The sequence below is a fragment of the Olivibacter sp. CPCC 100613 genome, assembly GCF_036959255.1.
In the GTDB taxonomy this organism is placed as follows: Bacteria; Bacteroidota; Bacteroidia; order Sphingobacteriales; family Sphingobacteriaceae; genus Olivibacter.
Map to the genome: position 1 here is coordinate 1,095,601 of NZ_JAWMTI010000001.1, position 230,686 is coordinate 1,326,286.

At 40.5% G+C, this 230,686-nt stretch carries 209 protein-coding genes and 3 tRNA genes (2 of these 212 running past the window's edge); 130 read left to right on the forward strand and 82 right to left on the reverse strand.

From position 1 onward, the window contains the following. Window positions 1–160, reverse strand: the beginning of a protein-coding gene (gltX, locus tag RYH73_RS04315) for a glutamate--tRNA ligase (protein ID WP_335312077.1). 1,364 nt of this gene lie to the left of the window's left edge; 160 of the gene's 1,524 nt are visible here — the first part of the coding sequence; it begins with the start codon at window positions 158–160; its stop codon lies off the left edge, out of view. A gap of 370 nt (window positions 161–530) precedes the next feature. On the opposite strand from gltX, the gene RYH73_RS04320 reads away from it, so the two are divergent. The 7 genes from RYH73_RS04320 (at window position 531) to RYH73_RS04350 (ending at window position 9,836) form a co-directional block, all read left to right on the forward strand. Next, complete coding sequence (locus RYH73_RS04320; protein WP_335312079.1) at window positions 531–1,760, forward strand: sensor histidine kinase; 1,230 nt, start codon at window positions 531–533, stop codon at window positions 1,758–1,760. Beyond that, window positions 1,741–2,259 carry a DinB family protein gene (locus RYH73_RS04325; protein ID WP_335312081.1) on the forward strand — a complete coding sequence of 173 codons (519 nt, stop codon included), beginning with the start codon at window positions 1,741–1,743 and terminating at the stop codon, window positions 2,257–2,259. Before RYH73_RS04320 ends, RYH73_RS04325 begins: the two co-directional genes overlap by 20 nt. 391 nt (window positions 2,260–2,650) lie before the next feature. Then, window positions 2,651–3,922, forward strand: coding sequence for a sugar MFS transporter (locus RYH73_RS04330; protein ID WP_335312083.1), 1,272 nt, complete (start codon window positions 2,651–2,653; stop codon window positions 3,920–3,922). A 64-nt stretch (window positions 3,923–3,986) separates the two neighbouring features. Further along, a complete protein-coding gene (locus RYH73_RS04335) occupies window positions 3,987–5,729 on the forward strand; it encodes a DUF4091 domain-containing protein (protein ID WP_335312084.1) in 1,743 nt (580 codons plus the stop codon). A gap of 141 nt (window positions 5,730–5,870) precedes the next feature. Next, entirely contained in the window at window positions 5,871–6,722 is an 852-nt protein-coding gene (locus RYH73_RS04340; protein ID WP_335312086.1) for a DUF2911 domain-containing protein, read from the forward strand. A 136-nt stretch (window positions 6,723–6,858) separates the two neighbouring features. Continuing rightward, window positions 6,859–8,199, forward strand: a complete 1,341-nt coding sequence (gene ffh / locus RYH73_RS04345) for a signal recognition particle protein (protein ID WP_335312088.1) — start codon at window positions 6,859–6,861, stop codon at window positions 8,197–8,199. 98 nt (window positions 8,200–8,297) lie between these two features. Beyond that, window positions 8,298–9,836, forward strand: a complete 1,539-nt coding sequence (locus tag RYH73_RS04350) for a YifB family Mg chelatase-like AAA ATPase (RefSeq protein WP_335312090.1) — start codon at window positions 8,298–8,300, stop codon at window positions 9,834–9,836. Between the two features lie 163 nt (window positions 9,837–9,999). Here the strand turns inward: RYH73_RS04350 and tsf are convergent, their stop codons facing one another. The 8 genes from tsf to prfA all read right to left on the reverse strand — a co-directional run bounded on the left by tsf (window position 10,000) and on the right by prfA (window position 15,649). Beyond that, window positions 10,000–10,839: a translation elongation factor Ts gene (gene tsf, locus RYH73_RS04355; protein WP_335312091.1), complete on the reverse strand. Its 840-nt coding sequence runs from the start codon at window positions 10,837–10,839 to the stop codon at window positions 10,000–10,002. Window positions 10,840–10,954: 115 nt separating this feature from the next. Further along, a complete protein-coding gene (gene rpsB, locus RYH73_RS04360) occupies window positions 10,955–11,779 on the reverse strand; it encodes a 30S ribosomal protein S2 (RefSeq protein ID WP_335312092.1) in 825 nt (274 codons plus the stop codon). An 18-nt stretch (window positions 11,780–11,797) separates the two neighbouring features. Continuing rightward, entirely contained in the window at window positions 11,798–12,184 is a 387-nt protein-coding gene (gene rpsI / locus RYH73_RS04365; protein WP_335312093.1) for a 30S ribosomal protein S9, read from the reverse strand. Window positions 12,185–12,195: 11 nt separating this feature from the next. Then, entirely contained in the window at window positions 12,196–12,639 is a 444-nt protein-coding gene (rplM, locus tag RYH73_RS04370) for a 50S ribosomal protein L13 (RefSeq protein ID WP_335312094.1), read from the reverse strand. A 142-nt stretch (window positions 12,640–12,781) separates the two neighbouring features. Further along, window positions 12,782–14,143, reverse strand: coding sequence for an MATE family efflux transporter (locus tag RYH73_RS04375; RefSeq protein ID WP_335312095.1), 1,362 nt, complete (start codon window positions 14,141–14,143; stop codon window positions 12,782–12,784). Between the two features lie 161 nt (window positions 14,144–14,304). Further along, window positions 14,305–14,378, reverse strand: a tRNA-Asp gene (locus tag RYH73_RS04380). A gap of 54 nt (window positions 14,379–14,432) precedes the next feature. Beyond that, window positions 14,433–14,506, reverse strand: a tRNA-Asp gene (locus RYH73_RS04385). A 69-nt stretch (window positions 14,507–14,575) separates the two neighbouring features. Next, entirely contained in the window at window positions 14,576–15,649 is a 1,074-nt protein-coding gene (gene prfA / locus RYH73_RS04390; protein ID WP_335312097.1) for a peptide chain release factor 1, read from the reverse strand. A 145-nt stretch (window positions 15,650–15,794) separates the two neighbouring features. Between prfA and RYH73_RS04395 the strand changes: the two genes are divergently transcribed. Continuing rightward, window positions 15,795–17,081 carry an MFS transporter gene (locus RYH73_RS04395; RefSeq protein WP_335312099.1) on the forward strand — a complete coding sequence of 429 codons (1,287 nt, stop codon included), beginning with the start codon at window positions 15,795–15,797 and terminating at the stop codon, window positions 17,079–17,081. Between the two features lie 102 nt (window positions 17,082–17,183). Here RYH73_RS04395 and RYH73_RS04400 read toward each other — a convergent pair whose 3' ends face one another. Together RYH73_RS04400 and RYH73_RS04405 are read right to left on the reverse strand one after the other, a co-directional pair. Next, window positions 17,184–17,933 carry a UDP-2,3-diacylglucosamine diphosphatase gene (locus tag RYH73_RS04400; protein WP_335312100.1) on the reverse strand — a complete coding sequence of 250 codons (750 nt, stop codon included), beginning with the start codon at window positions 17,931–17,933 and terminating at the stop codon, window positions 17,184–17,186. 43 nt (window positions 17,934–17,976) lie between these two features. After that, window positions 17,977–20,646: a glycoside hydrolase family 2 protein gene (locus tag RYH73_RS04405; protein ID WP_335312102.1), complete on the reverse strand. Its 2,670-nt coding sequence runs from the start codon at window positions 20,644–20,646 to the stop codon at window positions 17,977–17,979. 157 nt (window positions 20,647–20,803) lie between these two features. Here RYH73_RS04405 and RYH73_RS04410 point away from each other — a divergent pair, with 157 nt between their 5' ends. Beyond that, complete coding sequence (locus RYH73_RS04410) at window positions 20,804–22,945, forward strand: prolyl oligopeptidase family serine peptidase (RefSeq protein WP_335312104.1); 2,142 nt, start codon at window positions 20,804–20,806, stop codon at window positions 22,943–22,945. 60 nt (window positions 22,946–23,005) lie between these two features. Here RYH73_RS04410 and RYH73_RS04415 read toward each other — a convergent pair whose 3' ends face one another. From RYH73_RS04415 to RYH73_RS04435, 5 genes are all read right to left on the reverse strand, one after another. Continuing rightward, window positions 23,006–23,866 carry a TraB/GumN family protein gene (locus RYH73_RS04415; RefSeq protein ID WP_335312106.1) on the reverse strand — a complete coding sequence of 287 codons (861 nt, stop codon included), beginning with the start codon at window positions 23,864–23,866 and terminating at the stop codon, window positions 23,006–23,008. A 10-nt stretch (window positions 23,867–23,876) separates the two neighbouring features. After that, on the reverse strand, window positions 23,877–24,104 hold the full coding sequence (xseB, locus tag RYH73_RS04420) for an exodeoxyribonuclease VII small subunit (RefSeq protein ID WP_335312108.1): 228 nt from the start codon (window positions 24,102–24,104) through the stop codon (window positions 23,877–23,879). A 13-nt stretch (window positions 24,105–24,117) separates the two neighbouring features. After that, a complete protein-coding gene (gene xseA, locus RYH73_RS04425) occupies window positions 24,118–25,641 on the reverse strand; it encodes an exodeoxyribonuclease VII large subunit (RefSeq protein WP_335312110.1) in 1,524 nt (507 codons plus the stop codon). Window positions 25,642–25,716: 75 nt separating this feature from the next. Next, on the reverse strand, window positions 25,717–28,173 hold the full coding sequence (locus tag RYH73_RS04430) for a DUF5686 and carboxypeptidase regulatory-like domain-containing protein (RefSeq protein WP_335312112.1): 2,457 nt from the start codon (window positions 28,171–28,173) through the stop codon (window positions 25,717–25,719). Window positions 28,174–28,305: 132 nt separating this feature from the next. Next, window positions 28,306–28,791 (reverse strand): DinB family protein, encoded by a 486-nt coding sequence (locus RYH73_RS04435; protein ID WP_335312114.1) that lies wholly within the window; start codon window positions 28,789–28,791, stop codon window positions 28,306–28,308. Window positions 28,792–28,972: 181 nt separating this feature from the next. On the opposite strand from RYH73_RS04435, the gene kbl reads away from it, so the two are divergent. From kbl to RYH73_RS04455, 4 genes are all read left to right on the forward strand, one after another. Next, window positions 28,973–30,163 (forward strand): glycine C-acetyltransferase, encoded by a 1,191-nt coding sequence (gene kbl / locus RYH73_RS04440; protein ID WP_335312115.1) that lies wholly within the window; start codon window positions 28,973–28,975, stop codon window positions 30,161–30,163. 175 nt (window positions 30,164–30,338) lie between these two features. After that, the gene (gene pheS, locus RYH73_RS04445; RefSeq protein ID WP_335312117.1) at window positions 30,339–31,382 is read left to right on the forward strand and encodes a phenylalanine--tRNA ligase subunit alpha; all 1,044 of its coding nucleotides are present in this window, start codon (window positions 30,339–30,341) and stop codon (window positions 31,380–31,382) included. Next, window positions 31,363–31,797 carry a Rieske (2Fe-2S) protein gene (locus RYH73_RS04450; RefSeq protein WP_335312119.1) on the forward strand — a complete coding sequence of 145 codons (435 nt, stop codon included), beginning with the start codon at window positions 31,363–31,365 and terminating at the stop codon, window positions 31,795–31,797. The genes pheS and RYH73_RS04450 overlap by 20 nt, the downstream gene beginning before the upstream one ends. Further along, a complete protein-coding gene (locus tag RYH73_RS04455; RefSeq protein ID WP_335312121.1) occupies window positions 31,798–32,373 on the forward strand; it encodes a TetR/AcrR family transcriptional regulator in 576 nt (191 codons plus the stop codon). A 66-nt stretch (window positions 32,374–32,439) separates the two neighbouring features. On the opposite strand, the gene RYH73_RS04460 is transcribed toward RYH73_RS04455, so the two are convergent. From RYH73_RS04460 to RYH73_RS04485, 6 genes are all read right to left on the reverse strand, one after another. Continuing rightward, window positions 32,440–34,134 carry a sodium:solute symporter gene (locus RYH73_RS04460; RefSeq protein WP_335312123.1) on the reverse strand — a complete coding sequence of 565 codons (1,695 nt, stop codon included), beginning with the start codon at window positions 34,132–34,134 and terminating at the stop codon, window positions 32,440–32,442. A 111-nt stretch (window positions 34,135–34,245) separates the two neighbouring features. After that, window positions 34,246–34,440: a hypothetical protein gene (locus tag RYH73_RS04465; protein ID WP_335312125.1), complete on the reverse strand. Its 195-nt coding sequence runs from the start codon at window positions 34,438–34,440 to the stop codon at window positions 34,246–34,248. Between the two features lie 2 nt (window positions 34,441–34,442). After that, window positions 34,443–36,932, reverse strand: coding sequence for a PIG-L family deacetylase (locus RYH73_RS04470; protein ID WP_335312127.1), 2,490 nt, complete (start codon window positions 36,930–36,932; stop codon window positions 34,443–34,445). Between the two features lie 10 nt (window positions 36,933–36,942). Further along, window positions 36,943–37,518, reverse strand: a complete 576-nt coding sequence (locus tag RYH73_RS04475; protein WP_335312129.1) for a non-canonical purine NTP diphosphatase — start codon at window positions 37,516–37,518, stop codon at window positions 36,943–36,945. 33 nt (window positions 37,519–37,551) lie between these two features. Further along, window positions 37,552–38,052, reverse strand: a complete 501-nt coding sequence (locus tag RYH73_RS04480) for a hypothetical protein (protein WP_335312130.1) — start codon at window positions 38,050–38,052, stop codon at window positions 37,552–37,554. A 79-nt stretch (window positions 38,053–38,131) separates the two neighbouring features. Further along, on the reverse strand, window positions 38,132–38,824 hold the full coding sequence (locus tag RYH73_RS04485) for a phosphatase PAP2 family protein (protein ID WP_335312132.1): 693 nt from the start codon (window positions 38,822–38,824) through the stop codon (window positions 38,132–38,134). A gap of 653 nt (window positions 38,825–39,477) precedes the next feature. Between RYH73_RS04485 and RYH73_RS04490 the strand changes: the two genes are divergently transcribed. Then, the gene (locus tag RYH73_RS04490) at window positions 39,478–40,872 is read left to right on the forward strand and encodes a peptidylprolyl isomerase (protein ID WP_335312134.1); all 1,395 of its coding nucleotides are present in this window, start codon (window positions 39,478–39,480) and stop codon (window positions 40,870–40,872) included. Window positions 40,873–40,951: 79 nt separating this feature from the next. On the opposite strand, the gene RYH73_RS04495 is transcribed toward RYH73_RS04490, so the two are convergent. The 10 genes from RYH73_RS04495 to RYH73_RS04540 form a co-directional block, all read right to left on the reverse strand. Next, the gene (locus RYH73_RS04495; protein ID WP_335312136.1) at window positions 40,952–41,821 is read right to left on the reverse strand and encodes a hypothetical protein; all 870 of its coding nucleotides are present in this window, start codon (window positions 41,819–41,821) and stop codon (window positions 40,952–40,954) included. A gap of 63 nt (window positions 41,822–41,884) precedes the next feature. After that, on the reverse strand, window positions 41,885–43,348 hold the full coding sequence (cysS, locus tag RYH73_RS04500) for a cysteine--tRNA ligase (RefSeq protein WP_335312138.1): 1,464 nt from the start codon (window positions 43,346–43,348) through the stop codon (window positions 41,885–41,887). A gap of 136 nt (window positions 43,349–43,484) precedes the next feature. After that, a complete protein-coding gene (locus RYH73_RS04505; protein WP_335312140.1) occupies window positions 43,485–44,615 on the reverse strand; it encodes an endonuclease/exonuclease/phosphatase family protein in 1,131 nt (376 codons plus the stop codon). A gap of 9 nt (window positions 44,616–44,624) precedes the next feature. Then, complete coding sequence (locus RYH73_RS04510) at window positions 44,625–45,476, reverse strand: rhomboid family intramembrane serine protease (RefSeq protein WP_335312142.1); 852 nt, start codon at window positions 45,474–45,476, stop codon at window positions 44,625–44,627. Window positions 45,477–45,510: 34 nt separating this feature from the next. Then, window positions 45,511–46,266 (reverse strand): rhomboid family intramembrane serine protease, encoded by a 756-nt coding sequence (locus RYH73_RS04515; RefSeq protein WP_335312144.1) that lies wholly within the window; start codon window positions 46,264–46,266, stop codon window positions 45,511–45,513. Between the two features lie 8 nt (window positions 46,267–46,274). Further along, complete coding sequence (gene mutL / locus RYH73_RS04520; RefSeq protein WP_335312146.1) at window positions 46,275–48,137, reverse strand: DNA mismatch repair endonuclease MutL; 1,863 nt, start codon at window positions 48,135–48,137, stop codon at window positions 46,275–46,277. Window positions 48,138–48,167: 30 nt separating this feature from the next. Continuing rightward, a complete protein-coding gene (locus tag RYH73_RS04525; RefSeq protein WP_335312148.1) occupies window positions 48,168–49,190 on the reverse strand; it encodes a threonine aldolase family protein in 1,023 nt (340 codons plus the stop codon). A gap of 420 nt (window positions 49,191–49,610) precedes the next feature. Then, a complete protein-coding gene (locus RYH73_RS04530) occupies window positions 49,611–49,871 on the reverse strand; it encodes a DUF6952 family protein (protein ID WP_335312150.1) in 261 nt (86 codons plus the stop codon). Beyond that, window positions 49,852–50,166, reverse strand: a complete 315-nt coding sequence (locus RYH73_RS04535; RefSeq protein ID WP_335312152.1) for a thioredoxin family protein — start codon at window positions 50,164–50,166, stop codon at window positions 49,852–49,854. The genes RYH73_RS04530 and RYH73_RS04535 overlap by 20 nt, the downstream gene beginning before the upstream one ends. Before the next feature lie 6 nt (window positions 50,167–50,172). Further along, window positions 50,173–50,811 (reverse strand): peroxiredoxin, encoded by a 639-nt coding sequence (locus tag RYH73_RS04540; protein ID WP_335312154.1) that lies wholly within the window; start codon window positions 50,809–50,811, stop codon window positions 50,173–50,175. A 268-nt stretch (window positions 50,812–51,079) separates the two neighbouring features. On the opposite strand from RYH73_RS04540, the gene RYH73_RS04545 reads away from it, so the two are divergent. The 9 genes from RYH73_RS04545 (at window position 51,080) to RYH73_RS04585 (ending at window position 61,217) form a co-directional block, all read left to right on the forward strand. Continuing rightward, window positions 51,080–51,151 (forward strand) — tRNA-Arg (locus RYH73_RS04545). A gap of 181 nt (window positions 51,152–51,332) precedes the next feature. Beyond that, on the forward strand, window positions 51,333–52,223 hold the full coding sequence (locus RYH73_RS04550; protein WP_335312156.1) for an SDR family NAD(P)-dependent oxidoreductase: 891 nt from the start codon (window positions 51,333–51,335) through the stop codon (window positions 52,221–52,223). Between the two features lie 77 nt (window positions 52,224–52,300). After that, window positions 52,301–53,113 carry a helix-turn-helix domain-containing protein gene (locus RYH73_RS04555; RefSeq protein WP_335312158.1) on the forward strand — a complete coding sequence of 271 codons (813 nt, stop codon included), beginning with the start codon at window positions 52,301–52,303 and terminating at the stop codon, window positions 53,111–53,113. A 99-nt stretch (window positions 53,114–53,212) separates the two neighbouring features. Further along, window positions 53,213–53,662, forward strand: a complete 450-nt coding sequence (locus RYH73_RS04560; protein WP_335312160.1) for a DinB family protein — start codon at window positions 53,213–53,215, stop codon at window positions 53,660–53,662. Between the two features lie 459 nt (window positions 53,663–54,121). After that, the gene (locus RYH73_RS04565; protein ID WP_335312162.1) at window positions 54,122–54,532 is read left to right on the forward strand and encodes a hypothetical protein; all 411 of its coding nucleotides are present in this window, start codon (window positions 54,122–54,124) and stop codon (window positions 54,530–54,532) included. A gap of 156 nt (window positions 54,533–54,688) precedes the next feature. After that, window positions 54,689–55,771, forward strand: coding sequence for an efflux RND transporter periplasmic adaptor subunit (locus tag RYH73_RS04570; RefSeq protein WP_335312164.1), 1,083 nt, complete (start codon window positions 54,689–54,691; stop codon window positions 55,769–55,771). A 27-nt stretch (window positions 55,772–55,798) separates the two neighbouring features. Then, a complete protein-coding gene (locus RYH73_RS04575) occupies window positions 55,799–58,969 on the forward strand; it encodes an efflux RND transporter permease subunit (protein ID WP_335312165.1) in 3,171 nt (1,056 codons plus the stop codon). Next, on the forward strand, window positions 58,962–60,395 hold the full coding sequence (locus RYH73_RS04580) for a TolC family protein (RefSeq protein ID WP_335312166.1): 1,434 nt from the start codon (window positions 58,962–58,964) through the stop codon (window positions 60,393–60,395). The genes RYH73_RS04575 and RYH73_RS04580 overlap by 8 nt, the downstream gene beginning before the upstream one ends. 132 nt (window positions 60,396–60,527) lie before the next feature. Further along, a complete protein-coding gene (locus RYH73_RS04585) occupies window positions 60,528–61,217 on the forward strand; it encodes a protein-L-isoaspartate(D-aspartate) O-methyltransferase (RefSeq protein ID WP_335312168.1) in 690 nt (229 codons plus the stop codon). A 9-nt stretch (window positions 61,218–61,226) separates the two neighbouring features. On the opposite strand, the gene RYH73_RS04590 is transcribed toward RYH73_RS04585, so the two are convergent. Next, a complete protein-coding gene (locus RYH73_RS04590; protein ID WP_335312170.1) occupies window positions 61,227–62,645 on the reverse strand; it encodes an aminotransferase-like domain-containing protein in 1,419 nt (472 codons plus the stop codon). 88 nt (window positions 62,646–62,733) lie between these two features. Here RYH73_RS04590 and RYH73_RS04595 point away from each other — a divergent pair, with 88 nt between their 5' ends. From RYH73_RS04595 to RYH73_RS04610, 4 genes are read left to right on the forward strand one after another with little or no spacing between them, the layout of a single operon-like run. Beyond that, on the forward strand, window positions 62,734–63,192 hold the full coding sequence (locus RYH73_RS04595) for a GNAT family N-acetyltransferase (RefSeq protein ID WP_335312172.1): 459 nt from the start codon (window positions 62,734–62,736) through the stop codon (window positions 63,190–63,192). 11 nt (window positions 63,193–63,203) lie between these two features. Then, window positions 63,204–63,632, forward strand: coding sequence for a GNAT family N-acetyltransferase (locus tag RYH73_RS04600; protein WP_335312174.1), 429 nt, complete (start codon window positions 63,204–63,206; stop codon window positions 63,630–63,632). Window positions 63,633–63,640: 8 nt separating this feature from the next. Next, window positions 63,641–64,000, forward strand: coding sequence for a nuclear transport factor 2 family protein (locus RYH73_RS04605; RefSeq protein WP_335312176.1), 360 nt, complete (start codon window positions 63,641–63,643; stop codon window positions 63,998–64,000). Between the two features lie 32 nt (window positions 64,001–64,032). Continuing rightward, entirely contained in the window at window positions 64,033–64,584 is a 552-nt protein-coding gene (locus RYH73_RS04610; protein ID WP_335312178.1) for a DUF1572 family protein, read from the forward strand. 40 nt (window positions 64,585–64,624) lie between these two features. Here RYH73_RS04610 and RYH73_RS04615 read toward each other — a convergent pair whose 3' ends face one another. Together RYH73_RS04615 and RYH73_RS04620 are read right to left on the reverse strand one after the other, a co-directional pair. Continuing rightward, window positions 64,625–65,179 (reverse strand): DNA-3-methyladenine glycosylase I, encoded by a 555-nt coding sequence (locus RYH73_RS04615; protein ID WP_335312180.1) that lies wholly within the window; start codon window positions 65,177–65,179, stop codon window positions 64,625–64,627. Window positions 65,180–65,197: 18 nt separating this feature from the next. Beyond that, the gene (locus tag RYH73_RS04620; RefSeq protein WP_442946058.1) at window positions 65,198–65,527 is read right to left on the reverse strand and encodes an MGMT family protein; all 330 of its coding nucleotides are present in this window, start codon (window positions 65,525–65,527) and stop codon (window positions 65,198–65,200) included. A 65-nt stretch (window positions 65,528–65,592) separates the two neighbouring features. Here RYH73_RS04620 and RYH73_RS04625 point away from each other — a divergent pair, with 65 nt between their 5' ends. Beyond that, window positions 65,593–66,300 (forward strand): SAM-dependent methyltransferase, encoded by a 708-nt coding sequence (locus tag RYH73_RS04625; RefSeq protein ID WP_335312184.1) that lies wholly within the window; start codon window positions 65,593–65,595, stop codon window positions 66,298–66,300. A 105-nt stretch (window positions 66,301–66,405) separates the two neighbouring features. Here the strand turns inward: RYH73_RS04625 and RYH73_RS04630 are convergent, their stop codons facing one another. Together RYH73_RS04630 and purD are read right to left on the reverse strand one after the other, a co-directional pair. Continuing rightward, window positions 66,406–67,932, reverse strand: a complete 1,527-nt coding sequence (locus tag RYH73_RS04630) for a hypothetical protein (protein WP_335312185.1) — start codon at window positions 67,930–67,932, stop codon at window positions 66,406–66,408. Between the two features lie 240 nt (window positions 67,933–68,172). Continuing rightward, the gene (gene purD / locus RYH73_RS04635; RefSeq protein ID WP_335312187.1) at window positions 68,173–69,450 is read right to left on the reverse strand and encodes a phosphoribosylamine--glycine ligase; all 1,278 of its coding nucleotides are present in this window, start codon (window positions 69,448–69,450) and stop codon (window positions 68,173–68,175) included. Between the two features lie 261 nt (window positions 69,451–69,711). On the opposite strand from purD, the gene RYH73_RS04640 reads away from it, so the two are divergent. From RYH73_RS04640 to RYH73_RS04650, 3 genes are all read left to right on the forward strand, one after another. Beyond that, the gene (locus tag RYH73_RS04640) at window positions 69,712–70,473 is read left to right on the forward strand and encodes an enoyl-CoA hydratase-related protein (protein WP_335312189.1); all 762 of its coding nucleotides are present in this window, start codon (window positions 69,712–69,714) and stop codon (window positions 70,471–70,473) included. Window positions 70,474–70,525: 52 nt separating this feature from the next. Beyond that, window positions 70,526–71,404, forward strand: a complete 879-nt coding sequence (locus tag RYH73_RS04645) for an SDR family oxidoreductase (protein ID WP_335312191.1) — start codon at window positions 70,526–70,528, stop codon at window positions 71,402–71,404. 193 nt (window positions 71,405–71,597) lie between these two features. Then, a complete protein-coding gene (locus RYH73_RS04650) occupies window positions 71,598–71,888 on the forward strand; it encodes an ATP-dependent Clp protease adaptor ClpS (protein WP_335312597.1) in 291 nt (96 codons plus the stop codon). Window positions 71,889–71,900: 12 nt separating this feature from the next. On the opposite strand, the gene RYH73_RS04655 is transcribed toward RYH73_RS04650, so the two are convergent. Continuing rightward, a complete protein-coding gene (locus RYH73_RS04655; RefSeq protein WP_335312193.1) occupies window positions 71,901–72,497 on the reverse strand; it encodes a thioredoxin family protein in 597 nt (198 codons plus the stop codon). 125 nt (window positions 72,498–72,622) lie between these two features. On the opposite strand from RYH73_RS04655, the gene RYH73_RS04660 reads away from it, so the two are divergent. From RYH73_RS04660 to nagB, 6 genes are all read left to right on the forward strand, one after another. Then, window positions 72,623–75,103: an outer membrane beta-barrel family protein gene (locus RYH73_RS04660; protein ID WP_335312194.1), complete on the forward strand. Its 2,481-nt coding sequence runs from the start codon at window positions 72,623–72,625 to the stop codon at window positions 75,101–75,103. A gap of 38 nt (window positions 75,104–75,141) precedes the next feature. Continuing rightward, the gene (locus RYH73_RS04665; protein WP_335312195.1) at window positions 75,142–75,594 is read left to right on the forward strand and encodes a cytochrome B; all 453 of its coding nucleotides are present in this window, start codon (window positions 75,142–75,144) and stop codon (window positions 75,592–75,594) included. 248 nt (window positions 75,595–75,842) lie between these two features. Beyond that, window positions 75,843–77,252 carry an anthranilate synthase component I family protein gene (locus RYH73_RS04670; RefSeq protein WP_335312196.1) on the forward strand — a complete coding sequence of 470 codons (1,410 nt, stop codon included), beginning with the start codon at window positions 75,843–75,845 and terminating at the stop codon, window positions 77,250–77,252. A gap of 95 nt (window positions 77,253–77,347) precedes the next feature. Beyond that, entirely contained in the window at window positions 77,348–77,941 is a 594-nt protein-coding gene (locus tag RYH73_RS04675) for an anthranilate synthase component II (protein WP_335312198.1), read from the forward strand. Between the two features lie 11 nt (window positions 77,942–77,952). Beyond that, a complete protein-coding gene (trpC, locus tag RYH73_RS04680) occupies window positions 77,953–78,747 on the forward strand; it encodes an indole-3-glycerol phosphate synthase TrpC (RefSeq protein WP_335312200.1) in 795 nt (264 codons plus the stop codon). Window positions 78,748–78,913: 166 nt separating this feature from the next. Further along, window positions 78,914–80,833 (forward strand): glucosamine-6-phosphate deaminase, encoded by a 1,920-nt coding sequence (nagB, locus tag RYH73_RS04685; protein ID WP_335312201.1) that lies wholly within the window; start codon window positions 78,914–78,916, stop codon window positions 80,831–80,833. Between the two features lie 54 nt (window positions 80,834–80,887). Here the strand turns inward: nagB and RYH73_RS04690 are convergent, their stop codons facing one another. Then, window positions 80,888–82,198 (reverse strand): FAD-dependent oxidoreductase, encoded by a 1,311-nt coding sequence (locus RYH73_RS04690; RefSeq protein WP_335312203.1) that lies wholly within the window; start codon window positions 82,196–82,198, stop codon window positions 80,888–80,890. 741 nt (window positions 82,199–82,939) lie between these two features. Between RYH73_RS04690 and RYH73_RS04695 the strand changes: the two genes are divergently transcribed. Next, complete coding sequence (locus tag RYH73_RS04695; RefSeq protein ID WP_335312205.1) at window positions 82,940–83,290, forward strand: hypothetical protein; 351 nt, start codon at window positions 82,940–82,942, stop codon at window positions 83,288–83,290. Window positions 83,291–83,342: 52 nt separating this feature from the next. Here the strand turns inward: RYH73_RS04695 and nadD are convergent, their stop codons facing one another. The 3 genes from nadD to RYH73_RS04710 are packed head-to-tail and all read right to left on the reverse strand — an operon-like array spanning window position 83,343 to window position 85,392. Further along, window positions 83,343–83,918 (reverse strand): nicotinate (nicotinamide) nucleotide adenylyltransferase, encoded by a 576-nt coding sequence (gene nadD / locus RYH73_RS04700; protein WP_335312206.1) that lies wholly within the window; start codon window positions 83,916–83,918, stop codon window positions 83,343–83,345. Between the two features lie 13 nt (window positions 83,919–83,931). Further along, window positions 83,932–84,498, reverse strand: coding sequence for a guanylate kinase (gmk, locus tag RYH73_RS04705; protein ID WP_335312207.1), 567 nt, complete (start codon window positions 84,496–84,498; stop codon window positions 83,932–83,934). 18 nt (window positions 84,499–84,516) lie between these two features. Beyond that, window positions 84,517–85,392, reverse strand: a complete 876-nt coding sequence (locus RYH73_RS04710) for a YicC/YloC family endoribonuclease (protein WP_335312208.1) — start codon at window positions 85,390–85,392, stop codon at window positions 84,517–84,519. A gap of 204 nt (window positions 85,393–85,596) precedes the next feature. Here RYH73_RS04710 and RYH73_RS04715 point away from each other — a divergent pair, with 204 nt between their 5' ends. Next, entirely contained in the window at window positions 85,597–86,373 is a 777-nt protein-coding gene (locus RYH73_RS04715; protein WP_335312209.1) for a hypothetical protein, read from the forward strand. 94 nt (window positions 86,374–86,467) lie between these two features. On the opposite strand, the gene RYH73_RS04720 is transcribed toward RYH73_RS04715, so the two are convergent. Beyond that, window positions 86,468–89,395 carry a M16 family metallopeptidase gene (locus tag RYH73_RS04720; protein WP_335312211.1) on the reverse strand — a complete coding sequence of 976 codons (2,928 nt, stop codon included), beginning with the start codon at window positions 89,393–89,395 and terminating at the stop codon, window positions 86,468–86,470. Window positions 89,396–89,492: 97 nt separating this feature from the next. Here RYH73_RS04720 and RYH73_RS04725 point away from each other — a divergent pair, with 97 nt between their 5' ends. From RYH73_RS04725 to RYH73_RS04735, 3 genes are all read left to right on the forward strand, one after another. Next, window positions 89,493–90,182, forward strand: coding sequence for an OmpA family protein (locus RYH73_RS04725; protein ID WP_335312213.1), 690 nt, complete (start codon window positions 89,493–89,495; stop codon window positions 90,180–90,182). Between the two features lie 472 nt (window positions 90,183–90,654). Next, the gene (gene polA, locus RYH73_RS04730) at window positions 90,655–93,441 is read left to right on the forward strand and encodes a DNA polymerase I (RefSeq protein WP_335312215.1); all 2,787 of its coding nucleotides are present in this window, start codon (window positions 90,655–90,657) and stop codon (window positions 93,439–93,441) included. Window position 93,442: 1 nt separating this feature from the next. Beyond that, on the forward strand, window positions 93,443–94,597 hold the full coding sequence (locus tag RYH73_RS04735; RefSeq protein WP_335312217.1) for a toxin-antitoxin system YwqK family antitoxin: 1,155 nt from the start codon (window positions 93,443–93,445) through the stop codon (window positions 94,595–94,597). Between the two features lie 66 nt (window positions 94,598–94,663). On the opposite strand, the gene RYH73_RS04740 is transcribed toward RYH73_RS04735, so the two are convergent. The 3 genes from RYH73_RS04740 to RYH73_RS04750 all read right to left on the reverse strand — a co-directional run bounded on the left by RYH73_RS04740 (window position 94,664) and on the right by RYH73_RS04750 (window position 97,063). Beyond that, window positions 94,664–95,347 carry a metal-dependent hydrolase gene (locus RYH73_RS04740; RefSeq protein ID WP_335312219.1) on the reverse strand — a complete coding sequence of 228 codons (684 nt, stop codon included), beginning with the start codon at window positions 95,345–95,347 and terminating at the stop codon, window positions 94,664–94,666. Between the two features lie 105 nt (window positions 95,348–95,452). After that, on the reverse strand, window positions 95,453–95,758 hold the full coding sequence (locus RYH73_RS04745) for a YbaB/EbfC family nucleoid-associated protein (RefSeq protein WP_335312221.1): 306 nt from the start codon (window positions 95,756–95,758) through the stop codon (window positions 95,453–95,455). Between the two features lie 117 nt (window positions 95,759–95,875). Continuing rightward, window positions 95,876–97,063 carry a serine hydrolase domain-containing protein gene (locus RYH73_RS04750; protein WP_335312223.1) on the reverse strand — a complete coding sequence of 396 codons (1,188 nt, stop codon included), beginning with the start codon at window positions 97,061–97,063 and terminating at the stop codon, window positions 95,876–95,878. Between the two features lie 240 nt (window positions 97,064–97,303). On the opposite strand from RYH73_RS04750, the gene fumC reads away from it, so the two are divergent. The 3 genes from fumC (at window position 97,304) to RYH73_RS04765 (ending at window position 100,464) form a co-directional block, all read left to right on the forward strand. Next, window positions 97,304–98,701, forward strand: coding sequence for a class II fumarate hydratase (fumC, locus tag RYH73_RS04755; protein WP_335312225.1), 1,398 nt, complete (start codon window positions 97,304–97,306; stop codon window positions 98,699–98,701). 72 nt (window positions 98,702–98,773) lie between these two features. Next, the gene (locus tag RYH73_RS04760; RefSeq protein WP_335312227.1) at window positions 98,774–99,241 is read left to right on the forward strand and encodes a fumarate hydratase; all 468 of its coding nucleotides are present in this window, start codon (window positions 98,774–98,776) and stop codon (window positions 99,239–99,241) included. 2 nt (window positions 99,242–99,243) lie between these two features. Further along, entirely contained in the window at window positions 99,244–100,464 is a 1,221-nt protein-coding gene (locus tag RYH73_RS04765; RefSeq protein WP_335312228.1) for a BamA/TamA family outer membrane protein, read from the forward strand. A 39-nt stretch (window positions 100,465–100,503) separates the two neighbouring features. On the opposite strand, the gene RYH73_RS04770 is transcribed toward RYH73_RS04765, so the two are convergent. Further along, entirely contained in the window at window positions 100,504–101,289 is a 786-nt protein-coding gene (locus RYH73_RS04770) for an O-methyltransferase (protein WP_335312230.1), read from the reverse strand. Between the two features lie 682 nt (window positions 101,290–101,971). Between RYH73_RS04770 and RYH73_RS04775 the strand changes: the two genes are divergently transcribed. After that, window positions 101,972–103,120 carry a hypothetical protein gene (locus RYH73_RS04775; RefSeq protein ID WP_335312232.1) on the forward strand — a complete coding sequence of 383 codons (1,149 nt, stop codon included), beginning with the start codon at window positions 101,972–101,974 and terminating at the stop codon, window positions 103,118–103,120. Window positions 103,121–103,536: 416 nt separating this feature from the next. After that, a complete protein-coding gene (locus RYH73_RS26650; RefSeq protein WP_442946056.1) occupies window positions 103,537–103,746 on the forward strand; it encodes a hypothetical protein in 210 nt (69 codons plus the stop codon). A gap of 421 nt (window positions 103,747–104,167) precedes the next feature. Here RYH73_RS26650 and RYH73_RS04780 read toward each other — a convergent pair whose 3' ends face one another. Genes RYH73_RS04780 through RYH73_RS04790 form a run of 3 tightly spaced genes read right to left on the reverse strand, consistent with a single transcriptional unit; the run spans window position 104,168 to window position 106,094 of the window. After that, window positions 104,168–104,575 carry a hypothetical protein gene (locus RYH73_RS04780; protein ID WP_335312233.1) on the reverse strand — a complete coding sequence of 136 codons (408 nt, stop codon included), beginning with the start codon at window positions 104,573–104,575 and terminating at the stop codon, window positions 104,168–104,170. Beyond that, window positions 104,547–105,263: a hypothetical protein gene (locus RYH73_RS04785; protein WP_335312235.1), complete on the reverse strand. Its 717-nt coding sequence runs from the start codon at window positions 105,261–105,263 to the stop codon at window positions 104,547–104,549. The genes RYH73_RS04780 and RYH73_RS04785 overlap by 29 nt, the downstream gene beginning before the upstream one ends. 12 nt (window positions 105,264–105,275) lie before the next feature. After that, window positions 105,276–106,094: a sigma factor-like helix-turn-helix DNA-binding protein gene (locus RYH73_RS04790; protein ID WP_335312237.1), complete on the reverse strand. Its 819-nt coding sequence runs from the start codon at window positions 106,092–106,094 to the stop codon at window positions 105,276–105,278. Between the two features lie 183 nt (window positions 106,095–106,277). On the opposite strand from RYH73_RS04790, the gene RYH73_RS04795 reads away from it, so the two are divergent. Further along, window positions 106,278–106,736 (forward strand): helix-turn-helix domain-containing protein, encoded by a 459-nt coding sequence (locus RYH73_RS04795; RefSeq protein WP_335312239.1) that lies wholly within the window; start codon window positions 106,278–106,280, stop codon window positions 106,734–106,736. A gap of 84 nt (window positions 106,737–106,820) precedes the next feature. Here the strand turns inward: RYH73_RS04795 and RYH73_RS04800 are convergent, their stop codons facing one another. Beyond that, complete coding sequence (locus RYH73_RS04800) at window positions 106,821–107,012, reverse strand: type II toxin-antitoxin system VapB family antitoxin (protein ID WP_335312241.1); 192 nt, start codon at window positions 107,010–107,012, stop codon at window positions 106,821–106,823. A gap of 298 nt (window positions 107,013–107,310) precedes the next feature. Here RYH73_RS04800 and RYH73_RS04805 point away from each other — a divergent pair, with 298 nt between their 5' ends. From RYH73_RS04805 to RYH73_RS04820, 4 genes are all read left to right on the forward strand, one after another. After that, entirely contained in the window at window positions 107,311–107,523 is a 213-nt protein-coding gene (locus tag RYH73_RS04805) for a hypothetical protein (protein ID WP_335312242.1), read from the forward strand. A gap of 925 nt (window positions 107,524–108,448) precedes the next feature. After that, window positions 108,449–109,078, forward strand: a complete 630-nt coding sequence (locus RYH73_RS04810) for a hypothetical protein (RefSeq protein WP_335312243.1) — start codon at window positions 108,449–108,451, stop codon at window positions 109,076–109,078. 364 nt (window positions 109,079–109,442) lie between these two features. Next, window positions 109,443–109,733: a hypothetical protein gene (locus tag RYH73_RS04815; protein ID WP_335312244.1), complete on the forward strand. Its 291-nt coding sequence runs from the start codon at window positions 109,443–109,445 to the stop codon at window positions 109,731–109,733. Then, window positions 109,720–110,751, forward strand: a complete 1,032-nt coding sequence (locus RYH73_RS04820) for a hypothetical protein (protein ID WP_335312246.1) — start codon at window positions 109,720–109,722, stop codon at window positions 110,749–110,751. Before RYH73_RS04815 ends, RYH73_RS04820 begins: the two co-directional genes overlap by 14 nt. A 114-nt stretch (window positions 110,752–110,865) precedes the next feature. On the opposite strand, the gene RYH73_RS04825 is transcribed toward RYH73_RS04820, so the two are convergent. Then, window positions 110,866–111,720, reverse strand: coding sequence for a transglutaminase-like domain-containing protein (locus RYH73_RS04825; RefSeq protein WP_335312248.1), 855 nt, complete (start codon window positions 111,718–111,720; stop codon window positions 110,866–110,868). 573 nt (window positions 111,721–112,293) lie between these two features. After that, the gene (locus RYH73_RS04830) at window positions 112,294–113,790 is read right to left on the reverse strand and encodes a catalase (protein WP_335312250.1); all 1,497 of its coding nucleotides are present in this window, start codon (window positions 113,788–113,790) and stop codon (window positions 112,294–112,296) included. A 104-nt stretch (window positions 113,791–113,894) separates the two neighbouring features. On the opposite strand from RYH73_RS04830, the gene RYH73_RS04835 reads away from it, so the two are divergent. Next, window positions 113,895–114,833: a hydrogen peroxide-inducible genes activator gene (locus tag RYH73_RS04835; protein WP_335312252.1), complete on the forward strand. Its 939-nt coding sequence runs from the start codon at window positions 113,895–113,897 to the stop codon at window positions 114,831–114,833. 2 nt (window positions 114,834–114,835) lie between these two features. On the opposite strand, the gene RYH73_RS04840 is transcribed toward RYH73_RS04835, so the two are convergent. The 4 genes from RYH73_RS04840 to porX form a co-directional block, all read right to left on the reverse strand. Continuing rightward, a complete protein-coding gene (locus RYH73_RS04840; protein WP_335312254.1) occupies window positions 114,836–115,798 on the reverse strand; it encodes a YihY/virulence factor BrkB family protein in 963 nt (320 codons plus the stop codon). A 28-nt stretch (window positions 115,799–115,826) separates the two neighbouring features. Beyond that, the gene (locus tag RYH73_RS04845) at window positions 115,827–117,038 is read right to left on the reverse strand and encodes an alanine dehydrogenase (protein ID WP_335312256.1); all 1,212 of its coding nucleotides are present in this window, start codon (window positions 117,036–117,038) and stop codon (window positions 115,827–115,829) included. Between the two features lie 169 nt (window positions 117,039–117,207). After that, complete coding sequence (gene tsaE, locus RYH73_RS04850) at window positions 117,208–117,654, reverse strand: tRNA (adenosine(37)-N6)-threonylcarbamoyltransferase complex ATPase subunit type 1 TsaE (RefSeq protein WP_335312258.1); 447 nt, start codon at window positions 117,652–117,654, stop codon at window positions 117,208–117,210. Between the two features lie 89 nt (window positions 117,655–117,743). Continuing rightward, window positions 117,744–119,294, reverse strand: a complete 1,551-nt coding sequence (porX, locus tag RYH73_RS04855) for a T9SS response regulator signal transducer PorX (RefSeq protein WP_335312259.1) — start codon at window positions 119,292–119,294, stop codon at window positions 117,744–117,746. 263 nt (window positions 119,295–119,557) lie between these two features. On the opposite strand from porX, the gene RYH73_RS04860 reads away from it, so the two are divergent. From RYH73_RS04860 to RYH73_RS04890, 7 genes are all read left to right on the forward strand, one after another. After that, entirely contained in the window at window positions 119,558–120,784 is a 1,227-nt protein-coding gene (locus tag RYH73_RS04860; protein WP_335312260.1) for an HD domain-containing protein, read from the forward strand. Window positions 120,785–120,863: 79 nt separating this feature from the next. Continuing rightward, entirely contained in the window at window positions 120,864–121,901 is a 1,038-nt protein-coding gene (gene lpxD, locus RYH73_RS04865; protein ID WP_335312261.1) for a UDP-3-O-(3-hydroxymyristoyl)glucosamine N-acyltransferase, read from the forward strand. Window positions 121,902–121,947: 46 nt separating this feature from the next. Continuing rightward, on the forward strand, window positions 121,948–123,360 hold the full coding sequence (locus RYH73_RS04870) for a bifunctional UDP-3-O-[3-hydroxymyristoyl] N-acetylglucosamine deacetylase/3-hydroxyacyl-ACP dehydratase (RefSeq protein WP_335312262.1): 1,413 nt from the start codon (window positions 121,948–121,950) through the stop codon (window positions 123,358–123,360). Between the two features lies 1 nt (window position 123,361). Continuing rightward, the gene (gene lpxA, locus RYH73_RS04875; RefSeq protein ID WP_335312263.1) at window positions 123,362–124,156 is read left to right on the forward strand and encodes an acyl-ACP--UDP-N-acetylglucosamine O-acyltransferase; all 795 of its coding nucleotides are present in this window, start codon (window positions 123,362–123,364) and stop codon (window positions 124,154–124,156) included. Between the two features lie 59 nt (window positions 124,157–124,215). After that, a complete protein-coding gene (locus RYH73_RS04880) occupies window positions 124,216–124,839 on the forward strand; it encodes an ABC transporter ATP-binding protein (protein WP_335312264.1) in 624 nt (207 codons plus the stop codon). Between the two features lie 80 nt (window positions 124,840–124,919). Next, window positions 124,920–125,480, forward strand: a complete 561-nt coding sequence (gene efp / locus RYH73_RS04885; protein ID WP_335312265.1) for an elongation factor P — start codon at window positions 124,920–124,922, stop codon at window positions 125,478–125,480. 94 nt (window positions 125,481–125,574) lie between these two features. Next, window positions 125,575–126,162, forward strand: coding sequence for a 5-formyltetrahydrofolate cyclo-ligase (locus tag RYH73_RS04890; protein WP_335312266.1), 588 nt, complete (start codon window positions 125,575–125,577; stop codon window positions 126,160–126,162). Here the strand turns inward: RYH73_RS04890 and RYH73_RS04895 are convergent. Beyond that, the gene (locus RYH73_RS04895; protein ID WP_335312267.1) at window positions 126,143–126,937 is read right to left on the reverse strand and encodes a S1/P1 nuclease; all 795 of its coding nucleotides are present in this window, start codon (window positions 126,935–126,937) and stop codon (window positions 126,143–126,145) included. The two genes, RYH73_RS04890 and RYH73_RS04895, sit on opposite strands and share 20 nt — an antisense overlap. A gap of 112 nt (window positions 126,938–127,049) precedes the next feature. On the opposite strand from RYH73_RS04895, the gene RYH73_RS04900 reads away from it, so the two are divergent. The 19 genes from RYH73_RS04900 (at window position 127,050) to RYH73_RS04990 (ending at window position 146,585) form a co-directional block, all read left to right on the forward strand. After that, on the forward strand, window positions 127,050–128,030 hold the full coding sequence (locus RYH73_RS04900) for a deoxyhypusine synthase family protein (protein ID WP_335312268.1): 981 nt from the start codon (window positions 127,050–127,052) through the stop codon (window positions 128,028–128,030). Window positions 128,031–128,404: 374 nt separating this feature from the next. Beyond that, entirely contained in the window at window positions 128,405–129,676 is a 1,272-nt protein-coding gene (locus tag RYH73_RS04905; protein ID WP_335312269.1) for a cytochrome c3 family protein, read from the forward strand. A 38-nt stretch (window positions 129,677–129,714) separates the two neighbouring features. After that, window positions 129,715–132,738 carry a TAT-variant-translocated molybdopterin oxidoreductase gene (locus tag RYH73_RS04910; protein WP_335312270.1) on the forward strand — a complete coding sequence of 1,008 codons (3,024 nt, stop codon included), beginning with the start codon at window positions 129,715–129,717 and terminating at the stop codon, window positions 132,736–132,738. Between the two features lie 30 nt (window positions 132,739–132,768). After that, complete coding sequence (gene nrfD / locus RYH73_RS04915; protein WP_335312271.1) at window positions 132,769–134,247, forward strand: NrfD/PsrC family molybdoenzyme membrane anchor subunit; 1,479 nt, start codon at window positions 132,769–132,771, stop codon at window positions 134,245–134,247. A 4-nt stretch (window positions 134,248–134,251) separates the two neighbouring features. Further along, a complete protein-coding gene (locus RYH73_RS04920; protein ID WP_335312272.1) occupies window positions 134,252–134,788 on the forward strand; it encodes a DUF3341 domain-containing protein in 537 nt (178 codons plus the stop codon). Next, the gene (locus RYH73_RS04925) at window positions 134,760–135,365 is read left to right on the forward strand and encodes a c-type cytochrome (protein WP_335312273.1); all 606 of its coding nucleotides are present in this window, start codon (window positions 134,760–134,762) and stop codon (window positions 135,363–135,365) included. Before RYH73_RS04920 ends, RYH73_RS04925 begins: the two co-directional genes overlap by 29 nt. 23 nt (window positions 135,366–135,388) lie before the next feature. Beyond that, a complete protein-coding gene (locus tag RYH73_RS04930; protein ID WP_335312274.1) occupies window positions 135,389–136,612 on the forward strand; it encodes a quinol:cytochrome C oxidoreductase in 1,224 nt (407 codons plus the stop codon). Window positions 136,613–136,663: 51 nt separating this feature from the next. Then, window positions 136,664–138,019, forward strand: coding sequence for a cytochrome c oxidase subunit II (locus RYH73_RS04935; RefSeq protein ID WP_335312275.1), 1,356 nt, complete (start codon window positions 136,664–136,666; stop codon window positions 138,017–138,019). A 22-nt stretch (window positions 138,020–138,041) separates the two neighbouring features. After that, window positions 138,042–139,925 carry a cytochrome c oxidase subunit I gene (locus RYH73_RS04940; protein ID WP_335312276.1) on the forward strand — a complete coding sequence of 628 codons (1,884 nt, stop codon included), beginning with the start codon at window positions 138,042–138,044 and terminating at the stop codon, window positions 139,923–139,925. Between the two features lie 70 nt (window positions 139,926–139,995). Continuing rightward, window positions 139,996–141,057: a COX15/CtaA family protein gene (locus RYH73_RS04945; protein WP_335312277.1), complete on the forward strand. Its 1,062-nt coding sequence runs from the start codon at window positions 139,996–139,998 to the stop codon at window positions 141,055–141,057. A 10-nt stretch (window positions 141,058–141,067) separates the two neighbouring features. Then, entirely contained in the window at window positions 141,068–141,937 is an 870-nt protein-coding gene (gene cyoE, locus RYH73_RS04950; RefSeq protein ID WP_335312278.1) for a heme o synthase, read from the forward strand. Then, window positions 141,934–142,521, forward strand: a complete 588-nt coding sequence (locus RYH73_RS04955; protein WP_335312279.1) for a cytochrome c oxidase subunit 3 — start codon at window positions 141,934–141,936, stop codon at window positions 142,519–142,521. The genes cyoE and RYH73_RS04955 overlap by 4 nt, the downstream gene beginning before the upstream one ends. 10 nt (window positions 142,522–142,531) lie before the next feature. After that, entirely contained in the window at window positions 142,532–143,221 is a 690-nt protein-coding gene (locus RYH73_RS04960) for a cytochrome c oxidase subunit 3 (RefSeq protein WP_335312280.1), read from the forward strand. 26 nt (window positions 143,222–143,247) lie between these two features. Continuing rightward, window positions 143,248–143,610, forward strand: coding sequence for a cytochrome C oxidase subunit IV family protein (locus RYH73_RS04965; RefSeq protein ID WP_335312281.1), 363 nt, complete (start codon window positions 143,248–143,250; stop codon window positions 143,608–143,610). Window positions 143,611–143,666: 56 nt separating this feature from the next. After that, the gene (locus tag RYH73_RS04970; protein WP_335312282.1) at window positions 143,667–144,383 is read left to right on the forward strand and encodes an SCO family protein; all 717 of its coding nucleotides are present in this window, start codon (window positions 143,667–143,669) and stop codon (window positions 144,381–144,383) included. Then, window positions 144,376–144,900, forward strand: a complete 525-nt coding sequence (locus RYH73_RS04975) for a DUF420 domain-containing protein (RefSeq protein ID WP_335312283.1) — start codon at window positions 144,376–144,378, stop codon at window positions 144,898–144,900. The genes RYH73_RS04970 and RYH73_RS04975 overlap by 8 nt, the downstream gene beginning before the upstream one ends. Before the next feature lie 163 nt (window positions 144,901–145,063). After that, window positions 145,064–145,345, forward strand: a complete 282-nt coding sequence (locus RYH73_RS04980) for a hypothetical protein (protein WP_335312284.1) — start codon at window positions 145,064–145,066, stop codon at window positions 145,343–145,345. 13 nt (window positions 145,346–145,358) lie between these two features. Then, complete coding sequence (locus tag RYH73_RS04985) at window positions 145,359–145,748, forward strand: DUF983 domain-containing protein (protein WP_335312285.1); 390 nt, start codon at window positions 145,359–145,361, stop codon at window positions 145,746–145,748. A gap of 27 nt (window positions 145,749–145,775) precedes the next feature. Further along, the gene (locus RYH73_RS04990) at window positions 145,776–146,585 is read left to right on the forward strand and encodes an OmpA/MotB family protein (RefSeq protein ID WP_335312286.1); all 810 of its coding nucleotides are present in this window, start codon (window positions 145,776–145,778) and stop codon (window positions 146,583–146,585) included. Window positions 146,586–146,650: 65 nt separating this feature from the next. Here the strand turns inward: RYH73_RS04990 and rfbC are convergent, their stop codons facing one another. Beyond that, window positions 146,651–147,199 carry a dTDP-4-dehydrorhamnose 3,5-epimerase gene (gene rfbC, locus RYH73_RS04995; RefSeq protein WP_335312287.1) on the reverse strand — a complete coding sequence of 183 codons (549 nt, stop codon included), beginning with the start codon at window positions 147,197–147,199 and terminating at the stop codon, window positions 146,651–146,653. A 42-nt stretch (window positions 147,200–147,241) separates the two neighbouring features. After that, entirely contained in the window at window positions 147,242–147,571 is a 330-nt protein-coding gene (locus RYH73_RS05000; RefSeq protein WP_335312288.1) for a DUF4286 family protein, read from the reverse strand. A gap of 369 nt (window positions 147,572–147,940) precedes the next feature. Here RYH73_RS05000 and RYH73_RS05005 point away from each other — a divergent pair, with 369 nt between their 5' ends. The 5 genes from RYH73_RS05005 (at window position 147,941) to RYH73_RS05025 (ending at window position 153,251) form a co-directional block, all read left to right on the forward strand. Beyond that, window positions 147,941–149,725 carry a S9 family peptidase gene (locus RYH73_RS05005; protein ID WP_335312289.1) on the forward strand — a complete coding sequence of 595 codons (1,785 nt, stop codon included), beginning with the start codon at window positions 147,941–147,943 and terminating at the stop codon, window positions 149,723–149,725. Window positions 149,726–149,745: 20 nt separating this feature from the next. Beyond that, entirely contained in the window at window positions 149,746–151,389 is a 1,644-nt protein-coding gene (locus tag RYH73_RS05010) for a sensor histidine kinase (RefSeq protein WP_335312290.1), read from the forward strand. A 27-nt stretch (window positions 151,390–151,416) separates the two neighbouring features. Continuing rightward, on the forward strand, window positions 151,417–152,109 hold the full coding sequence (locus RYH73_RS05015) for a response regulator transcription factor (RefSeq protein ID WP_335312291.1): 693 nt from the start codon (window positions 151,417–151,419) through the stop codon (window positions 152,107–152,109). A 143-nt stretch (window positions 152,110–152,252) separates the two neighbouring features. Then, window positions 152,253–152,726: a transcription elongation factor GreA gene (gene greA / locus RYH73_RS05020; RefSeq protein WP_335312292.1), complete on the forward strand. Its 474-nt coding sequence runs from the start codon at window positions 152,253–152,255 to the stop codon at window positions 152,724–152,726. Window positions 152,727–152,837: 111 nt separating this feature from the next. Next, complete coding sequence (locus tag RYH73_RS05025) at window positions 152,838–153,251, forward strand: HIT family protein (RefSeq protein ID WP_335312293.1); 414 nt, start codon at window positions 152,838–152,840, stop codon at window positions 153,249–153,251. A 13-nt stretch (window positions 153,252–153,264) separates the two neighbouring features. Here the strand turns inward: RYH73_RS05025 and ruvC are convergent, their stop codons facing one another. After that, the gene (gene ruvC / locus RYH73_RS05030) at window positions 153,265–153,831 is read right to left on the reverse strand and encodes a crossover junction endodeoxyribonuclease RuvC (RefSeq protein WP_335312294.1); all 567 of its coding nucleotides are present in this window, start codon (window positions 153,829–153,831) and stop codon (window positions 153,265–153,267) included. 108 nt (window positions 153,832–153,939) lie between these two features. On the opposite strand from ruvC, the gene RYH73_RS05035 reads away from it, so the two are divergent. Together RYH73_RS05035 and RYH73_RS05040 are read left to right on the forward strand one after the other, a co-directional pair. Next, complete coding sequence (locus tag RYH73_RS05035) at window positions 153,940–154,914, forward strand: lysylphosphatidylglycerol synthase domain-containing protein (protein ID WP_335312295.1); 975 nt, start codon at window positions 153,940–153,942, stop codon at window positions 154,912–154,914. Then, window positions 154,895–156,031, forward strand: a complete 1,137-nt coding sequence (locus tag RYH73_RS05040; protein ID WP_335312296.1) for a glycosyltransferase family 2 protein — start codon at window positions 154,895–154,897, stop codon at window positions 156,029–156,031. The genes RYH73_RS05035 and RYH73_RS05040 overlap by 20 nt, the downstream gene beginning before the upstream one ends. Here the strand turns inward: RYH73_RS05040 and RYH73_RS05045 are convergent. Continuing rightward, window positions 156,024–156,767 carry a lysophospholipid acyltransferase family protein gene (locus RYH73_RS05045; RefSeq protein WP_335312297.1) on the reverse strand — a complete coding sequence of 248 codons (744 nt, stop codon included), beginning with the start codon at window positions 156,765–156,767 and terminating at the stop codon, window positions 156,024–156,026. The two genes, RYH73_RS05040 and RYH73_RS05045, sit on opposite strands and share 8 nt — an antisense overlap. 132 nt (window positions 156,768–156,899) lie before the next feature. Continuing rightward, window positions 156,900–158,153: a methionine adenosyltransferase gene (gene metK / locus RYH73_RS05050; RefSeq protein ID WP_335312298.1), complete on the reverse strand. Its 1,254-nt coding sequence runs from the start codon at window positions 158,151–158,153 to the stop codon at window positions 156,900–156,902. Window positions 158,154–158,520: 367 nt separating this feature from the next. Here metK and RYH73_RS05055 point away from each other — a divergent pair, with 367 nt between their 5' ends. The 26 genes from RYH73_RS05055 to RYH73_RS05180 all read left to right on the forward strand — a co-directional run bounded on the left by RYH73_RS05055 (window position 158,521) and on the right by RYH73_RS05180 (window position 183,059). Beyond that, window positions 158,521–159,396, forward strand: a complete 876-nt coding sequence (locus RYH73_RS05055) for a diacylglycerol/lipid kinase family protein (RefSeq protein WP_335312299.1) — start codon at window positions 158,521–158,523, stop codon at window positions 159,394–159,396. A 24-nt stretch (window positions 159,397–159,420) separates the two neighbouring features. Beyond that, window positions 159,421–159,768 (forward strand): translation initiation factor, encoded by a 348-nt coding sequence (locus RYH73_RS05060; RefSeq protein ID WP_335312300.1) that lies wholly within the window; start codon window positions 159,421–159,423, stop codon window positions 159,766–159,768. A gap of 545 nt (window positions 159,769–160,313) precedes the next feature. Next, entirely contained in the window at window positions 160,314–161,144 is an 831-nt protein-coding gene (locus RYH73_RS05065) for a MotA/TolQ/ExbB proton channel family protein (RefSeq protein WP_335312301.1), read from the forward strand. Between the two features lie 100 nt (window positions 161,145–161,244). Next, a complete protein-coding gene (locus RYH73_RS05070) occupies window positions 161,245–161,877 on the forward strand; it encodes an ExbD/TolR family protein (protein WP_335312302.1) in 633 nt (210 codons plus the stop codon). Window positions 161,878–161,896: 19 nt separating this feature from the next. Beyond that, window positions 161,897–162,403 (forward strand): ExbD/TolR family protein, encoded by a 507-nt coding sequence (locus tag RYH73_RS05075; RefSeq protein ID WP_335312303.1) that lies wholly within the window; start codon window positions 161,897–161,899, stop codon window positions 162,401–162,403. Window positions 162,404–162,433: 30 nt separating this feature from the next. Continuing rightward, complete coding sequence (locus tag RYH73_RS05080) at window positions 162,434–163,261, forward strand: energy transducer TonB (RefSeq protein WP_335312304.1); 828 nt, start codon at window positions 162,434–162,436, stop codon at window positions 163,259–163,261. A 294-nt stretch (window positions 163,262–163,555) separates the two neighbouring features. Further along, complete coding sequence (locus RYH73_RS05085) at window positions 163,556–164,473, forward strand: PstS family phosphate ABC transporter substrate-binding protein (RefSeq protein ID WP_335312305.1); 918 nt, start codon at window positions 163,556–163,558, stop codon at window positions 164,471–164,473. Between the two features lie 38 nt (window positions 164,474–164,511). Then, a complete protein-coding gene (locus RYH73_RS05090; protein WP_335312306.1) occupies window positions 164,512–166,257 on the forward strand; it encodes a tetratricopeptide repeat protein in 1,746 nt (581 codons plus the stop codon). A 140-nt stretch (window positions 166,258–166,397) separates the two neighbouring features. Then, window positions 166,398–166,775, forward strand: a complete 378-nt coding sequence (locus RYH73_RS05095; protein WP_335312307.1) for an NADH-quinone oxidoreductase subunit A — start codon at window positions 166,398–166,400, stop codon at window positions 166,773–166,775. 151 nt (window positions 166,776–166,926) lie between these two features. Further along, window positions 166,927–167,478, forward strand: coding sequence for an NADH-quinone oxidoreductase subunit B (locus tag RYH73_RS05100; protein WP_335312308.1), 552 nt, complete (start codon window positions 166,927–166,929; stop codon window positions 167,476–167,478). Further along, window positions 167,471–167,974 carry an NADH-quinone oxidoreductase subunit C gene (locus tag RYH73_RS05105; RefSeq protein WP_335312309.1) on the forward strand — a complete coding sequence of 168 codons (504 nt, stop codon included), beginning with the start codon at window positions 167,471–167,473 and terminating at the stop codon, window positions 167,972–167,974. Before RYH73_RS05100 ends, RYH73_RS05105 begins: the two co-directional genes overlap by 8 nt. 5 nt (window positions 167,975–167,979) lie before the next feature. Beyond that, window positions 167,980–169,215, forward strand: coding sequence for an NADH-quinone oxidoreductase subunit D (locus RYH73_RS05110; protein WP_335312310.1), 1,236 nt, complete (start codon window positions 167,980–167,982; stop codon window positions 169,213–169,215). Continuing rightward, a complete protein-coding gene (locus tag RYH73_RS05115; RefSeq protein WP_335312311.1) occupies window positions 169,208–169,720 on the forward strand; it encodes an NADH-quinone oxidoreductase subunit NuoE family protein in 513 nt (170 codons plus the stop codon). Before RYH73_RS05110 ends, RYH73_RS05115 begins: the two co-directional genes overlap by 8 nt. A 147-nt stretch (window positions 169,721–169,867) precedes the next feature. Beyond that, window positions 169,868–171,220 carry an NADH-quinone oxidoreductase subunit NuoF gene (gene nuoF, locus RYH73_RS05120; RefSeq protein ID WP_335312312.1) on the forward strand — a complete coding sequence of 451 codons (1,353 nt, stop codon included), beginning with the start codon at window positions 169,868–169,870 and terminating at the stop codon, window positions 171,218–171,220. 62 nt (window positions 171,221–171,282) lie between these two features. Next, on the forward strand, window positions 171,283–172,293 hold the full coding sequence (locus RYH73_RS05125) for a 2Fe-2S iron-sulfur cluster-binding protein (protein WP_335312313.1): 1,011 nt from the start codon (window positions 171,283–171,285) through the stop codon (window positions 172,291–172,293). Between the two features lie 56 nt (window positions 172,294–172,349). Further along, window positions 172,350–173,387, forward strand: a complete 1,038-nt coding sequence (gene nuoH / locus RYH73_RS05130; RefSeq protein WP_335312314.1) for an NADH-quinone oxidoreductase subunit NuoH — start codon at window positions 172,350–172,352, stop codon at window positions 173,385–173,387. A 36-nt stretch (window positions 173,388–173,423) separates the two neighbouring features. Beyond that, window positions 173,424–173,933 (forward strand): NuoI/complex I 23 kDa subunit family protein, encoded by a 510-nt coding sequence (locus tag RYH73_RS05135; RefSeq protein WP_335312315.1) that lies wholly within the window; start codon window positions 173,424–173,426, stop codon window positions 173,931–173,933. 37 nt (window positions 173,934–173,970) lie between these two features. Then, window positions 173,971–174,468 carry an NADH-quinone oxidoreductase subunit J family protein gene (locus RYH73_RS05140; RefSeq protein WP_335312316.1) on the forward strand — a complete coding sequence of 166 codons (498 nt, stop codon included), beginning with the start codon at window positions 173,971–173,973 and terminating at the stop codon, window positions 174,466–174,468. After that, window positions 174,468–174,797, forward strand: coding sequence for an NADH-quinone oxidoreductase subunit NuoK (gene nuoK, locus RYH73_RS05145; protein WP_335312317.1), 330 nt, complete (start codon window positions 174,468–174,470; stop codon window positions 174,795–174,797). The genes RYH73_RS05140 and nuoK overlap by 1 nt, the downstream gene beginning before the upstream one ends. Window positions 174,798–174,898: 101 nt before the next feature. Next, the gene (nuoL, locus tag RYH73_RS05150; RefSeq protein WP_335312318.1) at window positions 174,899–176,812 is read left to right on the forward strand and encodes an NADH-quinone oxidoreductase subunit L; all 1,914 of its coding nucleotides are present in this window, start codon (window positions 174,899–174,901) and stop codon (window positions 176,810–176,812) included. 22 nt (window positions 176,813–176,834) lie between these two features. After that, window positions 176,835–178,286, forward strand: coding sequence for a complex I subunit 4 family protein (locus tag RYH73_RS05155; protein WP_335312319.1), 1,452 nt, complete (start codon window positions 176,835–176,837; stop codon window positions 178,284–178,286). A gap of 54 nt (window positions 178,287–178,340) precedes the next feature. Further along, complete coding sequence (locus RYH73_RS05160; protein ID WP_335312320.1) at window positions 178,341–179,720, forward strand: NADH-quinone oxidoreductase subunit N; 1,380 nt, start codon at window positions 178,341–178,343, stop codon at window positions 179,718–179,720. A gap of 71 nt (window positions 179,721–179,791) precedes the next feature. After that, entirely contained in the window at window positions 179,792–180,457 is a 666-nt protein-coding gene (locus RYH73_RS05165) for a DedA family protein (RefSeq protein WP_335312321.1), read from the forward strand. Between the two features lie 16 nt (window positions 180,458–180,473). After that, on the forward strand, window positions 180,474–181,016 hold the full coding sequence (locus tag RYH73_RS05170; protein ID WP_335312322.1) for an inorganic diphosphatase: 543 nt from the start codon (window positions 180,474–180,476) through the stop codon (window positions 181,014–181,016). A 3-nt stretch (window positions 181,017–181,019) separates the two neighbouring features. Beyond that, the gene (locus RYH73_RS05175) at window positions 181,020–182,339 is read left to right on the forward strand and encodes a hemolysin family protein (RefSeq protein ID WP_335312323.1); all 1,320 of its coding nucleotides are present in this window, start codon (window positions 181,020–181,022) and stop codon (window positions 182,337–182,339) included. 6 nt (window positions 182,340–182,345) lie between these two features. Next, entirely contained in the window at window positions 182,346–183,059 is a 714-nt protein-coding gene (locus RYH73_RS05180; protein WP_335312324.1) for a 16S rRNA (uracil(1498)-N(3))-methyltransferase, read from the forward strand. A gap of 30 nt (window positions 183,060–183,089) precedes the next feature. Here RYH73_RS05180 and RYH73_RS05185 read toward each other — a convergent pair whose 3' ends face one another. Continuing rightward, on the reverse strand, window positions 183,090–183,932 hold the full coding sequence (locus RYH73_RS05185; protein ID WP_335312325.1) for a prephenate dehydrogenase: 843 nt from the start codon (window positions 183,930–183,932) through the stop codon (window positions 183,090–183,092). A gap of 15 nt (window positions 183,933–183,947) precedes the next feature. Then, window positions 183,948–185,108 (reverse strand): pyridoxal phosphate-dependent aminotransferase, encoded by a 1,161-nt coding sequence (locus RYH73_RS05190; protein ID WP_335312326.1) that lies wholly within the window; start codon window positions 185,106–185,108, stop codon window positions 183,948–183,950. A gap of 196 nt (window positions 185,109–185,304) precedes the next feature. On the opposite strand from RYH73_RS05190, the gene RYH73_RS05195 reads away from it, so the two are divergent. Next, window positions 185,305–187,128 (forward strand): ABC transporter ATP-binding protein, encoded by a 1,824-nt coding sequence (locus RYH73_RS05195; RefSeq protein WP_335312327.1) that lies wholly within the window; start codon window positions 185,305–185,307, stop codon window positions 187,126–187,128. Between the two features lie 807 nt (window positions 187,129–187,935). Here RYH73_RS05195 and infB read toward each other — a convergent pair. From infB to rimP, 3 genes are all read right to left on the reverse strand, one after another. Next, window positions 187,936–190,989, reverse strand: coding sequence for a translation initiation factor IF-2 (gene infB / locus RYH73_RS05200; RefSeq protein WP_335312328.1), 3,054 nt, complete (start codon window positions 190,987–190,989; stop codon window positions 187,936–187,938). A 114-nt stretch (window positions 190,990–191,103) separates the two neighbouring features. Beyond that, entirely contained in the window at window positions 191,104–192,339 is a 1,236-nt protein-coding gene (nusA, locus tag RYH73_RS05205) for a transcription termination factor NusA (RefSeq protein ID WP_335312329.1), read from the reverse strand. 1 nt (window position 192,340) lies between these two features. Next, complete coding sequence (rimP, locus tag RYH73_RS05210; RefSeq protein ID WP_335312330.1) at window positions 192,341–192,805, reverse strand: ribosome assembly cofactor RimP; 465 nt, start codon at window positions 192,803–192,805, stop codon at window positions 192,341–192,343. Between the two features lie 190 nt (window positions 192,806–192,995). Between rimP and RYH73_RS05215 the strand changes: the two genes are divergently transcribed. Together RYH73_RS05215 and RYH73_RS05220 are read left to right on the forward strand one after the other, a co-directional pair. Beyond that, window positions 192,996–193,346 (forward strand): phage holin family protein, encoded by a 351-nt coding sequence (locus tag RYH73_RS05215; protein ID WP_335312331.1) that lies wholly within the window; start codon window positions 192,996–192,998, stop codon window positions 193,344–193,346. A 51-nt stretch (window positions 193,347–193,397) separates the two neighbouring features. Beyond that, complete coding sequence (locus RYH73_RS05220) at window positions 193,398–194,531, forward strand: lactonase family protein (protein ID WP_335312332.1); 1,134 nt, start codon at window positions 193,398–193,400, stop codon at window positions 194,529–194,531. 45 nt (window positions 194,532–194,576) lie between these two features. On the opposite strand, the gene bshA is transcribed toward RYH73_RS05220, so the two are convergent. Both bshA and RYH73_RS05230 read right to left on the reverse strand, forming a co-directional pair. Beyond that, entirely contained in the window at window positions 194,577–195,716 is a 1,140-nt protein-coding gene (gene bshA / locus RYH73_RS05225) for an N-acetyl-alpha-D-glucosaminyl L-malate synthase BshA (RefSeq protein ID WP_335312333.1), read from the reverse strand. A 130-nt stretch (window positions 195,717–195,846) separates the two neighbouring features. Beyond that, window positions 195,847–197,661, reverse strand: coding sequence for a serine hydrolase domain-containing protein (locus tag RYH73_RS05230; RefSeq protein WP_335312334.1), 1,815 nt, complete (start codon window positions 197,659–197,661; stop codon window positions 195,847–195,849). Between the two features lie 125 nt (window positions 197,662–197,786). Between RYH73_RS05230 and RYH73_RS05235 the strand changes: the two genes are divergently transcribed. From RYH73_RS05235 to miaA, 3 genes are all read left to right on the forward strand, one after another. Next, window positions 197,787–198,575: a hypothetical protein gene (locus RYH73_RS05235; protein WP_335312335.1), complete on the forward strand. Its 789-nt coding sequence runs from the start codon at window positions 197,787–197,789 to the stop codon at window positions 198,573–198,575. Between the two features lie 125 nt (window positions 198,576–198,700). Continuing rightward, the gene (locus RYH73_RS05240) at window positions 198,701–199,858 is read left to right on the forward strand and encodes a Gfo/Idh/MocA family protein (protein WP_335312336.1); all 1,158 of its coding nucleotides are present in this window, start codon (window positions 198,701–198,703) and stop codon (window positions 199,856–199,858) included. After that, window positions 199,837–200,763: a tRNA (adenosine(37)-N6)-dimethylallyltransferase MiaA gene (gene miaA / locus RYH73_RS05245; protein WP_335312337.1), complete on the forward strand. Its 927-nt coding sequence runs from the start codon at window positions 199,837–199,839 to the stop codon at window positions 200,761–200,763. Before RYH73_RS05240 ends, miaA begins: the two co-directional genes overlap by 22 nt. A 12-nt stretch (window positions 200,764–200,775) precedes the next feature. Here the strand turns inward: miaA and RYH73_RS05250 are convergent, their stop codons facing one another. Further along, on the reverse strand, window positions 200,776–202,926 hold the full coding sequence (locus tag RYH73_RS05250) for a S46 family peptidase (RefSeq protein ID WP_335312338.1): 2,151 nt from the start codon (window positions 202,924–202,926) through the stop codon (window positions 200,776–200,778). A 265-nt stretch (window positions 202,927–203,191) separates the two neighbouring features. Here RYH73_RS05250 and RYH73_RS05255 point away from each other — a divergent pair, with 265 nt between their 5' ends. From RYH73_RS05255 to RYH73_RS05275, 5 genes are all read left to right on the forward strand, one after another. Then, window positions 203,192–205,606: an OstA-like protein gene (locus RYH73_RS05255; protein WP_335312339.1), complete on the forward strand. Its 2,415-nt coding sequence runs from the start codon at window positions 203,192–203,194 to the stop codon at window positions 205,604–205,606. Window positions 205,607–205,708: 102 nt separating this feature from the next. Beyond that, window positions 205,709–207,040 (forward strand): tRNA lysidine(34) synthetase TilS, encoded by a 1,332-nt coding sequence (gene tilS, locus RYH73_RS05260; RefSeq protein WP_335312340.1) that lies wholly within the window; start codon window positions 205,709–205,711, stop codon window positions 207,038–207,040. A gap of 3 nt (window positions 207,041–207,043) precedes the next feature. After that, window positions 207,044–207,529 (forward strand): hypothetical protein, encoded by a 486-nt coding sequence (locus RYH73_RS05265; protein ID WP_335312341.1) that lies wholly within the window; start codon window positions 207,044–207,046, stop codon window positions 207,527–207,529. Window positions 207,530–207,665: 136 nt separating this feature from the next. Next, window positions 207,666–207,950: a DUF4834 family protein gene (locus tag RYH73_RS05270; RefSeq protein WP_335312342.1), complete on the forward strand. Its 285-nt coding sequence runs from the start codon at window positions 207,666–207,668 to the stop codon at window positions 207,948–207,950. 165 nt (window positions 207,951–208,115) lie between these two features. Beyond that, the gene (locus RYH73_RS05275) at window positions 208,116–210,560 is read left to right on the forward strand and encodes a YfhO family protein (RefSeq protein ID WP_335312343.1); all 2,445 of its coding nucleotides are present in this window, start codon (window positions 208,116–208,118) and stop codon (window positions 210,558–210,560) included. Window positions 210,561–210,587: 27 nt separating this feature from the next. Here RYH73_RS05275 and RYH73_RS05280 read toward each other — a convergent pair whose 3' ends face one another. Genes RYH73_RS05280 through RYH73_RS05295 form a run of 4 tightly spaced genes read right to left on the reverse strand, consistent with a single transcriptional unit; the run spans window position 210,588 to window position 214,013 of the window. Beyond that, a complete protein-coding gene (locus RYH73_RS05280; protein WP_335312344.1) occupies window positions 210,588–211,361 on the reverse strand; it encodes a glycosyltransferase family 2 protein in 774 nt (257 codons plus the stop codon). Between the two features lie 3 nt (window positions 211,362–211,364). Beyond that, window positions 211,365–212,069 (reverse strand): DUF5672 family protein, encoded by a 705-nt coding sequence (locus RYH73_RS05285; RefSeq protein ID WP_335312345.1) that lies wholly within the window; start codon window positions 212,067–212,069, stop codon window positions 211,365–211,367. Beyond that, window positions 212,066–212,995, reverse strand: a complete 930-nt coding sequence (locus RYH73_RS05290) for a sugar transferase (RefSeq protein WP_335312346.1) — start codon at window positions 212,993–212,995, stop codon at window positions 212,066–212,068. Before RYH73_RS05290 ends, RYH73_RS05285 begins: the two co-directional genes overlap by 4 nt. Window positions 212,996–213,002: 7 nt before the next feature. Beyond that, window positions 213,003–214,013: a glycosyltransferase gene (locus RYH73_RS05295; protein ID WP_335312347.1), complete on the reverse strand. Its 1,011-nt coding sequence runs from the start codon at window positions 214,011–214,013 to the stop codon at window positions 213,003–213,005. Window positions 214,014–214,061: 48 nt separating this feature from the next. Between RYH73_RS05295 and RYH73_RS05300 the strand changes: the two genes are divergently transcribed. Further along, window positions 214,062–215,543, forward strand: a complete 1,482-nt coding sequence (locus RYH73_RS05300; RefSeq protein WP_335312348.1) for a lipopolysaccharide biosynthesis protein — start codon at window positions 214,062–214,064, stop codon at window positions 215,541–215,543. On the opposite strand, the gene RYH73_RS05305 is transcribed toward RYH73_RS05300, so the two are convergent. Together RYH73_RS05305 and typA are read right to left on the reverse strand one after the other, a co-directional pair. After that, the gene (locus RYH73_RS05305) at window positions 215,530–216,234 is read right to left on the reverse strand and encodes a class I SAM-dependent methyltransferase (protein WP_335312349.1); all 705 of its coding nucleotides are present in this window, start codon (window positions 216,232–216,234) and stop codon (window positions 215,530–215,532) included. The two genes, RYH73_RS05300 and RYH73_RS05305, sit on opposite strands and share 14 nt — an antisense overlap. A 114-nt stretch (window positions 216,235–216,348) precedes the next feature. After that, the gene (typA, locus tag RYH73_RS05310; protein WP_335312351.1) at window positions 216,349–218,154 is read right to left on the reverse strand and encodes a translational GTPase TypA; all 1,806 of its coding nucleotides are present in this window, start codon (window positions 218,152–218,154) and stop codon (window positions 216,349–216,351) included. Window positions 218,155–218,366: 212 nt separating this feature from the next. Here typA and RYH73_RS05315 point away from each other — a divergent pair, with 212 nt between their 5' ends. Beyond that, window positions 218,367–218,519 carry a FeoB-associated Cys-rich membrane protein gene (locus RYH73_RS05315; protein WP_335312598.1) on the forward strand — a complete coding sequence of 51 codons (153 nt, stop codon included), beginning with the start codon at window positions 218,367–218,369 and terminating at the stop codon, window positions 218,517–218,519. 14 nt (window positions 218,520–218,533) lie between these two features. Here the strand turns inward: RYH73_RS05315 and ispF are convergent, their stop codons facing one another. Next, entirely contained in the window at window positions 218,534–219,013 is a 480-nt protein-coding gene (gene ispF / locus RYH73_RS05320; protein ID WP_335312353.1) for a 2-C-methyl-D-erythritol 2,4-cyclodiphosphate synthase, read from the reverse strand. A gap of 292 nt (window positions 219,014–219,305) precedes the next feature. On the opposite strand from ispF, the gene RYH73_RS05325 reads away from it, so the two are divergent. Beyond that, window positions 219,306–220,880, forward strand: a complete 1,575-nt coding sequence (locus RYH73_RS05325) for an SUMF1/EgtB/PvdO family nonheme iron enzyme (RefSeq protein ID WP_335312355.1) — start codon at window positions 219,306–219,308, stop codon at window positions 220,878–220,880. Window positions 220,881–220,988: 108 nt separating this feature from the next. Here the strand turns inward: RYH73_RS05325 and RYH73_RS05330 are convergent, their stop codons facing one another. From RYH73_RS05330 to panC, 3 genes are all read right to left on the reverse strand, one after another. Continuing rightward, window positions 220,989–222,128 carry an acyl-CoA dehydrogenase gene (locus RYH73_RS05330; RefSeq protein WP_335312357.1) on the reverse strand — a complete coding sequence of 380 codons (1,140 nt, stop codon included), beginning with the start codon at window positions 222,126–222,128 and terminating at the stop codon, window positions 220,989–220,991. Window positions 222,129–222,330: 202 nt separating this feature from the next. After that, window positions 222,331–222,681: an aspartate 1-decarboxylase gene (gene panD, locus RYH73_RS05335; RefSeq protein ID WP_335312359.1), complete on the reverse strand. Its 351-nt coding sequence runs from the start codon at window positions 222,679–222,681 to the stop codon at window positions 222,331–222,333. A gap of 112 nt (window positions 222,682–222,793) precedes the next feature. Beyond that, on the reverse strand, window positions 222,794–223,642 hold the full coding sequence (gene panC / locus RYH73_RS05340; protein WP_335312361.1) for a pantoate--beta-alanine ligase: 849 nt from the start codon (window positions 223,640–223,642) through the stop codon (window positions 222,794–222,796). Window positions 223,643–223,883: 241 nt separating this feature from the next. Between panC and RYH73_RS05345 the strand changes: the two genes are divergently transcribed. From RYH73_RS05345 to RYH73_RS05360, 4 genes are all read left to right on the forward strand, one after another. Continuing rightward, window positions 223,884–224,708 carry a glycogen/starch synthase gene (locus tag RYH73_RS05345; RefSeq protein ID WP_335312363.1) on the forward strand — a complete coding sequence of 275 codons (825 nt, stop codon included), beginning with the start codon at window positions 223,884–223,886 and terminating at the stop codon, window positions 224,706–224,708. Window positions 224,709–224,815: 107 nt separating this feature from the next. After that, window positions 224,816–226,354, forward strand: a complete 1,539-nt coding sequence (locus RYH73_RS05350; RefSeq protein ID WP_335312365.1) for a DUF4270 family protein — start codon at window positions 224,816–224,818, stop codon at window positions 226,352–226,354. 252 nt (window positions 226,355–226,606) lie between these two features. Then, complete coding sequence (locus tag RYH73_RS05355; RefSeq protein WP_335312367.1) at window positions 226,607–227,857, forward strand: peroxiredoxin family protein; 1,251 nt, start codon at window positions 226,607–226,609, stop codon at window positions 227,855–227,857. Between the two features lie 11 nt (window positions 227,858–227,868). Continuing rightward, window positions 227,869–229,977, forward strand: coding sequence for a M1 family metallopeptidase (locus tag RYH73_RS05360; RefSeq protein WP_335312368.1), 2,109 nt, complete (start codon window positions 227,869–227,871; stop codon window positions 229,975–229,977). 12 nt (window positions 229,978–229,989) lie between these two features. On the opposite strand, the gene RYH73_RS05365 is transcribed toward RYH73_RS05360, so the two are convergent. Then, window positions 229,990–230,686: the 3' portion of a helix-turn-helix domain-containing protein gene (locus RYH73_RS05365; RefSeq protein ID WP_335312370.1), read on the reverse strand. Its footprint extends 1,568 nt past the window's final position; the window shows 697 of its 2,265 coding nt (coding positions 1,569–2,265); its start codon lies off the right edge, out of view — the gene reads right to left on this strand; the stop codon is at window positions 229,990–229,992.

Sequence of the window (230,686 nt, forward strand, 5' to 3'; positions counted from 1 at the left end):
CATATCGAGTTTGATCGGTATCCTCGATCCTTAATACAAATTCACCTCCTTGGTTTTTTGCAAAAAGATAGTTAAATAGAACCGTGCGTACACCCCCGAGATGTAAGCCACCAGTTGGACTAGGTGCAAATCGTACCCTAACTTTATTCTTTGTAGACATAAGCGCAAACTTAGATAAAAGGCTTTGGATATGCAATCTTCCTCGTGTCATATCCATTTATTAATCATTTACTATTTAGACGTTAAGGGTAAGTGAAGATCTTATTTAATCAACCTTTTTTCATCATTTGCTAGCTTTAAAGATATACAAGCTTTCCGCAAAAGAGGTTCTGGATGAAAGTTGAGCAAAGGCGTTATGGTTAATACACAATAATCATTTTGCATAAAATTTGTACTTTGCACCTTTTTAGTTATCAGTTGGTCGTTGTTGGATATCGGTAATTGACTTTAGGCTTGGTTTGGTTAAGCTTGTATTTAAATCACTTAATAAAGGGCGAACAACTAATAACAAAGAACTAATAAGAAATTAAATGAATCCATACCAACATAGTCAACGCTGGAAATTTTTGCTACTGATATTCGCTGCGATCATCGCAACGGCCTCTCTTTGGTATACAAATTTTTTAGTCAGAAATCTTTCAGAAGCAGAACGGACTAAGGCATCCGTTTGGGCAATTAGTACACGAAGCATGTATGCTATGCCCGACGTTAATGATGAGTATATCACTTATATCTATAGTGTTCGTGATAGTTTAAAGGTTCCTGCGATTATCACGGATTCAAAAGATAGTATTATTTACTATCGGGGCCTCGACTCTACTAAGACGCTATATAATGTAGCTGGAGAGAATCAAGGACCTAACCTTCCTAAGTATGATCCTGAATACTTTGATTATCAGCTCGCTGTTATGAAGGAAAGGCATCCACCAATAGAGATTGAGTTGTCGGGAGGCGAAAAATGGTATGTCTACTATAAGGACTCTTTATTGTTGACTCAACTGCGTGTATTTCCTTATGTTCAATTGACACTCATTGCCATTTTTCTTGGTATCGCTTACACCGTATTTAACAGCATGCGAAAATCGGAACAGAATCAGGTATGGGTAGGATTGGCCAAAGAAACGGCCCATCAGCTAGGGACGCCAATATCCTCGCTTATGGCCTGGCTTGAACTGATGAAGGCCAAGTTTGATGCGGAAGCCGATCCACTGCTTATGGAAATGGACAATGATGTTAAACGTTTGGAGATCGTTGCGGATCGATTTTCAAAAATTGGTTCTAAACCAATACTCGAAAATCATGCAGTTTATCCGGTAGTCAGTAATTTTGTGCGCTATTTTAAAGTACGTACGAGTGATAAAATTAAATTCTCCGTAACAGGAGATAAAACCGTTGAGGCTCAATTAAGCGTTCCCTTATTTGACTGGGTTATTGAAAATATCTTAAAGAACGCAGCTAATGCCATTGAATCGGCGGGTGAAATTAATATAATTATAAGCGAAAATATTGCTAAAGAGCAGATATTTATTGATATTAGCGACACAGGAAAAGGTATCCCAAGAAATAAATTCGATGCGGTCTTTCAACCTGGGTATACTACTCGGAAAAGAGGGTGGGGTCTTGGCCTCTCCTTAACTAAGCGAATAATTGAAAACTATCATAAAGGACAAATTTTTGTTAAGGATTCGGAAGTAGGGAAAGGAACTACTTTTAGAATCATATTAAAAAGCAGTTTAACCTATGAGCCAGCTAAAATCTGATGAATTCCCAGCCTTTTATGCAACTTACATTGATACCGTGTTCGGTGACGTGATGCACGTACTTAATGAACAAATTACCAGTTTTCCTGCGTTTTTAGAGGCCGTTCCAGCAGGTAGATCTGAATATGCTTATGCCGAAGGGAAGTGGACCATCAAAGAAGTGGTTGGGCATGTTTTAGATACTGAGCGGATTATGGCTTATCGAGCACTACGTTTTGCTCGAAATGATACAAAGGCATTGCCTGGCTTTGAACAAGAAGACTTCGTGTTGAATGCGCGCTTCAATGAACGCAGTCTAGCTTCATTGGCTGAAGAATTTGTTTTGTTGAGAAAATCGAATATGGCTTTATTCAATACTTTTAACGAGGCGGAGTTAAGTCGAAGAGGTTTGGCCTCCGATCGTTTAATCAGTGTTCGGGCCTTTCTTTATATTGTTGCAGGACATCTTAACCACCATAAGAATATTATCAAGGAACGGTATTTGGATACCATGGTCTAAGACGCTAAGCGGAACATGGCTGCCGTCTTCGGCAACTTTTTAAAACTAATTTTAAAACTATTTAATCCTTAACGTGTTTTTATCATATCAGTAAGGCCAGGTAATGGTTTTGTGATAAGGTTTAGGTTTTTGGAAACGCCCCGATGTGAAATTGAGGCGTTTCTTTTTTATGCAATTAGCTCATCGATCGGTATGGCATTAACGCGTATGACTCAACCGGATTCAATACAAGTAGTTAACTGCTTTCAATCGAAATCTCCAATTAAGCAACCGTTTGCATAAATGTTTTTGTTTAAAATATGGAAATATTTTATTAGCCTTGTAAATACAATGTTAAATTTTTTACATTCAATTCGCAGATTGAAACAAAGCTACTTAAACTCAATTTCACATGAACCAACATCCCAGCGCTACTGTCAGTAAAAGCGGTGTAAATCCAATTGTCATCATTGGAGCATTATTCTTCATTTTTGGATTCGTTACTTGGCTTAATTCCGTTCTTATTCCATATCTTAAAATTGCCTGTGAACTCAATCATTTTCAAGCTTATTTGGTAGCCTTTGCTTTTTATATAGCGTATTTTGTGATGGCCCCATTATCAACTAAAACATTGAAAATTTTTGGATTTAAGAAGGGAATGTCTGTTGGTTTAATAATTGTAGCAGTTGGTGCGCTTATTTTCATTCCCGCTGCTATGACAAGAACTTATGCGTTATTTTTGCTGGGATTGTTTGTACAAGGAAGTGGTCTTGCCATCTTGCAAACAGCATCCAATCCTTATATAACGATTCTTGGTCCACCTGAAAGTGCGGCAAAAAGAATCAGCATTATGGGTATATGTAATAAGTTAGCTGGCGGATTGGCTCCGGTTATTTTGGGTACAGTTATGCTAAAAGATGCAGATAAGCTGACAGCTAGAATAGAAACCATGCCGGAAGCGGAGAAAATTGCCGAGCTAAATGAGCTGGCTTCAAGAGTTATTTTTCCATATATCGCAATAATTGCTGTCCTTGCTCTACTTGCCTTTTTAATTTACCGCTCTAGTTTACCTGAAATAGATACGGACGCAGAGGATGAAACGGTGGCAACCACGAACGAGGGTAAGAATAGCTTGTTTGATTTTCCTCATCTAATCTTAGGTGTATTCACTTTATTCCTTTATGTCGGAGTAGAAGTAATGGCTGGTGATACGATAATTAGCTACGGCTCGTCTCAAGGAATCGCATTGGAAACCGCCAAGTTCTTCACACTGGGAACCATGATCAGTATGGTTGTTGGTTATATTATAGGGATCATTTGTATACCAAAGTATCTTAAGCAGGAAACGGCAATGAAATTATGCTCTTTACTTGGTTTGTTTTTATCATTAGGGGCAATTTTTACCACCGGATATGTATCGGTCGCTTGTGTGGCTTTATTAGGCTTAGCCAACTCACTGGTTTGGCCGGCAATTTGGCCCTTGGCCTTAGCCGGCTTAGGACGTTTTACCAAAGCCGCTTCTTCTGTACTGGTAATGGGAATATGTGGTGGCGCGCTCATCCCTCTTGGCTATGGTGCTTTGGCTGATATGTGGAATCCTCAACAAGCCTATTGGATTATGGTTCCCTGCTATTTGGTCATATGGTATTATGCTATCGCAGGGCATAAACTCGGAAAAAAGTAACTGACAGATTAAATAGGAAGCCTTCAATTAATGCATTAATTGAAGGCTTTTTTGCTAAAGAATTATGAAAAAAATTGCAATCTTTTTTGCCATACTCAGCGTTTTCTACGCTAAAGCGCAAGAAATTAATCGAAGTGCTATTCAAGAACTTAAGGATCCATATCCTGCACCGGCTAGTGCTTGGCTAACGGTTGGAGAAGGGTTAAATGCCAGCTTTGTTTCGATAGACGAAGGGTTTAAGCATACGGCTCCTCCTGAAAAAGGTCAATTGAGAAGTGAGTGGACAGAAAAAGCTTGGCGTGGTGAGAAAGTGCACACACAAGCTTTGATATGGTCGAAATCACCTATCGAACAAGTTGCGTTAACACTTACTGATTTAAAAGACGGACAAGGAAATAGAATCGACCCAAATAAGGTGAAAGTCGGATATGTTCGTTATGTGCTCACGGATCATTTGGGCGAGCTCAAATCAGGCTGCGGCATACCCAAGGGCTTAGATACTTCGCTTGTCGCCGACCTAATCGACACAAGTACAGTTCTTTCGCTTGAGAAAAATACAACGCGACCTATATGGCTTAGCATACAGATTCCGCAAGAGGCCAAACCGGGTACTTATCGTGGCCAGCTGATTGTTAAGTCGGCAAAGGCCACCAAAACGCTGCCCTTTGCAGTAGAAGTATTAAATCACGACCTGCCATCGGCTAAGGACTGGTCGTATCACCTAGACTTATGGCAAAATCCCTATTCAGTTGCCCGGGTGTACGGCGTAAAACCATGGAGTGAAGCGCATTTCGAGGCTATGAAACCTTATATGGAAATGCTAGCGCAAGCAGGCCAAAAATCAATCACGGCGAGCATTATCTATGATCCCTGGAATGGGCAAACATATGATATATACCAGAGTATGATCAAATGGACAAAAAAACAAAACGGGCAATGGGAATATGATTATCGTATTTTTGATAAATGGGTGGAGTTTATGATGAGTTTTGGAATCAAGAAGTTTATCAATTGCTATAGCATGATTCCTTGGAACTTAAAATTTTATTACTTTGATGAAGCAAGCGGGAAGGAGAAAGTACTGGAAGCTAAACCAGGAGAAATAGCCTACAAAAACCACTGGAAGTACATGCTCATCGATTTTGCCAAGCACCTTAAAATGAAAGGGTGGTTCGATAAGACAACGATTGCAATGGATGAGCGTGCGATGAAAGATATGCTGGAAGCCCTCGCGATCATTAAAGAAGCCGATCCAAATTTTAAGGTATCGCTTGCAGGTGCAGATCATCCGGAGTTATACGATCAATTGGTGGATTACTGTGTTGCCTTAAAACATGAATTAAGTCCTGATGTGATTAATAAACGCCGGGAAAGCGGCTTTACAACCACGTTCTATACATGTTGTACAGAACCTTTTCCTAATACATTTACCTCGTCTTCTTATGCAGAGTCTGCTTGGTTAGCATGGTATGCACTCAATAAGGATTTTGATGGCTACCTACGCTGGGCATATAACTGCTGGGGCCCCCGTCCGTTACAAGATACGCGCTATGGTACGTGGTCGGCTGGTGACGCTTGGTTGGTTTATCCAGGTGTCAGAAGTTCCATTCGATTTGAAAGGCTTGTGGAAGGAATACAAGATTACGAAAAAGCGAAGATTATACGCGCACAATTGAAAAAAGAGGGACGGACACAAGAACTGCAAGCATTGGAAGCAAAAATCCAAGCATTTGAAACCGGTAGTTTGTCTGAAACACCTGCGTCTACTTTTGTGAATGAAGCTAAAGCGGTTCTAAATAGCTTTTAATGAATAGAGCAATCAAGCCTTTGTTTACCAATATGAAGGTTTGATTGATGGGTTTACAATCAATTTTCATGATGGAAGTAGATGGAATTATTTATCTTCGGAAAAAAATAGGATATTAATAAACATTGTTCCACACATTTTATGAAAAGAAATTTTTTGAATGCTGCTGTTTTCCTGCTGGCTTTGTCTGTATCTACCGTTGATCATGCTTTTTCCCAAGAACTAAAGATGCCTGCGGCCAGTAGTAAGCAGGTCATCACACAAGACTTAGGTATTAGCCAAATTACATTAAGCTATGCCCGGCCCAATGTAAAAGGGCGAAAAATTTTCGGCAGCCTAGAACCTTACGGTTCGGTATGGCGTACAGGCGCAAATGGCGCTACTACTCTTACCTTTAGTGGAGCGGTAATTATTGACGGAAAAACAATACCTGCCGGTACATACGGGTTATTTACAATCCCGAACAAAAACGAGTGGACAATTATTTTAAATAAAGACAGTAAACAGTGGGGTGCTTACGAGTATAAAGAGACGGATGATGTACTACGCTTCCATGTGAAGCCCATGCAAACGAAAAATAAAGTTGAAACGTTTACCATTAGCTTCCCTGAAGTTACGGCTACGGAGGCAACATTGCACATCGCTTGGGAAAATACCGCCGTTAGTTTCCCAATTAGTGTAAATCAGGATGCTGAAATTATGGCGTCAATTGATAAGGCGATGAAAGGTGAGAAGAAACCCTATTTAGCAGCAGCACAATACTATTTAAATAATGATAAAGATTTAGATAAGGCCCTTATATGGGCGGATGAAGCTGTGAAAGCGAATCCAGCCCTACCTTATCCCTACTACTGGAAGGCGCAGATACAGCTGAAAAAGGGAGATAAAGCGGGAGCCAAAGCTACCGCAGAATTCGGTAAACAGGCCGCGGAAAAAGCAAAAAGTGATGAGTATATCCGCCTTAATAATCAAGTTATCGAGAAGGCAAAATAATTCCGTATCTTTGTGCCCCGTTACTATGCTTAGTAAGTAACAGGCTCTTAGAAATATTTTTATCCGTTTTACATAAGGTAAATCGCTTAATTTAAGACGGGGTGTTATTTTTTACTTTTGAATTTTTACTTAATCTATGTTTGATAGTTTACAGGATAAGTTAGATAGAGCCTTTAAGGTTCTAAAGGGACAGGGAAACATTACGGAAATTAACGTAGCAGAGACCGTAAAGGAAATACGAAAAGCTTTGCTGGACGCTGACGTTAACTATAAAACGGCCAAAGCATTTACCGATGACGTGAAACAAAAGGCTTTGGGTGAAAATGTACTTACAAGCATTTCTCCCGGTCAATTGTTAACCAAGATCATGAATGATGAGCTTACGACGCTCATGGGAGGAACTGCAACCGATTTGGAGCTTGGCAAAAATCCGACGGTTATATTGATCGCGGGATTAAATGGAGCCGGTAAAACCACTTTTACCGGAAAGCTGGCGAAATATCTGAAAGAGAAGCGCGGTAAAAAACCATTGCTTGTAGCGGGAGATGTATATCGTCCCGCGGCTATTGACCAACTGGAAGTGCTAGCGCAACAGGTAGACGTGCCTGTCTATACCAATCGGGAATCGAATGATCCGATAGCAATTGCGGAGGAAGGAGTGGCAGAAGCGAAACGGAATGGACAGAATGTAGTTATTGTCGATACCGCAGGTCGTTTAGCTATTGATGAGGCACTTATGAACGAGATTTCGGCGGTTAAAGAAGCAACCAGTCCGCATGAGATTTTATTTGTTGTGGATTCCATGACCGGTCAGGATGCCGTAAATACAGCAAAAGCGTTTAATGATCGTTTAGACTTCACGGGTGTCGTGCTGACTAAACTTGATGGTGACACAAGGGGTGGAGCTGCACTTTCCATTAAATCTGTTGTAAACAAGCCGATTAAGTTTATCGGTACAGGCGAAAAGATGGACGCTTTGGATGTGTTTCATCCAGACCGTATGGCCTCTCGTATTCTCGGTATGGGGGATGTGGTATCGCTCGTTGAACGTGCACAGCAACAGTTTGATGAAAAAGAAGCTGCGGCTTTACAGAAGAAAATCCGTAAAAATAAGTTTGATTTCAACGATTTCATTAGCCAGATTCAACAGATTAAGAAGATGGGAAATATGAAAGATCTGATGGGAATGATCCCGGGTGTTGGTAAAGCAATTAAGGATGTCGATATTGACGATGATGCATTTAAGCCGATTGAAGCGATCATTGGGTCTATGACGCCATACGAAAGGGAGAACCCAGATGCGATCGATCAAAAAAGACGTATGCGTATCGCTAAAGGATCGGGTACCGATATCAATGATGTTAATAAATTAATGAAACAGTTTAGTGATATGCGGAAAATGATGAAACAGTTTTCGAATCCTTCTTTAGCTGCAAAAATGATGAGAGGAATGCCTCGTACCCCTTTCGGTAAATAGATATAAAAAAGTAAAATGACATAATTTGAGCGATATCTTGAGCGAGATATCGCTTTTTTTATTATCTTAGAGTCTCCTTCTATACTAGACCTAAAATTATGTTGATAAAAACATTTAGCAGCGCAGTTTATGGGATTAAAGCGACCACAATTACCATTGAGGTAAATATCTCATCGGGAACGCAGTATTTTATTGTCGGACTGCCCGATAGCGCGATTAAGGAAAGTACATTTCGTATAGAGAGCGCACTGCATAGTGCTGGCTTTCGGATGCCTAGGCAAAAAATTGTTATTAACATGGCTCCTGCCGATATTAAAAAGGAGGGGTCGGCCTATGATTTAGCGATGGCAGTTGGAATCTTAGCGGCTTCTGGTCAGATTAAGGATGATAAACTAGATAAATATCTTTTATTGGGAGAGTTATCCTTAGACGGTGGCTTACAAGCTGTAAAGGGTACTTTGTCAATTGCTATACAGGCACAGAAGGAAGGATTCAAAGGCATCATTTTACCTGTCATCAATGCGCGAGAGGCGGCTGTTGTTAGCGACTTGGAAGTATATGGATTCGAAAATATCAGGGAGGTCATTGCGTTTATTAACGAAGAGAAAACGATCGATCGTGTATTCGTTGATACAAAGGCTGAATTTTTGAAGAATGCCAATAATTACGATACCGACTTTGCCGATGTGCAGGGGCAGGAAAATATTAAACGGGCTTTGGAAATTGCTGCCGCCGGCGGGCATAATGTGATCCTGATCGGTCCTCCCGGGGCAGGTAAAACGATGTTAGCAAAAAGGCTACCGTCCATTTTACCTCCTTTAAGTTTGCTGGAATCATTGGAAACGACAAAAATACACTCTGTTGCAGGAAAGATTGCGGCCTCCAGCTCACTTATGACTGCCAGGCCTTTTCGTGCCCCACATCACACGGTCAGCGATGTAGCGCTAGTAGGTGGCGGTGGAAATCCTCAACCTGGAGAGATTTCGTTGGCGCATAACGGTGTTTTGTTTCTAGATGAGCTGCCCGAATTTAAACGCGCTGTTCTGGAGGTTCTAAGGCAGCCCCTCGAGGAACGTCAGATCACTATTTCGCGCGCCAAATTTACGGTGGATTACCCCGCTAGTTTTATGTTAATTGCTTCTATGAATCCTTGCCCCTGTGGATATTTCAATCACCCGGATAAGGATTGCGTATGCTCACCCATACACGTTCAACGCTATTTAAGTAAGGTATCCGGACCACTGCTCGATCGCATTGATTTACACGTAGAAGTTACGCCGGTGAACTTTCAGGAATTAACTACAAAACAACATGCGGAATCGAGCAGGACAATAAGAGAGCGTGTAATTAAGGCAAGGGAAATACAGGAACGTCGATTTAGAAAAGATGAAAAGGTGCATAATAACGCGCAAATGAATACAAAGAAAGTCCGCGAATTATGCAAAGTGAATAGCGAAGGACAAACCCTTTTAAAAAACGCGATGGAAAAATTAGGCCTTTCAGCGCGTGCTTACGATCGTATTTTAAAAGTCGCGAGAACTATTGCCGATCTGGATGAAAACTGTGAAATTGAAGTGCAACATCTCGCCGAAGCTATTCATTATAGGAGTCTGGATAGAGAGGCTTGGGCGGGGTAGTAATCGTTATTTGTTATTAGTTATTCGTAACTAACTTCTTAAATAAGTGACTAGGTACATTGAAATAGAAAAAGCCTTCCTAAATTAAAGAAAGGCTTTTTGGAGATTATTATTGTCGAGCAGTTACTAACAACTAATAACCGGCAGCCAACAACCAAAATAATTAAGCACCTAATTGAACACGCTTAAATGCAGTTACAGTTAATCCTTTCGCTACGCCATCAAGGAATTGAGCAACATTTTTTGAATTATCTTTCACAAATTCTTGGTTCAATAAGGTTGAATCCTTATAGAATTTATTCAATTTACCTTGCGCAATTTTTTCTACCATATTTTCAGGCTTTCCTTCAGCACGGATTTGTTCCTTTGCAATTTCTAATTCACGTTCAATCGTGCGTGAGTCTACACCGTCTTTATCGATCGCAACGGGATTCATTGCCGCAATTTGCATTGCTACGTCTTTACCGGCATCTTCCGCTCCAGCTACATCGGCACTTAAACCGACTAATACCCCTAAGCGATAATTACCGTGGATATAAGGGATTACTTTATCTGCGGTTATCACTTCGTATTTAGAAACTTCGATTTTTTCACCGATTTTACCCGTTTGGTCAATCAATAAATCCGCAATTTTTGAACCGTCAATGCTCAATTCTTTTAAATCCGCCAAAGTAGCAGGAGAAGTCTTGATAGCAGCATCAGCAATGCTTTCCGCAAAAGCAATGAAATCAGCGTTCTTTGCAACGAAATCCGTTTCGCAATTTACTTCAACAACAACGCCACGTTTGCCATCAACGGTTGTTTTTGCGATAACAACACCTTCGTTAGAGTCACGATCTTGGCGACTAGCAGCCACTTTAGCTCCCTTTTTACGTAAGTAGTCAACTGCAGCTTCAAAATCGCCGTTTGCTTCTACTAAAGCTTTTTTGCAATCCATCATACCAGCACCAGTTTGTTGGCGTAATTTATTTACGTCTGATGCAGAAATTTGTACTGTAGACATTTTATTTTCCTTTTTTAATATGCTTTATAAATAAGTTATGGGTTACGAGTTCCAAACAGTAAGCGGGCTTCAGCAAGCTTACCGGAGGTGACCCCTAACCCATACTTGGATTTAATTATTCTCCGTCTTTTGCTTCCGTTGCTTCTGCTTTACGTTCCCGTTTAGGAGCAGCCTCTGCTACTGGTTCTTCACCGTTATCAACTTTCGCTTTTGCGGCAGCTGCTTCTTTCTCTGCTTCCTCTTCTTTATCACGTTTACGTTCTTCCAATCCTTCAATAATCGCTTGTTTAATTACATTGGTAATTAAAGTAATGGATTTTGTAGCATCATCATTCGCCGGAATCGGGAAATCAATGTTTGTAGGGTCGGAGTTTGTATCCACCATTGCAAAAGTAGGGATGTTCAATTTTAACGCTTCGCTAACAGCAATGTGCTCTTTCTTTACATCAATAATGAAAAGAGCCGCTGGTAAGCGGTTCAAATCAGCAATACCACCCAATAGGTTTTCCAATTTAATGCGCTCCCGCTGAATCATCAGTTTCTCTTTCTTCGATAAAACATCGTAGGTACCATCCTTCGTCATCTTGTCGATGTTAGACATCTTTTTGATAGACTTACGAACCGTAGCGAAGTTGGTAAGCATACCGCCTAACCAGCGTTCAGTAACATAAGGCATGTTTACTGCTTTCGCTTGTTCAGCGACGATATCTTTCGCTTGTTTCTTTGTCGCTACAAATAAAACCTTACGACCTGATTTTACGATTTGTTTAATGGCTGAAGCCGCTTCTTCAAGCTTTGCTAAAGTTTTGTTCAAATCGATGATGTGGATGCCGTTACGCTCCATGAAAATGTACTTAGCCATTTTCGGATCCCATTTACGGGTAAGGTGACCAAAGTGTACACCTGCATCCAGTAATTCCTGATATGTTGTTCTTGCCATTGTTTGATCCTCCTTAAATTAACGTTTACTAAATTGAAATCTCCTGCGTGCTTTACGACGTCCCGGTTTTTTACGCTCAACCATACGGTCATCGCGGGTCATTAATCCTTTAGCACGTAGTGCAGATTTCACCTCGGGATTAAGCTCTACCAATGCTTTAGCAATTGCTAAACGCACAGCTTCTGCTTGTCCTTTTACGCCTCCTCCAGCTACGTTAACTTTTACATCATAATTACCGAGCTCGCCGGCAACTTCTGTGCTTTGAGTAACAATATATTGCAATGGCAATGTAGGGAAATACTCTTTGTAATCTTTACCATTAACGGTAATGTTGCCGCTACCAGCAGATAAATAAATACGGGCAACAGCGGTTTTTCTTCTTCCTGAAGTGTTTGTTGTTGACATTTCTTCTCTCTTTAGAATTTAACTGTTTTAGGATTTTGTGCAGCATGCGGGTGCTCAGGACCTGCATACACAAATAAATTTCTGTACAAAGCACGACCTAAACGAGTTTTAGGTAGCATACCACGTACCGCTTTTTCGATGACACGGGTAGGATGCTTTGCCAATAATTCTTTGGGAGAAATGAAACGCTGACCACCTGGGTAACCAGTGTAAGAAACATATTGCTTTTGGCCTAATTTGTTTCCTGTCAACTTAATCTTGTCTGCATTAATAACAATCACGTTATCTCCGCAGTCTACGTGTGGGGTGTACGTAGGCTTGTGCTTACCCCTGATTACTTTAGCAATCTGAGATGACAAGCGCCCCAAAATCTCACCTTCAGCGTCAACAACGATCCATTCTTTGTTAACGGTGTTTTTGTTGGCTGAGACAGTTTTGTAACTTAACGTATTCACTTGCTTGATTTTGAATTAATTAAACAATATACTTTTTTCCTCATTTTAAAGGACTGCAAAGGTAGATAGAAAATTCGGTATTTAAAAAGGATTCTTAAAAAATATATTGATACAGAGTGGGTTTTCATGTTTAGGTTTCGAATCACCACCTGTTTATGGCGGCTGGAATATGTTTTTTCAATCTTAAAAAGCGTATTGACAAGAAGACGGAAACTAAACTCAGTCCGATAATTAATCCTGTCCAAATACCGGGAGCCTCCATGTCTAAATGGAATGCTAAAAAATAGCCAATAGGCAAGCCTACGGCCCAATAGGCGATTCCAACAAGTAGCGTTGGGATTTTTACATCTTTCGCTCCTCTTAATAGGCCAACAGCAATGGCTTGCGTGGCATCGGATATCTGAAAAATAGCAGCGAATATTAATAAATAGGAAGCTAGTTTTACCACTTCGACATTCTTGTTAAAAAGCTTCGGTAGAAAATCATTGAAAGAGATAAAGATGATAAAACAGAGCACGCCATAGCAAAGTGCGGTTAGCATACTACTTTTGCCAATGTTCATGATGTGATTCCAATCATTTCGGCCATAGGCGTTACTTATTCGAATCGATCCCCCTTGCGCTAAACCCATAGACACCATAAAGGTAAACGCTGCACAGTTCATCGCAATTTGATGTGCTGCTTGTTCTACGGCGCCGATGGTACCAACTAATATGGCTGAAACAGCAAAGACGCCCACTTCCATACCAGCTTGTAGGCTGCTTGGTATCCCAATACGCAAAAGCTCTTTTATTGTATGCCAACTGAATTTCCAGTGTTTGCGGCCAGCGACCATATATCGTTTGAAAGTTTTATGTTTCAGGATAGTGAAAATAAGAGCCAAAAATATAAGTGTTCTGGTAATTAGGGTCCCCCAAGCAGCTCCTACCAGTTCCAGTCTGGGGAATCCCCAATTTCCGAAAATAAGTAACCAGTTAAGGAATGCGTTAAGGGGCAGGGCAATAAGTGATAGTGTCATGGCGGTGCGTGTGTATTCCAAACCGTCGGTAAATTGTTTAAGCGCCATGAATAGCATCATAGGTATAATAGATATACCAATGATTCTTAAGAAAGGTACGGCCATTTCGGCTACTTCAGGATCTTGCTTTAAGTTAAACAGAATATCCTTGCTGCACTCTAATCCAAGTGAAATGATAATCGCTGTGAAAGAGCAGAGTATAAATCCGTTATATAAGTAATGTGAAACTTTTTGCGCATCGTTTCGTCCATGGGCCATCGCGACCATTTGAGATACTGACATGGTCATACCTATCCCTAATACAAAGGGGATATTCACGACACTCATGACCAGGGCAGCAGCTGCCAGCTGTTTGTAGCTAACAGAGCCAACCATGGCTGTGTCAATTAAACTTAACGCCATTTGTGCCAATTCGCCTAAAATGATAGGCCCTGCGAGCTTCAAAGTCTTGCCCGCTTCATTACGAAGCAATCCTAACCCGTACATTTCGTAGAAAAGAAAAAGCTTGTCGCATTGACAAGCAAATTTATATGAACCTCAGTTTACTATTAAGAAAATGTTTCTCCCGGCAATCGATTTTATCATCATGCATGAGAAGAAAAAACAGGAGAAAAAAAAATCCCTGCAATATAAGCAGAGATTGAAAGCGGTCCGGACGGGACTCGAACCCGCGACCCCATGCGTGACAGGCATGTATTCTAACCAGCTGAACTACCGGACCTAATTTTTAACTATTTTATAAGAACTCGAAAATGTCTCAACAACTTTCTTTCAGCGGTCCGGACGGGACTCGAACCCGCGACCCCATGCGTGACAGGCATGTATTCTAACCAGCTGAACTACCGGACCTATTCCCCTCTTTTGAGGACTGCAAATATAGCGCGTTTTTTTAAAATTAAAATCTTTTTATTAAAAAAATTATTCGATACCACCCTCTTTCATTTTTTCGGCGTTTTCAGCAAATTGAAGCGCATCGATAATCTCTTGAATATCACCATCCATAATGGCGGGTAAATTATACATGGTTAGTCCAATACGATGTTCTGTAACGCGTCCTTGCGGGTAATTATAGGTGCGTATTTTTGCTGAACGGTCGCCCGTAGAGACCATGGTTTTTCGTTTGGCTGCAATATCTCCATGCTTTTTCTGTACCTCTAATTCATATAATTTAGTACGTAACATCTCCATGGCCAATTCACGATTCGCTAATTGGGAGCGTTCCACCTGACATACAACTACAATACCGCTGGGTTTATGGGTCAATTGTACTTTGGTTTCCACCTTGTTGACGTTCTGCCCCCCGGCTCCTCCTGAACGGGACGTTTGCATTTCAATGTCGGCAGGATTGATTTCCACGTCAACCTCTTCTGCTTCTGGAAGTACCGCCACGGAAGCGGCTGAAGTATGGACTCTGCCCTGGGTTTCGGTATCGGGTACACGTTGTACACGATGCACACCTGATTCATATTTTAACTGCCCATAAACATCTTCTCCGCTTACTTTCAAAATGACCTCTTTATAACCACCTGCCGTACCTTCTGTAACATCCATCACTTCTACTCGCCAACCTTTTTGATCAAAATAACGGGTATACATACGATATAAATCACCTGCAAATAGGGCAGCTTCATCTCCTCCGGTACCTCCTCTGATTTCAAAAATGGCATTTTTTGCATCTTCTGGATCTTTGGGAATCATCATAAGTCTTACTTGTTCCTCCTTTTCTTCTTTTTGAACAAGTAAAGCGTCTAAATCTTCTTTAGCCATATCCCGCAACTCCTGATCTTTCTCATTAACTAATATATCCTTGTTGGTTTCTATATTACTGATGATGTTTTTGTAAATATGGTATTCTTCAACGATTTTGCCCAGGTCTTTATATTCTTTGTTAAGCTTCGCAAAACGCTTCATGTCATTTACGGTATCTGGATTACTCAACTCGCGTTCTACCTCCTCCCAACGTAATTTTATCGCTTCTAATTTTTCTAACATAGTGGTATAATTTGCACATTAATGCTTCACCGCTTACCCCCTGGGTAAAAAGTTTACAAACTTAGAGAAAATGCTTTTCATATGCAATTGCGATAATTGGCCAAAAAAACTACTTTTGAGTAATTATAAACTTAAAAACCTTATTATGCAAACTATTGAACGCAATAAACTTTTCGTGGCAAGCTGTTTAGCTTTGCTTGTAACCTCGCTATCTTTTGGTATTAGGGCCGGTATCATGAATCAGCTCGTTATTGATTTTCATTTAAGCACAGCCGAACTCGGTGTCATTACGGCGTCAGCATTCTGGGGTTTTCCCTTAGCGATTATTATCGGCGGTTTTGTGGTAGATGTTATCGGAATGAAGAAGCTACTGGTAGTGGCTTTTATACTGCATTTATCGGGAATAGTGTTAACGGTATTTGCAGCAGGTTATTGGACACTTTTTATTTCAACTTTGCTGATAGGTATTGCTAATGGTACCGTTGAAGCGGCATGCAATCCATTGGTTGCCTCGCTGTATACCGATAATAAAACCGTTAAATTGAACCATTTTCACTTGTGGTTCCCCGGCGGGATCGTTATTGGTACCCTTATCGTTTTATTGTTGAATACGCTACAAATTGGTTGGCAGTGGCAGGTGGCGATTATGATTATTCCCACCTTAATCTATGGTTATCTGTTTTCCTCCTTAAAATTTCCTGTTACGGAACGTGTCGCTTCGGGATATTCTACAACCGATATGTACAAAGCAGTACTTTCTCCTCTATTTATCGTGATGCTGATCTGCATGTTTGGAACGGCAGTTACCGAGTTGTTTACCGGGCAATGGATAGACGTGCTGTTGAAAAATTTAACAAATAATGCCATCCTCATATTAACACTCACTACCGGTGTAATGGTAGTAGGAAGAGGTCTGGCCGGACCTATTGTGCATCGCTTGTCGCCACAAGGTGTATTGCTTTTATCGGCAATGGTTTCAGCAATAGGCTTATACCTTCTCAGTACCTTAACGGGCAACGCTATATTCTTTGCTGCTATAGTTTTTGGTATAGGGGTTTGTTATTTCTGGCCAACCATGATCGGATTCGTCGCGGAACATATTCCTCAATCCGGAGCACTGGGATTGAATCTGATGGGAGGTGCAGGAATGTTCGCTGTATCGATTTATAGTATTTTTATGGGGAATTTTTATGATGGATTGGTACTAAATTACCTTCCTGCAGGTGCTGATCTTGCCGCCTATTTGGGCGCGGCAGAGGGGACGTCAATGAATCAGGTCCTCAACCAGGCTAAAAGTTTGGCAGGGCCTGAGGTAATTAGAATTACACTCACTATACCGATTGTATTAACGATTATTTTTGCCGGATTGGTTTTATACTTGCGATCGAGAAAAAAAGTAAAAACACCACCTGCCTTGCAAGCAGATTTATAAGGAATGTGTAAGCGAATAAAAACTTAACCAAGCGTCACTACCTGCAGACAGGCCGGTAGTGACATTGGAGATGAAGAAGACGGTATAAAATGTAATAACCTGCTAATTTTCAAATGTTTTCAACTCCAAATGATGTCCATCAAAAACAGCGTAGGTATTATAGTTTACCCACTCCCCAAGGTTGATGTATCGACTATTGCTGCCTAAATCGATATCTAATGGTAGATGCCTATGACCAAAAATCAAATAATCAAAATGTTCTTTTTTCAATACCTCTTTCGAATAGACAACTAACCACTCTTGCTCGGCCTCCTTGCGCCATTCTTTTTTATTATTGGCAATTCGGCTGTTTTGTGACCATCGCAAAGCGATACCGATTCCTAAATTGGGATGAATACGGGCAAAGAGCCACTGGCAAAAATTGCTTCTAAAGAACTTCTTCAAAAACTTATATTTGGCGTCGCCGGGGCCTAAACCATCTCCGTGATGTAAATAAAAACGTTTCCCTTGCCGTTCAATTATTAACTCATCAGATATAATTGCGGCTCCGAGTTCTTTTTGAAGATAACCGAACATCCACATGTCATGATTCCCTTTAAAGAAGGTAATCTTGACTCCCTTATCTGATAGTTCGGCTAGTTTACCTAAAAAGCGAACAAATCCTTTTGGTACTGCAGTTGCATATTCAAACCAAAAATCAAAGATATCTCCCATGAGGTAAAGCTCAGCGGCATCGTGTTTAATGGATTCGAGCCAGCGAACCAACCTAGCTTCCCGCTCACGACTCTTCTCATAGGTTGGTACACCCAAGTGGAAATCGGAAGCGAAATATATTTTTTTGTCTTCAAGCATCGAGGCGAAGGTAACCAAAAGCCAGCTTATTTAAAAAGCCGGCCTAGGGAATAAGCACTTCTGTTTGGTTTACATTCCAACCGGCATTGGTCACTGCAATCCGTTTACCTCGGATAAGTGCAGGATTAACACTCATTCTGATGGTCTTTTGTTCACCGGGAAGTATCGATAAATAGTTATCGCTGTAAAAGGTGGGTAAAATCCGTTGTTTTGTATCGGCGTCAACCAACGAAATTCGATTAAAGAAGGCAACTTGTTCTTCCTTATTGCTCAACGTAACGGTATATTCTCCTGGAACAGATTGCTGAATCTGTATATCGAGCTTAGCGTTTGCCATCTCCACCAAGCCGCTATAATTGCCATTTACATCAGGTAACCAGTAGAAATTATCGCTTAGTACTTGTTGTTTTGCGTTCATTAACTGTAAACGTAGAAAGGAACCTTTATCTTTTGTCAGCTCATCCACTTGTTTTTTAATAGACATAACTTTTTTAACAGAAGCGGGTTCCATAAACGCAAATACCTTTGTAATCGGATGGGCTTTTCCTTGTATATCGTAAGCGTTGATGACCAGCATGATATCATTTCGTTTTTCGAAATGGTTGTTAACAATGGATACAAAACCATCTGCCGGGTTATACATTGCATGTAATGGTTCACTACCGCTACGCAAGCCATATAGACAGGCATTCGGATCGAGATAGTAGTCATACATTTGACCTCGTAGAGAAGTCCAGGGGTTCTGTGTCTTCCAAATAATTGTACCGGTATACCAATCCCACATATGTGAGCTAAAACCCTCCATGAGCGCTCTATACTGATTATAATTCACTAATTGGGCTTTGTTTGCGAAATCTTCCAGGTTTTTTGGACGGCCATAGGCTTGGATATGCTCTCCGTAGCCAATATAGGTGTGGTATTGCCAAACGGAATCTACCGTTTCCTGTGCTCTTCCTTCGGCATTGAGACCTGTAAATACAGGTGCAACTTGATTTTCTTTTGGTATAAATCGCTTTAATGATTCGAAATCACCTATACCAACAGAGCCAACCTCTGAATTAAAGGGCCAGGTTTTATCAACCCAAAACGTTTTGATATCTTGTATCCCGTAGGGGCCATCACCATTTCCACCAATATCGTTTTGCGACATCGCGTCTGAATTAGAATAGTCCACAAACCATCGTGTACCATCTAATTTTGGTAAGATGGAATCCCGAAGTGGCACTAGAATGTCGTCGGGCGGTGTGATTTCATTACCTCCGCAATAAAAGGCTAAGGAGGGGTGGTTACGGATCATTTTAATCATATCGGCAGCGGATTCAAGAAATAATTGGTGATCATCCGGATACTGTCGTCGTGCCCATTGATCGTCTTTCTTAAGCGGATCTTCCCATCGTCCGTTACAGTCTCCCGACATCCAAAAATCCTGAAATACAAGTAGACCGTAGCGATCGCAAGCTTCGTAAAATTCAGGTCGTTCCACCAACGCACCACCCCATATCCGGATGAGGTTTAAATTCATATCCCGATGAAAGCGGATTTCGGCATCGTAACGTTCTTTTGAAAAACGCAGCATTGCATCTGAAATGATCCAATTACCGCCTTTGATGAATATTTTTTGACCATTAACGGCAACTTCCCGACTGCGAGTATGTGGATTCCAGTAAGTCTGAATTTCACGTACACCTACTTGTATTTCCTTTTTATCACTGCTAGTTTTGGCACCGTCCGCTACAAAACTGAGTTCCATGGGATACAGATAAGGCTGCCCATAATTTGACGGCCACCACAATTTTGGGTTCTTGAGGGTTAAATCTGAAAGCTTTATTTCCCTTTCTTCCTGAGGGCGGAGTGTAACCTTTTGTTTAACAACTTGGCCATCCAAACGATATTGCAACGTCCCGTGTAGTGGTTTATTAGCGGAGTTGAGCAAAGTAGCCGAAACTTTAATAATAGCAGGTTGCTGTATCCCATCGACTTCTCTTTTTCCTGGTACCTCCGTGATGATATGAGGATCGCTAATAGAGACCAAACCCGTTTTTTCAATAGTTACTTTATCCCATATACCTGTATTTCTGTCTCGGATGGGTTTAATCCAATCCCATCCTGCGGTGTATTGTAACCCCACATTTCTAGCGATCGTACCATCTCCTCCTTGTCCGCCATTTGGATTGCCTACAATATCAGGTGGATATACAATAACAGCCAACCTGTTTTTTCCGTTTGCGGCAAGTAGCTTTGTAATATTGAAACCTTTACGGATATACATTCCCTTAAAAGGCTCATTATTCACTTTTTTACCATTAAGGAAAATTTCACAGCTGTAGTTGATTCCCCGAAATCGTAACCAGACCTGCTTTTCGTCAGTTGGAGCAACTTCTTCAAAGTCATTCACAAACCAATAGGTATAATAATCACGACCAATATTATAAATATCGGAAATCTTGTCGTTATTCATGCCAAAAAACGGATCTGGAATTTCATTATTATTGAGCATGCTGGTCAATACCGTCCCTGGCACCGTCGCAGGTTTCCAACCCTGAATTGCATAAGAAGGATCGGAAAGTGCCTCGCCTTGTAAAGGCACCTCCTTATGGTTTCTGAAGCGCCACCCTTTGTTCAATTCGTACGATTGTGCGAAAGAAAAGAAGGTAGATAGCATTAAAACAAACCATAAATAAATCGTTTTAGTTGAAAAAGGGATTATATTCATACGTAAACATATTAAAAGGTTGATCCATCAGTCACTTCTTTAACACGAGTGACGGAAATCCTGTAAAAATAAGGAATGGAATCGATTTGCTTTAAAAAAGAGTTTTTTTTATTTGTAATATTGAATCGATATTCACCAAATAAATTTATTTTTCACCATGTTTAAAACTTACATAGGATTGTTGCTCGCCCTTTCGTTGACGGCTTGTAATAGCAATCAAAAAACCACCGAACCCGCAAAGCATATGAAATTAAAACCTTATCCAAAAACAAAAAAGATAAATCTTGTCGATGATCATTTTGGTACGAAAGTCCCTGATCCTTACCGTTGGTTAGAAAATGATACGGCAGCAGACACTAAGGAGTGGGTCTTGGCCGAAAATGAAGTAACTAACGATTATCTTTCTCAGATTCCATACAGGGATGCGATTAAACAGCGTTTGGAAAAATTATGGAATTATGAGAAGATATCAGCTCCTTTCAAAGAAGGTAATTATACCTACTATTATAAGAATGATGGGCTTCAGAATCAATCGGTTATATATCGGGAAAAAGAAGGAGGTAAAAGCGAGGTATTTCTTGACCCGAATAAATTTTCTGCTGATGGGACCACCTCTTTAGCAGGGATTAATTTTAGTAAAGATGGGAGTTTAGTGGCTTATCAGATTTCAGAGGGAGGTTCAGACTGGCGCAAAGTGATTGTCTTGAAATCCGAAGATAAATCGGTTGTGGGAGACACATTGACTGATATCAAGTTTTCAGGTTTATCTTGGAAGGGGAATGAAGGCTTCTATTATAGCAGTTATGACAAACCAAAAGAGGGGAGTGCCCTGTCGGGTTTGACGCAATACCACAAATTGTATTTCCATAAACTGGGTACTCCGCAAAGCGCAGATAAGCTAATTTTCGGTGGAGAAAGTACGCCAAGACGATACATCGGAGCCTATTTAACAGAGGATGAACGTTTTCTAGTAATTACAGCAGCCAATACCACGAGTGGTAATGAGTTATATATCCAAGATTTAAGTAAATCGGATTCGAAAATTGTTCAGGTAGTGGCTGATTTTGAGAAAGAGCATGATGTGATTGATAATCAAGGAGATTCGCTGTTTATTTTCACCAACCTAAATGCACCGAACTATAAAGTGATAACGGTTAACAGTGAAGATCCGAAACCGGCGAATTGGAAAGATCTAATTCCCGAAACGGAAAATGTTTTGAATATGGGGAAAGGTGGCGGTAAGTTGTTCGCCGTTTACTTAAAAGACGCTACGTCCTTGGTGAAACAATTTAATAGACAGGGTCAGGAAGAACGTATAATAGAGTTACCGGGGCTGGGTACGGCCAATGGGTTTGATGCAAAGCAGGATGAAAAGGAACTTTATTACTCTTTTACTTCTTATGTCTATCCACCTACGATATTTAAATATGATATCGCTTCCGGTAAATCGGTAATATACAAAAAGCCCCAAGTATTGTTCAACCCGGAGAACTATGAATCCAAACAGGTATTTTATGCTTCGAAGGATGGTACGAAGGTTCCGATGATTATAACCTATAAAAAAGGAATCGTGCTTGATGGCAACAATCCAACAATGTTATATGGCTATGGTGGTTTCAATATTAGCTTAACACCTTCATTTAGTGTCTCTACTGTTTTGCTCTTGGAACAAGGAGGCGTTTACGCGGTTGCTAACTTACGTGGCGGGGGTGAATATGGTGAAAAATGGCATTTGGCTGGAACTAAAGAACAGAAACAAAATGTGTTTGATGATTTTATAGCGGCAGCAGAATATCTTGTCAAAGAGAATTATACATCGCGAGAACGATTGGCCATCTCCGGCGGATCCAACGGCGGTTTGCTTGTTGGTGCAGCCATGACGCAACGGCCCGACTTATTTAAGGTCGCTTTCCCGGCAGTTGGTGTCTTAGATATGTTACGTTATCATAAATTTACAGCAGGTGCTGGTTGGGCTTATGATTATGGAACAGCGGATGATAATAAGGAGATGTTTGATTATTTGTATCAGTATTCACCTTACCACATGTTGAAAGAGGGGATTGAATATCCGGCCACAATGGTAACAACTGCAGACCATGATGATCGCGTTGTCCCTGCACACAGTTTCAAATTCGCGGCGCGTCTGCAAGAATATAATAAGGGCGCTAATCCCGTGTTGATTCGCATCGAAACCAAGGCTGGACACGGAGCGGGTAAGCCAACAACAATGATTATTCAGGAACAAGCGGATAAATGGTCTTTTATGTTACAAAATATGGGCATTGCCTATAAAGAATAAGAAAGGGGCAATTAGGAGTAAAAATGAAAGGAGAGCAATTAATTGCTCTCCTTTCATTTTTCAGCGAAGCGGTTTTATCGTATAACCTCTTTTTCTTAAAAGATCAATAACACCTTTATCACCCACTAAATGGCCGGCTCCGACGGCAAAGAAAGTAGCCTGAGATTTTGCGCTTTTTTCAATAATAGGAATCCAATTGGCGTTGCGATTGTACAGTAGCAGGTCTAAATAACCCTGCATGAGCGGATCGGATATCGTGCGATTATGTAAGGTAACGAGATCCTGTTGTTTGTAGAGGTTGATGAGTGTACTTATCTCCCTTTCCGTACTATCGAGATTGAATACCATCTCTTTTAGTTGCTCAGCCTGTATTTTATAAGGAATGGTATCAAAAATAGAGGCCTGGCTTTCGATTGTTTCTAAACCAGCGATGTTCATCCCTTTGGTCTTCGCAAGGTCCACTAATTGCAATTCCCAACTTGCAGGTTTGCATTGCAATGCACCCATCAAAACAATTGAATATAAGCCGAAAGGTTTTATGTTATTTAACATTTCCAAACGTATGTGCGCCATTTTTTCTAAACTATCGCTTACCTGATGATAAGTTAGGCTATCGTACAGATCATGGAAGGTTTTGCCCTGCATTCGCATGTTTTCCATCATCTTCATGCCGATTCGTGGGTCTGAAAAGTCAAGTTCAAGATATAGCTGTTTACTGGCTTCTAGTTTTTGCTTGATCGCATCTGTAAAAATAAGGTCTTCAGGACATAGCAGATGAAAGGTGCCAAATAGATAAGAGGGCACGGAGAGGCCATTCCCGCTAATTTCCCAGAGTGTCGCTTGGTTCGTTGATGTTTGTGCTTTTAATGTATTAACGAAAACAAACGATAAAAATGCAATCAACAGAATATATAGCCTCATGAAATTATACTTAGGTATTCTGTTCATCATCTTTCAAATTTTCATTATCAAGATCTTCAAGAATCTTATTGACATCTGCTTCGGTTTCCGTTAGTTTACTTTTGCAGATTTTTATCAACAGTGCCGCCCGCTTCACTTTGTCTGAAAGCTCGTCTACGCTAATTTCTCCATCTTCAATTTCTGCAACAATTTGTTGGAGTTCTTCAAATGCTGATGTATAGCTTAATTGGTTGTCCATTTGTTTTATTTCGTTATTCCTTTACAAAGGTAACTTGACTTTCCGTTTCACCAAAAGCTAAAATTGTTTTGATTTTATCACCTGCCTGTAAGGTATGTACATCCGTGATAGCCTTTCCATTAAAAAGCGTAATACTATAGCCTCTTTTTAATACATGTTGTGGATCGAGAATAGAGAGATGGCGTTCTTGATTTTCAAGTGATTTAACGGCTTCAAGTAATGACCTTTCAATGCTCGGTCCAAGCGTGCTTTTTAAGGTCATCAGTGCTACTTGATTTTTTTTGGCAACCTGACGGCTTTGACGGATTAGCTGCTCCTTTATTTGATGAAGTACCTGCACTGAACGCTTACCTAAATGGAGATGCTCACGTTTGAGTCGCTGCCCTAAGGACGCAATAACTTGCTGTTCTTTAACCAGGGCACGTTTCGATTGGGTAGATAATCTATCTTTAACTTGCTGAAAAGAGGCTTTCTCCTGAATTAATTGGTATTTACTTTGTTGCAATGTACGACCTTGTATAGCAGCAAATCGATAGTTATTCTCTCGTAACATATTCAGGCTGGCCATTTTAAAATATTTGATGGTATTATTTAATAACTGCTGCTGATCGTCAAAGAGTTGTTTCGTCTTTAATCGTAATCGTTGTTCCGCTTGAATTACAGGGCGCGCAAAATTGTGAAAATGCTGCAAAAGATAAGCCGCCAATGCACTAGGCGTAATGGCATTTTTATAAGCAACCATTTCCGAGACGGTTTCGTTGGTTGCATGCCCAATCCCCGTAATGACCGGAATGGGGAAAGTCGCAATGCTTGTTGCCAAGTGTATGTTGTTATAGGAGCTCAGCCCAACTTCCCCTCCTCCTCCTCGTATAATGGCAACAACATCAAATCGCCGAATATGTAAACGTATTTTTTCCAGTTGTTCTATGATGGAAGGCACTGATTTTTCACCTTGCAAAAGAGCTGGAAATAGCTGATGTTCGAAACGATAGCTATAGGGATTACTGTCGATAATTTTTAAAAAATCTGCTAAACCTTTGCTTGTTTCGACAGAAATAATGGCGATGCGCTTAGGAAGTAAGGGAAATGGCAATAATTTGTTCGCCTCAAAAATACCTTGCTCTTTTAGCAATGCAATATTTGCCTGTTTTTCTCGCTCCAGCTCTCCCAAGGAATAGGATGGATCGATGTCTACAATATGTAAACTTAGACCATGCACAGGGTCGTAACCAATAGATGCCTGCAAAAGGATATTGATCCCATTCTTTAAGGGTTCTTTGATGATTTCGATAAAGCGTTGATTAACCCGTTCATAGTCACTTTTCCAAAAAGTTGCCCGAATCTCTGCAATGACCTTCCCTTCTTTTTTCTCCAGTAATTCTGGATAACAATGACCTGAATGGGAATAATGATTTAGTTTATTCATTTCGGCTTTTATCCAATACAGACTTTTATAGCGGTCTGCGATTGTTTTCTGAATGCTACGCGCCACCTCTGCCAATGAAAAGATAGTTTTATCTGCGATTATTTCGGGCATACCCAAACTTAACTAAAATGCCTGACATTCGCGAATAGTTTTGTCCTTTGTACTTAATCGAGCAGCTGCCCCATTTTAAAACAATCTTAATGCAATCCTCAAGGCATTTGTTTGGTTAAGTTGCGCTGTATTACTTCTTGAATGGGCATACATTAATCGGATCATTTTCCATTGCAAGCCAATATGCAGCTCACCGTAGTTGCGTAATTCAGGTGTATGTAAATAATGTATCCCAATGAGTTCTTCAAGCTTTAGTTTCCGTAGTAATGGCACCTTACTGCTAAGCATGCCCCCAAGATTATATTCAACATGCGTCTCTATAAAACGAGAAGGAGTGCTATATTGGTAGTAATCCAGCGTTAAAAATGAACTTAATTGCTGATCAACAAATAAAATTTGATTTCCATTGAAGTGTTGATAATCCGTATAATACAATTGTTTATTGTTGAGGAATTTACCCGCCGTTGCTGTGAAGGAGATGTTGCCGTATAGCCCTAAACCTATCTTGCTTTTATGGATACTTGTTGTTAATAGGTCGTAGTCGACATCTGAATCAAAGATGTTTTTAAGGCCCTTTGTATATTGGATACTAAGGGTCGGATACCGAGAGGGTAAATAACGTTTTCCTGTTGGATAGGTGGCATAGCGACTGGAAAAATCGTAACTTAAACGGATACTTAGCTTGGTAGATTTATTGTCCATGAACAGTGGAACATCTGCGTTCGGTTGAAGGGGATTATTCGAGCTGAGTTTGTGTTGATTGCGATCCCAGAAAGTAAAGTTGGTGGCATTGGACAGCCAGTGTCGCTTCGCCCATTCAGTTCGTAGACTCATCTTGATATTTCCAGGGAGGGTGTTGTTCCAGGCAAAGGATACAAAGGTTTTTTCGTATAACTTTTGATAATTTTCACCAACAAATAAGGTATACAAGCTATTTACTAGGGCGGGAAGCGATCCCCTGTTATTCAAGTCGAGGACATCTCTACCACCGGCTAACGTGAAGTTTTGATTTTTAATCGGAATATTCGTACTGATAATGCCATTTAGGTGTTTGTTCGCAAAACCATATCGGATGCGGCCATTAACATGAAGTTGCTGATTTAAATTGCTATCAATTTGTCGCGTGTAGTTTACATCATAATTAATAGCCAAACCTTCCACGCTATTAAAAAGGATTGATGTCAAGGGCCCGCTAAAATGAATCGATTCCTTCTTATAGCGGTTGCGATGAGTATAACCGCTTGCTAAAGCCCATGCTTTGAACCGATTATTCTTTCGATCGATTGAATCCAGATACACTTTCGATTGATGAGCACGATATAAACTATCTTTTTTTTGATAATCTTGTTGTTCTTCAGCCGTTAGTGAGATTGGTCTGTTTTTTGTCCAATACAGGCTATCCTTCTTATTAACCTCTTTGCTTATCGATAATACTTCTTTAAAGAACTTCCGATTAGGGGCATCTATCAGCATATAATCTTGATAAATGGCGGTGAAATAGCCTCCAATCTGAAACCCCAATAGACCGGCTTTGAAATTTAATTGTATACTGGAGGGCATCCATTTGTTATCAGTGATCCGTGTGTACAGCTGCTTAAGATTTAAAGAGTCAACAAAGTTAATGTTCGATTCTTTATCAAGTAAAAGGTCAACACTATGAATACGCCACTCGTCTTCAATAATATAGATGTTTCCTTTATACAGCGGTTCCGCTTTTCTTTTAGGAATTACCTTAATTTTAACGATTGTTTTTCCGCCTTCCTTAGCCTTGCCTAGGTATTGGTATCGGTAATAGGCCATCGCATTATCGGCAATGGGGGAAACGAAAGGTCTGCTGCTTAAACCTTCAATAACATCCTGATAGTTTTCGTAAAAATTAAGCTGCAATTCTGCCGCTCTATTAAAGCTGAATGCTTTGTTGTCGCCTGAAATTTTGGAACTGATCATTTCTTCTTTAAACTCCTTCGGAGGCTTAACAGTAATCTTTGACTCCGATTCAGAGAGGTAGACGATTCCTCTTCTTGCAGAGTCTAGTCCCATTTCTTCTCCCACTTCATCCACGTTAATGCCGAAAAATTTTTTAGGTGCTTTAAGTAAACGTTGTAAACCTTTTATATACACGCGTGCTTGATAGGCTCCTGCCTCTTCTAGAAAATAAGGCCTTTTCTTTATTGCCTTTCGGATAATTTCGTAAGCGGGATCTTCTTGGTTTCCAATAACCACTTCTTGTAAGGTATAAATTTCCGGGTCTAACTGAATAAGGAGACTGTCTGGGTGAGGCAAGTTTATCGTGATGGTTTTCTGCTTGTAACCTACGGCTGAAATACTCAATTCATACCGGCCCTTGGGAAGAGAAAGATTAAAATACCCCTCTTTATTCGCGGAGGTACCCATTGATGAACCCGTTTTAATTATGGTGGCAAAGGGAATAGCTCCCCCATTTATATCACTTATTAAGCCATGCAGTCTTGATTCTTGGGCAAAGACAATATTGGTGAATAAAAAAAGAATAAGCGTAACAGATCGAATCATCGGCATTTTTTTAGCTATGCTTTTAAGATGAATGAAGGCCTGAAAGGTTACGCTCCTTTTTGTTAAAATTATGTTAATGAAAGACAGGATCCCGGCCCGATTGAGTCGAAAAGATAGGGAAGATCTCGCTTATTACTTTAAAAATCCTTTTATTTTCAGTAGCTTAATGGAAATTCCTATTTGGCCTAAATGATAAAGATCGTGATGTACCATCCCTTCCAGCAAGTTTTGAAATGTATATTTCCCATACTTCTTTGCAAGAAAGGAATCCTCCTGTATTTCAATAAGACGTATTAAATGATATTGAGAAGCATAGAAATCCTCTTTCAGTTTTTTCCAGCCAATTTGCCGTAATTCGTCATTCTGGCGCCAATTTTCACTGCTTTCCATGTTTAATGTGCTGTTTTTGCCTTGTAGCTTATTAATACAATCCTTACGCCATTCTAAAAGATGCGAGACAATCTCCGCAACACTGTGTATTTCCGGGATCGGTCGAGTGAGTGCTTGTTCTGAGTCCAATGAATCGATTTTTTTGGTGAAGTTTTCATCTAACCATTGCTCACCATCTTGAACATCCTGTAATTGATTTACTAAATTTTGAATTAACAAATTACGCATAAAATAGGTTTTGAAAAATAAAATGCTTTACAGCAAGCGTAAAGATAAAAAAATCATTATAGATTTAAAATATAGGTACAGGAGCATCTTGTGCAGGTGTAATCAGCTTACAGATAATCATTTCTATCATCTTTTCAGCTTTTATCATTAAATCTGTATTTTTACCGCAAATCACTGATTTATGTATAAAACACTTCAACCTGTATTGCAAAAAGAACTAGCCGAAATAGAAGAAGCAGGCTTATATAAAAAGGAACGTATTATTACAAGTCCTCAAGGTGCGGATATAAAAGTAAGTGGGGGCAAGGAAGTTATAAACTTTTGCGCAAATAACTATCTCGGCCTTTCTTCCGATCCAAAAGTCATTGATGCGGCAAAAAGAGCAATAGATACCCACGGTTACGGCATGTCTTCAGTACGATTCATTTGCGGTACGCAGGATATACATAAAGAGCTTGAATCAAAAATATCCGAATTTTTAGGAACGGAAGATACCATTTTATACGCTACGGCTTTCGATGCAAATGGGGGTGTTTTTGAGCCATTGTTTGGTGCGGAAGATGCTATAATTTCCGACGAACTGAATCATGCGTCCATTATAGATGGCGTTCGCTTATGCAAGGCACAACGTTTTCGGTATAAAAATGCGGATATGGCGGATTTGGAAAAGCAGTTAATTGCCGCCAAGGATGCAAGACATCGCATCATTGTTACTGATGGAGCATTTTCTATGGATGGTGTTGTTGCTCCTTTGGATAAGATTTGTGATTTGGCAGATCAATATGAAGCACTGGTTATGATCGATGAATCCCATTGTACGGGTTTTATCGGGAAAACAGGAAGAGGAACACATGAGCATTTTGATGTCATGCATCGTATTGACATTATTACCGGTACTTTAGGTAAGGCGTTAGGAGGTGCTTCCGGAGGGTTTACCTCTGGGAAAAAGGAAATCATCGATATGTTACGCCAACGCTCAAGACCTTATTTATTTTCCAATACATTGGCTCCGGCTATTGCAGGTGCTTCAATCGCTGTTTTGGATATGTTAAGTGAAACAACGGCATTACGGGATAAATTGGAGTTTAATACCCGCTATTTTAGAGAGAAGATGGTGGAGGTGGGATTCGATATTAAACCCGGATTCCATCCTATTGTTCCCGTTATGCTATACGATGCCAAATTGGCTCAGGAATTTGCGGCAAGAATGCTAGAAGAAGGGATTTATGTGATTGGCTTCTATTACCCGGTTGTTCCTAAAGAAAAGGCCAGAATTCGTGTGCAATTGTCTGCGGCTCACGAAAAGGAACATCTGGATAAAGCCATCGTTGCTTTTACCAAGGTAGGAAAGCAACTCGGCGTGATTGAATGATTTATAAGATAAAATAGCGATCTTTAGGGGTCAAACGCTGTTAAATGTGCAGAGATAATCGATTTACTTTGAGTTAGGTCTTGTCGTCGTTCGCGAATTTCGGGCATTTTATCTAAGTTTGCGAAAAATAAATAAGGTAAATAACGAACTTTGTTTATTTTATAAAGAGTTAAAAATGAGTATACAAGAAAAAATTGATCAATATACAGAAGAAATAAATAATTGGACACCTCGTTCGCAACAGGATGTCGAAGACTACCGCCTTAAATTTTTGGTAGCAAAAGGAATCGTTAAAGGGTTGTTCGAAGATTTCAAAAGTGTTTCGAGTGAGGATAAACGGATTTTGGGAAAGGTGCTGAATGAATTTAAACAGTTAAGTGAAGCCAAGTATGTTGAAACAAAAGATTTGTTCGAAGTTTCTGCCAGCGCTTCAAATGATTCGAATGCGCAGGATTTAACACTACCGGGCCCTGGATTTGAGATTGGCACCCGACATCCTTTGTCTCTTGTAAGAAAGGAAATTGTTGAAATCTTCAAAAAGTTAGGTTTTATTGTTGCGGAAGGACCAGAGATTGAGGATGATTGGCATAACTTTTCAGCACTTAACTTTCCCGAAGAACACCCGGCAAGGGATATGCAAGATACGTTCTTCATTCAGAAGCAAGAAGGTAATGATATTGCACTTCGTACACATACCTCTTCCGTACAGGTAAGAATGATGGAAAGTGGCACACCACCTTTTCGTGCTATTATGCCAGGGCGAGTTTATCGGAACGAAGCGATATCGGCGCGGGCTCATTGCTTTTTCCATCAGGTAGAAGGTTTATATATTGATGAAGGTGTTTCTTTTGCGGATTTAAAACAGACACTGTATCACTTTGTCCAAGAACTTTTCGGTGAAGGAACTAAAGTTCGCTTTCGTCCTTCTTACTTTCCTTTTACCGAACCATCGGCTGAAATGGATATTTCCTGTACCATCTGTAAAGGAGCCGGATGTAATATGTGTAAATATACAGGCTGGGTTGAGATTCTAGGTTGTGGCATGGTTGATCCAAATGTGTTAGAGAATAGCAAGATTGATGCAAGAAAATATACTGGTTTTGCTTTCGGAATGGGAATTGAGCGCATTACGAATCTGAAATATGAAATCAAAGATCTACGCTTGTTTTCTGAAAATGACATACGTTTTTTAAAGCAATTTGAAACCGAAACAATCTAAAAAAAGGAGCTTCCTACAAGGCGTAGGGCTGTCGCTGATCGTTATCATCATCTTCGGATGCGGAAAAGACTATTATGGAATCCCGGAAGTAGTGGTAAACCAAACATTCTCAACCACACAATACCACGAATTAGAGGTTGCCGGTGGTTATGCTGTATCTGAAACCGGTGGTGTTGCGGGGATCATAGTCTATAATACAGGAAGTGGTTATGTAGCTTATGATCGTTGTAGTACGGTTAATCCGGAAAAAAAATGCGCAGTCAATGTGGATGAAACCGGTATTATTCTGGTAGATCCATGTAGCGATGCGAAATACGATATTAGAAGTGGAATGCCATCAAAGGCACCGGCAGAACGGCCTCTGAAACCATACCAGGTAAGAAGAGACGGGAATCTTATAAGAGTGATTAATTAAATGGAAGCAGATAAAATTAAGGAAAGTATCAAACGGTCAGCTAAGGATCTTTTTAGACGTTATGGTTATAATAAAACCAGCGTCAATGAGATCGCAAAAAAGGCGAAGATAGCCAAGGCTACCATTTATAAATACTTCGATAGTAAAGAGATGGTTTTACATGCCATCTTGATGGATTATATTCAAATAGGGGTAGACGAACTCATACATAACCCAAGTACGGCTACTGATCAGGGAACCTATTTAAGTAATCTTATTTTGAAGGTCAGTCGTCTAACATATACCATCTGTAACGAATTCATTGGTTGGGATTTTATTCGAGAGTCAGCTAATGCGCAGGAATATTTAAAAACGCTATCTGACGATCTGGAAAATTTACTAATTAGTTCTTTTAATGAAAGTAATATTATTGATCCAGGTATTCCTAAAGAAAGCTTGGTGTTTTTAATTAAATCAAGCAAAAGTATTGTCTTTTCATTCGCGTTCACTGCCGTAAGCGTGGCTGATGTTCGGAAGTATTTTGTTTCTTTTCAAAAAGAAATACTGCCTTATCTAGTTAAAGCGACAGTCAATTAGCTTTGAATCCATACTGCTGATCAATTTTCATTATACCGAGCTTTTGTATTCTGACATCCGGAAATGTCAGTTCTTTGATCTGGAGGGCAACAATGCCTGAATGAAAACAGCAAAGAACATAACCAATACGCAACCAACTAAATTAAGCCATAAAAAGGCCATCATATCTGCACGCCAGCAAATAATGACTAAAATTTCTGCAAGAATCGCGGCTACGAAGGTAGCAGTGCCTTTCGCACCTTTAATATAGAATGCGACTATAAATATGCCCAAGATAGTGCCATAAAATAACGATCCCAAAATATTAACAGCTTCAAGGAGATTTCCAAGACGATTAGCATATAAGGCTATAATAATTGTGAATATGCCCCAAAATAGCGTCATAAGCCTCGATACGTTTAAATAATTACTGGCGCTACCATCTCGATGAATAAATCGCTTATAGATATCTATTACAGAAGTCGAAGCTAAAGAGTTCAGTGCACTTGCTGTTGATCCCATAGATGCTAAAAAAATAATTGCGATCAATATACCGATGAGTCCTTTTGGAAGTTTTTCAGTAACAAAATTAAGGAATATATAATTGTTGTCGTTTGTATCTGCTTGGGGGTCATTTTTTTGCATAAGCAGGGTGAGTTCTTCCCTGACCTTCGTAGTCTTTTGATTGGCGGTATTTAGGTCTTTCCTGATTCGGTCAATTTCAGAATTGGCGTTCCTATCTAGAGCACCGCTTAATTCATTGATTAAACGATGTTTTTCCTCGAAAACCATGTTGAATTTTTCCCTAATTTGTTGCAACTCCGGTTGATAGGCGCTCTTTTCAATTTTGGTCAACTCTAATTTATTGAAAAAAATAGGTGGTTGATTGTATTGATAGTACGCAAAAACGAGAATACCAATCATCAATATCAGGAATTGGAGCGGAACTTTAATCAGTCCGTTCATTAATAAACCCAATCGACTATCACGAATTGAGGATCCCGTTAAATAGCGACCGACCTGACTTTGGTCGGTGCCGAAGTAAGATAACTGTAAGAAAAAGCCACCAATTAAACCACTCCATAGTGTATACTGGTTATTCCAATCGAAAGAAAAATCAATCGCATTGGCCCTTCCGGATTTTCCGGCGATATGAAGAGCCTTTACGAGTCCAATATCCGATGGTAATAAATGAACAACCATCACACCAGCAGAAAGCAGTCCAATGAAGATAATGCCCATTTGCAGTAATTGCGTATAAGAGACAGCCTTTGTCCCTCCCCATACCGTGTACATCACAACTAGACACCCAATAAATAAGGTGGTATAGGTAGCATCTATTTGTAAAATGCTCGAAAGGATAACCGATGGAGCATAAATTGTAATACCAGTAGATACACCGCGTTGTATAAGGAATAGAAAGGCGGTGAAAACACGTGTTTTTACATCGAATCTTTTTTCCAGGTACTCGTAGGCTGTAAAAACGCGCATCCGATGAAAAATAGGTACAAAAGTAATGCTGAGTACAATCATAGCCAGCGGCACACCAAAGTAGAATTGGGCAAAACTCATCCCTGAAGTATAAGCAAGGCCCGGGGCGGAAAGGAAGGTGATGGCACTTGCTTGAGTAGCCATCACGGAAAAGCCTATATGATACCAGGGAAGCGTTTTATTTCCTAAGAGATAGCCATCAATATTACTGCTGCCACGGCTTTTGTATATGCCATAGCTAACGATCAGCAACAAGGTACTGAAAAGGACAATCCAATCAATTAAACTCATTCAAAAGTTACCTTGAATAAGTAAAACAAGAGGATCAGTGCAAACAGCCAAATCAATACCAACCAGTAGAATTGATGCCAGCTATTTACAAAAGGGGGGAGGCCTTTATCTTTAGGCAGGTTCTTCCTCACTTCTGCGCTTCACTAGAGCGTTCAAGAAAAATGTGGCGATAAACAGACCAATAACTAATCCGCCTACCACACCCCAGAAAGATTCGGCGCAATAGCCCCCTGTAAGAGCCCCAAAAAAAGCACCGATAAGATAAAATAAAGAGTCTGTGTTGATTTTCTTTTCTTGATTTTCCATGTTTAATCGTTTTCTTTTGCGAGCAAATTTACAAATAATCTATAAGCACCGGGTACTCCCGCAGGTAATTCTCTGAAAAAAGACAGGGAAGTATAAACATATTTACCTTTTCCATACTTCGCTACCAGGAGCGATCCTTTGCTTTCTGCTTCACCGGGGTCGTTCATTCCTAAAGGTAAGGTATAGTGTGCATCCGTATTTGAGGCGAAATATAGACCTCGTTCTTGAATCCATCCTTCAAAATCGGCTGCCGTGATCTTGTTCGGATATTGGAGAATGAAATGTTGCGGTTCTGTGAAGTGAACGGGTGCATCCTCATTGGTGACACGTTCTCTGCTAATAGTGAAAGGATACGGACCAATTTGTGTGGTTTTTAAGCCTCCACTTACATTGTATTGTTCAACGAGTGTACCTCCATTTTTTACATATTCCAGCAGCTTGGGTTGTATGTAGCGGATACGATCATTTACATTATAAATTCTAATGCCCGTAATAATGGCATCGTATTGCGTTAGGTCTTGATGCATGATATCGTTCTCCGATAAAACATCCACCTGCAACCCTATTTCACGCAAGGAAGCAGCGACAAGATCACCAGCTCCAGGTAAATAACCGACATGTTTGGCAGAGACTCCAGTCTCTATTTTACTTAACCGAGCGCTTGCTGGTGGAAACCAGGTGATTTGAGGAATATGATCGTAGCGAATGGTTCGTATAGACTTCGCTGTTTCTTTTTGACCATTTTTATATTGAATATCAAAGGAAAGAGAATCATTTATAGTCGCTTTAGGTGCTGGATAAATGGTAGCTGTTTTGATTGATTCGTCATCTTTTTCACTTAAATCAATAGCAAATGATGCTGGTTCCATTCGCCAGCCTTTCGGAAGTATGGGCCTAATGTCCGCCTGAATTTGCTGGCCGTTAGCAATAAAAGAGAGTTCTATTTTCTTCGGTTCGTTCCCGTTAAAAATCACGGCCTTTTGATTAAGATTGATGGTCAAAGGAGGGGCAATAATCACCGGGTTTCTTACCTCACCACGTACGGGATCATTATACGAATAACTAAGGGGTATAGGAAAATCTATTTTCTTTCCTTCAATAGATAAAGTAGTAATTACGTGAGGGAGCTTATCGGCTTCTGGTTTACCGATGAGCCTCTGGTTTCTGACTGTAAACGAGCCAAGTTGATGCGGCGAGGCTAACCAATAAGGCTGTGTTATGGTGCTAGCTTCAAAGGAAGTTTTGATCTGCTGTAACTGATTATATGGTAGGTTTGTTGTGGCACTCAAAAGGGATTCGCTTTGATCGCCATTTTTTAGCGCAACCAACGAAACCGCTAAACCAGGCTTTTGTACAACAAAATTAGTACTGGCATGAACCGTTTCGCCCGCTGCATATTTTTCGTCATCTGCCTGGCAGGCTATCCAGATACCGCCACAATCTAAAATAAGTTTCTTTACCTCCTTTATTTTTTGCAGTGCCCAATAATTACTTCCTAAACCTTCCAGCGCAGTAAGAAGTTCCGTAAGTGTTTTAATTGAATGTTCGGGGTGAGCCAAATCATAATTCTTTGCCAGGCGTTGTATTAGTGCTTGTACTTTCTCAGAACGAGGGACTCTCGACCAACTCGTGTTGATGTCATCGAACAAATTTTTTTGAGGACTAGTCCCGCCTAATCGTTCAAAATATTCATACATTTCTCCTCTTTCAGCTGTTGTACCAAAACCTTGACTCTTGTGATTGGTTCGGCTGATGGCCGCAATCTCCCCATAGGTTCGGCCAATAAGGGAGTTATATTGCCCTAAATCTTCACGAAACTGTCCCTCTTTTATGGTATTTGCACTCCCAAAATTATAGGTGTTCCATAGAATTCGCGTTGTTTTCCAAGGTTTGACATACACCAACTGTTCGGGGAAGCGATTTGGATCTGCGGCAGCCTCAAAAGCCTCCTGCGCAAGGAGAGATGAGGCTTGGTGATGTCCATGCCCCGCTCTTGGATCACCTGGAAATCGGGTTATGATAACATCTGGCTGGAAATTCCGGATAACCCAAACAGCATCCGCCAAGATTTTTTCTTTGTTCCATATTTGAAAGGTTTCATCAAAAGTTTTTGAAAAACCGAAATCGTTGGCAGTTGAGAAAAATTGTTCACCGCCATCGTCCCGCCTTGCTGCGAGCAACTCTTGGGTTCGTACCAAGCCAAGTTCCTCCGCTTGTTCGGTTCCAATTAGGTTTTGCCCTCCATCTCCACGTGTTAGTGATAAGTAGCCGGTGCGATAAAGGCGCTCATTCGCTAACCAGCCAATTAGACGTGTATTTTCATCATCGGGATGTGCTGCAAAGTACAGCACACTACCTAAGGTGTTTAATTTTTGAATTCGCAATTTGATCGATGCAGCATTGGTGGACGATGCGTTCTGTGCAGATAAAGATTGGGCACATAGCGTGAGCAATGCAATAATAAGCGAAGATTTCAGTGGTTTACGAAGCATACGGCAATGTTTAGCGATTCTTTAGAAAAGTAACTAGTTTCTGTATGGCAACTGCGCGGTGGCTGATCTGATTTTTTTCTTGGGACGACATTTCCGCAAAAGTTTTTGCATAACCGTCGGGGATAAATATCGGATCATATCCAAATCCTCCAGCCCCCGAACGTTCTGAGACAATCGTACCCTTTACAAGACCTTCAAAGAGATGCTCCTCCGCCTCCAAACGTAAGGAAATAACGGTTCTAAATTGTGCTTTACGATTGGTTTCACCTACTAACTTAGATAATAACAGATCGATGTTTTTTTCCATGTCCCTCGAACCACCGTAACGAGCGGAATATACACCTGGTTCACCGTTCAATACCGCTACCTCCAGACCAGAGTCATCGGCAAAACAATTAAGGCCGTAGTGACTTTGTATATACTCACTTTTAAGGGAGGCATTACCTTCAAAAGTATCGGCGGTTTCCGGAATATCTACATTACATTGTATATCTGACAAAGATCGAATGGAAAAAAGATCTTTCACCATTGCTTGTACTTCCGCTAATTTATGTTCATTGTTTGTTGCAAAAACCAATTGTTGCATATCTTTCAGGTAATTAATGGTGTTCTTATGATTTTAAAGGCTTTTAACGGCCTGCCAAAAGAGCTTCTTCTTGTTCGTGTCCGTTAGCATTTCCTCAAAAGAATAGGTATAAAGTAATTTGATGGATTGCTGAGAGGACACTATATTCAGGGACAGACCGTTTACACCTATTTTGTTAGGGGATGGTCCAGCAAGGACAATTTTTTGTGGATTGAAATGGGTAAATAGTGTTTCAAAATTGATCTCTTCCCGTACCTGCGCTAAATTAAGAACCGCTACGTCATCCAGAGCAAGACCTAGAGCATGCAATGTTTTAATAAAGGCATCTTGTGCGGTGGGAGAGAAATAACTTTCTGCAAGATTTTCTATCAAATACAAGATGCGGCTTTTATTAGCTCCAAGAATATCAAATGATGGACGGGAGGTTTCTGCTATAGCTTGTTCTAGGAGGGGTGATTCGACTTCAAATTGGAAGAGCGTATCGTCCATCAGATAACGTAAAGCAAAGGGATTAGTCGTATTCAACTGCGTCATTGTACAATGAATGGTAGTAAAGCCTAACGAAAATAGAAGAATCTGTATCGAGATGCAAACAATAAAGAAGGAATTCTAATTATGAAACGGGTTTTTTACCTTTATTTAAGAATTCTAATAGATTACTGTTCATGTTTTTTGCATGAAACCACTTGGAACGATCAAATAGCCAAATAAGATGTAGGGCAAAAAAGGTTCCGATCAAAGACCCCGCTAATAGATCTTTAAAAAAGTGTTGAGATAGGTATACGCGCGATAGAGCGACTACGAGCGCGACTAAAAAAAGCCAAGGTTGACGTCTTTGTCGTATAAAAATATAAGAAAGGGTGATAGCAAGAGAAAAGACGCAGGTAGTATGACCTGATGGAAAGCTAAGTGAATTTTGTAATACATAGTCTTTAATGGTATAAATGGCTTCTCCATGCTCGAAATAAACTGCAGGTCGCGGATGTTTGACGATCATCTTGATTACCTGCGTGAAAAAACCGGTATAAAGCATGGTAGAAATCAATAAAAATGAATGGCGCCAATTAACAAAAAGAAAAATAATAGCGATCGCTAGCGTGACAGGCCAATCTCCTAAATCTGTGATCAGCATGAATGTTTGGTCTGCGAGTTGATGGTGATGCTGGTTTACCCATAAGAACAAGTCTGCTTGCGAATAGATAAACGAGTAGGTAATGCCAATGATCTGAAAGCAAACTAGTAATAAAATAAATACGGGAAATTGCTTTAAAAATGTTAGATAACTGTATTGATAAGATGTACTCATTCTTCTATGCTTGACATTTCAAACATAATGAAAATGTTTATGTTTTTGCAAGCAGCAATTTGTTACTTAGGCAGCCATTTTTAACGTACAATAGCTTGTTATATTAAAGGAACGATTATTTTTGTCACTTTTTTCCGCAAAAAGTAACCAAAAACTCATCACTTGGAACTTTGCTATAAAAGGTAGTGCCTCAACGTGCAAACCGCAAATTTCCTAGGTGATATTTTAATAGAACGGAGGGGTTTTGCGGGCAGCCGACAAGGCCTTGGGTGTGGGATAAAACGGCCTTGGAGGATACCGATGCAACGAGCAGCAAAGCATTTGCACCTCTGTTCATGTTGCACTATCCAAGCGGATTGAGGAAGTGAAACGGCTCCAATACGCACCATGAATGCTTTGCCATCAGGTGCAAGGTAGCCTACACGAGCCTTGATTTTGCTCAACTTTTATCAAGAAAAGTTGATTAAAATAATCGTTCTTTTATACGGTCAAATTAGTGCATTACGCACTGCGAATTGTTGTCATCGGAAACAAAGGGTCAACAGTGAACCATTTTCTTGTTAAATTTCGTTAAATATGGAATAGAGTGTAATGGATTTGTGTAACTTAGCAAGCTATTAAAACTGCTTAGTATAAAATATAGAATTTAACAAATGAAGAAGTTTGCTGGTTTGTTGACGCTTATTCTCCTAGCTTGCGCAGGGGTACTGAAGGCTCAAGATGTGCAGGTAATAGATAAAGTGGCGGCCGTTGTTGGTGGAAATATTGTGCTGCAATCGGATATAGAGATGCAGTATGCACAATATCTTTCTGAGGGTAATCGTGCTGATCCAGGGGTCAAATGTATGATTTTAGAGCAGCTGTTAACGAATAAGCTTTTAACGCAACAGGCGGCTATTGACTCTATTGAAGTGACTGAAGATGAAGTCGATGACAATATTAATAATCGTTTGCGGTATATGACACGGCAAGCTGGAGGGCAAGAGCAACTGGAAAAATTCTTAAATCGCTCGTTACTGCAGTATAAGGAAGAGATGAGGCCTGCTGTTAAGGAACAATTGATCGCCCAAAAAATGCAGGCGAAAATCACGGAGAAAACAGGCGTCACGCCTTTGGAAGTGAAAAGATATTTTGAGAAAATCCCGCAGGACAGCTTGCCTAATTATAATACCGAGGTCGAAGTCGGGGAAATTGTAGTATTCCCGAAACTGACAAAGGAAGAAAAGCAACCCTTTTATGATCGAGCCGAATCACTTCGAATGGGAATCAAAGCAGGGGACGATTTTGGCACAATGGCCAGGTTATATTCACAAGACCCTGGATCTGCTTCGGCGGGGGGGGATTTGGGCTTCTTCGACAGAAGTAGTATGGTGAAAGAATTTACATCCGTTGCCTTTCGATTAAAACCAGGTGAAATTTCCAATGTATTCGAATCAGAATATGGGTTTCACTTTTTGCAAGTGCTTGAGCGAAGAGGAGAACAGGTCCGGGCGCGACATATTCTAATTGGCGTAAAACCGAACGAACAAAGCTTGGAACGGGCAAAAAAACAAATCGATAGTATCTACACACAAGTGAAAGACAATAAGATGCCGTTTTCTACTGCAGCCGCATTGTATTCGGGAGATGAAATGACCAAGTATAACGGTGGGATGATGTTGAATGCAATGAATCAACAAAGTCGTACCACTTACATCCCTGTAGATCAGTTGGATGCGGCAGATTTCTCCGCAATTGATACGTTGAAAGCCGGACAATATTCTAAGCCTTTTGCTTTTTCTGATCCTCAAACAAAAAAAGAAGGCTATCGATTCTTATACCTTAAATCGCGTACGGAACCACATCAAGCTTCCTTAGAGAAGGATTATGCTAAGATTAAAGAGTTAGCGGAAGCAGATAAGCTGAACCGTGTCGTTAGTGAATGGTTTGAAGAGCGAAGAAAAACCACCTATATAAGAATTGATGATGAATTTAATACCTGTGCAGAATTAAAGGACTGGATGCGGGACAGCGAAGTAAAAAACGCGCAGGCAAAAGTTAAAGACTGATAGATTAAAATTTACGATAAAAATAAGGGGGTACGTTAATTACGATGTACCCCCTTATTTTTTACTCATTTTGGGAAAATTATTTCTCAAAATACATATCAACGCTTACCTTCCACATAGAATCGTCCTGCAATTCCCATACACGAATGTAATAGCATTTCATAACCTTGTTACCTTGACGAATTATCGCGTCCCCCTGGCTATAGGCTAACTCACCGCTATACGTGCGGTCCACCTTATTTTCTATGCTTTCGATATTGATGTCAGCTTTCTTTAAAAAAGCACGAATATCATCTACACCGATAACCGGCGTGTAACCTGGTATATAAATTCTGGCATAATCTGTTAAGAATTCTTTAAATGCAGTTTGATTATCTGCTTTCAAAATGGTCGAGAAGAGCTGATCGGTACTTAATATAATATCTTCCCGTTGTTTTAGTCTCGCTTTTGATCTGGACTTTCTGTACTTGTTGTCTATCGGGCTTTCCAAGATCGCAGGCACATTTTCTGTCGGTGCACCATGCTCGCTGATTGCCCGATAAGCAATTTTCCACTCACCCTTGCGGTCTAATTTCCACAAACAAAAATATTCACCATATTTTTTCTTAAACCCTACATTTTGCCAAGAAATGGGCCCTGTTGTAAAGCCCCATTCATTGCTTTTGGAAACTTTGGCATAAACAGGTTTCCACGTCATCACATCAGGAACTCGAGACTTGCTTTTAAAATAAAGCTCAGCTTGCGTCGGTGCCGGGGTGAAAATTACCGTATTTTCATCGCTATAATTCTTATATGCCGCTAAAACACCTCTATTGGCCGCCAAAACACCCATATTATATTCAGCCGAAACCAATTGATTTATTTGTTCTTGGGAGGGCTCTTGCTGGGCCTGTATGGAGTTGCTTGAGAAGGCAATAATACTTAGGGCGACTAAAATAAATCTAAACATTATAGTGTATCAATATTTTTAAGGCTTCTTTCCTGCTAAATTGATGCCAAAATTTTCATAAGATTAAGATTTACTCCAAATGGTACCTTCTTTACTGTCTTTTAGTTGAAATCCCATTTCTTGTAAACTGTTACGAATCAAATCAGAGGTTGCATAATCTTTGGAAGCTTTTGCCTCCTGTCTTAGCTTAATGATGAAATCCATTAGCTTCTCTAAATCACCGTTATTTTCATGCTGATCGTCTTTAAGACCAAGAATATTAAAAACGAAATCATTTACAAGCGAATTCAATTGCTCCAAACCTCTCGTGTCAATCGAGGCTTTATTGTCATATATGCTGTTGATGATACGCACTACTTCAAATAGCTCTGCAATTAATACCGGACTGTTGAAATCATCATTCATGGCGGCTATACAGCGTTGCGTAATCTCTTCCAAATTAACGGTTGAAGAAGCCGATACCTTTAATTTTGGCAGTAAAGCAATCGCATTCATTAAACGGCGATAGCCTTTATCAGAAGCCTCTAAGGCCTCGTTCGAAAAGTCCAACGTACTTCTATAATGCGCTTGTAGCATAAAGAAACGGACCGACATGGGTGAATAGCCGCGATTTAATAAAGGATGATCGCCAGTAAAGAGCTCTTTTGGTAGGAAGCCATTTCCTGCTGATTTTGACATGCGGGCACCGTTTACAGTTAACATATTTGTATGCATCCAATACTTTGCGGGATTGGTGTGATTGCAAGCCTGTGATTGGGCAATTTCGTTGGTATGGTGTGTTGCTGCCAGATCCATACCGCCACCATGTATATCGAATTGATGGCCTAAATATTTGTTGCTCATCGCAGAACACTCGATATGCCATCCAGGAAAACCCACGCCCCAAGGGGATGGCCACCGCATAATATGTTCGGGTTTAGCCTTAATCCACAAGGCGAAATCTAATCTTCCTTTCTTTTCGTCTTGCCCGCCAAGCTCGCGCGTATTATTTAGCATGTCCTCTAACTGTCGGTTTGTTAAAATCGTATAATCGTGATTTTTGCTATACTTTTCGACGTCAAAATACACCGTACCGTTTACTTCATATGCATAACCATTAGCAATGATTTCTTGAATCATTTCGATTTGTTCAGAAATGTGACCTGTTGCCGTTGGTTCGATGCTCGGAGGAAGTGTATTGAATAATCGAAGCACATCATGGAAGCCAATCGTATACTTCTGCACAATCTCCATTGGTTCCAATTGCTCCAATTTGGCTTTTTTTGCAAATTTATCATCTCCCTCATCACGATCACCTTCTAAATGCCCGGCATCGGTGATGTTTCTAACATAACGAACCTTATAACCTAAATATAAAAGATAGCGATAAATCAGATCAAAGGAGACGAATGTACGGCAATTACCTAAATGTACGTCACTATAAACGGTAGGACCGCATACGTATAGGCCTACAGTGGGCGGGTTTATGGCTTCAAAAATTTCTTTTTTTCGGCTAAGCGTATTATAAATGACTAAATTGCTGCTCATTCGTTTTATATTTAAAGAATATGTTTTCTAGGCACACCTTTCAGAAGATTGTGCGAATTTAATAATTTCCTTTCATTCCCTAATATTTTTAAGAGATCGTTACTAAGAAAGGACAATAAGAAGACGTCGCTCCAAATTATAGGGTCAGGTCACTCCAAACGGCGTAATGATCAGATAATTTTTTCTTCAATATCTGATAATGTTTAACCTTAAAAGCTTTGGATGAAAGTATATAGTCTATCTGAAAGTTTGGAAACTCGCCGTTGTAAGTAATTCCCCAACCTGATCCCTTTTTCTCGAAGCTATTGTTTAAGTCGTCGGAAATGGTACGCACAGCAAAAGATAAAGGCGTATCATTAAAATCACCGGTTATAATTACTGGTTTTCGACAACGATTTATTTCTGCTTTAATCTGTTTTGCTTGTGCACTCCGTTCAAAAAAGGCATGCTTCAAGCGAGAGCCGATCCTTTTGGTGGAGGCTACGTTGTCATTTTCAAAACTTCGACTTTTTACATCTTTTACAAAGGCATAATCACGAGGCTGAAAACCAATCGATTGAAGATGGACATTATAGATGCGGAAAGCTCTTCCATTTTTCACAATATCGGCATATATTGCTCTATTTAATGTTTTTTTACCTTGGTAATTGGGGATTGATCCAGCATTTTTTATGGGATGGCGAGAAAGAATAATGAGCCCATAGGCCTCGTACTCATTCTCAATCACAGGATGAAAATAGCTGTAGGGAAGGCCTAATGCAGGAGCCATGTTCTGCCTATTATTGTACTTTCCTTTCTTCCGGGTATAAAACTCCTGCATACAGACAATATCGGGCGAAACACTTTGGATGAGCTCGGTTACCGCCTTTTTCGTTTTTGGTTGTACATCGTGATCTTCTTCCCGAAATAAATGCACATTATAGGTCAACACCCTTATGCTATTGCTGTCCGGGTGCTTAATGGATTCCTTATCCGGCTTACTATTAAAGCCTATATGCTTTCTCAGTGGAATGTATCCGCAAAGAATACAAAGCAGTGATAAAATGAGCAGCTTGGATTTCTTAAATGCCCACAGTAGAACGAACAGGAAGTTGGTTAAAAGAAAAATTGGATAGCCTAGACCAAAAAAAGCCATTGGCCAAAAGCTTTGCGGATCAACGTATGGAGCAAGGTAGCTGAGACACAATAATAAAATGCATACTGCATTGATACCAAGCAGTGCGAAATTTCCCAGTCCTCTTTTTCTTTTCCTCTTTTTTGCCCTCATGGATGAAACTTAATCTTGATCTTGCTTACCCGCGTTAAATAGGGCCTCTTTTTCCGCTTTGCTTAAGCTGTTATATCCAGATTGGGATATTTTATCCAGAATGCTGTCAATATATTCTTGATTGGTAAAAGTTGCTTTGCTTTTACGAGGAGTATCATTTTTGATTACGCGAAGCTTTTTCTTTTTAGTTTGAAATAGCTTGCTCCAGTCATTGCCCCTCCGGAGCTGCAGGATATAAATAAATCCGAAAAGTCCGCCACCCAAATGAGCGAGATTTCCGCCTAAATTTCCCCCTCCCAAACCTAATAGATTTAAAACGATGAAGGCTACGGCTAAATACTTTAGCCGTACATTTCCGAAAAATAGTAAACGAATGGTGTAATCGGGTACTAAAGTTGCAGTAGCTACGACGATGGCGTATACGGCCCCCGAAGATCCCAACAATACAGCAAAGCCGGCACCTAATGAAGGAAACAGATTGTAAAGTGCTAGAAACAACACACCTCCAATTAAACCACCTGCTAAATAGGTGAACGTAAACTGTCTTGAATTTAAAAAGTCAAGAAAGATAAGACCGATCCAATAGAGCCACAGCATATTGAATAGGAAATGGAAAAAATCCACTTGCGTAAACATATAGGTAGCGATAGACCATGGCCGGTACAACAGCTTGTTTAAGTTGGCCGGTAACGCGAGTTGGTCAATCAGAAAAGAACTAATGGGTGTTTTTGCAAAGAAATCAATCACCGAAAAAAGACCCATTACGATGAAAACAATCGTGTTGATGGCTATAATAAAGTTCAACGTACTCCCCGATTGGAATGCTTTATAGTATAGTTCGCCGAAAAATGATCTCTTCATAATTATTTCTATCTCGTTGATCTTTTTATTAAAACTAACCCCATAATCCCGGACGCTTGATTCCCCAGATCTTAATGAGAATAAAGCCGAACAAAGCCCCTCCTAAATGGGCGAAGTGGGCGACAGAATCACCGGAGAATTTTGATACACCCAAAAATAATTCCAATACAATATAAATTGGAATAAATATTTTTGCTTTTATCGGAATGGGGATGAACATCAGGTATAATTCCGTATTGGGAAACAAATAACCAAATGCAACCAATAAACCGAAGATGGCGCCTGAGGCACCTACCATAGGGGTAAAGTAAACAGAAGCAAGCGTGTCGAAGTTCGATTTTGAGATTCCGTCTATTTTACTTGAAAGCATACCTGTTTCAAAGTTGAAATCCAAGATGCTTTTTGCAGAGGGTGATCCGGTAATATTAAAAACCTCAAAAGCCTGTACACCGAATTGCAGCGCAAGTGCCCCGAGACCGGTAATAAGATAAAAGTAAATAAATCGTTTAGACCCCATGATTCGTTCCAATATAGGGCCGAACATATACAACGCAAACATATTAAAGAATATATGGGCTAAACCTCCCCTGTTGATATCGCCATGCATAAACATATAGGTGATCGGTTGCCACCAATGAAACATGGGCGAATCAAAATAGTAGACAGGAAAGATGGTATAGGCATATTTAAATACAAAGTTTGCGCCGATAAAGCATATGATATTTGCAATCAATAAATTCTTTACTACTGGCGGAATCCCGCCAAATTGCGAGGATGGACTATTAAACATGTTCTCGTTTATTTTTCAAATTTTTCTAACAATTCCTGGAGGGTAAAGGTAATAATTATGGGTTTACCACTCAAAGAAACATTAGGTGTTGAGCAAGCAAAGAGCTTATCGATAATATCATTCATTTCATCGATTCCCAACGCAGTACCGCTTTTTATGGCAGCATTGCGGGCTAGGCTTCTCGCTAAATTTTCTCTTTTGTTTAATTTTAATGTTGATTGATTATTTTTGTAGGCTTCTAATAATTGCTCCAGCACCTGCGATTCGCTCAGTCCGCTACCCAAGTCGGCCGGAATTCCTTCTACAATAAAAGTATTTCTACCAAATGGCCTGACCTGAAAACCGAGTGCATGAATATCAGGCAATAAATCGTTTATAAGTTCAAAATCCGCAGCACTTAAATCAACTGTTTGTGGAAAAAGACTTTGCTGACTGGCTCCCTGATGTGTTTCCAATTGTTGTAAAAAACGTTCAAATAGAATACGCTCATGGGCGGCCTGCTGATCGATAAGGATAAAGCCTGAGCGTATCTGCGATAGAATAAAGCGGCCATGTATTTGGAAAATGAGTTTACCCGCTGGTTTTTCCTGTGTGTTTTCTACGGACACTACCTGTTCCATTTCTGGCGGATCAATACTTAATTGCTGGTGTTGCGCTCTTTGCGTGATCTCATAAAGTGTTTCCCAGTTCTGCGGAATGCCGCTCTTTTTTTCGAACGAGCGTGAGTAATTATCTTGTCTTTCCTTTTGTGGAGAACCGGTGTCAAAGGGATTAAATTGCGGATTAAAGTTGATAGTCGGTGGAACAATATCTTCCGTCTTTTTCTGCGAAATGATATGGCTAAAGCCTGTTTCCTGATCGAAATCAAGCGTCGGTGTAATATTGTATTTCCCTAAGGAGCGTTTAACCGCCGAGCGAATAATGGCATATATTGATCGTTCATCCTGATACTTGATTTCTGTTTTTGTGGGATGAACGTTAATGTCAATTTGCGCAGGATCAATCTCGATAAATAATACATAAAGTGGATAACTTTCGGCAGGGAGAATCTCTTCATAAGCGTTAAGTATCGCGTGATTTAAGTAAGGATCTTTAATGAAGCGGTTGTTAACAAAGAAGTACTGCTCCCCCCGGGTTTTTTTAGCATATTCCGGTTTTCCGATGAAACCATTTAGATTGATGATCGTGGTGGACTCTTCAACGGGTACTAAACGTTGATTGTAATTGCTCCCAAAGATGTGTACAATGCGCTGCTTTAAACCTTCAGACGGAAGGTGGAAGATTTCGTTCCCATCACTGTGCATGCTAAAGAAAATCTTAGGATGTGCAAGGGCAATCCGTTGAAACTCTTCAATAATATGACGTATTTCAACTGGATTACTTTTTAGAAAATTACGGCGCGCCGGTGTATTAAAAAATAGGTTTTTAACGGAAATGCTCGTGCCTGCGGGTGCAGCCGTTGGTTCCTGACTAACTATTTCCGATCCTTCGATTAAAATGTAAGTACCTAATTCGTCTTCATGCCGTCTTGTTTTAAGCTCAACATGGGCGATAGCGGCGATAGAAGCCATCGCTTCCCCCCTGAATCCCATGGTCCTGATTGCGAAGAGATCTTCTGCCTTTCTTAATTTTGAAGTCGCGTGACGCTCAAAGCATAGGCGTGCATCTGTGACGCTCATGCCGCAGCCGTTATCAATCACTTGGATAAGCGATTTGCCTGCATCTTTTATGATTAATTGAATTCTATCCGCGCCTGCATCAATTGCGTTTTCTATCAGCTCCTTTACTGCCGATGCCGGACGTTGTACCACCTCCCCTGCCGCAATCTGATTGGCTACTGCATCCGGTAGTAATTGAATGATATCTGACATACCCTGCGAATTTACAAATTAGATATGAAACTACCTTGTTAGCTCCGCAAGCTTTCTGTCAAACAAATCGATTTCCTCTTCACTTGTATCAAATGAGCACATCAGTCGAACTTCATACTCCGCCTCATTCCAAATGTAGAAAAAGAGTATTTCCTGCAGAGGCTCGATCCAGCTGGCGGGTATTTTGGCGAATACAGCGTTTACTTCTACCGGCTTGGTAATGGTGATTGCCGCGTATTTTCTTAAGACTTTAGCCAGTTGCTGTGTTCGTTCCAAAACAATATTAGCATACTTTTTATATACATCATTATAGAGTAGCGCCAAAAATTGAGCCGAAATAAAGCGACTTTTGGAGGCCAGCTGCATGCTGCGCTTATGAAAGAACATGCTATCCTGGTTGTGCTCGTTAAAGATAAGAACCATTTCTCCATAAAGCATACCCGATTTGGTTCCACCCAAGGATAGGGCATCTACTCCACTCCTTTCGATGATATCTTGCAACGAGCAACCCAGGGCTGTTATAGCTGTAAAAAGTCTAGAACCATCGATATGAATTAAAAGGTCATTTTTCTTAGCTACCTCTTGGATTGCACGCAGTTCATCCAAGGTGTAGAGGGTTCCATATTCGGTAGGTTGCGCAATGCTTAGCACCTTAATTTGCGGATGGTGCAAATCGCCACGGCGTTTGACTGCTTTTTGAATGATGCTAGGCGTCAGTTTACCTGCGTGATCAATCGTTAGCGGGATAAGCCGACATCCCGTAAGATTTTCCGGCGCGGTTGATTCATCGACATATATATGTGCGGTTTCTGCACAAAGTATCGCATCGTAAGGTTTTGATAAGATGCTTAATGCAAGCAGATTAGCGCCTGTTCCATTAAAAACCAAATGCAAGCGAAATGGACTTGGAATGCGTAGTTGTAACTGCTCTTTTAAACTGTTGGTTGTCTTGTCGTTTCCATATGCAACAGCATGGTCTTGATTTTCATGTAGAAGAGCTTGCATTACTTCCGGAACAGCTCCTGCGTAATTATCGCTTGCCAATGATTTCATCTTCGGAATTCGTTTTTAAGGTCAAAGGTAACTAAATGCGTTGTAACACAAAACAAAGACCGCCGAGTGGTGTTCGCTCGGCGGTCTTTGAAATTAACAATTAAAAAATCTTGTTCTTTAAGTTGGCTTAACTGAATGACACATCACTGCGTGAATCAAAAAATACGATGAGGTATATAAAAGCGACTTAAAGCATTAACCTTTAACATTAGTAAATTTACGAAAATTAAACTGTTCATGTAAATTAGTTTTCAACAGAAAAGTGGGTTTTCAACATATTTTTGTGGAAAAGTCTGATATACTGTGTTTTATTCCGAAGACAAAAATCTATATTCGATTTTTCAATGCTTTATTCGTATTTCTCAACATAAAAAAAGCGGCACTATTTTGTGCCGCTTTTTTGCGTTAGCAGATGAAACGCTATTTATCTATAGAGCCTAATACACGTTTCATAAAAGTATTTAGCGCATCTTTTTTGTCCATGCCTTGCTCTTGAACCAGTTTATTCACTTCAATCGCGCCATACATGTTTGATATCAGCTCACCTATAACGTCTAACTCTTCGTCCTTCAATGAGGGAACTTCGGTGAGCGATTCAAGCGTTTCGATTGCCTCAATCACAAAATCCTCATCGTTATCCTCAATGAATTGAGTTAAATGCTTAATTATTGGTAACTTCATTTACTAATTGCGTTAAGGCATCCAGTTTATTTGTCTGTACTTGATTGAGCAGTTTACCGGCCTTGAAAGCCGCAAATGTAGGTAAGTTCGTTACATTAGCAAGCTTCCTTGACTCAGGTAGTTTTTCAGCATCAACAATGACAAACGGGATATGTTCGTTTTCTGAAGCCAATTTTTTAAACTTCGGTTTCATAATTTTGCAGTTACCGCACCAAGTTGCTGCATATTGAACCAATACTACATCATTTTGGTTAACGATATCTCCTAAATTATCTTGTTCTAATTCTTGTAGCATAATAAATTAATTTGCGGATAAGTAGCTCGCTACACCTTCGCGGTTAGCATTCATCGCTTGCTTTCCTTCTTCCCAGTTAGCAGGACATACTTCTCCAAATTTTTGAACATGAGCGTAAGCATCAATTAGACGTAAGTATTCTTTTACGTTGCGGCCAAGTGGCATATCGTTTACACTTTCGTGAAATACTTTTCCATCTTCATCTACAAGGTAAGTAGCCCGGAAGGTTACGTTAGAACCTTCAATAATCAATGAATCCAACTCTTCATCATAAGCCGCTTTTTGTATATCCAGAATACCTAATACATTTGCCAAATTACGTGTTGTATCCGCTAATATTGGGTAAGTTACCCCTTCGATACCGCCATTATCTTTTGCAGTGTTTAACCATGCAAAATGTACTTCATTTGTATCGCAGGAAGCACCGATTACAACGGTATTTCTTTTTTCAAATTCAGGTAAAGCTTCCTGAAAAGCGTGTAATTCGGTAGGACAAACAAAGGTAAAATCTTTTGGATACCAGAATAACAATACTTTCTTTCCTTTTTTAGTAGCTTCTTCTAATACGTTAATTCTTAAATCATCGCCCATGTGATCCATGGCGTCAACAGTAATGTTCGGGAATTTTTTACCTACTAAGCTCATATTAATATTTTTTTCGTTTTTGATGTTGCAAAGATAAGGCTTTCTGCTAGGTTAAAGTATCTTATTTTCTTATGGGCTTATAAATAAAAACTATAGGAAGACGGGGGTGATATTTCAAAATAAAATAGCAATACCTTTAATGAAAACACAAAATTGACGTGACCCGTATTAAGGTGAGCACATTCGTAAGGCTCCTTGCGAACGTCTTCACTAATTCTTCTGTGAATTGCATATAAGAGGAAATTTATCTAAGTTTGCCTTCCAAATTGGCCCTGTAGTTCAACGGATAGAATAGAAGTTTCCTAAACTTTAGATATGGGTTCGATTCCCGTCGGGGCTACTAAAAGGCGGCTTTTTTAATAAGCCGCTTTTTTGTACTTGGTGCTCTTGCCTCTACTTAACCCTTGCTTTTTACCTAATAGGCTTCTGATGAGCTCTTGAACAAAGCATATTTGAGCCCCTCAACAAAATCCATTGGATTATATTGAAATACCTTTGACTTGTATTTAAATAATAGAAGAATGGAAAAAGTATGGTTTATAACAGGTAGCTCCCGGGGTTTAGGACGTAGTATCGTCAAAACAGTACTGGCAAGTGGTGACAAAGTAGTTGCAACAGCTCGAAATACCGATCATCTACAGGATTTGATGACACAATACGGCGCGCAGGTTTTTCCGATCGCATTAGATGTAACCGATTATGAACAGGTTTATCAATCGGTAGCCAACGCAGTGAAGCATTTTGGACGAATAGATGTATTAGTCAATAATGCGGGCTTTGGTATTATTGGTGCCGCGGAAGCGTATACGGACGAGCAAGTACGGAGTCAGTTAGAAACGAATTTATATGCCCCCATAGAAATCACCCGAGCTGTATTGCCCCATATGCGTAGTCAAGGCGGTGGACGTATTCTGCAGATCAGTTCTATTGGTGGCAGAGTTGGCAATGCAGGTTTAACAATGTACCAAGCAGCGAAGTTTGGTTTAGGCGGTTTTACAGAAGCACTAGCAAAAGAAGTCGCCCCATTGGGGATTTATGTAACCAGTGTAGAACCGGGTGGTTTCCGCACCGATTGGGCCAGTGCTTCGATGACCTATGCGCCTGAAATCGCAGCTTATGAACAGGTTAATCAACGATCGGATTTTTACAAAAGTGGAAGATTCATTCCCTTAGGGGATCCCTTAAAGGCTGCCAAAGTAATGGTGGAGCTGGCTGCTCATCCTTCGCCTCCGATACACTTGGTATTAGGAAGCGAAGCCGTAGGTATACTAAAAAATGCAAATGCTGCCAGACAGTCCGAAATGGAGGAGTGGATGCAAGTTAGTTTATCTACTGATCACGATACTGCTGAAGATTTTTTGAATACTGCCGAGGGGCGGTGGTTTACAGATAATGTAAACCGAAAACACTAATATTTCGTATATTTACGTAGGCGGGCGACATCATAGCAAATGTATGTCGATACAAGCCGCCTATTAATAAAGTCCTTATGGCTCCATCTGGAACAAAGAGATTATCACCAATAGCATACTCCTGCTATTTCTCGCGTAATCGGGAAGGGGAACAGTTTGCACCGGAACATGTATTTAGTTATCAGTTATCGGGTACACTGACAATCAATACAGGTGACAAAACATATGCATTTAATGAAGGTGCTTTTAGATTAATTCAGAGGAATCAATTGTTGAAATTTATTAAACAGCCACCACCGAACGGAGTTTTCAAATCGATATCTATTTATCTTGATCAGCCGATGTTAAGGGACTTTAGTTTAGCCTATGGATATGAGACAGAGAAAAAATACCTTGGAGGCGAAAAGGTAATGTCGTTAAAAGGTGGGATTTTATGTGAAAGTTTCATGGATTCGTTGCTGCCCTATATTCAAGGTGATCAACCGATCAATAGGCAACTCCAAGTCTTAAAACAGCATGAAGCGGTTATGATTTTATTGCAATTGAAGCCTGAATTGAAGAATATTTTGTTTGATTTTAGTGAACCTGGTAAGATCGACTTGGAAGCCTTTATGAACAAAAATTTCCATTTTAATGTACAGCTCAAGCGTTTTGCTTATCTTACAGGCCGTAGTCTAGCTACTTTTAAGCGTGATTTTGAGCATATTTTTCATACGTCGCCGAGTAAGTGGTTACAGCAGAGAAGACTACAGGAAGCCCATTATTTGATTAAAGAGAAGGGGCGTGCACCCTCCGATGTATATTTGGAAATCGGCTTCGAAGATCTTTCGCATTTTTCTTTTGCCTTCAAGAAAATGTATGGCTTGCCACCGTCTAAGCTGGTGGGCTGATTATTGAAGTTAAAGAGGTTGGAGCGTACTTTAGCGATGCTGATATTACACCGTTGCGGACGGAATCCGTTATTATCTATAAATTTTTATTTAAAACCCATGATTATAGACAGTCTTAAAGCACTTTTTGAAAGAGATCTTCAACGTCTTTACGAAGAGATTTCACTTTATAAGGATGAGAAAAAACTTTGGCACGTCGAGCAAAATATAGCCAATTCTGCGGGTAATCTTTGTCTTCATCTAATAGGAAATTTGAACACTTACATTGGTGCTGAAATAGGAGGGTCGGGCTATATTCGGAACCGTGAAGCTGAATTCTCCGATAAAAACATCCCGCGTCAAAGCCTGTTAGAAGAGATAGCTAAAACGCGGACACAAGTGTCAAATGCATTGGGAACACTGAAAGAATCGGAGCTCCATGAGGAATATCCGCGTTTAGTTTTTGAAAAAAGTATGTCAACGCTTTATTTTCTTATGCATCTGACGACACATCTCAATTATCACTTAGGGCAGATCAACTACCATAGGCGATTATTGGATGAAAAATAGCGATTCGAGCCGGATGTACGTTTTTTATAAAAAGATGATGGCATCTTTTCTTTGATTATCTCCATATGATCGCTGATTCAGCCTTCATTTTGATTTTTTGTTGTTGTGTATGGCTTTTTTCTAGGTTTTTTCTGCAGATGGGCTATTTTTTTTATTTTATTTGTGAATTTATTAACGTTATTCCTTAATTTTTAATTTTATTTCTTGGATTTGGGTTTTAATGTTATTATTTTTGAATGCGAAATGGATTGTTCTTGTTAATATTGAAAAAAAATGTAGATAAAGGTCTTTTCTTATAGGCTTTATTGCTTGATAGGCTAAAAAAAATGAATTTGGCACAATTTTGCCGCTAATGTTTATTGAGTTATGTTGACCACCGCTGAGCTATCACATTTAACTAACATTTAACAATTTGCTGTTGCTCGTATGAACAACTTTATATACTTTTGACCCCTGATCATGAAATGGCTCGTTCGGTTTTTTCTATCGTTGTGTTTGCTCTTTTTGAGTAAATACAATCATCTGCACGCTTATGCGGATCAAGATCATATACGCTATTCGTTGGTAAGTGTTTTTGAACGAGTAGCTTACGAGCATATGAATGCGGCGGAGAATATTTTAAGTTTCAAACCCGCACCTGTCAATACCGAAAAGGTAACCGAAAAGATACGGGCGACAGATAAAGAGGAGGAAGACGATTCCGTTTCTTCCCGAAAATACTTGGAAATCAGTAATTATTTTACTGATTTTTTTTATGCTTTAAGCTTGGGGTCTTTCTGGCGGCAAATAAGGCAAAGCCTGACTTTCTGCGCGTATTTCCCTCATTTCTCATCCCGAACCTACCTCCTGTTTCGGGTTATTCGAATTTGATCTTTTCTGTAGATGGAATGCTAACTACTAACTAGCTATTCCGTTATTTTTTACTTCTCATAGAAAACAGACGATGGTTTTTTTAAACCATAAGGGTTTCGTATACAAATTTCAAAACATTTAAGAAATCATATTGCTTCGATAAGCGAAATTATTATGAAGAGAATTTTCATGCTCATGGGCTTGGGTGCCGTGTTGTGTCATACAAGCTGTCAATCAAAAAAAGAAGAAAAAGAAGAGCAAACCAAATTTTTGGTAACCAATCCGGTCAATATGGACACGTCCATTGTAAAAGACTATGTATGTCAGATTCGTTCGATACGTCATATTGAATTGCGGGCGCAGGAGCGGGGTTATTTGCAGAAAATTTTTGTGGATGAAGGACAATTTGTAAAAGAAGGGCAGCTATTGTTTCAGATCATGCCGAGATTATATGAGGCTGAGTTGGAGAAAGCGCAAGCCGAAGCAAATTTTGCTGAGATTGAATACCAAAACACGAAAAGTTTAGCAGATAGCAATATTGTGGCGCCGAATGAATTGGCTATGGCGAAAGCCAAATTCGACAAAGCAAAGGCCGAACTGGCATTGACAAAGGTCCATTTACAATTTACGGAAATCAGAGCTCCTTTTGATGGAATCATCGATCGCTTTCACGTACGACAAGGGAGTTTGGTAGATGAAGGAGATTTGCTGACAGCGCTTTCTGATAACAGTAAGATGTGGGTGTATTATAATGTTCCTGAAACGGAATATTTGGATTATCAAGCGAATGCGAAGCGTGATAATGCAATGAAAGTAAACCTCCTGATGGCGAATAATAAATTATTTGATTATCCAGGAATTGTTGAAACGATTGAGGCCGACTTTGATAATGAAACAGGAAATATCGCTTTTCGAGCGACTTTCCCCAATCCTAAAGGCTTGTTGCGACATGGCGAAACGGGAAATATAAAAATGGTTGAGCCTTTGAAAGATGCGCTCATCATTCCACAGAAAGCCACTTTTGAAGTGCTTGATAAGAAATATGTATATGTAGTGGATAAGGATAATAAGGTGAAACTAACACCGATTACCATTGGTGCCGAAATGCCTGATCTATATGCAATAAGCAATGGTTTAACAAAAGATGATAAAATATTGCTTGAAGGATTGCGGAAGGTGAAAGATAATGACAAAATAGCTTTTAACTATGAAAAGCCTGAAGCAGTTATATCTCAACTAAAATTACCAACCGAATAAATGTAAGTTTTAAAGAAAGGCAAGAAAATGTTCAATATATTTCTTAAAAGGCCAGTTTTTGCGATTGTAATTTCGCTCGTCATTATTTTTATGGGGATACTGGCCATTAATACACTGCCAATATCGCAGTTTCCTACCATTGCACCTCCTCGGGTAATGGTTAGTGTCGCGTACCCTGGGGCGAGCGCGGATGTATTGGTTCAGTCGGTTCTCATTCCAATGGAAAAAGCTATCAACGGTGTTCCGGGAATGAAGTATATGACATCAGATGCAACGAGTGCGGGGGAGGCCAATGTTCAAGTGGTTTTTGATTTAGGTACTGATCCGAATCAGGCCGTGGTTAATATTAAAAATCGGATCGAACAGGTAACAAGCAGATTGCCCGAATTGGTGCAAAGAGAAGGGGTTATTGTAAACATCGTACAACCTAACATGCTGATGTATGTAAATGTTTATAGTAAAGACCCCCATGCGAATGAAAACTTCTTATACAACTTTGCCAGTGTTAATATTTTACGGGAAGTACAACGACTAAGTGGTGTCGGTCAGGCCACCATTTTAGGAAGTCGACAGTATGCCATGCGGATTTGGCTGAAACCTGATCGAATGCGGGCGTATAATGTTTCTACCGACGAAGTGATGGAGGCTTTGGGCAGTCAAAGCGTAATTGGTTCACCCGGTAGATTAGGAAGAAGTGATGGGAAACGTTCACAAGCGCTTGAATACGTATTAACCTACCAAGGTCGATACAATGACCCCAAACAATATAAAGATGTGATTGTAAGGGCTAATCCAGATGGTGAGATTCTTCATTTAAGCGACGTGGCTGATATCGAGTTAGGAAGTGAATTTTATGATATCTACTCAAACCTTAACGGTTTCCCTTCAGCAGCGATTGTGTTGAAGCAGAATTATGGAAGTAATGCCAGCGATGTCATTCGCGACGTAAAAGCCAAGTTGGATGAAATTAAAGCCACTTCCTTTCCTCCTGGAATGGATTACCAGATCAGTTATGACGTCTCCGGCTTCTTGAATGCCTCAATGGAAAAAGTTATCCATACCTTGGTGGAAGCGTTTATTTTGGTGGCAATTGTAGTCTTTTTGTTCCTGGGCGATTGGCGTTCCACGCTTATACCGACCTTGGCCGTACCGGTCTCATTAATCGGTGCGTTCATGTTTATGCAAGTTTTTGGGCTGACACTGAATCTGATTACCTTATTTGCCTTGGTGCTGGCCATAGGTATTGTGGTCGATAATGCGATCGTTGTGGTAGAAGGTGTCCATGCAAAAATGGCTGAGGAACACCTTTCTCCTTATAAAGCAACGCAAAAAGTGATGCATGAAATCAGCGGAGCAATTATTGCCATTACCTTTGTCATGACAGCCGTGTTTATCCCGGTAGCTTTTATGACCGGGCCGGTGGGTATATTTTATAGGCAGTTTTCGATTACCATGGCTACAGCTATCGTGCTTTCGGGTGTGGTAGCGCTCACGTTAACGCCGGTTCTTTGTGCTATTATATTGAAAGATACGCATGGTAAACCAAGAAAGAAGACGCCGATTGATAAATTTATCGATGCATTTAACCGTTGGTTCGAAGGATTGACCGGCCGTTATACTCGTTTGCTTCAGGTGATCGTAAACCGTCGTGTGGTCACCTTCGGTATATTGCTGGCGTTCTGTGCAGGTGTCTGGATTACATCTGGTACGCTTCCTTCCGGCTTTATTCCGAATGAGGATCAGGGAATGATCTATGCCATTATTCAAACACCCCCCGGATCCACCCTGGAGCGGACCAATGATTTCGCCAGAAAATTACAGGGGATTGCGGAACATGTAGAAGGTATTCAGTCTGTTTCAGCATTGGCCGGTTATGAGGTTTTGACGGAAGGCCGTGGATCAAACGCGGGTACCTGTTTAATTAACCTCAAAGACTGGTCGGAGCGGAAGAATACCGTTACTGAAATTATTGAAGAGTTAGAGGAGAAAGCGAAAGAAATACCGGGTGCAACGATTGAATTCTTTGGACCTCCTGCGGTACCTGGCTATGGCGCTGCAGGAGGTTTTGCCCTTCGCTTGTTGGACAAAACAAATAATGATGATTATAGAGAGCTGGAGAAAGTGAATGATGATTTCATGGCGGCCCTGGAAAAACGAAAGGAATTAAAAGGGCTCTTTACGTTTTTTAGTGCCAATTATCCACAATACGAGCTTCAGATAGATAATAAAGCAGCGATGCAAAAGGGTGTTTCCATCGGTAAGGCCATGGATAATCTATCTGTTTTGATCGGTAGCTCTTATGAACTTGGTTTTATCAAATTTGGTACTTTCCTTAAAGTGTATGTACAGGCCGCACCTGAGTATCGGAGATTGCCGGACGATTTAATGAAATTGTATGTGAAGAACGATCGCGACGAGATGGTACCCTACTCGGCTTTCATGAAGATAAGAAAAACGCATGGCCTTAATGAGATTACACGCTATAATATGTACACGTCATCAGCTATTCGAGGTGAACCGGCAGCAGGTTATAGTAGTGGTGAGGCTATCAAGATCATTCAGGAAGTAGCAAAACAGACATTGCCACGGGGTTATGATATCGATTGGGAAGGTCTTTCAAAAGATGAAGCAGCTCGCGGGAATGAAGCGCTTTATATCTTCTTAATCGTACTTGGCTTCGTCTATTTGGTATTAGCGGCACAGTATGAAAGTTTTGTTTTACCACTAGCCGTCGTCCTATCCTTACCTGTTGGTGTTTTCGGATCCTTTGCTTTGCTCAAATTAATGGGACTGGCGAACGATATCTATGCCCAAGTGGGTTTAGTCATGTTGGTTGGTTTGCTGGGTAAGAACGCGGTGTTGATTGTCGAGTTTGCTTCGCAGAAACACCAACAAGGTGTATCCATCATCAATGCGGCCATTGAAGGGGCAAAAGTCCGTTTCCGCCCAATCTTAATGACCTCATTCGCCTTTATTGCAGGCCTAATCCCTTTGGTCTTTGCACATGGTCCGGGAGCGATCGGTAACCGTACGATTGGTGCCTCGGCTGCCGGCGGTATGCTTTTCGGAACGGTTTTCGGCGTTATTATCATTCCGGGTTTATATTACATATTCGGTACCATCGCAGCAAAACGTAAACTGATTAAAGACGAAGACGAACTGCCATTAACTGAAGAAATTGAAGAACACCATGTTTAAAAATAAAATATATAAATATGTGGGCGTAATTTGTATATCCCTAACATATACGGCCTGTAAAACACCTTCTTTGGTGCAAAAGACGGAAAATAAGGCGGTTCCTGCGCGTTATAACGACTCGCAGGATACAGTCAACACAGCAAAATTAACTTGGAGGGAATATTTTACTGATCCTTATTTAGATGCGTTGATTGATACAGCACTGAAAAACAATCAGGAACTGAATATTACTTTACAGGAAATCGAGATTTCAAGAAATGAGATTCGGGAAAAGAAAGGTGAATACTTGCCTTTTGTTGGTATAAAAGGTGCAGCAGGTGTCGATAAGGTAGCGAGGTATACTAATATTGGGGCATTGGAACATCAAGTGGAAATAAAAGAAGGAAAGGAAAATCCCGAGCCATTACCGGATTATATGTTAGGGTTATCGGCTACCTGGGAGGTTGACATCTGGAAGAAGCTGCATAATGCAAAAAAAGCAGCGGTAAGTCGATACCTGTCCACCGTAGAAGGTAGAAACTTCGTTATTACCAACCTGATCGCAGAGATCGCGAACTCCTATTATGAGCTATTGGCACTGGATAATCAACTGGATATTGTTAAGAAGAACATCGAGATTCAAAGCAACGCGTTGAAAATAGTGAAAATGCAAAAAGCGGCTGCGCAGGTTACAGAATTGGCAGTACGTAGATTCGAAGCGGAAGTCCTGAACACAAAAAGCCTTCAATATACGATACAGCAACGCGTTACGGAAACGGAGAATCGGATTAATTTTTTGTTAGGAAGGTACCCGCAAGCGATTCAACGAAGTAGTGAAACTTTCGAACATTTAATGCCGGAAACCGTGCATTCAGGTATACCTGCACAGTTGCTGGCAAATCGTCCGGATATTAAGCAAGCCGAGTTGGAATTAGCAGCGGCGAAATTGGATATAAAAGTAGCGAAGGCCAGATTTTATCCCTCTTTGGGCATCTCGGCATCTATAGGCTACCAAGCCTTTGATCCTACTTATTTGGTGAAGACCCCCAAGTCGCTGCTTTACTCTCTGGCGGGTGATATTACGGCTCCTTTGATTAACAGAAATGCGATCAAAGCAGCTTATTATAACGCCAATGCTAAGCAGATACAAGCCGTTTATAATTATGAGCGTACGATTTTAAATGCCTATGTTGAAGTGGCCAATCAATTGGCGAAAATTAACAACCTGGAAAAAAGCTACGACTTAAAATCGAAACAAGTGGACGCACTTTCGCAGTCGATCGGCATTTCCAATAGCCTTTTCAAGTCGGCTAGAGCAGACTATATGGAAGTGTTGCTAACTCAACGAGATGCATTGGAATCGAAGTTTGAACTGGTTGAAACTAAAATGCAACAGATGAATGCGATGGTTACTATTTACCGGGCATTGGGCGGTGGATGGAATTAATTGAATTTTTTTGGATTAATTGGGGCCCTCGAAACAGTTGTTTTGAGGGCCTTTTTTTCAATCCAATCGAGTGTAAGATAAACTTTTTAATAAGCGCCTTGTTCTCTTTTAAAGAAATTAATAGAAGGCAAGATGATGCTGTTTATGTTATTGTGCTCATATGTATTTATTCAGTCCGATCCCCCACAGGATTATAAGCAGCTTCGTGAGAAAATGGTTACGGAACAGATAGAGGCGCGTGGAATAAGTCACAACGCAACATTGCAAGCGATGCGACAAGTCGAACGGCATTTATTTGTGCCATTCCAATATAGACGCTATGCTTATGACGACAGGCCTGTTCCTATTGGTTTTGGCCAAACGGTTTCCCAACCCTATATGGTAGCGAGCATGACGCAAATGCTTGATTTAAATAAAAGTGATCGTGTATTGGAAATAGGAACAGGATCAGGCTATCAAGCGGCTGTATTGGCAGAAATTGTAGAACACGTTTATACCATAGAAATCGTGAAAGAGCTTGGTGAACGTTCTAAAAGGTTATTGAAACAGCTAAATTATAATAACATAGATCTTAGCATCGGTGATGGCTATCATGGTTTAACAGCCGCCGCACCTTTTGATGCCATTATCGTTACCGCAGCGCCGGAAAAAATACCGGCACCCCTCATAGCGCAATTGAAGGATGAAGGAAAGATGATTATACCAATTGGATCTACTGGAGAGACGCAAACCTTAAAACTCTTGAAGAAAAAGAAAGGTAAGCTGGTTGTTCAGAACCTTATGCCCGTTCGTTTTGTTCCATTTACAAGGAAAAACAAATGAGCGATGGATTTAGGAAATCATTTTTTGTACTATTGAACCTAACATCTTTAGCTTCTTATCAAGCTCGTCCGACCATAATAAACCGTAACTCAACCGCATACAATTGTTAAATTGATTTTGCAAGGTAAACATACGCCCTGGAGCAATGCTGATCCTGCGGTGCATGGCTTGATCGTATAAAAGGGCCGTATCTATAGAGGGATTCAGTTCTACCCAAAGTACGAACCCTCCTTGTGGCCTACTTACTCTGGTATCTTCTGGAAAATAGTCGTGAATAGCTCGCGTAAAGTGTAAACTGTTTGCGTGCAATGTACGCCGCATTTTACGGAGGTGCGTTTCGTATCGACCGTTTTCTAGAAAATCTCCAATAACTTCCTGTGTAAGTGTTGTAGACGACACAGCATGCAGTAATTTAAGGCGAACAATTTGCTCTTTGTATTTTCCCGGGGCCACCCAACCTACACGATATCCCGGTGCCAGAGTTTTCGATACGGAACCGCACCACAAAACCAAGCCCCTTTTGTCAAAAGCTTTGCACGGTTTTGGTCGATTGTCCCCAAAATAAACATCACCATACAAATCATCTTCAATCAAGGGGATTTCATATTCCGCTAACATGTTTACCAGCTCTTGCTTGTTTGCTTCCGGCATGCAGCTGCCCAAAGGATTATTGAAATTACTTACAACTAAGCAAAGCTTTATGCGGGGTAATGCCTTTCGTAACGCATCGAGTTCTATACCGGTTATCGGATGTGTTGGTATTTCAAGCACTTCCAACCCTAAGCTTTTCGCTAATTGCAGAATACCAAAGTAAACCGGACTTTCCACCGCAATGGTGTCACCCCGTTGTGTCAGAGCCATCATACAATAAGATAGCGCATTCATGGCCCCTGCCGTTGTTACTAAATCCTCCGCGGTTAGCATACCTCCCCAGGTAAATGACCATCGGGCAATATGGCGGCGCAATTTAAAATTTCCTTGAATTTCCTCATAGGCAGTGCCACTTCCATCAAGAGTACGTGTGGCTTGCATCAGGCTTTTATTTAACTTAGCGATGGGTAACAACTCGTTGGCCGGAACTCCGATGGAAAATCTGGTAATTGTGGTGTCGTTGAGTGATTGGTACACCTTACTAATTAGATTTTCTGCTTGTTCTGGATGCGATGGAGAGGTGGGATTGCTGATTCTGGGAACGGCAAGCCTGCTTTTAGCATGCCCGGCGACATAAAAGCCGGATTGGGGCCGTGATGCAATGAATCCCTTTCTTTCTAGTTCGAAGAACGCACGTGTTACGGTATTCATGCTAACGCCATATTCTCGTTTTACCGTACGAATAGACGGTAGCTTATCTCCTATTTTTAATACATCATTGCGAATTTGCTGCTCAAGCGCATTCGCTATAAGCAAGTAGCGCATTTCTTCTTTCATAAAAACTGTATCTGTCAAATATAAAAAAATTGTATCTGTACTTGTTTTCTTTTTTTCTTCTTCTTTGTAGAAGCAAAAAGCAATACACATGGAGATTACAATAAGTTACTACAAACCGGACAAGCAAGTGTTTTTTGAGAAATTCAATAAAGCATGGTTAAATAGATATTTTACGGTTGAACCCATTGATAAATATGTGCTGGAACATCCCGAAGAAGCGATTCTTCAAGAAGGGGGCGAAATTTTATTTGCAGCATATAATGGCCTGATCGTGGGCACCGTTGCCTTGAAAAAAGTGAGTGATGGTATCATGGAGTTAACAAAAATGGCAGTTGATGAGCCTTATCAAGGGCTTGGGATAGGTAAAGTGCTCTGTACACATGCGATAGAAAAGGCGCGTGAATTAAAAGCAAAGAAGTTGATCTTATATTCCCAAAGTATCTTGCAATCGGCTTTGGCGGTTTATAGAAAACATGGATTCTATGATGTGCCGGTTGATAATACAAAATACAAAAGAGCCGATGTTATGATGGAGTTAATTTTATAATACTTAGCGCGATGAAGCAAGAATTTCAAATAAAGACAGAATTAAAAGCAATGGATATTAAGCTTATCCATTACTTTTTATCAAAAGAAAGTTATTGGGCCAAAGATATCCCACTTAAATTGGTAGAAACATCGTTAAAAAATTCTTATTGTATCGGCGTGTTTCATCATAATAAACAAGTCGCATTTTCAAGATTGATTACGGACCAGGCTACTTTTGCTTATTTAGCTGATGTTTTTGTGATCGTTAACTATAGAAAACAGGGAATATCGAAGATGATGCTCGACCATCTCATGCAATTACCTTGGGTAAAGAGTTTGCGAAGAATTGTGCTGGTTACTGCTGATGCACACACGCTTTACATCAGATATGGCTTTGAACCGCTTCGAGATACGACACGATATATGGAAATACATACACCGGAACGATATAAAAAATAAAAAAGAAGATGGAAACAGAAAAAATCAAGCGCTTTACAAGTGCATGGATTCAGGCTTGGAACGATCATAATTTGGAAGTTATCTTAGAACATTATGCGGACAATGTAGACTTTCGCTCACCAATTATCTGGCAATTACAAATAAATGAGTGTGGAAACATAATGGATAAACAGGTTTTACGTGCTTATTTTGAAAAAGCATTGCTGAAATATCCTGATTTAACATTTGAATTGTATCATGAACTATATGGTGTTAATTCGGTGGTTTTGGTTTATCGAAGTGTAAGTAATTCACTCTCGGCAGAATATATGGAGCTCAATGAAGAAGGAAAGATACAACGTGTTCGGGCGCATTACCAATGGCATTAAAATTGAGTACCATTGACTAAATTAAATCCACCATGGAAAGTTACCTGGAAAGTGTTGAGAAACAATTTATCTACTACAAAACCTTAGGAGAGCGTGCCGTTTCTCAATTGGATGATGCAAGTTTGCATTGGCAATACAATGAAGAAAGTAACAGCATTGCTATGATTATACAACATTTGGCGGGAAATATGCTGTCGCGATTTACTGATTTCTTAACAACGGACGGCGAAAAAAATTGGCGTGAGCGCGACAAAGAGTTTGAGATCGCCCTTATTGATAGAAAAAAGCTGATGACGATCTGGGATAAGGGATGGGCCTGTTTGTTGGAAACAATAAAAGGGTTGCAGATAAGGGATCTAGAAGCCATTGTATACATAAGGAATGAAGGGCATACAGTTGTTGAAGCACTAAATAGACAGCTCGCGCATTATGCATATCATATTGGTCAGATCGTGTATTTGGCAAAGATGATGAAAAACGATACATGGGAAACGCTATCAATTCCGCGAAATGAATCCATGCAATATAATCAAGAAAAATTTAGACGAGCGAAGATTAAACGTCATTTCACAGATCATCCATAACGTTCATGTTACGCAGTTTCTATGATTGACGGTATATGGTTTATTTAAATGAGCAGCCCATCTCGTGGTCATTCACCATGCCGACCGCTTGCATATAGGCATAACAAATCGTGCTTCCAAAAAATTTCATACCTCTTTTTTTTAGATCTTTTGCAATAGCATCGGATTCAGGTGAGGTGGTCATAAATGTCCTATAATTTTCAACCACATTATTGATCACCCCTTGGTTGGGCATGAAAGAATATAAATAGTTATAAAACGATCCGAATTCTTTTTGAATGGCCAAAAAAATAACGGCATTGGAGATTGCAGCTCGGATTTTTCCTTTGTTACGTATTATTTCAGGATCTTGAAGAATGCGATCTGCATCTTCATCGGTAAATTGTGAAACTTGTTGCGCATCGAAATCGGCGAAATTTCGTCGATAACCTTCTCGTTTCCGTAAAATAGTGATCCAACTAAGTCCAGCTTGGGCCGATTCCAATAGGAGAAATTCAAAGAGGGTTTTATCATCGGTTATTGTTTTGCCCCACTCTTCGTCATGATAGGCTACATAAAGAGGGTCATTACCGCACCATCCGCATCTTTTCATCATGTATATTATTGATTATTACTACAATTCTTCCAATGGATCCCAATAAACAGTTTTAAAATTAACTACCCGGTCATTTTCTACCGAGATCCCTTCGTTTTCCAAAAGCTGCTGCATAAGTGTAGGATGACCGAAGGCAGCTTTAGCACTTAATTGGCCTTTGCTATTCAGTACTCGGTGGGCGGGCACCGGTGGATCAGCTTTCCCCGCATTTCCCATTGCGTAGCCTACCATTCGTGCTGCTCCATCCCTTCCTAGTGCTCGTGCAATTGCACCATAAGAAGTAACCCTTCCTTCCGGAATCTGCCTAACTAAGGCATAAACACTTTCGTAAAAATTTAGCTCTTCTATCATGGCAGGCTTGCTGAAATTGCTAAATTAGTTATTTTCCCTGTTAAAAACCGCATCTTTGTGTTATGTCTAAAGGAACACTTTATTTACTGCCGGTGCCCTTATCCGATCAGGCGGCTTCGGCTTCTTATACGACGTATTTTTCAGAAATCATCAATGTAATAGATGAATACATTGTTGAAAATGAAAAAACTGCCCGTAAATTTTTAAAGCAAGCCGGTTTAAAAATACCGCAGCAACAGTTGATACTTCATAATTACGGAAAGCATACAAGGGATGAATACGATAAAGATCGCTTTTTTCAGGCTTTATTGGCAGGCAAGGATGTCGGTTTGATGAGTGAAGCCGGTTGTCCTGGGATTGCGGATCCAGGGGCTGATATTGTTGCGCGAGCTCACCAACTGGGGATTAAGGTGAGACCTTTGGTAGGACCTAATTCAATGATATTGGCTTTGATGGCTTCGGGTTTTAATGGACAAACTTTTGCCTTCCATGGATATTTGCCCATTGATAAGGCTGCGCGAGCAAAAAAAATTAAAGATTTGGAACAGCTTGCACAGAAAACTAAGCAAACCCAATTATTTATGGAAACCCCTTTTCGGAATAATCAATTGCTTGACGAAGTATTGAGAGTGTGCGCTCCTAAAACGCGCTTATGTATTGCCTGTAATCTCACCGACTCCGATGAATGGATACACAGTGATATCGCAGGGAACTGGAAAAGGAAAAAAGTAGATCTCCATAAGAGGCCCGCTATTTTTTTACTTCTTTAAGTATAAGTATTGAAGTGTTAAAATAAAGGAACCTTTTTTTATTCCAAACAACGCGTACCTAAGAAGCTGTCTTTTAGTACGCGCTGTTAATTGTGCAATAGAACATCAAAATGTTTCCGTTAACGAATCATCCCATGCTTGGTTCCACTCAATCTGAAATTGCTGCTTATCCTCCTCCTCTAAAAGATTGCCTTTAAATAATAATTGTACATTATTTTTTATCGAACTGCTTAGGGTAAATGTCCGTAGCAGTGTATCATTGGTGTCGTAAACACTAACAACATAACGGAGTTCAATCGGATCGATTAACTCTCCCATGAATTGATTAAAACTTAAACTTTTATTCTCACTATTGAATTGAGGATAAAATTCAATACTTGTTGCTCCCGTATCCAGCGACAGCGGATTGGAGCCGAACGGTACATAAACAAAATGATTATGTTCTCGGCGAATGTTAATCTTCCGAATATGTGCAAGATCCTCTTCATCGGTAAATTCGAATTTTACCTGGCTAAAATACCGTTTCAGGGTAACCTCTAGTTGTGTATTGCTGTTAACCTCCAGGTGAGGGACATGCGTGCCAAAGATGGAGGCATTCAGGTTACTAAAATGATTAGAAATATATAGATCAGCAGCCTTTGTCAGCGTTGATGGAAGGAGTAGCTCAGCATGAGAGACGTTGGAGGTAATAAGTGCATAATAGTTGCCCGTGGGTAATTTAAAAGCGAGGTCAGCTCCCTCCTCCGCTGCATTAAAGATCGTACTGCCCTGCAGTGCCAACAAATCATCGTCTGCATTAAAGACAAAGTAATGTATTTTGCTGATGTCCTCTATAGGCTCTCCTGGTCTCTCTTCATTATAAATTCCCGAAAGACGGAAATTATCCAGTTTAAAAGTACCTCGATTTTGATCGAAATCATTTGCCTCACCTCGTTCTCCTTCAAAAGGCTCGATTTTAATTGTCAGCTGCTGTGCTTGTATAATTGTGTTCATTTCGGACAAATCAAACTCATAACTGTTCCTTGCATTATCTTTTGTGTTAGTAAATTGATTATCGGCTGATAAAGGCAGGTAAGTGTTGCCGCTGTCTATTGAATAGTAAATCCGAAAATTCTTAGGGCCTGTCCCTGAGCTTCCCACATCGAAAGCAAGTTTAGCGAGCTGGGAAACTCCGTTAAGCGGCATGACAATAATCAAAGATTGTAAACCCTTTAAACTTAAACTTCTACCAGCAGGATAAGGGCTGAGCCCATAACCTGCCGTAAAACCGGGAGAGGTGTCCGCTGCTTGAAAGGAGATGGATGCTGCTGAACTGTTGACTGCTTTGGTTGGCAGTAAATTCTCTTCGTTGAATGACCAAAAGTACAAATGTTGTTCTACAGGGCTGGGCTCTAGTCCGATAACGGACATTAAGCCGGACTTTCCCGGATTTGACAAGCGGGGCACATTCAATGAGGGGGAATTTGCAAGTGGTGTAATACTTGTTGAAAAGCCCTTAAGATTGAAGCGAACGGTATGTAGTGTCTCTTCCCCCGGTTTACCGGGGAGCTGAGGTGCGGGCTTTTCACAACTTGAAAATAGAAATGAAAAAAAGAGAAACAACGCGCATGACTGGTAAAATAAGATTTTCATAACTTGCTTTTTAGGTTATAGGTAGGTTGTTCTTACAAAAAATAAGAAAACCAAGTGGAGAGCTTTATGTCAATAATTGGTGACCCTCTTTACAAGAATAGTCAATTTTACCTTAAGTGTCTAAGGTATAGGTTCGAATGAACAAAATGAACAAAGTGTGAGTAGGATATGAAGTAGTATTTGTAAATGTCCAAACCTTACGTAAAATAAGGTTTGGATACTCCCCTTGTAAGGGTGCCTTTAGTCAATAAGGTCAAAACCGATATCTCTTCTAAAGTTCTTGCCCTCGAAATAAATTCTTCCAGCATCGGCGGTTGCTTGTTGTAAGGCTTCCAATAGATTGTTTTTGAGTGCTGTTACTGCAATAACACGTCCCCCTGCTGTTTTAACTTCTTCGTTAACCAGGTTAGTGCCGGCATGGAAGAGCAAAGATTCTTTGACGTTTTCCAATCCACTGATCGTTTTGCCATTTTCATATTTTCCTGGATAGCCACCTGATACCAACATGACAGTAGCAGCGGTTTTTTCAGACACTATAAAGGATTTCGTTGCAAGATTTTCTTCAGCTACACCCATAAGTAGATCGACAAAATCACTTTCTATACGAACAAGCACGCTCTCAGTTTCAGGGTCGCCCATTCGTACATTGTATTCCACCACATACGGACTTCCTTGGTCGTTCATTAGGCCGATAAAGATAAAGCCTTTGTAAGGAATGTTATCCTTCTTTAGTCCTTCAATTGTAGGCTTAATGATTTCCGTTTCAACTCTAGCTAAAAAAACGTCATCCGCAAACGGTACCGGCGAAACGGATCCCATGCCTCCGGTGTTCAATCCGGTGTCACCCTCACCGATGCGCTTATAATCCTTTGCTGAAGGTAATACCTTATAATCTTTACCATCGGTTAAAATGAAAACCGATAATTCGATCCCTTTTAAGAAATCTTCTATAACAACCTTATGGCTGGCTTCACCAAACTTTGCATCCGCCAACATGGCTTGAAGCTCTGACTTTGCTTCTACTAAATCAGTGCAGATTAATACGCCCTTTCCGGCAGCTAAGCCATCTGCTTTTAAAACAATAGGGAGTTGTCTTGTTTCAAGATAGGCTAATCCTTCCGTTAAGGTGTCTTTTGTAAAAGAGCGGGAGGCTGCTGTTGGAATCCCATGGCGTTCCATGAACTGTTTTGAGAAGTCTTTACTCCCTTCTAATTGTGCCCCTGCTGCTGTGGGGCCGATCACAGGGATGTTTCTTAACTGGGTATCCTGCAAAAAATAATCATGAATACCTTTTACTAGCGGCTCTTCGGGGCCAACGACTATTAATTGAATATCGTTCTCAAGTGCGAAAGTGCCTAATGAAGCAAAATCGGTAACTTTTATGTCTACATTTTTACCATATGCACCCGTTCCGGCATTTCCGGGAGCAATAAATAATTGTGAGGTTAGCGGGCTTTGAGAAATCTTATAAGCAAAAGCGCTTTCCCTTCCCCCGGAACCAATCAATAAAATATTCATTTCTTAAATTTTGAGGATATTCTTTACCAATACCGCAAAGTTATTTTTTTTCGTGAATTATTATACCGCTTTATGAAAGCTTTTTCCTTTTATTCGTGATCGCCGGAAAAAACGTATCTTGTGGAATTGTTGAGTAGTTGAATAGCGAAGTGGTTAAGTACTTGAGTTGAATCGTTGAGTAGTACCTTTCTATCAAAGTTGCAACAATTACTCACACCGAATAACCAATAACGGATAACAAATAACTGAGAGCGAAAGAACATGGAATATTTAAAGTTGGAAGTAAGGGAGCAAGTTGCGCATATTATGCTGAATAGAGGAAGTTCCAATGCGTTGCACGCCGAAATGGTTGCAGAATTGAAAGACGTGCTTGATATGGTGATGAATGATGAAAGAATCGGTGGGATTATACTTTATGGAAAGGAGGGTTTTTTCAGTGCCGGCCTTGATTTGATTAGCTTATACAACTATGATGAGAAGCAAATAAGGGCTTTTTGGTATCAATTTTTAGATCTCGTGAAAACTTTCGTTTCCTTTTCCAAGCCTGCCATTGCCGCTATTGGTGGGCACAGCCCGGCGGGAGGTTGTGTATTGGCGCTTTGTTGCGATTATCGAATAATGGCTGAAGGAGACTTTATTATCGGCTTAAATGAGGTACCGGTAGGCATTATCGTACCGGAGAGTATTTTTGCACTATACAGTCTTTGGATAGGAAAAGCGAAAGCTTACCGCTATTTACTGACGGGGGAGCTATTACAACCACAACGCGCCCTGGAAGAAGGCCTAATTGATGAGCTCGTACCCATCAACCAACTACATACAAAAGTAGATAAACAAATGAAAAGGTATCTTAATTTTAATTGGAATACCTGGCAACAAAGTAAAAAGGAATTGCGTAAGGAGCTTATTCACAAATTCAATCAAGATTCAACGGAAGTGGTTGATAAATTACTGAAGCAATGGTGGGAGCCTTCGACGAGAAGTATGCTTAAAACTATCATCACGAATCTAACAAAGAAATAAAACAATTCCTGAGATAAGTGTTTGAATAAATAACAGATAACGTCTGCATGATATGGAAAAAATACAAGGCGCACTACGAGACGATGCCCTGAAGGGGAAAACAATTGTTGTAACCGGCGGTGGTACGGGGTTAGGGAAAGCCATGAGTACCTATTTTTCTACCCTTGGGGCCAATGTAATTATTGCAAGTAGAAAACAAGAAGTGCTGGATCATACGGCAAAAGAAATTATTGATAAAACAAAAGGACAAGTGCTAGCTATTGCCTGTGATGTTCGCCAAAGCGAAGATATTGAGCAGCTGTTAACCAAGGGCGTGGAAAAGTTCGGTAAAATCGATGCGCTAGTAAACAATGCAGCGGGGAATTTTATATCGCCAACAGAGAAGCTATCTGTCAACGCTTTTTCAGCTGTCATTGATATTGTTCTTAAGGGGACGGTTAATATGACCCTTGCTTTTGGAAAATACTGGATAGCAAATAAGATAAAGGCATCGGTCTTGAATATTGTTACAACCTATGCCTTCACTGGCTCAGCCTACGTAGCCCCTTCCGCTGCCGCCAAAGGCGGCGTGTTGGCATTAACACGATCGTTAGCAGTGGAGTGGGGGAAATATGGTATTCGACATAATGCCATTGCTCCTGGTCCTTTTCCTACAAAAGGTGCATGGGAACGTTTATTACCGGGTGATTTGGCCGAAAAATTTGATTTTCGAACCCGCGTACCCTTGAAACGTGTCGGTGACCATCAGGAATTGGCCAATTTAGCCGCTTTTTTGTTGTCTGATTATGCGCTTTTTATAAATGGCGAAGTGGTTACCATAGACGGAGGTGAATGGTTGCAGGGTGCCGGGCAATTCAGTGCAATGGAGGCGATTCCGGATGAAATGTGGGAACAGCTGATTAAGCAGGGAAAAGAAACGAAGGGAAGCTAGCAGGTAAAAAAAATAAACATTTGTGAAAAAAAGCAACTTTATCTAAGTTTGCTAAACTTATCGGGGTATTAATTTAATCATTAACTGGAGGGTCTCTAAAAAAACGCATACTTAGTCATTAGCACCATCTCGAAATAGTGAGATCAGTAAGCGTTCCCTTGAATAAAATTGAAATTAGATAGCGCTTTGAATGATGAAGATGGCTGACACACAAGTACAGGAAGAGACTTTTACACTGGAAGAAATTCTCGCAGGTACTAAAGAATATCATCGGTTGATTTTGTGGAACGACGAGATCAATACATTCGACCATGTAATTCATTGTTTGATGAAGTATTTAGACTACAGTGAAAGCCAAGCCGAAAGAATTGCATGGAAAGTGCATAACGAAGGGAAATGCGCCGTGCTGGAGGGCACTTATACGGAAGTGGATGTTTATAGAAAAATTCTGAAAGAAGAGGGGCTCACGGTAAGCATTGAATGATGTAATGTGATTTTATTCAAGCTGATCAATTACCGCTTCTAACGCAGCCTGCGTGGTTTTTGTCTTATCTTTAGCATACCATAACATTACCTTTTCGATCCACTCTTCTTTGCTTAAACCTAAAGCTTTTAGTGACTCTATATAGTCCTGTAGCTCTTTTGGCCGGGGCCCCCAATTTAATATTTCTTTGTTTTCGACCACGTCATAAACGATCAACTTCGGAATCCCGCGGGAGCCATTTGTTAAATAGCGATCCATGTAATCCAAATTATTGTCGCGGAGAACGATGAATAAATCAATTTGATGCGGATTTGCTTCTGCCATTTTGGCGATAACCGGTAATATTTGCGCAGCATCGCCGCACCAAGCTTCGGTAATTACAATAAAAATGTATTGTCGTTTCAGCTGCGAAATTTTCGCGAACAAGGATTCCTTTAGAGGGATGGTCTTCGTGATACGTTGCATCCTTACGCTGTTTAAAGCTGTAAAATTTGCTAGCAATGCGGATTGATCAGGACCCGTGGTTTTCTGCTCTTCTACGAGCTGTTCTACCAAAGCGATATACGAGTCATAGCTCAGCCTTTCCTGTGGTATATGGTTTAATGACATGCCGCGAAGATACTGTAATAATGGTGTTACGGGTTAATCTTATTGTCAAAAAAGGAGTCCAACACTAATTGATAATGTTAATTTTGACGGCGTCAGATAAAACTAAAACTTAACAGATTCGTATAATGAAGTTACAAGCGGTAAGAAATATTACATTATTCTTAACCTTATGCCTAGGACCTTTCCTTTTGCACGCGCAAGACCATGCAAAGATAAGCGGTGTTGTTGTTGATTCCGTAAACAGCCGACCTATAGACTTTGCCAGCGTGACCCTCATGAACCAACAGACGAACCAAGTAGTAAAGGGAGGACAAACAGATGATAACGGTAGGTTTGTTTTTTCCGGTATACCGGCGGGGACTTATCTCTTGCGGGCCAGCTTTGTTGGCTACGATGCTTATGAAAAGCGATCACTACGTATAAACAGTGGACAGACACTGGCATTGGGCAACTTGAGGCTAAGTCCTTCGGCCAGCACAATGTTAAATGAAGTCGTAATTGAGGGGACGCCACCTGCCATGCAAATGGGGGTTGATCGAAAGATTTTTAATCCCGAACAAAGTATCGTGAGCGCTGGAGGAAGCGCATCCGAATTATTAGCCAATGTGCCGTCTCTATCGGTAGATATGGATGGAAATGTGGGACTGAGAGGGTCTACTAATGTGAAGATTTTAATTGATGGAAAGCAATCTGCTTTGGCTGGAAGTAACATTAATAGCTTATTGGAATCATTACCTGCCAATTCGATACAGCGAATCGAAGTGATGACCAATCCTTCGTCTAAGTATGATCCGGAGGGTCAGGGAGGGATCGTTAATATCATCTTGAAGAAAAATATTCGTACTGGATTTAATGGGATGGTCCGCGCTGGAGGTGGTTCATATAATAATTATAATGCCGGGATCGATCTCAATTACAGGGATACGAAGTTTAACTATTTTGGTGGCTACAATTTCCGAAAGAGAAACAATCCCGGGGATGGTTTTAATAATAACCTGTATAACGATGGCAGCCGGGTGTACAATACCAGTGAAAACCAACGGAAAGGGAATAGCCATACGGTTCGATTAGGAGCTGATTTTTTTGCTACAGAGAAAACAACGTTAGGATTATCGGCTAACCTTAATTTACGTGATAATATTCGGCGAGAAGATCTTTTTTACACCTATTACGATGCAACAGGAGCTATAATCGGTACGAGCCCACGTTATACCAGGCAAGATGAGGATGATACAGGTTATGAGTTCAATTTCGATTTCAAAAGGGAATTTAAACGGGAAGGTGAGGAATTGACCGCAAATGTATCATACGGGCGAAGCAAGGAAGATGGTATCCAAACCTTCGAGCAAACCGCAACAGACCCCTCTATTGTGATTGACCCGGGTCGAATTAACGACACCTATGAAGATGGTAAAAATGTTAATATACAGATGGATTATGTCCTTCCTTTTAGCAAAGAGCAAAAGCTTGAGACAGGATATAGAACAACGTTGCGTTATAGTGATGAGCAGCAACTATCCGATGCATTTTCTCCATCTAGCGGGCAATACGAGCGGGATTATAACCTCACCAACGATTTTAACATGGATGATATTGTCCACGCACTGTATGCGAACTACCAGAATAAACTGGGGGATAAATTTGGCTATCAGGTGGGCTTACGTGCCGAGCAGGCTTATTTGAATACAGAGTATCTTTCCTATGATCCAAACCTTGCTCCAGAAGATCGGTCAACAAAAGGGCGCCTCGATTATTTTCGAGTTTATCCAAGCATCTATCTAACCCGAGAACTATCAGAAGGTTCATCCTTGCAGCTAAGTTACACACGTCGTGTCAATCGGCCTCGGGGCTGGCAGGTAAATCCTTTCTTGGATATTTCTGATCCAGTAAATTATAGACAAGGAAATCCGAATCTTAAACCGGAAGATATTCACTCTTTAGAATTAGCCTATAGCACGAAAGTGGGAAAGATGAATCTAACATCTTCTGTATACCATCGAATTACCAATGACGTGGTTGAAATGATAGTTGATTCGGCAGCCGCAGGTACGAATGTTACCTATTCAACTTTCCGCAATATCAGCCAAAATCGGGCAACGGGAGTCGAACTTATTTCGCAGCTTACGTTGAATCAAAATTTTGATTTGATGGCCAACTTCAATGGAAATTACCAATCATTTAGCGGCAGTGAAGAATATGGCGTTGATGCAAATAGCGGTTTCAACTGGGATGCTAACCTTACGGCCAACGGCAGGATTGCAAAAGGACTGACCGCGCAACTTCGAGGAAACTATATGGCCCCTCGTGTAATGGCGCAGGGAAAGTCTACTGATATGTTTTTTGCAGATGCTGGACTAAAATGGTCTATATGGGAAGATAAGGGAAGTATTATGTTCAATGTTCAGAATATTTTCAATAAAGCCCGCTTTGGCGGAACACGTAATACCGCACAGTTTTATAGCGAGTTCCAACGTAATTTCATGAAGGGACCGCGGGCGATGTTAACGCTCTCTTATCGATTTGGTAAGCGGAATCCCAATCAGGATCGCGAGCGTAGAAGAGAGGAAAATACCGAGGATTTCCAAGGTGGCGGGGAAATGCAATAAAAAGATGTATTTTTGCCTAAGATAAAAAACTAGACAACATGTATACTGGACTTAAACATTTGCATTCAGGGCTGCGGTATGTGGTTCTTCTATTGTTAATATTGGCAATCATCTCAGCGATAAGCGGTCTGACTGGAAGAAAAGCCTATACAGAAGGAAATCGTAAATTGAATTTATTCACCTTGATTTCAGCTCACATTCAGCTGTTAGTAGGTTTAGCACTGTATGCAATGAGCTCTATGGTTACGTTTAGCGATATGGGAACAGTCATGAAGACCGCAAATTTACGTTATTGGACGGTGGAGCATATCAGTATGATGGTATTGGCAATTATATTAATTACCGTTGGCCATTCTAAGTCTAAAAAAGCAGTGGATGCTGCTGCTAAACATAAATCGATTGCGGTATTTTATACCATTGCCTTGGTTGTGATATTGGCGGCAATTATGATGGCAGTAGGAAAAGGGTTCATAACTTTTTGGGGATTCTAAAGGCTTGACCCCTTTTGTGTTAACTTTAGTCAAAAAAATTTGAAATATTAAAATTTTATAGTAGGTTTGCTTCACAATGACAATCGATATTACTATACGCAACTGGTGGTGGCCTGTTAAAGAACAGCGCCGGGAGCATGTATAATGGCATAGATTGATCAACCAAAGCCGAAAACTTATAACCCGACGCATATACGTCGGGTTTTTTTGTGCTTAATGATGATGAAAGTAATGTTAACAATGAACGAATGGAGACATATCAATTAAAAACGAGATTTAAAAAGTTATTAGCAGATACGACTACACCGGTAAGTATATATTTACGATTACGGGATGTTTTTCCAAATAGTCTGTTACTGGAAAGCTCCGATTATCACAGTCGGGAAAATAGCATGAGTTATGTTTGCTGCAGTCCGATAGCGGGTATAGAACTGAATGAGAAACAGCTGGAAATGTGGTTTCCCGACGGTCAAAAAAGCAGCCAAGCAGCGGATAGTATTAATCTAAGAGAAGAAGTCTCTAAGTTTTGTCGATCATTTACAGCGGATAAACTCGACGATTTTAAGTTTATAACCAATGGATTATTTGGGTACTTTACCTTTGATACGGTTGCGCATTTTGAAGATATCACACTAAAAACACCGGTTGACGAAGTTAGAAAAATTCCTTTCCTGCAATACCATGTCTATCGTTATGTGATTGCAATCGATCATTTCCGGAATGAGCTCTATATGTTTGAACATTATTTCGGAGAGCCTGAAGAAGATGGTTTGCGTAAAATCCAATACCTTATTCAAAATAAAAATTTTCCTGAATACAAATTCGAACTCAATGGAGAGGAAAGTTCCAATAAAACAGATGAAGAGTACAAAGCATTGGTAGAGAAAACCAAAGAACATATTTTCAGAGGAGATGTTTTTCAGATTGTACCTTCACGGGCCTTTAGTCGAGCATTTTTAGGGGACGAATTTAACGTTTACAGAAGCTTGCGCTCGGTGAACCCTTCTCCATACTTGTTTTATTTTGACTATGGCAATTTTAAATTATTTGGCTCTTCACCGGAGGCGCAATTGACAATTAAGGGTAAGGAAGCTTCTATCTATCCAATTGCGGGTACGTTTAGGAGAACGGGAAATACAGTGGAAGACCTTCGGGTTGCGGAGGCATTGAAAAATGATCCAAAGGAAAGCGCAGAACATGTGATGTTGGTTGACTTAGCACGTAATGATTTGAGTAGGCATTGCATCGATGTAGAAGTTAAATCCTTCAAAGAGGCCCAGTTCTATTCGCATGTCATTCATCTCGTTTCGAAGGTAAGTGGAACCTTGCAAGAAGGTGCTAATCCTTTTGATGTTGTGGGGGACACATTTCCTGCGGGTACACTGAGTGGTGCACCGAAGCATATGGCGATGCAATTGATCGATCGTTACGAGAAACAACAACGCGGATTTTATAGTGGTGCCATCGGCTTTATGGACTTCAATGGGGATTTTAACCATGCCATTATGATCCGAACTTTTCTCAGTAAAAATAATAGACTGCATTACCAAGCAGGAGGCGGTGTAGTAGCAGACTCCTCTGCGGAAGGCGAATTAAACGAGGTCAATAATAAAATAGCAGCTTTGAGAAAAGCGTTAACATTAGCCGAAGAACTTTAGGCCGTCAATTTGCTGGCAGCTTAAAACGGAAAAAAATGAACAAATAAACAAACTGACGGCGGATAGCCGGCAGCTAAAATGCTGATAAAATAACAATGGCGCAAAAAAAACTTGCTACTGTACCAAAGATTCTGGTGGTAGACAATTACGACTCTTTTACCTTCAATTTAGTGCATCTGCTACAAGAATGTGGCATGGATTGCACAGTCATTAGAAATGATAAATTCGATATTGAAGAGGTTGCAGCGTATGATAAGATCTTGCTTTCGCCCGGACCGGGAATCCCGGAAGAGGCAGGGCTTCTCATGGATGTTATCCGAACCTACGGTCCTTCTAAAAGTATTCTCGGTATTTGCTTAGGACAGCAAGCGATAGCGGAGGTATATGGAGGGAAGTTATTCAATCTTAAAAAACCGGTCCATGGTACCGCAACACCTCTTAAGATTTTAAAACCAACGGAATCTTTATTTCATGGCTTGCCCGAACGCTTTAATATTGGCCGATATCATTCTTGGGCGGTTGCACATGAACAATTTCCAGATGAGCTTGAAATAACCGCTATGGACGATGAAGGGGTAATCATGGCTTTATCGCATCGCAATTATGATGTAAAGGGCCTCCAGTTTCATCCGGAGTCGGTATTGAGTGAATACGGAAAACAAATGATCGCTAACTGGTTGAATAATTAATCGATGCCCTTATGAATATATTAGATAAGATTATCAGTAGAAAAAAGGAAGAACTTACGCTAGCGAAACAGCACATGTCGATTGATGACTTGAGGCGACTGCCGCTTTTCGATCGTAGCTGTTATAATCTCAAAGAATTCGTGCTCGATCCAAATAGAACAGGAATTATTGCGGAGTACAAAAGAGCCTCTCCATCCAAAGGTATAATCAATGAGCTGGCTACAGTTGAAGAGGTTACGAGAGGATATGCTGAAGCAGGAGCCTCCGCCATTTCAGTTTTAACAGATCACGACTTCTTCAAAGGTAGTTTACAGGATTTAAAAAGGGCCCGTGAAGCTGTAAATGTACCTTTGCTACGAAAGGATTTCGTAATTGATGAATATCAGATAGCTGAGGCCAAAGCATATGGTGCGGATATCATCTTGTTAATTGCGGCTGTTTTAAATTCGCAAGAAGTGGAATCGCTGGCACAATATGCCAAGCAGCTCGGTTTGAATGTGCTTCTGGAAGTCCATAATGAGTCAGAACTGGAAGCGAATTCGTTCGCTTCTGTAGACGCTATAGGTGTAAACAATAGGAATTTGAAAGACTTTACGGTATCAATCGATCATTCTTTAGCATTAGTGAACCGTATTCCTGCATCCTTCATTAAAGTATCGGAAAGTGGTATAAGTGACCCCCTTATTATTAAGCAATTGAAAGAGGAGGGGTTTCAGGCCTTTTTAATCGGCGAAAATTTCATGAAAACCAATGATCCGGCAGCTTCGATTGGTCAATTTGTAAAGGAATTGAGCAACCTATCATAAGACGAATTGCGAAGTAGACGATCGATTTCAAAAGTGTTGATATTTTGCGCACTCGATTGCTTTGCACAAAATGGTCAACATCCGCCAAAAAGCTAGTGAATTTATTATGAGGTATATAATATTTCGTTATTTTTGCGTCTCACCTTAAATGAAACTATCCTCAAAAATGGCTAGATTAAATCTATTGGAAGAAACGCGTTTCGAGAAACTCCCCGTAACCGTTTACAAAAATTCGAAGGCAGCCTCATTAGCTGTTGCTGCTCGTATTGCAACCCTCATTAAAGAAAAGCAAAAAAAAGGTGAGCAGGCCGTACTCGGTCTCGCTACAGGTGCAACTCCTGTTCAAGTTTATGCAGAGCTGGTAAGACTTCACCGCGAAGAAGGACTTAGCTTTCAAAACGTTACTACTTTTAATTTGGATGAGTATTATCCTATGCAACCTGACTCTGCCCAGAGTTACGTTACCTTTATGAACAAAAACTTATTTGATCATATTGATATTAAGCAGGAAAATATTAACATCCCTGATGGAACGCTTGATCAAGCGGACATACCCACTTACTGTATGGAATATGAACGTAAGATCAGTGAACTTGGCGGTTTGGATTTCCAACTCTTAGGAATTGGTAGAACCGGTCACATCGGTTTCAATGAGCCTGGTTCCGCTCCGAACTCGGGTACACGTTTGGTTACCCTGGACGACCTTACGCGCCGAGATGCTTCTCGCGACTTTGGAGGAAAGGAAAATGTGCCAACCAAAGCGATCACCATGGGTATCGGTACAATCTTTAAAGCCCGTGAAATCATTTTAATGGCTTGGAGTCCCGTTAAAGCCGAAATCGTTAAGAAGGCGGTGGAAGGGGAAATGTCTTCGGATGTACCGGCAACCTTTCTTCAACTTTCTGATAATGTTGAGTTTGTTCTTGACGAGGGTGCTGCAAGTGATTTGACCCGTTTCAACACACCCTGGTTGGTAAAAGATTGCGTTTGGAATTCTAAAACCATTAAAAAAGCCGTCATTTGGTTAGCGCAAACCCTTACAAAACCAATTCTCAAATTAACTGAAGAAGATTATAATAATCATGGTATGGCGCAATTGGCCACAGAAAAAGGGCCGGTGTATAACATCAACATAGATATTTTTAATCAGCTTCAACATACTATTACCGGTTGGCCGGGGGGTAAACCCAATGCGGATGACAGCCAGCGCCCGGAACGGGCCGTACCTGCAAGGAAAAATGCGATTATCTTTTCACCGCATCCCGATGATGATGTAATTTCGATGGGAGGTACGTTTATTCGATTGGCTGATCAAGGACATAACGTGCATGTCGCTTATCAAACTTCGGGTAATACCGCCGTTTGGGATGATGATGTCTTAAGGTACATCGAGTTTGCTACTGACTTTACGAAGTCGTTGCATCTTGGAACCGAAAAGTTAGAAACACTTTACAACGAAACACGGAAATTTATAGCCGGGAAGAAACCGAATCAAATTGATACGGATGAAATCCGAACTATTAAAGGCCTAATTCGCAAAGGGGAGGCGATCGCAGGTGCTAGATTTGCAGGCTTGCCGGATGAAAACATCCATTTTCAGGATTTACCATTCTATGATCGAAGTAAATTTTCAAAGGCTGTTTCCTATGAAGATGATATTGTAAAGACCATGGAGTTGCTACAAGAAATTAAGCCACATCAGGTGTTTGCTGCGGGTGATTTTGCGGATCCACATGGAACCCATAAAGTTTGTTTTGACATTATTTTGGAGGCCTTGAAGCGATTAAGTAAAACAGAGGAGTGGACAAAAGATTGCTGGTTGTGGTTATATAGAGGGGCATGGCACGAATTTGAGATTTATGAAATCGAAATGGCTGTTCCTTTGTCACCGCAAGAAGTGATTAGAAAACGACATGCTATTTTCAAGCATCAATCTCAAAAAGATCTTCCGGTATTTCCTGGAGACGATGCCCGCGAGTTTTGGGTACGTGCGGAAGATAGAACACGTGAGACTGCAAGAAAATATGACGAATTAGGATTGGCCGATTATGAAGCTATTGAAGCCTTTGTGCGCTGGAAATTCTAATAAGAAATAGATGATATTTAACGGGGTTTATCTAACAACTAGATAAGCCCCGTTTTAATATTGTAATTCCCCTTTTAAATTGACACGTACATGAAAGGGCTGTAAATAAGAGTCAACCAAGACCGCAAATTCTCTTCGGGTTAATTTTCGCGTTAGGTCATAAGTGCCTTTGAATTTAAAGCGTTTTGACCATCCTTTTTCAACTTCCGTATTTAACTCTTCCCCCCTCGTTGCAACATACTTTATTAAATCGAGTAAATCGTTCAAGGTGAATGTTGCTATATTTTTGTCTTTAAACCATATTTGACTTCTGGTATAGAGTTGTTTCATGACCGGCTCAATCTCCTTCGAGGATACCAGGCTATCGGCAGCAAATAAAAACATTTTTCCGTTGTTTTTATAAATACCTTGCAATACCCCCGTAGCCCCTACACGCTGGATTTGCGAATAATGAATGTCGGATAAACCGATATCCTGAAAAGGTATCATGAAGCTTTTAAACGCCAAAAGTTCACCTTGTAACGTTCTGACGTTAATCGCATCAGACGTGGTGTTAAAAAATGCGCAATAGGCGGCGGCAGCACCGCAGGCCTGTGCACGTAACATCAATAAGGGTATGTGTTCGGGTATATCCGATGAAAATAATTCATCTTTCGTTCTTGTGACAAAGTAATTTCTTAGCGTACTATCGGGCTGTATATTTTTTAGCGGTATATTGAAAATCTTTTCGCCCACTTGCCCCACAGCAATACCGGTTCTGTACAAAGAAGAATCATAGTCGATTTTTTTAGCTGACTCCTTAAGCAAATGCTCCTGAAATTTAATCTCCTTTTCTTTCATTAGATTTAGCAAGGCTACATTCTGGCTGGCATCTACTACCGCTTTAACTTTTATTTTTTCTCCATTGCTAAATGCTACTTGCCATCCTTTACCGGATTTTTGGATTTGGGTAACGGTGAGATTCTTTTTATAAGATAATCGCTTGATCGTGTCAACACTATTTTCGAAAACATTTTGCGCAATTCTTGGTGCGATACTTCTTTTGGCCGCGAGCAGTGCTGAATCGGAAATTTCTTTAACATTGGCTATCCCTTTTAAGAAAAAAGCCCATGTTCCGACGTCTAGCAGATGATTTGATGAAATGCTTTTTATCCCCCCTTGTATAAGTGAGCCCCCGATATTGGTCGAATCCACAATCCAATAGGTTTCAACCCCTGATTGTGCAGACTGCATTGCTGCGGAAAAAGCATCCGCTCCATGGCCATACACAAGAACCTGTGGTTTAGGCTGTTTTTTACTTTTTTGTGCCATTCCGGGGAGAGCCAATAAACAGCATGAAATGAAGAAGAAAAGTTTAGTAGCCATCTGGTATAGAATAAATTGCTGCTAGGTCTGTGTGTTTGTCCGCAAGTTACGTAGACGATGAATAATTTCCAATTCTAAATAATTCTTCTATATGACTATCGGGAATAATACCTATAGATAAGTGGGATTGCTTTGGGAGCTCCCTTGGTCGGTTTTTAGTTAAAAATAAAACTATTATTTTAATCAACTTTTCTTGATAAAAGTTGAGCAAACCGAAGAACGTAGTGATGAGTTCATGAACACCTTTAAAAATAAACAAGCGTGAATAAATCAAGGCGGTGTAGGCTACCTTGCACCTGATTGCAAAGCATCACTGGCGCGTATTGGAGCCGTTTCACTTCCTCAATCCGCTTGGATAGTGCAACATGAACAGAGGTGCAAATGCTTTGCTGCTCGTTGCATCGGTATCCTCCAAGGCCGTTCTTCCAGCGCACAGGGCTATATTTAGGGCTGAAGAAATAATACGTCCGGTTAAAAGTAAAAGCCCTACGTTCCGCTAAAATATCACCTAGGAAATTTGCGGTTTGCACGTTGAGGCACTACCTTTTATAGCAAAGTTCCAAGTGATGAGTTTTTGGTTACTTTTTGCGGAAAAAAGTGACAAAAAAAACGTTCCTTTAATATAAACAATTCATCTATGTGTTAAATCGATCCGTGGTCAGAAAGCGTCTAAGCCATAAGCAAACTATTTATTAACAAGCACTGTTATATACCTAGTTGGAAACATTATATCAAGAAATTATGAGTACATCTGCTTCTATGACACCCCTTTCTCAGGTTATGAATAAATTGGCCGCTAAAGGATATAGTGAGGAATTTGTCATTAAACAAGAAGGCGCTTATTTAGGCCATCAGGAATCGCCTATCTACCAACCACAAGATTTAACCATCGTTCGAAATTATCGGTTTGAAGGTGAAAGTGATCCTGCTGATATGTCGGTTTTATATGCGATAGAGACCAAGGACGGTAAAAAAGGATTTCTTTTAAATGCTTATGGCACTTATTCAGATCAAGACACTGCCGATTATGACGATTTTATCCTTGGTGTACCCATTGATGAAAAGGCGGAATTGGAAGAATTGGGGAATTAGTTAAATTGTTAAAAGGGAAGTAGGTAATGAGTCGCAAAAACGAACAAATCAACTATAAATAAACACCCTTCTTATCGATGAAATCCAATACCTTATCGGGCAGAAAATATTGTACATTTTTATGGTCTTTGATCGCTTTTCTGATAAATGTGGAAGATATTTCCATCAAAGGGGTTTCCGTAAAAGTAACTCGGGGATGGTTTGTCCATTCCGTCACATCATAGCCCGGCCTTGGATACACATAAATAAAAAAGTCACGCAAAATGATTTCGTAATTCTTCCATTTCTTGAGGGTGGCGAGATTATCAGATCCCATAATCAAAACAAAATCCTTTGTTGGATAACGTTCCCGAAGGTGTATTAAGGTATCGATGGTATACGAAGGTTGAGGAAGCCGGAACTCAATATCACTGGCACGTATACAGTCTGCTTTATCAATCGCCAAGTTCACCATTTCTAAGCGGTCGTACATATTGAGCAAACCATCTTTCTTTTTCAAAGGATTATGCGGTGAGACCACAAACCAAACCTCTGTCAGATCGGTATAATTGGCCATATAATTCGCAATGATTAAATGGCCAACATGAATAGGGTTAAATGAACCAAAAAAAAGTCCTATTTTTTGCATTCCTTAAACAGCCTTATTTCAAAAAATCAAGCACAAGTTCAGAGGCTTCCTGACACGCTTTGTCCAAGTCATCATTTTTTAAGATGATATCAAACTTCTCCGCATAAGCCAGTTCTTTACCGGCCTTTTCGATGCGCTCCTTGAGTTTTTCCTCTGTATCAGTTCCTCTTCCCCTCAGTCTTTCGATCAATACATTCAAGGAGGGAGGTTGCACAAAAACAGCCAAGGCATTATCTTCAAACTTTTTCTTTAAATGCAGTCCTCCAATTACGTCAATATCAAATATAACAGCTTTCCCTTCAGTCCAAATACGCTCTATTTCAGCGCGTAAAGTGCCATAAAAAGTGCCGGAGTAAACTTCCTCAAATTCAACAAATTCCTTTTTTGCAATGCGATGTAAAAATTCTTCCTTCGTGATGAAGTAATAGTCCTTTCCATCCACTTCACCTTCGCGAGGCTCCCTTGTGCTAGCAGAGATCGAAAAGGCAATCTTGTCATTAAATTTTTCCAGTAACCACTTTACAATTGTCGTTTTTCCTGCTCCCGAAGGTGCAGAAAAGATAATTAACTTTCCTTCCATTCAATAATGACAAGTTATCTATAAAATATTCAATAATTGCTCCTTAATTTTTTCCAGCTCTTCCTTCATTTGAACTACTGTTTGCTGAATCTGGGCATTATTGGCCTTCGATCCAAGCGTATTTATTTCGCGGCCCATTTCTTGTGAAATAAAGCCTAGTTTTTTACCATTTGCATCTTGTGCCGTTAAAATCTTTGCGAAATACTCGCAGTGACTTCTCAATCGTACCTTTTCTTCAGTAATGTCGAGCTTGTCGATATAATAAATTAATTCTTGCTCGAATCGATTCTTATCTACATTTTCACCACCTACCGCTTCTTCCATATAATTACTAATACGTTCTCTTATAAGCGGGATTCGAGCTATTTCTTGACTTTCTACCTTTACTAAAAGTTCCAAAATAGTCTGATTTCTTTTGAAGAGATCCTCTTTGAGAACCTTTCCTTCGTCTGATCGGAATTGCTGGAATTTCTCCAATGCCAAATAAAAAGTACTCAATAAATCTTGCCATTCTTCTTCATCTGCGGCATCTTCCGCATAACTGATGACTTCGGGTAAATTAAGCGCTAATTCGAATATATTTTCTGTAGGATCACCTAGCTCGGTAGCAATGGTTTTTAGTTGCTGGTAATAATTTTTCAATAGGCCACTATCAATCGTGGCCGCTCTTGCCGAAGCATCGGCGTACTCGACATTGACCGTAATGTTGACCTTTCCCCGTTCAATAAGCTTTGTACATTCATTTCTGAGGAAAAGCTCTTTTTCAGAGAAAGTTTTAGGTAATTTTAAATTAAGCTCTAAATATTTTGAGTTTAGTGACTTAATTTCTACCGTATATTTCGCTTTGGCACTTTCTTTGGTCCCTAAACCAAATCCGGTCATTGATTTTATCATATGCAAACTTAGATAAAATGCTTGACATTTGCGAACACCGACTAATGATATCGGTGTTTACGGCCCGTAAATTGACAAATATGATTATTGGTCAATGCGATCGGATAAGGGATGGATAACAAAAACAGCGAATAGCTATTCGCTAATTTAACATTTTTTAGCACTATTAATGCAAATGATTTGTTATGTTTACCGAGGAGAAGTATGGAGCGTAAAAGACACTTTAAAAGCATATATAGCATCTTTTTAACACTATTTTTATTTAGTTTTGGCTCCGTTGTACAAGCACAGGAGACATTAGAAGGAGTTGTTCTGGAGAAAGGCACCCCGAAGCGGGTTGCTGAGGCTACAATCACCAATAGACGCACCTTAGAGAAGGCTATTTCGAACAGCGAAGGCGGTTTCGTCATCCCGGCAAAGGTTGGCGATACACTTATTGTTACCAAATATGCTTACTCGTCCGAATATTACCGTATTGCCGATCCAAAAAATATTGTAGTAAGTTTAAACCCCACGATTGAACTCGAAACAGTTACGGTTACCGGAAAGACAAGGAAAGAAGAGCTTCAAGATATACTGGAAGATTATGATAAGCAAACACCTTACGGGGCGCGCAAGCCCAAAGCCTTGGCCTACGTTTTCAATCCATTGAGCGCTTTGTATGGCACTTTCAGTCGATCCGCAAAAAATGCCAGAAGGTTTAACAATTACGCACAGAACGAAATAAAAGAAACAGAGGTTGATAAAAAATTCAACAAATACAACGTTGGCGAGATTACAGGTCTACAGGGGGATGACCTTATGAATTTCATGTCGCTGTACCGACCAAGTTACGAACAATGCCAGTATTGGAACGAGTATGATATTCGGGATTACCTCAAGGCATCTTTGGCAAAATTTGAGCGTGATGGTAAGCCTAAAGCAGATACTTTACCCAAAATCCCCATCCCGGAACAACAACTCAATAAAAAGGAATATTAACCTGAGCCGAAAATAGTAATCGAATTCAGGTCATTAAGAAAATGGTGTATCCGAATCTTTTTGAACATCGGATACACCCTGGGTTATCAAGTAGCTAATAGCCAAACAAGGTCTTCAGGTCGAGTTCTTTCACCTCTCCATAACTAGCAAGATCCGTGTTTTTTACCCGTTCCTTACTTCCCAGAATGCAATAAGCATAGGCTTTTCCCTTAAATTCACGGTCGTGAAAATTTTTCAGATCCGAGAAATTCATGCCTTTCACCTCATCGTATACTTTCTTCCGCATATCGTAATCGATTCCTAATCGTTGTGCATTCAAGAAGGAGTAGATAATGCCATCTTCCGTAATACGGCTGGTTTCAAGCGACCGAAGCAAACCTTCTTTGCTGGTATTAAAGACTTTTTCAGAGGCAGGCAAGTTTTGTAACAACTCGTTCATCCCCGCTATCGCTTCTTTTAATTTATCGGCCTGTGTGCCCACATAAGCCAGAATGCTGTAGCGGTCATCTTTCTTATTTGGCGATGAATAAACAGCGTAAGTGGAATAAGCCAGCGCCTTCGACTCTCTGATTGTCTGGAAAACAATACCGCTCATGCCGCCGCCGAAATAGTTATTAAATAGTTGGATAACGGCCGTTCTATTTGGATCGTATTCGTCAGAATTCCTAAACCAATCAATTTCAGCTTGCACCATGTCGTAATGTGCAAAGTATACTTTTGATTCATTCTGTGCCGTCTTTTCAAATTTTACAGGAATGGGATATGCCTTGAATTGAGCGGGTGTGGTATGTAAGCTTCCCAGCTCATCACCTAGCTCTGCCGCGCTTTTTGGGCCATAATACACAACTTTATGCTCGTAGTTTACCAAATCATGCAAAATGTCTGTCAAGGCCTTTGCCTGAATTGCTTCCAGCTCCTCATCGGACAACACATAATTGAATGGATTTTTAGCTCCATATTGCGCATAACTTACCACTCCTCGTAAAATAGAGCCCTTATCCAGTTTGGCGTCCTCACGCGCTTTTTTCAAACGTGACTTTAAGCGCTGCCAGGCTTGCTCATCTGGTTGGCAATTTTTTAACAGGTCTTCCAATAATTGGACGGCCTGTCCAAAATTCTCCTGCAAACCATCCAGGCTTATAGAACTGATCTCCGAGGAAACGTTCACATCAAAGGAGGAAGCAATTTGGTAAAATGCCTTACTGATATCCTCAGCATTTTTTGTCGACGTACCTATATATTGCAGATATTCTGCGGCAATCGGTAGTAATTTGTTATGGTAGCTTCCCATATCAAATCGATAACTTAAACGAAAAATATCATTTGTTTTATTTTCAACAGCTAAAAGAGATAATCCATTGATCTTTTTACGATTGATATCTTTGTCATAATCAATCCACATGGGGGAAACAGGTGTTTCCGGCATTTCATTAACTTGTTTTAGAAACGCAGATTGTGCATCCCTGTTCACTTCAACGGGTGTGATGGTTGGTTTTTCGACTTTCTTTATACTTTTATCTTCCCCCTTCTTTTTATAAACAGCAACATAGTTGTCATTGAGGTATTTCTTTGCAAAGGCCATGATATCTTCCTTATCGATTGTTGCCAAGGTACTATTATAGGCAACCATTCGTTGCCAGTCGATATCCGATGTAAAGGCATCCATGAGATTACTTGCTCTGGATTGATAACTTTCATTGGATTCCGTTGTATTCTTTTTTGCGTTGTTTAGAATCCCCGTTAAAAGCTCATCTGAAAAATCGCCTGTTTTTAATTTTTCAATTTCCTTTAACATCAGCTGTTTCACCTCGTCTAATGACTGATCTTTCATGGGTCGGCCTTGCAGTAAAAGTGTACTATAATCCTTAAGCACATAAGGAAAAGCGGCAGCGGAAAGCAACCGTTGTTTTTTTACTAGGTTGAGATCGAATAACCCTGCATTACCATTGGTAAGAATACTGCCAATGAGCTCTAATAATTGAGTGTCCTTACTTTGAGACCCCGGGAAACGATAGCCGATCATGATACTTTCCGGTGTTGGTCCAAGCACGTCCTTATTAATCGGCGCTTTAATCTCCGCTTCCGATTCGAAATGATACGGGGGTATCTCTTTCTCTTTCATAAAAGAAAACTGCGTATCAATTTTCTTGATTACGAGATCTGGATTAAAGTCTCCAGACATAATGATGGCCATATTATTGGGCACATAATAGGTTCGGTAATAGTCCCTAATTGCAATTAAAGAAGGGTTTTTTAGATGTTCGATCGTTCCAATAGTTGTTTGTTTCCCATAACTGTTGGGAAACAGGTTTTCAAACATGGATTCAAATACCTTGGTGCCATCATTATCCAAACCCCTGTTCTTTTCTTCGTAAACCGCCTCCAATTCGGTATGAAAGATTCTAAAAATAGGATTTCGGAAACGCTCCGCCTGTACGGCCAAAAATTTATCTGTGGAGGAAGAGGGGATGTTTTCGATGTAAACGGTCTGTTCAAAAGAAGTAAAAGCATTACTTCCCTGTGAGCCCATATTGGCCATCAATTTATCATATTCATTGGCAATAGCAAACTTAGCGGCCTCTCCTGATACACGATCGATTTCCGCATAAATAGCCTTTCGCTTTATCGAGTCGGTCGTGGAATTATATTGCTCATACAATTTATCAATCTGATTCAGCAGGGGCTCCTCTTTCGACCAAGTTAATGTTCCGAATTTATCGGTGCCTTTAAAGAGCAGGTGCTCGAGATAGTGCGCTAAGCCGGTGTGGTTGGCCGGATCCGTTTTGCTGCCCGCTTTGACGGCTATATAGGTTTGAATTCGTGGTTCTTTGGTGGAAGGACTTAAAATAACTGTCAGCCCATTCTTTAATGTGTAAAATCTCGATTGGGTTGGATCGTTTGTAACGTAACGGTACGTATAACCAGCGGTGGTATTGCTTTTCCATTCATATACTTGTTGTCCGGATAAGGTACCAATACCTATAAAAAGAAATAGAATGGATAGTATATTTGTATGTTTCATATGTGTGAAATTAACTTGGCCTAAAGTTAATGTTTTAAATCAAAAACTTTTTGGCACTTGGTTTGTATAACTTTTAACATCATCAAAAAATATTAAAATGAGCATAAAAAAGAACATAGCTATTTTTGGTGTGGCACTTGCTACGTCAAGTATGTTATTCACCAGCTGTAACACAGTTAAATCCATGAATAACACCCAAAAAGGTGCAGGTATAGGCGCCGTTGGTGGAGCAGGATTAGGTGCGCTTATTGGTAAAAAAGCGGGTAATACAGCAGTGGGGGCCATTATCGGTGGAGCACTTGGTGGAGTGGCCGGTGGACTGATTGGAAAAAAGATGGACAAACAGGCTGCGGAAATTGAGCGCACAGTTGACGGAGCAGAAGTGGTTAAGGCAGGTGAGGGTATCATCGTCAAATTCGATTCAGGTATTTTATTTGGCTTTGACCAAACTGCTTTAAAACCCGAAGCGCAAACAAATATTAAAAACTTGGTTAAGTCGTTGAATGACAATCCAGATACTGATATCTTGGTTATTGGTCATACGGATAACAAGGGAACCGCCGAATACAATCAGGGTTTATCAGAGCGTAGAGCTGCGGCAGTTAAAAGCTATGCCGTATCGCAAGGTTTAGCTGCCGGCCGGGCAAAAACGGAAGGGAAAAGCTTCAATGAGCCCATCGCCGATAATAGTACCGAAGCTGGTCGGGCTCAAAACCGTCGGGTAGAGATCGTGATTGTTGCGAACGATAAGATGAAAGAAGAAGCTCAGAAACAAAGCTCTATGTAGTGCGCTAGAACATGCATAACATATTTTGGAGAGTAAGTGTTTTTCGCTTACTCTTTTTGTTTTATATAATTATCGGGAATAATACCTAAAGATACGTGGGATTAATTGGGAACCCCGTTGGTCGGTTTTACTTAAAAAATACGCTTTCATCTGTGTGTTAAATCGATCCTTGTTTTAGGTCAGAAAGTCGACAGTCATTTTGTTTTAATATTAAGTTTATTAGTCAACTCTTTCACCATTACATTCTTCGGTTCTTTATGATATAAGGATAAGAACAGGAGTAAAAAATAAACTAATAAAAATCTTTCTTCCTTTTAAAAGCGAAATCCCGATTGAATTAGCAAGTGATATTTCAAAATCGGCCTATTCTTTTAACTTTGTATCCAATGATGGGAGCCGGATGGAAAGTATCTGCTTGCTAAGCCCAAGTTTTTAAATCCAAGAATGAACGATAACGAATAAATATATTCCAATGAAACTTTTTTTGCTAGATGGTATGGCTCTGATATACCGGGCTCATTTTGCTTTGAGTAAAAATCCGCGTTTTACCTCAACAGGATTGAATACTTCCGCGATCATGGGCTTTACGAATACCTTATTGGAAGTACTAAAAAAAGAAAATCCGTCGCATATGGCAGTCGTGTTCGATACAGAAGCACCTACAGAACGCCATACATCTTTTGAGGCCTATAAAGCACACCGCGAAGCTATGCCTGAAGATTTAGCTGCAGCGATTCCTTATATTTTTCGCTTAATAGAAGGCTTTAACATCCCCGTTATTACCATGGATGGGTTTGAGGCAGATGACATTATTGGTACCTTGGCAAAAAAAGCTGAAAAAGAGGGGTTTGAAGTGTTTTGTATGACGCCTGATAAAGATTATGCACAGTTGGTGACGGATCGTATAAAAATTTACAAGCCTGCCCGTATGGGTAATGGACATGAGATATTGGGTGTAAAGGAGGTTTTAGAGAAATGGGAAATCGCGCACGTGGAACAGGTGATCGATATTTTAGGCCTATGGGGCGATGCGGTGGATAATATACCCGGGATACCTGGTGTGGGTGAAAAGACAGCCAAAAAATTAATTCAGGATTTTGGATCGGTTGAAGGGATCATCGCCAACAGTGGTCAATTAAAAGGAAAGCTGAAAGAGAATATTGAAACCTATGCCGAACAAGGGCTTATTTCGAAAAAATTGGCAACGATTATACTTGATGTACCTGTTGAATTAGAGGCCGAAGCCTTAAAAATAAGAGACGCTGATAGAGATTTGTTGGAACCCTTATTTGCTGAATTGGAATTCAGAACGTTGGGTAAAAGAGTGTTCGGAGACGAGTTTAGCGTAGTAGATAACAAGGCTTCAACGGGGGGCCAAATGGACCTTTTCGCCACAGGAGAAAGCACCGTATCAGCACCGGAAGCAGTTAGTCCCCCGGCACCGGGAAATCATATTGGTAATATTGATCATAGCTACACTTTTGTAGATGATGAGGATAAGTTGAATGAATTATTGGTTGACTTAGGGAAACAGTCGTCTTTTTGTTTTGATACAGAGACGACAGGAACCGATGCCAATAGTTGTGAGCTAGTTGGACTTAGCTTCTCGGTCGAAAAGGGCAAAGCCTGGTACGTACCCGCCCCAGTGGATCAAAAAGATGCGCTTGCTTTGGTTCAGCGATTCAAGCCCCTGTTTGAAAATCCAACAATTGGTAAAATCGGACAGAACCTGAAGTTCGATATATTGGTACTGAGTTGGTATGATGTAAAAGTAGCAGGTGAGCTTTTCGATACCATGCTGGCACATTATCTCATTGATCCTGAGACAAGGCACGGAATGGATGTTTTATCAGAAAATTATTTAGGGTATACACCCGTTTCCATTACCACGCTAATAGGTCCTAAAGGAAAGGGACAGTTGAATATGCGTGATGTGGATCCTAAAATCGTAAGTGATTATGCCGCAGAAGATGCCGATATTACCTTGCAGTTGCAAGAAGTTTTTGAACCGATGCTCACGAAGGTAGAGGCAGATCAACTTGCACGTGAAGTAGAGTTTCCCTTGGTACATGTATTAGTGGAGATGGAAAGGGTGGGGGTGCGGATTGATGTTAAAGCATTGAGCGATTTTTCTTTGGCCATCCAGAATGAAGTGCAAATATTGGAAGCAAGAATATACGAGAAAGCAGGAGTACCCTTTAATATTGCTTCTCCCAAACAGCTGGGTGAAGTCTTGTTTGATAAGTTGCAATTGGACCCCAAGGCAAAAAAGACAAAAACGGGTCAATATCAAACAGGAGAAGATGTCCTCATCGCGCTGGCGAATAAAAGCGATATTGTGCAGGATATATTAGAATATAGGCAATTACAAAAACTGCGATCCACTTATGTGGATGCCTTGCCGCAGTTAATTAATGCTAAAACCGGGCGCGTGCATACTTCTTATAACCAAGCCGTGGCGGCTACCGGCCGATTAAGTTCCAACAACCCCAATCTACAAAATATTCCGATTCGTACAGAACGAGGAAAAGAAGTTAGAAAAGCCTTTATTGCGCGGGATGATGAACATGTCATTTTATCGGCCGATTATTCCCAGATTGAACTTCGATTAATTGCAGAAATTAGTAAAGATGCCAACATGTTGGATGCTTTTGCGAAAGGGTTAGATATTCATACCGCAACGGCGGCTAAAGTATATGGTGTACCCTTAGCAGAAGTTACTGCCAATCAAAGACGGAATGCGAAGGCCGTCAATTTTGGTATCATATATGGGCAATCAGCATTTGGCCTATCACAAAGTTTAGGAATTCCGCGTCGCGAAGCTGCTGATATGATTGAGCAATATTTTATTCAATATCCCGGTATACGTAATTATATGAACAATACCATTGCTTTTGCCAAAGAACACGGCTATGTCGAAACCTTACGAAAACGTCGGCGCTATTTACGGGATATTAACTCAGCCAACGCAACTGTTCGGGGTTTTGCGGAGCGAAATGCTATCAATGCACCCATACAAGGGTCCGCGGCCGATTTGATTAAGATTGCAATGATTCATATTCATCAAGATATCCAACAGGCTAATCTCAAAGGAAAAATGACAATGCAAGTACATGATGAATTGGTGTTTGACGTACCAAAAAATGAGGTTGCAGCGTTTAAGGAAATTATAGAAGAGCGCATGAAGGGAGCTCTGAAAACCGAAGTTCCCATTGTGGTGGAAATCGGTGAAGGGCAAAACTGGCTTGAAGCACATTAACATGAAAAGCAAACGCAAAAAGAATATATTTAAAATAGGATTGCTGCTTGTATGCAGTATAGGAATGATCCCCGGCTTATGGGCCCAAACGGACAGTGTAGAAGTTAAGCCGATCTATTTTGAGCCGCTAACGGATGGAACGACGCAATTCTATTTTGATGAGCATTATTTCCTGGTTGACAAGTTTTGTCAGTTTAAATCCATTGAACGGGTTGGTAAATATAATATTTCGATCAAAAGCTTTGACGGGCCGTTTACCGATTACAATAACGACGGGAAAGTAATATTGACAGGTAATTATGCACAAGGCAAAAAAGAAGGAGTATTTACCGCCTATTTTGGAAATGGGCAGGTAAAATGGACCACCACCTTCAAAGATGGAAAGGCAGAAGGAATTTCTCGCTATAATTATCCCGATGGTTTACCCATGTTGGAAATCCTCTATAAGGAAGAGGGGGCCTTTGTCCAGAACTATTGGGATACCAGAAGACGTCAGCGGGTAACGGACGGGAATGGAAAATATGATTTTTCGGTAAAGGCCGAAGGGTACAACGAATACGGTTATGCGTTTACCAATTATCAGGGGAATATTAAATCGGGGAAGCCGGATGGCAACTGGAATATCTTTTTGGTTTACCCGAAGAGTGAACAAGATTATGCGGGGTATGAACGTTTTGAGGAAGGGGTGTTTAAAGGTGGTTATGACGAAATTAACGGATTGCCCTATAAAAACGGCTCGCGTATACAAGTCGGACCCTCTTTGTTTTTCCTACAAGCAGAGGATATGGTGAGTAAGAATTGCACCATCGATGAGAACCAAGACTTTTCAATGTTCATTACAAAAAAACTGGAAGCCGCATTTGCTATTTATGATGCCCGTGAACTATTAACAGGACCCGCTAAGCTCAAAATAAAGGCTGATGTTACGAAGACGGGAAGCTTACGGGATTTGGAAATGGTGGAAGGCTTACCTGAAAAAGAAGGAGATAAAATTATCACCAATGCATTAAAAGGAATTAGTTATTGGATTCCTTCTTATGCCGAGAATGATTATATAAACGATACTTTTGATATTACGGTTGATGTGATGGTGGATGATGAGAGCGGTCGACTGCGCTTCTACAACTTACAAATACATCGGGAAAAAGGAATATAAGAATCAATTGGCTAATGTGATCATTAGCCAATTGATTCTACTTGTAATGTGAGATGCTTATACCCTTTAAAGTTCGATCGATTCTCCGATCGTTAACAAATGAAGATTTAAACCGGCAGCGGCAAACTTTTGCTTCGCTTCCTCTTCATCGATTTTAATAGGTGGAAAGGTGTTATAGTGTATTCCGATAATGTTTTTGCAGTTGACAAATCCAGCGGCTTTGATGGCATCATCTACCCCCATGGTGAAATGATCCCCAATGGGCAAAATGGCCCAGTCCAATTGTTCATCTGCTAAGAGCTTCATTTCTAAGCTTAAGGCTGTGTCACCTGCAAAATAGATTTTCTTGTCGCCACTCTTAATAAGATAACCTGCGGCTACACCGCCATATTGCTGATCAGGTGTGCAGTTTGTATGAAGCGCGTAAACCATTTTAGCCGATCCAAAAGATGTTTTAACGGTCCCTCCAAAATTGATAGCAATGATCTTATCTTGGCTAACACCTTGTCTACTTACCCAGGCAGCTGTTTCAACAATAGCGATGACCGTGGCATTTGCACTTTTCTGAATGGCCGCTACATCCGCAACATGGTCTTCATGTGCATGGCTAAGCAAAATATAATCAGGATGCAGGGTGCTAATATCAATATGTTTCGCCTGTTCATTAGGCGTAATAAAAGGATCGAACAATACATTGGCGCCAGCTAACTCCAAGGCGATGCTGGCATGTCCGTAAAATGTTGCTTTCATATGCCAAAAGTAAAAAGTAAAAATTCAAAAAGTCTGCCTCCCGTAGGGAAGGTAAAAAGTTATTCATTCATCATCTATAAACCATCGTTCATCACTCCTTTTTATCTAGCTGCCAAACATACCGCCCAGGCCACCCAACATGTCTTTGGTTGCGGCTTGCATTTCGGTCTGGCTTACATTTTCAGCTTGCTGAAGAGCCTTGTTGATAGCCACCACTAATAACTCTTCCACTTCTTCCAAATCAGCACCTTCGTGGAACGTTGGGTCTATCGTAATTGATTTAATTTCTTTATTGGCGGTTGCAATTACTTTAATCGCTCCTCCCTCCACTTCTCCTGACACACTTATTGTGTCGAGGCGTTTTTTAATTTCTTCAGCCTTTTGCTGGGCCTGAAACAATTTATCAAACATATTCTTTTATATTTAGTTGTCAGCTTTCAGTTGTCAGCTCTCGGCTGTAAAAACCCATGATCTCATTAATGCAATTTTAGCTAATTATCACATTAGCTAATTGGCGAATTAGCACGCCTACTCCCCCACATAATCGCCGCTGCCATTGTAGGCACCTTGCCGGATGACAGGCATGTTCACAATCTTAAATAGATCGTCTAAATGCGTCAGACTACCATTCGCCATATTACTTAACAAAACAATCGTAACATCGTTTTTTAAATCACGAACATATAAATTTTTAAAACCATGCCACCAACCCGTATGATACACAACATGCTCTTTTCCTTGCTCAAAAGTACGCCAACCGAACCCGTAATTAAAAACCCCCTTGATGGATTTTGTGTTATGGGGTGCATAAGCAGAATCTTGCCAACTTTGATTGATTAATCGTCCTTCACGCATCGCGCGATCAAAAAGGAATAAATCTTCAACGGTACTATAAATTCCCTTATCACCCACGGGCCCATCGTGGAAGTTCTGAACTACAGACCGTCGCCATACTTTATCATGTCCTACAACATCGGTGGGGATCTTTTCATAATCTGCCTTTGAGTAAACATGCGTATTCTTCATGCCCGCCGGTTTGAAGATATTTTCTTGCATAAACACCGTGAATGACTGTCCACTGACCTTTTCAATGATGGCCCCCAATATCATAAAGTTGGAGTTGTTGTAATGAAATCGTGTGTCGGGTTTGGCATATGGCGCCGGTTTACGCTCGGCCAGAATTTTCATAACATCCATATTGGTCATCCCCTTTTTCTTGTCGGGCCACAGATCGTCTGTAAAATAAACATAATTGATCAAGCCCGAACGATGAGTCAATAGCATCCGAACGGTAATGCCCTCATAGGGGAAGTCCGGAAAAAAAGCCTTTACTTGTTGGTCGAGTTTCAGTTTGCCTTCCTGTACCAATAGCAGGATACCGGTGGCTGTTAACGGTTTAGAAACCGAGGCCAATTCAAATTGAGAGCGGATTTTTAAACTATCCTTACGCAAATAATCGGCCCAACCGAAAGCATTTTCATAAATAATCTTTCCTTTCTTAGCCACTAACACGTTTCCATTAAAAGCCGATTTTTTATGGAGTTTTTGCATAAAGGCATCCACCTCTTTATTCGCATCCTTCGGATGGTATATAAGCTTAATGCTATCGGTAATTGCTTGTTCTTTGGCCTGCTTAGCCTTTTTTTCTTCAGCGGAATTGCAGGCAGCGAATATAATAAAGGAAAAAAGGGAAAATTGTAGTAATTGTCTCAACACGTAATGAATTTTGCTATTAAAAGTACAACATCATAGGAATGGCGAAATTGATAAAATATTGTGTTAATTGCTAATTTAATGAAATTTTTACACGAGTTGTACAGCTCGTGTAATAAGAAGAGGAAAAATAAAAACAATTAGCCCCTAAATATGGTCAAGTGTATAAGTTTTATAACTTTGTAAGGATAATTCAACAAGGATAAACCTATGTTGAGGATAAAAAATAATATCAAAATTAACATGTCATATAGAATTGAACGCGATACCATGGGCGAGGTAAAGGTGCCTGCCGATAAGTATTGGGGAGCCCAGACAGAAAGATCCCACGAGAATTTTAAAATTGGTCCGGAAGGTTCGATGCCGAAAGAAATCATTCGTGCTTTTGCTTATTTGAAAAAAGCAGCCGCTTTTACGAACACAGACGCGGGTGTATTGCCGGCAGAAAAGCGAGATTTGATAGCTCAGGTTTGTGACGAGATATTAGCAGGGAAACATGATAGCGAATTTCCGCTGGTTATATGGCAAACAGGTTCAGGAACCCAATCTAATATGAATGTGAATGAAGTCGTTGCCAATCGTTCGCACGTTATTCAAGGAAATAAACTGGGGGAAGGAAAGACGTTTATCCATCCAAATGATGATGTAAATAAATCGCAGTCGTCCAACGATACCTACCCCACAGCGATGCATATCGCTGCCTATAAGATGTTGGTAGAAACCACTGTTCCGGGTGTTGAGAAACTTCGGGATACCTTAAAAGCCAAATCGGATCAATTTAAAGATGTAGTAAAAATTGGCCGTACGCATTTAATGGATGCCACCCCCTTAACGTTGGGTCAAGAATTTTCCGGATATGTCGCTCAATTAAATCATGGGTTAAAAGCCTTGAATAATACCTTGTCGCATCTTGCTGAATTAGCTTTAGGAGGTACAGCAGTAGGCACAGGAATCAATACACCGAAAGGGTATGATGTGAATGTTGCCAAGTACATTGCGGAGTTTACAGGGCTACCCTTCCGTACCGCGGAAAACAAATTTGAAGCACTGGCTGCACACGATGCGATTGTGGAAAGCCACGGTGCTTTAAAGCAGCTAGCGGTGTCGCTGATGAAGATAGCCAATGATATCCGCATGCTAGCTTCCGGACCACGTTCTGGTATTGGAGAGATTTTTATTCCGGAAAACGAACCGGGCTCGTCCATTATGCCTGGGAAGGTAAATCCGACGCAATGCGAGGCTTTAACGATGGTGGCAGCGCAGGTGATGGGAAATGATGTCGCGATTACAATTGGCGGGGCCAACGGGCACTATGAGTTAAATGTCTTTAAACCGTTGATGGCCGCTAACTTCTTGCAGTCTGCACGCTTAATTGGCGAAGCCTGTGTTTCCTTCAATGATCACTGTGCAATAGGTATTGAACCTAACTATGACGGTATTAAAAAACATGTGGAAAATTCACTGATGCTCGTAACCGCGCTCAATCCGCATATCGGTTATGAGAATGCCGCAAAAATTGCAAAGAAGGCACATAAAGAAAATAAGTCGCTTCGTGAAGCGGCACTTGAGCTTGCACTGCTTACGAATGAGCAATTTGATCAGTGGGTACGCCCCGAAGATATGATAGGCGGTTTGAAATAGGGTGTTCCAACGATAATGAGACTTAAAAATCATTATGTTAACTTTAAAAGCACATACCTTTTACTTGGGGGTATGTGCTTATTGCTTTGCGCTGCCTGTAAATTTAATCCCAATGTGCAGGGAGAGGGAGAACCGTACTTACAAGGGGTATGGGTACAAGATACCATACCTCATCAAGATCAGTTATTGACGTATAGTTTGTATCGTCTGAAATTTACTTGTGACTCGGTTTATATCACCTTGAAGACATTTAGCAAAGTAAAGACAGTAGTGGACTCTTGTTATGGTAATGGGCAATGGGAAGAGTATGCCAGGGGAGTCTATCTCGTTAGAAATGATAGCTTACTGATAGAATCCACCTTTACACGAAGTAACTGGCGACAAAAATTATCGGGTTGTCATCGCATCGGTCAATTTTTGCCTCGGTTTAAATTGGGAAGACATACGCCTGACTCGCTCTATCTCGAAAGCCAATACTATCAAACACCGGTTAATCTGCGCAAAATCGAAGATATTACCTGTGTCCCCAAACCGCTTTGATATTGAAAAAGTTTTTAGATTTTTCGCTGAAATTTATGAGAATATTGCCGCAACGATTCCTACTCGGAACAGTTATTCTTTGGCTCGCTACGTTAAACCTCATGGCGCAGGAGAAGAGGCCTGGGCTCTATCAGAGAGTGATGAATGGTAAATTAATGCAGAGTAAACTGGTGCAGAAGTTTATTTCGTCAGAGAAAGATTCAACCCGCTCTGCCGGTTTTGTTGTATTACCCTTATTGGGATATGCTCCTGAAACCGGTTTGGAGTACGGGCTTTCCGGGATTTATAACTTTTATATCGATAAAAGTGATACATTGATACGTACATCAAGTATTGTACTGCAGGGATCCCTAACGACAAAAAAGCAATCGAATCTGAAATTGACTTCCGATATATGGACCAAAGACAATGATTACCACCTTATTTCGGAGATACGATACAAGGATTTTCCCTTTAATTTTTACGGAATCGGTGATCAGACTCGAAAAGCGGATAAAGATTCACTAGTTCAACGATTGTTTCGATTAAGGTTAGAAGGTGAAAAGAAGATTGTTAAAAATTATTATATAGGCCTTGGATTGATCTACGAAAACTACGAATATAAAGATGAGGCTCCCGGTGGTATTTACGACTGGACACCGCTTTATGGCAAGGAAGGTGGAAAATACCTGGCCTTTGGCATCTCTCAGCTGTACGATAGCCGCAACACCAATATCTACACAACGAAAGGGTATTACGCAAGGGCTGTTTATCATTATATGCCTGATTTTTGGGGCGGTACTAATTTCGAAGGAGGACGTTTGGATTTCGATTTGCGCGCTTTCTTTCCTTTGACCTCCAAATTAACACTGGGTCTTCATGCTACCTACGATGAATACTTCGGAAATGTACCTTTTTACTTGTTTCCTCAGTTAGGAAGCGATGAGGTAATGCGTGGGTATTACCCTGGTCGGTATCGAGATAAGACATTGATGACTTCGCAAGCCGAATTGCGTTATCGCATTCATCCACGAATCGGTTTTACTGCCTTTATGGGAGCTGGTACCGTTTATAATAAGAAAATCGATTTTTCATCCCTTAAGCCCTCCTTTGGTGGAGGTTTGCGCTATTTCTTTGATCTGGAACATAATTCAAGTATCCGGATCGACTATGGTATGGGTGAAAAACGTCCAGGAGAGCCAAGACAATCAGCTTTTTACTTGTCGCTCGGGGAAGCATTTTAACAGCGGGTGAAGTAATCAGTTTTTAGTCTTTGACTAAAACTAATACTTAACCTTAAAGTGTTCTTTCTCCTGACCCGTTCTAAAGAAAACTAAACCGATGAAGAACAGGTCGATGGTAAGACTTACTTGTGGATGATTTTTGATTTCCTGCCAAGCCTCTTTCATGCCCTTGCTCCAATAGATATCATCAAAAATGAGCACGCTTTGCGGGTGGGTTTTAGGAAGGCAATGATAGAAATAATTCAACGTGGCATCTTTCCGATGGTTGCCATCTAAAAAGAGGAAGTCAATTTTTTCCTGCTCTTGAATAAGTTGCGGTAATAGCGTATCAAAGTTTCCTATTTTCAGCTGAACGTGCGAAGCGCCGAGCGCATCGAGCGTTTGTTGGGCAATAGCCGCCGTTTGCGGACACCCTTCTACAGTGATGAGCGAAGCATCTGGGTTCGCCTTTGCAAGGTAAGCTGTGGTAATCCCTAAACAGGTTCCTAATTCGATAATAGTTGATGGCGCAAAGTGATGTGCCAAACGAGCGATAAGTTGCGCAATCCGTTTCGGTTTTAACGCATTCCTGGCAATCGTACCGACGGCTTTTTGCTTTCCGTTATTGAGCATCGAACCGGCACCATAGTCGGTTACCGTGATAATTCGTGTGTCCTTCTTTAGCGCCAATCGTTTACGCTCAATTTCGTCTTCGTAAGGCTGCGCTGAAAAATCGTAAATAACTTCATCAATAAGCTTATATACGAAAGGAGAATGTACACCATGGCGTGTTTTGGCAGAAAACTTGTGTACTAGATAGTCAAGAAAGAAACGGTAGTTTGCCATATATGGCAGCAAAGATAAAGTTTTTATATTTGTTCTTTTCTCTTTGAAAGAAAAGGAACTTTTTTCTTAATCAGCTTTTTCTTGATAAAAAGCTGACCAAAAATCAAGGCAGCACATCCTTCGCTAAAGATTTAGGTCCGTCGCTCAAATCATGTGGAGCCGCCCCTCCCTTCAATCTATGCTTCGCTTTTCACATGATTTTTTTGCCCTGGCTATCCTAAATCTTCTTAACGCTCATGCTGTGAGGCCGTTCTTTCCGGCCCACGGTAGTTCCTTGCATAACCGTTCCGAAGGACGTCAATGGCCTAGTCTATGGAGGCGGCAACCGGCAGTCAAAGATGGCCCATCTCTATTATTAAGCGAAGCATCCGGTAATCAGTGAATCGACGAACGAAGGACTTAGCATTGCGCGAGAGGGTGGCTCCGATTCACGGATGGACATCTGACCACGGGCTGCAACGGAATAGACAAGCCAAGCACCTTGCCCCAATGGGCGCAGCAAGTGGGATGATGTATAAATTAAACCTTCCTTTAATATAAGCACTATTCCTTGGTAACTGTAGTTGTTTTGAGAATAGATGGATAAACTTTCATATAAAGGAAAGTTTATCTAAGTTTGCTATACTATTTTTGTTTGCAGCTGTGCAATTTTCTGCCTTGTTGCCGTTATATAGTAAAACACATGAAATCGGATAAAAAAGTAGATCATCCGCTTTCCCTGACTAAAATGTACTCGATGCAAATGAACCGTATATTCACACTGAGCCTGATCATTCTTTGTTTATGGACTTCCTGTAAACGGGTAGATGATGAACCTGCATATCCTGCAACACCAATCTCCAGGTTATATATCTCTTTTTCGGATATTGCGAACTCGGATACCCAAGTTTATCAAAATGCAGTGGTCATTGATCCTGCAGATAGCGCGGGCTATATACCAACCCTTGTGGGCGCGAATACTGAACCCCAACAAGGAATGGGTATATTCTACAGCCCTGATTTAAAACAGGGCTTTCAGGTTAGCAGAAGAGACACGACTATTAAATATTTCTCGGTTAGTGATGTGGGAAACATCAGTACTTCAACCCGTAGTTTCAAAGACGTCTTTTATTTGTATAGTCCTCGATCTATTCGCTATGATAATAGATCTGACCAATTATTTATTACAAATGATCGTTCTGATAGCGCCTCAGTAAACATTTATTACAATCCTACCAGACTAGTGGGGCAGCAATATCCAAGAAAAAGACTTGGCCTCACCAGCGCACCGTGGGGTATGGCAACGGGCATGACACTTAATACCAGTGATTCTTTGTTATTACTTTCAATGCAAGGGAACACCCGAGAGGTGTGGGGCTTTGCATTAAAAGATATTGCTTCGGTACAAGACACATTCGTTAACAATGCTCAGCCAAACTATACCATAAAGATTGAGGGAGCAAATGATTTGAGGGGCATTACCTATTCTTCGAGACTTGACATCCTTATCGTTTCCGATATGGGACCTGCCAAACTCACGGATAATCCAAGCAATGGCAGTGTCGATGGAAAGATCTATGTAATCGAAAATGCAAAACAGGCAATAATGGCCGGTGGAACCATTACCCCAACAAGAACGATTACCGGCTCAGCTACCGATTTGGTGGACCCAATAGATGTCGCTATTACGGACTTACCAAATCGGAATCATTTCATATATGTCATCGATCGAGTAAAACGGCTCACAAGGTTCGCATTAGATGCTAATGGAAACGTTGAGCCTGAAGCTGGTGGGACATTATCTTTAACACCTGAATTTATGTATCTCGATTCTCGGGGACCGAATGAGTAACTCATAAAGCGAAAAGCGAACTTTTGTTTGTAAATAGCTCATCAAAAGATTGAATCTAATTGTGTCCATCATAGATAGCAGTAAATGAAATAGTTCAATAAGCGGATGAAGAACCCTATTTGACATAGGCAACCCCTAATTGCATATCTTTTAATTTTGGCGCTGTCATAAACAAGGGAATCTTGGACCCCCTAAAGACTAACAGTTGTAAGCTTAAAAGATTCAGTGAGTGCTACTTCGCCTCACCTCTGTGGTTGTGCAAGCAACCTCAAAATTATTATCGTAATCTTATCACCATTCACCAATAAAGATCCGACCTATTCTATTGTATATAGATATATCAGGCTGTTTGCTGACATTGTGCTAGCACCATTCAGGACTGACTTTGAATTGTATATACCGATCAAATTTAGCTAATGACAATCCAGAAATTTTACATTGAGGGAGCCCATCTCTTTGTCTATACCTTTAATCTTGTGATTTACGAAACCTTTGATTCGCCTATTCAGGTGACGCGATTAATTGTTTATACCTTTCATTTTGTGGTTAATAACAACCGAAGCCGATACGAAGCTGGCACCTCGCTAATTGTTTATACCCTTCTTTTTGTGGTTAATCACAACTAATGTTAGGATTATGATAACGATGTACTGTTGTTTATACCTTTCATTTTGTAGCTAACCACAACTTTGGCACGTATGCCTATAAAGCCTATATTATTGTTTATACCTTTCATTTTGTAGTTAACCACAACGTTCGGTTATAGCTGAATCTACCAAGTTACATTGTTTATACCTTTCATTTTGTAGTTAACCACAACGTTTAAACAACATTTGAGATATATTTTTACATTGTTTATACCTTTCATTTTGTAGTTAACCACAACTAGCTCTTTACGGGCCGAGAAAACTTCGTTGTTGTTTATACCTTTCATCCCTTTAGTACCAACATAAAAAAGATATTCGGTGAGTGCTTTTTAGCCTCACCCTACGGCTGTACAAGCAGCCTCTAATATGTCAAAGTACGATATTAGGTCTGAAAGCGGATTTATTCCACAATCAAGTTAATACCTGCTTTTGCCGCTTTATAAGCGATCTTTTCTTTTAGGCCGTAGTAGCTCCAATTGCGCAAGAGAAAATCTTCCTCTTTTGCCACTTCCTCTTTCTGTGTCTGGTTTACGAGCAAAAGCGTTCCGGCCTCTGATTTCACACAATGGTCTATAAGCCTTCTGCTATAGAGATGTAATCTGTTTTGTATGTATTGTTTTTCTTTAGCCTTATAGTCTTCAAGGCTTTTTAATTTGCGTTTTCTTCCTTTTCCGGATTTATTAAACGTTGAACCACGCTGCAAGCGATGTCTGGCAGCCTGAATAGCCAATCTCCTGTGCAGAAATTCTTCCTTGTTTCCGATCTGATAATTTTCTTTGTCAATCTTTAGGGTGATCGGGGTACTCAATGGAAAGCGATGCTTCGGCTATGGTCGATTCGTTGAGGCAATGGCTTTCTTTCTCCATCTCAAAGCAGGCCAAGAGAAAAAGTTTGCCCTTCTCAATTTTTAGGGAGCTGTTGCACAACTTCAAAGTACCCATCATTGTCCTTTGTAAAAGGACTTTCTTGTCCGATCGGTCTTTTCCCAAATATGTCCTAAACGGTATTTTAAATAAGTTAAATTTATAATCCCTGCCCTTATCGTCACCCATCAGCTTTATCTGGCTGGCCGAAAATGGTATGGGAATATTACGTTTATAGCTCCGCAGTGATTTTTCGCCTTTCCAGTAGGAGGAACGTTCAGAATTGTAGATACGAATTAAGGTGTTGTTCAGATTACTGAATATATCTGAGGGCATTTCACCTTTAAAATAAGCCGATAGCAATCGATAGGTGGTATTCATCCTCGAGGTATTAAGAATGCCGTCGGGGTCTTTATTAATATCTGCAAGCTTTACCTTAATGTCGTCTGTAATATAAACGATCTCTTTGATCTGATCCTGTATGAATTGATGGGAAAATAGGTAATTTCCGCCTCGGAAACATAGGCGTTGCCAATCAAATAACTGTTGGTAATAAACCCTCCGCTTTTCTGTATCATCACAATCAATGAGCAGTTGGATCTTTCGGGTGAGCATGATCGTTTTCTTTTCCATAGCACCTTTATATTAAGCTGACTTTTTACTTTTCCTGATAACGGCATAGGCCTGCACAAAAAGCGATTTCACTTTATTATCATCCAGCTTGAGGGCTTCGGCAATTTCCTCAAAAGAATATTGCAAGTCATAACGTAGCATCAATACCTGCGCCTGCTCATCGCTCAACGTGCCTTCCATTACCATGGGTTTGGTACGACTTGCCTTTTCCAGTTTTTGCGTATCAGACAGAGCTGCCTTCATGTTAGCGATACAGTTTTCGATACGTTGCCCAACCTCATAATCGGAGATACCGCCCAAATGATAGGCAATGCGTTCGTAATTGAATTCGTATTTGAGGCAAAGGCGTATAAAAAGCTGTTGCTGCTGGTTCAGGTGCGGAATAAGCTCGTTTACCCGGGCTAACCGTTGTATTTTCTCCTCTTCCAGCTGTTCAAGGTATACGGTATCTTCTTCTGTTTCCTCTTCCAGCTCGTAACCGAGCATAAATTCCTGAAAATCTTCAATACCGTCCAAGCGTAGCATGCTTCTGTGGAAACGGTAGATCGTTTTTCCATAATAGGCGCTGGCTGCTTCTCTGATCTGTTGGACGAGAAATTGATGGAGGTGGTCGATATCCCGCAGCATATCGCGCATAACCCATAAGCGTAAAAAGGCTTCCTGCGCCATACTGTTGGCAATCAGGTCTTCCTTCACCATGCGCATTGCGCGATAAGCATAATAGGTATAGTATCCATCGTAAAAGTAATTGAGCCCATTTTCATCGCCTTCTTTCAATAGTTTAAAATGCCTTTCGGCTCTCTTTTTGGTTTTCAGTAAAGGTTGTTCCATAATAAGGTGGTTGTTCGGTGTCGATTTGTTAGGCCTGTTGCACAAATTTTCCTACCTTTACAAAGGTAAGGGATCCGAAAAACCATAACGATAGTAAAAAACCATAAGCCATTGTTTTTTACCACGATATCCATCAGCGGAATTTGAAAATATAAACGGAAATTAGTTCCGATTTAAACGATCATGGAGAATACGCCAATGAAAACAGCATTTCAGACAGAAGATAAACCCCATCTGGGCCGCAACGTGCAGCGCATACGGGAAATAGAAGGACTAAAGCAATATGATCTGGGCCAGCGTTGCAACGGATGGAGCCAACAGCAGATTTCCAGATTGGAACAGTCGGAGTTTATCGATGATGCGAATCTTGCCGTTTTAGCGGAGGGGCTGGGTGTAACGCCCGAGTTCATCAAAAATTTTAAGGAAGACAGGATAATATACAACATCCAAAGCAATAATAACCTATACGATTCCTCGTCGCAACACTACAAGTCAAAGATTAAGAACGAATTTCCAAAGAAAGTTATGGAGTTATTTGAACGTTTTCTCGAAGAAGACCGCGCTAAAACCGAATCTATTGCCCAGTTAAGTAAGGCGGTGTTGGATTTAGCGGAGGAAGTGAAGAAATTAAAGAAGGGGTAGCTCTTACAATAATAAAGCTTGCGGTGTGTCATTTTTTGTTCAGGAAGTCAACCCATACCGAAGTATCAAAAAGCAAAGAATCCCTCATAGATTACGCATCTGGTCGAGATCTCCTTCCCAAGTGTCCTTTTTTCTCAACGCTATAATGCTTTTTCGTTTCAGAGAGGCAATATATTGCTTTAATGCTTCATGAACCACGTCTTTCTTTGTCCTTAGTTTACTTATTTGAAGCGCCTGTTGAATGAGGTTTTCGTCTAACTCTATATTAGTTCTCATTTCTGTAATTTTTACTATGTGTAAAGATAATAAAATTTATACACATTGCGGCTAGTTTAAAAGGCTTTGACCCGAACTGTGTGATTTATCTATTTTTCTATGTTTCAATGCCCTATTTGTTACAAAAATCCTTAACATTTTCATAATACGCATGTAAACACCCAATATGAAAATTGAAATGCGTGTCGAACAAGCATTTAGATTTTGATAAAAATCTAACGAAAAGGGCATTTTATTGCGCTTTTACTTGTTTTAGCTTACGGTAGCCAGTAAATTTGTGATAGCAAAAATGGAAGATATGGAAGTAAATTTACGTCGATTATCTGTTTTTACCGCGGATCTACAGCTGATCTTGGGCAAGAGCATGCGTACATGCCAACGCCATATGCAGTTGATCCGCGACATGTATGCTTTGGAAAAGCAGCAGCCCGTTACGGTATATCATGTTGCAGAATACCTCGATACGCCTGTATCAAAAATAGCTGCTTTTCTGAAGATTACCCGGAATTAGGTGGGTAAATGAGCAATGGGATTGCTCCGATGTAAAAAGATTTCTTGGTAAGCCGCGGCAAGTGCCCGCGGCTTTTTTTTGCTTACGACACTCCTAAAGGATGAAAGGTCTTAATAAATGTCAGTAAGACTGAGATAAACACAATTAAGTTTAAGGCAAACGCAAATAAGTTCGAGATAAACATGCTTAAGTTTATCCTTAACACGTATTTTTTGTTATGAAGGTAGAAGGGTTTGAAGTAAATACAAACAATATGAAGGTAATTTTAAGATAAGTTGAGACACTTTTGATCAAGCTTGTTTTAACCTTGCTCATGTCTGCTATAAACTTAACTAAAGAAATAGCAAACTTGTTACGTTGGCAATAACAATGAACAATGTTGTTATAAACTTGACCAAGTTTGTCGTAACCTTAACCAAGTTTGAATTAAACATAAACAGGATTACCCCATAATTGGTTAAAATTGTTCTAACGTTGTTCACAGTTGTGACAAAGTTCTATAACGTTCTGTCAGACCTTTCTAAGTTTATATTAACAACGATCAAGATTGTATTAAATCTATATGGATTTGGAATAAATTTAGTCAATAGAGCGTTCGATTTGGTCATCCTTAAACGTACTTTTCCTCCTCTTTTATCGGACAAAAGCGTCAAAAAACGACAAAAACGCCATAAGCGTCAAAATCGGACATGGCATTTTTTGATTCTACTGAACTTTGTTTTGTTCATCAGCGGTTGATGGACTTAAACAAATATAAGTAAATGATAACAAAGAGAAAACATCCAACCAAGCCAACGTAAATGTGCAATAGGCTTTAAGCAATTGGCCATCCAAGGGAAGTCAAGCTTTTTAATTATTGATGTCTTATCTAATTTTTAGGGTATCAATGAGCCCTTCGGGGTTTTTACTTTTTAATTTTTAAATCATGCAAAATAGATACATCGCTATAGGTTTTAGTAATATCGCAGACGACGCCATGGCAACTTTAGGAACAACCGTCATTACCGCCATGACGGACAATCCAAATTTCGAAACGCCCGTTCCGGCGTTGACAGATATACAGTTACTCCTTGAGGATTACCGGGTGAAATTGGCTGCTACCCGCAAAGGCAGTCCGCTAAACACCAGTGAAAAAAATGTGAGTCGCCAAGCACTGGAGAAAGGACTCAGGCAATTGGCGTTTTATGTAGACGCTGTTGCAGACGGGGCCTTACATATTATTTTAAGTTCGGGCTTTCCTGTAAAGCCGCTTCGATCTTCGCTCATTGCTCCTGCCACACCAGAGCGTCTTCGTCTGAGCGATACGGCACAGAGCGGGCAGATGCGCTTTGATTTTAACCCCGTGAGAAGGGCCTGGGAATACGAATACTGCTATGCTACAGATGTGGGCGATAATGGAAATTTCCAATGGGGCGATATTCTCTCCACCACTTCGTCCCGCAACAATATCATCGCTCCGTTAATTCCGGGTGTTGTTTGCCGCGTACGGGTTCGGGCTCGTAATGGAAAAGGAGTCAGCGATTGGAGTGAAGCCGTTAGCTTAATGGCAAGATGACCCCGAGCAGGAGCTGGATTTCCGGCTCCTGCTTGTTTATATTCTTACTTACCCTATTTTCAATAAAGATTCACATTTCAAATAATTTTCAGCCATTCCTGAGCGGAATTTAGACAATCATTTAATTTATATGTAACTAAAAAGTAATGGTTTCAAAATGAGTCATTATAATTTCATCGTATATAGCTACTATCAAAACCTCCAGCAACTCATTTCTTACGAGTACTGGTTTCAGTTTTTTTCATACACCAATCGAGAAATGAACTTTATGTGTAACGAAACGCAGTGTTTGTGTAAAATTTAATTATTCATTCAGTAAACACAATAACTTTGAACAATTATATTATCAAAAAAAATAAATCACATGAAAAAATCAGTTTTTATTGGTGTTTCGTTTCTCATTATCTTGGGGTGCAGTAAACAACAATCACCTCAAGTAGAATCAAAACAGCTTGAATCAGGAGAAAAATTAGTCAACTATTTGCACATCACAACAAGCACTCCGAAAAGTGAAATCAAGTATAATGACACAAAAGATTCATTAGTACTAAGAGGATGGTACAAAGTGGCCATCAAAGATGTACAAGATCAATACAATAATGCAAATGAATACAAAGCTAACTACGAAAAAAACATCTCAAATGAAAACAATTAACCTTTTCACCTATATATTATTTTCAGCATTCCTTTTGCTCTCTCCTCGTTCATATGCCCAAAATTGGGCGCCGCCCGTTATCACAGGAATAAGCATCACACCAATTTATCCAGACGGATACGTTCCTATATCCGATAACAGTGAAACACAAAGTACAATAAGTGTAAATGTTAATAGATCACCAATAAGTAGTGGTTTTTCTTATACACGTGTAGCCTTCAAGGTGATCCTAAGACGACTCGGCCAAGAAGACAAAACAATTTCACAAGAAATCTTTCTCGAAGATGCTGAATTTGGAGGCAGCTTTACGACTCAAAAAAACATCAATTTTAACATCCCAGCAAAAAGCTACGATGGCACTATTTACCTGAGCTATAAATATTGGATTCCATCTTCATCAAATTGGAGCGGTGATATATTAGCAACGACAACCTTCTCCACCGAACTATCTCCTGAAGACCCGATCGGTACTCCAGCAGCATGGATACCGAAAATCCTAAACACAAGACCAATGTCGTTTTTCGATAATGCAACTATTATACATACATCATCGCAGCCTATCTTGAGAAACGATGGTCAATGGATAAAGTCTAAAAATGGGAGAATGGGAATTAGACTAACAAACAATGGCTGTCTGATTGTAGTGGAAAATCCCGACAATCTACCATTTGATCCTACTAAAGATGAAAGCAGTGTTACTGGTTATTGGTCATCGCTGACACAGGGAGCCTTGGGATCTAGATATGAATGTTATTTTCAGTTGGATGGTGATTTAGCTATCTATGAAATAACTTCCTCAGAAAAAAAGAAAATTTGGTCTTCCAAATCATACGTTGATCCTACTACGCCAAAAGGCAAGAATGCAAAAAATGGTATTTTTGTATTACATGATACTGGTGATTTTAGATTATGTTATCCAAGACCTGACGCAGACAATCAAGTTCATCGTCTTAGATTCAGCACTGGAACTGGCCAATCTTACCCTGAACCAAGTGCTAATATGGGATTTTTATACTAAATTACTATTACCGAAGGAATGAAACCAAAAAAATCGTTCCTTCGATTTCGAACTAAGAGCAACTCTTTAGGTCAAATAGCTTTTCGATCCTCTTAAAAAGGGAGAGCAGTACAATCATGCAAAAATATGCAGTAAACGTTGAACTTCATCCGCTTTCTCCAAGCTACCTGCTTGATTATAGGAAGCTAAAAGATTCCGCAATACACGACTAACAATGGCGAGGTTGTCGCATGGTAAAAAGAACTGCTCATTGGACGGTAGATTAAGCTGTTTCAAAAAGGACAAAACATCATGCTTCCCAAATATTTGACCTCTATTAAACGCATTGATGTAAAAAAGTACACCAGTATCGTCCGCCTTAATCTGCTCGTCCATATATGCTAAAATGAAATGCCGAGGCAAGTTGACGCCGTAAATAGGAATATCCAAACGCTGGGCTACAATACTGTATAAAGCAGCCAAAAGGATCGGGTTTCCCCGCCTTGTTTCCAACACTTTACCAATGTAAGAATTCTGTGGATCGTGGTAATTTTTGGTATTGCCTTTGAAACCGTGCATGTTATAAAACACATTGTTTAAGAGTCGGACCTTCTCCACGGCACTCATATTATACATCATTTCCAACCATGCATCCCGCTTAATCTCTTCCACTTGATTGATAATGCTTTGATCTTCTAAATCAGGATATTGATATTTATTAACGATAATCAAACCCTGTAATAAATCGAAGCCGCCTCCCATATACCAAAGCTCCAATTCATTATAAACCTGCTCAAACTGAATTTTATGAATTAAATTCTCTATTCTTGATTGAAGGAAGGAGTCAAAGGATTTTTCCCAAACCGCTTCCAGCGGAGCAATAACCGCCGTACCTAAGGTTAACAACTTCTCTTCAACATGCCGAAATACCCCGTCATCCGGATCGTCCAATAAATGTATCAAGGAGTTTATCTCTTTATCGTTAAGCATATACAAAGATAAAAATAAGTTGTGATTTGTGTGTTATGAGTTGCTTCTCTACCGAGGTTACCACACTCGTATTCAATAGGATGTTTAAATTAAAAGAACCTTTTTCTTAGTCAAATTTATCGTGTTCTTTTTGTCTTAACACAAAAAGAACCAAAAAAGTCAAGGCGTGTGTAGGCTACCTTGCAACCGATGGCAAAGCATCGCTGGCGCGTATTGGAGCCGTTTCACTTCCTCAATCCGCTTGGATATTGCCGTATGAACAGACATGCAAATGCTTTGCGGCTCGTTGCGTCGGTATCCTCCAAGGCCGATCTTCCAGCGCACAGGGCTATATTTAGGGCTGAAGAAATAATACGTCCGGTTAAAAGTAAAAGCCCTACGTTCTGCTAAAATATCACCTAGGAAATTTGCGGTTTGCACGTTGAGGCACTATCGTTGTAGCAAAGTTCCAAGTGATGAGTTTTTGGTTACTTTTTGCGGAAAAAAGTGACAAAAATAATCGTTCTTTTTAAATGCACTCAACCTGCCTGTCACCATTGCTTTTTAGAAGAACCCTATAAAGGTGTTTAAACCTTATGGAACCTGTGGCATATGCTGACTGAGCGAGTCCATACTGAGTCCCAAACCCTGGGCGATGGCCATCCCCAATTGCACATCCGCCCTGAACCAATGGCATAGCTGTCGGTTAATGATAAGTTCCTTCTTCGGGCCGCTAATGCCCTTCATCGAATTGATGATGTTATGAATTGTATTCTTTTTAGCCGTTGGTTCCATGAGCCTGAACAGATCACCAGGCTGTGTATAGTGATCGTCCTCGCCCGGTGCATTGCGATTATACCAATCGGCAATATCACTTTCCAAACGCCATGCGGGCTGTTTGTAGCTTTCATCTTCATAAATATGATCAAAACTGTTAGGAAAGTAATTCGGCGCTGAGCCACCGTTTCCGTCTACACGCATGTAGCCGTCTCGTTGATAATTGGCAACTAAGAATGGACACTTGTTTACGGGAATCTGTTCATAGTTTGCACCTAAACGATATCGATGTGCATCGGGATAAGACAAAATCCGTCCCTGCAACATTTTGTCGGGCGAATAACTAATCCCGTCTACAACATGTGCCGGTGCGAAAGCTGCCTGTTCTACTTCGGCAAAGTAATTGGATGGATTTTCGTTGAGCGCTAAAATTCCAACCTCTTGTAATGGGTATTCTCCCTGCGGCCAAGTCTTGGTTAAATCAAAGGGATTCCAACGAAATGTTTTAGCCTGCTCTTCATCCATAATCTGTACATAAAGTTTCCATCGAGGAAAATCACCGCGCTCAATGGCTTCAAACAAATCACGTTGTGCAAAATCAGGATCCTCTCCGCGCATTTGGATGGCCTCTTCGTCGGTGAAATTCTTAATACCTTGTTCTGTTTTGAAATGGAACTTCGTCCACACCCGCTCATTATCTTTATTAATGAACGAAAAGGTGTGGCTGCTAAAACCGTGCATATGCCGATAACCGATTGGTGTACCTCGGTCGGACATAAGGATAAGCACCTGGTGTAAGCTCTCTGGATTTAAAGACCAGAAATCCCAGACCATAGTTGCGCTTTTCATATTGGTTTGGGGGTCACGCTTCTGCGTGTGAATAAAGTCACCGAACTTTTTGGGATCTTTTATAAAAAACACAGGCGTATTGTTACCCACAAGATCCCAGTTGCCATCTTCGGTATAGAACTTAATGGCAAAGCCTCTGGGATCCCGTTCAGTATCCGCCGAACCTTTTTCGCCTCCTACCGTTGAAAAACGTAAGAACAAACGCGTTTCTTTACCTATTTCATTGAAAATCTTTGCTCTCGTATAACGGGTGATGTCTTGTGTGACAGTAAACGTACCATACGCACCTGAACCCTTTGCGTGTACCACCCGTTCGGGGATTCGCTCCCGATTAAAATGAGCCATTTTTTCGTGTAAATGAAAATCCTGCAGTAAAATAGGACCGCGAGGTCCGACCGTCATCGAATCTTCGTTGTTTGTAACGGGAATACCCGAGGCCGTTGTTAGCTTCTTTTTCTCTTCCATGCTGTGATTTTTTTAATGTTTTTCCTGTGTTAACCAAAGGTAGGACTTCGTTATGAACATCTTACATCGAATTTTGCTATGTTTGTATAATCAAAATTTATATCATGACGCTGGTGCAATTAGAATATATTATAGCTGTAGACACGTATAGAAGTTTTGTGGCCGCTGCCGAAAAGTGTTTTGTAACACAGCCTACCTTAAGTATGCAGGTTCAAAAACTAGAAGAATCCTTGGGGGTTCGGATTTTTGATAGAACACGTCAGCCGATTGTGCCAACGGAGATTGGTGAGGAGATCATCCGTCAGGCGAGAGTAGCCGTTTTGGAAAGCCAGCAAATTAAAGAGATTGTCGCGTATAAAAAAGGCGAAGTAGAGGGGGAGTTAAAAATAGGTGTAATTCCTACAGTTGCCCCTTATTTGCTACCGAAGGTGCTGGGTAATTTCATGGAGAAATATCCAAAGTTACATTTACATGTATGGGAATATACCACAGAAAAAATAATCAGCGAGTTAAAAACCGGTGTATTGGATTGCGGTATTCTTTCAACACCGATTCATGAATCCGGTTTGCAAGAACATCCCCTGTTCTATGAAACCTTTGTGGCCTATATATCAAAAGAAAGCGGTCTGTCAAAGAAAAAGGCAGTGACGGCGGGGGATATACTAAATGAAAAGCTTTGGTTATTGAACGAGGGGCATTGCATGCGGAATCAAGTATTGAATATCTGTAATCGGAGGAAAACGATGAACCCCGATGATGCGTTCGAGTACAACACAGGGAGCGTAGAAACGTTAAAGCGAATGGTGGATACGAATGCCGGGGTAACCATTATGCCTGAATTGAGTATTGCCGAATTCTCGGTAAAGGAGCTGGATCAAGTACGTTATTTTAAATCGCCTGAACCGGTACGGGAAATCAGTTTGATCACCCAGCAAAATTACTTAAAGAAAAGGGCTATCGAGGCACTGAAAAATGAAATCATGCGGGTCTTACCCAAGCGATTTAGAAATAAGAAGAAAAAAGAGGTGATGGAAATCAGTTAAAATTAATTTTTGAAACTACTGTTCGCGATTTCCTGCTGATTGATACGGACCGCAATGGATGAAGGTTTAATACCATCCCCAAACATTTCCGCGTTCTTCTCCGTAAACTCGGCCCCGAAAAAAAGAATGGACGACGTATAGTTTATCCACAGGAGGATGATGACGATCGAACCGGCTGCCCCATAACCCGAGGCGGGTGCAGCGTATTGCATATACAAGCCGATTGCCCATTTGCCGATCATAAATAAGATAGCGGTGAAGAATGCGCCCGATCGTACATCTTTCCACTTAATCTTGACGTCTGGAAGGAATTTAAATATGCAACCGAAAAGGATGGATAAAACGATGAAGGTAATCAGCGTATTGGTGAGGTACAACGCGATGTTGGTGGTTTCATCGAAAAGATTTAATCCAAAAATCTGAAGGTCGGGAAGATAGTTGATCAGTGTGGTGCTAATCACAGAGATGACAACATTTAATAATAAGGAAACAACCAGCAAAAAGCCCAGAATCAGCACAATGGAAAAAGATAATGCACGATCGATTAATAGCTTCACCCACCCCCTTTTTGGTTTGGGTTTCACGTTAAAGATCATGTTGAGCGAATCCTGCATTTCTACAAAAACTTTTGTTGAAGCAAAAATAAGTGTACCCACCCCGATGATGGTGGCAATAATGGACCCTTTTCCAACAGATAGACCTTGAATAAGTGATTGTATGAAGGCGGCGGCATCGGCTCCAACATATTCATTTATTTGTTGAAAGACCTTTCCCTGTTGTGCGTCATCACCTAGAACGAAACTGACAACAGCCAATATAATGATAAGAAGAGGTGCAAGTGCAAATATGGTGTAGTAAGATAGTGCTGCACTCATTTTCGATACTTTGTCATCGCCGAAACCGATAGCGGTTGCTTTAAGTAACGTGAAAGCGTCCTTATAAAATTGTTTTTTTAAAACCTTCATATATGCCCTGATTTAACGCCTATGCTGATCATCGATGGGAAACGATCAGTAATTCGAGATCTTTAGGAGTTAAATTAAATTTATTGGCTATATCTTTATTCGTTAACTGTCCTTGATAAAGATAAATGGCATTTCTGATACCTGTTTTGTTCCAAATAACTTTCAGTAGCCCGCCTTGTTCCCCAATATCCAACAAAATCGGGGCAAAAATGTTTGTTAGCGCATAAGTGGCCGTTCTGGCGACCCGAGAGGCAATATTAGGAACACAGTAGTGAATCACATCATACTTCCTGAAAACCGGAGAGTCGTGATTGGTGATACGTGAAGTTTCGAAACAACCACCTTGATCGATACTGACATCAATCAATACGGAATTGGGTTTCATTTTGGAAACCGTCTCTTCGGTGATGATACAGGGGCTTCTGCCATTTGTGGCACGCATGGCACCTATAACAACATCACAGGAGAGCACTGCTTTTTGGAGTACAATAGGTTGGATAACGGAGGTAAAGACCTTATTTCCTAAATTGTTTTGTAGGCGGCGTAGACGATATAATGAACTATCGAAAACCTTTACTTGGGCCCCGAGGGCAAGTGCGGCTCGGGTGGCATACTCGCCTACCGTCCCTGCACCGATTATGACAATTTCGGTAGGTGGAACACCTGTAATTCCACCCAGCATCAATCCTTTACCCTGAAATACATTGCTCAGGTATTCGCCCGCGATTAAAATGGACGTGGCGCCCACGATTTCGCTCATGGCCCGTACAACGGTCAGTCGATTGTCCTCATCGCGTAAGTACTCGTAAGATAGGGCGGTTATTTTTTTCTTCATCATAGCTTTTAAATGCTCGAAGCCTAATAATGAAGGTTGTTGACTGGAAAATAAAACCTGTCCGGTTTTCATTAAATCGATTTCTTCCAAGGTTGGGGCACCTATTTTCACGATAATATCACAGGTGTAAATGCGCTCTCTTTCATGGACAATAATGGCCCCCTGCTCACTGTAGTGGTGATCCAGAAAATTGGCGCCGTTTCCGGCACCTGATTCTAACATGATTTGATGGCCATTCTCTACAAGTAAAGCAACAGACAAAGGGGTGAGTGCGATGCGGTTCTCCTGAAAGCTTACTTCTTTAGGGATTCCAATTAATAAACTATTCTTCTTCTTGCCGGTTTCTAGCATGGCCTCCTGTGGCTGCATCATCGCTTGACGCGCCAAGTTAGATAATTCTGTCATACAGAGCTCAATTACACAAAAAATCGGGTTAATTTACAAAAAAGTATCTACAGTTCGTCTAAGTTTTACAATTGTACCTGGTAACATGGATCTAAATGGATTCAATGCTGATCGGAAATACTTTGATGAATCGGTGAAAAAATAGAGTCCCGGCGGCCAAAAGAGGAACTTAATAAAGTGCGGTTAAATAGGAAGAAGGAATTCCTTTTTGTACGCTTATTTTACGTGCATTGATTTCACTAAGTTCAATTGTAACACTGATGACCTCTTCCGGTAATAAGTTGGGGATCTTTTCGGGCCACTCAATAAAGCAGTAATTTCCAGAGAAAAAGTATTCTTCATAACCGAGATCCAAAGCTTCCTGCTCTTCTTTCAAACGATAAAAATCGAAGTGATATACGTTCCCTTTTGGGCTATGGTATTCATTGACGATAGAAAAGGTTGGACTGGCAGCGGTGTCCGTAATTTGCAGCAGTCGACAAAGTTCTTTAATGAGGGTCGTTTTACCTGCACCCATGGGTGCAAAAAACAAAACTACCCGATAATCAGCGATAAAATGTAGTATTTCCTTTGCTGCATCGGGTAGCTCGCTTATATTGTTAACCGTAAGTATCATGAAGCAAACTTAGGGAAAGTGGCATGGATATGCAACGCGCTTTGTTAAGTTCGTTCCTGTATGGTTGAGGACTCCCTACGATGTTGTGATCATTTGGGACTGTAAGTAATATAGGGAATAATCATTTCTTCAAGAGAAATGCCGCCATGCTGAAACGTTTCATTAAAGTAATTAACAAACTGGTTATAGTTGTTGGGGTAAACAAAATAAGTGTCTTCCTTGGCAAATATAAAGCTGGAGCTTACATGAAGCTTCGGTAGTTTGGCTTCATGTGGATTTTTAATATGTAGGACATCTTTATCTATAAAGTTTAGATTTTTACCTTGTTTATAGCGAAGATTGCTATTGGTGTTCCGATCACCAATTACCTTACTCGCATGTTTTACGCGGATCGTCCCATGATCTGTTGTAAGAATGATACGCACATTTTTTTGAGCGAGCCATTTCAGGGTGTCCAATAACGGCGAATGCTTGAACCATGAAAGTGTAAGTGAGCGATAGGCCGCTTCATCGCTGGCAAGCTCACGGATCATGGCCATATCCGTTCGTGCATGAGAAAGCATATCAACGAAATTATAGACCAACACGTTGAGATCATTGCTCATTAAATTGGGTAAATTGTCCGTAATGTCTCTTCCCTGTTCTAGGGTAAGGATCTTATGATAGCTAAATTTGCATTCTTTACGGAACGTGTTTTTTATCTGGGCGGCCAGGAACTCTTCTTCATGCAAATTTTTTCCGCCCTCATCTTCATCGTTTTGCCAAATATGGGGGAAGTTCTTTTCCATCTCTAGTGGCATCATGCCGCTGAAAATAGCGTTTCGAGCATATTGGGTTGCGGTAGGTAAAATACTATAATAGGTCTCCTCCGTATCCATACGGTAATAATTTCCAATGATGTCATGTATTACCTTCCATTGATCGTATCGCAAATTATCGACCAAGAAGAAAAAGGTAGGCTTGTTATCCAATACCGGAAAGACTTTTTTCTTAAATAGCTGAGGTGAAGAAACAGGGCCGCTCTCGGGATTTTTGACCCAATTCAGGTAGTTCTTTTCGACAAATTTAGAAAATTGCGCATTGGCCTCTGCTTTTTGCATGGTCAATATTTCATGCATCCCCTCATCTTCCAATTTTTCAAGCGACAGCTCCCAATAAACTAATTTCTTGTAAACATCAACCCATTCATTAAAATCCAAATTGTCATTCAAGGTCATTCCGAGTGTCCTAAATTCCTGCTGATAGGCCATCGATGTTTTTTCGCTTACTAAGCGCTTATTTTCAGTGAATTTTTTGATGGTTAACAGAACCTGCTTCGGATTTACAGGTTTGATTAAGTAATCATCAATCTGCGAACCAATGGCATCCTCCATCAAAAATTCTTCTTCATTCTTCGTGATCATCACCATGGGGACAGTGGGATTGATGCCTTTTAAAATACCCAAGGTTTCCAAGCCGGTAAGTCCGGGCATATTTTCATCCAAGAATACTAAATCATAAAAAGAGTTTTTAAAAGCTTCAACGGCATCATGGCCATTGGTAACCGTTTTGACACCATACCCCTTTTCATTGAGGAGCATAATATGAGGCTTTAATAAATCGATTTCATCATCTGCCCATAATATATTTGTTTCTTGCATCGTCTTGTTTTATTTTTTGGATCACCTTACCGGCTGTCAATGTACCTTAGAACATCTACTTCCACTCCGTCCTATATCTTAATACCTTATACCATAATAGAATTACGAACTTACGTAATTGTTTGGAGCCTTCTTGCTTTTTTAACAAAAATTAACAGCGATGTAAATAAATTCAATTTAGATTTGATTTCGATGTAGAAAGAGAAGCTGCATCATGGACATTTCATTAAAAAATAGCACCTTTGTGCTTAAATTTTTGACTTTTGAATAAGAAAAAAATTATTAATGATCCTGTTTATGGTTTTGTTTCCATACCGTCAGATTTGATATTTGATCTGATACAGCATCCTTATTTTCAACGCCTTCGGTATATAAAACAGGTGAGTTTGACACACCTGGTGTATCCTGGAGCTCTGCATACACGTTTTCAACATGCGCTGGGTGCGATGCACTTGATGGGGCTTGCCTTGGAGACGCTAAAGGGTAAAGACATTGATATAACAGCAGAAGAGGAAGAGGCTGCCGTCATCGCTATCTTACTTCATGATATCGGTCATGGTCCCTTTTCACATTCGTTAGAACATACCTTGGTGCAAGGCGTATCCCATGAACACATTTCATCGTTAATAATGAATGAAATGAACCGAAAGTTCAACGGTAGCTTGTCTATGGCAATCGATATCTTTAAAGGCAACTATCCAAAGCGATTTTTACATCAATTGGTATCAAGTCAGCTCGATACCGATCGAATGGATTATCTTAATAGAGACAGTTTTTTTACTGGCGTTTCGGAGGGTGTAATCAGTTTTGACCGAATTATTAAAATGTTGAATGTTGCAGAGAATGGCCTGGTGATTGAACAAAAGGGAATTTATTCGGTGGAAAAGTTTCTGATCGCACGCAGACTAATGTATTGGCAAGTCTATCTGCACAAGACAGTTTTGAGCGCTGAACAGATGCTGATTAAAATCTTGCAGCGTGCGAAAGAACTTACAGATAAGGGTGATATGGTATTTGCTACGGAAGCCCTGAAACATTTTATTAATAACAACGTCACAAAGGAAGATTTTTTACAGGATAAAACACATCTTGACTTTTTTACCATGCTAGATGATACAGATGTTTTAGCGACTGTTAAAATGGGGGTAAAACATGCGGATACTGTCTTATCTAAGTTATGCGAACAATTTATGACGCGAAGACTCTATCATGTCGAATTAAGCAATTACATGCCTACGAAGGAAAGAATAGAGGCGCTTCGCTATGCAGCAATGAATCTATTTAACGTTCGGGAGGATGAAGTCCATTATTTTGTCTTTACACAGTCAGTCGAAAACAGTGCTTATGACCCAGAGGAGGGAACTATTAACATTTTGATGAAGGATGGCACCATTCAAGATATTACCACGGCTTCTGATTTATCAAATTTGGAGGTGCTCGCTAAAAAAGTCAAAAAATTTATGATTGCCTACCCGAAAGAATTACGTTAATTATAAAAATTTCGCAAGGTATTGATACCCAAAGGAATTTAAAATTTGTTCATAAAAATTTAACATATAAATTTGCGCGATGCAATTTACTGCCAAACAAATTAGCGAAATCGTTGATGGTTCTATAGTGGGAAACGAAGACGTTGTGGTATCGAGGGTTGAAAAAATTGAAGAAGCAAGCCAGGGGGGACTTACTTTTTTAGCGAACCCTAAGTATGAAAACTACCTTTACACGACCGAAGCATCTGTTGTCATTGTCAATAATGACCTAACGATTGAGGCACCGATAAGTGCTACACTTATCCGCGTAAGGAATGCCTACACGGCTATTACCTTATTATTGGAGCAATATAATAAGTTCCGTTTTCATAAAACAGGAATCGAAACACCTTCTTATATTCATCCCTCGGCAAAACTGGGAGAGGATGTCTACGTGGGAGCCTTTTCTTATATAGGGGATAACGTTGTGCTGGGAGACAATGTGAGTATTTATCCACAGGTCTATATTGGTGATAATGTCAAAATAGGCGCTGGAAGTATTCTATTTCCCGGTGTGAAGGTTTATCATGATTGTGTTTTAGGACAGAATGTAATGGTACATTCGGGCACCGTGATAGGTAGTGACGGCTTTGGCTTTGCTCCTCAGGAGGACGGTACCTACCGTAAAATAAGTCAAATAGGGAACGTTGTTATAGAAGATGACGTCGAAATCGGATCGAATTCAACGATCGATCGTGCAACGATGGGACATACAACGATTCGTAAAGGGGTGAAGTTGGATAATTTAATTCAATTGGCACATAATGTTGAAGTGGGGGAAAACTCTGTGATTGCCGCACAAACAGGTATTTCGGGAAGCACGAAAATCGGCAAGAATGTGGTTTTAGGTGGGCAGGTAGGGGCTGTTGGCCATATTACCATCGCGGATGGCACGCAGGTGCAGGCGCAGTCGGGTATTAACCGCTCGATAGATACTCCCGGGTTAAAATGGGCAGGAACACCGGCGAGTCAGTTTCAGAACCAGATGCGTGCGCAGGTAGTATTGCAGCGTTTGCCTGATCTGGAAAGACGCTTAGACCAGATTGAAAAACTAATTAAAAAACTTGAAGAAGAATAAAAGCTGGCAGCAAGGGAAAATGCTAGCCATAAATTATTAGGAAGAGATGAACGTTAAACAAAGGACACTTAATTCAGAAATCACCATTTCGGGAGTTGGACTTCACACAGGTAAGCACGCTACATTAGTTTTTAAACCGGCACCTGTAAATCATGGATATAAATTTAAACGAATAGATTTAGCGGGTCAGCCCACCATCGATGCTGATGTAGATAACGTTTCAGATACTTCAAGAGGAACAACTATTACGCAAAACGGGGCCAGTGTAAGTACCGTGGAACACTTGTTGGCGTCTTTGGTAGGGATGGAGATCGATAATGTGTTGATAGAAATTGACGGGCCGGAAGTGCCCATTATGGATGGCAGCGCACTCATCTATGTAGAGGCCATTGAAAACGCAGGATATAAAGATCAGGAAGCCGATAGAGAATATTACGAAATACCGCATAATATACATTATACAGAAGCGGACAGAAAAGTAGAAATGGTAGCAATGCCCTTGGATGGATACCGCTTTACGTGTATGATTGATTATAATTCCCCGGTATTGGGAAGCCAACATTCTGCGATTACAAGCATTAGTGAATTTAAAAAGGAAATTGCCTCGTCCAGAACTTTTTGTTTCTTGCATGAATTGGAAATGCTGCTTGAACATAATTTGATTAAAGGAGGTGATTTAAACAATGCAATTGTTGTTGTAGATAAAGACGTTAGTAAAGATGAGCTGAAACATTTGGCAAAACTTTTTAACAGAGAGGATATTGATGTAGCGAGAGAGGGTATCTTGAATAATATTAAGTTACGTCATCAGAACGAACCCGCACGTCATAAATTGTTGGATATGATCGGCGATTTAGCTTTAGTTGGCCGGCCATTGAAAGGGCATATTATGGCAGCAAGACCTGGGCATGCTGCCAATGTCGCTTTTGCGAAAAAAATCAAGGCACAGATTAATCGGGAGAAAAATAAAAAGTATGTTAGGATTTATGATCCAAATATGACGCCCGTTTATGATACAGCGCAGATTATGAAGATTTTACCACATCGGCAGCCGATGCTGATGGTGGATAAGATTCTGGAACTGACAAAAACACACGTAGTGGGTTTGAAGAATGTAACGATGAATGAAGATATCTTCATGGGACATTTTCCGAATGAACCCTTATTTCCCGGTGTCCTTCAAATTGAAGCAATGGCCCAAACTGGCGGTATACTTGTACTGAATACAGTGCCCGATCCCGAAAACTATATAACCTTGTTTTTGAAAATTGAGAATGCGCGGTTTAAAGCACAAGTGAAACCAGGAGATACGATTATTTTTCATTGTAGTTTATTGCAACCGATCAGAAGAGGAATCGCTCAAATGAAAGGTGTTGGCATGGTTGGCGAGAAAATTGTGGTAGAAGCAGAATTGATGGCACAAATAGTTAAGATAAAAGAAGAAATTAAAGAGCAATAAGATGATCCAACCCTTGGCATATATACATCCGCAAGCCAAAATCGCGGAAAATGTAGTGATCGAACCTTTTGTCACTATACATAAAAATGTTGAAATCGGTGAAGGAACATGGATAGGCTCGAATGTCGTTATCATGGATGGCGCGCGCATTGGGAAGAATTGTCGTATTTTTCCGGGGGCGGTGATTAGTGGTATTCCCCAAGATTTGAAATTTGCAGGCGAAGAAACGACTGCTGAAATCGGTGATAATACGACGATTCGGGAATGTGTAACGATTAATAGGGGAACAAAAGATAGATGGCGTACGGTGGTTGGAAACAATTGCCTTATCCAGGCATATAGTCATATTGCCCATGACTGTTTTGTAGGTAACAATTGCATTTTTTCAAATAGCAGTACCTTGGCAGGGCATATTACGGTGGGTGATTATGTCGTGCTAGCAGGTATGGTGGCTGTACATCAGTTTTGCCATATTGGCTCACACGCTTTTGTTGCCGGCGGTTCGTTGGTTCGTAAAGATGTTCCTCCTTTTGTTAAAGCAGCAAGGGAGCCGCTCTCGTATGTTGGAATCAATTCCGTTGGTTTACGTCGCCGTGGCTTTTCCTCCGAGCAAATCAATGAGATTCAGGATATTTATCGCACCATGTTTGTGAAGAACAACAATTTAACGAAAGCATTGGATATTATTGAAACTGAATGCCAGGCAACGGAAATCCGTGATGAAATCCTGGACTTTGTGCGCAGCTCCAATAGAGGGGTTATGAAAGGTTTTGGACAGGGAAAAGTGGCGCTTTAAAAATAATAGAATAGGCAGAACAGAGGCTATGTAACTGCTCGCGGCTAGAAGATTAATACGTGGATATTATACTCGAAAATATTGGTCGACGCTTTAATCGGGAATGGATTTTTAGATCAATTAATTACCATTTTTTACCGGGTAACAGCTATGCGATTTTGGGTCCGAATGGATCGGGTAAATCGACCTTATTGCAAGTACTGATTGGAAGCCTAACAGCTTCTGAGGGTAAGATTCGATATCTTGTCGGACAAAGAGAAGTAGATGTGGACACTTTTTTTTCCTCCGTTGTCTTAGCAGCACCCTATCAAGAGTTGATCGAAGAGTTTACGTTGCGTGAGTTGATCGATTTTCATTTCTCATTTAAGCAAATAGAAGATGGTTTAACGCCGCAATTGTTAATTGAGCTACTTGAACTGGAACGTGCAGCGGATAAGGAACTACGTTATTTCTCTTCTGGCATGAAACAACGCACAAAATTGGCGTTGGCTTGTTGCGCGCAAACGCCTACGCTTTTTTTGGACGAGCCAACCTCCAATTTGGATACACAGGGGATCACTTGGTATCTGAATCTGATTGAACGTTTCGCTAAGAATAAGCTGCTGATTATTTGTTCCAATCAAGAGCATGAATATGAATTCTGTCAGCATCAAATTCATATTGAGCGCTATAAAACCTACTAGACGACTTAATTTTTGGGATTCCAAATTTTAAGGTTACCTTTGCACCACCGAAAATTATTTTTACATAATAACTTATAGATATGGCTAAAGCTTCTGAAGTCAAAACGGGCAATATATTGCGTTTTAACGGTGAATTGGTATCTGTAGATGAGTATATCCATAGAACACCCGGTAACCTACGCGCTTTTTATCAAGCAAAAATGCGTAATGTTAAAACAGGTAAACTGGTCGAGTATCGTTTCCGTACCGATGAGGAGGTAGAGATCGCACGTGTTGAGACAAACGATTATCAATACCTATATGATGAAGGCGACTTTTTCGTTGTAATGGATAATGTTTCTTTCGAACAATATAATATTCCGAAATCACTTTTTGGTGATTCGGCACGGTTCTTAAAGGAGGGTATGAATGTGTTGGTGGCCTTTGAAAGTGACGAACCAATCATGGCCCAATCACCCACTACCGTGGAGCTTGAGATTACCTATACGGAACCGGCAGTTAAAGGTGATACATCAACGAATGCCCTGAAAAGCGCTACAGTGGAAACGGGTGTAGAGATCCGCGTCCCATTGTTTATCAACCAAGGTGATAAAGTAAAAGTTGATACCAGGACAGGAGATTATATAGAACGGGTAAAGTAATTTGAATAAGTTTTTAGGTTTAGGTTGATTAGGCGGTCTTAGAGAGCTCTTCTCTAAGGCCGTTTTTATACATGGTCTAATTTTGTGAAACGGAATGTATACAAAACAAGCCTGCAGAGTGCGATTTAAGTTTATGCGTGATCAATTGTCTGACACGCTATACCACCGGTTTAATGTAAAATTACTGAAGCAATTTAAGTCTTTGTCATTGGAGGGAATTGCTTATTTTCATACCTTCCTACCTGTTCTTGCCAAAAAAGAACCGAATACACTGCTTCTAATTGAATACTTAAAAAAGAATTATCCTAGCATAAAAATTGTCGTGCCGAAAAGCGATTTGCAGACAAATGCAATGACTCATTATGTGTTGGGCGAGCAGGAGCTGGTAACGAATAAGTGGGGCATTGCAGAACCTCAAGGATCAGCACATCAAGTGGCCGTTGAGCTAATTGATATGGTATTACTTCCTTTATTAACCTTTGATCTGGAAGGAAACCGGGTAGGATATGGCAAAGGCTATTACGATCGTTTTTTGAGTACGTGTCGTCCCGATGTTCGTAAAATCGGTCTATCGCTGTTTGATCCGGTGGATAAGATTATAGATAGCGAAGCCCATGATATTCCATTAGATGTTTGTATTACACCTACAAAAGTGTGGTTTTTTAGCCAAATAAATCGTTGAGAATTTTCGCTAGCCTGATGCCGCCCTTTAGCAATTGTTGATTAAGCGTATTTATATGTTCGAAGTTGTAACGATAACTGAGTTTCTCCTCCGGGTGTATATCGGCATACAAAGATTCACTAATTTGATAGGATTCATATAACCAATTTTCCATCGAGCTGTTTTGCCACGCCGCTTGCTCCTTCTTTGTGCTGAAATTAATGGCCTTGGTGTACTCTGTAAAACTTAGCTGTTGAAAATCGATCAATTGTTCATCCCATATTCTATGGAGATTGGTTGGGGTATTAAACCAGTACAACTTGATTTTATTTCCGCCTAAATCCTCAAAACGACCCGTATGCATAGGTTGATGGATATCACCAACAATATGTATAATGAGTCGTAGATACAAGATTTTTGTTGCCTGATCTAAATCGTGCTGATGTTTAAGCTGATCGATCAGCATGATTAGTTTGTTGTACGCATTAGCTGTGGTGTCGTTGTGAAGCTGTTGGCTTAACTGTTCAAAAGTCAGACCGCTTTTAAAATTCACGTAATGCCAACTTCCCAAGTAATTAAAAGAGGGATCCGATTTTATAAAGTCAGGCCAATTGGCAGCCATTGCTAACGATTCGTTACCAAGAATTTTCTGTATGTTTTTTTTTGCCCGCTTGTTTAAATGCTGGTCGGCAAGTGCTGCCACAACACGATGACCGGTAAGACCCCAGGCAAAGGCTGAGCAATAAGAAAAAAGAAATAACAGCGTAGGTACAAGGAGCGTAGCAACTTTCTTCATGAAACAAAGGTAATACAATTTCAGATTGGATTAAGGACGCTTTGTATCTTTTCGCTTTAAAGCTTAGTGCTTTATAGCTATCTTTGCGTTTTTAAACCAAAATAGTAATACAATGAGCGTTGAAAGAGGTCCAATATCACAATTTATAGAGAAGAATTATTTGCATTTTAATGCTGCTTCGCTTGTCGATGCTGCTCAAGGTTATGAGGCACATTTAGACGCGGGCGGTAAAATGATGATCACCCTAGCGGGCGCCATGAGTACAGCAGAATTAGGGATTTCTCTTGCTGAAATGATCCGCCAGGATAAGGTCTCCATTATCAGCTGTACAGGAGCGAACTTAGAAGAAGATATAATGAACCTTGTCGCGCACTCCCATTATAAAAGAGTGCCGCATTATAGAGATTTAAGTCCGCAAGATGAATGGGATCTATTGGAGAATCACTATAATCGCGTAACGGACACCTGTATACCCGAGGAAGAAGCCTTTAGAAGATTGCAGCAGCACATCCATAAAATATGGAAAGATGCAGAACAGGCAGGTGAGCGTTACTTTCCACATGAATATATGTACAAAATGTTGAGAAGTGGCGTACTGGAGCAATATTATGAAATCGATCCGAAAAATTCATGGATGTTAGCCGCTGCAGAAAAGAATCTTCCCATTGTGGTGCCCGGATGGGAAGACAGTACGATGGGAAATATCTTTGCTTCCTATGTAATTAAAGGAGAGCTGAAAGCTTCGACGATGAAAAGCGGAATTGAATACATGGCCTATCTGGCAGATTGGTATGTGAAAAATAGCGAGGGTAAGGGCGTTGGCTTTTTTCAGATAGGTGGAGGGATTGCGGGCGACTTTCCTATTTGCGTGGTGCCGATGCTTTATCAGGATATGGAAATGGAGAATATTCCGTTTTGGAGTTATTTCTGCCAAATATCGGATTCCACGACCTCCTACGGATCTTATTCCGGGGCAGTGCCCAATGAAAAAATTACATGGGGTAAATTAGGAATAGAAACTCCCAAATTTATTGTAGAATCAGATGCAACGATTGTTGCTCCCCTGATTTTTGCATGGATATTAAAACAATAAGATTTTGTAAGGAGCCCACAGGCTCCTTACTTGTTTTTAAGAAACCATAGCTATTTTTTGAATGGATCTGCATCATGTGAGAACACGAAAAGAAACTTTCTAAAATAGAGTAATAATATTTTTTTAATATTTCAAATTGCCTTCCGCTGTTTTTTCAACGAAATTTTGGCAAGCGCTTAAAAAGGGGCCTTGAAAACTAAATAGAGGCGATTTAAAACAATTTAGAATCATTATAAATTGATAATTAAAGTCACGAAATTGTCACTGATATCTTAATTAGTTATACTTTTGTGCACAGGTTTCAAGGAGGTATGCCCAGTGCATCTTTGAATCTGTTAGGTTACATTCAAATAAAATAGTATAAAGCTCTCAATATGAGAAACATCTCGTTACTTTTTAGAAGTGTTGTAAAGTCCTTGATCTTAGTTTCAGTACTAAGTATGGCAGCTGTGTCTGCCCGTGCGCAGGACGTTAAAGAAGGGGCGTCTCTGTTTAAACAGAAATGTACCTCATGCCATGCCATCGATAAGGACCTGGTCGGTCCTGCTTTGAAAGATGTAAGCAAAAGACATGAGGAAGAATGGTTGATTAAGTGGATTAAAAATTCACAAGCTTTAGTTGCTGCCGGAGACGAGCAAGCCGTTGCGCTTTTTGAGGGGCACAATAAAGTCGTTATGACTCCTTTTCCCGATTTGTCTGATGACAATGTCAAAAGCATATTGGCTTACATCGATGATGCTTCACAAGCCCCTGCCGGCGGCGATGGAAAAACTGCAGGCGGTGATGCTGCGGCGGCCAAAAACGATGACGTAAATGATTTCATGTTATATGGATTGATCGCGGTAATCGTAATCGCATTCGTTGTGATTGTTGTGCTGAATCGTGTTATCAAAACATTAGAACGCATTATCCTTAACAAAAAGGTACTCATCGAAGAAGAGGAAGAAGAGGGAGAAGGCAAAGATTATTGGGGAACTATTAAAAAGTTAGCGAAGAATAAGAAATTGGTCTTCTTCTTTGTGCTTGGTTTAGTTGCTTTCCTTGGATCCGCAGGTTGGAAAACATTATGGAATGTTGGGGTTCATGAAGGGTACAAGCCGGTGCAACCCATCAAGTTCTCGCACCAATTGCACGCAGGTGTGAATCAGATTGAGTGTCAATATTGTCACTCAGGCGCATTTAAGTCAAAGAATGCTTCCATTCCTTCAGCGAATGTTTGTATGAACTGTCATAAATATGTTACGGCAAGTGAAAAATACAACGGGGAAACTTCGCCTGAAATCCAAAAGATATACAATGCCTTAGATTGGGATGGCCAAAAGTACGGGCCTAATCAGCGTCCAATTCAATGGGTCAGAATCCACAACTTGCCAGACTTTGCTTATTTCAACCACTCGCAACACGTTTCTGTTGCCGGTATCGAATGTCAGCGTTGTCATGGTCCGATCGAGACAATGGAAGAGGTTTATCAATACTCTCCTTTAACCATGAAATGGTGTGTTACTTGTCACCGTGAAACCGAAGTTAACCACAAAGACAATGCATACTACGATCAGTTGATCGCTGCTCATGAAAAGTTAAAAGAGGGCGACAAGATTACAGCCGCATCACTTGGTGGACTAGAGTGTGGTAAATGTCATTATTAATAAATTGAGAATACGCATCTTTAATATATATAGCTTAAATGGATAGCAACAAGAAATATTGGAAAGGCTTAGAAGAACTGGAACAAACACCTGCTTTCGTCAAAAATAGCAAAGGTGAGTTCGCAGAATCCCTTCCTATAGAGAACGTATTAAACGAGGCCGGTTTAAGTACAAAGACTCCTCGTCGCGACTTTTTGAAAGCGTTAGGTTTTGGATTGGGAGCAGTTTCGCTAGCTGCTTGCCAAAGCACACCAGTACATAAATCGATACCTTATTTAATAAAACCTGAGGAAGTAACCCCGGGTATTCCTAATTATTACGCATCTAGTTACAATGGTCAAAGTGTGTTGGTTAAGACAAGAGAGGGAAGACCTATTTTGATCGAACCAAATCCTAAATCCATTGGTGTAAATCGTGGAACGGATGCTGCAACACAGGCTTCTGTTTTAGACCTGTATGATATGTCTAAGTTGCAGGGGCCTAAAATTAAAGGAAATGAATCAGATTGGGAATCGGTTGATGCACAAGTTAAAGCGGCACTAAATGCAGCAAATAGTGCTGGAAAACAAATACGAATTGTCTCATCCACCGTTAACAGTCCTTCAACATTAGCTGTTATTGCCGGTTTCATAGCAAAATACCCAACAGCTAAACTAGTTGAGGTAGACGCAGTGTCTTATGCCGGTATTATCAAAGCGAATCAGGCAAGTTTCGGTAAGGCAGCGATTCCTCACTATCGTTTCGATAAAGCAGATGTGATTGTGAGTGTGGGCGCAGATTTCTTGGGGACCTGGCTGGCGGGGGAAGAGCATACACAACAATATGCAGACAACCGCGGGTATAAATCGCTGGAAAACAAAAAAATGTCTCGTCATGTCCAATTCGAAAGTGGGTTGAGTATGACGGGTTCGAATGCTGATGCGCGTATTACGGTTAAACCTTCTGAAGAGGCTGCGGTACTTATCTCATTATATAATGCCATTACAGGTGCTTCCTTAACAGGAGGTCTTTCGAGTAATGAGCGGGCGCAAAAGGTTGTTAGCTTGGTGTCAAAGGAGCTGCTTAATGCAAAAGGCAGATCGGTAGTGGTGGCCGGAAGTAACGATGTTGCACTGCAAACCCTTACGAATGCCATTAACGCTGCGTTAAATAACTACGGAAGCACCATCGATTTAGATAACGTATCTTATCAATATAAAGGAAATGATTCGGACTTTACTAATTTCTTGAATGAAGCCGCTACAGGTCAAGTAGACGTGGCGTTCTTTTTAAATGTAAATCCGGCGTATGATTATTTTGATCGTGAGAAGATTAAAGGTGCATTGGCTAAGATTAAGCTGAAGGTGTCTTTTGCTGATCGGGAGGATGAAACGGCGGAATTGGTAGATGTATTAGCCCCTAATCATAACTATTTAGAGTCTTGGGGAGATAGTAGTGTAAGAGAAGGATATTTTACCGTTGTTCAGCCTACTATTAATCCAGTATTCAATACACGTCAGGTCGAGCAAAGTTTGCTTATTTGGTCGGATAATTCACTTGCTTATCACGATTTTGTGAAAGACAATTGGGAGAAAACCATCTTAGCTGGTACTGGCAAGACCTGGACCGATGTTTTGCAAGCAGGTTTCGAATATAAAGGCGATAAACCGGCACAAGCTTATGCTTTTACGGCTGACATAAATGCTGCTGCTGCTGCGGCAGTAAATGCGAGTAAAGCGCTTGCCAAAGATGTAGAGGTGCAATTGTACCAAAGTGTTGCCATGAGAGATGGTAAACAAGGCAATAACGCTTATTTACATGAGCTACCTGATCCTGTTTCGAAAGTTACTTGGGATAACTATGCAGCCATTGCTCCTAAATTCGCCGAAAGCCTTGGACTCGGAGAAAATAGCGTTGTGAAAGTAACGGACGAGAAAGGCTATTCGATTGAACTGCCTGTGCTCCTGCAACCAGGGCAAGCACAAGGAACCGTATCTATCGCAATAGGCTATGGTCGGACGAAAGCTGGTAAAGCAGGTAATGAGGTTGGGCAAAATGCTTATCCATTTGCTAAATTAGTAAATGGTACACTTCAATTTACGACGTCCGCTAAACTTGAAAAAGTTTCAAGAACCTACGAGTTAGCACAGACGCAAACGCATCATACCATCGAAGGTCGTAATGTCATCAGAGAAACTACTTTCAAAGATTATTTGAAAGATCCAGCACACGGAAGCGGCAACCATGGTGAGAAACACAAAAGCTACGATCTGTGGCAAAAGTTCGAGTCGCCTGGCCATAAGTGGGTGATGGCAATCGATCTAAATGCCTGTACAGGATGTGGTGCTTGCGTAGTGGCTTGTAATGTAGAAAATAATATTCCCGTAGTTGGGCGCGATGAGGTACGTCGCCGTCGTGAAATGCATTGGTTACGGATTGACCGTTATTATAGCTTCGAACACGATGGTGAACAAGTAACGGAAGAAAAAGAATTAGATAGATTAAATCGGGAAAATGCTGACCTTGATAATGTGTCTGTCGTGTTCCAGCCGATGTTATGTCAACATTGTGATCATGCACCTTGTGAGACTGTATGTCCTGTACTGGCTACCGTTCACTCATCGGAAGGTTTGAACCATATGGCTTACAACAGATGTTTTGGTACCCGTTATTGTGCCAATAACTGTCCATATAAAGTGCGTCGTTTTAACTGGTTTAACTACTGGAACGATTCGCGTTTTGATAATTACTTGAATAATGAGTTTACACAACTCGTATTGAATCCGGACGTTACTTCTAGATCACGAGGTGTGATGGAGAAGTGCTCGATGTGTATCCAACGTATTCAGGGCGGAAAATTGCAAGCAAAATTGGAGAAACGTAAGTTGAGAGACGGTGATATAAATACAGCTTGTGCAGCAGCTTGTTCTGCTAACGCTATTGTCTTCGGTGATATTAATGATCCAAATTCAGCAGTATCGAAGGCGTTGAGAAACGAGCGTGTTTACTACGTACTGGAAGAAATTAACGTACAACCTAACATTGGTTATATGACTAAGGTTAGAAATACTTTTGAGGCTTAATCAGTTTAATTGATCTGAAAAAATAAGAATATGTCATCGCATAACGAATCAATACTTAGAGAACCATTAGTTACCGGTAAGAATATTACTTACGCCAAGGTAACGAATGACATTCTCGTACCTGTAGAGAATAAACCAAATGCGGCTTGGTGGATTGGTTTCACTGTTGCTGCTTTGGGAGCGCTGCTATGGGTTTTTAGCGTAAGTTATACATTTTGGACAGGTATAGGCGCCTGGGGGCTTAACAAAACTGTTGGATGGGCTTGGGATATTACCGACTTCGTATGGTGGGTGGGTATTGGTCACGCGGGAACCCTGATTTCTGCCGTACTTTTAATTTTCAAGCAGAACTGGCGGAACTCCATTAACCGTTCAGCGGAAGCCATGACCATTTTTGCCGTAATTTGTGCGGCTACTTATGTAGTTGCGCACATGGGCCGTCCTTGGTTGGCATACTGGATTTTCCCATTGCCAAATCAGTTTGGTTCTTTATGGGTGAACTTTAATTCGCCGCTTGTATGGGATGCCTTTGCGATTTCTACCTACTTTACGGTGTCCTTGGTGTTCTGGTATACAGGTTTACTCCCTGATATCGCAACGGTACGTGATCGTGCAACTGGTTTAAGAAGAAGAATCTACTCGATTATGTCCTTTGGATGGACAGGTAATGTGAAGACTTGGCAGCGTTTTGAGATTGTCTCCTTAATATTAGCGGGGATCTCTACACCACTGGTACTTTCGGTACATACGATTGTATCAATGGACTTTGCGACTTCGGTAATCCCGGGATGGCATACCACTATTTTCCCTCCTTATTTCGTTGCCGGTGCAATCTTTTCCGGATTTGCGATGGTGCAAACACTTTTATTGATTACTCGGAAGGTGATGAATTTTGAGAACTACATTACGATGTTCCATATTGAGTCTATGAATAAGATCATCATGACAACAGGTTCTATCGTAGGGGTTGCTTATCTTACCGAATTGTTTATTGCGTGGTATTCGGGATCTGAATATGAAATGTATGCTTTTGCCAATCGGGTAGCTGGACCCTATTGGTGGGCTTATTGGTCGATGATGACTTGTAATGTTATTTCTCCACAATTGTTTTGGTTCAAAAAGATACGGACGAGTATCCCCATTTCGTGGGTGTTGTCTATCGTGGTGAATATTGGTATGTGGTTCGAACGTTTTGTAATTATTGTGACCTCCCTGCACCGCGATTACCTACCTTCCAGTTGGGCGATGTTCTATCCAACATGGACGGACGTGGGCGTATTTGTCGGATCGGTTGGATTGTTTTTTACTTTGTTTTTGCTATTCCTTCGTGTGTTACCAGGTATAGCAATCGCTGAGGTTAAATTATTGTTGCATTCGGCTAGCCATCAGCAAAAGTTGAAATTGGTTAAAGAAGGGCACTTGAAACCTGAGCAAGTTGAATTCTATAAAGAGTCGCTAGACAAGTATGATAGTATTAGCGAAGAAGAAATTAAAGAATTAGCAAAATAAAAAGATGAGCGACACAAAATATATTTTAGGACATTTTGAACATCCGGATGATTTGATGGATGGAATAGATAAGTTGCAAAAAGGTAACGTTTCTATTTACGATGTGTATACGCCTATGCCAATACATGGTATTGAAGCGAAACTGGGTATTCCGAGATCAAGACTTCCTATCGTAGCCTTTCTCTGCGGTATAACCGGAACTATTTCGGGTATTAGCTTATTATACTATACATTACATAAAGATTGGCCAATGAACATCGGTGGAAAACCAACTTTACCAATGCCCGATTTCGTGCCGATCACTTTCGAATTAACCATCCTTTTTTGTGCATTGGGTATGGTTGCTATGTTTTATTTCAGAAGTCATCTGTTTCCTGGTAGAGCGCCGAGAGTGATGGATCTTCGGGCCACAGACGATCGTTTTGTTATTGCAATTGATGCACAATCAAACACCGATCATGAAAAAATTGACAGCTTATTAAAAGACGCAGGTGCAGTAGAAGTACTGTACAATGAAAGGAAATATGTTAGTTATGAATAAGACTAGACTGTTTGGAACCACATGTTTTGCAATAGCTTTCGCGGCGATCGTATCTTCTTGTGGAGATAAAACAACGCGGAGTACAGGATGGGAATTCTCAAGAAACATGTACGATCCGATAGGATATAATCCAGACCAACCAAATAAAAATTTTACCAATGGCCAAACGGCACAGACGCCTCCCGACGGAACTACGCCGGTAGGATTCGAACGCTTCGATTACCCGAACACGTTGGAAGGTTATGAGGCCGCAAGTGTTAATGTACACAACCCTTTAGCGCGGAGCGAAAAGAACTTAAAAGAGGGAGCACATCTGTTTCAGGCTTTCTGTTCCCCTTGTCATGGACCTGAAGGGCACGGAGATGGAACGATTGTCAATATGGAAAAGTTTCCACCACCACCCTCTTATGCTACAGGTAACTCTTCTCGTGGAGGGTTAATGAAAGATTTAACCGACGGTAAGATCTATCATACCATTACTTACGGATTAAATTTAATGGGCTCGCACGCTTCACAGTTATCTCCCGAAGAACGCTGGAAAGTGGTGATGTATGTTCATGAATTGCAAAAAAAATAATATTATAAACAGTTATATATCAAATGGGAACTCATAGTCACACTACATATAATTTTGACGAGCGCTTTGAATTCGCCGGCAAGGCAAAGACTTGGAGCTTAGCAGCTATTATAATAGGTATTATTGCGTTAGCAGCTGGGTTTTTTGTAGACGGCAGTCACAGATTGTTCGCCAATTTATTATTAATGGGTTATTATTTCACCTGTGTTTGCGCTGCCGGCGCCTGCTTTATTGCTTTGCAGTTTGCTGCACAGGCGGGCTGGTCTGCAGGCCTGTTAAGAATACCTCAGGCTATGGCAAGCGTACTACCAATCGCCGCAATCATATTAATAGTCATACTTATATTGGGCTTATTTAGCCATAATTTATACCATCATTGGTACGCAGACGGGATAACGGACCCGAATAGTCCTCATTACGATGCGCTGATCGCTGGTAAGTCCGCTTTCTTAAATGTTCCGGCATTTTTAAGTCGGCAGATTATATTTTTAGGAGCTTATAGCATCTTAGGGGCTGCAATCGCTAAATTTTCTTATAAAGAAGATTTGGAAGGGGGATTAAACTCCTACAAGAAAAGCTTCAAGTTTTCGGCAATCTTTCTCGTGATATTTGGGTTTACATCGCCTATCTGGATATTCGATACTATTATGTCCTTGGAAGCTCATTGGTTTTCTACCATGTTCGGCTGGTATAATTTTGCAGCAATGTTTGTGAGTGGTTTATGTGTAATTACACTGATAACGATCTTATTGAAGCGAGCAGGACACTTGTCTTGGGTGAATGAAAATCATTTGCATGATTTAGGAAATCTTATTTTTGGATTCTCTATATTCTGGACCTACGTTTGGTTTGCACAATTTATGTTGATTTGGTATGCAAACATGCCGGAAGAGACTGTCTATTTCTATAAACGTTGGGAACCTGAGTACAAACCTTGGTTTTGGTTGTCAATTATCGTTAACTTTGTAGCGCCCGTTCTTATTTTACTGGATAGAGATGTGAAGAGAAAGGAAAATATCATGCTTTTTGTATGTATTCTTTTGTTAGCAGGACATTGGTTGGATTATTATATGATGATCATGCCAGGAGCTGTTGAAAATCATCGTGGCTTTGGCTTATCAGAGATAGGAGCGATATTGAGTTTTGGTGGATTATTTACTTTCTTGGTACTCAATAATATAAGTAAGCACTCGCTCGCGCCAAAGAATCACCCATTTTTGGAAGAAAGTCTTCATCATCAAGTTTAGTTTCTTTAAATAAGAAAGCAAATTGAAATACGAATAACCGTTAATATTGAAATGAGATATAGAAAGTACATCAATTTTAGAACGATCTTCGGCTTGGTAATGGCTGTTATGCTATCATTACAAAGTCCAGCTTTTGCTCAGTCAGGAGATAGTACTGCTGCCACGAATGATACCAGTGCTACCGTTTCAAGCTCGGAGCTGCAAGCTAAAGCGGATTCAGCTGGAACAACTGCAGCGGATACCACCGGCAATGCTGTTGCTGCTAAAACACCGGCCGGCACGAGTGCATCCAGCAACGCCGCACAAGCAGCACAAGAAGAAGAAAAATCAATAGATCCGCAGGTATATAAAAATTTCTTTTATTATGTATTGCTGTTCTTCCTTGCCTGTATTATTGTTGGGATTGTGGGTAAAATCATTCACGTTTACGAGTTAACTCGTGAAATGCAAGGAAAGTCGAAAAGAGTTAATTGGAATAAGTTCAATGGTGTACTCTTTTTGATCAGTCTCTTCGTTGGTTTATACGGTGCTTACTGGTCATATGTACATCATGGGAGCATCGCTTGGCGCGAGGCTGCATCGGAGCACGGAGCGAAAATTGATAGTATGTTTATTACAACGACCGTGATCACCACGATTGTATTTGTATTGACACACATCTTGCTTTTTGGATTTTCATTCGTATACAAAAGCAGTGGAAAACGCAAAGCGTATTTTTATCCGCATAACAATTTAGTAGAAAAAATATGGACCATTGTGCCGGCGATCGTTCTGACTATTCTGGTACTATTTGGATTTTTCACTTGGAGAAGTATAACCAATGTACCGGATGATGTTGCAAAAGATGCTTTACAAGTTGAAATTACCGGGGAGCAATTCGCTTGGACGGTGCGTTATGGTGGAAGGGATAATACAATTGGTAAAAGAAGTATCAAGTTGACAACACCATTGAATGGTTTGGGAATCGACTATAATGATAAGAGTGCTTGGGATGATATAATGGGATCTGAAATCGTCTTGCCAGTGGGTAAACCGGTTAGATTTACTATTAACTCGAAAGACATTCTACATAGTTTTTATATGCCTGATTTCCGGGTTCAGATGAATGCGGTTCCTGGTATGGCTACACATTTTCAAATGACTCCACGGTTTACAACCGAAGAGATGCGCGAAAAGTTGAACAATCCTGAATTTAATTATGTAATGCTTTGTGCTAAAATTTGCGGACAAGGACACTACAATATGCAAAAGACGGTACGAATCGTGTCCGAAGCTGAATATAAAGAGTGGCTGGCAACGCAAACTTATTTCTTTAGCGATGATGTGAAGAAAGAGTTTAAAGCTTCCCAAACAGCGAATCAAGGCGAGCAGGAGAAGGATAATAAACAATTGGCGTTAAATTATTAATATATATAGAGGATAAGAGCTTATGTCTAGTATAGCAATTCCACATGCAGGCGATCATGGCCACGATGCTCATGAGCATCATCATGAAACGTTTCTGACTAAGTATATTTTTAGTCAGGATCATAAAATGATTGCTAAACAATTTTTAATTACGGGTATCATTATGGCTTTCTTTGCCATGTTTTTATCCATTTTATTTAGAATTCAGTTGGCCTGGCCTGAAAAGGATTTTCCAATTTTGGAAGTTTTTCTTGGTAAATGGGCTGAGGGTGGTAGAATAAGACCCGATTTTTTCCTTTCGTTGGTGACGATCCATGGAACAATCATGGTGTTCTTTGTGTTAACGGCAGGATTAAGTGGTACGTTTAGTAACTTACTGATTCCGTTGCAATTGGGGGCGCGTGATATGGCCTCCCCATTTATGAATATGCTTTCTTATTGGTTTTTCTTCTCGGCTTGTGTGGTGATGATTTCCTCTTTCTTTGTTGAAAGCGGGCCGGCAAGTGCAGGATGGACCATTTATCCGCCTTTATCGGCTTTGCCACAGGCGATCCCAGGGTCGGGAACAGGGATGTCTCTTTGGTTGGCTAGTATGGTATTGTTCATTGCTTCTCAGGTAATGGGAGGGATCAACTATATCAGTACGGTGTTAAATATGCGTACGAAGGGCATGAGCCTTTGGAGAATGCCATTGACTATATGGGCTGTGTTTTTGACGGCTATAGTCGGTCTGTTGTCATTCCCGGTATTGGTTTCGGCAGTGGTTCTCTTGATCTTCGATAGAAGCATGGGAACAAGTTTCTACCTGTCTGATATTATTATCGGAGGACAGATCCTACCGAATGAAGGTGGTAGCCCTATTTTATTCCAACACCTTTTCTGGTTCTTAGGTCACCCTGAAGTATATATTGTGTTAATGCCGGCATTAGGTTTAACGTCGGAAGTAATTGCTACCAATTCACGTAAGCCGATATTCGGTTACCATGCAATGGTATACTCGCTGATCGGTATTACGGTACTGTCCTTCATTGTATGGGGGCACCATATGTTCGTAACGGGTATGAACCCGTTCTTAGGTGGTGTGTTTATGATTACTACTTTGATTATTGCGGTACCATCAGCGGTTAAGACCTTTAACTACTTGGCAACCTTGTGGCGCGGTAATATCAAATTTACGCCTGCGATGTTATTTGCGATCGGATTAGTTTCATTCTTTATCTCAGGGGGGTTAACGGGTATTTTTTTGGGGAACTCTGCCTTGGATATTAACTTACATGATACCTATTTTGTTGTAGCTCACTTCCACTTGGTAATGGGATCAGCATCAATTTGCGGAATGCTTTGTGGGGTTTACCATTGGTATCCAAAGATGTTTGGCCGGATGATGAATGAGAAATTAGGTTACCTTCACTTTTGGATGACCTTTATTGGGGCTTACTTAGTGTTTTTCCCTATGCACTTTATGGGAATAGATGGCGTTCCACGTCGTTATTACTCTTTTACGAATTTCCCGTTCATGCAGGAATGGTTAACCGTTAATGTGTTTGTAACTTGGGCTGCTATTATTGCAGGATTCGGACAGGTAGCGTTTTTATTTAATTTCTTCTACTCTATTTGGTTTGGTAAGAAAGCATCGCAGAATCCATGGAATTCGAATACGCTGGAGTGGACAACACCGGTGGAACATTTACACGGAAACTGGCCTGGTGAGATTCCCACTGTTTATCGTTGGCCTTATGATTACAGCAAACCTGGGCATGACGAGGATTTTATCCCGCAAACCGTTCCTTTCTCAGAAACAATGAGTTCTAATTTGCCACATGATTTTGAGGGAGATGCTGCAGCTGAGCAAATTCAGCGCGAGTGGGATAAGGAACACGGTGTAGAAAGAGAATTACATCATTAATTGATTTGAATAAAGACATGGGGTATCTGCCTTAGCTTGTAAGCTGATCGGGTGCCCCATTTTGTGCTAAATGAGTGTTTATTTACCAGGTGAGAAGAGGTTTGTAGTAGTAAATAAAATTACTATTGTTTCACTCTTTTTGCTTATCCTGGCCGGTGGTGTTGTGCGAAGTACCGGGTCGGGAATGGGATGTCCGGATTGGCCAAAATGTTTTGACCAATACATACCACCGACAGATGAGTCTCAGTTACCGGAAGGGTACGAGCAAAAGTACATTGACAATCGGGCAAAAAAGAATGAGCGCTTTGCGAGGACATTGGATTTGTTTGGATTCGGTGCGTTGGCTGATGAGTTGAGAAATGACAAAAGCGTTTTGCAACACGAAAGGTTTAATGCTGCAAAGACGTGGACTGAATACATCAATAGACTAGTCGGCGCGGTAACCGGACTTTTTCTATTGTTGTGCGTAGTCTTTTCCACCGCTTTTTTGAAGAGTAAAAAGCGTATTTTTTATTTTAGTGTGCTCAATCTTTTCGTTGTATTTCTACAAGCTTGGCTTGGGTCTATCGTGGTATCCACTAATTTGTTGGCATGGGTAATTACGGTGCATATGTTATTAGCATTGGTGATATTGGCAATTAGTATCTATACCTATTTCCAAGCAAAAGTGCTAAGGGATAGTAGTCTGCTGATTAATAGAGGAAATAGATCTGCTAAATTGCTGGCTATCTTTGTACTGATTCTGATTGTGGTGCAGGTCATATTGGGCACTACTGTTCGGGAAGAAATTGATTTCATTGCTTCTTCCTCCGCTGACCGCAACGAATGGATCGCACAATTAAGTGACTATTTTAACTACCACCGAGATATAGCTATTGGCATTTTCGTTTTATGTCTGCTATTATTCTTTCTGGTTCGTACCCGATATGCACATAAAAGTGTACAAAGTGGAGTTGTTAACCTAATCGCTCTACTCGTTGTTTTACAGCTTGCTACTGGCTTTGTCCTCTCTTACTTGGGGGTTCCTGCCTATGCGCAAACGACACATCTGGTGTTAGCGAGTCTGTTATTTGGAGCTCAGTATTATCTGATGCTCTTGTTGGGGAAGACGAGCGAATACATAGGTCAGTAAATTGATTAAAGTGAAGGATTTTATAAGTGATTTAAAGCAGTTAATAAAAGTTCGACTTTCTTTTACAGTCGTATTTTCTGCATCAATTGCTTTTCTTGTTGGAAGCAGGGCGCAAGGAGATATCAATTGGTTAAATTGGGCCATTCTAACGATCGGAGGACTGTTGGTAACGGGTTCCGCTAATGGCTTTAATGAAATTATTGAACGAGATCTCGATAAATTGATGAAGAGAACGGCAGACAGGCCCCTACCTGCCGGTAGGATGACGTCAGGTCAAGCGCTTGTTTTAAGTTTATTGATGGGGTTAATTGGAACGCTTTTATTGGTTCGATTAAATTTCTTAACAGGCGTTCTATCGGTGTTCTCTATTTTAATGTATGCATTCTTTTACACACCCTTAAAGCAAAAATCGCCCATAGCCGTCTTTGTTGGTGCGTTTCCGGGGGCTTTACCCCCTCTTATTGGATATTTTGCGGCTTTTAAGGAACCGTTCATTGATGAAATACCGCTGATTTTATTTGGCATTCAGTTTGTATGGCAGTTCCCTCATTTCTGGAGTATTGCTTGGGTGCTTGATGAAGATTATAAGCGGGCGGGCTTCAGATTGCTGCCCACAACGAGAAAAGATACGATTAGTGCATTTATGGTTTTTTTATCTGCAGCACTCTTAATTCCCGTTTCTTTATTGCCTACCTGGTATGGCTTTGCAGGTTACACGCTTGCAGGCGTGTCACTTTTGGCCAGCCTCGTGTTTACTTATTTTGCATGGCAGCTATTTTTGAAGAAAGATTTGGCTTCGGCAAGGAAAGTAATGTTTACCTCTTTTTTTATACTGCCGTTGATGCAATTAGTGTTGTTGTTTGATTTTATTAAGATATGATAATGGTTCAACGAACGGATAATAATAATTATCTAACGTCTTTAAAGGCGAAGAAATTCTCTTTATACGTTTTTTTGGTGGTATCATTCATGCTTTTTGCTGCTTGGTCCAGCGGTTTTATTGTTTACTCCGCAGGTGGCGAAGATAAGGGCTTGAAAACGCTATTGCCAAATACGTTTATTTACAGTACGATCAGTATCGTGCTAAGTAGCCTTTGTATGCACATTGCTTATGGGGCTGCCAAGGTAGGCAACATCGTAAAACAACGATTATGGTTAGGACTGACCATATTGTTAGGGTGTTTGTTTTTCTTTTTGCAATATAATGCTTGGATGGAACTGGCAAGAAATGGCGTGATGTTTATTAACAACAATGCATCGCAGTCATTTATTTATGTCTTCGTTTGGGCGCACCAAGCACACATTTTTGCTGGTATTATTGTGCTATTAAATGCTTTTTTTAAAGCAAATAATGGCAACCCCTTAATTAAAAATCGTTTTAGAATGGAGCTTGCCACTATTTTTTGGCATTTTCTGGATATTCTATGGATATATATATATGTTTTCTTACTTTTGAATCAATAAAACTAATTAAATGAGTACTACTGTATCGCAATTAGATCAAGTGAAATCTGGACCATGGAATGGTGGTAGATCTCCTTTTGCCATGGAGTATGGCAAAATTATGATGTGGTTTTTCCTAGTGTCAGATGCCTTTACTTTCTCCGCCTTTTTGATTTATTATGGTGCACAACGTTTTTCCCAAGTGACATGGCCCAATCCGGATGATGTTTTTCAATCTATTCCGGGAATTGCCGATCATGGTTACCCGCTTGTATTTGTGGGAATTATGACATTTATACTGATCATGAGCTCGGTTACGATGGTTCTAGCGGTAGAAGCGGGGCATCGGAATGCAAAAAAGGAAGTGGTCGGTTGGATGATTGCTACGATCATAGGCGGTTTAATGTTTTTGGGCTGTCAAGCTTTAGAGTGGTCACATTTACACCATGAGGGATATTGGTGGGGAAGTATCCCAACGCATTACGAAGGGATCGATAAGCTGGGGGCACAGCAATTCGCCAATTTATTTTTTACCATTACCGGTTTTCATGGGTTCCACGTAACCACCGGTGTTATTATCAATATTATTATTCTTTTTATGACCATGGCAAATGTGTTTGAAAAAAGAGGTACTTATTTGATGATCGAGAAAGTTGGACTATACTGGCACTTCGTTGACCTAGTTTGGGTATTTGTATTCACTTTCTTCTATTTGGTTTAATTTTTATCTTTTACGACGATATACAAATGAGCGAACATCATTCACCGATTGAACATACGCATGAAGAGCATCATGCTGATATGTCTAAAAAGTTGATCTGGAAGGTTTTCTTTTATTTATTAGCAATTACCTGCCTCGAGTTTTTTATAGCATTGGCGTTGGTTTATCATGGACCCCTCGAAAAAGGTCCCTTGGTCAATTTCATTTATGTAGTACTGACTTTAGTGAAGGCCTATTATATTGTGGCCTATTTTATGCACTTGAAGTTTGAAAAAATGGGATTTATCGTGTCAACACTAATCGTTTTTGTCTTTATTATCTATTTTATTATTCTGTTATTGACAGAAGGTTCTTATCTGAATATACATTTAAACCATGTGTTTGGATAATATTGGTTTTGTTACGTCTTTCATGATAGATTGATTGGAGTGGTATATTGTACGGAATGAAAGATCAAAGAAAATCTTTTTCAATAAAAAAAATTGCAATCCTGGTAACCATATTGGCTTTACCGGGATTTTGTTATTATTTGCTGCAGGAAAAAGGAGAAAATCGTTATAAGTCATTGCCTTTTTACGGTGAAAAAAAATTGACCGGAACTTTTCATAGTAAACGGGGAAAGCAGATTCCGGATACCCTCTACCATGCTGCGAGGCCTTTTACTATGCTAAATAGTGATAGCACAGCAGTAACTTTTAAACCGGATAGTAGTGTGGCGATTGTCAGTTTTTTCTTTACGCGGAATCAAGAGCTGGCGACGGCGATCAATCAGAACATGCAACAGATTGCGAGACGGTTTGAAAATAATGAAATGGTCAAACTTTATTCCATTAGCATTGACCCATCGCTGGATGATCTCACTGCACTGAAGCAATACAAACAAAAATGGGGAAATTTTCAGCATTGGAATATGCTATGGCCTGCTAGCAAGAAAGAGGTTGAGGTGTTGGCAAAAGAGGACTTTCTCTTGGACGTTGTTTACAACCCAACTACGCATAGGCCTGTCACCCATAGCTCATCCATTGTGCTGCTGGATTCAGAACGAAGAATACGCGGGTATTATGATGCCTTGGTTAAAACCGATGTGGACCGATTGATTGATGAAATTAAGTTGTTATTAACAGAAGAGTTTCGAAATATAAGTGTAAGACAATATGAGTGATAAGGCTATTTTTAGACTGGTTTGGGCGGTTTCGGTTTTTGTTTTTGTAGTGGTTGCCCTATTACAAAGTGGATTGATCGCCTGGAAAGTTATACCGGATTGGGTTTTTTATCTGCCTAAAGTCAACGCCATGATAAACGGAACCTGTACCATTCTGCTGATCATTTCTTTTTTCTATATCAGGAAAGGAAATATTGGGATGCACAAAAAACTTAATATTATCACCTTCATACTTTCTTCTCTTTTTTTAGTACTGTATATTATTTATCACTCTACTGGGAATGAAGCAAAGTTTGGTGGACAAGGAATTATTCGTCCAATCTATTTCTTCATATTGATAACACATATCGTCCTATCCGCTATTGTGCTTCCGCTGGTGTTATTCAGTTTTTACCGAGGAATGAAGATGCAGGTCGCGAAGCACCGTAAATTAGTGCGTTGGAGTTTTCCTATTTGGTTATATGTCACCATTACCGGCGTAGTTGTATATCTGATGATGGCTCCTTACTACAACTAGTCTAAATAAGTTAAGGTAATGGATTAAGTGATTTTTAATACGTAAATTCGCTTTTTGTAAGGTAGGATCAATATACAGATGAAACCATCATGATTTGCCGGCCACGTAGTAAAATGAATAAATCGTGATAGCTTCATCACCTTAAAAGACAAATTATATACAGATGAAAAAGGTACTCAAAATAGTTGGATTGCTGCTTTTTTTAACGGTTGCGACAGTTAGTCCCATCAAGCAGCTTTACGCGCAATGCGCAATGTGTACTTTAAATGCAGATCAATCTGTGAAAGATGGAAATAGTCAGGGTAAAGGCTTAAACAAAGGAATCTTGTTTTTGCTCGCCATGCCTTATTTAGCAGTAGGGGTTGTGGGCTATATTTGGTATAAGAAATATCGAAGAAAGCAAGTGGATGTTAATTTTAAACATGATCCGATAAATCTGAACTAGTGTCTATGGAAACATGGCGGGTAGAAGTAAGATACGCGCGTTAATAGAAGCCCGATGTCCTCAGTGCAGAACCGGGAAGATGTTTATTGGTGGAACATATGGCTTTAAAAAACAGCGTACCAATGACATTTGTCCTTACTGTGGCTTAGAATTTGAAATTGAACCGGGGTACTTTTATGCGGCTATGTATGTAAGTTATGCCATGGCCGTCCTGGAAGTAATCACGATTGGGTTGACTACTTATCTGATTAGCAAAAGTGAATCCCCATGGCTTTATTCCATTGTACTATTCATAGCCGTGTTGATCCTGGCTCCTTTTAATTATCGCTATTCCAGGTTGATACTATTGTATTATCTCACACCCAAAATTAAATACAATCCGAAATATCAGCTTGATGACTGAAATAGATTGTTTCTTTATTTAGATGCTATGATACTTTTTAATAGAGCTTTTTGCTTAGTTGCTTTTACTGGTTTACTTTTAAGTGGATGCAAGGTGATGTCTCCAAGGGCCTATCAGGCCATGCTAAATGTGCAAGACTCGTTAGATCAAGGTTGGCGTGCTGCACAGATCAAGAACGATAATTTAGAAGACGAACTGGCCAAACTGAGGGCGGACACGTCTTCCTTGGGGAGAAAGTTGGCTTCTGCGGAAAGAAACCTGAACTCCAGCTCAAGTGAGGCTAAAGAATTAGCAGCTAATTTGGCAGAACGAGAAGAGCGATTGAAGGAAGTAGAAGCTGTTTTACGGAAACGTGAGGAGGCAGGTAATCTACTGAAAAATAAACTTCAACGGGCTTTGCTGGGATTTAAGGAAAGCGGATTGACAGTTGATATGCGCGAAGGGAAGGTGTACGTTTTACTGGCAGATAAGTTACTTTTTTCTTCTGGAAGTATTATAATTGATCAACGCGGAAAGCAGGCTTTAGGAGAATTAGCTAAAGTTTTAAATACGCAGCCCGAGATTCATATGGCGGTTGAAGGACATACGGACAACCAAAAGGTAAGAAGCCTCGGGCAAATAAAAGATAATTGGGATTTGAGTGTTTTACGCTCGACCTCCGTGGTGAGATATTTAACCGAAGAAGAAGGGGTCGATCCCAGGCGATTAATAGCAACAGGAAAGGGGGAGTTTACACCCATTGATACAACGGATACGCCGGAAGCTAGAAGCGCCAATAGAAGAATCGAAATCGTTCTTTCGCCCAAGTTGGATGAACTCTATGAATTGATAAGATAGTAGGTAGGTAAGTAGAGAAATAGCTGAGTAGGCTAATAACTACTCAACTACTTTTAATTACCCAACTAAAAAGGATTATTAATATCAGCGAGTAACGGCAGCTGTAAGTCTTTTTCCGATAAAACGAGGTCTTCCTGCGACAAGGGCCATTGGATGTTAAAAGTGGGGTCATTATAACGGACACCAATTTCATTTGCTTTATCATACTTACCGGTTACTTTATAACAAAAAATCGTCTGTTCTTCGAGCGCGACGAAGCCGTGTAAAAAACCTACGGGAATCCAAAGCATTTTAGCATTAGCCTCGCTAAGTTCAATATGAAAAGTCTGTCCAAAAGTAAATGAATCTTTTCTGACATCCACGGCGACATCAATTACACTTCCTTTGATTACTCTTACGAGTTTTCCTTGTGCGTGGGGTCCGGCTTGTGCATGTAGGCCACGAAGAGCGCCCTTACAGGATACTGACTGATTATCTTGGACGAATTTTTCGTCAATACCATTTTCCTTAAATAATTGCTCGTTATAAGTTTCGAAAAATTGCCCGCGGTTATCTTCCCAAATTTTCGGTTCAATAATAACTAAACCTTCGATCGGTGTTTTTACAAAGTTCATATATTTATTTAGTGTATAGCTTAAATTCGTTTCGTTATCTGCTTAATCGATATACTCCATAAGCGTGTCAAATAGAAAAAGATGTCCATAAAAATCCTCTTGCATCTTCTTTTGTAAAATAGTAAACAGTGATTCTTTGAACTTTAGTATGTCATCTTGATTATTTGTTAATAATTGTAGGCTTAACGAATGGCCTTCATTTGGTGAATCCAGAATTCTTAAAAGCCTGATTTCTTCAAAAGACGACTGTGCTTTCACCATGGGGATATAGTCATTTTTAAGCCAATTTGTATACGCTGAAACCTTTTGATCGGAAATAATATGCGTAATATTAAATAAAATCATGCGGCTAAGATAAGAATCCTTTGTCATTAATATTGATTTTGTTCTTGCTTTGGTTTGATCCAAAAAGAAGCCATACTTCTCAGTTTGGTTTTTTCATCTAAGGAAAAGAATAACCCATCTTATTGAGCGCGAAATGCTTTTGCCACAGAGCGAAAAGATTGTACTTTAAATGTTACGAGTAAGGTTTGAAAAAAAATGCTTCTTTTGCTAACTTAACCGTAAATAGTTGGGCATACAAACCTTTTGGATGCCTGGGATGAATAAATAATTGGGTACAAAAAGAGGTGGGCATACATGCGGATTTTTACTCCTATCGTCGCTGTGTTTTTTCTTTTGAGTCTTTGTGCTTGCAATAATTTTGCAGATAAAGAAGAAATACCGGTGGAAAGTTTTTTTATGAAATCACTGAAAGCTAACTTTCAGATTTCACCGAACGGAAAGTATATTGCTTTCTTGCAGTCGTATAAAGGAGTTCAAAATATCTATTTAACAACTTGGAATAATACCGAACCTAGACGAATTACCACAGAGACGGATAAAAATATCGCTAATTACTTTTGGGCAGATGATGAGGAATTGGTTTTTTGGAAAGAGCGCTCAAAAGATGATAATCTAAATATTTATGCGGTAAATAGAACGTCGTTGTCCGTCCGAAACCTCATAACACCCGAACCAATGCGTTTTAGATGGGTAAGTCAACAAGTAAATAACGACGAATTATTAATTTCTCTGAATAAACGGGACTCTTCTGTTTTTGATGTTTATCGTTTAAATCTTCATAACTGTCACTTAAAAATGGTGGCAAAAAACCCGGGTAATATTAGTAATTGGTTTGCCGATCTCGATGGAAAAGTGCGTTTAGCGATCGCTAGCGACGGCGTCAATGAAACATTGCTTTATCGGGGTGATGAGGGAAGTGGATTTAAACAGGTCTTTGAGAATAATTTTAAAACGACGGTAAAACCCTTAAGATTTATAGAGGGAAAAACCAATCATATATATGCCCTGTCAAATATCAACCGGGATAAGCAAGCGCTGGTTATCATCGATCTCGACAAGGGAGAAGAAATTAAAACGATCTATGTACATCCCGAAGTAGATATTGATAATATACGTTTCTCCTCCGTTGCTAAAGGGCTTGCATATGCTGAATATGATACATGGAAACCGGAACGATATTATTTTAATAAGAAGATAAAGGCAGTCCACGAAGATTTGACGCGACGATTAAATGGATATTGGATGCGTGTGATCGATAAGAATGACGCGGAAACCAGGTTCATTATACGGACCTATGCTGATAATGATCCAGGTGCCATTTATTTATACAGTATTCAGGATGATCACTTAACGAAATTAGCCGACATTAATCCCGCATTGAACGGGATAAAATTGTGCAAAATGGATTCTATTCGTTACGATGCACGCGATGGTATGACGGTTAACGGTTATTTAACGCTTCCGCATCGGTTAAAAAAACAAAATTTGCCGCTTATCGTTATCCCTCATAATGGACCTTCTGCACGAAACGTTTGGGAGTACAACAGCGAAGTTCAGTTTCTGGCTAATCGCGGATATGCTGTTTTTCAACCGAATTATAGAGGATCAACAGGCTATGGTAAAGCGTTTTGGTCAGCAGGTTTTGGCGAATGGGGTGGAAAAATACAAGAGGATATTGCCGACGGTGTAAAGTATTTGATCGAGAAAAAGATTGCTGATCCTAAGCGAATTGGCATTTTTGGATATAGTTTCGGTGGATTTTGTGCATTATATGGAGCTTGTTTTCATAACGACTTGTATACATGCGCCGCTTCTTATTCAGGGATAACAAATCTATTCACCTATTTAAAAGAAATCCCTCCGTATTATAAGCCTTATTTGCAAATGTATTATGAAATTATTGGTAACCCGGAGAAACAAGCAGACTATTTTCGCGCGGTATCCCCTGTTTTCCATACAGACAAAATAAAAGGGCCTATTTTTATTGCACAGGGAGGAAAGGATGAGCGTGGTAATGTGAACGAGACCAATCAAATGGTGCGCGACCTGAAGGGAAAAAATATTAATATAACTTATTTCTTGAAGGAAAAAGAAGGACATTATTTTAAAGACGAACAGGCACGTTTAGCTTTTTATCAACAACTCGAAGCTTTTTTTGCCAACAATTTGGGCGCTAACTAATCGGTTTATCGGTATCATATATGCCACATCATAACCATTATAGGAAAAACTACTGGCTTATTATCACATTTGCTGTACTGGCATCGCTATTATTTATCATCGCTTTGGGTTTCGCAAAAAAGTATGCACGGAAACTTGTTGAAAACGAGTTTGTTGGGAAAAAGATAGATGTGCTGGATAAAAATATAGAATCCTATAATGACCTTTTCTTTAATAAAATACCAGAGGTATCCTTTTATCAGGGGTATCTCGACTCCAACTCTGCCTTCATTTATGCAGACTCCATACTAAAAAAGTATGCCTTTGTGAAACGCATTTTGTTCTTCGATGCTTACGTGAGTCACACGAGGGCGGGGTTGGGAATATCACCGCGAGCTGTTTATCAATTTAAAAGAGATTGTCCGAAAAGTCAGGTACTGTATCGCGCGAATTCAGATGAGAAATTAAATATTCGCATTGCTGATGATTTTAATGGCATGGCAGCTAGGCTTGCCAGCTTTATTGATATTGCTGATACATCGCGAAGCGTGAATAACGATGAAATAAATCAGTTCTTTTATGCGGTTATTCCAGAAAAAATAACCTATATGAATATCCCTCGCAAGGAGGATATCAAAGCATACAAACAGTTCGTTGAAAAAGACATAGATAACCATTCGATTTATGAGCAGGATATCGTGAGCTATTATATAGAGCCACAGGATGTAAAACTTGAAAATAACCACCCTGAGCTTTATGAAAAGATAGAAATAAAACCGCTATTTTATTCGACCCTTGATACTGACCCTGATCTGCTGACAACGGAGAGCCCTCTACCCGGTGCACTTGCTTCTTATAAAATCTACTTCAGTTCCAATCGGAATTTTTTAACCAACGAGGTCAATAGGCGCTTTATGCCCTTGGCGCTAATGATTTCATTAGGCTATTTGGTATTATTTGTTATCGGATACTTGATCTATCGAAATATCAGTTTTAATAATAAAATGTTTAAGTTGCAGTATGATTTTGTTAATAACCTTACCCATGAATTTAAAACACCGGTAAGTGTTATTAAAATAGCCGGAAACAATATTCGAAGCGCAAAAGATTTAAAGGAGGATACCAGAAAGTTATATGGTAAGATATTAGATGAAGAGGCAGATAAGCTAAATAATCTGTTGAATACTTTGTTGTCATTTACACAAATAGAAAATAAATCGATTAAACTAACGTATGAAAAGATTAATCTAAAGGAATTTTGTGAAAAAATCGTAAGTAGCTATCAGTTAAAATATCCCGATTTTGATTTGCGTTATGAGCTTAGTGATGTATTAACCCTCCGCACGGATGGTGTTTTACTCGGTAGCGTATTTCAGAATTTAATAGACAACGCGTATAAATATTCTGAGGAAGGAAGTAAATCATTAAAAATCACAATTTTTAGACAAAAAAAGCAAATAATGTTTAAGTTTGTTGATAAGGGAATAGGAATTCCAAAAGGTGAACTTATAAATATATTTAAGAAGTTTTATAGGGTAAAAAGTCAGTATAACCAACAAGGCAGTGTCGGTTTAGGTTTGGCATTTTGTAAAGAATTGTTGAATTTTATGGATGGTGATATCCAAGTAAAAAGTATCATAGGGAAGGGGTCAACTTTTTTGGTAACACTGCCATATGTACATTAATTAGACGAACAGCACAGAAGTAAAACTATGCAAAAAAACACTAAAATTGCTGTAATAGAAGATGATGAAAACCTTCGTTTTTTGGTTGTTCATCGATTAGAATCAGAGCATTACCAAGTGATACAAGCCTCGAATGGGCGAGATGCGGAAACGCTGATATTAAATGAAAAACCGGACATCGTATTGTTAGACTGGATGTTGCCTGAAAAACAGGGATCGGAGGTCTGTGCAAATTTACGAAGAGCCGGCTTTAATAATCTTATCATCATGATGACGGCGAAATCGCAGGATGTTGATAAAATAGATGCCTATAGCTTTGGTGTTTCGGATTACATAACCAAGCCGTTCAATATGGATGTGTTAGTGGCCATGATCGAAAATAAAGTCAAATTTTTTGTTAATAACGCGAACGACACCTTATATTTTGGCAACACGGAACATCATCCAAATACGCACTCACTAATTAGAGATGGGAAAAAAATAGAGTTGACTATTCTTGAAAATCGGATTCTACTTTATTTTCTACAAAATGTGAATCGAGTGATTAGCAGAGATGAGCTCATGCAGGTGGTATGGGGTTACAGTTCCAACGTAAATACCCGTACATTAGATATGCACATCGTACGTTTACGAAAAAAGATTGAAGTTAACCCTGATAAGCCCTATCATTTACAAACAGTGCGAGGAATGGGTTATAAATTTGTAGCTGATCGAACCTAGTTGTTAATCACTGTTAAACGATGTAGTGAATTTGTTTTTTTAAGAAAAAGAAGTTAACTTCGTTGATAACTCAGCAAGACCACGCTTGGTAATAAGGCGTGGTCTTGCTTGTTTTTTATATGGAACCTTAAAGTATTATTTTTATGGCAGAAGTAACATATTATAGCAAAGAAGGATTGGAAAAGTTGAAAGAGGAACTTCAGTACCTGAAAACGGAAGGAAGGGCCTCCATAGCGAAGGCTATTGCGGAAGCAAGAGATAAGGGCGACTTGTCTGAGAATGCGGAGTACGACGCCGCTAAGGAAGCGCAAGGGCTTCATGAAGCCAAGATAGCGAAGCTGGAAGAAGTTTTGGCTAACGCGCGGTTAATCGATGAGTCTAAACTGGATGTGACCAAAGTGCTCGCGCTCTCCATTGTCAAATTGAAAAATACAAAAAATGGTGCGATTATGACTTACCAGTTGGTTTCGGAAACGGAAGCGGATCTTAAATCCGGAAAAATTTCCGTAAAATCGCCCATAGCCCAGGGGTTATTAGGTAAATCGGTGGGAGATAGGGCTGAAATAGAAGTTCCTGCAGGTAAAATCGAGCTGGAAATATTAGAGATCTCGAGATAAATGTGAAGCGGTTATGTGCGGTTGCTGCCATAACCGCTTACATGACGCTAACGGTGGGTTAAGTTGTTAGATTTATGCTTTTTTAATTTTTAATTTTTACTTCCTTGTATTATGTCATCTTTGTTTTCGAAAATCGTATCAGGTGAGATTCCGGCACATAAAGTGGCTGAATCGAATGATTTTTTAGCTTTCTTAGATATTAACCCTTTAGCCGAAGGACATGTACTGGTAATACCCAAGAAGGAAACAGATTATATCTTCGATATGGAAGACGATGAGTACATTGGAATCTGGATGTTTGCAAAAATTGTGGCGTCGGCCATTAAGATAGCGTTTCCATGCGAAAAGGTTGGTGTTGCTGTTATTGGCCTGGAAGTACCTCATGTACATATCCATCTAGTACCTATCAACCATGTAGGAGATATCAACTTCTCAAAAGAAAAATTGCAACTGAGTAATGAACAACTCACCGAACATGCAGAACGTATTCGACAGGAATTGGCAAAGTTAACGAGTAATTCCTAGTTTGGGAAGCACCCTATTTTAATCGATGGGTGTTTTCTTTTATAAAAGCTTCCCAGCCTGTGTAACTCTTCTTTCCCATGTTTACACCGTTTCCCTGAAAGGCATGGCATACTGCTACGGCTAAACCATCCGTTGCATCCAAAAATTGGGGACTCTCTTGGAAGTTTAATAAATTCTTCAACATGGAAGCAACCTGCTCCTTGGAAGCACTACCATTACCGGTTACCGATTGTTTGATTTTCCGTGGGGCATATTCCGCTATTTCAATGCTTTTGGCAAGTGCAGCTGCCATCGCAACACCCTGCGCTCTTCCTAATTTTAAAATGACCTGAATATTTTTGCCATAAAAGGGTTCTTCCAAGGCCATACAATCCGGATGGTATTGGTCAATTAATGAGCTGATCTTTTCGAAGATCCGTTGCAGTTTCAGCGCCTGATTATCCAAATGATCCAATTTGACAATACCTAAGCTTAATAAACTAAGTTGTTTCCCTTTTTCCTTAATTAAGCCATAGCCCATCACTTTCGTGCCAGGATCGATACCCAAAATAATGCGCTCTTTTAAATCGCTCTGCAACATGTCACAATATTACGATTTTTATTGTCATAAAAAGAGTTGGGAGTTCTTTCCACCTTTGTATGTTATAATTTATTTAAGTTTTCTTAACATTGCAAAAAAAGAATACCATTGAGTACAAAGTGGAAAAAAGTAATAAGTATTGGTATTAAAGTATCCGTACTCTTATTGACGATATGGTTCGTATATAAGAAATTAAGCGATAATAAAAATCTATATGAGTTTAAGCGCTTAATTGGGAAGTTGGATACGGAGTTGTTGTTGGTTACCGTTTTTTCGCTGTTCATTTTAATGCTTGTCAATTGGTCCTTAGAATGTGTTAAATGGCAATATCTTTGTCGCCCCATTCAAAAAATTTCTTTTATCAAAGCTTTTGAATCCGTTTTTTGCGGTTTGAGCTGGGCTATTTTTACGCCAAATAGGATCGGTGAATATGGCGGACGCGTCTTGTTCTTAAAACCGCGCAAACGTATGTTCGGTGTATTAGCCATGGGGGTTGGTGCTTTTGCTCAACTCGTTATTACAAATATGATGGGAGCGATAGCCCTCGTGTGGTTTATTGGTAACTATAAACGTCCCTCTTTATACTTGCTTGTAATGCTCTGCCTGATAGCCTTGGTTTTTGTAATACTGATGTTGATTTTATACTTTAGAATCAAATTGCTCAACAGCTTTATTAAAAGGATCAAGTGGCTGACGAAAATACAGCGTTTCTTCACCTTGTTGGAGCGATATGATGTGCGAGAATTGAGACACGTTTTTATGATATCGTCACTTCGATACCTCGTATTTACATCGCAATATGTGCTGGTGATGCATATGCTTATTCCGATGATACCGACGGGACCCATGGTTTTTCTGATTTTTTTATTGTTTTTTATTCAATCTGCCATGCCTTCGTTAGATTTGTTGGATGTGGGTGTGCGAAGCGTAACAGCAGGATATCTTTTTGCATTTATAACGACGCAGGAATTGGCCGTGATGGCTTCTGCTGCATCCATTTGGTTTATTAATCTGATTATTCCGGCCATGATAGGTTCGGTATTTGTTTTTAAAATTAATTTCTTTGGCAATTCAAATCATTAGTGGAATCACCATCATACTGTGTCTGTATTATGGCTATATTGTGCTTAACCTCTTAAAAGGATGGAAACAACTGCCAAGCCATGTGATCAGCAATGAACCTATCTTTAAGACATCGGTGAGTGTGCTGATTGCGGCTAGAAACGAAGAACGAAATATTGCAAAAACAATCGACAGTATATTGAAGCAGCATTATCCGAGCGAATTGATGGAAGTCATTATTGTCAATGATCATTCTACGGATGGAACGGCTGATATTATCGCATCATACGGAAATCAGGGCGTGAAACTGATTGAATTAAATGAGCATGAAAAATTAAATTCCTACAAAAAGAAGGCAATCAGTAAGGCAATCGCTAACGCCAAAGGAGAACTCATGGTCGCAACGGATGCCGATTGTGTTATGGGGCCGAATTGGTTATGTGCTATCGTGAGTTTATATGAAGAAAAGAACTATAAACTGATTTCTTCTCCCGTGATTTATCACGAAGAGAAGAGTTATTTCGAAAAGTTGCAAACCCTAGAATTCCTATATTTAATAGGTTTAGGTGCGGCGTCTATTGGTCTACGTAAGCCATCTACATGCAATGGTGCTAATTTAGCCTATCGTCGAGATGTATTTTATGAATTGGGTGGATTTAACGGAATCGACGATTTGGCCAGCGGAGATGATGAGCTGTTTTTACATAGAGTGGCACAAAAATATCCCTTAAGCATTGGCTTCTGTAAGTCGCGAGATGCCATTGTTTATACAGAAGCCAAAGAAAATCTGCAAGAATTTATTAGACAGCGAAGGCGCTGGGCTTCTAAAAGTACAAAATATAAAAACAAAAAGATCGTGCTGTTGGGTGTTGCTATATGGATATTTAATCTTGCCATTTTGGTAAGCGCGTTACTGGGGATTTTCTTTCCAAGCCTATTCGTATGCTTTGGATTTGTCCTGCTGGCGAAGATATTGATTGAGCTTTTGTTTTTGATGCCTATTACAACCTTTGCTTCTCGGAGTCACTTGTTAGTTGGCTTACCTTTACTTAGCTTCTTGCATCTTTTTTACATTATTTACATCGGTATTGCCGGTAATACAGGAAAGTATTATTGGAAAGGACGGAAGGTTAAATAGGATTAGCAATTATTTTATTTCGAATAGCCTCTTCCGCTGCTTTGACTACTTCTTCTGCGGTACGTCCTTCCGCATGGATGGGCTCGAGCACTTCCCAACTCATGGAAGTGAAGGCACGTAATGGAAACGAACCGTATTGAACCATTTTCCACGAATTGTTAATCGCGACAGGTACGACCAGTGCATGGGGTACTTTTTTGAGAATGGTAGCGATACCCCCAACCGCAAAGGGTTTCATAATACCTGTTTTGGATCGGGTTCCTTCTGGAAAAATAACAGTAGACCAATTCTTGTCGTTCATGCTTTTTGCCAGCTTCAATATCTCTGCGATAGATTGCTTGGGATCGCTCCTGTCAATGTTGGCTGCACCACCGTGCTTAAGATTAAATGATATACTAGGGATGCCACTAGCCAACTCAATTTTTGAGATGAACTTAGCATGATATTTCCGCAAGAAGTAAATGAGTGGTGGGATATCGTACATGCTTTGATGGTTGGCAATAAAGATGATGGGATGGGCCGTTGGCAAATGCTGATGATTGACGAAGCGTACCCTATTTCCTAAAAGATAATAGCTGCTTGTAAGAAACCAGTTCAGGATATCGACAGATCTTTTGTGCGTTTCGTATCCGCCCAGTTTGAGGCAGATCCATTGAATAGGGTGGAAGATGACAAGAATAAGGCCGAAGTAAAGGTAATGGAATGGCGTCAAAATATATCCAAAAAATTTATTCATATGTAAATAATCTGTTTTTTTAAGCAGCTCCAAATAGGTCTTTGCAATGCCAACAAAAATAAATATTTTTATAAAGGTACAGAATAAAAAAAGCCCGGCATACTGCCGAGCTCAAATAGGATTGTCGATATATTATAGGTTAAAAGCATGTTTTACCTGTTCAATATGATCTAGTTTTTCCCAGGTAAAAAGTTCTACTGCTACTGTTTTTACTTCTCCAACCGAATTTTCGAATGTCTTGTTCACGGTAATAGACTTACGTCCCATATGGCCATATGCAGCAGTTTCCGAATAAATGGGATTCCGTAATTTTAGTCTCGTTTCGATTCCATAGGGCGTTAAATCAAATAACTTAGCTATTTTTTCCGCAATTTGACCGTCCGTTAAAGCAACGTTGCTTTTACCATAGGTATTAACATAAATACCCATCGGATGTTTTACGCCGATCGCGTAAGAAAGCTGTACCAATATTTCGTCTGCCACCCCTGCAGCTACTAGGTTCTTTGCAATATGTCGGGCAGCATAAGCTGCCGAGCGATCTACCTTTGATGGGTCTTTACCGGAGAAGGCGCCACCGCCATGCCCACCTTTGCCACCATAAGTGTCTACGATAATTTTTCTTCCGGTTAAACCGGTATCCCCATGCGGACCACCAATTACAAATTTGCCGGTGGGGTTGATGTGGTAGGTGATGTTTTCATCAAATAATTGCTGTAACGCTGGTGTAAGTTGCGCTTTTACACGAGGAATCAACAAATGGATTATATCATGTTTGATCTTAGCGAGCATTAGCTCTTCTTCATCAAAATCGTCATGTTGCGTGGATACCACAATGGTATCAATGCGCAAGGGACTATGGTCATCATTATATGCAATAGTTACCTGGGCTTTGGCATCTGGACGTAAATAGGTGATATCTTTATTTTCCCTCCGAAGAGCAGCCAATTCCAAGAGCAGTTTATGCGAGAGATCCAATGCCAATGGCATTAAGTTTTCCGTTTCTTTGTTCGCATATCCGAACATAATGCCTTGGTCTCCAGCCCCCTGGTCCTGTTTCTCTTTACGGTCGACACCCTGATTGATGTCTGCTGACTGCTCGTGTATAGCCGATAGAATTCCGCATGAATTGGCCTCGAACATATAAGCTGATCGGGTATAGCCAATCTTTTCAATAACCGATCGCGTAATTTTTTGAACGTCTAAATAGGTGTTTGATTTAACTTCCCCTGCTAATACAACTTGTCCGGTCGTCACTAAGGTTTCGATGGCTACGCGTGCATCGGGATCCCAGGCAAGAAAGTTGTCAATAAGTGCATCTGAAATTTGATCTGCAATTTTATCTGGATGTCCTTCGGAAACGGATTCTGAAGTGAATAAGTATGGCATAAATGTATTTTTTCAAAGATTTTTACCTAATATTATCTATCTTGTAAAATGCTTGATAAGTAAAATGAAGCGTAAATTTGAAAGGCAATCATTAGCACTTTTTTACTGTGGTTGCAATCCCGCCATTTAATTGGCACGCAAATCATTCCACATTTTACCCTGCAAAAGTACAATTCATTTTGATAATATAAAAGGAACTAGAAGAGAAGTATTTTTTAGGGATACAACTTTCATGCTTAGCCTGTTTTTTAGGGCATACAATCTAATTATTGCCGTCGGGCAAGAACTCCTTACACTTTTGGTGTTGTTCATGTCATAATTCATATGTGTTTTATTACATTTGTAGATGAATAGGTGAGCTTGTTAAATGACAAAAAAACGTATCCAATTTCTAATCAATCCAATATCAGGGGGGAAGAGTAAGAAAGGGTTTGAAAGACTGGCCAGAAAATACCTGAACGATGAGCTTTTTGACGCAAGTTTTACGATTACAGAAAGAGCGAAGCATGCATCAGAGCTAACCAAGCAAGCTGTTCGCGAGCAAGTGGATTTAGTGGTCGCTGTTGGCGGCGACGGTACAATCAATGAAATCGCGAAGGAATTGCTAAACACAACGACGCCATTGGCTATTGTACCGGAAGGTTCAGGAAATGGCTTAGCACGTTATTTAGGGATTTCTTCTGAGGTATCGCAAGCCATTGCAAAAATAAATAAGGGAAATATTATTACGATTGATAGCGGTCTGATTAACGGGAAAGCTTTTTTTAATGTTGCAGGAATGGGCTTTGACGCGCTTATCAGTGATCGCTTCGCAGAAAACATGACGCGCGGTCCGGTAGGTTATTTGAAGATTGTACTGAAAGAAATTAGTCGATATAAGCCCCAGGAGTACACCATTTGCATCGATGGAAAAAAAATACAGCGCGAAGCGTTCATGATTAGTATCGCCAATTCTCCTCAGTATGGAAACAATGCTTACATAGCACCGGGCGCATCGGTTGATGATGGTTTACTGGATGTATGTATTATTAAGCAATTTCCGTTAATCCAGTTCCCTGTAATGATTTATCACCTATTCAGTAGAACAGCGCATCAATCAGATTATGTCGAGATTATTAAAGGAAAACAGATTCTGATCGAACGACCACGTAAAGGTCCGGTGCATCTAGATGGGGAACCTTTAACACTCGATAAAAACTTGTCTATAGAAGTTTTGCCTTCTTCTTTAAATGTTGTATGTTAGCAAAAGGCTTTAAAGAACCGCATTATGGCTAAACAAAAAAGGAAACAGTTTGACGGAATTGTCTATTCAACCGATAATAACTATAATTATCCGGAAGAAGAATCTTTTGCGTTGGAAACTTTACCTCCCGGCAAACAGCAATTGCGTATTCAATTGGATAAAAAGCAACGCGCTGGGAAGGCGGTAACGCTGATTACTGGTTTTGTTGGAAAAGACGAAGATTTGGCGACTTTAGGCCGGCTGTTAAAACAACGATGTGGGGTGGGAGGAGCAACCAAAGACGGAGAGATTATTATTCAGGGTGATTTTAGAAAGAAAATCGGCGAAATCTTAAGTGCTGAGGGCTATAAAGTTAAACTAATAGGTGCCTAGGAAGAAATAAGAACTTTTTTTGAAATAATTTGCCTAAAAACACAATATTACCTTACTGCCAACGTTTACAATTTCGTCTGAAAACACTTAAACGCTATTTAAATTTTACATTTGAGATTAGGTGAGAAAAAACCGAAGACATAGTGTTCTTTTTACACTTAGTTTAGGCTGTTGGAAGAGAATAAATTAACCGTATTTAGAAAGGTGTGATAATGACACATTCAAATGCACAATATTAACGAATAGATGCCGGAATCGACGTTTTTTTTATGTCATTTATTTGCAATTACAAAAAAAAATAGTTTTTATTGTAAAATATTGTCTTCGAAAATGAGGGCAGTGACACAGTAGAGCTCTTTTTTGGCGTTGATGCCGCTGTTGCACGTTGGAAGGAGAGATATTTAAAAGTTAATATTGCATAAATTTGTTTTTAAATCTAAAATTATAAATTTGCTTTTGCCTTTTTGACGAATAAGAAAAACGGCAAAGTGTTTTGTACAATTAAAAATTAATCCATAAAAACTAAAAACTAAAAAATCAAGAAAATGGCAAACGCACCAAAACCAACCCCGGCTAAAAAAGAGAGCAGCTCAAAAGGTTCTAACGTATTTGCAAGTCTGGCAATTATTATCTGCCTTATCATAGGCGCATTGGTATGGAAATTTGTGATGGGAGATCCAGGAAACTTCCAAGGAGGGGATCCGGAAGGCGAGCCTATGCCAGGGAACTATTTTGCAATGGTTTACAAAGCGGGTTACATCGTACCGGTACTATTAGGTCTATTATTGATGGTGATCGTTTTCTCGTTCGAGCGTTTCTTTGTAATTAGCAGAGCAGCTGGAAAAGGAAATGTAGATGCTTTCGTATCAAAAGTACAAGGCTTTCTTTCTGCAGGAAATATAGATGCAGCTATCGCTGAGTGTGATAAACAACAAGGATCTGTAGCGAACGTAATTAAATCCGGTTTGTACAAATACAAAGAAGCTTCTGTTGATTCAACTTTAGATACTGAGCACTCTGTATTAGCGATCCAAAAAGAAATTGAAGAGGCTACAGCATTGGAAATGCCTATGTTGGAGAAAAACCTAACCGTTATCGCTACTTTAGTTTCCATCGGTACACTGACAGGTCTATTAGGAACAGTAACAGGTATGATCAAGGCGTTCGCGGCTTTGGCAACTGGTGGTGCTCCTGACCAAGCGCAGTTGGCAAATGGTATTTCGGAAGCACTTATCAATACCGCAACCGGTATCTTTACTTCTACCATCGCTGTAATCATGTACAATGTGTTTACTTCTAAAATAGATAAATTGACTTACTCTATTGATGAAGCAGGTTTCTCAATCGTTCAAACTTACGCGTCTAAGCATAAATAAAAAAAGAGTGAAAAATTTCATAACGGTTTATGGAAAGGTTATGGAATTTGCATCACTACATTAGAAACTAGTTTTTTATTTTACTTATAAACGTAAAGAGATGCCAAAGATTAAAGTAAAAAGGGCGAGCACAACCATTGATATGACGGCGATGTGTGACGTGTCATTCCTGCTGCTTACGTTCTTTATTCTTACCGCAACAGCTCGCCAACCAGAGCCTTTACCGGTAGATACCCCCGCATCAACGGTGCAGATTAAAGTTCCGGATGCAAACTTGGGTACAATTACCGTGGGAGGAGATGGTAAGGTGTTCTTCGGTGTTGCCGGTCCGAACGTAAGAGTACGTATGCTGGAAAGAATGTCTGAAAAATATAGCGTCGGTTTCTCGCAAAAAGAAAAAGAAAGATTTTCGCTGATGGAAGGCTTCGGCGTTCCTTTCAAAAATCTAAAGCAAATTATTGCGATGGATAATGCGGAGCGAAACAGAACGGGTCTGCAACCGGGTATTCCAACAGATTCTGTAGGAAACAGCCCTTCTGAGTTACATGAATGGATTATAGCCGCTCGTTACGCAACAAAAGAAATTAATAATGCGGAAATGCGCGTAGCTATAAAAGGTGACGCTAAAGAACAATACCCTGCTGTTAAGAAGGTGATAGATATTCTCCAGGGACAAAAGATCAATAAGTTTAGTCTGGTAACTAACCTTAGAACGGAGGATTACGGTAAATAATCATTAAAAATATTAAGAAATGGCAGAATTAAATACCGGTGGTAAACAGATGCCCCGGGTGGATTTAACACCCATGGTTGACTTAGCGTTCCTTCTGATTACCTTCTTCATGTTAACGACCAGTTTGGCTAAACCGCACGCGATGGATGTGGCCATGCCAGATAAGGATAAGGAAAACAAAGATGATAATCTGGAAGTTGCTGATAATAGATCAATGACCATCTTATTGGGCGCAAAGGATAAAATCGAGTACTATATGGGCCAATTGGAAAAGCCAATTGACGGTCCAACAGTAGTAGATTATGGTAAGAATGGAATCAGACCCGTCCTGTTGAAGAAGATGAAAGATGTACAAGCAGCGACGGGAAAACCGCTCATTGTTATTATCAGACCAAGCGACAATTCTAACTACCGAAACTTAGTAGATATACTGGATGAAATGAAGATCATTAATGCACAACAATATATGATCGGTGATATTAGTACTCCAGAGGTTGAATTGCTTAAACGTGAGGGAATTTATTAACAAAGGGTTATCCCAAAAAATGAAATAAGAATGTCTAAATTAGATATATTTAAACCGCAATGGCTTGATGTAGTCTTCGCAGGACGCAATAAAGCGTATGGCGCTTATGACTTGCGCACCATTTCGCCTAAATATACCTCACGAGCATTACTCATAGGTACTATATTGTTTGTAGGCTTGGTAACATCGCCTATGATCATCAAGGCGATTCGAGGTGAACAAGAAGAGGCACCGGAAGAAGTGATTGAAACAGAAGTGGTTCTGTCAGAACCACCTCCGGTAAACGAGGAAGCTCCTCCTCCACCGCCACCTGTTGAACCTCCTCCTCCACGTGTGGATCAGGTTCGGATGCCGCCACCTAAAGTGGTTCCGGCTGAACAGGTGCGTGATGAAGAGCCCCCAACTGTTGAAGAGTTGAAGAAGGCTGATCCAGGGCCAAAAACGATTGCTGGAGATCCTACTGCTGATATACGTATTGATATGCCGGTAGGTGAAGGGCCAAAAGACGCCCAGGTAACGGAGGAAGGTTCGGGTATTATGGACTTTAATGCTGTGGAAGTACAGCCTTCGTTTCCGGGAGGGTTACCAGCTTTCTATAAATGGGTTGGAGCAAATTATAGATATCCGCAGATGGCAAAAGAACAAGGTGTGAGCGGATCCATTCACGTATCGTTCGTGGTAGAAAGGGATGGATCGCTGACCGATATTAAAGTATTGCGCGATTTGAAATACGGTACAGGTGAAGAGGCCGTTAGATTATTGAAATCTTCGCCAAAATGGAAACCCGGTATTCAGAATGGGCGCCCGGTACGTGTATCTTACTCGCTGCCTATTAAATTGAACCTTCAAGGAATGTAATTTCATGCTTGAACGTACCAATAAAAGTAATGATAGACAGAAATCGCCCGCAAAGCGATTTCTGTCCATTTTAGGACTTTGTATGTTTGGGTTCTATTTTGTGCTTGGATTGATCATTATTTTTTGGAAAGATTTTCCGCTGAGCCTCGATAGAACGTATCGTATTTTGTTCGGTTTATTGCTTATTGTTTACTCTTTTTTAAGATTTGCAAGACTCTGGCAGAACCAACGAATAGGAAGAGGAGGCTGAAAAAAGCTGTACCGGAATGTCGTTTCCCTAATCAATGCCTAACCATGAAAAATATCCGCATTATTCTGTGTGTAGTATTAATATCGATCGTAGCGATCTCTTTCGTTGCATGTAACAATGCACCGACAAAGGACACGCAAGGGATCCTTACCGGCCGTGCAAATGTACTGGTTGATGAAACTATTGCGCCTATTATAGAGGATCAGATTGATGTGTTTGAAAGTAGTTATACGAACGCAGAATTGACCATGATTGCAAAATCGGAAAATGAAGTGGTCCGCGCTTTGTTGAAGGATTCGGCTCAACTGGCTATAATAACCCGTGAGCTGACAGAAAAGGAAGCAGAATTTTTCAAGTCAAAGACAATATATCCCAAAACCGTACGTTTTGCTACCGATGCGATTGCTATTATTGCCAATAAAAGTAACCCTGATTCAACGATCGATGCGAATGATATCATTCAGATCATGAAGGGACAAACGGTAGCTAAGGTAAAGGCATTGGTGTTTGACAATGCCAATTCAAGTACGGTTGCTTATTTTAGAAATTTGGCAGGTGTAGACAAATTACCTGATCAGGGTGTCTACGCGCTTAAAAGTAATCGCGAGATATTGAAATATGTGAACGAAAATCCACAAAGCGTAGGTGTTTTGGGGATTAATTGGATTACGCAACCGGAGGCGGAGTTGGCACCTCTTACCGAGCATATAAAAGTGCTTGGTGTTAAGAATCAGCAAGGAAAGCCAGGTGATGATGGATATTATAAACCAACGCAGTCGAATTTGGCGTTAAATTTGTATCCTTTCACCAGGTCTTTGTACTGCATCAATGTGCAAGGAAAGGAAGCGATTGGCTTAGGCTTTTCTTCTTTCTTGTATGGCGAACGGGGACAAAGACTTATTTTGAAGTCCGGCCTATTGCCCGATAGTATCCCACCAAGGGAAATAATAATAAGAAATTAGTATATTAGACTTTAAATAAATTAAAAAGAACAATGAAAATGATAAGAAGAGCAGCAAGTGTAGGTCTTGCGATTGCTTTCATAGCTTCCGGGGCTTCTTATGCACAAAGTCTGCAAGATGCACAGGTAGCAATCGATGCAGAGCAATACGCGAAAGCTAAGTCAATTTTAAAGAATTTAGTTCAGAACAAACCGAAGGATGCCGAGAACTATTTTTATCTTGGAGATGTCTATTTGGTAACTAATTATCCTGATTCGGCAAAGACCTTCTTTCAACAAGGGCTTGAAGCTGACCCCAAAGACAACTTAAATAAAGTAGGATTGGGTGCTGTAGCGCTCGCGCAAGGCAATGGAGCTGAAGCTGAAAAGCTATTTACAGAAGCTACAGAGAAAACAAAGAAGAAAGATTACCTGGAAAATTTATACGTAGGCCGTGCTTATATGAATCCTAATTTGGAAAATCCGGATTATAAGAAAGCACTGCCTTACTTGGAAAAAGCAAAAGAAGCCAATCAAAAGGATGCCTTGATTCCGTCTTCTTTAGGAGATGCTTATTTCGGTATGGGCGATGCAAGTAATGCCTATACGAATTATCGTGACGCCTATGACTTGGACAATACCTTTACGCGTGCTCGTGTACAAATGACCATTATCTCTAAGCAAGCACGTGCGTTTCCGGAAGCGATTCAGGATTTAAACACAATTATCCAAGAGCATGCGGATTATGCCCCTGCTTATAGAGAGCTCGCAGAAACGTATAATGCTTATGCGCAATTCGCTACGAAGTCGGAGGATTATAACAGTCGTATTCAAGAGGCGTTAAAGGCTTATAAACAATACATGGATCTAACCGACTATTCATTGGATTCACGTATGCGTTATGCCGACTTTATGATCAAAGCAAGGGATTATAAAAACCTAGAGGAACAAGCGAATGAAATGGCCAAATTGGATAAGGTAAATCCGCGTATCTTGCGTTATTTAGGTTATGCTGCTTATGAGAATGGAAATTATCCGTCTAGCCAAAAGGCATTGACAGATTTCCTTTCTAAAGTTGAAGATAATCGGGAGATTCCACAGGATTATTATTTCTTAGGGCTCTCCGAAATTAGGATTGCAAGTGATACCACCAAAGCAACCGACACGACGCTATTGGCTCAAGGGATTGCGAATTTAACAAAAGCAGTTCAAGCGGACACTACATGGAAAACGGCCGAGGATGTTAGCGCAGAAGCAAAAGAAACATTTGATGCAAAACGTTTTGAGTTAGCAGGTGCTTTGTTTAAAGCGGCTGCACAAGCTCCAAAATCGAAAACATATAATTACGATGTGTTCTACTGGGGTTATGCACAATACTTTAACTATGCCATGGCTTACCAGGCACAAAAAAACCCTTCTAAAAGTATTTTGGAAGATGCAATAAGCGCTTTTACAAAAGTGAATGAAGTTGCGCCGGATATGGCCGAAGGATTCTTGTTCAAAGCAAGGTCAGAAAGATTGCTGGACGATCCTGAAAATCCAAAAGGTTTGGGTGTTGAAACCTTTAAGAAGTATATCGAAGTGGTGGAAGCAAAAGGAGCAGAAGCGCAAACTGCAAACGTAAAGAGAAGTCTTTCAGAGGCATACGACGTGGTTGCTGCTGACTTGGTGAACAAGGAAGATTACCAAGGTGCGCGCGATTTATTGGAGAAATCATTATCGGTAAATCCAAATGATGAGTATGCGAAGCAAACATTAGAGCAATTGAAACCTGCTGCTAATCAACCTTCAGCTCAACAAAAGTAAAGGTTAAAAAAGTTTAGAAAAAGCGCCTGCTTATCTTAGCAGGCGCTTTTTTTTTGAGCAAAATCTTGAGTAATAAGTTGATAATCTAAGAAGTAAAATTTATGTTTGTACCATAAACAGACACTAACTAAACATAAACTATGGAAGCCGCTACAAACAGTACGCCCATTGATTACTTACCGATCTTGCTACAAATGTTCGTCGCGATAGGCTTCGGCGTAACTACTATTATTGGTACACATCTTATCGGGCCTAAATTGCGCACGGATAACAAATTGAGTTCCTTTGAATCGGGAATTAAGGTAATTGGTAATGCCCGTCAACCTGTCTCTATTAAATATTTTATGGTGGCCATCCTTTTCGTGATTTTTGATGTGGAGGTTATTTTTATGTATCCTTGGGCCGTTAATTTCCGGTCCCTGGGCATAGAAGGGCTTATCGAAATGTTCATCTTTATGGGCTTATTATTACTGGGTTTTATTTATGTGCTCAAGAAAAGAGCACTCGAATGGGATTAAAAGTCGTCCGTTCATTAGAACGATTCTAAATACCCGCAATTTGTGCAGCTAACCTATTAAATTATTAAATTTGAGCATACCTGCTTTTAAAAGCAGTGGCATTTTGTGATGAATAATGCCATGACCGGTTGGCATTTAATACCTTTGAATTATGAGTGATATAAAATTAGCCCCAGCTCCTCCGGGAGTGACAGGGTCAGGTTTTTTCGCCACTACGCTCGATAAAGCTGTTGGGCTTGCCCGCGCAAACTCTCTATGGCCTTTACCATTTGCTACTTCTTGTTGTGGAATAGAATTTATGGCCACTATGGGGGCGACCTATGATCTTGCTCGTTTTGGTGCTGAGCGTCCCAGTTTTTCACCTCGCCAATCTGATATGCTCTTGGTAATGGGGACCATTGCAAAAAAAATGGGCCCTGTATTGAAGCAAGTCTATATTCAAATGGCGGAACCTCGTTGGGTAATTGCCGTTGGTGCTTGCGCCTCCAGTGGCGGCATCTTTGATACCTATTCTGTTTTGCAGGGGATCGATGAGGTTATTCCTGTGGATGTATACGTCCCTGGATGTCCTCCGAGACCGGAAGCCATCTTGGATGGTGTAATGCGCTTACAGGAAATTGTTCGAACGGAATCAGTTCGCCGACGAGAGACAGAGGAATATAAAGCCCTATTGGAAAGTTACGGAATACATAAAAATGGCTAAACTAGAAAACGAAACACTTATAGGATATTTACGGGAAGCATTTGGAGAGGAGATCAGCGGTGTGGAAGAACCATTCGGTTTATTAAGCATAACAACCGCTAAGGAGAAGATTTTAGAAGTACTTGCTTTCTTAAAAACCCATAAAGATTTACAGTTTATTTACCTGACGGACATTACCGCTGTCCACTATCCGGAGCAAGCGCTTAGCATCGCCGTGGTATATCATGTACATAGCTTGGTAAATAATCGTAGAATTCGAATCAAGGTGTTTCTGGATGGGAATAGGCCAGAAATACCGTCCGCTACTTCAATATGGAATGGGGCGAATTGGATGGAACGCGAAACTTACGATTTTTTTGGTGTGCTATTCCAAGGACACCCCGATCTACGTAGAATCCTTAACGTAGATGAAATGGAAGTGTTTCCCATGCGAAAAGAGTATCCATTGGAAGATCCAAATAGAGTAGATAAAAAAGACTTTTTCTTTGGTAGATAATCATTATGAGTGGACTGCGACCGAAATTAACGACAAATCACCTCATTTTTGAGGACAACGATCCACAAGATGACTTGGTCACCCTGAATTTGGGGCCTACGCATCCTGCAACACATGGTGTCTTTCAAAATGTATTGCAAGTAGATGGCGAACGTATTGTAAGCGGTGTTTCAACCATCGGCTATATCCATAGAGCTTTTGAAAAAATTGCAGAACATCGACCCTATTATCAGATTACGCCGCTGACCGATCGTCTTAACTATTGTTCTTCTCCCATTAATAATATGGGATGGCATATGACGGTAGAGAAGTTGCTGGGGATCGATATTCCAAAACGTGTGCAGTATATGCGGGTAATTATCATGGAGCTCGCGCGTATAGCCGACCATATTATTTGCAATGGCATATTAGGGGTGGATACTGGGGCCTTTTCCGGTTTTCTCTATGTAATGCAGGAACGTGAATTTATCTACGAAATATTCGAAGAAATTTGCGGTGCCCGATTAACGACCAATATTGGTCGTATAGGTGGTTTCGAACGCGATTTTAATGAAACTGCCTTTTCCAAGATCAAACAATTTGTAAAAAGATATCCTCCTGTACTGGCAGAATTCGAAGATTTATTTAATCGAAATAGAATATTTATAGATCGCACTTCGGGTGTGGCTGCTGTTGATCCGGAGACGGCGCTAAGTTACAGCTGGAGCGGTCCTATCTTGCGAGCAACGGGTGTTGATTATGATGTGCGCGCGAATGAACCTTATTCTTCTTATGAGGAGTTTGATTTCGATATACCTGTGGGAGAAAATGGGGATGTGTATGACCGCTATATGGTACGCAATGAGGAAATGCGACAAAGTATTCGCATCATTGAACAGGCTTTGGACAAAATTGAGAAGGAGCCTAAAGGTATCTTTCATGCTGATGTTCCTGAATTTTATTTACCTCCAAAGGAGCAGGTATATAATAATATGGAGGCACTCATTTATCACTTTAAAATCGTGATGGGTGAAATTGATACACCGAAAACGGAGGTGTATCATGCTGTAGAAGGTGCAAATGGCGAGCTCGGTTTTTATTTGATCAGTGACGGAGGTCGGTCGCCTTACAGATTACACTTTAGACGGCCATCTTTCATTAATTATCAGATGTACGCACCTATGAGTAGCGGTATGTTGCTTTCTGATGCCATTATTAACATGAGTAGTTTAAACGTTATAGCAGGAGAACTAGATGCTTAGTGTAAAGAAGAGCGAACCCGTAGAATTTCAAGCTGCGTTGATTGCAAAGTTTGATGAGATCGTAAAAAGATACCCTGAGGGTAGGCAAAAATCGGCTCTGCTACCGGTGCTTCACTTGGTACAGGCTGAGTTCGGTTGGTTAAGTGTAGACGCAATGGATAAAGTTGCAGCTTATTTACAGATAGAACCGATAGAAGTATACGAGGTGGCTACCTTCTATACGATGTTTTTCCTGCAACCGCAGGGTAAGTATATGTTGGAGGTCTGTCGTACAGGCCCCTGCTGTTTAGTAGGTGCTGAACGTATTATGAAGCATATTGAAAATAGATTGGGTGTGAAAGAAAATGAAGTGACGCCGGATGGTCTATTTAGCTGGAGAGGTATTGAGTGCGTTGCGGCTTGTGGAATGGGACCTGTTCTGCAAATCGGACCGAATTATACTTATTACGAGAACCTCACGGAAGACAGTGTTGATCAGCTAATCGAAGAATTAAAGCGCAAGTAAGTAAAATAAGGTGTAAGGTGTTTGAGGATAGAACAAAGTGTTAAAAGAATGAGCTGTTTTGTATGAAACTGAACGCTAACCACCGATTACACCAACAACGAATAACTAACAACGAATAACCATACGAATAGCTAAAGACTAAATGTAATGGCACGGAAATTATTATTAGAGCATGTTCAGGTACCTGGAATAAACACATTCGAGGTTTATCGCCAAAAAGGGGGATATCTGGCTGTTGAAAAGGCTTTGAAAACAATGAGCCCGGAAGATGTGGTGGAAGAGGTGAAAAAGTCAGGCTTGAGAGGACGTGGGGGAGCGGGTTTTCCAACGGGGATGAAATGGAGCTTCTTGGCTAAACCGGAGGGCGTGCCTCGGTATTTGGTATGCAATGCCGACGAATCCGAACCCGGTACCTTTAAGGATCGGTATCTAATGACGTATATCCCACATGCACTTATAGAAGGAATGATCGTTGCTAGTTATGCATTAGGAGCTAATACATCTTACATCTATGTAAGAGGTGAGATGATGCCTCAAATTCGTATTCTCGAAAAGGCCATTGAAGAAGCTAAAGCCGCTGGTTTTTTGGGTGCCAATATTTTGGGCACAGGATATAACCTGGAATTATATGTACAACCGGGCGGAGGCGCCTATATATGTGGCGAAGAAACGGCACTGTTGGAGTCTTTGGAAGGGAAACGAGGTAATCCACGTATTAAACCGCCTTTTCCAGCCGTGGCCGGTTTATATAACTGTCCTACTGTTGTCAACAATGTAGAGTCGATCGCTGCGACCGTACCTATATTGAATATAGGAGGAGAAGAATATGCCAAAATTGGTATCGAAAGGAGCACCGGGACGAAATTGATATCGGCATCGGGTAATATTAATAAACCGGGAGTATATGAAATCGAGCTGGGGCTGCCTGTAGAGGAGTTTATCTATTCAGATGAATATTGTGGAGGTATTGCCAACGGGAAGCGCCTAAAGGCGGTGGTGGCCGGAGGCTCTTCCGTTCCAATTCTTCCGGCTAACTTGATATTAAAAACGGCAAAAGGTGAAAATAGACTGATGACCTATGAGTCTTTGGCTGATGGTGGTTTTGCTACGGGAACAATGCTCGGGTCCGGAGGCTTTATTGTCTTCGATGAAGATCAATGTATTGTACGCAACACCTGGAATTTTGCACGCTTTTATCACCACGAAAGTTGTGGACAATGTTCTCCCTGTAGAGAGGGGACAGGCTGGATGGAAAAGGTGTTGCATCGACTCGAATATGGGCATGGCAAAATGAGTGATATCGACCTGCTGGTGGATGTTTCCAAAAAGATAGAAGGAAACACCATCTGTCCGTTGGGCGACGCAGCGGCATGGCCGGTAGCAAGTGCTATTCGTCATTTCAGAGACGAATTTGAATGGCACATAACACATCGTGATGAAGCGCAGATCGGAAATTATGGATTAGCGCATTATGCTGACCCCTTGACGGTAGCAGGATAAAGGTAAAGGTAAGCGGTTGATGGCTTTTAATAACGAATAATTCACAGCTAATAACTAAATATATGGCTGATAACGAAAAAATAAAAGTGAGTATTGACGGTATTACGGTTGAAGTAACACCGGGAACAACGATCCTGAATGCAGCACGACAGATTGGAGGGGAAATTGTTCCCCCTGCCATGTGTTATTATTCCAAGTTGCAAGGAAGTGGTGGGAAATGTAGAACTTGCTTGGTAAAAGTAAGTAAAGGTTCCGAGAAGGATCCAAGACCTATGCCTAAATTGGTTGCCTCTTGCCGTACCACAGTCATGGACGGTATGGAAGTTCAAAATATAACCTCAAATGAAGTACTTGAAGCTCGAAAAGGGGTGGTTGAGATGCTGTTAATTAACCATCCTTTGGATTGCCCTATTTGCGATCAGGCAGGCGAATGCCATTTGCAGGATCTGGGTTTTGAGCACGGTGCCGCGGCCACCCGTTATGAATTTGAAAGAAGAACCTTTGAGCGAATTGATATAGGAGATAAAATTCAGTTGCACATGACGCGCTGTATCTTATGTTACCGTTGTGTTTTTGTTGCGGATCAGCTAACGAATAAAAGAGTACATGGTATTTTGGGAAGAGGGGATGCCGCTGAAATATCAACTTATATTGAAAAGGCAATCGACAATAATTTTTCGGGAAATGTAATTGATGTTTGTCCAGTAGGCGCTTTAACTGATAAAACCTTCCGATTTAAGAATAGGGTATGGTTTACGAAACCGGTGGATGCGCATCGCGATTGCCCGGATTGTTCCGGTAAAGTTACCCTTTGGTATAAGGGAACGGAAGTGCTTCGAGTAACCGCCCGAAAAGATCAGTATGGTGAAGTGGAGGATTTCATCTGTAATACCTGTCGTTTTGATAAAAAGCATACGGCGGATTGGGTTATTGAGGGTCCTCGGAAAATAGAACACACCTCGGTAATTTCAGCAAACCATTATGAGACAATCAAACCACTGCCAGTTGTAAAAGAGAATCATAAGCTGCAAGAAGCCAATAAACATCAGTTTGAACGATCTGTTCGACTTTAATGTTTAATGTAAATGATAAGTACCATGTTGATAAACAGATTAGAATTTGATTTTTAATGGAAGCCGCATTTATAATAGAGAAATTAATACTGATCGTCGTTGTGTTTGTACTAACGCTCGTCATCGCTATGTATTCCACCTTGGCCGAACGGAAAGTGGCCGGTTTTATGCAAGATCGTAAAGGCCCGGACCGTGCAGGCCCCTTCGGTATTCTGCAACCTTTGGCTGATGGTGGAAAGTTCTTTTTTAAAGAAGAGATCATTCCTGCCGGTGCACACAAAGGACTTTTCATTGCGGGACCGACGATCGCTATCATAACGGCCTGTATAAGCAGCGCAGTGATACCGTGGGGTCAAAGCCTGCAAATCGGAGATCGGGTAATCGATTTGCAAGTAGCTGACGTAAATGTTGGAATTCTCTACATTTTTGGTGTTATTGCTTTAGGCGTTTACGGTATTATGCTGGGAGGATGGGCTTCTAATAATAAATTCTCTTTGATGGGTGCCATTAGGGCTGCTTCTCAAAGCATAAGTTATGAAGTGGCTATGGGACTTTCCATTATTGCACTCTTAATGGTAACTCAAACGCTTTCTTTAAAAGAAATTGTGGCACAGCAAAGCGGTTTTGTAAATTGGAATATATGGGTACAGCCTTTAGGTTTCCTTATTTTTGTGACCTGTGCCTTCGCGGAATGTAATCGTGTACCCTTTGATTTGCCGGAATGTGAAACGGAACTTGTTGGTGGATATCATACCGAATATTCATCGATGAAATTGGGACTCTACATGTTTTCCGAATATATCAATATGTTCGTTTCATCTGCAGTCATGTCGGCTCTTTATTTTGGTGGGTATAACTTTCCCTTTATGCATGATTTAGGGCTATCGCAAAATTGGATCACCATTATTGGTGTTCTCGTATTCTTTCTGAAAATATTTGCCTTCATCTTCTTTTTTATGTGGATCCGGTGGACGCTGCCTCGTTTCCGTTATGATCAGTTGATGAATTTGGGATGGAAGATTCTGATTCCCTTGGCAATTGCAAATATCGTATTGACAGGTATTATAACGCTAATTAAAGATACCTATTGGTAATAGGTATTGAACGAGCATAGGCTTAATATAGAAAAGATGGAACCTCTAAGTAATAGAAAAAAAGTTTTAGAGCAGAAACCGATGAATTTCTGGGAGCGGATGTATCTTCCTGCTATTTTAAAAGGGATGCGCGTTACCATAAGGCATTTCTTTAGAAAAAAAGCCACCGTATCTTATCCGGAAGTAGAGCGTCCCTATTCGAAAAATTATCGAGGAATGCATTCATTAAAACGCGATGAAGAAGGAAGAGAAAGGTGTACGGCTTGTGGTTTATGCGCGCTCTCTTGCCCTGCGGAGGCAATTACCATGATCTCTGCTGAAAGAAAGAAAGGAGAAGAAAATCTATATCGGGAGGAAAAATACGCAGCCGTATATGAAATCAATATGCTGCGATGTATCTTTTGCGGATTATGTGAAGAAGCATGCCCAAAGGAGGCCATTTATTTAGATGGTCCACATGTACCGGCGGATTATCTACGGAAAGATTTTATCTACGGTAAAGACAAACTCGTTGAGGAACGTTTTGATCTTCTTTCCTTGAAATAAGTGTTAATTAAAACAGATAACATATAAACTTTAGATTGTGAGCTTATTTTATTTTGTAGCCTTTCTTTCCATTTTCTTCTCGTTGATGGTGATCATTACCAAAAATCCGGTTCATAGTGTACTGTATTTGGTAATTACTTTTTTCACTTTCACGGTGCACTATATTTTGTTAAATGCGCAGTTTTTGGCGGTCGTGAACTTTATCGTATATATGGGAGCGATCATGGTGCTTTTTCTATTTGTATTGATGCTTTTGAACCTGAATAAAGAAACGGAGCCTATGAAATCGGTTTTAGTTAAGGTGATGGGGGCTGTTGCAGGGATGTGCTTATTGGTCACGATTGCGGGGTCCATACGCGTCATAGAAGTATCCAATCCTTTAGTCCTTAAAAGTCCGGATATAGGTCTTGTTAGCAATTTGGGAAAAGTGTTGTTTAGTGAGTTTTTATTACCCTTTGAAATTTCGTCTTTGTTACTGCTTACGGCGATGGTGGGTGCGGTCTTACTCGCAAAGAAAGAACAAAAAAGTATATAATGGAAACAATAGTAAAAGACTTACAGGGGATACCGTTGAATCACTATATATTACTAAGTAGTATTGTGTTTTCTATTGGTGTAATCGGTGTGCTTACCCGCAGAAATGTGATTATTATTATGATGTCTATCGAGCTGATGCTGAATGCAGTAAATCTTTTGTTAGCCGCTTTTTCGGCCTATCATGGTGATGCTTCGGGACAGGTATTTGTGTTTTTTGTGATGGCACTTGCAGCCGCGGAGGTTGCGGTTGGACTTGCGATCATTGTGATGGTATATCGAAATACCAAATCGATTGATATCAATTCGCTTAATAAGTTGAAGTGGTAAGGTGTAAGGATTATGATAAGCTGGGATCAATCTAAAATTTAAATCTAATTTTGAACAAAAATAAGCTATTCCTAAGACGTATTAGCTAACATAAATATCGTATGACTGGATTAATTTGGATCGTTCTTTTACCTTTAATTGGGTTCGTATTAAATGGATTAGGCAGGAATAGCCTAGGAAAGTCGATCATCTCATTTATTGGGTGTGGAACCATTTTGGCGTCCTTTTTATTAAGTTGCAATGTCTTTGGCGTGGTTTATACTGCGAGGCAAAGTGGGGACGAAGCGGCTTTTTCACAAACGATCTTTGACTGGATCAGCGCAGGTGATCTGCATATATCACTGTCTTTTTTGGTTGATCCGTTGAGTGCTATTATGTTACTGATTATTACCGGTGTTGGTTTTCTAATCCATTTGTATTCAACGGGGTATATGAAACACGATGCAGGATACGGTAAGTTCTTCGCCTACCTAAATCTCTTTATCTTTTTTATGTTATTGCTGGTTTTAGGATCCAATTATGTCGTGATGTTTATCGGATGGGAGGGTGTAGGTTTATGCTCTTATTTACTGATCGGTTTCTGGTACCGACATGCAGATTATGCCAGTGCTGCTAAAAAAGCCTTCGTTATGAACCGAATTGGAGACTTGGGCTTTTTGCTGGCGATCTTTCTCTTATTTCATACCTTTGGATCGCTCGAATTTAAGGATGTTTTACCAAAAGCTGCCGCATTTCCGGTAGGTGATTCCGCGCTGCTCTTAATTTCATTCTTACTCTTTATCGCCGCTACCGGTAAATCGGCGCAAATACCTTTGTTTACTTGGTTGCCCGACGCCATGGCTGGTCCTACACCTGTTTCAGCATTGATACACGCGGCAACCATGGTAACTGCCGGGATCTATCTAATCGCACGATCTAACATTCTCTTTACCTTATCACCGGTTACAATGGAGGTCATTGCGATCGTCGGTTTGTTGACCGCGTTATTGGCCGCATTTATTGCTGTTACACAGAATGATATTAAAAAGGTTTTGGCTTATTCAACAGTCTCTCAATTGGGATATATGTTTTTAGGCTTAGGAGTAGGAGCCTTCACAGGGGCGTTCTTCCATGTGATTACGCATGCTTTTTTTAAAGCCTTATTATTTCTGGGAGCGGGTTCAGTCATCCATGCCATGAGTAATGAACAAGATATGCGATCGATGGGTGGCCTAAAAAAGAAATTGCCTATAACTTTTCTTACGATGCTGATCGGCACTATTGCAATTGCCGGTATACCTCCGCTCGCTGGATTTTTCTCTAAAGACGAAATCTTAGCGCAGACCTTCGCGCATCATAAAATTTTATGGCTCGGTGGATTTATAGGTGCGCTGTTCACTGCTTTTTATATGTTTAGAATGCTCTTCCTTACTTTCTATGGTAAGTTCAGAGGTACTTTTGATCAAGAGAGACACCTTCATGAATCGCCTATGGTGATGACGTTGCCGCTGATCGTATTGGCCGTACTCTCTTTTTGTGGTGGCTTTTTGAATATACCGGAAGCATTGGGCGGACATGCCGGGCTTGCTGGTTTTTTACAACCTGTTTTTGCTGCTTCTGCGGCTAAAAATATAAGTGGGCATTTATCACATACAACGGAATATATATTAATGGCGATTTCGAGTATTGCCGCGCTTGCAATGGCGGGCTATGCTTACGTTGCTTATGTAAAAAAAGCGACTTTGCCGGTAGCCGATCATGAGAATCGAGGCGCATTGGAGCGATTATCGTATCGCAAATTTTATATTGATGAACTCTATGATCGTATCGTTACTCGACCATTAAATGGTCTTTCGAGCCTTTTTTATACAATTGATAGGAAACTCATTGATGGTTTTGTCAATTACCTAGGGAATGGTGCGTCACAAGCAGGGACTTTGTTAAGGTTACTGCAACAAGGTAATGTGGGCTATTATATTTTTTATATGGTGATCGGCATTATTGCCGTATTGGCTTACGGTTTATTTATAATTTAATCTGATAAGGTAAAGAAAATTCATGGATAATTTAGTTTTACTTCTTCTTGTACCCATAATAGGAGCCGTTCTATTAGCTTTTGTAAAAAATACGAGCTTAGCTAAGCCAATAGCATTCATCTGCTCACTTATAACACTCGGAATAACTATTATGATGCTGAGTGCTTTCTTACCGGATGCCAGTGTTCAATTTGAACAGAATATTCCTTGGATTCCGGCACTTGGTATCCACTTTCACGTGGGAATTGATGGAATCAGTATGCCATTGGTATTGCTTACCAATGGGCTCATCCCCTTAATTGTGCTCAGTACCTTTAAACAGCAACAAAAGGGAGCTTTCTATGCGCTTGTTTTGTTTATGCAAACAGGTCTCCTCTTGGTGTTTACTGCGTTAGATGCATTCCTTTTTTATGTTGGATGGGAAATTGCCTTGATTCCGATTTATTTTATTTGTGGCTTATGGGGAGGAGCGAATCGAGCGCGTGTTACATTGAAATTTTTTATTTATACTTTCGCCGGTAGTTTATTGATGCTCATTGCGATTATTTATCTGTATACCCAAGTGCCTACCGCCAATTATGAGTTAAGTTCTTTTTATGAACTCAGACTGGATGAAACAACCCAACGTTATATTTTTTGGGCATTTTTCATTGCTTTTGCTATCAAAATGCCTTTGTTTCCTTTTCATACCTGGCAGCCGGATACGTATGTTGAAGCACCCACAGCGGGTACGATGTTGTTGTCGGGTATTATGCTAAAGATGGGAGTGTATGGATTGATTAGATGGCTTCTGCCAATAGCCCCTTTTGGATTCAGTCAATATGGAGGTGTGGCGCTTAGCTTAGCTGTTATCGGCATTGTGTATGCGTCTATCATTGCATTTAAACAAAGAGATGTTAAACGATTGATTGCCTATTCTTCCATTGCTCACGTTGGCTTAATTGCGGCTGGGGTGTTTGTTTGGAACATTCAAAGCCTGCAAGGCGCCATGATACAGATGATTAATCACGGTATTAGTGTTATCGGCTTATTTTTCGTCGTGGATATCATTGCTCGCCAAATGGAAACGCGCGAGATACAGGATCTGGGAGGAATTGCGAAGACAGCTCCAACGCTTGCTCTTGTTTTTCTTATTATCGTTTTAGGCGCTATTGGATTACCTTTAACGAACGGTTTTATCGGTGAGTTTTTATTACTTATAGGCGTTTATCAGGCCGGCATCTGGTGGGCTGTGTTTGCCGGGCTTACCATCATTTTGGGCGCGGTGTATATGCTCCGCATGTACCAAGGCGTGATGTTAGGTGAAACAAATGAAAAAACGATCAATTTTAAAGACGTAAATGGGACGGATCTGCTTTTGCTGGGAGTTCTCGCGATTCTGATCATTGCTATCGGGATATACCCGAAGCCGTTACTTCATCTTTCTGAAGCCGCCGTTACGAATTTAATAGAGCAAGTTAAGCTTACGCACTAAGGGTTTGAAAGTTGATTAAGAAAGTATATCTGAAAAGAAATTAATAGAATACAAATGAGCGCAATTATTACATTGTCATTATTAGCAATACTCGTTTTATATTTGGGAATATTTAAAGCACCAAAGGCGCTGCTACCGATTTCCTTGCTAGGAATGTTGGCTGCTTTATTTTTTGAATGGAAACTTTGGTCTGCAGACGCTGCCCCACTTTATAGCGGAATGATACAGTTTGATAAGTTTGCCTTGGCATTTTCCATGCTGCTCATTGGTATTACGATATTGATTTTTGTGCTATCGAAAGGTTATTTTGATAGTATTAGTACGAATATAGCAGAATATTATGCACTCCTCCTCTTTTCCCTCACGGGTGCTTTGTTGGTAGTTGCTTTTCACAATCTGTCCATGCTATTCATCGGAATAGAAATTATGTCGGTCGCGCTTTATATTTTGGCGGGTATCAGAAAAAAAGATCTGGCCTCCAACGAAGCATCACTTAAATATTTCCTCATGGGCGCTTTTTCAACGGGCTTTTTATTGTTTGGTATTGCTTTGATTTATGGTGCAAGTGCCTCCTTCGATTTAGCGAAAATAAAAGAATATGTGACAAACAACGGCGCGGATATTTCTCCTTTGTTTTATGCAGGAATACTATTTTTGATCATTGGTTTAGCCTTTAAAGTAGGAGCTGCTCCTTTTCATTTCTGGACACCCGATGTTTATGATGGATCCCCCATTTTAATTACCACTTACATGAGTACTGTCGTAAAAACAGCGGCATTTGGTGGTTTCTTACGTTTATTCTCTGTTTGCTTTGAGCCATTACAGAATTTTTGGGCACCTATTCTGCTTATTATTATTGTGCTGACGCTCTTTATTGGAAATATAAGTGCATTGGTACAACAAAGCTTTAAGCGAATGCTCGCCTATTCAAGTATTTCGCATGCCGGATACATGTTATTCGCTATATTAAATATGGGCAGTCAGGCCAATGGTGCTATGCTGGTATATGCAGCTGCCTATTCAATTGCTTCTGTTACCGCATTTGCTGTATTAATTTTGGTAAAGCGAAGTGAAGGAGGGGAGTATTTCGAATCATTTAATGGTTTAGGAAAGACAAACCCATTTTTGGCATTCATTCTTACCCTAGCCATGCTTTCCTTAGCAGGTATTCCATTGACCGCTGGTTTCATAGGTAAATTTTTGATGTTTTCGGAAGCACTGTCTAATTTACATGTCACACTTGTTGTCTTGGCAGCAGTTAATGCCGCGATCGGTATCTTCTATTATTTTCATGTTATTATTAACATGTATTTCAAAGAAGGGAAGGTTCTTCCTATTGTCGCCAACAATAACTATAAAGCGGTATTGCTGATAGCTGCCTTATTGACCCTACTCATTGGAATTTATCCAGAATGTTTAAGCAGCTTAATATAATGATCTTAGCGATGCGGAGCATGTAAATTTTTCGTATGTTTGGATTTATAATGGTAGCTTTGTAGCTATATATGCAAGAATTCTGCTTATCTATTTTTCAATACTTTGATGCTGAGACCTTAATTCGGTCAGGTGGCTTCTACCTAATAGTATTCGTAATTTTTGCTGAAACCGGACTATTTTTTGGTTTCTTTCTACCAGGAGATTACCTGCTTTTTCTGGCAGGACTATTTGTCGCTTCAGGTTTATTAAATGTTTCCGTCTTCACCTTATGTTCAGGAATGATATTTGCTGGCATATTGGGGAATTTTGTGGGTTACTGGTTCGGATGGCGCACGGGTCCAATGCTTTTTAAGCGTAAAGACTCTTGGCTTTTTAAGCGTAAATACATCGTAATGGCCGAAGAGTTTTACAATAAATATGGGGGTGTCGCGTTAATTTTGGGTAGATTTATGCCAATAATACGTACCTTTGCTCCAATATTTGCAGGTATTGTGCGCCTGGATTTTAAAAAATTTGTTCTATATAACATAATAGGAAGTTTTTTGTGGGTATTAACCTTGACTTTAGCAGGATTTTATTTGGGCCGGCAATTTCCACAGATTATAGACTATATAGAGTATATTGTAATTGGCTTTGTGGCATTGACAGCTTCGCCTATTATTATTGCGATCATAAAACAGAGTTTTAAAAAGCATCCTGGAAATAAGGATAAAAAAGAAGAAAAAGAATATTAGTTAAGTTTAGAATTATATGAATAACGCACATCCGTGGCACAATGTATCTCCGGGCGATGATGTCCCTTCCTCCGTAAACGCAATCATAGAAATCCCTAAAGGTTCCAAAGCCAAATACGAAATTGATAAAGATAGCGGTCTGCTAAAATTGGATCGCGTGTTATTTTCATCCGTTATGTATCCGGCAAACTATGGTTTTATTCCCCAAACTTATTGTGATGATAAAGATCCATTGGATATTTTGGTGATCTGCTCGGTGGATGTAGTTCCTATGTCTATTATTGAAGCAAAGGTGATTGGCGTTATGCACATGGTTGACGGAGGCGAACAAGACGACAAAATTATTGCGGTAGCGAAGAATGATATGTCCGTCAATTATATTAATGACCTTTCCGAACTTCCGCCTCACACCATGAAGGAGATCGTTCGATTCTTCCAGGATTATAAAGCGCTGGAAGGAAAGAATGTAACTATTGAGAAATGGATGGGTAAATCTTTTGCATATACTTGTATCCAGGAGAGTTTAGAACTCTATCAGAAGACATTTATTAACCAATAATACATGGGCTTCCAAATTTTTGTCACATTATTTCTGGTGCTGCTCAACGGTTTTTTTGTTGCTGCCGAGTTTGCTATTGTAAAGGTTCGACTTTCGCAAATTGAGGTAAAAGCAAAATCCGGTAATAGCGTGGCAAAGGTGGCTAAACATATAACGCAACATTTAGATGGTTATTTAGCCGCCACACAGCTGGGGATTACACTGGCTTCCCTCGGTCTGGGTTGGGTTGGTGAGTCGGTGATGACGGAGATCGTGAATAAAGTCTTTGGCCTGTTTAACGTCGAGCTGACCGGCCAGATTGCGACTAACCTTGGCCATGTATTGGCCTTCTCTATCATAACGGTATTGCATATCGTTTTCGGTGAACTGGCTCCCAAATCAATCGCAATCCAACGCCCGGTAGGAACGACTATGGCCTTGTCGCTGCCCCTTCGGTTTTTCTATATCATATTCCGCCCTTTTATCTGGATCTTAAACGGATTTGCCAATTTTATTTTACGTATCTTGGGTTTTGGTGCTCATATTCACGAAGCACATCACTCGACTGAAGAGTTACAGTATCTTTTGGATCAAGGAAAGGAAAGTGGTGCGTTGAATATGGTTGAACACGAATTGATTAAGAATGTGTTCGACTTTAACGAGCGAGTAGTTAAGAACATTATGGTTCCGAGAACCAAAATTGTAGGTATCGAACTGAGTAGTCCTAAAGAAGAACTTTTGCAAACGATCATCAGTGAGGGGTACTCTAGAATTCCTGTCTATGATGAAACAATTGATAAAATTGTCGGAATTGTACACGCGAAGGATATTTTACCCTTGATGGTAAATAATAAAGAATTCGTGCTCAAAACCATTATCAGGAAGCCCTATTTTATTGCGGAGAATAAAAAGATAAACGATTTGATGAGTGAGTTTCAATTAAAACGCATTCAAATCGCGATCGTGCTTGATGAATTCGGTGGTACTGCCGGTATGGTTACACTGGAGGATATCGTGGAAGAATTAGTTGGTGAGATTCAGGACGAATATGATGAGGAGAAGCCAATTGTTGAAAAAGCATCTGATACAGAGTATATTGTAGAAGCGGCCGCTAGCGTACATGACGTTAATGAGTATTTGCCGTATGAGCTACCTGAAAGTTCGGACTATGACACGATTTCCGGTCTGGTAATTACCGTTTTCGACAAGATTCCGGATGTTGGCGAGCGAAAAGAATTTCACGGTTATATCTTCACTATTCTAAAGAAAACACAGCAGAATATTGAATATGTGAAATTGGAATTGTTACCTCGGAAAAATGAAAACGACGAAGAAGAGGATTGATTAACCGTGCATCTTTTTTATACACCCGATATTGATTCGAATGCCATTGAATACCTACTCAATGAGGATGAAAGCAAGCATTGTGTAAGGGTATTGAGGCTAGCAGTAGGGAATAGCATCGTATTAATTGATGGGAAGGGTAATTTATTTCGCGCTGAAATTACGGATAGCCATCCTAAGCGTACAAAGGTCCGTATTTTGAGTACTGAACGAAACTACGGAAGAAGAAATCATTATTTACATATTGCCATAGCGCCGACTAAAAATCTAGATCGGTTGGAATGGTTTTTAGAAAAGGCAACGGAAATCGGTATAGACGAAATTACACCAATCATTTGCGAGCGTTCTGAACGTAAAGAGGTAAAAGTTGAACGTTTGATGAAGGTGGTGACCGCTGCGGTAAAGCAGTCGCTGAGCGCTTATCATCCTCAAATAAATGAACCAATTGATTTTCATCGTTTTCTTGAGAAACCATTAGCATCCGAGCAGCATTTTATAGCTCATTGTTTAGATACACCAAAAACTACTCTAATGGAGGAAATAAAGCCAAGAGGTCGTTATTGTATCCTTATCGGTCCGGAAGGTGATTTTAGCCCCTCGGAAGTCGATTTGGCAACGGGGAAAGCATATCGGGCGATCAGTTTGGGTCGTACACGCCTGCGAACGGAAACAGCGGCTCTATACGCCTGTATGGAAGTTAATCTTTTGAACCGTGACTGATAATAAGCGGAAACCAAAGATTCCGCTCAATTATTTTAGTATCCGTTTAATCTTATTGGATTTCTTGATCAGTTTGTAGAATGATTGGTAATCTTCGGTCTCTAATAAATGCTGCATATTCTGTAACTGATGAATATGCTCTTCCAATACATCCATCACATTTTTTCGATTTTGCCTGAATATGGGGATCCACATGTCGGCCGAACTCTTGGCCAAGCGAACCGTAGATTCGAAACCTGAACTTGCCAGTTCAAAGATCCTTCCCTGAGATTTTTCTTTCTCTAAAACAGTAAGTGCTAAAGCAAAAGAGGTGATGTGCGAAATGTGCGAAACATAAGCCGTATGTACGTCATGCTCTTTCGCATTCATAAAAACTGTTTTCATTTCCAGTTGGTCTACCAATGCTTCGGCGGTATCAAAAGCGTCTTCATCGCTATTGGTTGCATCACAGTAAATCATTGTCTTCCCCGTAAATAGGTTAGGAACAGCGGCTTCCGGACCGGAATATTCTGTTCCGGCCATTGGATGGCAGGCTACAAATCGCCCGCGTTTCTCATGATTTTCAATCAGCGAAAGGAGCTTTTCTTTTGTTGATCCCATGTCCATTACCACTTGTTTGGAAGAAATCTTATCAAGAAGACTCGGCAATATGTTACAGATTACATCTACAGGTACAGCTAAAATGAAGATATCGGCGTCGGCTATAGCCTCTTCCAATAACTTACTTTCGTCGATAAGACCTAAACTAAGTGCTTTTTTTATGTTTTGCTCGTCTTTGTCAATACCAATGACCTTTGAAGCAAATTTTTTCTGTTTGAGCGTAATAGCAATCGATCCGCCTATTAAGCCTACACCAATGATGGCAATCTTCATTTTATATGTAATGGTTTATTTTTTTGCTTTAATTCTGTCAATAGCCTCCTGTAAGACAGCCTCTGTGGTACATAGGCTAACGCGTACGTACTGTTGCCCGGCACTTCCGAATATTCCACCTGGTGTTATGAAAACCGCTGCCCGTTTCAATACTTCATCACTTAATTCATAGCCATCTTTATAGCTTGTAGGTACTTTTGCCCAAACAAATAGACCTACCTGCGATTCATCAAAATCGCAATGTAAAGTTTGGAGAAGCTCATAAACTTTTTGTCGCCTACCTCGATATATTTTGTTAAGCTTTGCATACCATTCTTCATCCAATGCCAAGGCCGCCGTCGCCGCCATTTGCAGTGGTAAGAACATACCGGAATCCATATTACTTTTAAAACGCATAATCTCGTTAATCCGGTCATGATGGCCTACGAGCATGCCAACTCGCCATCCGGCCATATTACTTGATTTACTGAGCGAATTCAACTCCAGTGCAACATCTTTAGCACCCTCTATTGACATTAGACTAGTAGGTTGCTCTGTCAAAATAAAACTATAGGGATTATCGTGACAAAGCAAAATACGGTGGGTTTTCGCAAAAGTGATTAAATCTTTGAAAAAGGCTTTATCAGCTTTGGCACCTGTTGGCATATGAGGATAATTGACCCACATCAGTTTGACTTTACTTAAATCCTGTTTGGCGAGCGCTTCAAGATCCGGAAGCCAGCCATTGGCTTCCTGTAATCCATAGTATACACCTTTTGCCCCCGTTAATCGAACGGCAGAGCTGTAAGTTGGATAACCTGGATTGGGTATGAGCGCTTCATCTCCCTCTTGCAGATAAGTCATGCAAATGTGCATAATACCTTCCTTTGATCCGATAAGGGGCAGTACTTCGGTGTCTGGATTTAATTTTACTTGATAGTACTTATCGTACCAGGAGGCAATAGCAGATCGTAACGCGGGTACGCCTTTATAACTTTGATAGGCGTGCGTATTAGGTAGCGAAGCATAGTTGCTTAATGTTTCAATAACGGTTGGATGGGGAGGTAAATCGGGACTACCGATCCCTAAATTAATGACCTTTGCTCCATTTTTATTGAGCTCGTCGATTTCTCGTAGTTTTTTTGAGAAATAGTACTCTTCTGTATGTTGTAATCGTTTAGCTACCTCTATAAACATCGCATCTCTTTTAAGCGGCCTAATTTACTAAAATAGTTGCGTTATTGACATCAGAACTCGCTTAACTTTTTTTTGTTTCCGGATGCCAAGTAAATATCTACTTAGTTTTATATATATGTCGATCAACTTTTTACGTTCTATTACTGGAGTGTTTCAGCTTTTTGTTACCTTTGGACTTTTGGTTTAAAAATATTGAATGAAAACCTATCTACGATTATTGTCTTTTGCTAAACCCATTGAGAAATATGCCATTCCTTATATTATCTGTACGCTGATTACAGTCTTCTTCGGAACACTGAATTTGGCACTTCTTATTCCCTTACTGAATACCCTATTTATCGAAGGAGATAAAGCAGAAATCGTAAGTAAACCGGAGAACTGGTATAACTTAATCGATCATTTTAATTATTACGCACAGGAGCTAAGTCGACAGTTTGGACCCTACGGAACGCTACAACGTGTATTGATCGTGATTGTTGCTTCTGTTTTTACCAGTAATCTTTTTCGCTATTTTGCGCAACGCATTATGGAGAATCTTCGGATTCATACGTTACTGAATTTGCGAAAAACAGTTTTTAATAATGTAATGGATCTACATGTCGGTTATTTTAATAATCAACGGAAGGGCGATATTATTTCTAAAATTGCTTCGGATGTACAGGTTGTGCAATTCTCCGTCACAGCTACACTACAAGTAGTCTTTAAAGAACCATTGCAATTATTGTTTTACATCATTTGGTTGTTTGCAATAAGCTATAAGCTAACCTTTTTTGCCATTCTGGTTATCCCGGTATCCGCTTTTATCATTTCTTTAATTGTTAGAAAGTTAAAACAACAAGCGACTGAAGCCCAGCAGGTGTACGGAAAAATGATCAGTTATTTGGATGAAGCGTTGTCCGGTGTGAAGATCATCAAAGCCTTTAATGCTACTTCTTATGTAAAGGGGAGGTTTCACGACGAAAATGTGTACTATTCTAAATTAGGTAGAAGGATGGCAAGGCGACAGCAGCTGGGCTCACCGGTATCGGAATTGCTCGGTATATTGATGGTGGCTGCATTGGTATTATATGGAGGGAATTTAGTGCTTCAAGGAAGTGAAGAGTTGGATGCCGCGTCATTTATTGCTTACATAGCTATGTTCTCGCAGGTGATGCGGCCGGCGAAAGCAATTACGGATTCTTTTAGTAATATCCATTCCGGTATTGCGGCCGGCGAACGGGTATTGGAACTGATCGACGAAAAACCAGCTATACAAGACGCTCCTAACGCCATTCCGGTAACAGATTTTAACGAATGCATTGCATTCAATCAGGTAAACTTTTCTTATCAGGATAAAAAGGTTTTAAAAGATATAAGCTTCAATATTCCAAAGGGAAAGACGGTTGCCTTAGTCGGGCCTTCCGGTGGAGGAAAATCGACGCTGATGGATCTACTTCCTCGTTTTCAAGACGTTCAGTCCGGTGAAATTACCTTTGACGGTATCAATATTAAGGATATTCAAAGTGATTCGTTACGAGCACTGATGGGAACGGTGAATCAAGAATCGATTTTGTTTAATGATACGGTATTTAATAACATTGCATTCGGGGTATTGGATGCTACCTTGGAACAAGTGATTGCCGCTGCAAAAATTGCGAACGCTCATGACTTTATTGAAGCTACGGAAAACGGATATTATACCAATATCGGTGATCGGGGTGTAAAATTATCGGGTGGGCAAAGACAACGTATTTGTATCGCTCGGGCCGTTTTACGCAATCCACCTATCTTGCTTTTGGATGAGGCAACTTCCGCCTTGGATACCGAATCGGAAAAATTGGTACAAGATGCATTAAATAAATTGATGCATAGCCGAACCACCTTGGTTATTGCACATCGATTAAGTACGATTCAGTCTGCAGATGTTATTATAGTTCTGGAATCAGGTACCATTGTTGAACAAGGGAACCATACCGAACTGATCGCCAGAAATGGTCTGTACAAACGACTGGTGGATATGCAGCAATTCGAAGAAGTATAGACAACCTTGACTAAGTATCCCTGGGTGTTGGTATAAATTTAATAGGACTATCGGCTTTCTGACCTAAAACAGAGATCGATTTAACACAGATGAAAGAGTTTATATTAAAGGAACGATTATTTTAGTTATTTTTTTATATAGTTCTTTTCCTTGGATGAAAAGAACCAAAAATCAAGGCTGTGTAGGCTACCTTGCACCTGATTGCAAAGCATCAACGGCGCGTATTGGAGCCGTTTCACTTCCTCAATCCGCTTGGGTAGTGCAACATTAACAGCGATGCAAATGCTTTGCTGCTCGTTGCCTCGGCATCCTCCAAGGCCGTTTTACCCACGCGCAGGGCTATATTAGGGCTGAAGATAATAATACGTCCTGTTAAAAGTAAAAGCCCTACGTTCTAAAAAATGCCGCCTCCAAAATTTACAAATAGCACCGGGAGGCACGATCCGTTCCTGTAAATTTTGAAGCGGCGATTTTATTCACTACTTCATTATTTTCAAAGGTGTTCATGGACTCCCTACGGTCGGCTCTTTGCTTCTTTATTTCGCGGACCTTGAATGCCTTAAAAAACGAAAACTTAATGAAAAGAAAGAAGTTAAAATATTCGTTCTATTTTTTAAGTAAAACCGACCAACGGAGCTCCCAATTAATCCCACTTATCTTTAGGTATTATTCCCGATAGTCATATTTCCTAATTATTTTTAACGTTTTGAACGGATGTGAAGTGGATTATGTCTTTCGGGAGAATCGCGAAATAAAAAAAGGGGCTTCCAATCAGAAGCCCCTTTTTTTATTTATAGAAGTGTTTTTTTATAATTTTCTCTTTACCTCTACTTGTTCGTAAGCCTCAACAATATCACCTACTTTGATATCATTAAAGTTTTGAATACTCAATCCACACTCATAACCTTGAGAAACCTCTTTGACATCATCTTTATAGCGTTTTAAGGACGCTAATTTGCCAGAGTAAACAACCACACCATCACGAATTAAGCGGATATCATGGTTGCGATTCATTTTTCCATCTAATACCATACACCCGGCAATGGTACCTACTTTGCTGATTTTGAATGTTTCTCTAATCTCGACGTTAGCAACGATTTTTTCTTCAAATTTAGGAGCCAACATACCTTCCATCGCGGCTTTTAGCTCTTCAATTGCATCGTAAATGATGGAGTACAATCGGATATCTATTTGCTCTTGTTCTGCTAACTTACGCGCATTTTGAGAAGGTCTTACTTGGAAGCCTATGATAATCGCATCAGAAGCGGACGCCAATAATACATCAGATTCCGAAATCTGTCCAACAGATTTGTGGATGATATTTACCTGAATCTCCTCTGTCGACAATTTTAATAAAGAATCAGATAGCGCCTCAATGGAACCATCCACGTCACCTTTCACAATTACATTGAGTTCTTTGAAATTTCCAATGGCTAAGCGGCGACCAATCTCGTCCAATGTGATATGTTTCTGCGTGCGAAGCCCTTGTTCACGTTGGAGCTGTAAGCGCTTATTCGCAATTTGACGAGCTTCTGCTTCACTTTCAAGTACATAAAATTTATCTCCAGCTGTTGGAGCTCCATTCATACCGAGTATTTGAACGGGTGTAGATGGGCCCGCCTCGCTAACTTTCTGACCGCGTTCATTGCTCAATGCTTTCACTTTACCGCTATGCGATCCCGCTAAAATCGGATCGCCGACACGTAAAGTACCTCCCTGTATCAAAACAGTTGTCACAATACCTCGGCCTTTATCTAAAGCAGCTTCTACTACTGAACCTACAGCGCGCTTCTTCGGATCGGCCTTAAGATCCAGCAACTCTGCTTCTAAGAGGACTTTTTCAAGTAGCAAATCAACATTTAAACCGGTTTTACCAGAGATCTCTTGTGCTTGGTATTTTCCTCCCCAATCTTCCACCAAGATATTCATGGTGGAAAGTTGTTCTCTTATTTTATCAGCATTGGCGCCGGGTTTGTCGATTTTTGTAAAAGCAAAAACAATCGGCACGCCCGCTGCTTGGGCATGATTAATAGCCTCTTTTGTTTGAGGCATTACACTGTCGTCTGCTGCAATGACGATAATGGCTATATCTGTTATTTTTGCACCACGCGCACGCATAGCGGTAAACGCTTCGTGGCCCGGTGTATCCAAAAACGTGATTTTTCTTCCATCATCCAGTTTAACTGCGTATGCTCCGATGTGTTGGGTGATGCCTCCGGCCTCGCCACCAATAACATTCGTCTTGCGGACATAATCCAAAAGAGAGGTTTTACCATGGTCAACGTGTCCCATTACAGTTACAATAGGAGCTCGTTGAACGAGGTTATCTGCATCATCTTCTTCTTCTAGCGAATGCGTTTCTTCATCTTCAGGTTTAACGAATTCAACTTCGTAGCCAAATTCATCCGCTACAATGGTTAAGGTTTCCGCATCCAAACGCTGATTGATTGAGGCAAAGATACCTAAGCTCATGCAGGTTGAGATAACCTGTGTCACCGAAACATCCATCATATTCGCAAGGTCATTCGCCGTAACAAATTCTGTTACACGAAGAACTTTCGATTGCATTTCCCTTTCCAATGCGGCTTCTTCGGCAGATAAGGCGACATCGTCACGCTTTTGACGACGTAATTTTGCTCTTTGCGCAAATTTCCCCGATTTACCCGCACCACTGAGACGTGCAAGTGTTGCTTTTATTTGATCTTGTATCTCTTTTTCTGAAGGCTCCTCTTTTGGTGTTTCTACATGACGCCCGCGACCCTTGAAATCATGTTTTCCTTTTCCTCCTCTATGGTCCGGCCTTCCCCCTTGGTTTTGCCCCTGATTTTGGCCTTGACCCGGGTGAGGACGATTTTGTGTCTGACCACCTGTTGTAGGTTGCCCCCCTCGTTGTTGTTGCGTGTTATCTCCTTGATTACGGTTTTGATTTCCGCCAAGTGTATTACGTTTACGCTTCCGTTTGTGATCTGATAAGCTCCCAGCTCCTGATGAAGAAGCAATGGGCTGATCTTTCCGTTTTTGCGGAGAAGTGGGAAGCTCTATTTTGCCAATTACTTTAGGGCCGCTTAAGTGCTCGGCACGTGCCCTGATAACCTCATTTTGCGGAGCTACCTCCTTCTCCGGTCCCTTTGGTTCCGGCGCATTGGCTTTCGTTTCCTCCACCTTTGGTTGTTCCTTTTGTTCTATTGGAGCTGGTTCTTCCTTTTGTGGTTCCTCTTTTACCACTGGAGGTTTTTCTTCCGTAACAGATGTATTTTTAGGAGTTTCAGCCACAGGCTGCTGTTCTGATTTTTGCTCAGCAGCTACCGGAGCAGGAGCAGGCGTTTCATCCGTTGCCTGTTCTACCTTATTCTCTTCTTTGATATAAGGTTTCTTGTCGGGTCTACTCCGTTGATTAAGGCTGGAAAGGTCTATTTTTCCAACTACTTTAACCCCCATGGAAGGCTCTGAACCCGGTTCTTTGCCCTTATCTTGTTGCTCATCTGTAGTAGAAGGTTCCTGTTGCTGAGGTTTGTAAGCATTGGCTTTGGTATCCTCAGCGGAAGGAGTGAAAGCGCTATTGTTTTTTATTAAAATCTCATCATTTTCAACCTCGGGCTGCGCTGCTTTTGATGCAGTTGTTTCAATAGGAGCTTCCTCGCGACGAATCTTTCCAATCACAATTTGATTGGCTTCCTCTTTCACGATCTTGTCTCCTTGAAACTCGCGCAGAAGAACCTCATACATGTCTCGGTCTAATTTCGTATTAGGTTTTGCTTCAATTTCATAACCTTTCTTGGCTAGAAAATCTACCGCTGTACCAATTCCGATATTCAGTTCTTTTGCAGCTTTCAGTAAGTTTGTGCTTTTACCTTCTGTCATTTAATCTATTTACCTCTTAAATTTATTACGTGATATTACAAAAGTATACTTTTTAGTTGTTTATTACTAAAATAATAAACAAAGCATTCTTTTGTTTGTGCGCGCTCCGCCAAATTATTCGAATTCTGAGCGTAACACCTGCACAACTTCTTGTATTGTGTTTTCTTCTAAATCAGTACGGCGTACTAACTCATCGGTTGATAAAGCTAATACTGATTTTGCCGTATCTAATCCAACGCGCTTGAACTCATCCAGAATCCAACCGTCGATTTCATCTGCAAATTCTTCCAAATCCACATCTTCGTCGTTCTCATCACTTTCTCTATATACATCAATTTCATAGCCCGTTAGCTTGCCCGCTAACTTAATATTATGTCCGCCGCGGCCAATTGCGAGCGACACTTGATCGGATTGTAAATAAACGGCTGCTCTTTTGTCTTCGTCGTCTAATTTAATAGAGCTGATTCTTGCCGGACTTAAAGCACGTTGTATGTACAGGGAGACGTTGTTCGTGAAATTGATTACGTCGATATTTTCATTGCGCAATTCACGAACAATTCCATGAATACGAGAACCTTTCATCCCTACACAGGCTCCTACCGGATCGATACGATCATCGTATGATTCAACGGCAACTTTTGCCCGCTCACCTGGTTCGCGAACGATTTTCTTAATGGTGATCAATCCATCGAAGATTTCGGGAACCTCCAGTTCAAATAATCGTTGTAAGAATTCAGGAGCGGTACGTGAAATGATGATTTTCGGGGTCGTATTCATCATATCTACTTTGTAAACTACGGCACGGATTGTATCACCTTTTTTGAAATAATCAGCTGGAATTTGCTCGGTTTTAGGCAAAATCAATTCATTTCCTTCGTCATCCAAAACCAACGTCTCTTTTTTCCAAATCTGATAAACTTCTCCTGTGACAATCTCTCCTACACGATCTTTGTACTTTTTAAAGATTTCGTCTTTTTCAAGTTCTAAAACTTTTGAAACCAATGTTTGTCTTGCGGCCAGAATGGCCCTTCTCCCAAAGCTCTCTAAGGTGATTTCTTCGATGAAATCATCACCGATCTCTAAATCCGGGTCGACCTTGCGGGCTTCCGCTAGTTCAATTTCCAAATCATCATCTTCTGAAAACTCATCCTCTACAACGGCTCTTGTACGCCATATCTCCAAGTCGCCGTTATCAGGGTTGACAATTACATCGCAGTTTTCGTCTGTGCCGAAACGTTTACGTATCATGCTTCTGAATACTTCTTCCAGTACACTTATCACCGTCGGACGGTCAATATTTTTGAAGTCTTTAAACTCCTGAAATGAGTCTATTAAATTTATATTGCTCATTTTATTTAAATGAAATTAAAACCTTTGTTTCTATGATTTGATCAAGTGGAATACTTGTTTCCACTTGTATTGCTTTTTTGCCTTTTTCTTTGATGATCTCTGATAAGGTGATCTCTTTTTCCGAAGCTTCTTGCAGTGTCCCTTCTCGTTTTGACCCATCAACCATTTTTAGGGCAACGGTCCGACCTATATTTTTTCGATACTGGCGGAGCAACCGAAGCGGGCTGTCTACCCCCGGTGACGAGACTTCGAGATTATAGGCATTCTCGATCGCGTTTTCCTCTTCTAGATGATAACCTACATGTCGACTGATCGCAGCACAATCCTGGATGTTAATTCCTTGATCGCCATCCACATGAATAATCAGCTTGCCATTGCTGTGCATTTTAATGTCTACCAGAAATAAATCCGGACGATCTGCAATCTTTTCTTCTACTAATTCTAATACCCTTTTCTCGATGCCCATAGTGAATTTACAAATTTCTTGTAATAAAAAGAGGGGACTATGCTGTCCCCTCTTTCATCAAGATATGCAAATGTACGACAAATTATTAATAATTCAAATAGTTGATTTTCTTGCTACAAGGAAATACATTGATATATTTTTAAACATTTTTATCCTAAACTCGTTTGTGTAATAGCAAAAGAAAAAATATATGAGATTTATCATTGAATTAATTATTACAGGCTTAGCCGTTATGGGGGCTGCTTATGTTGTTCCGGGAGCCGCTGTATCTGGCTTTTGGAGCGCCTTGTTGGCTGGTATATTGATCGCCTTGGCCAATGCAACGGTAGGAACAATCTTACGCTTTTTTACCTTGCCATTGAATATCTTGACCTTGGGCTTGATTTCGTTTATCATTACGGTACTAATGGTTATGTTGGTAAGTAGCATCATGAGTGGATTTTCGGTTAGTGGTTTTTTCTCCGCCATGTTCTTTGCTATTTTAACGGCCATTATTCAGATGATTTTAAGCAGCCTTTTCGGTACCAATCGCGAAAATTAATTGGTGTTGCTTGATATTTTCTGTATACTTGGTTTTGTAAAACAATCCTTTATGAAACCTGTCAATCGTTGTTGCCTGTTAGGTTGTATGATCTTATTACCCGTGGTGCTAAAAGCGCAAACGAAAACAATGAATGTGCTTATCGGCACCTATACCAATACTGGAAAAAGTAAAGGGATTTACGTCTATTCTTTTGACCCTGCTTCAGGCAAGTTAAGTTATAAAAATGAGGTTGCGGCATCGGATCCCTCATTTCTGGCCTTGAGCACCGATAGGAAACGGCTCTATGCAGTTAATGAATTAAGCACAGGTGGTGGAGCTGTAAGTGCATACAATTATCATCCGGATGATGGTAGACTTGTTTTGCTGAATACGAAGCCGACATACGGTGATAGCCCTTGTCATGTTATCGTAGATCAGAAAGATCAACATGTCGTGGTGTCAAATTATTCGGGAGGAAGCTTGACGATTTTTGGAATTCAGCCCGATGGTAGCCTGACAGAAAAAGTGCAATTGATAAAGCATGAAGGAAGTGGACCGGATAAAAGTAGACAGGAAAAACCTCATGTTCATTCGGCTTGCTTGTCGCCTGATGGAAAGTTTTTGTTGGTGCAGGACCTTGGAACGGACTTGATTAATGTATATCCGTATGAGGCATCAAATAGGGATACCCCTTTGTCAACGGAGGTAAATACTGCGAAAGCTTCGCCAGGCAGCGGTCCAAGGCATATTGCGTTTTCAAAGAACGGAAAATATGTTTACTTGGTACAGGAAATGAAAGGGGCGGTTACTGTTTACGCTTATAACAATGGACAATTAATGTCACTGCAGGAAATAAGTATGTTAACGCCTTCCTTCAAAGGGGATGTGGGTGCCGCAGATATCCACCTATCACCTGATGGAAAGTATCTATATGCATCAAATAGAGGAGAAGCCAATGACATAGCGATGTACGCTGTTAATGAACAAAATGGGAAATTAACACATATTGGAAATCAATCGGTAGAAGGCAAGGGGCCCCGCAACTTCGCCATTTCACCTGACGGGAAGTACTTGTTGGTAGCAAACCAATATACCGATGAGGTCATTGTATTTGCGCGGGATGAAAAGACAGGCCAGTTAAAAGGCACGGGAAACCGCATCGAAGTGGGGGCTCCGGTTTGTGTGCTTTTTGATGAATTGTAGTGTGTTTTTCAACATTAAGGTTCCTCGTGGAACCTTAATGGCCTACTAGGCAGTCGCTTTTACTTGATCGATTACTTCTTGGTAATATCTTTCGTAAACAGGTAAAATCAACCCCAAATCAAATTCTTTCGCGCGTGCAAGTGCAGCGGCCTTAAATTCTTCTAAGCGATCGTTATTTTCGAGGATGTAAACGGCGTGATCAGCCATACTTGCAATATCACCTACGTCGTCTAAAAAGCCCGTTATGCCATCCACATTTAATTCGGGTAAACCACCGGCATTGGACGAAACAACAGGTACGCTACAAGCCATAGCTTCTAAAGCGGCTAAACCAAAACTCTCCGACTCAGAGGGCATCATGAAGAGGTCGGCAACAGACAATATCTCTTCAATCGCATCTTGTTTTCCTAAAAACCGTACATCTTCACATACACCTAAATCCCGACAGAGCTGCTCGGCATTTACGCGATCTGGACCGTCACCTACCATCAAAAGTTTACACCTTACTTTTTCTTGGATTTTTTGAAACACTTTGATCACATCGGATGTGCGCTTTACTCTTCTAAAGTTTGAGGTATGGACCAAAATTCGCTCGTCGCCCGGGGCAATGGCTTTTTTGAAATGCGCACGTGGCTTCAGACTAAAGCGGGTCAAATCGATAAAGTTAGGAATAACCTGGATATCTTTTGCTACATCAAAATGCTTCAACGTATCCTCTTTCAAATTGGTAGAAACAGCGGTTACACCATCCGATTGATTGATAGAAAAGGTAACCACGGGATTATAGCTCGGATCTTTTCCTACCAAGGTAATGTCTGTTCCGTGAAGCGTTGTAACAACGGGAATGCGAATTCCATAAGTTTCCAGAATCTGCTTTGCCATAAAAGCAGCGGAAGCATGTGGTATTGCATAATGCACATGTAAGAGGTCCAATTTTTCAAATCGAACAACATCGACCAATTTGCTGGCTAAAGCAAGTTCATAAGGTGGAAAATCAAATAAGGGATATTTAGATATACTCACCTCGTGATAAAACAGATTGGCGGAGAAAAAATCAAGTCGAGCAGGCTGGCTGTAGGTAATAAAATGAACCTGATGGCCGTTAGCAGCTAAGCCTTTGCCCAATTCGGTAGCTACTACACCACTACCTCCAAATGTTGGGTAACATACAATACCTATCTTCATTTGATAATATAATAAGTTTTATAACAATTGATCATAAACAATTGATGCGGCTAATTGCATAATTCATTGATCAACGTGGCTGCAAATTAAACGTTATTTTCTGTAGTAATTGTTAAGCCTATGTCAAGTATTATTCCAAGCCCTTGGCAATTGCTTCATAGATTGCATCTTGGATGCGCGGGCGAATATTCAGGTTATACAGTTTATCGGTAACCGTCGGATGTACGCGATTCGAAAGAAAAATATAGGTTAACTGGTGCTTGGGATCGATCCAAATGCAAGTACCTGTATAACCTGTATGGCCGAATGTCGAGGCCGAGGCCAAGGTGGAAGGATAGGCCTTGCTTGCGTCCGGGTCTTTTCGATCAAATCCCAAACCTCTACGACTGACGGTTGATTGTTTACTTGTAAATTCTTCTACAATTTTTGGAGCGAAGTAGACCTCTCCGCCATAGGTGCCCTTATTCAATAGCAGTTGGCCATAAATAGCTAAATCATTCGCTGTACTGAATATTCCGGCATGGCCGGCAACACCATTCGCCATAGCTGCGCCTTGATCATGTACGTAGCCTTGCAAAAGGGTGTCTCTAAAATAAGTGTCCCGTTCGGTCGGCACAATTTCCTCCTTGGCAAAACGTAATCGTGGATTATAACCGGTTTTATACATCCCTAAGGGTCGATAAAATTGCTCCTGAACATAATTTTCAATCGGTTCAGAGGCTTGTTGTTCAACCACCTCCTTCATTACGTACATACTGATATCGCTGTAAACGTATTTTCCCGGCGTTTCCAATTTAGATTTGAGCATCTCCGGCCACATCACGTTGCGATAGTAATCACTCAATAAAAAGCGCCCGTCAGCTACTTTTACATTGTGTGTAGCAGAAGAATCACTGCTCACATCTCCCGGCTTAAGGTTTTTATAAAAGGGTATGTAAGGAACAAAACCGGCTTGATGAAGCATGACATCCCGTAGCTTTATATTACTTTTATTGGTTTGCCTTGCTTGAAATAAATAATGGCCAATTGTTTGATTAAGATCGATTTTTTTTTCTTCATACAGACGCATTACGCTGGGTGTAGTAGCGGTAATTTTGCTAATGGATGCCATGTCAAAAATATCGGAAACAAGTGTTGGTCGCTGTTTTTCATAGGTGTGAAAACCATAGGCTTCCTCAAAAATAACCGTTCCGTTTTTTATCACCATCACAACAGCGCCGGGTGTAGCTTGTTCAGCGATTGCTTCTCTAACGATATTGCCTATGGGATCCGTCAAATACTCACTTTTTATACCGACGGATTCAGGTAGATCGTATCCTAAGCGCGTTTTCATGGTTGTAAAACCACTACCTGCCGGAAAGCGGGGCGAAATGTTCGTTGTCAATTTCCCGGTGATAGCAATGCCTCCGAAAACGGCGGAAGCACTGTTTTGTGCAGCGATGGCACCGGTGTCGGTCGACCAGATAATGGGAACGGGAAGCGCATCAAGTAAAGACAGTTTTTGTGGTGAACCAAAACCGCAAATGATAACCTGTTTGCCGGCCATTTCATTTTTGATAAAATCGAGTATATTTTGACTGGCAGCTACGTCCTTTGCAAGTTGAATGATAAGCAGGTTATGAAATTTAATCTGCTCGCTTAATAGTTGCAGAGACGCCAGGTTCCCTTCTGCATGATAAGCATCGATCGATGCATAGCGAGATAACATGGTGTTAAAGCGATCTGCCTCATTAAAACCAAGATCTAAACTGGCTATTTTTAAATCACCCAGCCCTTTGATGGGAATTATTCCCGTTTGATTATTCAGTGCGATGGTCTGGGATAAACTTTGCTTTTTTTGCGCTAATACCTGCTGGATATTTTCTTGGTGCGTGTTTTGAGCGCAAGCCTGAAAGGCCAATATAAGCAAAATGATGAAAGCGGAGAAAGGCTTTGGTATATACATAAGTTTGTTTTTGAGATGATAATCGAACTTAGACAAATTAATGGTTATATGCAATATATGGGAATAGATATATGGAAATGATTCTTCCGATAAGTGAAAAGATACAAGTTTAGTATGTTTGCAATATGGAAGCTGAACCTAAAAGCGTCGATTTATTCATAAAACAACTGAAAGAAGAATTAGGTGTTCAAGCTTCTATCATCGAACAATCGGCCGTCGTTGCAAAAATCCTGATCGACTCCGCCTCCTTGTTGATCAAATTTTATAATAGCCTTCACTTTAATGTAAAACACGTAGAAGAACCGTTTAGGGGCCTTCGCCAAATACATATAGATGAGGATCTATTTTTAGAAAGAAATAAAGTGATCATGGCCAGACTTGGTGCCGCATTGGGTTTAGCTCATAGAATATATGCGCGTAGCACAAACTTGGTTCGAATCAATAAAGAAGAAGCCTTGTCTTTCCAAAAAGAACATCATTTGCAAGTTCCCCTCCCGGGTAAATATCGATATGGACTTTTGTGTGGGGAGGTATTAATGGCGATAGCTGTATTTAGTGGAGGCCGTAAAATGCGAGATACAGCACCTGAATATCGATCCTTTGAACTGCTGCGATGCTGTAATCGTTCCGGCTATTTGGTGGTAGGTGGCTTGAGCAAGCTACTTAAAGGGCTTGTTAATGCCTATCAACCTGGTGACATTATGACCTATATTGATCGAGATTGGTCTTCTGGAGCAAATTACGAAAAGCTGGGCTTTCGATCAGAAGGGTTCGTACCACCTCAACATTTCATGGTGAACGTTACAGATCATATACGTTACCATGTGGGGCGGGCAGATCAACCGATGGATCCGAGTGTTTCCCGGCTTTGGGTGGAAAATTTGGGCAGTATAAAAATGCGTCAAGTGTTATAAACCTGAATCGGTTGATTTCAAAGCGTTCTGAGCAGAAAGTAATAATCGAATTCAGGTTGTAAGATCTTTTTTTTATTTTAGGCCGATACTTATAGCTCAACACCAATTTAATTAAAATAACAACAATGAAAAGAAAACTTCGTATGGGTATGGTAGGCGGAGGTATTGATGCATTTATTGGCTCAGTACACCGCATTGCTGCTCGAATGGACGGTTTAGTCGAATTAGTCTGCGGTGCTTTTAGCGTGAACCCTGAAATCTCAAAGGAATCTGGAGAAGCCTTATTCGTTGATCCAAGTCGCGTTTATAGTACCTATCAAGAGATGATAGAGAAAGAAAGCCAACTGCCTGAGGACGTGCGGATGGACTTTGTGACAATCGTTACACCGAATTTTGTTCATTTTGATCCCGCGCGTCTGGCACTGGAAAATGGTTTCAATGTGGTAATCGAAAAGCCCATGACATTTACCTTGGAAGAAGCGAAGCAATTGAAAGATCTCGTGGAAAAAACAGGTCTAACATTGGCGCTCACACATACCTATAGTGGTTATCCAATGGTAAAGCAGGCGAAAGCCATGGTAAAAGAAAACAAACTTGGTAAGATTAGAAAAGTAATCGTAGAATATCCACAAGGATGGTTAAGTCGCTTGAGCGAAAGGGAAGGAAATGCGCAAGCCGCATGGCGGACGGATCCCAAGCGATCCGGCAAAAGCGGTGCCATGGGTGATATTGGTACGCATGCAGCGCATTTAGCTGAATACATCACCGGGTTAAAGATTGTGGATATTTGCGCTGATTTAAATACTTTAGTGGAAGGACGTTTATTGGACGATGATGGTAATGTGCTGATTCGTTTCGATAACGGAGCCAATGGTGTGTTAATTGCTTCGCAGATTGCTGCCGGAGAAGAGAATGCCATTCGCATAAGAATCTATGGTGAAGAGGGTGGTTTGGAATGGATTCAGGAAGAGCCAAATAGTTTATATGTGAACTTATTAGATCAACCGAAGCAGATCTATCGTACCGGCAATGCTTATTTAAGTAATGCTGCTAAGCACAATACACGGATTCCTGCCGGACACCCTGAAGGACTATTGGAAGCTTTTGGAAATATCTACAGAAACTTTGTGTTAACGGTGTCTGCTAAATTAAACGGCGAAACACCAACACCCGAAATGCTTGATTTCCCTACGGTGGAAGATGGCGTGCGTGGAATGGCTTTTATTGATAATGTGGTGGCTAGCAATGCCAGCAATGAAAAATGGACCAAGTTCGTGGTTTAATATGCATTTTGGGTCCAACGGCTTCAGGGAAAACTGCCCTGGCCGTTGCCCTTGCTAAAAAGATTAACGGGGCCATCATCAGTGCGGATTCACGGCAGGTGTTCAGGGGAATGGATATCGGAACGGGGAAGGATTTGATGGAGTACCACGGGGTCGATTATTACCTGATCGATATTCGTGATGCCGGTGATACATACCATGTCGCCCATTTTCAAGACGACTTTCAAGAAGCGTTATTAACTATACAGGTTCAGGGTAAGGTACCCATTCTCTGTGGTGGAACAGGCATGTATATACAATCCGTATTGCAACACTATACCTTTACTTCCATTCCACGCAATGATAATCTTCGCGTGAGCCTTTTGGAAAAAGATAGCGAAGCCTTAGAAAAACTGTTTCTGTCTTTACCGCAACCTCCCACGTTCAAAGCCGATATCAGTACTAAAAAACGGCTGATTAGGGCGATCGAAATCGCTAGCTGGCTAAAAAGTAATCCTTACGAAATAACGAAACAGCAGCAAAACTTAGACGCCCGTGTTTTCGGTATCCGGTTATCTTTGGAAGATCGACGAACCAAGATTACACAACGGTTAGAACAACGATTAGAGGCAGGTTTGATTGAGGAAGTACAGCGATTAATGGATGCCGGGGTGGCTGCTGATAAACTTAAATTTTATGGCTTGGAATATAAATATGTAACCGCCTTTCTCTTGGGCGAAATAGATAGGCAGCAGCTATTTGTCAAGCTTAATACAGAAATTCATCGCTTTGCGAAACGACAAATGACCTATTTCAGGAAGATGGAAAAGGACGGGATAAACATTCATTGGCTGAACGGGCATGATTCAATCGCGGCGAACGTAGAGAAAATAAGCGCCTCTCTTAACCTTGAGAGCCGCTTGTAGGAATTGTATCTATTATTCAGCAATGGTCATCTCATCAACCAAGTGTTTTGCCCCCGCAAATTTATCCATGATAAACAAAACGTAACGGATATCAACGGCAATCGTTCGCTGAAGTTGGTGATCAAAAATTACATCACCCGCCATGGCTTCTATATTGCCATCGAAAGCAATACCGATTAATTCACCTTTTCCGTTGATGACAGGGGATCCGGAATTACCACCTGTGATGTCGTTATTCGTTAGAAAATTAACGGGTAGATATCCTTTTTGATCGGCATATCGTCCAAAGTCTTTTGCCTCATAAAGGTCAATCAATTTTTGAGGTAGATCAAATTCTTCATCCTTTGGTTTGTATTTTGCAACAGTGCCTTTAAGTGTGGTGTAATAATTTTCCTTTGCGTCATTCTGCGGATCAGCGGGAAGAGCAGTTATTCTACCATAGGTCAAACGTAGTGTGCTATTAGCATCAGGATAATATACCTTCTTCGGATTGGCTTGGCGCATACCCTCCACCATCAGTCGAAATGCACGTTGAAAATCGGCCTCTTCTCTTTTTTGTGCTTCATCTGTATAACGATATCGGGTCATGATAGCAGATGAAAGGAGAAATAATGGATCTTGCTCTACCTGTTCCGCTTTCGGATTTGCTAAAAAGGCAAATAATTTCTCTTTTGAAGCAAATAGGCTTGATGCAAATGCCTGCTTGATGTAATCGCCAAAAACACCATGAGTTGCTTGGCTAATGGAATCGACAAGGGGCGCTAAGCCTCCAGCTTTGGCCTTGCTTGCGTATAAATTAAGTTCGGCGGCCAGTACATCTTGTTCTAAGGGGAGGTAAAGTGTTTCATACTGATTTGCTATTTCAGCCTCTATATCCGATTTAATGGCCGATCTTTTGGCATCGGTACCGTCTGCGTAAATTAACAGGGCTCTTCCCAGTACATAGGGTAGGGCGGCAAAAGTACTTGAACGCAGCATGCCCATCATGTAATTGTCGTGACGGCTTCTTTCGTTTGTCCGTTCATAGTACTGATTAATGGTCTCTATTACCTGCCCGAATTGTGCTTTGTTTTCTTTCTTATTTGCCCACAAATTGAACTTGGCTTCGTCCGCTCGTTTGGTAGTTGCTGTCTGATGCTTGCTGAGGGCATCGATCATGCCCTGCCTATTTTTCCAGTAGTTTGCTACTTGTGCATATTTGGGAGCATATTCAAGCTTCACCTGCTGATTTTGATCCATGTGCTTCTTTAGATTATCCATTCCAATTTTGGAAGCTTCTACCCAAGCCGGGTAGGCAAAATTCACATTTTGATCAATACCTGCTGCGGGCATCCACCGATTGGTTCGGCCCGGATATCCCAAAATCATGGCAAAATCATTCTCTTGAAAGCCTTTCAAACTGATCGGTAAATGATATCGAGGATTCAAGGGAACATTGCTTTCGCTGTATTCTGCGGGATTACCATCTTTGTCTGCGTATACACGGAATAATGAGAAATCACCGGTATGGCGCGGCCATTCCCAATTGTCAGTATCTCCACCGAACTTTCCTATGCTATTGGGAGGGGTACCCACTAATCTAACATCGTTGTAGTCCTGGTATACAAAATAATAATACTCGTTACCATTATAGAATGATTTTACAGATACTACATATTTTCCCCCCTCATTATTTTCCTGTTCAATACGTGCGATTTCTCTGTTGATGATCTGTTCTCGTTCATATTCAGTCATTTGTTCGTTCACCTTACTTAAGATGCGTTTTGAAACATCGTCCATCCGTACAAAGAAACGGACAGAAAGCGACTTTGGTTTCAACTCTTCTGGTCTACTCCGAGCCCAAAAACCATTGGTTAGATAGTCGTGCTCTGGTGTAGAAAGCTCCGCAATGGAGCCATATCCGCAATGATGATTGGTCAAAACTAAACCGTCTTTCGAAACGATCTCCGCCGTGCACCCACCTCCAAATTGAACAATAGCATCTTTTAAACTGGAGTGATTGATGCTGTAAATTTCTTCTGATGTCAACTGTAAGCCCATCTTTTGCATATCCCGGTGGTTCAATCGGTCAATATGCATAAGAAACCACATCCCTTCATCGGCTCGGACAAGGGTAAATGGAAGTAAAAGCAAAATTAAAAACCAAATTTTCTTCGTTTTCATATGTTTTAATATGTGTAATATTCTTTGTCAAGACAATTTTTTGGTTAAATAATCGGTGCTTGACAAATACTAAGTAAGGCAACAAAGATGCATTTTATTTGTTGGCCGTGCAAATAGCGTGTCATTTACTTAGGTTCCACATCTCCTATAGATTCAATGCGAATCCTTGTTATGGTCGTCTTTTTGTAAGGATGAACCCTTGGAAGTCTTTGTTAAAATTTCTTAAAACATTCCTTCAAGCTATTTATTTAGGTACCTTTGTCAAGTGAGAAAATGTATTATACTGTTAACCTGGTTATGCTGTATACTTCCTCTTTTTGTACAAGCGCAAAAGGAAGTTCGGTTAATCAGTTCTCGGGATTATGAGGCACGGAAAGAATGGGGAGTCAATCGATTTTATAAACCTGTTTTTTTGCATGAGGGCAGTACATTATCAGCTGATAGCTCAGACTACAATCCCGAGGAACGTTTTTTTGACGCTTTTGGCAATGTGGTAATCACGCAACCGAACGGCACGGTGGTCTATGCCGATAAGCTCCATTATATAAAAGACGATCGGATTGCTATATTAACGAATAATGTGCGAATGGTTGATACGAAGGGCGCTGTTTTAACGACCAACCACCTCACTTATAACCTCAACTCAAAAATAGGGACTTATACTGAAGGGGGACGAATCATTAACCAAAAGGATACACTCAATAGTAAAACGGGATATTACTTTGAAAACAGTTCCGATGCCTATTTCAGACATGAAGTTGTTGTTCGCACACCCGAGTCCAATATTTTCACCGATACATTACGCTACAATTCGCTTTCAAAAATGGCCTATTTTTATGGTCCAACCAATATAAAAGGCAAAAATGGAGGCAATCTGTACACCGAAAATGGCGACTATCATACGGAAACAGATCGCGCACGATTTGGGAAAAATAACCTGTATACGGAAGGAAGCAAATTTTTACGCGGCGACAGTCTTTACTACGATGGTAAACAGGGCTATGGAAGGGCCATCAAAAACGTTGTATTTATTGATACAGCACAACAAGGGATTTTATATGGACAGCGAGGCGTTTACCTGAAAAAGGATGAAAGTATCACCATGACGGAAAAAGCGTATATGATTATGGTGGTGAATAACGACTCGACGACAAAGGAAAATTCAGCAGATAGTTTAGCTACTGATAGTTTAAAACAGGCCGATTTAGTACTTGCAGCCCAAGATTCTATACAAAAAGATACGTTAAATAATTCTTCCCGATCCAGCACAGATTCGGTTTATATGGCTGCCGATACGCTGTATTCGCGTGTGATCTTCTTGAAGGATTATAAACCGATTGAACTTAATTTGAGGCGAGATGGTGGTGATTTAGACGCAGAGGAAGAAGAAGATTTCACAGAAGCGCCTACCGACAGCTTGGGAGCCCCCCTACTGGATTCAACTTCGACAGATTCTACCCAATTACTTGGAGCAGACAGCCTGGATAACGAAAAAAAAGCCGTCCTTTCAGGGGATAGCTTACTTACAAAAGTACCCTTAGACAGCACAGTACTGGTAAAGAAAGCCGATTTATCTGCCGACTCGTTGATGAAGCTCGCTACGAAAGATAGCCTATATAAAAAAGCACCACCAAAAGAGCTTGATGAAGAAGGGATTAAAAAAGTAATTGCCAAAAACACCAAACTTCGTGATGATTCGATTGCCAAAACACAAAGAGAATTGATCAGTAAAGAGCTGGCAGCGGATAGTTTGTTAATCGATTCGATCAGCATAATTCCAAAAGTGGGACAGGCGGACAGTTCCTTATTACTCGCAAAACAGTCAGCTTTAAATACCGCACCGCGAGATACGAGCACGATGGATACGGCCCGAACCCGTATTGTTAAAGCCTACCACCATATGCGCATTTTCAAATCCGATCTACAGGCACGTGCCGACTCGGCCTATTATGGATATCCTGATTCCATTATCAGGTGTTATGGAAATCCTATGATCTGGGCGCAAGGATCTCAGATGTCAGGCGACACGATTTATATGCAGTTGAAAAATCAGAAATTGGATAATATGCTCTTAAAAAGTAATGCATTTATCGTGAGCACCCAATTGGATTCTGTCAAGTTTAATCAGGTTAAAGGGCGGAAAATTACCGGTTTCTTTACCGACAATAAACTGGCTCTTATGTATGTGGACGGGAACGCCGAAAGTATTTATTATACGCAGGAGGAGAATAAGATAAATGGTATGACGAAAAGTATTGGTGCCCGGATCAAGATTATCTTCAACAATAACGAAGTTTCTGAAATACTCAATATCCGAAAAACGGAAACTAGCTATACACCTCTTGCAGCATTTGATCCTGATAAAGAAATACTTCCTGGTTTTATTTGGAAGCCAAAAGATAGACCGAAAAGTAAAGAAGAAATTATCAATCCAATTCTTGCAGTCGTAGAACCTGCTATAGACAGTGCAAAAGCGCATACGAATGATAGCTTACAGACGGATACGGTGGCATCCAAAGCGGCATCACAACAAGCCTCGGGTGTAAAACAAAAAGACACCGTTAAGGCACCCGCTGCCTCCGATATACGCAATGGAAAGAAGGACGCTATTACTGCGCCCGAGCAGAAACAACGTGCTGACAGCCTAAGCAAAAAAGAGAAGCCGCTCATTAGCAATTAACCAAGTGGACTGTTAAAAAAAGAATTTCTTTAAAGGTAAAATCCCTGATGAAGGGGGTGGCTTCCCGGTTTATCAATAAACAATTTTATATACCTTTGGCTCATGGGGCTTTTGGAACGTTTTCTGAAATTTGGCGAAGAACATGAACTGATCAGTCACGAGCATCCTACCTTATTGGCGGTTAGCGGTGGTCGGGATTCGGTGCTGCTGGTGCATCTATTTGAGCAGGCTAAGTTGCCGTTTGGTATTGCACATTGCAATTTTCAATTGCGAGGAGAAAACTCCGAGAGGGATGAGGAACTGGTAAGAAATTTGGCTGCTGAAATGGGGGTGCCCTTGTTTGTTAAGCGTTTCGATACACGAGCCAGTGCGGAAAAGCAAGGTATTTCCATCGAAATGGCCGCTCGGACATTGCGATACGAATGGTTTGAGCTGCTAAGATCGGCTGAAAATTATCAGTACATCGCATTAGCGCACCATCAGAATGATTCCGTGGAAACTGTATTGCTTAATCTAACGCGCGGTACAGGAATTTCGGGGCTGCATGGTATCTTACCTAAAAGGGACGTATTGATTCGACCGCTACTGTTTTTAACACGTGAGGAAGTGACACAAGCGGTAGAAGAAAACAAGTTAGTTTATCGAGAAGATGAATCGAATTTTTCTACCGACTATCTGAGGAATAAAATCCGATTGGAAGTAGTACCCCCATTAAAGGAAATTAATCCATCATTGGAAAAAACCTTTCAGGAAAATAGTAAGCGCTTTGAGGAACTGGAAGTCTTACTAAAGAGCTATAGCGAACAATTACGAAATAAACTGTTTGTTGAAACAGCCTCTAAAGCGCATCAAATAGAATTAAAGGCGCTGCAAGAACTTCAACCCCTGCGTACCCTATTGTATGAGCTTTTTAAACCGTATCAATTTCTCCCGGAAGTCCTTGACGATTTGGTTTCAATTTGGCATAAGGACAACCGAACGGGTAAACAGTTCTTTTCGGATACTCATAAATTACTGCTTAACCGTGAGCATCTCCTACTGCAAAAAAATGAACCTTTCGATCTTCCTCGATTGTTTTTAAGTCTTGGTCAGGAAGTGATATACCAGGGATATCGCTTAACGGTAAAACGAGCCGAGGGGCTCAACAAGACAAATGAATTTGGAAAGGTGGCTGTAGATGCGGATAAATTGCGATTTCCGCTTTTGGTACGGTCTTGGCAGGAAGGAGACTGGTTCAGGCCTTTAGGAATGAGAGGAAAAAAGAAACTGAGTGACTATTTTATATCGTTGAAAATACCACGCTTTCATAAAAAAGAAATCCCCTTGATTGTAAATGGCAATGGTGATATTGTTTGGGTGGTGCCCTATCGGATGGATGACCGATATAAAATTACGGACAAAACAAAAAAAGTTGCTATCTTAGAGTGCGTATAAAAGATGGAAGAAGACAAACCTTTATTTGTTGAAAATCAATACCTTGGTCGTGATCGTGGCTGGGTAAGTGTACGATTGGTAATGGCACTTTTTTGCTTTGCGGCTTATTATGTGAGTACAGAGCGAGAGCGGAGTGAGCAATTGTTTCTGCTCGTGGGATGTATTATCTTAATCGTTTCCATCATTATGATGTATATGTTACATTATCGCATCACCGTGAAGAACAAGAGTGTTATTCTGCAAGGGCTGTGGACTGCAAGACTGGTTAAAATAGACCTCAATAGTATTGTTAAAGTCGAAAACGGGCTCTATAGTTCATACCTTATCAACAGCCCCGTATATAACCTCCATCAAAAAGGGAAGATCCGTTTTTATGCCGGCGGAAAGGGAGCCGTCTGGTTGACCGATAGAGACGGTTTGGTTTATGTCGTAGGAACCCAACATCCTAATGATTTGACGAGGGCCATTTTAAAGGCGAAAGAATCGTAAATTTATTGTCAATAACCACATTTAAAAACTATTAGCTATACTATTTACTTAATAATTACGTAAGTTTGTTAGTAAAGCGTGATGCAATATAAAGCACACGTTCGCGCTAGACGATTATATTTTAATACTGATATTGATGGGTTTATTAAAGATATTATTAATTGCAATTTTGATTTTATGGGTACTTCGCATGTTGGCGACGGTATTATTTCCTTACCTCATGGCAATGTTTGTTGGCAAAATGCAACAGGAGGCTCAAAAACAATACGAAAGACAAACAGGATCTTATACAGGGGAAAATGCACCTCGGCCGGATGGTAAGGTGCGTATTGATTATGTACCGCCAAGAGAAACCAAAAATAAACCCTCCACTACCAATGGTAGGGTAGGTGAGTTTGTTGATTTTGAAGAAATAAAATAATTTGCCTCTATTAACTCATCGTAGCAACACGTAAGCTTCTCCTTGGCCTGTTGCCTGAAAGCAATAGACAACAAATTAAGAAAAAATGATATTTCGAGTCCTTAAAAGTTCGAAATATCATTTTTTTGTAATAGGTTTGAACCTTAGCTCAAAGAATACAAAAGAATGAAGAATTGGTTCAACCGAAATGCTACTCATTTTGCCATCATAGGCATCTTTATCATTATCTGCCTTATTTATTTTGCACCCGCCTGGCAAGGAAAAGTACTCTTACAGAGTGATGTTACCCAAGCTCAGGCAATGCAGAAGGAGATCATGGACTTTAGGGAACAGGATGGTAAAGGCCCGCTTTGGACAAATTCAATGTTCGGTGGAATGCCTTCTTATCAAATATGGGTGTCTTATCCAAAAAATATAGGTACGCATATTATGGCGGGTTTAAAGGGAGCGCTTCCTTATCCCATGGATGTCGTGCTACTGTATTTGCTAGGTGCCTATCTTTTATTAAATGTGCTCGGGGTCAGGCCCTGGTTAGCAGCAGTAGGAGCCATTGCATTTGCCTTTACGTCATACAACTTTATCTATATAGAGGCAGGCCATGCCAATAAGGCCTATGCGATTGCCTTATTTGCACCGATAGTGGCGGGTATGCTGCTCTGTTTACGGGGTAAAAACCTCATGGGCGCTGCCATTTTAGCCTTATCCCTTGCTTTGGAGATCCGCTTTAATCATATCCAGGTAACCTATTATCTCTTTATCGCTTTACTGATTCTGATTGGTATCGAATTGTATCATGTGGTGAAAGCGAAAAAGACGGCTGCTTTCCTGAAGTCAATCGGATTTATGGCGATTGCAAGTATCATTGCGCTGGCCATCAATGCCGGTTTGCTATGGACAACGTATGAATATTCAAAGGAATCAATTCGTGGTAAATCCAATATCACATCCGAAACGAAAGGTTCGGCACAACAGGGCGTAAGTAAAGAGTATGCCTATGCATGGAGCCAAGGTGTTGGTGAAAGTATTACTTTTTTAATTCCGGACGCTTATGGTGGAGGGTCCCAAAACAAATTTGATGAAAATTCAAATACGGTGAAATTGCTCAGTAGCCAAGGATTTGGTGCCGATCAAACGGCCGGACTCGTTTACTGGGGCGATAAGCCAGGAACTTCGGGGCCTTGGTATTTTGGTGCGGCGGTTTTATTTTTATTTGTTTTAGGCTTGTTCGTGGTGAAGAGCCGGATTAAGTGGTGGATTTTATCGGCTACCCTTTTAAGTATTGTGCTTTCTTGGGGACGCCATTTTACGTTTATATCGGACTTGTTTTTTGATTATTTTCCGTTGTACAATAAATTTAGGGCAGTTGAATCTACTTTAGTGGTCGCTTCTTTTCTCATTCCCATTTTAGCTATTATGGCGATTGATGAAATTATTCGGAATGGAAAAGCAATTGAAAAACTGGATAAAAAAATAATGTATTCGCTGGCAATTGTTGGCGGCATATCTTTCATCGTATGGGTATTGCCCGATCTATTCTTTAGCTTTCAAGCACCGAACCATCAACAACTTATTCAATCCATTTCAAAGCAAACGCAAAATAATGGCTTTGCCCAGTCTCTAGGAAATGCGCTCGTACAAGATCGTGCCGGATTGGCAAGAAGCGATGCCTTCCGTTCGTTACTATTTATCTTATTGACTGCAGGTGTTGTTTGGTTATTGGCAAAAAATAAATTGAACGCGAAAACCGCCACTATTGCCTTAGGTATTCTTATTTTAGTCGATTTATGGGGAGTAGATAACCGATACCTGAATAAAGACAGCTTTGTAGAAAAGGAACGTTTAGAGCAATCTTTCTTTAAACCGCGCGAGGTGGATAACCTGATTTTGATGGATAAAGATAAAGAATATCGGGTGTTAGACTTAACGGTTGATCCTTTCAACAATGCTTCACCTTCTTACTTCTATAAAAATATCGGGGGATATCATGCGGCCAAATTAATGCGTTATCAGGAACTATTGGAGCGACAGTTTTCCAAATCCATTAATGAAGATGTCCTGGACATGTTGAATACGCGCTACTTGATCACCAATAATCGGGAAGGAACCTCGCAAAGCATTCAGCGAAGAGATAAAGCAGCAGGGAGTGCTTGGTTTGTTGATCGGGTAACTTTTGTAAAGAGTAATGAGGAGGAGATGAATGCAATTGATAGTTTTGATCCTAAAAAAGAGGCCTTTATTCACCAGGAGTTTAAGGGGAAAATTGACGAGAAGCGCTTAGGGCGTCCCACCAATGCCAGTATTGAGTTAACGAGCTATCGACCTGACCACTTAGTTTACGATTATACAGCTCCGAATGACGTAATGGCTGTATTTTCCGAAATTTGGTATGATAAAGGATGGAAGGCTTTTGTCGACGGACAAGAGGTGCCTATTCTGCGCGCAGATTACGTTTTACGTGCGGCACAACTACCGGGAGGAAATCATAAAGTGGAATTTAAGTTTGAGCCGCAATCTTACTATATGGGCGAGAATATATCGCTAATTGCCTCCATAATCTTGGTATTGGGTTTAGGTTTTGCTATTTGGAAGGAACGAAAATCCGCTGCCTAATAGGGTACGGTGATCGAATTCAGGTGTTTAGTCGTTGGTTCGTCCATGCCATAAATAATACCATAAGAGGTTGAAGGCAATAACGCTATGGTGAAGAAGATTCGGAATCAATCCGTAATGTTTGGTGAAGATATGAAAACGCTCTTTTAAACTTTGTCGGTGCCTCTTTTTTGAAAGACCGCCAACTAGGTATTTTGCCACGTATTGATGGGTATTGACAATGGTGCGTGCTTTTTTTGCAGCGGTTAAAATCCAATCAATATCGGCGCTTAAATGATAGTGCCGATTGTACGGCTCAACAAGTGATTTCTTTATGTAAATCGCCTGATGACTAATAGACATACCATACTTAAAACTTTTCCAGGTAAAGCGTTCGGGCACACGATGCCGTCTTCTCCCTAAACTTTTACCGGTTGTATCAATCATTTCGGTCTCACCATAATAAATATCAGCAAAAGCCTGTGAAGAAAAAATATTGCTTACCGTATTGGAGGCATAAATTTCATCTCCCGAATTCATAAATAGGAGGTAGTCACCCGTAGCGAGGCGGATTCCTTTATTCATTGCATCATAAATACCCTCGTCCGGTTCGCTGACAATTATTGAAATCAAGGATCGGTATTTTTCAATAACAGCGAGTGTTCCATCTGTTGAACCACCATCAATAACAATATATTCAATATTCGTATAATCTTGTTTCAAAACCGATTGAATGGTTCTTTCCAGGTCCTTTACATTGTTGTAGACCACTGTAATGACACTCAATAGGGGAGAAAGTTCAGCTGAATTTGAAAAAACCATACTTTAATATTTTTTGATGAATTGCCGCCAAAAGTCGGGTTGATATTTGTTCCAGGCATGACAGCCAAAAGGTAAGTGTTGGTCGGTAAGTATATACGATTGACGTGGCTGTCTCTCAAAGGCAAAAACAAGTGCTTCCTGCGCATCGGGTTTTTTAAAGGGAACAAATAGGGTCCATATCATATCCTCATTTTTTGGAAGAAATTTAAACATCCAACTTGCCCAAAAACTCCACTTGATGTGACTTTTTACCTTTCGCAGCGAGAGCCCCCCGTTTCCAACTTTATTGACTAAGTAGCTAGAAAGGTTAATAATCGGTTTTTTTCCCGAGGTGATGGGGGGAGCCTCCAACCAAGGAGCACCCACGTAATCATAGCCTTTTTCGGCCCAGGTCAACAGTTCATCGCGAAACACCCATGCATCCAACTGATAAATTAAAATGTAGTCATAAGCATCAAATGCTTCATAAAAATGCTTGCTGGTAAGTAATTTACTATAGCCGGTAACACTTTTGAAAAAAGTATCGTCAAAACGTTGTATAACTAACGGTTTGTCGGTCAAGTTTTCATAATAGGTTGTGTTTAACGACTGAGGAGCAGCTAAGATCGTAGGATAATTCCCCAGCACTTCTATACATTGCCAAAAGGCCTGCTTCTCATCCGGGTCGGCCAACTCTTTGTATATGGGAATAACAATGGCAACTTTCATTTAACGAACCTATTTTTTAGCCTAAACCACTGATTGGCAACAAACTTACGCCCTCTCTTTATCCAGCTTCCCTTTCTGTTTTTATAAAAGTTCTTAACAAGCGCCAGTGCAGTCACATCCTCCTTTACAACCGTAGGAAAGGAGGAAATAGGTTTTCGAGAGGGGTGAACTCGGTATGTGTCTTCTATAATAGAGTGTACCCCGCTGCCATCGTGACCGATATTTTCTATTAAAGATTTGGCCGGGTATAATACCAAGCCATTTTTCAGAAAGACAGATGCGTGCCAGCGAATGGCCCAAGAATCATTTTTCCCATTTTTAAAGTCCATAAATTGCTTCCAATAATTTTTCATGGTACCATCTACGGTAAAACGATGAATTTTTTCCAAATCAAATTGTGTATGTAATTGATCAATATCAGGTTCAAAATGTTCCCAAGCTCGCTTCCAAGTAGCCCATCCCCAGCTGTTGATTGACCGTAGAAAAAAAGTTTGGGTTAAAGCCTCTTTCTCCGATAATGGAAACATATAGGCTGCAATTTGCATGACGCTGTCCTCTTTCTCGTAGCGCTGGAGAGCCTCATTGAAGTAGCTAAGTGTATAGGGTGAGCTTAGCAGGTCATCTTCAAAGACAATAACTTTACCATATTCATTTACCAGCTGGGTAACACCGGTAATAATGGATTTGGCTAAGCCCATGTGTTGTTTCCGATTGATTAATTTGATCGATTTGAAACGGGTCGCTTGACCAATCAGTGCTCGAACCTGGTTTACTTTTTCCTCCTCTTCGCCATGCTTTGCTGCATCCGAAAAAATGAATAAACGGCTATCCTCCGCTAATAAATTTTCCTGAAGATACTTGATGGTTCGACGCGTATGTTCAGGACGGTTGTAAACGAATAAAGCGATGGGTGCTGGATTTTGCATGCGATAATCAATTGGTAGGTTTTTCCTTTTTTCCGAGTCGCCCGGATAAACCGTCAGCAACTGCTTTTCTGAATTCTTTATAAGCTTTACCCTTTCCGGTAATGACGCTGATAAGGTGGTGTCCGGTCATATAAAGCCACTTGTTAAGGGCAAAAATAAATCTATTTTTTAGGGCATGGCGTGAATAAAAATAAAGTCGGTTTCGCACTTGATAAAAAGTGCGGAAATTCCATAAATCGAGTATAGACGAACGCCAAAATCGGTGTTTGTACCTAATTCCCTGCGAAATATCGATGTCATTGATCCGACTGTCGGGAATGAGCCAGATCTCTCCTCCTATTTCGGTAATTCGATGGGTATAATCCGAATCGTCTACATATACAAAGAATCGCTCATCGGGATAACCAATGGCTTGCACGAGATGCCGGTGTAGAAAAAGTCCACCGTAAGGAACATAGGGAAGCTTATTCGCGCGTAAGGGCAAAGCCTTATAACGATGTTGGTCCATTAACTTTCGGTATCGATTGCTCAGGATTCGAAAAAGATGGAAACCCATGAAGTTATCAGGCACCAGATAATATTGATCGGGATTGGCCCCTTTAGCGATGAGGATGTGATTCTTGCGATCTGTTCGTAAACTGAATAAAGCCTTTTTATCTTCCCGCAAGGGAATGGTTGGCCAAGCATTTAACAAATGTATTAAAGCATCTACTTCGGGTAAATTGTCATCATCCAACAACCAAATAAAATCAGCCTTCGAATCGGCCACAAAATGACTTAATCCTACCTTATACCCACCTGCGGAACCCAGGTTTTCTGGCTGTTGAAGGAGGGTAACAAGCGGATTGTTTAGCTGACTTAGTGCTGCTTGAAGGTCATATTCAGTGCCATTATCTACCACAATAATATCAACAACATTTTCAAACGATAAGACGCGATCTAATATTTGTTTTAAAAAAGCCCATCGGTTTCCATAGGTTACGGTTAACACACAAACATTATATGCTATCTTTGTCATCTTATTTTATGCAAGTTTACAATAGATAAACAGAAATCGCAATTCAAAATGGGGATTATTAAACAACAAACCTTAAAAGGCACCTTCTTTTCCTATATCGGTGTTTTTATCGGTTTTGTAACCAATACGTTTATTTTAACAAAGGTGCTTGATACGGATCAAGTGGGCCTGATAAATATCCTGACTTCCTTTTCCCTTATATTTGCCCAGTTTGCTATTCTCGGTTTTAATGCTACTGCACGCTATTTTCCGTACTTCCGGAATGAGAAGAACAAGCACAATGGCTATTTGTTTTTGGCTTGTTTGGTATCGCTGGCTGGTTTCTTGTTATTTGTAATCGGTGCATACTATTTTAAAGAATTGATAATAAGTCAAAAATCCCAAGATAACAACCTCTTTCGCAACTATTATTGGTATCTCATCCCGCTTACCTTTGCTAATTTATACTTTAATGTATTTGATTTATATTCGAGGTTATTATACGATGCTGCCGCGGGGCGACTTATTCGCGAATTTACCCTTAAATTGCTTGTTTTAATCTGTGTGCTCTTCCTGATATTCCGTGTCCTTGACTTCCGATCGTTTATGTGGCTGTGGTTATCGGCCAACCTCATGCCTATGCTCTTGATGATGATTCGATTGATACGAAAAGGGCATTTTTCACTGGAGCCAAATTTTGCCTTTTTGAATAAAAATGTCCAGCGGAATTTATTTAACTTATGCTTATTTGGTATATTAACCGGTGCATCACCGCTACTGGTCGATAATATTGATCGCTACATGGTGAATAGTTATTTTGGCTTGGCAGATACCGGCATTTACAGTATCGCTGCATCCTTTGGAATCATCATCGCATTACCTACAAGAAGTTTGTACAGTATTGCTTATACGGTAATTGCGGAATCCTGGATCAGAAAGGACATGGAGAATATACAAACCGTGTATAGAAAAAGTTGTATCAACCAATCGATTGTAGCCCTATTTCTATTTATTGTGGTATGGGCGAATATACACAATGCATTAAAGATACTTCCACCGGACTACGCGAGTGGTGTATACATCGTTTTTTTTATAGGCTTAGCTAATTTGTTCGATGCGCTTACAGGGGTCAATGCGGTGATTCTTGCGACGTCCCGTTACTATCGATACGATTCCTTCTTTTACCTGGCTTTGGTGGGCGTGACAATCGCGAATAACCTACTTTTTATTCCAAAGTTTGGAATTACCGGGGCAGCCATGGCGACTGCACTAACGATGTTTATTTTTAATCTTTCAAGGTACTTGTTTATTCTGATTAAGTTTAAACTACAGCCGTTTACTTTCAATAATTTGCTATTGATAGCGATTGGCATAATCGTTTATTGGCTTAGCACCCTCATACCTGTTCAACAAAATCTCTATCTAGATACCCTTATCCGTGGGGGAGTGATGACAATACTGTATGGCAGTGCTGTTTACTTCCTTCACTTGTCAAGTGATATCAATGAGCTGGTTGCTGATTTTCGCAGGCGGTTTATTAAGCGGTTTTAATGAATTCCTGAATAAATTTGGGGTGTTTTAAGTTGAGCAATTGTTGGCGGTTTTTCTCGAAAAAAGCATAGTCGCCTCGTTGTATTTCATCGATGGTAAAAGGAACATCGATGTTTCGGTTGCCTTTGGCGACCACACCGAGCCCATAATCCATGTCTAAGGTAAATACCATAAGATCCGGGCGCGTAACGATTAGATCAGCCACTGTTTTCCAGACGTCACCATTCCACTGTCCCTGCCAGCCAGGTAAATCCCAGTTCCGAACTTTTTCCCGTACTTCATTGAAATGCTCTTTAATGACATATGCGGCAGCTTCATTTAAGGGGTTACAGTCGTGCATAACAATAATCCCCCCTTCGTTTAGATAGCTTAAGCAATGCTCTACATCGCGTTTTGATTGTTCATACGTATGTAGCCCGTCTACCAGAGCCACATCGATCCCTTCTTTCAAAACCGTTTTTGCATGGTGATCAAAGAAGTAATCACTGGTGTATTCATAGGTTTCAAACTTTGTTATACCCAATAGGCGTTTTACCTTCAAGGGTATGCTGAATAAAAACTCAGGATCAACACCTATTTTCCGCGGGCATTGCACCTTGGAGATAATCGTACCGGTTTGTACACCGATCTCTAGATAGGTTTTAGCATTTTTTTGTTTGATGATCGTGTTAAGTACATCGAGCCTATTCATGTTCACGTCTGTTTGATATGATGCAATAATAATAAAATTTACACAGCTATAAAGTCTATCCATAAAAAAACAGGGTGGCTCGAAAGTCACCCTGTTTTTTTTATAATATAAAAGTTATTGGAATTTTTTTGCATTTACTTTACGTTCATTTTCCGTCAAGTAAATTTTTCTTAAACGGATGTTCTGAGGCGTTACCTCAATGTATTCATCCGCTTGGATATATTCCATGGCTTCTTCCAGTGAAAATTTAATGGCAGGTGCAATACGCACATTATCATCACTACCGGAGGCACGCATGTTCGTCAACTGCTTTCCTTTTACAATATTAACTACTAAATCGTTATCACGGGTATGCTCTCCCACAACCTGTCCCTCATAAATATCTACTCCGGGATCTACGAAGAAGTGACCTCTGTCTTGTAATTTATCGATTGAATAGGCGGTTGTTTGCCCTTTTTCCATCGAAACAAGCACACCTGCTAAGCGACCGGGGATCGTACCCTTCCACGGCTGATAATCTTTTATACGATGCGCCATTACGGCTTCACCTGCGGTGGCCGTTAAAACGTTGTTCCTTAAACCGATGATTCCACGCGAAGGAATCTCAAATTCCAGGTGTTGCATATCGCCTTTGGTTTCCATCACTAATAATTCACCTTTGCGCTGGGTTACCAATTCGATTACCTTACCTGATACTTCGGCCGGCACATCTACTACCAAGGTTTCGATCGGTTCACATTTCACACCATCGATCTCTTTTAAGATTACCTGAGGTTGACCCACTTGCAATTCGTAGCCTTCACGGCGCATGGTTTCGATCAAGACAGATAAATGAAGAATCCCTCGTCCATACACAAGGAACGCATCAGCAGAATCAGTAGAAACGACCTTTAAGGCAAGGTTTTTCTCCATTTCTTTTTGCAAACGATCATATAAGTGACGAGAGGTTACAAATTTACCCTCTTTACCAAAAAAAGGTGAGTTATTGATGGTGAACAACATGTTCATCGTGGGTTCATCAATGTGTATGACCTCCAGTTGTTCCGGATTCTCGAAATCTGCGATGGTATCACCGATTTCAAACCCTTCGATCCCTACAACGGCACAAATATCGCCTGATGGAACTTCTTGCACCTTTACCTTACCAAGACCCTCGAAGGTATAAAGCTCTTTGACGCGCGATTTTATAACCTTCCCGTCACGTTTTACCAACGATACCGGCTGGTTTTCTTTGATAGTGCCCCTGGCTACACGGCCAACGGCAATACGGCCCACAAAAGACGAATAATCCAACGAAGTAATCTGCATTTGTAGGGTACCTTCTTTATAGGGGGCAGCAGGGATATGTTCTAAAATCGCGTCCAGTAAATCAGTGAAGTCTTCAGTCGGTTGTTTCCAATCTTGGGACATCCATCCCATTTTAGAAGATCCGTAAAGCACCGGAAAATCTAACTGTTCTTCCGTAGCATCCAAGTTGAAGAAAAGCTCAAAGACCTGCTCATACACCTCTTCCGGACGGCAGTTCTCTTTGTCTACTTTATTAACGACTACTATGGGTTTTAATCCTAAGCCAAGCGCTTTTTGGGTTACAAAACGCGTTTGAGGCATCGGGCCTTCAAAAGCATCAACTAAAAGGATAACACCATCGGCCATTTTTAATACTCGCTCGACCTCACCACCAAAGTCGGCGTGACCGGGGGTATCAATAATATTTATTTTGACATCCTTATAACGCACGGATACGTTTTTCGAAACGATGGTAATACCCCGTTCACGTTCCAGGTCGTTATTGTCCAGAATAAGCTCACCTGTTTGTTCGTTGTCACGAAATAATTTAGTGTAGTGTAAAATTTTATCAACCAATGTTGTTTTACCATGGTCGACGTGTGCAATAATCGCAATGTTTCTAATTTGTTGCATCCAAGTATGTATATCTCATTATTAATTCCCCATCTTCCTTTGAGTATCAAAGGACTAGATGGAAAATTTTGCGCAAAGGTAATTAATCCATTTGAAAAATTAAGCGCTTGAATCGCTTTTATTTTCGACCTGTTTTTCTTGTTTAAGTCAAAGAGTGATTTCGCTATTTCGTTGATAATGAAAAGGATTTTAATTAACTTTGTGCTATGGATATGCAAACAATTGTTGTTTTCTTATTATTTGCCCTGGCGGCTCTCTATCTTGGCAGGATGTTATATAAAAATCTTAAGCCAAAAAAGGGAAATGCGTGTGGTTCCAACTGCAAATGCGGAATGGATTTCTCCAATGTACCCAAGCAATCCTAATTCGGAACCGATACTTATATTTTTTGTATCAAGCATACTGCATAGGCTACAACACCTTCTTTACGTCCAACAAACCCCATCGTTTCATTGGTGGTAGCTTTGATGGAAATATCGTCTACTTCCAATCCGCTAGCTTTTGCGATATGTGCTTTCATTGCAGGAATATAAGGTTTAATCTTAGGTGCCTCTAAGCATAACATGGCGTCAATGTTACCCAATTCCCAACCCTTATTCTTGATTAATTTCGTACATTCTTCCAATAGGATTAAACTACTGATGCCCTTCCATTTCGCATCGGTATTCGGGAAATGATAACCGATGTCTTCCAAGTTGGCGGCACCTAATAAAGCATCGCAGATTGCATGTACGAGTACGTCTGCATCCGAATGACCAAAAGCACCTGCAGGGTGATGAATCTTTTCTCCTCCCAAAATAAAGGGATGGTCCTCTTTTAATTGGTGTACGTCAAAACCAAAGCCTACTTTTATTTTCATGTTTCTTTTCTGGATTTATACAGCAATGCTGATTGTTCATTTTGTTCATTATTTTAATAAAAATGCTTTCGAAATAACACGCTTCATCGTGAGGTTGCCTGCAGACTATATAAAAAAGGCAGTTTAAACTACGCTGCGGTACCTTTTTTGTCAAACATATTAAAAACCGGGTACAAAAAAAATTATTTAAGCAGTGTAATACCAGAATTCACCGGGGTGTTCGGTATTTGTCGGTTGGTTGCCATTTTGTTTTAATGTACTAATTTTGAATAGTGGTGTATTCGAATAAACTATGAAGAGAAATTTTACCTTAACCATCCTGGTCTTTTGCCTTGTTGTGCTCCTGTCTTCGAGTTGTAGTAAGAAAAATGGAATGGGCGACCGATCAACAAAAACGGGGATGAAATATAATGATCCGCATAATGGTGGTTTTCAGGTCAATCGGAAAGTAAAACCCGGCCCCGGTCCCGGACTGGTTATCATCGAGGGTGGAACCTTTGTCATGGGAGGGAGCCTCGATCAGGATTTAGGTTATGAAAATGATAATAAACGGAGAAGAGTCACGGTTGCGTCCTTCTATATGGATGAAACAGAAGTGGCAAATGTCGATTGGCTTGAATACCTTTACTGGTTAAATCAAAATTTTCCGAACGACCGTGAATTATATTATAATGCCTTACCTGACACGCTGGTTTGGCGTAATCCTTTGTCCTATAATGAACCGTATGTAGATAACTACCTCCGGCATCCGGCTTATCAGGATTATCCGGTAGTAGGAGTTAGTTGGGAGCAAGCCAATGACTACTGTGTATGGCGGACCGATCGTGTAAATGAAGAAATTTTGCGTTCCAGGGGGATTTTATTGGATTATAAAAGTAAGGCTGAAACTGCAGGCGAAAGTACGGCACAGCCTTTTAATACCGATATTTATTTGAATGGGCAATATAAAGGGGAAGGAATAGACGGCAAAAATATGCCGAAAGACTTACGCCCGGGAGCTGAAAAGGATGCCCGAAGGCCGGTTCGCTTAGAAGATGGGTTTCTTAAACAACCGTATCGATTGCCAACAGAGGCAGAATGGGAATATGCAGCTTTAGGTCTCATCGGGAATACTATTTACGGAAATGTGGAAGGTTATCGCATCTATCCTTGGGATGGCTTAGGTGTGCGTTCGGGTAAAAAGAAAACACAAGGTCTTATTATGGCTAACTTTAAGTTGGGTGCAGGTGATAATATGGGAACGGCCGGATACCTAAATGATGCGGGTGATATTACTAAACCGGTGGTTGCTTATCAGCCCAATGATTTCGGCTTGTATAATATGGCAGGAAATGTTAATGAGTGGGTCGGGGATGTATATCGTAAGTTGACTTATGAGGACTTCGAAGACTTTAATCCCTTTAGAGGAAATGTCTATGTAGATAAGAAATTGGAAGATCCGGAGAAAGGAATTTATGCCAAGGATAAATACGGGAGACCGATTAAAGAGATGGCCAAGGCACCGAGAAAACAGACATGGGAGGAATTACAGAACCAGGCAGTAGCGCAAGACAGTGAAATCGTTGCCTACGATGCAGATATGAGGGGATACAACGATGAAGTGAACGATTCTTTATATGGTAAAACGACGCTGGTGAATAACAAATCACGGGTGTATAAAGGAGGGTCATGGAACGACCGGGCATATTGGTTAAACCCGGCAACAAGAAGGTTTATGCAACAAGATGAGTCTTCCGCAACCGTTGGATTTCGTTGTGCAATGACCTTGGTGGGTAATCCGGAGATTCACACCAATGGCATGCCACGCTTCAAATCGGCTAAAGCAAAGCCTATTTTTAGAAAGAACACCCCAAAGGCAACCCCTTGATAAATTGACTGCAAGACATAGCTCTATTGTTTATATTTAAAAATGCGGGAACGATCTATAAAGACGTTCTCGTTTTTTTTTTTTGCCGTGGGGGTGTTTAATGGGTGTTTAACTTAATATGGAACGGGCAATCACCATTCGTTGTATTTCGGAAGTTCCTTCATAGATCTGTGTTATTTTTGCATCACGCATGAGCCGTTCCACATGGTACTCTTTTACAAAACCATAACCTCCGTGAATTTGTACTGCTTCCACCGTAACCCGCATGGCCACATCCGAAGCAAAAAGTTTAGCCACTGCCGCGGCTTCTGCATAGGACTGATGTTGATCTTTTAGCCAAGCCGCTTTTAAACATAGTAAACGGGCCGCTTCTATTTGGGTGTGCATGTCGGCTAATTTGAACTGAATGGCTTGATGTTCAGCAATAGGCTTTCCGAAGGTAGTTCGTTCCTTGGCATATTGAAGGGCCAGTTCATAAGCGCCTGAGGCGATGCCGAGTGCCTGTGCCGCGATGCCGATTCGTCCTCCTTCCAATGTTTTCATTGCGAATTTGAAGCCGAAACCATCTTCTCCAATTCTATTTTCTTTTGGTACTTTTACATCGCTAAACTGTAAGGCATGTGTATCGGAACCTCGAATTCCAAGTTTATTTTCCTTTGGCCCTATGGTAAAGCCGGGAGACCCTTTCTCCACAATAAAGGCATTGATTCCGCGGTGTCCACGGTCCGGATGCGTTTGCGCAATCACGAGGTAGACGGAGGCATTGCTTCCATTGGTAATCCAGTTTTTAGTTCCATTAAGCAAGTAATGGTCGCCCTTATCTTCTGCCCGGGTTCTTTGTGAAGTGGCATCCGAACCGGCTTCGGGTTCTGAGAGGCAAAAAGCACCGATTTGTGTTCCTGCGGCTAAGGGCTTCAGGTATTTTTCCTTTTGCGCTTCCGACCCGAATTTTTCCAAACCATAGCAAACAAGGGAGTTGTTGACTGAAACAACTACGGAAGCCGATGCATCAATTTTTGACAATTCTTCCATCACAAGCACATAAGAAACCGTGTCAAGACCTGCTCCATTATAAACAGGATCGGTCATCATTCCAAGAAAACCTAACTCGCCGAGCTTCTTGATTTGTTCGGTAGGAAATTGCTGTTTTTCATCGCGCGCTATTACGCCTGGTTTTAACTCGGTTTGGGCAAAGTTTCGTGCCGCATCTCTAATGAGTAATTGCTCTTCAGTTAGTTCGAAATTCATAACACTAGGATTTATTCAAATCTACAGTTTTTTGCTATGCAAGCATAATATTTTTTTAAAATAATAGATTCTTCTTTTTTTGAACAGGAAGTTGCGAATGGAGATTTCGTTGATCGGCGACCTAGTAGAACAGGGAATTCCGATGAGCTGGGTAGTGAGTGGGACTCATGTTACCCTTCCGCCCTTATACTTAGGATGTTAACTATTTTACTAATTTGTTGTTATGATCGGGAAAAACCAAAATGGGCTCATATTTTCTGGCTTCTTCCATGGGGAGTTGGCAATAGGATATAATAATTACGATATCACCCACTTGCACTAATCGCGCAGCCGCACCGTTTAAACAAACGATTCCGGAACCTCGTTCGCCTTTAATCACGTAAGTTTCAAAGCGTGCGCCATTGTTGTTATTTACAATCTGCACCTTCTCGTTCGGAATAATATTAGCCGCCTCTATTAAATCTTCATCGATCGTAATGCTGCCTACATAGTTGAGTTCAGCCTGTGTAACCTTTACGCGATGAATTTTCGATTTCAACACCTCGATAATCATGGTGCAAAGATACGTATTTTGTTAGTAGTGCCGAAAGGCAATTAGGAAATATGATCTGGAAATTATATTCATGTCAGCTCGAAATGTGCAGCTCGCGAAACCACAACTAAAACTACAGCAAGATATTGTCGATCAAACGAACCCCATCTACCCAAGCTGCCAGTATAGCCACTAAAGGTCTTATGTATTGCTGTTCTTGGTTGATTTCCGATAAATCGCTTGGATTACAAAGCGCGAAGTACTCCAATTCAATCCCTTTTGTTTCCAAGAGAAAATGCTGCGCTTCTTCTTTTGCTTGCAAGGGCGTCATTCCCTCTTCCATCCGTTCTTTTACCATAAACAAGGCCTTTGATAAGGAAAGTGCCTGTTGCCTACCACTGGGAGAGAGTCTTACATTTCGAGAGCTTTTTGCTAATCCATCGGGATCCCGCACCGTATCCACGACTGCTATGCGTAGAGGCAGCCGAAGCTTGTCTACCATATATTGAATCACCATACATTGCTGAAAATCTTTTTGCCCGAAAAAAGCAATGGATGGTTTAACGATATCGAAAAGCTTATATACGACCTGTGTTACCCCCTGATAATGTCCCGGTCTTTTCGCGCCTTCCCAGATTTCGTCAAGTTTGCCTAAATCGAAGAGCCAAGCTTCGTCACGCGGAGGATATATTTCTTCTACTGTCGGTAAAAATAAAATATCACAATCGGCCGATTGCAGGAGAGCAAGGTCCTTTTCAATGGGTCTGGGGTACTTTTCCAGATCCGCCGGATCATTAAATTGGGTAGGATTCACAAAGATACTGCATACCGTGATGTCTGTTGTCCGTTTCGAACGCTCAATCAGCGCTAAATGACCATCATGTAAAGCCCCCATGGTAGGCACGAAGCCTATTGTTTTATCGTTCGTTTTGAATGCTGATAGATGGGCTTTCAGCGCATCTTTTGTAGTAAAGACTTCCAATTTTTTTGTTATTAAAACAAGGTGGTAAAGTTGAACATTTTAAACCTAACTACAAAGGTTTTTTTATAAATCGTTGATATATCATAAGATAATGCGTATATTTGCAGACCGATTTTCATTAGAGCAATTATTTTAATGACTAATAAACTATCAAAAATAGGTTTAGCCGGTTCTTGCCGGTATGATTCACGGTGTTTGATAGTCTCACATTTCAAAAATTCTAAAATATAATTTATTGGAGATGGCAAAAACGAAGATATTGTACATTACCCACGAGATGTCGCCTTTCCTCGAACTAAGCAAAATTTCTGAGATAACAAGAGAGTTACCCCAGGCCATGCAGGAAAAAGGGTTTGAAATACGGATTTTGATGCCTCGCTTTGGCAATATTAATGAGCGCAGAAACCGTTTACACGAAGTGATCAGGCTTTCGGGAATGAATATTGTAGTGGATAATAATGACAATCCGCTTATTATCAAAGTTGCATCCATCCCAGCTGCCCGTATGCAGGTTTACTTTTTGGATAATGAAGAGTATTTTCAGCGTAAACATGTATTTACTGACAAAGAAGGTAAGTTCTTTAAAGATAATGATGAACGTGCCATCTTTTTTTGTAAGGGCGCATTGGAAACTGTAAAAAAATTAGGGTGGTCCCCGGATGTGGTGCATTGTCATGGTTGGATGACAGCGTTGATTCCAGCTTATGTAAAAACAGCGTATAAAGATGATCCTACTTTTAAGGATACGAAGATCATCTATTCGCTATATGCAGATAAATTTGAGCATGCTTTGCACGAGCGCTTTGCGGAAAAAGCACTTACTGGTAACATGAACACGGAAGACGTGTCGAGTTACGATTCATCGGATTACTATGGTCTGTATAATGGCGCACTGCACTATACGGATGCGATTGTTTTATCGGAAGAAAACATCGATGAGAAACTGTTAAATATTGTTAAAAAGAGCGAAATTCCTGTAACTGACTGCAGAAATGATGCAGAATTCGAAAATTATTCCAACCTTTACGAGCAATTTTCCAATGAAGAATTGGAAACTGTGGCTTAGCGAGGAAGGCTGAACTGCAGCATGATGGAAGAAATAAGCCTTTATAATGGTAGCTGAGTAGCTTGATTGTAAAGGTTTCACACAGCTTTATAGAACATATTTTTATAATGAAGTATTATACACGAGACTTATTGACATTGTTAATAAGTCTCTTTATTTTAAGTAGTTGCAAAAATCCGACGGGGATCGGGTTGGATAATAACCCGGGAGATTCCTTTTACGGTACCTTAAACGATACCGTTACACTTAAAACCGTAACACTCCGTGACGATAGTGCCCGATCGGTAATACGCGTTGCCAATAATAATAGCAATATCCCCAGTATCAATATCAATCAGCTCCCATTTGGTTATTATAATGATCCCGTGTTTGGAGAAACGCAAGCCAATGTAGCACTGGCTATTCTACGACCCACAAGTGGTGATATCCGTCTTCCTCAAAATGCACAAATCGATTCGGCTGTATTGGTTGTTCGCTATGGGAACTCTTTTGTGGGTGATTCATTGTCATCCACCTATCAGCTAAAAGTAAGGCAATTGGATGAGGTCTACAGTCCCAATACAATCTATTACAGTACTAAAAACTGGAGTGTAAAAAGCGAAGATATTGCCAGTCTACAAGTACGTAGGTTTAATCTGAAAGATAGCCTGAATATCGTTGTGCGGGGAAGTAGTGGCCAAGATAGTACCGTTAAGCGCTATCCGGAGCTACGCTTACGTTTAAATAATAATTTCATTAGCAGCCTCCTATCTCATACCTTGGATTCGGCGACGGTCAACTCAGAAACCGGATTCCTAAACCACGCGAAAGGTTTGTACCTAACCGTTGATCAAGACGCACAGCAGGGAGCAGGTGGACTAGCCACCTTGAGTCCGACGAACCCGCAAGGTTCAGATTCACCCAATTTTATGGAAGTAACTTATCGGGTTACGGATGCGGAAGGTGAGACGGATACACTAACGAAGGTCTTCCCGATCCCGGTTCCGACATCAAGCAGTACAACGGGCGCACCCTTTATGTACATGTCTTCCAGTATAAAAAGAAGTTTTTCTCCTGCCATTGAAAGTCAATTAGCCAGCTCAGCAGTTAATCAAACGACGGTTTATGCACAGGCTATGGGCGGCTTACGAACAAAAGTTTCTTTCCCCTATATTGATCAGTTGAAAGGAAAGAAAATTGCGGTTAATCGGGCGGAATTGGTAGTCTACGTGGATGAAGAAAATAGTAGTACCATCAGCGGGCCGGCCCCGCGGCTGACTTTATATCGGAAGGATGTTTCAGGCAATAACCAGCCCATTCCGGATGGTGATTCGCGCTATGTTCCTGATCTGCGCTCACAGTTTAATGCTCGAACTGCTAATGGAAGTATTGTTGGTGTCCGCGCTTTAGGTGGTTTGTACGATAAAGAAAGGAAAAGGTATATATTTACACTTACTTCTTTTATTCAAGATGTTATTTTAGGAAAAGTCCAAAATTCAGAGGTATATATCGCACCGGTATCTGAAATTATGACGAATACCATCCCTTTTTGGCCGGATATTACCACGCCGAGTAGTGTTGTCTTAAAAGGCTTTAATCCGGAAGATACGCAAGCGAAGGAAGAGATCCGTACTAAATTGAATATATATTATACTGAACTGGAGTAAGACTGCTGTATAAAAACAAAATGAAAGGGCGACTTTTTGAGTCGCCTTTTTTATGCTCTTTAAAAACCTAAATTAAATCTTAGTGGACATTCTATGGATAATAATCAAACTCAGCGTATTCTTGTGATTTTGATTGATAAATAAAGGTACATTCATTTTGCTGGATGTGAAGTAATGTTGACGGATAATAAATGAAAGATTAGTATTTTAGCGGCATGGATATTGAGTAATATCTAGCGATTTAATGAGTGTATGATGAATATTGCGCGTTTTCTTTTTCTTGGTCTACTTGCGGCGCTGACTTTTGCAGGTTGTACCAACAGAACAAACCAGCTTACGAATGGCGTATGGAGAGGTACTTTAAAAAACGAAGGTTCGGTAGATATTCCCTTCAACTTTGAAATATACGACTCCGTAGGAGTTAAACAGATGGCTTTTTTAAATGGGAAGGAACGCTTAAATATCAATGAGGTTGAGGAAACGTCTGATTCCGTTTTCATGAAAACCCCACTCTATGAGAGCGAAATTAGGGCTGCAAAAACATCCAATGGTTTACAAGGTGTATGGATAAAGCATTTGCCGAATAGGACGATTTCTATGCCCTTTATGGCTGAAGCTAAACAGTCTTTTCGCTTTGTGAAGGAAGGAAATGGGAATACGGGTGTGGTGAATGTAACCGGCAGATGGTCTGTGCAATTTTATAAAAATAATGGCACTGATACCTCTTTCGCGGTAGGTGAATTTGAACAGTCCGGAAATCAGGTTAATGGATCATTCCTTACAACAACAGGAGACTATCGCTTTTTAAGTGGCGTAGTGGACAACAAAACATTTATGATTTCTGCGTTTAGCGGTTCCAGCCCGGTATTGTTCACAGGGGATTTAACGGATGGAAGTGATATTATTAAAGGCAAAATGTATGCGGGGCCCCGCACTGTCATGAACTGGTCGGCCCATCGGGATGAGGATGCCATGCTACCTGATGCGTATAAAATTGCCGGACTGAAACCCGGGAATGATCACATTGAGTTTAGTTTTCCGGATCTCAATGGCCATGCAATTTCCTTAAATGATGATCGTTTCAAAGATAAGGTAGTCGTGGTTCAATTTCTTGGATCTTGGTGCCCTAACTGTATGGATGAAACTGCTTTTTTAGCACCTTTTTATGACAGGTACAAGTCTAAGGGCCTTGAGATAATTGGCTTAGCTTATGAGCGATACAAAGAAATGGATAAGGCGAAGGCGGCGGTTTTGAATCTAAAAAATCGATTCAACGTAAATTATCCCATCCTATTAACCGGTTATACAAATGATAAAGGACAGGTAGAGGAAAGTATACCCGCTTTGGATAACTTCGCTGCTTTTCCGACTACCATCATCATTAAAAAAGATGGAACGGTTGATAAAATTCATACAGGCTTCAGCGGGCCTGCTACCGGAAAACACTATACGGAGTTTGTCCAGGAGTTCGAAAAAGAAATTAACGCTCTTTTAGCTGAATAAACCAATATATAATGCCCAAAACTTCTTTCTTTTCTATTGCTTATTTGCTTCTATGCTGTTGGTCGTGTGCAGCAACAAAACACGTCGATATTCCACTGGTTAATATATATGCGAATGCACCAGACGCCGATATTTATCAGGGATCTTATCCGCTTAACATAAGTATAAAGCATACTGATCTAACGCTTCATTTCGACTGGGAGCGGGCGAAAGTGTATGGCAAGGCAACACTTACCTTACAGAGCTATTTCTACCCCCAGGATTCGGTTATACTGGATGCGAATGGCTTTGAGGTGAAAGAAGTGCTGTTGCTGCAGGGGGACGATACAGGAAAAAAGCTAAGGTTTGCTTACAATGGAAAAAAGCTGGCCATTGCGCTTGATAGAAAATATAGCCGCAACGAAAACTTTAAATTGTTTATTGACTATACCGCTGATCCGAATGCCTTGGAGGTTGGGAAAGACATCGCTTCCCCGGACGATCGGGGACTTTATTTTATTGAACCGGATAATAGAGCGGGCGTTCCTCGTCAGTTATGGTCGCAAGGTGAAACGGAATGTAATTCGAATTGGTTTCCAACCATTAACAATACCATGCTGAAAATGACGCAACAAATTGCGTTAACCGTTCCGGACTCCATGGTTACTTTGTCGAATGGCCTGTTGAAAGAATCAAAAAGAAATAATGACGGTACGCGAACAGATGTTTGGAAACAGGATCTGCCGCATGCACCTTATTTGGTTATGATTGCTGCAGGGAACTTTAAAGTGGTGAAAGATCAGTGGCGCGGAAAGGAAGTGAGTTACTATATGGAGCCAAAATATGCTCCTTATGCATCGCTGATTTTTGGAAAAACACCCGAAATGATTGAGTTTTATTCAAATAAGTTAGGAATTGACTTTCCTTGGGATAAATATGCGCAGATTGTTGTGCGCAACTTTGTAAGTGGCGCCATGGAGAATACATCTGCTTCGGTATTCTTTGATCGGATGAACATGACGCCCGCTGAATATAAGGATGAAACCTATGAGGATATCGTTGCACATGAGCTATTTCATCACTGGTTCGGCGATCTGGTAACCGCTGAATCCTGGGCGAATCTTCCACTCAATGAGTCGTTTGCTACCTACGGTGAATATTTGTGGCTCGAACATAAATACGGTAGAGAAGAGGCGGATATGCATGCATTGAACGACGAACTGGCCTATTTTTCGAAAGATAAAAATAAGGATCTTGACCTCATTCGATTTAACTATGCTAACCGAGAGCAGATGTTCGATGAAGTCTCGTATCAAAAGGGAGGACGTATCCTTCACATGTTACGAGAGCTTGTTGGCGATGATGCTTTCTTTGCTTCTTTGCAGCTCTATTTAAAGAAACATGCTTATCAGTCTGTTGAAGTACATGATTTACGTCTCGCCTTTGAGCAAGTGACAGGGCAAGACCTGAATTGGTTCTTTAATCAATGGTTTCTAGCCTCCGGGAATCCGGATCTAGCGATAAAAACACGGTATGAAGATAGTACGAAGCAAGTGCTGGTTCAGATTGCACAAAAACAAGATTTGACCACTACCCCACTATATAAATTGCCCATTGCGATTGATATTTATAGGAATGGCCAGGTAGACCGTCACATGGTTACATTAACCAAGCAGGAGCAGATTTTCCGTTTGGCGGCTGCTCAAGTTCCACAATTGATTAATGTAGATGCCAAAAAGTGCATCTTAGCAAAGAAAGAACAATATAAATCGGTAGATGAGTGGGCCTATCAATATCAACATGCTCCTTTATTAATGGACCGTTTTGAAGTATTGGAAAATCTCCAGGATACGCTGGGTCATGCAAAAGCGAGAGAGATCGTGGTCGCCGCTTTAGCTGATAAGGCATGGATAATACGCCTGATGGCTTTGGGGTCGGTTGAAAAATTCTCAAAAGAAGGGCTCAAACAACTCTATCCTACGATTAAAAAGATGGCAACAGACGATGAGCGTTCTTATGTTCGAGCTAGTGCGCTGATGTTGTTGCGCACGCGCTATCAAAACTATGACAATGAGGACGTGCTGAAAATAGCAGCCCAAGATGATGCACCGAGCGTTCAGCAGGCACTCCGTATGAAATAGAGCAGAATTTGCTTAGCCGTTTGTGTTTGTCTCTTGTCGTAAAGCTGCTTGTGCAATACGTATTTCATGGAACTCTACCTGTCGATGAAGCATTTCGCGGATTTCACTTATCGTCTTTTGCGGATATTGCTTCAATAATGGTGTAATGATCTGGAGTTTATTACTCGACATCAGGTCTGTTGGTGCTAAATCGCTGCCGATAAAATACGTTAAATGGGTAATAACAGTGCCTTTTGTCAAGCCTCTTAGTTTAGCAATTTCTTCGATTGTATGGCCTTCTTTAAAGAGTTTAAGACTGATCTGTTTGGTTTCGCCTACGGCCGACTTGCTCTTTTTTGTCTGTTGTTCGTTTTGTGCTTTGAGCTGTTGTTGATGGTTGGTAACTTCGTGGATTACGTCCTGTATATTCCTTCCATCACGGATCGCTTGGGTAATCAAGGTGCTCTGTTTAATTTGCTCGTGTTTTCGCTGATAACTTAATAGTAAATCAGCTAATTCCTTTTGGTATTTTTTATTCTTCTTTTTGACAGCCCATGCATCCATATGTTGTTTGAGCGGGGCGATGAGCTCGTCTTCCAAACTTTTTATGAACCAAACAGCAGCTTTTTGGGTGCGTTCATGGATCAGTTCAATTGCTAAATCATCTACATGCTGAAATTGTTTATGCAGCCAGGTATTAAACTTTTCCGCAACCTCGAACTGCTGATTA

What these genes read in the sequence shown, in the direction of transcription:
- panD (WP_335312359.1), bottom strand. Translation starts at nt 222,681, where the DNA reads ATGATTATCGAGGTGTTGAAATCGAAAATTCATCGCGTAAAGGTTACA.
- RYH73_RS04795 (WP_335312239.1), top strand. Translation starts at nt 106,278, where the DNA reads ATGGAGAATACGCCAATGAAAACAGCATTTCAGACAGAAGATAAACCC.
- metK (WP_335312298.1), bottom strand. Translation starts at nt 158,153, where the DNA reads ATGCCATACTTATTCACTTCAGAATCCGTTTCCGAAGGACATCCAGAT.
- RYH73_RS04435 (WP_335312114.1), bottom strand. Translation starts at nt 28,791, where the DNA reads ATGCGTAATTTGTTAATTCAAAATTTAGTAAATCAATTACAGGATGTT.
- RYH73_RS05105 (WP_335312309.1), top strand. Translation starts at nt 167,471, where the DNA reads ATGGCTAAACTAGAAAACGAAACACTTATAGGATATTTACGGGAAGCA.
- RYH73_RS04550 (WP_335312156.1), top strand. Translation starts at nt 51,333, where the DNA reads ATGGAAAAAGTATGGTTTATAACAGGTAGCTCCCGGGGTTTAGGACGT.
- porX (WP_335312259.1), bottom strand. Translation starts at nt 119,294, where the DNA reads ATGCAAGAAACAAATATATTATGGGCAGATGATGAAATCGATTTATTA.
- RYH73_RS05215 (WP_335312331.1), top strand. Translation starts at nt 192,996, where the DNA reads ATGAGATTTATCATTGAATTAATTATTACAGGCTTAGCCGTTATGGGG.
- RYH73_RS05155 (WP_335312319.1), top strand. Translation starts at nt 176,835, where the DNA reads ATGGATAATTTAGTTTTACTTCTTCTTGTACCCATAATAGGAGCCGTT.
- RYH73_RS04640 (WP_335312189.1), top strand. Translation starts at nt 69,712, where the DNA reads ATGGAATATTTAAAGTTGGAAGTAAGGGAGCAAGTTGCGCATATTATG.
- nuoH (WP_335312314.1), top strand. Translation starts at nt 172,350, where the DNA reads ATGGAAGCCGCATTTATAATAGAGAAATTAATACTGATCGTCGTTGTG.
- RYH73_RS05015 (WP_335312291.1), top strand. Translation starts at nt 151,417, where the DNA reads ATGCAAAAAAACACTAAAATTGCTGTAATAGAAGATGATGAAAACCTT.
- RYH73_RS04615 (WP_335312180.1), bottom strand. Translation starts at nt 65,179, where the DNA reads ATGATGAAAAGATGCGGATGGTGCGGTAATGACCCTCTTTATGTAGCC.
- purD (WP_335312187.1), bottom strand. Translation starts at nt 69,450, where the DNA reads ATGAATATTTTATTGATTGGTTCCGGGGGAAGGGAAAGCGCTTTTGCT.
- RYH73_RS04870 (WP_335312262.1), top strand. Translation starts at nt 121,948, where the DNA reads ATGAACGTTAAACAAAGGACACTTAATTCAGAAATCACCATTTCGGGA.
- RYH73_RS05115 (WP_335312311.1), top strand. Translation starts at nt 169,208, where the DNA reads ATGCTTAGTGTAAAGAAGAGCGAACCCGTAGAATTTCAAGCTGCGTTG.
- nuoF (WP_335312312.1), top strand. Translation starts at nt 169,868, where the DNA reads ATGGCACGGAAATTATTATTAGAGCATGTTCAGGTACCTGGAATAAAC.
- RYH73_RS04530 (WP_335312150.1), bottom strand. Translation starts at nt 49,871, where the DNA reads ATGAAGTTACCAATAATTAAGCATTTAACTCAATTCATTGAGGATAAC.
- RYH73_RS04515 (WP_335312144.1), bottom strand. Translation starts at nt 46,266, where the DNA reads ATGTTTAATAGTCCATCCTCGCAATTTGGCGGGATTCCGCCAGTAGTA.
- RYH73_RS05085 (WP_335312305.1), top strand. Translation starts at nt 163,556, where the DNA reads ATGAAAAATATCCGCATTATTCTGTGTGTAGTATTAATATCGATCGTA.
- RYH73_RS05330 (WP_335312357.1), bottom strand. Translation starts at nt 222,128, where the DNA reads ATGAATTTCGAACTAACTGAAGAGCAATTACTCATTAGAGATGCGGCA.
- RYH73_RS04975 (WP_335312283.1), top strand. Translation starts at nt 144,376, where the DNA reads ATGAGTGATAAGGCTATTTTTAGACTGGTTTGGGCGGTTTCGGTTTTT.
- RYH73_RS04560 (WP_335312160.1), top strand. Translation starts at nt 53,213, where the DNA reads ATGATTATAGACAGTCTTAAAGCACTTTTTGAAAGAGATCTTCAACGT.
- RYH73_RS04675 (WP_335312198.1), top strand. Translation starts at nt 77,348, where the DNA reads ATGGCGCAAAAAAAACTTGCTACTGTACCAAAGATTCTGGTGGTAGAC.
- RYH73_RS05230 (WP_335312334.1), bottom strand. Translation starts at nt 197,661, where the DNA reads ATGTATATACCAAAGCCTTTCTCCGCTTTCATCATTTTGCTTATATTG.
- RYH73_RS04740 (WP_335312219.1), bottom strand. Translation starts at nt 95,347, where the DNA reads ATGAAAGCAACATTTTACGGACATGCCAGCATCGCCTTGGAGTTAGCT.
- RYH73_RS04695 (WP_335312205.1), top strand. Translation starts at nt 82,940, where the DNA reads ATGAGTACATCTGCTTCTATGACACCCCTTTCTCAGGTTATGAATAAA.
- RYH73_RS04990 (WP_335312286.1), top strand. Translation starts at nt 145,776, where the DNA reads ATGATACTTTTTAATAGAGCTTTTTGCTTAGTTGCTTTTACTGGTTTA.
- nuoL (WP_335312318.1), top strand. Translation starts at nt 174,899, where the DNA reads ATGACTGGATTAATTTGGATCGTTCTTTTACCTTTAATTGGGTTCGTA.
- RYH73_RS05185 (WP_335312325.1), bottom strand. Translation starts at nt 183,932, where the DNA reads ATGAAGATTGCCATCATTGGTGTAGGCTTAATAGGCGGATCGATTGCT.
- RYH73_RS04490 (WP_335312134.1), top strand. Translation starts at nt 39,478, where the DNA reads ATGAAGAAGTTTGCTGGTTTGTTGACGCTTATTCTCCTAGCTTGCGCA.
- efp (WP_335312265.1), top strand. Translation starts at nt 124,920, where the DNA reads ATGGCTAAAGCTTCTGAAGTCAAAACGGGCAATATATTGCGTTTTAAC.
- ruvC (WP_335312294.1), bottom strand. Translation starts at nt 153,831, where the DNA reads ATGTTGCAGAGCGATTTAAAAGAGCGCATTATTTTGGGTATCGATCCT.
- tilS (WP_335312340.1), top strand. Translation starts at nt 205,709, where the DNA reads ATGGGGCTTTTGGAACGTTTTCTGAAATTTGGCGAAGAACATGAACTG.
- RYH73_RS05160 (WP_335312320.1), top strand. Translation starts at nt 178,341, where the DNA reads ATGAGCGCAATTATTACATTGTCATTATTAGCAATACTCGTTTTATAT.
- RYH73_RS26650 (WP_442946056.1), top strand. Translation starts at nt 103,537, where the DNA reads ATGACAATCCAGAAATTTTACATTGAGGGAGCCCATCTCTTTGTCTAT.
- tsf (WP_335312091.1), bottom strand. Translation starts at nt 10,839, where the DNA reads ATGTCTACAGTACAAATTTCTGCATCAGACGTAAATAAATTACGCCAA.
- RYH73_RS05010 (WP_335312290.1), top strand. Translation starts at nt 149,746, where the DNA reads ATGCCACATCATAACCATTATAGGAAAAACTACTGGCTTATTATCACA.
- typA (WP_335312351.1), bottom strand. Translation starts at nt 218,154, where the DNA reads ATGCAACAAATTAGAAACATTGCGATTATTGCACACGTCGACCATGGT.
- RYH73_RS05045 (WP_335312297.1), bottom strand. Translation starts at nt 156,767, where the DNA reads ATGAATAAATTTTTTGGATATATTTTGACGCCATTCCATTACCTTTAC.
- RYH73_RS04790 (WP_335312237.1), bottom strand. Translation starts at nt 106,094, where the DNA reads ATGGAACAACCTTTACTGAAAACCAAAAAGAGAGCCGAAAGGCATTTT.
- gmk (WP_335312207.1), bottom strand. Translation starts at nt 84,498, where the DNA reads ATGGAAGGAAAGTTAATTATCTTTTCTGCACCTTCGGGAGCAGGAAAA.
- RYH73_RS05275 (WP_335312343.1), top strand. Translation starts at nt 208,116, where the DNA reads ATGAAGAATTGGTTCAACCGAAATGCTACTCATTTTGCCATCATAGGC.
- RYH73_RS04890 (WP_335312266.1), top strand. Translation starts at nt 125,575, where the DNA reads ATGTATACAAAACAAGCCTGCAGAGTGCGATTTAAGTTTATGCGTGAT.
- miaA (WP_335312337.1), top strand. Translation starts at nt 199,837, where the DNA reads ATGGACCAAGTTCGTGGTTTAATATGCATTTTGGGTCCAACGGCTTCA.
- RYH73_RS04930 (WP_335312274.1), top strand. Translation starts at nt 135,389, where the DNA reads ATGGGAACTCATAGTCACACTACATATAATTTTGACGAGCGCTTTGAA.
- prfA (WP_335312097.1), bottom strand. Translation starts at nt 15,649, where the DNA reads ATGTTAGAAAAATTAGAAGCGATAAAATTACGTTGGGAGGAGGTAGAA.
- RYH73_RS04935 (WP_335312275.1), top strand. Translation starts at nt 136,664, where the DNA reads ATGAGATATAGAAAGTACATCAATTTTAGAACGATCTTCGGCTTGGTA.
- RYH73_RS04785 (WP_335312235.1), bottom strand. Translation starts at nt 105,263, where the DNA reads ATGGAAAAGAAAACGATCATGCTCACCCGAAAGATCCAACTGCTCATT.
- kbl (WP_335312115.1), top strand. Translation starts at nt 28,973, where the DNA reads ATGTATAAAACACTTCAACCTGTATTGCAAAAAGAACTAGCCGAAATA.
- RYH73_RS05355 (WP_335312367.1), top strand. Translation starts at nt 226,607, where the DNA reads ATGATGAATATTGCGCGTTTTCTTTTTCTTGGTCTACTTGCGGCGCTG.
- RYH73_RS05135 (WP_335312315.1), top strand. Translation starts at nt 173,424, where the DNA reads ATGGAACCTCTAAGTAATAGAAAAAAAGTTTTAGAGCAGAAACCGATG.
- RYH73_RS05250 (WP_335312338.1), bottom strand. Translation starts at nt 202,926, where the DNA reads ATGAAAACGAAGAAAATTTGGTTTTTAATTTTGCTTTTACTTCCATTT.
- RYH73_RS04330 (WP_335312083.1), top strand. Translation starts at nt 2,651, where the DNA reads ATGAACCAACATCCCAGCGCTACTGTCAGTAAAAGCGGTGTAAATCCA.
- RYH73_RS04410 (WP_335312104.1), top strand. Translation starts at nt 20,804, where the DNA reads ATGTTTAAAACTTACATAGGATTGTTGCTCGCCCTTTCGTTGACGGCT.
- RYH73_RS04960 (WP_335312280.1), top strand. Translation starts at nt 142,532, where the DNA reads ATGAGTACTACTGTATCGCAATTAGATCAAGTGAAATCTGGACCATGG.
- RYH73_RS04470 (WP_335312127.1), bottom strand. Translation starts at nt 36,932, where the DNA reads ATGCTTCGTAAACCACTGAAATCTTCGCTTATTATTGCATTGCTCACG.
- RYH73_RS04820 (WP_335312246.1), top strand. Translation starts at nt 109,720, where the DNA reads ATGAAAACAATTAACCTTTTCACCTATATATTATTTTCAGCATTCCTT.
- RYH73_RS04555 (WP_335312158.1), top strand. Translation starts at nt 52,301, where the DNA reads ATGGCTCCATCTGGAACAAAGAGATTATCACCAATAGCATACTCCTGC.
- nagB (WP_335312201.1), top strand. Translation starts at nt 78,914, where the DNA reads ATGGCTAGATTAAATCTATTGGAAGAAACGCGTTTCGAGAAACTCCCC.
- nuoK (WP_335312317.1), top strand. Translation starts at nt 174,468, where the DNA reads ATGGAAACAATAGTAAAAGACTTACAGGGGATACCGTTGAATCACTAT.
- RYH73_RS04970 (WP_335312282.1), top strand. Translation starts at nt 143,667, where the DNA reads ATGAAAGATCAAAGAAAATCTTTTTCAATAAAAAAAATTGCAATCCTG.
- RYH73_RS04480 (WP_335312130.1), bottom strand. Translation starts at nt 38,052, where the DNA reads ATGACGCAGTTGAATACGACTAATCCCTTTGCTTTACGTTATCTGATG.
- bshA (WP_335312333.1), bottom strand. Translation starts at nt 195,716, where the DNA reads ATGAAGATAGGTATTGTATGTTACCCAACATTTGGAGGTAGTGGTGTA.
- RYH73_RS05100 (WP_335312308.1), top strand. Translation starts at nt 166,927, where the DNA reads ATGAGTGATATAAAATTAGCCCCAGCTCCTCCGGGAGTGACAGGGTCA.
- RYH73_RS05295 (WP_335312347.1), bottom strand. Translation starts at nt 214,013, where the DNA reads ATGACAAAGATAGCATATAATGTTTGTGTGTTAACCGTAACCTATGGA.
- RYH73_RS04405 (WP_335312102.1), bottom strand. Translation starts at nt 20,646, where the DNA reads ATGAATATAATCCCTTTTTCAACTAAAACGATTTATTTATGGTTTGTT.
- RYH73_RS05175 (WP_335312323.1), top strand. Translation starts at nt 181,020, where the DNA reads ATGGGCTTCCAAATTTTTGTCACATTATTTCTGGTGCTGCTCAACGGT.
- RYH73_RS04835 (WP_335312252.1), top strand. Translation starts at nt 113,895, where the DNA reads ATGACGCTGGTGCAATTAGAATATATTATAGCTGTAGACACGTATAGA.
- RYH73_RS05025 (WP_335312293.1), top strand. Translation starts at nt 152,838, where the DNA reads ATGTCATCTTTGTTTTCGAAAATCGTATCAGGTGAGATTCCGGCACAT.
- RYH73_RS05065 (WP_335312301.1), top strand. Translation starts at nt 160,314, where the DNA reads ATGGCAAACGCACCAAAACCAACCCCGGCTAAAAAAGAGAGCAGCTCA.
- RYH73_RS05350 (WP_335312365.1), top strand. Translation starts at nt 224,816, where the DNA reads ATGAAGTATTATACACGAGACTTATTGACATTGTTAATAAGTCTCTTT.
- RYH73_RS04375 (WP_335312095.1), bottom strand. Translation starts at nt 14,143, where the DNA reads ATGTACGGGTTAGGATTGCTTCGTAATGAAGCGGGCAAGACTTTGAAG.
- RYH73_RS05265 (WP_335312341.1), top strand. Translation starts at nt 207,044, where the DNA reads ATGGAAGAAGACAAACCTTTATTTGTTGAAAATCAATACCTTGGTCGT.
- RYH73_RS04650 (WP_335312597.1), top strand. Translation starts at nt 71,598, where the DNA reads ATGAAGATGGCTGACACACAAGTACAGGAAGAGACTTTTACACTGGAA.
- polA (WP_335312215.1), top strand. Translation starts at nt 90,655, where the DNA reads ATGAAACTTTTTTTGCTAGATGGTATGGCTCTGATATACCGGGCTCAT.
- fumC (WP_335312225.1), top strand. Translation starts at nt 97,304, where the DNA reads ATGTCATATAGAATTGAACGCGATACCATGGGCGAGGTAAAGGTGCCT.
- RYH73_RS05165 (WP_335312321.1), top strand. Translation starts at nt 179,792, where the DNA reads ATGCAAGAATTCTGCTTATCTATTTTTCAATACTTTGATGCTGAGACC.
- RYH73_RS04565 (WP_335312162.1), top strand. Translation starts at nt 54,122, where the DNA reads ATGAAATGGCTCGTTCGGTTTTTTCTATCGTTGTGTTTGCTCTTTTTG.
- RYH73_RS04805 (WP_335312242.1), top strand. Translation starts at nt 107,311, where the DNA reads ATGGAAGTAAATTTACGTCGATTATCTGTTTTTACCGCGGATCTACAG.
- RYH73_RS05315 (WP_335312598.1), top strand. Translation starts at nt 218,367, where the DNA reads ATGCAAACAATTGTTGTTTTCTTATTATTTGCCCTGGCGGCTCTCTAT.
- RYH73_RS04690 (WP_335312203.1), bottom strand. Translation starts at nt 82,198, where the DNA reads ATGGCTACTAAACTTTTCTTCTTCATTTCATGCTGTTTATTGGCTCTC.
- RYH73_RS04940 (WP_335312276.1), top strand. Translation starts at nt 138,042, where the DNA reads ATGTCTAGTATAGCAATTCCACATGCAGGCGATCATGGCCACGATGCT.
- RYH73_RS04595 (WP_335312172.1), top strand. Translation starts at nt 62,734, where the DNA reads ATGGAGATTACAATAAGTTACTACAAACCGGACAAGCAAGTGTTTTTT.
- RYH73_RS04655 (WP_335312193.1), bottom strand. Translation starts at nt 72,497, where the DNA reads ATGTCATTAAACCATATACCACAGGAAAGGCTGAGCTATGACTCGTAT.
- RYH73_RS04945 (WP_335312277.1), top strand. Translation starts at nt 139,996, where the DNA reads ATGAGTGTTTATTTACCAGGTGAGAAGAGGTTTGTAGTAGTAAATAAA.
- RYH73_RS05220 (WP_335312332.1), top strand. Translation starts at nt 193,398, where the DNA reads ATGAAACCTGTCAATCGTTGTTGCCTGTTAGGTTGTATGATCTTATTA.
- rpsB (WP_335312092.1), bottom strand. Translation starts at nt 11,779, where the DNA reads ATGGCAAGAACAACATATCAGGAATTACTGGATGCAGGTGTACACTTT.
- RYH73_RS04980 (WP_335312284.1), top strand. Translation starts at nt 145,064, where the DNA reads ATGAAAAAGGTACTCAAAATAGTTGGATTGCTGCTTTTTTTAACGGTT.
- RYH73_RS04575 (WP_335312165.1), top strand. Translation starts at nt 55,799, where the DNA reads ATGTTCAATATATTTCTTAAAAGGCCAGTTTTTGCGATTGTAATTTCG.
- RYH73_RS04845 (WP_335312256.1), bottom strand. Translation starts at nt 117,038, where the DNA reads ATGACAGAATTATCTAACTTGGCGCGTCAAGCGATGATGCAGCCACAG.
- RYH73_RS04415 (WP_335312106.1), bottom strand. Translation starts at nt 23,866, where the DNA reads ATGAGGCTATATATTCTGTTGATTGCATTTTTATCGTTTGTTTTCGTT.
- RYH73_RS04525 (WP_335312148.1), bottom strand. Translation starts at nt 49,190, where the DNA reads ATGAAATCATTGGCAAGCGATAATTACGCAGGAGCTGTTCCGGAAGTA.
- RYH73_RS04920 (WP_335312272.1), top strand. Translation starts at nt 134,252, where the DNA reads ATGAGCGACACAAAATATATTTTAGGACATTTTGAACATCCGGATGAT.
- lpxD (WP_335312261.1), top strand. Translation starts at nt 120,864, where the DNA reads ATGCAATTTACTGCCAAACAAATTAGCGAAATCGTTGATGGTTCTATA.
- RYH73_RS04715 (WP_335312209.1), top strand. Translation starts at nt 85,597, where the DNA reads ATGGAGCGTAAAAGACACTTTAAAAGCATATATAGCATCTTTTTAACA.
- RYH73_RS04460 (WP_335312123.1), bottom strand. Translation starts at nt 34,134, where the DNA reads ATGAGTTTAATTGATTGGATTGTCCTTTTCAGTACCTTGTTGCTGATC.
- RYH73_RS05325 (WP_335312355.1), top strand. Translation starts at nt 219,306, where the DNA reads ATGAAGAGAAATTTTACCTTAACCATCCTGGTCTTTTGCCTTGTTGTG.
- RYH73_RS05360 (WP_335312368.1), top strand. Translation starts at nt 227,869, where the DNA reads ATGCCCAAAACTTCTTTCTTTTCTATTGCTTATTTGCTTCTATGCTGT.
- rpsI (WP_335312093.1), bottom strand. Translation starts at nt 12,184, where the DNA reads ATGTCAACAACAAACACTTCAGGAAGAAGAAAAACCGCTGTTGCCCGT.
- RYH73_RS05075 (WP_335312303.1), top strand. Translation starts at nt 161,897, where the DNA reads ATGGCAGAATTAAATACCGGTGGTAAACAGATGCCCCGGGTGGATTTA.
- RYH73_RS05080 (WP_335312304.1), top strand. Translation starts at nt 162,434, where the DNA reads ATGTCTAAATTAGATATATTTAAACCGCAATGGCTTGATGTAGTCTTC.
- RYH73_RS04815 (WP_335312244.1), top strand. Translation starts at nt 109,443, where the DNA reads ATGAAAAAATCAGTTTTTATTGGTGTTTCGTTTCTCATTATCTTGGGG.
- RYH73_RS04465 (WP_335312125.1), bottom strand. Translation starts at nt 34,440, where the DNA reads ATGGAAAATCAAGAAAAGAAAATCAACACAGACTCTTTATTTTATCTT.
- RYH73_RS04910 (WP_335312270.1), top strand. Translation starts at nt 129,715, where the DNA reads ATGGATAGCAACAAGAAATATTGGAAAGGCTTAGAAGAACTGGAACAA.
- RYH73_RS04400 (WP_335312100.1), bottom strand. Translation starts at nt 17,933, where the DNA reads ATGCTTGAAGACAAAAAAATATATTTCGCTTCCGATTTCCACTTGGGT.
- RYH73_RS04320 (WP_335312079.1), top strand. Translation starts at nt 531, where the DNA reads ATGAATCCATACCAACATAGTCAACGCTGGAAATTTTTGCTACTGATA.
- ffh (WP_335312088.1), top strand. Translation starts at nt 6,859, where the DNA reads ATGTTTGATAGTTTACAGGATAAGTTAGATAGAGCCTTTAAGGTTCTA.
- RYH73_RS04585 (WP_335312168.1), top strand. Translation starts at nt 60,528, where the DNA reads ATGATGCTGTTTATGTTATTGTGCTCATATGTATTTATTCAGTCCGAT.
- RYH73_RS04810 (WP_335312243.1), top strand. Translation starts at nt 108,449, where the DNA reads ATGCAAAATAGATACATCGCTATAGGTTTTAGTAATATCGCAGACGAC.
- RYH73_RS04395 (WP_335312099.1), top strand. Translation starts at nt 15,795, where the DNA reads ATGCAAACTATTGAACGCAATAAACTTTTCGTGGCAAGCTGTTTAGCT.
- RYH73_RS05240 (WP_335312336.1), top strand. Translation starts at nt 198,701, where the DNA reads ATGAAAAGAAAACTTCGTATGGGTATGGTAGGCGGAGGTATTGATGCA.
- RYH73_RS04955 (WP_335312279.1), top strand. Translation starts at nt 141,934, where the DNA reads ATGATAATGGTTCAACGAACGGATAATAATAATTATCTAACGTCTTTA.
- RYH73_RS05090 (WP_335312306.1), top strand. Translation starts at nt 164,512, where the DNA reads ATGATAAGAAGAGCAGCAAGTGTAGGTCTTGCGATTGCTTTCATAGCT.
- RYH73_RS05280 (WP_335312344.1), bottom strand. Translation starts at nt 211,361, where the DNA reads ATGGTTTTTTCAAATTCAGCTGAACTTTCTCCCCTATTGAGTGTCATT.
- RYH73_RS04925 (WP_335312273.1), top strand. Translation starts at nt 134,760, where the DNA reads ATGAAAGGAAATATGTTAGTTATGAATAAGACTAGACTGTTTGGAACC.
- nrfD (WP_335312271.1), top strand. Translation starts at nt 132,769, where the DNA reads ATGTCATCGCATAACGAATCAATACTTAGAGAACCATTAGTTACCGGT.
- RYH73_RS04430 (WP_335312112.1), bottom strand. Translation starts at nt 28,173, where the DNA reads ATGATTCGATCTGTTACGCTTATTCTTTTTTTATTCACCAATATTGTC.
- RYH73_RS04660 (WP_335312194.1), top strand. Translation starts at nt 72,623, where the DNA reads ATGAAGTTACAAGCGGTAAGAAATATTACATTATTCTTAACCTTATGC.
- RYH73_RS04340 (WP_335312086.1), top strand. Translation starts at nt 5,871, where the DNA reads ATGAAAAGAAATTTTTTGAATGCTGCTGTTTTCCTGCTGGCTTTGTCT.
- lpxA (WP_335312263.1), top strand. Translation starts at nt 123,362, where the DNA reads ATGATCCAACCCTTGGCATATATACATCCGCAAGCCAAAATCGCGGAA.
- RYH73_RS05110 (WP_335312310.1), top strand. Translation starts at nt 167,980, where the DNA reads ATGAGTGGACTGCGACCGAAATTAACGACAAATCACCTCATTTTTGAG.
- RYH73_RS05170 (WP_335312322.1), top strand. Translation starts at nt 180,474, where the DNA reads ATGAATAACGCACATCCGTGGCACAATGTATCTCCGGGCGATGATGTC.
- xseA (WP_335312110.1), bottom strand. Translation starts at nt 25,641, where the DNA reads ATGCCCGAAATAATCGCAGATAAAACTATCTTTTCATTGGCAGAGGTG.
- RYH73_RS05095 (WP_335312307.1), top strand. Translation starts at nt 166,398, where the DNA reads ATGGAAGCCGCTACAAACAGTACGCCCATTGATTACTTACCGATCTTG.
- RYH73_RS04325 (WP_335312081.1), top strand. Translation starts at nt 1,741, where the DNA reads ATGAGCCAGCTAAAATCTGATGAATTCCCAGCCTTTTATGCAACTTAC.
- RYH73_RS04625 (WP_335312184.1), top strand. Translation starts at nt 65,593, where the DNA reads ATGTCTAAAGGAACACTTTATTTACTGCCGGTGCCCTTATCCGATCAG.
- RYH73_RS05305 (WP_335312349.1), bottom strand. Translation starts at nt 216,234, where the DNA reads ATGAATAGGCTCGATGTACTTAACACGATCATCAAACAAAAAAATGCT.
- RYH73_RS04735 (WP_335312217.1), top strand. Translation starts at nt 93,443, where the DNA reads ATGAAAAGCAAACGCAAAAAGAATATATTTAAAATAGGATTGCTGCTT.
- nusA (WP_335312329.1), bottom strand. Translation starts at nt 192,339, where the DNA reads ATGAGCAATATAAATTTAATAGACTCATTTCAGGAGTTTAAAGACTTC.
- RYH73_RS04505 (WP_335312140.1), bottom strand. Translation starts at nt 44,615, where the DNA reads ATGAGGGCAAAAAAGAGGAAAAGAAAAAGAGGACTGGGAAATTTCGCA.
- RYH73_RS05290 (WP_335312346.1), bottom strand. Translation starts at nt 212,995, where the DNA reads ATGCAAAATCCAGCACCCATCGCTTTATTCGTTTACAACCGTCCTGAA.
- RYH73_RS05125 (WP_335312313.1), top strand. Translation starts at nt 171,283, where the DNA reads ATGGCTGATAACGAAAAAATAAAAGTGAGTATTGACGGTATTACGGTT.
- RYH73_RS04965 (WP_335312281.1), top strand. Translation starts at nt 143,248, where the DNA reads ATGAGCGAACATCATTCACCGATTGAACATACGCATGAAGAGCATCAT.
- RYH73_RS04610 (WP_335312178.1), top strand. Translation starts at nt 64,033, where the DNA reads ATGGAAAGTTACCTGGAAAGTGTTGAGAAACAATTTATCTACTACAAA.
- RYH73_RS05070 (WP_335312302.1), top strand. Translation starts at nt 161,245, where the DNA reads ATGCCAAAGATTAAAGTAAAAAGGGCGAGCACAACCATTGATATGACG.
- RYH73_RS04985 (WP_335312285.1), top strand. Translation starts at nt 145,359, where the DNA reads ATGGCGGGTAGAAGTAAGATACGCGCGTTAATAGAAGCCCGATGTCCT.
- RYH73_RS04350 (WP_335312090.1), top strand. Translation starts at nt 8,298, where the DNA reads ATGTTGATAAAAACATTTAGCAGCGCAGTTTATGGGATTAAAGCGACC.
- nadD (WP_335312206.1), bottom strand. Translation starts at nt 83,918, where the DNA reads ATGCAAAAAATAGGACTTTTTTTTGGTTCATTTAACCCTATTCATGTT.
- RYH73_RS04665 (WP_335312195.1), top strand. Translation starts at nt 75,142, where the DNA reads ATGTATACTGGACTTAAACATTTGCATTCAGGGCTGCGGTATGTGGTT.
- rfbC (WP_335312287.1), bottom strand. Translation starts at nt 147,199, where the DNA reads ATGAACTTTGTAAAAACACCGATCGAAGGTTTAGTTATTATTGAACCG.
- greA (WP_335312292.1), top strand. Translation starts at nt 152,253, where the DNA reads ATGGCAGAAGTAACATATTATAGCAAAGAAGGATTGGAAAAGTTGAAA.
- mutL (WP_335312146.1), bottom strand. Translation starts at nt 48,137, where the DNA reads ATGTCAGATATCATTCAATTACTACCGGATGCAGTAGCCAATCAGATT.
- rimP (WP_335312330.1), bottom strand. Translation starts at nt 192,805, where the DNA reads ATGGGCATCGAGAAAAGGGTATTAGAATTAGTAGAAGAAAAGATTGCA.
- RYH73_RS04895 (WP_335312267.1), bottom strand. Translation starts at nt 126,937, where the DNA reads ATGAAGAAAGTTGCTACGCTCCTTGTACCTACGCTGTTATTTCTTTTT.
- cysS (WP_335312138.1), bottom strand. Translation starts at nt 43,348, where the DNA reads ATGAGCAGCAATTTAGTCATTTATAATACGCTTAGCCGAAAAAAAGAA.
- RYH73_RS05060 (WP_335312300.1), top strand. Translation starts at nt 159,421, where the DNA reads ATGGCTAAACAAAAAAGGAAACAGTTTGACGGAATTGTCTATTCAACC.
- RYH73_RS04905 (WP_335312269.1), top strand. Translation starts at nt 128,405, where the DNA reads ATGAGAAACATCTCGTTACTTTTTAGAAGTGTTGTAAAGTCCTTGATC.
- RYH73_RS04485 (WP_335312132.1), bottom strand. Translation starts at nt 38,824, where the DNA reads ATGAGTACATCTTATCAATACAGTTATCTAACATTTTTAAAGCAATTT.
- RYH73_RS05000 (WP_335312288.1), bottom strand. Translation starts at nt 147,571, where the DNA reads ATGACAAAGGATTCTTATCTTAGCCGCATGATTTTATTTAATATTACG.
- pheS (WP_335312117.1), top strand. Translation starts at nt 30,339, where the DNA reads ATGAGTATACAAGAAAAAATTGATCAATATACAGAAGAAATAAATAAT.
- RYH73_RS04495 (WP_335312136.1), bottom strand. Translation starts at nt 41,821, where the DNA reads ATGTTTAGATTTATTTTAGTCGCCCTAAGTATTATTGCCTTCTCAAGC.
- RYH73_RS05195 (WP_335312327.1), top strand. Translation starts at nt 185,305, where the DNA reads ATGAAAACCTATCTACGATTATTGTCTTTTGCTAAACCCATTGAGAAA.
- RYH73_RS04630 (WP_335312185.1), bottom strand. Translation starts at nt 67,932, where the DNA reads ATGAAAATCTTATTTTACCAGTCATGCGCGTTGTTTCTCTTTTTTTCA.
- RYH73_RS05300 (WP_335312348.1), top strand. Translation starts at nt 214,062, where the DNA reads ATGGGGATTATTAAACAACAAACCTTAAAAGGCACCTTCTTTTCCTAT.
- xseB (WP_335312108.1), bottom strand. Translation starts at nt 24,104, where the DNA reads ATGGACAACCAATTAAGCTATACATCAGCATTTGAAGAACTCCAACAA.
- RYH73_RS04605 (WP_335312176.1), top strand. Translation starts at nt 63,641, where the DNA reads ATGGAAACAGAAAAAATCAAGCGCTTTACAAGTGCATGGATTCAGGCT.
- RYH73_RS04760 (WP_335312227.1), top strand. Translation starts at nt 98,774, where the DNA reads ATGTGCTTATTGCTTTGCGCTGCCTGTAAATTTAATCCCAATGTGCAG.
- RYH73_RS05270 (WP_335312342.1), top strand. Translation starts at nt 207,666, where the DNA reads ATGGGTTTATTAAAGATATTATTAATTGCAATTTTGATTTTATGGGTA.
- RYH73_RS04590 (WP_335312170.1), bottom strand. Translation starts at nt 62,645, where the DNA reads ATGAAAGAAGAAATGCGCTACTTGCTTATAGCGAATGCGCTTGAGCAG.
- ispF (WP_335312353.1), bottom strand. Translation starts at nt 219,013, where the DNA reads ATGAAAATAAAAGTAGGCTTTGGTTTTGACGTACACCAATTAAAAGAG.
- RYH73_RS04745 (WP_335312221.1), bottom strand. Translation starts at nt 95,758, where the DNA reads ATGTTTGATAAATTGTTTCAGGCCCAGCAAAAGGCTGAAGAAATTAAA.
- RYH73_RS04600 (WP_335312174.1), top strand. Translation starts at nt 63,204, where the DNA reads ATGAAGCAAGAATTTCAAATAAAGACAGAATTAAAAGCAATGGATATT.
- RYH73_RS04535 (WP_335312152.1), bottom strand. Translation starts at nt 50,166, where the DNA reads ATGCTACAAGAATTAGAACAAGATAATTTAGGAGATATCGTTAACCAA.
- RYH73_RS04670 (WP_335312196.1), top strand. Translation starts at nt 75,843, where the DNA reads ATGGAGACATATCAATTAAAAACGAGATTTAAAAAGTTATTAGCAGAT.
- RYH73_RS04335 (WP_335312084.1), top strand. Translation starts at nt 3,987, where the DNA reads ATGAAAAAAATTGCAATCTTTTTTGCCATACTCAGCGTTTTCTACGCT.
- infB (WP_335312328.1), bottom strand. Translation starts at nt 190,989, where the DNA reads ATGACAGAAGGTAAAAGCACAAACTTACTGAAAGCTGCAAAAGAACTG.
- trpC (WP_335312200.1), top strand. Translation starts at nt 77,953, where the DNA reads ATGAATATATTAGATAAGATTATCAGTAGAAAAAAGGAAGAACTTACG.
- RYH73_RS04720 (WP_335312211.1), bottom strand. Translation starts at nt 89,395, where the DNA reads ATGAAACATACAAATATACTATCCATTCTATTTCTTTTTATAGGTATT.
- RYH73_RS05190 (WP_335312326.1), bottom strand. Translation starts at nt 185,108, where the DNA reads ATGTTTATAGAGGTAGCTAAACGATTACAACATACAGAAGAGTACTAT.
- RYH73_RS04455 (WP_335312121.1), top strand. Translation starts at nt 31,798, where the DNA reads ATGGAAGCAGATAAAATTAAGGAAAGTATCAAACGGTCAGCTAAGGAT.
- RYH73_RS04475 (WP_335312129.1), bottom strand. Translation starts at nt 37,518, where the DNA reads ATGCAACAATTGGTTTTTGCAACAAACAATGAACATAAATTAGCGGAA.
- RYH73_RS05345 (WP_335312363.1), top strand. Translation starts at nt 223,884, where the DNA reads ATGGCAAAAACGAAGATATTGTACATTACCCACGAGATGTCGCCTTTC.
- RYH73_RS04775 (WP_335312232.1), top strand. Translation starts at nt 101,972, where the DNA reads ATGAAATCGGATAAAAAAGTAGATCATCCGCTTTCCCTGACTAAAATG.
- tsaE (WP_335312258.1), bottom strand. Translation starts at nt 117,654, where the DNA reads ATGATACTTACGGTTAACAATATAAGCGAGCTACCCGATGCAGCAAAG.
- RYH73_RS05235 (WP_335312335.1), top strand. Translation starts at nt 197,787, where the DNA reads ATGGAAGCTGAACCTAAAAGCGTCGATTTATTCATAAAACAACTGAAA.
- RYH73_RS04710 (WP_335312208.1), bottom strand. Translation starts at nt 85,392, where the DNA reads ATGATAAAATCAATGACCGGATTTGGTTTAGGGACCAAAGAAAGTGCC.
- RYH73_RS04800 (WP_335312241.1), bottom strand. Translation starts at nt 107,012, where the DNA reads ATGAGAACTAATATAGAGTTAGACGAAAACCTCATTCAACAGGCGCTT.
- RYH73_RS05285 (WP_335312345.1), bottom strand. Translation starts at nt 212,069, where the DNA reads ATGAAAGTTGCCATTGTTATTCCCATATACAAAGAGTTGGCCGACCCG.
- RYH73_RS04540 (WP_335312154.1), bottom strand. Translation starts at nt 50,811, where the DNA reads ATGAGCTTAGTAGGTAAAAAATTCCCGAACATTACTGTTGACGCCATG.
- RYH73_RS04770 (WP_335312230.1), bottom strand. Translation starts at nt 101,289, where the DNA reads ATGGCAAACTACCGTTTCTTTCTTGACTATCTAGTACACAAGTTTTCT.
- RYH73_RS04580 (WP_335312166.1), top strand. Translation starts at nt 58,962, where the DNA reads ATGTTTAAAAATAAAATATATAAATATGTGGGCGTAATTTGTATATCC.
- RYH73_RS05055 (WP_335312299.1), top strand. Translation starts at nt 158,521, where the DNA reads ATGACAAAAAAACGTATCCAATTTCTAATCAATCCAATATCAGGGGGG.
- RYH73_RS04825 (WP_335312248.1), bottom strand. Translation starts at nt 111,720, where the DNA reads ATGCTTAACGATAAAGAGATAAACTCCTTGATACATTTATTGGACGAT.
- RYH73_RS04510 (WP_335312142.1), bottom strand. Translation starts at nt 45,476, where the DNA reads ATGAAGAGATCATTTTTCGGCGAACTATACTATAAAGCATTCCAATCG.
- RYH73_RS05005 (WP_335312289.1), top strand. Translation starts at nt 147,941, where the DNA reads ATGAAATCACTGAAAGCTAACTTTCAGATTTCACCGAACGGAAAGTAT.
- RYH73_RS04830 (WP_335312250.1), bottom strand. Translation starts at nt 113,790, where the DNA reads ATGGAAGAGAAAAAGAAGCTAACAACGGCCTCGGGTATTCCCGTTACA.
- RYH73_RS04900 (WP_335312268.1), top strand. Translation starts at nt 127,050, where the DNA reads ATGAGCGTTGAAAGAGGTCCAATATCACAATTTATAGAGAAGAATTAT.
- RYH73_RS04840 (WP_335312254.1), bottom strand. Translation starts at nt 115,798, where the DNA reads ATGAAGGTTTTAAAAAAACAATTTTATAAGGACGCTTTCACGTTACTT.
- RYH73_RS04725 (WP_335312213.1), top strand. Translation starts at nt 89,493, where the DNA reads ATGAGCATAAAAAAGAACATAGCTATTTTTGGTGTGGCACTTGCTACG.
- RYH73_RS04570 (WP_335312164.1), top strand. Translation starts at nt 54,689, where the DNA reads ATGAAGAGAATTTTCATGCTCATGGGCTTGGGTGCCGTGTTGTGTCAT.
- RYH73_RS04645 (WP_335312191.1), top strand. Translation starts at nt 70,526, where the DNA reads ATGGAAAAAATACAAGGCGCACTACGAGACGATGCCCTGAAGGGGAAA.